General features: G+C 72.6%; 162 protein-coding genes, 3 pseudogenes and 1 riboswitch. Of the genes and pseudogenes, 88 read left to right on the plus strand and 77 right to left on the minus strand.

Annotated features, from left to right (window positions below):
- Positions 1–252 (minus strand): annotated as a pseudogene (locus ABZY33_RS05380) (hypothetical protein); the annotation flags it as partial.
- Between the two features lie 151 nt (positions 253–403).
- On the opposite strand from ABZY33_RS05380, the gene ABZY33_RS05385 reads away from it, so the two are divergent.
- From ABZY33_RS05385 to ABZY33_RS05405, 5 genes are all read left to right on the plus strand, one after another.
- Positions 404–889, plus strand: a complete 486-nt coding sequence (locus ABZY33_RS05385) for an Lrp/AsnC family transcriptional regulator (protein WP_356490137.1) — start codon at positions 404–406, stop codon at positions 887–889.
- Positions 890–937: 48 nt separating this feature from the next.
- On the plus strand, positions 938–1,654 hold the full coding sequence (locus tag ABZY33_RS05390; protein WP_356490138.1) for an HAD family phosphatase: 717 nt from the start codon (positions 938–940) through the stop codon (positions 1,652–1,654).
- A gap of 84 nt (positions 1,655–1,738) precedes the next feature.
- Positions 1,739–2,797, plus strand: a complete 1,059-nt coding sequence (locus ABZY33_RS05395) for a Ppx/GppA family phosphatase (RefSeq protein ID WP_356490139.1) — start codon at positions 1,739–1,741, stop codon at positions 2,795–2,797.
- Between the two features lie 93 nt (positions 2,798–2,890).
- A complete protein-coding gene (locus tag ABZY33_RS05400) occupies positions 2,891–3,748 on the plus strand; it encodes a MoxR family ATPase (protein ID WP_356490140.1) in 858 nt (285 codons plus the stop codon).
- Positions 3,745–5,100, plus strand: a complete 1,356-nt coding sequence (locus tag ABZY33_RS05405) for a VWA domain-containing protein (RefSeq protein ID WP_356490141.1) — start codon at positions 3,745–3,747, stop codon at positions 5,098–5,100. Before ABZY33_RS05400 ends, ABZY33_RS05405 begins: the two co-directional genes overlap by 4 nt.
- Positions 5,101–5,104: 4 nt before the next feature.
- Here the strand turns inward: ABZY33_RS05405 and ABZY33_RS05410 are convergent, their stop codons facing one another.
- Complete coding sequence (locus ABZY33_RS05410; RefSeq protein ID WP_356490142.1) at positions 5,105–6,361, minus strand: amidohydrolase; 1,257 nt, start codon at positions 6,359–6,361, stop codon at positions 5,105–5,107.
- Positions 6,362–6,541: 180 nt separating this feature from the next.
- Between ABZY33_RS05410 and ABZY33_RS05415 the strand changes: the two genes are divergently transcribed.
- Positions 6,542–7,501 carry an FUSC family protein gene (locus ABZY33_RS05415; RefSeq protein ID WP_356490143.1) on the plus strand — a complete coding sequence of 320 codons (960 nt, stop codon included), beginning with the start codon at positions 6,542–6,544 and terminating at the stop codon, positions 7,499–7,501.
- Between the two features lie 12 nt (positions 7,502–7,513).
- Here ABZY33_RS05415 and ABZY33_RS05420 read toward each other — a convergent pair whose 3' ends face one another.
- The 5 genes from ABZY33_RS05420 to ABZY33_RS05440 form a co-directional block, all read right to left on the minus strand.
- The gene (locus tag ABZY33_RS05420) at positions 7,514–8,572 is read right to left on the minus strand and encodes a chitinase (protein WP_356490144.1); all 1,059 of its coding nucleotides are present in this window, start codon (positions 8,570–8,572) and stop codon (positions 7,514–7,516) included.
- A 148-nt stretch (positions 8,573–8,720) separates the two neighbouring features.
- Positions 8,721–9,833: an XdhC/CoxI family protein gene (locus ABZY33_RS05425; RefSeq protein ID WP_356490145.1), complete on the minus strand. Its 1,113-nt coding sequence runs from the start codon at positions 9,831–9,833 to the stop codon at positions 8,721–8,723.
- Positions 9,826–11,970 carry a xanthine dehydrogenase family protein molybdopterin-binding subunit gene (locus ABZY33_RS05430; RefSeq protein ID WP_356490146.1) on the minus strand — a complete coding sequence of 715 codons (2,145 nt, stop codon included), beginning with the start codon at positions 11,968–11,970 and terminating at the stop codon, positions 9,826–9,828. The genes ABZY33_RS05425 and ABZY33_RS05430 overlap by 8 nt, the downstream gene beginning before the upstream one ends.
- A complete protein-coding gene (locus ABZY33_RS05435; protein WP_356490147.1) occupies positions 11,967–12,959 on the minus strand; it encodes a xanthine dehydrogenase family protein subunit M in 993 nt (330 codons plus the stop codon). Before ABZY33_RS05435 ends, ABZY33_RS05430 begins: the two co-directional genes overlap by 4 nt.
- Positions 12,956–13,519, minus strand: coding sequence for a 2Fe-2S iron-sulfur cluster-binding protein (locus ABZY33_RS05440; RefSeq protein ID WP_356490148.1), 564 nt, complete (start codon positions 13,517–13,519; stop codon positions 12,956–12,958). The genes ABZY33_RS05435 and ABZY33_RS05440 overlap by 4 nt, the downstream gene beginning before the upstream one ends.
- Positions 13,520–13,726: 207 nt before the next feature.
- Between ABZY33_RS05440 and ABZY33_RS05445 the strand changes: the two genes are divergently transcribed.
- On the plus strand, positions 13,727–14,317 hold the full coding sequence (locus ABZY33_RS05445; protein WP_356490149.1) for a TetR/AcrR family transcriptional regulator: 591 nt from the start codon (positions 13,727–13,729) through the stop codon (positions 14,315–14,317).
- Positions 14,318–14,332: 15 nt separating this feature from the next.
- On the opposite strand, the gene ABZY33_RS05450 is transcribed toward ABZY33_RS05445, so the two are convergent.
- Positions 14,333–15,115, minus strand: coding sequence for a LysR family substrate-binding domain-containing protein (locus tag ABZY33_RS05450; RefSeq protein WP_356490150.1), 783 nt, complete (start codon positions 15,113–15,115; stop codon positions 14,333–14,335).
- Between the two features lie 68 nt (positions 15,116–15,183).
- On the opposite strand from ABZY33_RS05450, the gene ABZY33_RS05455 reads away from it, so the two are divergent.
- Positions 15,184–15,591, plus strand: coding sequence for a DUF5997 family protein (locus ABZY33_RS05455; protein ID WP_356490151.1), 408 nt, complete (start codon positions 15,184–15,186; stop codon positions 15,589–15,591).
- Here ABZY33_RS05455 and ABZY33_RS05460 read toward each other — a convergent pair.
- Together ABZY33_RS05460 and ABZY33_RS05465 are read right to left on the minus strand one after the other, a co-directional pair.
- The gene (locus ABZY33_RS05460) at positions 15,536–16,813 is read right to left on the minus strand and encodes an MFS transporter (RefSeq protein ID WP_356490152.1); all 1,278 of its coding nucleotides are present in this window, start codon (positions 16,811–16,813) and stop codon (positions 15,536–15,538) included. The genes ABZY33_RS05455 and ABZY33_RS05460 overlap by 56 nt on opposite strands.
- A gap of 31 nt (positions 16,814–16,844) precedes the next feature.
- Positions 16,845–17,414 carry an XRE family transcriptional regulator gene (locus ABZY33_RS05465; RefSeq protein WP_356490153.1) on the minus strand — a complete coding sequence of 190 codons (570 nt, stop codon included), beginning with the start codon at positions 17,412–17,414 and terminating at the stop codon, positions 16,845–16,847.
- Between ABZY33_RS05465 and ABZY33_RS05470 the strand changes: the two genes are divergently transcribed.
- Positions 17,413–17,934 (plus strand): N-acetyltransferase family protein, encoded by a 522-nt coding sequence (locus tag ABZY33_RS05470; RefSeq protein WP_356490154.1) that lies wholly within the window; start codon positions 17,413–17,415, stop codon positions 17,932–17,934. The two genes, ABZY33_RS05465 and ABZY33_RS05470, sit on opposite strands and share 2 nt — an antisense overlap.
- A gap of 103 nt (positions 17,935–18,037) precedes the next feature.
- On the opposite strand, the pseudogene ABZY33_RS05475 reads toward ABZY33_RS05470, so the two are convergent.
- A pseudogene (locus tag ABZY33_RS05475) lies at positions 18,038–18,238 on the minus strand (ANTAR domain-containing protein); the annotation flags it as partial.
- A gap of 110 nt (positions 18,239–18,348) precedes the next feature.
- Between ABZY33_RS05475 and ABZY33_RS05480 the strand changes: the two are divergent.
- Positions 18,349–18,618, plus strand: a complete 270-nt coding sequence (locus ABZY33_RS05480; RefSeq protein WP_356490155.1) for a hypothetical protein — start codon at positions 18,349–18,351, stop codon at positions 18,616–18,618.
- 39 nt (positions 18,619–18,657) lie between these two features.
- On the opposite strand, the gene ABZY33_RS05485 is transcribed toward ABZY33_RS05480, so the two are convergent.
- The 4 genes from ABZY33_RS05485 to ABZY33_RS05500 form a co-directional block, all read right to left on the minus strand.
- Positions 18,658–22,020 (minus strand): tetratricopeptide repeat protein, encoded by a 3,363-nt coding sequence (locus ABZY33_RS05485; RefSeq protein WP_356490156.1) that lies wholly within the window; start codon positions 22,018–22,020, stop codon positions 18,658–18,660.
- The gene (locus ABZY33_RS05490; RefSeq protein ID WP_356490157.1) at positions 22,017–22,466 is read right to left on the minus strand and encodes a hypothetical protein; all 450 of its coding nucleotides are present in this window, start codon (positions 22,464–22,466) and stop codon (positions 22,017–22,019) included. The genes ABZY33_RS05485 and ABZY33_RS05490 overlap by 4 nt, the downstream gene beginning before the upstream one ends.
- A gap of 86 nt (positions 22,467–22,552) precedes the next feature.
- Positions 22,553–25,903, minus strand: a complete 3,351-nt coding sequence (locus ABZY33_RS05495; RefSeq protein WP_356490158.1) for an ATP-binding protein — start codon at positions 25,901–25,903, stop codon at positions 22,553–22,555.
- Positions 25,904–26,088: 185 nt separating this feature from the next.
- Complete coding sequence (locus tag ABZY33_RS05500; RefSeq protein ID WP_356490159.1) at positions 26,089–26,511, minus strand: YjbQ family protein; 423 nt, start codon at positions 26,509–26,511, stop codon at positions 26,089–26,091.
- Positions 26,512–26,670: 159 nt separating this feature from the next.
- Here ABZY33_RS05500 and ABZY33_RS05505 point away from each other — a divergent pair, with 159 nt between their 5' ends.
- The 6 genes from ABZY33_RS05505 to ABZY33_RS05530 all read left to right on the plus strand — a co-directional run bounded on the left by ABZY33_RS05505 (position 26,671) and on the right by ABZY33_RS05530 (position 33,201).
- Complete coding sequence (locus ABZY33_RS05505) at positions 26,671–26,754, plus strand: putative leader peptide (protein ID WP_356490289.1); 84 nt, start codon at positions 26,671–26,673, stop codon at positions 26,752–26,754.
- Between the two features lie 116 nt (positions 26,755–26,870).
- Positions 26,871–27,749: an ABC transporter permease gene (locus ABZY33_RS05510; RefSeq protein WP_356490160.1), complete on the plus strand. Its 879-nt coding sequence runs from the start codon at positions 26,871–26,873 to the stop codon at positions 27,747–27,749.
- On the plus strand, positions 27,722–28,600 hold the full coding sequence (locus ABZY33_RS05515; RefSeq protein ID WP_356490161.1) for an ABC transporter ATP-binding protein: 879 nt from the start codon (positions 27,722–27,724) through the stop codon (positions 28,598–28,600). Before ABZY33_RS05510 ends, ABZY33_RS05515 begins: the two co-directional genes overlap by 28 nt.
- Positions 28,601–28,639: 39 nt before the next feature.
- Positions 28,640–29,698 (plus strand): ABC transporter substrate-binding protein, encoded by a 1,059-nt coding sequence (locus ABZY33_RS05520; RefSeq protein ID WP_356490162.1) that lies wholly within the window; start codon positions 28,640–28,642, stop codon positions 29,696–29,698.
- Between the two features lie 4 nt (positions 29,699–29,702).
- Positions 29,703–30,866: an LLM class flavin-dependent oxidoreductase gene (locus tag ABZY33_RS05525; protein WP_356490163.1), complete on the plus strand. Its 1,164-nt coding sequence runs from the start codon at positions 29,703–29,705 to the stop codon at positions 30,864–30,866.
- Positions 30,867–32,121: 1,255 nt separating this feature from the next.
- A complete protein-coding gene (locus ABZY33_RS05530; RefSeq protein ID WP_356490164.1) occupies positions 32,122–33,201 on the plus strand; it encodes an NAD(P)-binding domain-containing protein in 1,080 nt (359 codons plus the stop codon).
- A gap of 227 nt (positions 33,202–33,428) precedes the next feature.
- Here ABZY33_RS05530 and mltG read toward each other — a convergent pair whose 3' ends face one another.
- Together mltG and ABZY33_RS05540 are read right to left on the minus strand one after the other, a co-directional pair.
- Entirely contained in the window at positions 33,429–34,280 is an 852-nt protein-coding gene (gene mltG, locus ABZY33_RS05535; RefSeq protein ID WP_356490165.1) for an endolytic transglycosylase MltG, read from the minus strand.
- Between the two features lie 129 nt (positions 34,281–34,409).
- A complete protein-coding gene (locus tag ABZY33_RS05540; protein WP_356490166.1) occupies positions 34,410–36,221 on the minus strand; it encodes an ABC transporter ATP-binding protein in 1,812 nt (603 codons plus the stop codon).
- A 114-nt stretch (positions 36,222–36,335) separates the two neighbouring features.
- Between ABZY33_RS05540 and ABZY33_RS05545 the strand changes: the two genes are divergently transcribed.
- Both ABZY33_RS05545 and ABZY33_RS05550 read left to right on the plus strand, forming a co-directional pair.
- The gene (locus tag ABZY33_RS05545; RefSeq protein WP_356490167.1) at positions 36,336–36,803 is read left to right on the plus strand and encodes a MarR family transcriptional regulator; all 468 of its coding nucleotides are present in this window, start codon (positions 36,336–36,338) and stop codon (positions 36,801–36,803) included.
- A 135-nt stretch (positions 36,804–36,938) separates the two neighbouring features.
- Positions 36,939–39,869, plus strand: a complete 2,931-nt coding sequence (locus ABZY33_RS05550; RefSeq protein ID WP_356490168.1) for an FAD-binding and (Fe-S)-binding domain-containing protein — start codon at positions 36,939–36,941, stop codon at positions 39,867–39,869.
- 99 nt (positions 39,870–39,968) lie between these two features.
- Here the strand turns inward: ABZY33_RS05550 and ABZY33_RS05555 are convergent, their stop codons facing one another.
- Positions 39,969–40,712 (minus strand): hypothetical protein, encoded by a 744-nt coding sequence (locus ABZY33_RS05555; protein WP_356490169.1) that lies wholly within the window; start codon positions 40,710–40,712, stop codon positions 39,969–39,971.
- 270 nt (positions 40,713–40,982) lie between these two features.
- On the opposite strand from ABZY33_RS05555, the gene ABZY33_RS05560 reads away from it, so the two are divergent.
- Positions 40,983–42,842, plus strand: a complete 1,860-nt coding sequence (locus ABZY33_RS05560; protein WP_356490170.1) for an ABC transporter ATP-binding protein — start codon at positions 40,983–40,985, stop codon at positions 42,840–42,842.
- The gene (locus ABZY33_RS05565; RefSeq protein WP_356490171.1) at positions 42,839–44,638 is read left to right on the plus strand and encodes an ABC transporter ATP-binding protein; all 1,800 of its coding nucleotides are present in this window, start codon (positions 42,839–42,841) and stop codon (positions 44,636–44,638) included. Before ABZY33_RS05560 ends, ABZY33_RS05565 begins: the two co-directional genes overlap by 4 nt.
- A 29-nt stretch (positions 44,639–44,667) precedes the next feature.
- Here the strand turns inward: ABZY33_RS05565 and ABZY33_RS05570 are convergent, their stop codons facing one another.
- A complete protein-coding gene (locus ABZY33_RS05570; protein ID WP_356490172.1) occupies positions 44,668–45,462 on the minus strand; it encodes a metal-dependent hydrolase in 795 nt (264 codons plus the stop codon).
- A 97-nt stretch (positions 45,463–45,559) separates the two neighbouring features.
- Between ABZY33_RS05570 and ABZY33_RS05575 the strand changes: the two genes are divergently transcribed.
- The 3 genes from ABZY33_RS05575 to ABZY33_RS05585 all read left to right on the plus strand — a co-directional run bounded on the left by ABZY33_RS05575 (position 45,560) and on the right by ABZY33_RS05585 (position 49,600).
- Positions 45,560–48,133 carry a DUF3516 domain-containing protein gene (locus ABZY33_RS05575; RefSeq protein WP_356490173.1) on the plus strand — a complete coding sequence of 858 codons (2,574 nt, stop codon included), beginning with the start codon at positions 45,560–45,562 and terminating at the stop codon, positions 48,131–48,133.
- Between the two features lie 82 nt (positions 48,134–48,215).
- Positions 48,216–49,088 (plus strand): acyl-CoA thioesterase II, encoded by an 873-nt coding sequence (locus ABZY33_RS05580; protein WP_356490174.1) that lies wholly within the window; start codon positions 48,216–48,218, stop codon positions 49,086–49,088.
- Positions 49,085–49,600 (plus strand): tetratricopeptide repeat protein, encoded by a 516-nt coding sequence (locus ABZY33_RS05585; RefSeq protein WP_356490175.1) that lies wholly within the window; start codon positions 49,085–49,087, stop codon positions 49,598–49,600. The genes ABZY33_RS05580 and ABZY33_RS05585 overlap by 4 nt, the downstream gene beginning before the upstream one ends.
- Before the next feature lie 35 nt (positions 49,601–49,635).
- Here ABZY33_RS05585 and ABZY33_RS05590 read toward each other — a convergent pair whose 3' ends face one another.
- Positions 49,636–50,544: a DUF6397 family protein gene (locus ABZY33_RS05590; RefSeq protein WP_356490176.1), complete on the minus strand. Its 909-nt coding sequence runs from the start codon at positions 50,542–50,544 to the stop codon at positions 49,636–49,638.
- A 146-nt stretch (positions 50,545–50,690) separates the two neighbouring features.
- On the minus strand, positions 50,691–51,113 hold the full coding sequence (locus ABZY33_RS05595; RefSeq protein ID WP_356490177.1) for a roadblock/LC7 domain-containing protein: 423 nt from the start codon (positions 51,111–51,113) through the stop codon (positions 50,691–50,693).
- 119 nt (positions 51,114–51,232) lie between these two features.
- On the opposite strand from ABZY33_RS05595, the gene ABZY33_RS05600 reads away from it, so the two are divergent.
- Both ABZY33_RS05600 and ABZY33_RS05605 read left to right on the plus strand, forming a co-directional pair.
- Positions 51,233–51,661, plus strand: coding sequence for a PPOX class F420-dependent oxidoreductase (locus ABZY33_RS05600; protein ID WP_356490178.1), 429 nt, complete (start codon positions 51,233–51,235; stop codon positions 51,659–51,661).
- Positions 51,662–51,825: 164 nt separating this feature from the next.
- Positions 51,826–52,425: a methyltransferase domain-containing protein gene (locus ABZY33_RS05605; RefSeq protein WP_356490179.1), complete on the plus strand. Its 600-nt coding sequence runs from the start codon at positions 51,826–51,828 to the stop codon at positions 52,423–52,425.
- A 45-nt stretch (positions 52,426–52,470) separates the two neighbouring features.
- Here the strand turns inward: ABZY33_RS05605 and ABZY33_RS05610 are convergent, their stop codons facing one another.
- Positions 52,471–53,223 (minus strand): alpha/beta hydrolase, encoded by a 753-nt coding sequence (locus tag ABZY33_RS05610; RefSeq protein ID WP_356490180.1) that lies wholly within the window; start codon positions 53,221–53,223, stop codon positions 52,471–52,473.
- 124 nt (positions 53,224–53,347) lie between these two features.
- Here ABZY33_RS05610 and ABZY33_RS05615 point away from each other — a divergent pair, with 124 nt between their 5' ends.
- From ABZY33_RS05615 to ABZY33_RS05630, 4 genes are all read left to right on the plus strand, one after another.
- Positions 53,348–53,881, plus strand: a complete 534-nt coding sequence (locus ABZY33_RS05615) for a PadR family transcriptional regulator (RefSeq protein WP_356490181.1) — start codon at positions 53,348–53,350, stop codon at positions 53,879–53,881.
- Between the two features lie 126 nt (positions 53,882–54,007).
- Complete coding sequence (locus ABZY33_RS05620; RefSeq protein ID WP_356490182.1) at positions 54,008–54,337, plus strand: hypothetical protein; 330 nt, start codon at positions 54,008–54,010, stop codon at positions 54,335–54,337.
- A 228-nt stretch (positions 54,338–54,565) separates the two neighbouring features.
- Complete coding sequence (locus tag ABZY33_RS05625; protein WP_356490183.1) at positions 54,566–55,408, plus strand: hypothetical protein; 843 nt, start codon at positions 54,566–54,568, stop codon at positions 55,406–55,408.
- Positions 55,409–55,655: 247 nt separating this feature from the next.
- Positions 55,656–57,050, plus strand: coding sequence for a 3-hydroxybutyrate oligomer hydrolase family protein (locus ABZY33_RS05630; RefSeq protein ID WP_356490184.1), 1,395 nt, complete (start codon positions 55,656–55,658; stop codon positions 57,048–57,050).
- A gap of 55 nt (positions 57,051–57,105) precedes the next feature.
- Here the strand turns inward: ABZY33_RS05630 and ABZY33_RS05635 are convergent, their stop codons facing one another.
- The 3 genes from ABZY33_RS05635 to ABZY33_RS05645 all read right to left on the minus strand — a co-directional run bounded on the left by ABZY33_RS05635 (position 57,106) and on the right by ABZY33_RS05645 (position 60,038).
- A complete protein-coding gene (locus tag ABZY33_RS05635; RefSeq protein WP_356490185.1) occupies positions 57,106–57,288 on the minus strand; it encodes a hypothetical protein in 183 nt (60 codons plus the stop codon).
- A gap of 169 nt (positions 57,289–57,457) precedes the next feature.
- On the minus strand, positions 57,458–58,525 hold the full coding sequence (locus ABZY33_RS05640; protein ID WP_356490186.1) for an acyl-CoA desaturase: 1,068 nt from the start codon (positions 58,523–58,525) through the stop codon (positions 57,458–57,460).
- Between the two features lie 286 nt (positions 58,526–58,811).
- Positions 58,812–60,038 (minus strand): acyl-CoA dehydrogenase family protein, encoded by a 1,227-nt coding sequence (locus ABZY33_RS05645; protein ID WP_356490187.1) that lies wholly within the window; start codon positions 60,036–60,038, stop codon positions 58,812–58,814.
- 162 nt (positions 60,039–60,200) lie between these two features.
- Here ABZY33_RS05645 and ABZY33_RS05650 point away from each other — a divergent pair, with 162 nt between their 5' ends.
- Positions 60,201–60,854, plus strand: coding sequence for a TetR family transcriptional regulator (locus ABZY33_RS05650; RefSeq protein ID WP_356490188.1), 654 nt, complete (start codon positions 60,201–60,203; stop codon positions 60,852–60,854).
- 48 nt (positions 60,855–60,902) lie between these two features.
- Here ABZY33_RS05650 and def read toward each other — a convergent pair whose 3' ends face one another.
- On the minus strand, positions 60,903–61,454 hold the full coding sequence (gene def / locus ABZY33_RS05655; protein WP_356490189.1) for a peptide deformylase: 552 nt from the start codon (positions 61,452–61,454) through the stop codon (positions 60,903–60,905).
- A 139-nt stretch (positions 61,455–61,593) separates the two neighbouring features.
- Here def and ABZY33_RS05660 point away from each other — a divergent pair, with 139 nt between their 5' ends.
- From ABZY33_RS05660 to ABZY33_RS05690, 7 genes are all read left to right on the plus strand, one after another.
- Entirely contained in the window at positions 61,594–62,832 is a 1,239-nt protein-coding gene (locus ABZY33_RS05660; RefSeq protein WP_356490190.1) for a MurT ligase domain-containing protein, read from the plus strand.
- Between the two features lie 36 nt (positions 62,833–62,868).
- Positions 62,869–63,600, plus strand: coding sequence for a glutamine amidotransferase (locus tag ABZY33_RS05665; protein WP_356490191.1), 732 nt, complete (start codon positions 62,869–62,871; stop codon positions 63,598–63,600).
- Positions 63,601–63,767: 167 nt separating this feature from the next.
- The gene (locus ABZY33_RS05670) at positions 63,768–64,793 is read left to right on the plus strand and encodes a 6-phosphofructokinase (protein ID WP_356490192.1); all 1,026 of its coding nucleotides are present in this window, start codon (positions 63,768–63,770) and stop codon (positions 64,791–64,793) included.
- Positions 64,794–64,917: 124 nt separating this feature from the next.
- Positions 64,918–65,871 carry a cytochrome c oxidase assembly protein gene (locus ABZY33_RS05675; RefSeq protein ID WP_356490193.1) on the plus strand — a complete coding sequence of 318 codons (954 nt, stop codon included), beginning with the start codon at positions 64,918–64,920 and terminating at the stop codon, positions 65,869–65,871.
- Positions 65,872–65,968: 97 nt separating this feature from the next.
- Complete coding sequence (locus tag ABZY33_RS05680; RefSeq protein WP_324768595.1) at positions 65,969–66,127, plus strand: hypothetical protein; 159 nt, start codon at positions 65,969–65,971, stop codon at positions 66,125–66,127.
- A 37-nt stretch (positions 66,128–66,164) separates the two neighbouring features.
- Positions 66,165–66,881 carry a lysophospholipid acyltransferase family protein gene (locus ABZY33_RS05685; protein WP_356490194.1) on the plus strand — a complete coding sequence of 239 codons (717 nt, stop codon included), beginning with the start codon at positions 66,165–66,167 and terminating at the stop codon, positions 66,879–66,881.
- Between the two features lie 60 nt (positions 66,882–66,941).
- On the plus strand, positions 66,942–67,976 hold the full coding sequence (locus ABZY33_RS05690; protein WP_356490195.1) for an NAD(P)-dependent oxidoreductase: 1,035 nt from the start codon (positions 66,942–66,944) through the stop codon (positions 67,974–67,976).
- Between the two features lie 87 nt (positions 67,977–68,063).
- On the opposite strand, the gene ABZY33_RS05695 is transcribed toward ABZY33_RS05690, so the two are convergent.
- The 8 genes from ABZY33_RS05695 to ABZY33_RS05730 all read right to left on the minus strand — a co-directional run bounded on the left by ABZY33_RS05695 (position 68,064) and on the right by ABZY33_RS05730 (position 75,101).
- A complete protein-coding gene (locus ABZY33_RS05695) occupies positions 68,064–69,638 on the minus strand; it encodes an alpha/beta hydrolase (RefSeq protein WP_356490290.1) in 1,575 nt (524 codons plus the stop codon).
- Positions 69,639–69,828: 190 nt separating this feature from the next.
- Positions 69,829–70,659: an urease accessory protein UreD gene (locus tag ABZY33_RS05700; RefSeq protein WP_356490196.1), complete on the minus strand. Its 831-nt coding sequence runs from the start codon at positions 70,657–70,659 to the stop codon at positions 69,829–69,831.
- Positions 70,647–71,336, minus strand: coding sequence for an urease accessory protein UreG (gene ureG, locus ABZY33_RS05705; RefSeq protein WP_356490197.1), 690 nt, complete (start codon positions 71,334–71,336; stop codon positions 70,647–70,649). Before ureG ends, ABZY33_RS05700 begins: the two co-directional genes overlap by 13 nt.
- 136 nt (positions 71,337–71,472) lie before the next feature.
- On the minus strand, positions 71,473–72,147 hold the full coding sequence (locus ABZY33_RS05710) for an urease accessory UreF family protein (protein ID WP_356490198.1): 675 nt from the start codon (positions 72,145–72,147) through the stop codon (positions 71,473–71,475).
- A gap of 11 nt (positions 72,148–72,158) precedes the next feature.
- Positions 72,159–73,880 carry an urease subunit alpha gene (locus ABZY33_RS05715; RefSeq protein WP_356490199.1) on the minus strand — a complete coding sequence of 574 codons (1,722 nt, stop codon included), beginning with the start codon at positions 73,878–73,880 and terminating at the stop codon, positions 72,159–72,161.
- Positions 73,873–74,184, minus strand: coding sequence for an urease subunit beta (locus ABZY33_RS05720; protein WP_356490200.1), 312 nt, complete (start codon positions 74,182–74,184; stop codon positions 73,873–73,875). The genes ABZY33_RS05715 and ABZY33_RS05720 overlap by 8 nt, the downstream gene beginning before the upstream one ends.
- Positions 74,185–74,200: 16 nt before the next feature.
- Positions 74,201–74,503: an urease subunit gamma gene (locus tag ABZY33_RS05725; RefSeq protein WP_356490201.1), complete on the minus strand. Its 303-nt coding sequence runs from the start codon at positions 74,501–74,503 to the stop codon at positions 74,201–74,203.
- A gap of 307 nt (positions 74,504–74,810) precedes the next feature.
- The gene (locus ABZY33_RS05730; RefSeq protein ID WP_356490202.1) at positions 74,811–75,101 is read right to left on the minus strand and encodes a type II toxin-antitoxin system Phd/YefM family antitoxin; all 291 of its coding nucleotides are present in this window, start codon (positions 75,099–75,101) and stop codon (positions 74,811–74,813) included.
- 95 nt (positions 75,102–75,196) lie between these two features.
- Here ABZY33_RS05730 and ABZY33_RS05735 point away from each other — a divergent pair, with 95 nt between their 5' ends.
- From ABZY33_RS05735 to ABZY33_RS05745, 3 genes are all read left to right on the plus strand, one after another.
- A complete protein-coding gene (locus tag ABZY33_RS05735) occupies positions 75,197–75,838 on the plus strand; it encodes an ATP-dependent Clp protease proteolytic subunit (RefSeq protein WP_356490291.1) in 642 nt (213 codons plus the stop codon).
- Positions 75,839–75,845: 7 nt separating this feature from the next.
- Entirely contained in the window at positions 75,846–76,154 is a 309-nt protein-coding gene (locus ABZY33_RS05740) for a hypothetical protein (RefSeq protein ID WP_356490203.1), read from the plus strand.
- Between the two features lie 395 nt (positions 76,155–76,549).
- A riboswitch (cyclic di-AMP (ydaO/yuaA leader) is annotated at positions 76,550–76,681 on the plus strand.
- Positions 76,682–76,684: 3 nt separating this feature from the next.
- On the plus strand, positions 76,685–77,158 hold the full coding sequence (locus ABZY33_RS05745) for a C40 family peptidase (RefSeq protein ID WP_356490204.1): 474 nt from the start codon (positions 76,685–76,687) through the stop codon (positions 77,156–77,158).
- Positions 77,159–77,229: 71 nt separating this feature from the next.
- On the opposite strand, the gene ABZY33_RS05750 is transcribed toward ABZY33_RS05745, so the two are convergent.
- Positions 77,230–77,688 carry an ATP-binding protein gene (locus tag ABZY33_RS05750; RefSeq protein ID WP_356490205.1) on the minus strand — a complete coding sequence of 153 codons (459 nt, stop codon included), beginning with the start codon at positions 77,686–77,688 and terminating at the stop codon, positions 77,230–77,232.
- Positions 77,689–77,974: 286 nt separating this feature from the next.
- Here ABZY33_RS05750 and ABZY33_RS05755 point away from each other — a divergent pair, with 286 nt between their 5' ends.
- The gene (locus ABZY33_RS05755; RefSeq protein ID WP_356490206.1) at positions 77,975–78,826 is read left to right on the plus strand and encodes a helix-turn-helix transcriptional regulator; all 852 of its coding nucleotides are present in this window, start codon (positions 77,975–77,977) and stop codon (positions 78,824–78,826) included.
- Positions 78,827–78,885: 59 nt separating this feature from the next.
- Positions 78,886–79,119, plus strand: a complete 234-nt coding sequence (locus ABZY33_RS05760) for a DUF397 domain-containing protein (protein WP_356490207.1) — start codon at positions 78,886–78,888, stop codon at positions 79,117–79,119.
- On the opposite strand, the gene ABZY33_RS05765 is transcribed toward ABZY33_RS05760, so the two are convergent.
- Positions 79,103–80,272: an 8-amino-7-oxononanoate synthase gene (locus ABZY33_RS05765; protein WP_356490208.1), complete on the minus strand. Its 1,170-nt coding sequence runs from the start codon at positions 80,270–80,272 to the stop codon at positions 79,103–79,105. The genes ABZY33_RS05760 and ABZY33_RS05765 overlap by 17 nt on opposite strands.
- Before the next feature lie 143 nt (positions 80,273–80,415).
- Here ABZY33_RS05765 and bioB point away from each other — a divergent pair, with 143 nt between their 5' ends.
- The 9 genes from bioB (at position 80,416) to ABZY33_RS05810 (ending at position 89,552) form a co-directional block, all read left to right on the plus strand.
- On the plus strand, positions 80,416–81,573 hold the full coding sequence (gene bioB, locus ABZY33_RS05770) for a biotin synthase BioB (protein ID WP_356490209.1): 1,158 nt from the start codon (positions 80,416–80,418) through the stop codon (positions 81,571–81,573).
- Positions 81,566–82,858 (plus strand): adenosylmethionine--8-amino-7-oxononanoate transaminase, encoded by a 1,293-nt coding sequence (locus ABZY33_RS05775; protein ID WP_356490210.1) that lies wholly within the window; start codon positions 81,566–81,568, stop codon positions 82,856–82,858. Before bioB ends, ABZY33_RS05775 begins: the two co-directional genes overlap by 8 nt.
- A gap of 4 nt (positions 82,859–82,862) precedes the next feature.
- Positions 82,863–83,588, plus strand: a complete 726-nt coding sequence (gene bioD / locus ABZY33_RS05780; RefSeq protein WP_356490211.1) for a dethiobiotin synthase — start codon at positions 82,863–82,865, stop codon at positions 83,586–83,588.
- 204 nt (positions 83,589–83,792) lie between these two features.
- A complete protein-coding gene (locus tag ABZY33_RS05785) occupies positions 83,793–84,221 on the plus strand; it encodes a GNAT family N-acetyltransferase (protein ID WP_356490212.1) in 429 nt (142 codons plus the stop codon).
- 209 nt (positions 84,222–84,430) lie between these two features.
- On the plus strand, positions 84,431–85,765 hold the full coding sequence (locus ABZY33_RS05790) for a hemolysin family protein (RefSeq protein ID WP_356490213.1): 1,335 nt from the start codon (positions 84,431–84,433) through the stop codon (positions 85,763–85,765).
- On the plus strand, positions 85,762–86,775 hold the full coding sequence (locus ABZY33_RS05795) for a hemolysin family protein (RefSeq protein WP_356490214.1): 1,014 nt from the start codon (positions 85,762–85,764) through the stop codon (positions 86,773–86,775). Before ABZY33_RS05790 ends, ABZY33_RS05795 begins: the two co-directional genes overlap by 4 nt.
- A gap of 93 nt (positions 86,776–86,868) precedes the next feature.
- Positions 86,869–87,642 carry an SGNH/GDSL hydrolase family protein gene (locus ABZY33_RS05800; protein ID WP_356490215.1) on the plus strand — a complete coding sequence of 258 codons (774 nt, stop codon included), beginning with the start codon at positions 86,869–86,871 and terminating at the stop codon, positions 87,640–87,642.
- A gap of 158 nt (positions 87,643–87,800) precedes the next feature.
- Complete coding sequence (locus ABZY33_RS05805) at positions 87,801–88,781, plus strand: alpha/beta hydrolase (RefSeq protein ID WP_356490216.1); 981 nt, start codon at positions 87,801–87,803, stop codon at positions 88,779–88,781.
- Between the two features lie 51 nt (positions 88,782–88,832).
- Positions 88,833–89,552: an alpha/beta hydrolase gene (locus tag ABZY33_RS05810; RefSeq protein ID WP_356490217.1), complete on the plus strand. Its 720-nt coding sequence runs from the start codon at positions 88,833–88,835 to the stop codon at positions 89,550–89,552.
- A gap of 43 nt (positions 89,553–89,595) precedes the next feature.
- Here the strand turns inward: ABZY33_RS05810 and ABZY33_RS05815 are convergent, their stop codons facing one another.
- The 4 genes from ABZY33_RS05815 to ABZY33_RS05830 form a co-directional block, all read right to left on the minus strand.
- A complete protein-coding gene (locus tag ABZY33_RS05815) occupies positions 89,596–90,558 on the minus strand; it encodes a helix-turn-helix domain-containing protein (protein WP_356490218.1) in 963 nt (320 codons plus the stop codon).
- Positions 90,559–90,765: 207 nt separating this feature from the next.
- Positions 90,766–93,045 (minus strand): helix-turn-helix domain-containing protein, encoded by a 2,280-nt coding sequence (locus ABZY33_RS05820; RefSeq protein WP_356490219.1) that lies wholly within the window; start codon positions 93,043–93,045, stop codon positions 90,766–90,768.
- A 311-nt stretch (positions 93,046–93,356) separates the two neighbouring features.
- Positions 93,357–94,544: a tyrosine-type recombinase/integrase gene (locus tag ABZY33_RS05825; RefSeq protein WP_356490220.1), complete on the minus strand. Its 1,188-nt coding sequence runs from the start codon at positions 94,542–94,544 to the stop codon at positions 93,357–93,359.
- Entirely contained in the window at positions 94,537–95,163 is a 627-nt protein-coding gene (locus tag ABZY33_RS05830; protein WP_356490221.1) for a helix-turn-helix transcriptional regulator, read from the minus strand. Before ABZY33_RS05830 ends, ABZY33_RS05825 begins: the two co-directional genes overlap by 8 nt.
- A gap of 51 nt (positions 95,164–95,214) precedes the next feature.
- Between ABZY33_RS05830 and ABZY33_RS05835 the strand changes: the two genes are divergently transcribed.
- From ABZY33_RS05835 to ABZY33_RS05885, 11 genes are all read left to right on the plus strand, one after another.
- Positions 95,215–95,418 (plus strand): helix-turn-helix domain-containing protein, encoded by a 204-nt coding sequence (locus ABZY33_RS05835; RefSeq protein ID WP_356490222.1) that lies wholly within the window; start codon positions 95,215–95,217, stop codon positions 95,416–95,418.
- Positions 95,415–95,639, plus strand: a complete 225-nt coding sequence (locus tag ABZY33_RS05840; RefSeq protein ID WP_356490223.1) for a DNA-binding protein — start codon at positions 95,415–95,417, stop codon at positions 95,637–95,639. The genes ABZY33_RS05835 and ABZY33_RS05840 overlap by 4 nt, the downstream gene beginning before the upstream one ends.
- A 276-nt stretch (positions 95,640–95,915) precedes the next feature.
- Complete coding sequence (locus ABZY33_RS05845; protein ID WP_356490224.1) at positions 95,916–96,239, plus strand: DUF2742 domain-containing protein; 324 nt, start codon at positions 95,916–95,918, stop codon at positions 96,237–96,239.
- Positions 96,236–97,639, plus strand: coding sequence for a phage/plasmid primase, P4 family (locus tag ABZY33_RS05850; RefSeq protein ID WP_356490225.1), 1,404 nt, complete (start codon positions 96,236–96,238; stop codon positions 97,637–97,639). Before ABZY33_RS05845 ends, ABZY33_RS05850 begins: the two co-directional genes overlap by 4 nt.
- Positions 97,640–97,820: 181 nt before the next feature.
- A complete protein-coding gene (locus tag ABZY33_RS05855; RefSeq protein WP_356490226.1) occupies positions 97,821–98,126 on the plus strand; it encodes a hypothetical protein in 306 nt (101 codons plus the stop codon).
- Positions 98,123–98,290 (plus strand): hypothetical protein, encoded by a 168-nt coding sequence (locus ABZY33_RS05860; RefSeq protein WP_356490227.1) that lies wholly within the window; start codon positions 98,123–98,125, stop codon positions 98,288–98,290. The genes ABZY33_RS05855 and ABZY33_RS05860 overlap by 4 nt, the downstream gene beginning before the upstream one ends.
- Positions 98,287–98,748, plus strand: coding sequence for an NUDIX hydrolase (locus tag ABZY33_RS05865; protein ID WP_356490228.1), 462 nt, complete (start codon positions 98,287–98,289; stop codon positions 98,746–98,748). The genes ABZY33_RS05860 and ABZY33_RS05865 overlap by 4 nt, the downstream gene beginning before the upstream one ends.
- Entirely contained in the window at positions 98,745–99,338 is a 594-nt protein-coding gene (locus ABZY33_RS05870) for a hypothetical protein (RefSeq protein WP_356490229.1), read from the plus strand. Before ABZY33_RS05865 ends, ABZY33_RS05870 begins: the two co-directional genes overlap by 4 nt.
- A 169-nt stretch (positions 99,339–99,507) precedes the next feature.
- Entirely contained in the window at positions 99,508–100,191 is a 684-nt protein-coding gene (locus ABZY33_RS05875) for a hypothetical protein (protein WP_356490230.1), read from the plus strand.
- A gap of 634 nt (positions 100,192–100,825) precedes the next feature.
- Positions 100,826–101,311 (plus strand): P27 family phage terminase small subunit, encoded by a 486-nt coding sequence (locus ABZY33_RS05880; RefSeq protein ID WP_356490231.1) that lies wholly within the window; start codon positions 100,826–100,828, stop codon positions 101,309–101,311.
- Between the two features lie 31 nt (positions 101,312–101,342).
- Complete coding sequence (locus tag ABZY33_RS05885) at positions 101,343–101,915, plus strand: hypothetical protein (RefSeq protein WP_356490232.1); 573 nt, start codon at positions 101,343–101,345, stop codon at positions 101,913–101,915.
- Between the two features lie 4 nt (positions 101,916–101,919).
- Here ABZY33_RS05885 and ABZY33_RS05890 read toward each other — a convergent pair whose 3' ends face one another.
- Positions 101,920–102,093 (minus strand): hypothetical protein, encoded by a 174-nt coding sequence (locus ABZY33_RS05890; RefSeq protein WP_356490233.1) that lies wholly within the window; start codon positions 102,091–102,093, stop codon positions 101,920–101,922.
- A 327-nt stretch (positions 102,094–102,420) separates the two neighbouring features.
- On the opposite strand from ABZY33_RS05890, the gene ABZY33_RS05895 reads away from it, so the two are divergent.
- A complete protein-coding gene (locus ABZY33_RS05895; RefSeq protein ID WP_356490234.1) occupies positions 102,421–103,665 on the plus strand; it encodes a helix-turn-helix transcriptional regulator in 1,245 nt (414 codons plus the stop codon).
- A gap of 70 nt (positions 103,666–103,735) precedes the next feature.
- Positions 103,736–104,041, plus strand: a complete 306-nt coding sequence (locus ABZY33_RS05900; protein WP_356490235.1) for a helix-turn-helix domain-containing protein — start codon at positions 103,736–103,738, stop codon at positions 104,039–104,041.
- 2,428 nt (positions 104,042–106,469) lie between these two features.
- Here ABZY33_RS05900 and ABZY33_RS05905 read toward each other — a convergent pair.
- From ABZY33_RS05905 to ABZY33_RS05935, 7 genes are read right to left on the minus strand one after another with little or no spacing between them, the layout of a single operon-like run.
- Entirely contained in the window at positions 106,470–106,841 is a 372-nt protein-coding gene (locus ABZY33_RS05905) for a hypothetical protein (RefSeq protein ID WP_356490236.1), read from the minus strand.
- Positions 106,838–107,233, minus strand: a complete 396-nt coding sequence (locus ABZY33_RS05910; protein ID WP_356490237.1) for a hypothetical protein — start codon at positions 107,231–107,233, stop codon at positions 106,838–106,840. Before ABZY33_RS05910 ends, ABZY33_RS05905 begins: the two co-directional genes overlap by 4 nt.
- Entirely contained in the window at positions 107,230–107,424 is a 195-nt protein-coding gene (locus tag ABZY33_RS05915; protein ID WP_356490238.1) for a hypothetical protein, read from the minus strand. The genes ABZY33_RS05910 and ABZY33_RS05915 overlap by 4 nt, the downstream gene beginning before the upstream one ends.
- A complete protein-coding gene (locus ABZY33_RS05920; RefSeq protein WP_356490239.1) occupies positions 107,421–107,717 on the minus strand; it encodes an HNH endonuclease signature motif containing protein in 297 nt (98 codons plus the stop codon). The genes ABZY33_RS05915 and ABZY33_RS05920 overlap by 4 nt, the downstream gene beginning before the upstream one ends.
- The gene (locus ABZY33_RS05925; RefSeq protein ID WP_356490240.1) at positions 107,714–108,538 is read right to left on the minus strand and encodes a hypothetical protein; all 825 of its coding nucleotides are present in this window, start codon (positions 108,536–108,538) and stop codon (positions 107,714–107,716) included. The genes ABZY33_RS05920 and ABZY33_RS05925 overlap by 4 nt, the downstream gene beginning before the upstream one ends.
- A complete protein-coding gene (locus tag ABZY33_RS05930) occupies positions 108,535–109,224 on the minus strand; it encodes a hypothetical protein (RefSeq protein WP_356490241.1) in 690 nt (229 codons plus the stop codon). The genes ABZY33_RS05925 and ABZY33_RS05930 overlap by 4 nt, the downstream gene beginning before the upstream one ends.
- Entirely contained in the window at positions 109,221–109,724 is a 504-nt protein-coding gene (locus ABZY33_RS05935) for a hypothetical protein (protein ID WP_356490242.1), read from the minus strand. The genes ABZY33_RS05930 and ABZY33_RS05935 overlap by 4 nt, the downstream gene beginning before the upstream one ends.
- Before the next feature lie 291 nt (positions 109,725–110,015).
- Between ABZY33_RS05935 and purB the strand changes: the two genes are divergently transcribed.
- Positions 110,016–111,455 carry an adenylosuccinate lyase gene (gene purB / locus ABZY33_RS05940; protein WP_356490243.1) on the plus strand — a complete coding sequence of 480 codons (1,440 nt, stop codon included), beginning with the start codon at positions 110,016–110,018 and terminating at the stop codon, positions 111,453–111,455.
- Entirely contained in the window at positions 111,452–112,015 is a 564-nt protein-coding gene (mug, locus tag ABZY33_RS05945; protein WP_356490292.1) for a G/U mismatch-specific DNA glycosylase, read from the plus strand. The genes purB and mug overlap by 4 nt, the downstream gene beginning before the upstream one ends.
- Before the next feature lie 60 nt (positions 112,016–112,075).
- On the opposite strand, the gene ABZY33_RS05950 is transcribed toward mug, so the two are convergent.
- From ABZY33_RS05950 to ABZY33_RS05965, 4 genes are all read right to left on the minus strand, one after another.
- Complete coding sequence (locus ABZY33_RS05950) at positions 112,076–112,882, minus strand: SAM-dependent methyltransferase (protein WP_356490244.1); 807 nt, start codon at positions 112,880–112,882, stop codon at positions 112,076–112,078.
- 120 nt (positions 112,883–113,002) lie between these two features.
- Positions 113,003–113,422: a hypothetical protein gene (locus ABZY33_RS05955; RefSeq protein WP_356490245.1), complete on the minus strand. Its 420-nt coding sequence runs from the start codon at positions 113,420–113,422 to the stop codon at positions 113,003–113,005.
- A gap of 44 nt (positions 113,423–113,466) precedes the next feature.
- Entirely contained in the window at positions 113,467–114,207 is a 741-nt protein-coding gene (locus tag ABZY33_RS05960) for an ABC transporter permease (protein WP_356490293.1), read from the minus strand.
- Complete coding sequence (locus tag ABZY33_RS05965; protein WP_356490246.1) at positions 114,204–115,124, minus strand: ATP-binding cassette domain-containing protein; 921 nt, start codon at positions 115,122–115,124, stop codon at positions 114,204–114,206. The genes ABZY33_RS05960 and ABZY33_RS05965 overlap by 4 nt, the downstream gene beginning before the upstream one ends.
- Before the next feature lie 108 nt (positions 115,125–115,232).
- On the opposite strand from ABZY33_RS05965, the gene ABZY33_RS05970 reads away from it, so the two are divergent.
- The 3 genes from ABZY33_RS05970 to ABZY33_RS05980 all read left to right on the plus strand — a co-directional run bounded on the left by ABZY33_RS05970 (position 115,233) and on the right by ABZY33_RS05980 (position 118,392).
- Positions 115,233–116,450, plus strand: coding sequence for a histidine kinase (locus tag ABZY33_RS05970; RefSeq protein ID WP_356490247.1), 1,218 nt, complete (start codon positions 115,233–115,235; stop codon positions 116,448–116,450).
- Between the two features lie 14 nt (positions 116,451–116,464).
- Positions 116,465–117,115: a response regulator transcription factor gene (locus ABZY33_RS05975; protein ID WP_356490248.1), complete on the plus strand. Its 651-nt coding sequence runs from the start codon at positions 116,465–116,467 to the stop codon at positions 117,113–117,115.
- A gap of 119 nt (positions 117,116–117,234) precedes the next feature.
- Positions 117,235–118,392: an ROK family transcriptional regulator gene (locus ABZY33_RS05980; protein WP_356490249.1), complete on the plus strand. Its 1,158-nt coding sequence runs from the start codon at positions 117,235–117,237 to the stop codon at positions 118,390–118,392.
- A gap of 333 nt (positions 118,393–118,725) precedes the next feature.
- Here the strand turns inward: ABZY33_RS05980 and ABZY33_RS05985 are convergent, their stop codons facing one another.
- The gene (locus ABZY33_RS05985) at positions 118,726–119,487 is read right to left on the minus strand and encodes a GntR family transcriptional regulator (RefSeq protein WP_356490250.1); all 762 of its coding nucleotides are present in this window, start codon (positions 119,485–119,487) and stop codon (positions 118,726–118,728) included.
- 268 nt (positions 119,488–119,755) lie between these two features.
- Entirely contained in the window at positions 119,756–120,649 is an 894-nt protein-coding gene (sigJ, locus tag ABZY33_RS05990) for an RNA polymerase sigma factor SigJ (protein ID WP_356490251.1), read from the minus strand.
- A gap of 153 nt (positions 120,650–120,802) precedes the next feature.
- On the opposite strand from sigJ, the gene ABZY33_RS05995 reads away from it, so the two are divergent.
- Positions 120,803–121,633, plus strand: a complete 831-nt coding sequence (locus ABZY33_RS05995; RefSeq protein WP_356490252.1) for an alpha/beta fold hydrolase — start codon at positions 120,803–120,805, stop codon at positions 121,631–121,633.
- Positions 121,634–121,669: 36 nt separating this feature from the next.
- Here ABZY33_RS05995 and ABZY33_RS06000 read toward each other — a convergent pair.
- Positions 121,670–122,506: pseudogene (locus tag ABZY33_RS06000) on the minus strand (DMT family transporter); the annotation flags it as partial.
- An 82-nt stretch (positions 122,507–122,588) separates the two neighbouring features.
- Here ABZY33_RS06000 and ABZY33_RS06005 point away from each other — a divergent pair.
- The 3 genes from ABZY33_RS06005 (at position 122,589) to ABZY33_RS06015 (ending at position 127,100) form a co-directional block, all read left to right on the plus strand.
- Positions 122,589–124,031 (plus strand): PLP-dependent aminotransferase family protein, encoded by a 1,443-nt coding sequence (locus tag ABZY33_RS06005; protein WP_356490253.1) that lies wholly within the window; start codon positions 122,589–122,591, stop codon positions 124,029–124,031.
- 163 nt (positions 124,032–124,194) lie between these two features.
- Complete coding sequence (locus ABZY33_RS06010; protein WP_356490254.1) at positions 124,195–125,772, plus strand: alkaline phosphatase D family protein; 1,578 nt, start codon at positions 124,195–124,197, stop codon at positions 125,770–125,772.
- An 83-nt stretch (positions 125,773–125,855) separates the two neighbouring features.
- Positions 125,856–127,100: a GNAT family N-acetyltransferase gene (locus ABZY33_RS06015; RefSeq protein ID WP_356490255.1), complete on the plus strand. Its 1,245-nt coding sequence runs from the start codon at positions 125,856–125,858 to the stop codon at positions 127,098–127,100.
- On the opposite strand, the gene ABZY33_RS06020 is transcribed toward ABZY33_RS06015, so the two are convergent.
- Positions 127,033–128,244, minus strand: a complete 1,212-nt coding sequence (locus ABZY33_RS06020; RefSeq protein ID WP_356490256.1) for a PLP-dependent transferase — start codon at positions 128,242–128,244, stop codon at positions 127,033–127,035. The two genes, ABZY33_RS06015 and ABZY33_RS06020, sit on opposite strands and share 68 nt — an antisense overlap.
- A gap of 59 nt (positions 128,245–128,303) precedes the next feature.
- On the opposite strand from ABZY33_RS06020, the gene ABZY33_RS06025 reads away from it, so the two are divergent.
- Both ABZY33_RS06025 and ABZY33_RS06030 read left to right on the plus strand, forming a co-directional pair.
- A complete protein-coding gene (locus ABZY33_RS06025; protein WP_356490257.1) occupies positions 128,304–128,792 on the plus strand; it encodes an Lrp/AsnC family transcriptional regulator in 489 nt (162 codons plus the stop codon).
- Positions 128,793–128,811: 19 nt separating this feature from the next.
- Positions 128,812–130,512 carry a DUF885 domain-containing protein gene (locus tag ABZY33_RS06030; protein ID WP_356490258.1) on the plus strand — a complete coding sequence of 567 codons (1,701 nt, stop codon included), beginning with the start codon at positions 128,812–128,814 and terminating at the stop codon, positions 130,510–130,512.
- 15 nt (positions 130,513–130,527) lie between these two features.
- On the opposite strand, the gene ABZY33_RS06035 is transcribed toward ABZY33_RS06030, so the two are convergent.
- Positions 130,528–131,001, minus strand: coding sequence for a rhodanese-like domain-containing protein (locus tag ABZY33_RS06035; RefSeq protein WP_356490259.1), 474 nt, complete (start codon positions 130,999–131,001; stop codon positions 130,528–130,530).
- A 143-nt stretch (positions 131,002–131,144) separates the two neighbouring features.
- On the opposite strand from ABZY33_RS06035, the gene ABZY33_RS06040 reads away from it, so the two are divergent.
- Positions 131,145–131,612, plus strand: coding sequence for an Lrp/AsnC family transcriptional regulator (locus tag ABZY33_RS06040; RefSeq protein ID WP_356490260.1), 468 nt, complete (start codon positions 131,145–131,147; stop codon positions 131,610–131,612).
- A 19-nt stretch (positions 131,613–131,631) separates the two neighbouring features.
- Here ABZY33_RS06040 and ABZY33_RS06045 read toward each other — a convergent pair whose 3' ends face one another.
- From ABZY33_RS06045 to ABZY33_RS06065, 5 genes are all read right to left on the minus strand, one after another.
- Entirely contained in the window at positions 131,632–134,718 is a 3,087-nt protein-coding gene (locus ABZY33_RS06045; protein WP_356490261.1) for an SMC family ATPase, read from the minus strand.
- Positions 134,715–135,878 (minus strand): exonuclease SbcCD subunit D, encoded by a 1,164-nt coding sequence (locus tag ABZY33_RS06050; RefSeq protein WP_356490262.1) that lies wholly within the window; start codon positions 135,876–135,878, stop codon positions 134,715–134,717. Before ABZY33_RS06050 ends, ABZY33_RS06045 begins: the two co-directional genes overlap by 4 nt.
- A 99-nt stretch (positions 135,879–135,977) precedes the next feature.
- Positions 135,978–138,212, minus strand: a complete 2,235-nt coding sequence (locus tag ABZY33_RS06055; RefSeq protein WP_356490263.1) for an RICIN domain-containing protein — start codon at positions 138,210–138,212, stop codon at positions 135,978–135,980.
- Positions 138,213–138,250: 38 nt separating this feature from the next.
- Entirely contained in the window at positions 138,251–139,648 is a 1,398-nt protein-coding gene (locus ABZY33_RS06060) for a lectin (RefSeq protein ID WP_356490264.1), read from the minus strand.
- Between the two features lie 259 nt (positions 139,649–139,907).
- Entirely contained in the window at positions 139,908–140,528 is a 621-nt protein-coding gene (locus ABZY33_RS06065; RefSeq protein WP_356490265.1) for a YigZ family protein, read from the minus strand.
- 139 nt (positions 140,529–140,667) lie between these two features.
- Here ABZY33_RS06065 and ABZY33_RS06070 point away from each other — a divergent pair, with 139 nt between their 5' ends.
- On the plus strand, positions 140,668–142,641 hold the full coding sequence (locus ABZY33_RS06070; protein WP_356490266.1) for an amino acid transporter: 1,974 nt from the start codon (positions 140,668–140,670) through the stop codon (positions 142,639–142,641).
- Positions 142,642–142,651: 10 nt separating this feature from the next.
- On the opposite strand, the gene ABZY33_RS06075 is transcribed toward ABZY33_RS06070, so the two are convergent.
- A complete protein-coding gene (locus tag ABZY33_RS06075; RefSeq protein WP_356490294.1) occupies positions 142,652–143,572 on the minus strand; it encodes an arabinan endo-1,5-alpha-L-arabinosidase in 921 nt (306 codons plus the stop codon).
- A gap of 331 nt (positions 143,573–143,903) precedes the next feature.
- Between ABZY33_RS06075 and ABZY33_RS06080 the strand changes: the two genes are divergently transcribed.
- The 6 genes from ABZY33_RS06080 to ABZY33_RS06105 all read left to right on the plus strand — a co-directional run bounded on the left by ABZY33_RS06080 (position 143,904) and on the right by ABZY33_RS06105 (position 149,193).
- Positions 143,904–144,311: a CoA-binding protein gene (locus ABZY33_RS06080; protein ID WP_356490267.1), complete on the plus strand. Its 408-nt coding sequence runs from the start codon at positions 143,904–143,906 to the stop codon at positions 144,309–144,311.
- A gap of 94 nt (positions 144,312–144,405) precedes the next feature.
- Positions 144,406–145,668 carry a DUF4145 domain-containing protein gene (locus tag ABZY33_RS06085; RefSeq protein WP_356490268.1) on the plus strand — a complete coding sequence of 421 codons (1,263 nt, stop codon included), beginning with the start codon at positions 144,406–144,408 and terminating at the stop codon, positions 145,666–145,668.
- Positions 145,665–146,519, plus strand: coding sequence for a carbohydrate kinase family protein (locus ABZY33_RS06090; protein ID WP_356490269.1), 855 nt, complete (start codon positions 145,665–145,667; stop codon positions 146,517–146,519). Before ABZY33_RS06085 ends, ABZY33_RS06090 begins: the two co-directional genes overlap by 4 nt.
- Complete coding sequence (locus ABZY33_RS06095) at positions 146,516–147,142, plus strand: 2'-5' RNA ligase family protein (protein ID WP_356490270.1); 627 nt, start codon at positions 146,516–146,518, stop codon at positions 147,140–147,142. The genes ABZY33_RS06090 and ABZY33_RS06095 overlap by 4 nt, the downstream gene beginning before the upstream one ends.
- Complete coding sequence (locus tag ABZY33_RS06100) at positions 147,139–147,930, plus strand: inositol monophosphatase family protein (protein WP_356490271.1); 792 nt, start codon at positions 147,139–147,141, stop codon at positions 147,928–147,930. Before ABZY33_RS06095 ends, ABZY33_RS06100 begins: the two co-directional genes overlap by 4 nt.
- A gap of 9 nt (positions 147,931–147,939) precedes the next feature.
- A complete protein-coding gene (locus ABZY33_RS06105) occupies positions 147,940–149,193 on the plus strand; it encodes a hypothetical protein (RefSeq protein WP_356490272.1) in 1,254 nt (417 codons plus the stop codon).
- A 28-nt stretch (positions 149,194–149,221) separates the two neighbouring features.
- On the opposite strand, the gene ABZY33_RS06110 is transcribed toward ABZY33_RS06105, so the two are convergent.
- The 5 genes from ABZY33_RS06110 to ABZY33_RS06130 all read right to left on the minus strand — a co-directional run bounded on the left by ABZY33_RS06110 (position 149,222) and on the right by ABZY33_RS06130 (position 155,719).
- Entirely contained in the window at positions 149,222–150,112 is an 891-nt protein-coding gene (locus ABZY33_RS06110) for an NAD(P)-dependent oxidoreductase (protein WP_356490295.1), read from the minus strand.
- 201 nt (positions 150,113–150,313) lie between these two features.
- A complete protein-coding gene (locus tag ABZY33_RS06115) occupies positions 150,314–152,359 on the minus strand; it encodes a beta-galactosidase (protein ID WP_356490273.1) in 2,046 nt (681 codons plus the stop codon).
- A 42-nt stretch (positions 152,360–152,401) separates the two neighbouring features.
- Positions 152,402–153,742, minus strand: a complete 1,341-nt coding sequence (locus ABZY33_RS06120; protein ID WP_356490274.1) for a sugar ABC transporter substrate-binding protein — start codon at positions 153,740–153,742, stop codon at positions 152,402–152,404.
- A gap of 91 nt (positions 153,743–153,833) precedes the next feature.
- Positions 153,834–154,781 carry a carbohydrate ABC transporter permease gene (locus tag ABZY33_RS06125; protein ID WP_356490275.1) on the minus strand — a complete coding sequence of 316 codons (948 nt, stop codon included), beginning with the start codon at positions 154,779–154,781 and terminating at the stop codon, positions 153,834–153,836.
- A 5-nt stretch (positions 154,782–154,786) separates the two neighbouring features.
- A complete protein-coding gene (locus ABZY33_RS06130; protein ID WP_356490276.1) occupies positions 154,787–155,719 on the minus strand; it encodes a sugar ABC transporter permease in 933 nt (310 codons plus the stop codon).
- Positions 155,720–156,001: 282 nt separating this feature from the next.
- Here ABZY33_RS06130 and ABZY33_RS06135 point away from each other — a divergent pair, with 282 nt between their 5' ends.
- Positions 156,002–157,006 (plus strand): LacI family DNA-binding transcriptional regulator, encoded by a 1,005-nt coding sequence (locus ABZY33_RS06135; protein WP_356490277.1) that lies wholly within the window; start codon positions 156,002–156,004, stop codon positions 157,004–157,006.
- Here ABZY33_RS06135 and ABZY33_RS06140 read toward each other — a convergent pair.
- The 4 genes from ABZY33_RS06140 to ABZY33_RS06155 all read right to left on the minus strand — a co-directional run bounded on the left by ABZY33_RS06140 (position 157,003) and on the right by ABZY33_RS06155 (position 160,361).
- Positions 157,003–157,575, minus strand: a complete 573-nt coding sequence (locus ABZY33_RS06140) for a YbaK/EbsC family protein (protein WP_356490278.1) — start codon at positions 157,573–157,575, stop codon at positions 157,003–157,005. The two genes, ABZY33_RS06135 and ABZY33_RS06140, sit on opposite strands and share 4 nt — an antisense overlap.
- A 43-nt stretch (positions 157,576–157,618) precedes the next feature.
- Positions 157,619–158,191, minus strand: coding sequence for an XRE family transcriptional regulator (locus ABZY33_RS06145; protein ID WP_356490279.1), 573 nt, complete (start codon positions 158,189–158,191; stop codon positions 157,619–157,621).
- Between the two features lie 121 nt (positions 158,192–158,312).
- A complete protein-coding gene (locus ABZY33_RS06150; protein ID WP_356490280.1) occupies positions 158,313–159,620 on the minus strand; it encodes an MFS transporter in 1,308 nt (435 codons plus the stop codon).
- Between the two features lie 126 nt (positions 159,621–159,746).
- On the minus strand, positions 159,747–160,361 hold the full coding sequence (locus ABZY33_RS06155; protein ID WP_356490281.1) for a LysE family transporter: 615 nt from the start codon (positions 160,359–160,361) through the stop codon (positions 159,747–159,749).
- Positions 160,362–160,430: 69 nt separating this feature from the next.
- Between ABZY33_RS06155 and ABZY33_RS06160 the strand changes: the two genes are divergently transcribed.
- Positions 160,431–161,321: a LysR family transcriptional regulator ArgP gene (locus ABZY33_RS06160; RefSeq protein ID WP_356490296.1), complete on the plus strand. Its 891-nt coding sequence runs from the start codon at positions 160,431–160,433 to the stop codon at positions 161,319–161,321.
- Between the two features lie 13 nt (positions 161,322–161,334).
- On the opposite strand, the gene ABZY33_RS06165 is transcribed toward ABZY33_RS06160, so the two are convergent.
- Positions 161,335–162,078, minus strand: a complete 744-nt coding sequence (locus tag ABZY33_RS06165; protein WP_356490297.1) for an acyltransferase — start codon at positions 162,076–162,078, stop codon at positions 161,335–161,337.
- 130 nt (positions 162,079–162,208) lie between these two features.
- Between ABZY33_RS06165 and ABZY33_RS06170 the strand changes: the two genes are divergently transcribed.
- Entirely contained in the window at positions 162,209–162,745 is a 537-nt protein-coding gene (locus tag ABZY33_RS06170) for a gamma carbonic anhydrase family protein (protein ID WP_356490282.1), read from the plus strand.
- 39 nt (positions 162,746–162,784) lie between these two features.
- On the opposite strand, the gene ABZY33_RS06175 is transcribed toward ABZY33_RS06170, so the two are convergent.
- From ABZY33_RS06175 to ABZY33_RS06185, 3 genes are all read right to left on the minus strand, one after another.
- A complete protein-coding gene (locus ABZY33_RS06175; protein WP_356490283.1) occupies positions 162,785–163,423 on the minus strand; it encodes a DedA family protein in 639 nt (212 codons plus the stop codon).
- A 228-nt stretch (positions 163,424–163,651) separates the two neighbouring features.
- On the minus strand, positions 163,652–163,846 hold the full coding sequence (locus ABZY33_RS06180) for an antitoxin (protein ID WP_356490284.1): 195 nt from the start codon (positions 163,844–163,846) through the stop codon (positions 163,652–163,654).
- A gap of 93 nt (positions 163,847–163,939) precedes the next feature.
- The gene (locus ABZY33_RS06185; protein ID WP_356490285.1) at positions 163,940–164,401 is read right to left on the minus strand and encodes a DUF4442 domain-containing protein; all 462 of its coding nucleotides are present in this window, start codon (positions 164,399–164,401) and stop codon (positions 163,940–163,942) included.
- 111 nt (positions 164,402–164,512) lie between these two features.
- Between ABZY33_RS06185 and ABZY33_RS06190 the strand changes: the two genes are divergently transcribed.
- Together ABZY33_RS06190 and ABZY33_RS06195 are read left to right on the plus strand one after the other, a co-directional pair.
- On the plus strand, positions 164,513–165,586 hold the full coding sequence (locus tag ABZY33_RS06190) for a hypothetical protein (protein WP_356490286.1): 1,074 nt from the start codon (positions 164,513–164,515) through the stop codon (positions 165,584–165,586).
- A gap of 87 nt (positions 165,587–165,673) precedes the next feature.
- Complete coding sequence (locus tag ABZY33_RS06195) at positions 165,674–167,020, plus strand: MFS transporter (protein WP_356490287.1); 1,347 nt, start codon at positions 165,674–165,676, stop codon at positions 167,018–167,020.
- On the opposite strand, the gene ABZY33_RS06200 is transcribed toward ABZY33_RS06195, so the two are convergent.
- The gene (locus ABZY33_RS06200; RefSeq protein WP_356490288.1) at positions 167,007–167,864 is read right to left on the minus strand and encodes a fused MFS/spermidine synthase; all 858 of its coding nucleotides are present in this window, start codon (positions 167,862–167,864) and stop codon (positions 167,007–167,009) included. The genes ABZY33_RS06195 and ABZY33_RS06200 overlap by 14 nt on opposite strands.
- Positions 167,865–168,035 lie beyond the last annotated feature (171 nt).

Genomic DNA, 168,035 nt, shown 5'->3' on the forward strand with positions numbered 1-168,035 from the left:
GACGCCTTCCAGGTCACCGGTGCCGTCGCCGTCGCTGTCGGCGAAGCTGCGCGGGTAGACCTGGTAGATGACCGCGTCGCGCCACCAGTCGGTGGTCTCGCGGGTCGTCGTGGCGGACGCCGGGGACGCGTCGGTGGAGTGTGAGGTCATGGTGTCCTTGCTGCGGGAAGAAGCCGGTACGGGTCGGTGCGCGTCGGGGGTCGGAGCCCGTGGTCCCGCCCGGGGCGGGACCGGCCGGGCGCCTGTGGACAAGGTAGAAGACGGCGGAGACCGGGACGGCGAGCAACACCGCCGTGGCGGCCATGAGGCGGCCGAGAGGCGCGCGGCGCGGCCACGGGTGACCGGCTGGGCCATTGGTACAGTCGGCCCGGATCGCCGGTGGAACGAAGGAGCCCGTACGCCCATGGCAGTGGACCAGCTGGACACCCGCATCCTGCGCCTGCTCCTGGAACAGCCCCGGACCAGCGTCCGCGAGTACGCGCGCATCCTGGGGGTCGCCCGCGGCACGTTGCAGGCCCGCCTCGACCGGCTCGAGCGGGACGGCGTGATCACGGGCGTGGCGCCCTCCCTCTCCCCCGCCGCGCTCGGCCACCCGGTCCTCGCCTTCGTGCACATCGAGGTGACCCAGGGCCACCTGGGCGAGGTCGGGGACGCCCTCGCCCAGGTGCCGGAGATCATCGAGGCGCACTCCACCACTGGTGGCGGCGATCTGCTCGCCCGGGTGGCCGCGCGCGACGCCGGTCACCTGGAGGACGTGATCCAGCAGCTCAACCGGTTGCCCGGGGTGGTGCGCACCCGTACCGAGGTGGCGCTGCGCGAGCGGGTCCCGCACCGGCTGCTGCCGCTGGTCGAGGCGGTCGGCCGCGCGGCGGGCCCGGGGCGCGGCTGACCGGCCGGGAAGCGGGGCCTGGGCCGCCGTTTTGGCATGCTGGAAGACATGAACGCCTCGCACAACGCCCCCGCGTACCACTTCGGCGACACGGCGGTCGTCTTCGATCTCGACGGCACCCTCGTCGACAGCGAGCCCAACTACTTCAAGGCCTCGCTCGGCACCCTCGCCCGCTACGGCGTCACGGACTTCACCTGGGCCGACCACGAGACGTACGTCGGCATCTCGACGCTGGAGACCGTCGGGACGTGGCGGCGCAGGTACGGCATCACGGACCCGGCCGACGTGCTCCTCGACGATCTGAACACCCGGTATATGGAGCTGGCCCGCGCCGAGACGCACGTCTTCGCGCAGATGCGGCTGTTCGTGGAGCGGCTGCACGCGGCGGGCACGCCGATGATCGTGGCGTCGGGGTCGTCGCCGGAGGCCATCGAGGCGATCCTGGGCGGCACCGGTCTCGGAGCGCTCCTGACCCGGTACGTCTCGGCGGACGAGGTCGCGCACGGCAAGCCGGCCCCGGACGTCTTCCTGGCGGCGGCGCGCCGGCTGGGCGTCCCGCCGGCGCGCTGCGTGGTCGTGGAGGACGCGGCGCCGGGCGCGGCAGCGGCGCACGCGGCGGGCATGCGGTGCGTCGCGGTGCCGTACGTCGCCGCGCAGGCACAGGATCCGGCGTTCACCACGGCGGACCTGCTGTTCAAGGGCGGGCAGGAGGAGTTCACGGCGCGGGCCGCGTGCGAGTGGCTGGAGCGGTCGGCGGGGGTGTAGCGCCGCGGGGCGGCAGCGGCCGTCGGTACGGGAGGGCGGCGGTTCGGGCTTTGCCGGGGCCGACTTCCGGGTAACCGAACGATCATGCGAATCAGTGTGGTGGATGTCGGTTCCAATACGGTGCGTCTTGCCATCGTGGACGCGCGGGACGGTGCGCCTCTGCCGGTGCACACGGCCAAGCGCAGACTGCGCCTCGCCGAAGAGGTGGACGGCGAGCGAAGACTCGGGCCGCGAGCGGTGGAGCGGATCGTCGAGGCGGTCGGCGCCGCGTACGCGGAAGCCGAACGGTGGGGCAGTGACGAGCCGTTCGCGTTCGCCACGGCCATCGTGCGCGACGCGCCCAACCGGGACGAGGTGCTGCGCGCCGTGGAGGAGGGCACCGGAGCGCGGCTGCGGGTACTGCCCGGTGAGGTGGAGGCGGAGCTGACCTTCCTGGCCGCGCGGCGCTGGACGGGCTGGCGGGCCGGTCCGCTCGGCGTCCTCGACATCGGCGGCGGCACGCTCGAAGTCGCGCTCGGCCGGGGCCGGTTGCCGGACTTCGCGGTCTCGCTGCCACTGGGCGCCCGGCGCCTGACCCGCGAGCACCTGCCCGGCGCGGACGCGCCCGCCCGGGCCGACCTCAAGGAGCTGCGCCGCCATGTGCGCCACCAGCTGCGGGACGTCGCGGCGCGGGTCCGCTGGGAGGGCCCGGTGACGATGACCGCCACGTCCCGGACGTTCACGCAGCTGGCCCGGTTGTGCGGGGCCCCGGCCGGCCGGCACGGCCCGTTCGTCGACCGGACGCTCAGCCGCGGGGACCTGCGCCGCGCGGTCGACGAGCTGGCCGCGCTGCCCGCCCTGCGCCGCGCCGAGCTGCCGGGCATCTCCGCGCCGCGCGCCACCCAGTCCCTGGCCGGCGCCCTCGTCGGGCACACGGCGATGAAGCTGATGGACATCCGGGAGCTGACCGTCTGCCCCTGGGCGATCCGCGAGGGCATCCTGCTGCGCCGCATCGAGGGCGACACGCAGTGGTGGTCCGCGGCGCACGATCCGCGGACGCGACGCGCCGCGGCCACGGCTGCCCTGCGGCTCGCGCAGCGCTACGGCGAGGAGGTCGGCGGCTCGGCGCAGCGGGCACGGCAGCCGGTCGCCGGGCCCGCCTGACGTGACGTTCGCCATGAAGGGGGCGGGGCGGTTGTGGGGGCGGCGGGGAGCTGATCAGCTGGGGCTCCGCACCACTTCCGGCTGGAGGACCCGTTGTTCACTTCCGTGGACGATGTCACCGCGCGCCTGGCCGAGACCGGCTATCTGGCCTCGCCCGCGGTCGCGACCACCGTGTTCCTGGCGGACCGGCTCGGCAAGCCCCTGCTCGTGGAGGGCCCGGCGGGTGTCGGCAAGACGGAGCTGGCGAAGGCGGTCGCCGCGATCGGCTCCGCGCGGCTGATCCGCCTCCAGTGCTACGAGGGCGTCGACGAGTCGCGGGCGCTGTACGAGTGGAACCACGCCAAGCAGCTGCTGCGCATCACGGCCGGCCGCGACGAGACGTGGGACCAGACCCGCACGGACATCTTCAGCGAGGAGTTCCTGCTGGCCCGCCCGCTCCTCGCCGCGATCCGCGGCGACGACGCGAAGGTCCTGCTCATCGACGAGATGGACAAGGCGGACGTGGAGGTGGAGGGGCTGCTGCTCGAAGTGCTCTCCGACTTCCAGGTGAGCGTGCCGGAGCTGGGGACGGTCACCGCGACGCGCCGCCCCTTCACCGTCCTCACCTCGAACGCCAGCCGGGAGCTGTCGGAGGCGCTGCGCCGCCGCTGCCTCTTCCTGCACATCGGCTTCCCCGAGGAGGAGCTGGAGCGCCGGATCGTGGCGCTGAAGGTGCCGGAGCTGGACGCGGTCCTCGCCGACTCCCTGGTCCGGGTGGTGGGCGCGCTGCGCGCGATGGACCTGCGCAAGGTGCCCTCGGTGGCGGAGACGGTCGACTGGGCGCGCACGCTGCTCGCCCTCGGCGCGGACCGGCTGGACGAGCACGTCGTCCGGCAGTCCCTCGGGGTCGTCCTCAAGCACCAGGAGGACGTGGAGCGCGCCGCCGCCAAGCTCGACCTGGACGCGGTGTGAGCACCCCGTCGGTCGCGGACCGGGTGACCTCCCTGGTCCGCAGCCTGCGTACGCACGGCGTCCGGATCGGCACCGGCGAGAGCGTGGACGCCGCGCGGGCCGTGGCCGCGCTCGGCCTCGACCGGCGCGAGCACCTGCGCGAGGGCCTCGCCGCGGCGCTCCTGCACGACCAGGGCCAGCGCGCCGTCTTCGACCCGGTCTTCGACCTGTACTTCCCGCGCGATGTCGGCGCGCCCGTCGGGCCGGACGGCACGTTCGACCGGGACGAGCTGCGCGAGCGGCTCGCCGAGGCGCTGGCCGCGGGCGACCGGGCGGCGACGGCGCGGCTTGCCGCGGAGGCCGTCGAGGGTCTCGGCCGCTATGACGCGGACGGCTTCTCGTCGATGCAGACCCTCGACCGGCTGCGCCCGCAGACCCTGCTCGCCGGGATCATGGCGAGCGTGCGGGGCGCGGGCGGGAGCGGCTCCGGCGCGTTCACCGACCGCATCGAGGCCGACGAGATCCGGCGCCGGATCGAGGAGTTCCGCGAGCAGGTCCGCTCCGAGGCGCGCCGCCGGGTCGCCGAGCGGCGCGGCACGCGGGAGATGGCCCGGCTCGTCCCGGTCCGCAGCCCCGACCGCACCGTTTTCCTGTACGCGAGCAAGGACCAGCTCGCCGAGGTGCGCAGGACGGTCCACCCGCTGGCCCGCAAGCTGGCGACCCGGCTCGCGGCCCGCCGGCGCCGGGCCGCGCGCGGCCACATCGACCTGCGGCGTACGCTGCGCGGCTCGCTCTCCACGGGCGGGGTCCCGATGCGGCCGGTGCTGCGCAGGCGCCGGCCGGCCCGGCCCGAACTCGTCCTGCTCTGCGATGTGTCGGGCTCGGTGGCGGGGTTCGCGAACTTCACGATGCTGCTGGTGCAGGCGCTGCACGACGAGTTCAGCAAGGTCCGGGTCTTCGCCTTCGTCAACCGGACCGACGAGGTCACCGGCCTCATCGCCCGCGGCACCGCCGACCCGGAGGGGCTCGGTGAGCGCATCACGGCGGAGGCGGCCGTCACGGGCTGGCACGGCAGCAGCGACTACGGCACCGCTCTGGGCGAGTTCGCCGAGCGCTACGGGTCCGCGGTCGGCCCGCGCACCTCGGTCTTCGTCCTGGGCGATGCCCGCACCAACCAGATGGACCCGAACGTCGCGGCGCTGCGCCGCGTCGCGCGGGCGGCCCGCCGCGTCCACTGGCTCAACCCCGAGCCCCGCTCCCTGTGGGACACGGGCGACTCGGCGGCCGGCGCGTACGGTGAGGTCGTGGCGATGCACGAGTGCCGCACCGTACGCCAACTGAGCGCGCTGATCGGGCGGTTGCTGCCCGTGTGACCGGTCAGGCCGGGGCGCCGAGCCAGGTGAGGGCCGCGACGACGAGGGCTTCGACGCCGGTGCTGAGTGTCGGCTCGACGAGGGGTGCGAAGTGCGGTGAGTGGTTGCTCGGCAGCGCGTCGAGGCGGCCTTCCTGCAGTGCGCCGATCACTGTCTGCGCGTCGAGTCCGCCCCAGAACCAGAAGACCGTGGGCACCCCGAGGGCCTCGCCGAAGACGCCGACGTCCTCGCTCGCGTTGACCTGCGGCATCGGCATCAGCCGGTCCCGTCCGAAGTGCGCGGCGAACGCCTCCACCGTCGTCGCGGTGGCGTCGGGGTCGCTCACCAGGGCCGGGGCGCTGGGCAGCCACTGGAAGGTGGGCTCGCCGACCGCCGCGCTCGCCTGCGACTCCGCGCGCACCACGCGCTCCACGGCGGCGCGCACCTGCGTCCGGACCTCCGGCGTGTAGGTGCGGATGTTGATGCCGAGTTCGGCCGTGGCCGGGATGATGTTCTCCTTCGTGCCGGCCTGCAGGCGGCCGACGGTGACCACGGCCGTCTCGGCGGCGGGCACCTCCCGGGCGACGATGCCCTGGAGCCGGGTCACGACGTGCGCGGCCATCAGCACGGGGTCCACGGACGCCTCCGGGCGCGAGCCGTGGGCGCCGCGGCCGTGCAGCGTCACGTCGAGGGAGTCCGACGCCGCCATGACCGGGCCCGATCCGTACCCGACGAACCCGGCCGGCAGCGGGCCGACGTGCTGGCCCAGCACGATCGCGGGTTTCGGGAAGCGCTCGAAGAGGCCGTCCTCGACCATGTCCCGGGCGCCGCGCACCAGCTCCTCGGCGGGCTGGAACACGACCAGGAGCGTCCCCGACCACTGCTCGCGGGCCCCGGCCAGCAGGGTGGCGGCGCCGATCAGGCAGGTGGCGTGCATGTCGTGCCCGCAGGCGTGCATGACGGGCACGTCGCGGCCCTGGGCGTCGACGCCGCGGACCCCGCTCGCGTACGGCAGGCCGGTCCGCTCCTCGACGGGCAGCGCGTCGATGTCGGCGCGGACCATGACGACGGGGCCGTCACCGTTGCGCACCACTCCGACCACGCCGGTGCCGCCGACCCCCTCGACGACCTCGTCGCACCCGGCGTCCCGCAGCCGCCCGGCGAGCAGGCCCGCGGTCCGCGTCTCCTGGAGCGACAGCTCCGGGTGCTGGTGCAGGTCCCGGTAGAACGCGGCCAGGTCGTCCTTGATCGTGGCCAGCCCCGCGGTCACCGTGTGGGTCATGTGTGCCGCCTCCTCGCGCGCCGATGGGGGCACGCTACTCCTGTGATGATCATGACGCCAACGGGTGGCGAGGGCCGCGGAAGCGGCCTCCGCGCCCGGCGGGCAGGGCCTGGCGCGCACCCCTAGGGTGGTGCGGAGCGGCTCGACGGAGTGCGCCTTGCCGCGGAGAGGGAGCCTTCCGTGACCGGTCCCGCTCCCGCCGTGCGGTGGCTGCCGCCACCGGGGCTGGTGGCGCGGGCCGCCGCGCTCGTCCTGGCCGCGGTGGTGCCGGTGGCGGTCGCGTGGTGGTTGCTGGAGGGCGGCATCGCGCAGTCCGTGTACCTCGGGATGACCTTCATGACGGTCGCGGCCGGCCGGCTCAGGCCGGTCGAGCAGTGCGCCGCCGGTCTCTGCGCGGGCCTCGCCGCGGCCGTGGGCACGCTGGTCGCCGGCCACACCCCGGCCCTGCTCGTCGCCGTGGCCGCCGCCTGCGCGGCCCAGGCGGCCTTCAACCGGCGCAGCGCGGGCACCGCGGCCCTGCTGCCCTCGAACCTCGTGCTGTACGCGGCCCTGGCCCCGGGCCGTCCCCTCGGTGTCGCGGCGGCCACCTGGCTCGGAGCGGGCATCGTGATCGTGCTGGCGGCCGTCCTGCGGCTGCGGCTGCCCGCCTCGCCGGCGCCCGCCCGGGACGTCGTGGCGCACGCGGCCGAACTCGCCTTCGGCTGCGTGGCGTTGATCCTGGTGAGCGAAGCCCTGGACCTGCCCCGGGGGAACTGGGCCGTGCTCACTCTGTGCCTGGTCTTCGTGCCTACTGTGCACGAGACGCGGAGGCGCGTGCTGCACCGCGCCCTGGGGACGGCGCTCGGCGCGGTCGCGGCGGTCGCGGTGGCGGTCGTCGCCCCGTCCGCGCTCTGCTTCGCGCTGGCGGCCCTGTGCGCGGTGCTGACCGTCGCCTACGCGCTGCTCCCCGACGACCTGCTGTACGCGGCGTTCCTCACCCCGACCGTGCTGCTGCTGTTCTCCTCGGGCCGCGCGCACGCGACGGTCGAGGTGGCCGTCCAGCGGGTGGAGATGACCGTGGCCGGCGGCGGTCTGGCCCTCGTCCTGACCTGGGTGACGGCCTGGTGGCTGCGGCGCCGGCCGGGGCCGGCGCCGCCCTGACCGCGGGTGCGGCTACCGCCGCTGCAGAACCTTCACGTTGTCGCCGAAGGTCCAGCCCTTCGACCCGTCCCAGTTCATCGACCAGGTCATCAGCCCCTTGAGGCCGCCGCTATAGGTGTTCCAGGCCTGGGCGACCTGGCCGGTCGTCAGGTGGCCGCCGCCCGCGCCGGGCTGGGCGGGCAGGCCGGGGACCTGCTTGTCGTAGGGGACCTTGATGGTGGTGCCCTGGACGACGAGCCCCTTGTTCAGGCAGTCGGTCTGGGCGGTGAAGCCCTGGACGGTGCCGGCCGCGTAGGAGTCGCCTGAGCAGCCGTACATGCTCCCGTTGTAGTACTGCATGTTGAGCCACCACAGGCGGCCGTTGTCCGCGTACTTCTTGATGACGGGCAGGTAGGCGCCCCAGATCGATCCGTACGTGATGCTGCCGCCGGTGACGTACGCCGTCTCGGGCGCCATCGTCAGGCCGAAACCGGCGGGCATCTTGGCGAGGATGCCGTCGATGATCCGGACCAGGTTCGCCTGCGACGCGGAGAGCTGACCGATATTGCCGCTGCCGGTGAGGCCCGTCTCGATGTCGATGTCGATGCCGTCGAAGTTGTACTTCTTCAGGATCGGGACGATCGTCGCGACGAACCGGTCGGCGACCGCGGTGGAGTTCAGGTCGATCCCGGCCGCCGCGCCACCGATGGAGAGCAGGATCGTCTGGCCGGCGCTCTTGGCCTGGCACATCTCGGCCGGGGTCGCGACCTTGACGTTCGTGTCCATCCCGTCCTCCCACAGCGCGGTGCCGTCGGAGCGGATCACGGGGAAGGCCGCGTTGATCACGTTGTAGCCGTGCCGGGCGAGCGCGGGGTCGGTGATCGGCGTCCAGCCGAAGGGCGGGTGGACGCCGTTGGCGGCGCCGTCCCAGTTCTCCCAGTACCCCTGGAGGACCTTTCCGGCGGGCCGCGCCTTGGTGGCGCAGGTGTCGGCGGCGGGTGCGGCGGGGGCCGCCACGAGCACGGTGGACAGGGCGGCGGCGGCCGCGAGGGCGACGCCGAGAAGACGGGAGGTACGACTGCGACCGGACATGGGGCCTCCGCGGGATCGCCGGTGGGGTGAGGCGCGCGCATTGACGTGAGCACGACGCACGGTAGAGAGGTCCAGACCTGTCGTCAATAAGTCTGGACCAATCACCGCTCCAGCCGCACCGTTCTCCACGAAGGTCCGGCGGCCCCGGTCAGGTGGCGTGGATCGGCCCCCGGGCCTCGGTGAGCGGGGCGCCGCTGCCGCCGCGCCGCACCGCGACGATCTCGGCGCCGATCGACACCGCGGTCTCCTCCGGGGTACGGCCGCCCAGGTCGAGGCCGATCGGGGAGCGCAGCCGCGCCAGTTCGGGCCCGGTGAGTCCCGCTTCCCGCAGCCGGGCGAGCCGGTCCTCGTGTGTGCGGCGCGACCCCATCGCGCCGACGTACGCGGCCGGCCGCCGCAGCGCCACCTCCAGCAGCGGCACGTCGAACTTGGCATCGTGCGTCAGGACGCACAGCACCGTCCGCTCGTCCGTGTCCGTGGCCCGCAGATAGCGGTCGGGCCACTCCACGACCACCTCGTCCGCCTCCGGGAACCGGGCCCGCGTCGCGAAGACGCCGCGCGCGTCGCAGAGCGTCACGTGGAAGCCGAGCAGCTTGCCGACCCGGACCAGCGTGCCCGCGAAGTCGACCGCACCGAAGACGATCATGCGGGCGGGCGGCACGCTCGACTCGACGAACAGGGCGACGTCGCCGCCGCACCGCGCCGAACTCTCCGGCACCGCGCAGACGCCGGTCCGGCCGAGGTCGAGCAGGGCCCGGGTCTGCGCGGCGAGCCCGGGGTCGTCGGCCGAGCCGAGAGCGCTGTCGTACGAGCCGTCGGAGCGGACCAGCAACAGACCGCCGGCGTCGGCGAGGGCGCCGGGCCCGTCGAGGACCCGCGCCAGCGCCACCGCCTCACCGCGGGCCGCCGCGCCGAGCGCCGCCTCGACGACCGGCCGGGACGGCGCGTCCCGGCGGACCGGGACGACATGCACCTCCACGGCACCGCCGCAGGTCAGCCCCACCGCGAACGCGTCGTCGTCGCTGTAGCCGAACTCCTCGCGCCGCACCGTCCCGTCCCGCAGGGCGTCCACGCACAGCTCGTAGACCGCGCCCTCGACGCAGCCGCCGGAGACGGAGCCGATGACCTCGCCCTCGCCGTCGACGGCGAGGGCCGCGCCGGGCGGGCGGGGCGCGCTGCCGCTCACCGCGACCACGGTGGCGACGGCGAACTCCCGGCCCTGCGCGGCCCACGCGCTCAGCTCGGCGGCGAGGTCAAGCATGCGTCCCGTCCCGCCGCGCCTCACCGAGCAGCACCCGGTCGGGGCGGATCGGCAGGTCGCGGTGGCGGACGCCGGTCGCGTGCCACACCGCGTTGGCGATGGCGGCGGCCGTGCCGACGATGCCGATCTCGCCGATGCCCTTGATCCCGACGGGGTCGTCGGGATCCGGGTCCTCGATCCACTCGGCCTGGATCTCGGGGATGTCGGCGTTCGCGGCGACGTGGTACCCGGCGAAGTCGGCGCCGACGTGGCCGCCGGTCGCCTCGTCCCGGACCGCCTCCTCGTGCAGCGCCATGGAGATGCCCCACGTCATGCCGCCGGTGAACTGGCTGCGGGCGGTGAGCGGGTTGATGATCCGGCCGGCCGCGAAGACACCCAGCATCCGCCGCACCCGCACCTCGCCGGTGGCCACGTCCACCGCGACCTCGGCGAACTGCGCGCCGAAGGAGTACCGCTCCTTCTGCGCGAGCTGGGCGATCAGCTCCGCGGTGTCCGTCCGGACGGTGATGCCGTCCGCCGGGATCTCGCCGGGGGCGAGCGGGAGGCGCTCGCGCAGCTCGCGGGAGGCGGCCATGACGGCCCAGCCCCACGAGCGCGTCCCCATCGAGCCGCCCGCGACCCAGGCGGGCCCGAAGTCGCTGTCGGCGATCCGCACGGTGACCCGCTCGGGCGCCACGTCCAGGGCGTCGGCGGCGATGAGCGTGAGGGCCGTACGGGCGCCGGTGCCGACGTCGGAGGCGGTGATGCGGACGGTGAAGGTGCCGTCGGCCTCGGCGGTCACGGACGCGGTGGACGGGGCCGCCCCCGAGGGGAAGGTGGACGCGGCGGTGCCCGTGCCGATCAGCCAGCGGCCCTCGCGGCGCACGCGCGGGCGCGGGTCGCGCTCCGCCCAGCCGAACCGGCGCGCGCCCTCCTCGAAGCAGCCGAGGAGATTGCGGCCGGCGAACGGCAGCCCGGAGACCGGGCCCACCGTGGGTTCGTTGCGGGCGCGCAGCGCGATCGGGTCCATGCCGAGCCGCTCGGCGAGTTCGTCAAGGGCCGACTCCACACCGAACGAGCCCGGCGCCTCCCCCGGCGCCCGCATCCAGGTGGGCGTCGCGACGTCCACCGGCACGACGCGGTTGACGGTGTGGTGCGCGACGGCGTCGTACATGCTGCGCCCGAACCCGGCCCCGCCCTCGACGAACTCGCGCAGGTTCGAGGTGAGGTTCTGGTGTTCGTGAGCGAAGGCGCGCAGCCGGCCGTCCGGGTCCGCGCCGAGCCGTACGCGCTGCGCGGTGGGGCTGCGGTACCCGGTCGTCGCGAAGACCTGACGCCGCGTCAACACCACGCGTACCGGCCGGTGCAGCTCGGTGGCGGCCATCACGGCGGCCACGTGGTGCGCCCGCAGCCCCTTGGAGCCGAAGGCGCCGCCGACGTGCTCGGAGCGGACGCGGACCGCCGACAGGTCGAGCGAGAACAGGTTGGCGAGGTCGTCCGCGATCCACTTGCTGCCCTGGTTGGAGTCGAACAGCTCGAGGCGCCCGCCCTCCCAGCGCACCGTCACCGCGTGCGGCTCCATGGCGCCGTGGTGCTGCTCGGGCGTGGTGTAGGACGCGTCCAGGGTGACCGCGGACGCGGCGAGCTCGGCCTCCAGGTCACCCTTGGTCACCTCGGTGTCCTCGGGCGTGTAGAAGCCCGGCCGGCCCGCGGAGAAGGAGACGTCGTGCGGCTCCTCGTCGTACTCGACGACGAGCGCCTCCGCGGCCTCCCGGGCCTGCTCGGACGTCTCCGCGACGACCAGGGCGACGGGCCAGCCCGCGTGCGGCACCCGGTCGTGCTGGAAGACCTGCACGATCGGGTCCGGGCGGCCGAGCGCGCCGACGACGTCGTCGTTGACTCGCGGCGCGTTCTTGTGGTGCAGGACGGTCAGGACGCCGGGCAGGGCGCGGACCGCCTCCTCGTCGATCGAGCGGATCCGGCCGCGCGCCACGGGCGACAGGACCAGCCAGCCGTGAGCGAGTTCGGCGAAGGGGACCTCGGCCGCGTACTTGGCGGCGCCGGTGACCTTCTCGACCCCCTCGATACGGGTGTGCGCGACACCGATCGCGTCCGGCTTCGCCGTGGTGGACCGGGTGCCGGTGGTCTGCATCGTCATCGGGTCGCCTCCTGCGTGAGTTCGGTGAGCTGCGCCACGACCAGGTTGCGCAGCAGCGCCACCTTGTACGCGTTGCGCGGCAGCGGCTCGGCGGCCGCGAGCTCGGCGTCGGCCGCGGCGGCGAACGCCGTCTCGTCGGCGGGCGAGCCGAGCAGCGCCCGCTCGGCGGCGCGGGCCCGCCACGGCCGGGAGGCGACCGCGCCGAAGGCCAGCCGCACGTCCTGGACGACGCCGTCGCGGACGTCGAGGGCGGCGGCGACGGAGCCGATCGCGAAGGCGTACGAGGCGCGCTCGCGGACCTTGCGGTAGCGCGAGCGGGCCGCGACCGGCGCGGGCGGCAGCGTGACGCCCGTGATGAGCGCGCCGGCCGGCAGCGCGGTCTCCAGGTGCGGAGTCGTACCGACCGGCCGGTAGAAGTCGGTGAGCGCCAACTCCCCCGCCCCCTCGGCCGTTTCGTAGTGCACGACCGCGTCGAACGCGGCGAGCGCGACACCCATGTCGGAGGGGTGCACGGCCACGCAGGCCTCGCTGGCACCGAGGATCGCGTGGTTGTGGTGCTCGCCGGTGAGCGCGGGGCAGCCGCTGCCGGGCACCCGCTTGTTGCACGCCTTGGTGACGTCGGTGAAGTAGCCGCAGCGGGTGCGCTGCAACAGGTTGCCGCCGACGGTCGCCATGTTGCGCAGCTGTCCGGACGCCCCGGCCAGCACGGCCTGGGTCAGCGCCGGGTAGCGGCTCCGTATGTCGGGGTGCGCGGCGAGGTCGCTGTTGGTGACGGTGGCGCCGATGCGCACCCCGCCGTCCGCGGTCGACTCGACGGAACCCAGGGGCAGTTCGCGGACGTCGACCAGGCGCGCGGGCCGCTCCACCCCCGCCTTCATCAGGTCGACGAGGTTGGTGCCGCCGCCGAGGAAGCGGGCCTCGGGGTCGGCGCCGAGCACCGCCACGGCGCCCGGTACGTCGAGCGCCCTTTCGTACCCGAACTCCTTCACGCGACCGGCTCCTTCGTGCTCTGCGTGGTCTCGGCGGCCTGTGCGACGGCCTTGACTATCGACACGTACGCACCGCAGCGGCACAGGTTCCCGCTCATGCGCTCCCTGATCTCCTCGGGGGTCAGGGGTGGCGGTCCGGCCTCGGGCCGGACGTCCTCGGTCGCGGCGCTCGGCCAGCCCTCCGCGTGCTCCTTGAGGACGCCGAGGGCCGAACAGATCTGGCCGGGGGTGCAGTAGCCGCACTGGAAACCGTCCAGTTCGACGAAGGCCTGCTGGACCGGGTGGAGTTCGTCGCCGTCGGCGACGCCCTCGATGGTGGTGATCTCGCGTCCCTCGGCGGCGACCGCGAGGGTCAGGCAGGACACGGCCCGGCGTCCGTCGACGAGCACGGTGCAGGCGCCGCACTGGCCCTGGTCGCAGCCCTTCTTCGTGCCGGTCAGATCGAGCCGCTCGCGCAGGGCGTCGAGCAGGGTGGTGCGGTTGTCGACGGGCAGCGTGTACTTCTCTCCGTTGACGTGCAAGGTGATCGAGCTGGACGTCGAGATGCCCGCTGGGGCCATGAGCAGCCTTCTTTCGCGTATCCGGTGCGAGGAGACATCAGCGCTGTACAAAGAGAATGGGTGAGGGTCCGGCATCGGAATCGGCCGCGGTCGCCGCTAAGGTGGGGGCGGCACGAAGCGGACACCTGTCCACTCTGTGCTCCCGACCGTAGTGGACAACTGTCCGCCCAGCAAGGATATTTCTTCGCCACGACCCGAGGAGGAGCCGTGCACCCTGCCAAGAAGTCGGCACTGCGCTCCGACGCGCAGCGCAACCGCGAGCGCATCCTCGAAGTGGCGCTGGCCGAACTGACGCGCTCGGCGGACGCGCCGCTGAGCACCATCGCGCGCAAGGCGGGCGTGGGGCAGGGCACGTTCTACCGCAACTTCCCGAGCCGGGAGGCGCTCGTCCTGGAGGTGTACCGCTACGAGGTGCAGCAGGTCGCCGAGGCGGCGGGCCAGTTGCTCTGCACCCGGCCGCCGGAGGTGGCGCTGCGCGAGTGGATGGACCGGCTCGCCCAGTACGCGATGGCCAAGGCGGGCCTGGCGGACGCCCTGCGCGAGGCGACGACGGCGCGCGGCGCCTTCAAGACCCTGGCGCACGGGCCGCTGACCGAGGCGGTCACCCTGCTGCTCGCGGCCAACACCCGGGCGGGCACGATCCGGCTGGGCGTCACCCCGGACGACTTCATGCTGGCGATCGCGGGCCTGTGGCAGGTCGACCCGCACAGCGACTGGCAGTCACGGGCGGGGCGGCTGCTCGACCTGGTGATGGACGGGCTGCGCACGGGCGCGCCGGGGCCACCCGCGGACGCCTAGACCCGCCGCCGCCCGTCACGAGCGCTTGCGCGGCTTGCCGGGTTTGCGGGGGCTGCCGCCCTGCTGCTTCCCGGACTGCCGGGCGCCGGGCTTGGGCCGGCCGGTACCGCGGGCGGGCGCCTTGCGGGCCGCCGCGGGCTTCTTCTTCTCCTGCGGCTTGTCCTGCGGCGCCTGGGCCCGGCCGCGCGAACTGTTCACCGTCCGGCCCCGCACGATGCCGATGAAGTCCTCCACCTGGTCGGTGGTGCGCTCCTGCGGCCAGGCGAGCGCCACGTCCGAACCGGGCGCATCCACGACCGGCCGGTAGGTGAGGTCGCGGCGGTGGTGGAGCCGGGCCAGCGACTGGGGCACGACGAGCAGGCCGACGCCCGCGGCGACCAGTTCGACGGCGTCGGCGGTGGTGGCGGGGCGCTCGAACGCGGGCTGCCCGGGCGGCCGCTCCCAGTCCATGACGTCGTCGAGGGGATGCTGCACGATCTCGTCGGCGAGGTCGGCCAGGGTGACCTCCTCCACCGCGGAGACCACATGGTCCTTGGGGACCAGTACGACGGTGGTCTCGGTGTAGAGGGGGATCGCGCTGAAGAACGTCCGGTCGACGGGCAGCCGCACCAGCCCGGCGTCGGCGTCACCGCGGCGCAGGACGTCCGCGGCCTCGTCGGCGGCGACCGGGACGAGGGCGAGCGGGGCGCCGGGCAGCCGCTCGTTCCAGATCCGCACCCACTTGGCGGGGGTCGCTCCGGGGACGTACGCGAGCCGGAACGAGGGGGTCGCCGCGGGGGTCTTCTCCGTGCCTGTCACGCCGCAAGGCTACCCGGCGCGGCCGCGGGTGGTCGGGCGTGTCCCCGGCGCTCGATACCCTTGACCTCATGAGTTCGCAACAGAGCGCCCAGACCATGAAGCCCGCCACGGCGGCGAAGAAGCTGGGTGTGTACCTCGACGCCACGCCCGCCGAGTTCCGTGAGGGCGTCGTCTCCCGCAGTGAGCTGAGCGCGCTGCAGGCCGAGCCGCCGCAGTGGCTGCTCGATCTGCGGGCGAACGGCCCGCACCCGCGTCCGGTCGTCGCGGAGAAGCTCGGCATCTCCATCGCGGGCCTGGCCCGCGGCGGTGTCACCGAGCCGCTCACCACCGAGCAGATCGCCGCGCTGAAGGACGAGGACCCCGGGTGGCTGCGCAAGGAGCGGGCCACGCAGGCGGAGGTCCGCAAGGAGAGCGTCCGCGTCAAGAAGCTGCACGCGGAGCAGGCGGCGAAGCGGGCGCAGCGGTCCGAGGACTGAGCCGGCCGCCGAGCCACCACCGGCCACCGGGCCGGCCGGGACGTCCGCGTCCCGGCCGGCCCGCGTCGTCCCGCGGGTCGCGGGGCAGTGCCAGCAGCCCGGCGAGGAGCAGCGCGCCGAGCACCGCGCCGGACGCGGCGGGCCAGCCGCCGGAGGTGACGAGGGGCGCGGCGAGCGCGGAGCCGACGACGCCGGCGAGGAAGTAGAGCAGCAGGTAGACGCCGCTGAGGCTGCCGCCGCGGCGGGGGTCGACGCCGAGGATGCGCGTCTGGTTGGCGGCCTGGGCGGTGAAGCAGCCCGTGTCGACCAGGGCGAGGCCCGCCGCGGTGACGGCCGGGCGGTCCAGGCCGGTGCAGAGCAGCGCGGCTCCGGCGACGGCCGTGGCCATGCTCGCGCAGATCACCCGACGCGGCCCGAACCGGTCGCCGAGCCGTCCGGCCACCGGCAGCGCGGCGAAGCCGAGGGCGCCGGCCAGGCTGTAGAGACCGATCTCGGCGGCGTCCAGCGCGTACGGGGGCTGGGCGAGGCGCACGGTGAGCGCGACCCAGACGAGGCTGAACGCGAAGTACCAGAGGCTGCCGGTGAGCACGGCCCGGCGCAGTGTCCGGTAGCGGCGCAGGAGTCCGGGGAGCGCCGTCAGCGTGGCGAGGTAGCCGCCGGTGGGCGCGGGCCGCTCGGCGGGCAGCCGCAGCCACGCCCCGGCCGCGCACACCAGGACGAGCCCGGCGAAGGCGAGCAGCATCCCGCGCCAGCCGAGCGCGTCGGCGAGCGCCCCGCCGACGAGGCGGCTGAGCAGGATCCCGGCGGACATCCCGGCGGCCACCAGCGCGACGGCCGCGCCGCGCCGCTGCGGGGGCACGCCGCGTCCGGCGATGGTCGAGGCCGCCGCGCTGACGCTCGCGCCCGCGCCGATGACGACGTACGCGACGAGCAGCAGGACCGGTCCGCGGGCGGACGCGGCGAGGCCCAGCCCGGCGGTGAGCAGGAGGAGCTGGCCGGCGACGAGGCGGCGCGGCGCGGCCCGGTCGGCGAGCGGCAGCAGGAAGGCGAAGCCGGCGATGCAGCCGGTGAGCGCGGCCGTGGTGACCAGGCCGATCGCGGCCGCGGAGGTGCCGGTGGAGCGGGCCACGTCGCCGAGGGCGGGCTGGACGGCGTAGTTGTTGGCGAGGGCGGTCCCGGCGGTGCACGCGAGGATCCCGACCGCGCCGCGGCGCAGGTTCATGACTTGCCTCCCCCGACGGCGGTACGGGTGGTCACGGCGCCTCCCCGCGGACCAGGACGACGGCGTAGCGGCACTCCTGGTCCGTGGCGTTGACGAAGGCGCACGGCGCGGGCCGGCCCAGTTCGACGGTGTCCCCGGCGGCCAGTTCGTGCACCGTCCCGCCCTCGTGGAACGTGAGCCGGCCGTCGAGGACCCAGATGATCTGCCGGTGGAACGCGAACGCGGCGGCGGGATAGGGGACATGGGCCCCCGCGGGCAGCCGGATCTCCGCCATCTCGGCCGGGAAGCCGGGTCCGGAGAGCTGCCGCCGGACGTAGCCGGTCTGCGGATCGTGCCACCGCGGGGCGGCGTCCCGGCGCCGGACGCGGTCCGTGCCGTCCTCGGGGTCGAGCAGGGTGGCGACGCTCAGCCGGAACGCCGCGGACAGTTTGCCCAGGACGACCGCGGTCGGATTGCTCTCGCCCCGCTCGATCCGGTGGATCATCGCCCGTGACACCCCGGACGCCTCGGCCAGCTCCGAGAGCGTCCAGCGGCGCCGGTCCCGCTCGGCCCGGATGCGCGCGCCGATCCGCGCGACGAGGGGGTCTACGATGTTGGACATGAATCCACCATACGAGACAGGGGCCCGGGCGGTGACCGTCCGCCCGGCGCGTACCGAGGACCTCGACGCGGTGCTCGGGATCCGCAACCACGCCATCGAGCACGGGACGGCGCTGTGGACGGACACGCCCCAGTCCCGTGCGCAGGGCGCGGCCTGGCTCGGGGCCCACCTGGAGCGTGGTTCCGCCTACGTCGCGGAGCGCGGCGGCACCGTCGTCGGATTCGGTGTCTACGGGCCCTGGAAGGAGTACTCCGGCTTCCGGCACACGGTCGAGAACTCCGTGTACGTGGCCGACGGCCACCATGGCGGCGGCATCGGCTCCACGCTGCTCGGCACGCTCGTCACCAGTGCCCGGGGGGCGGGTCTGCACGTCATGATCGCCGGGATCGAGGCTCAGAACGCGGCGTCGGTGCGGTTGCACGAGCGGCACGGGTTCGAGCACGCGGGCACGGTGCGCGAGGTCGGCCGGAAGTTCGGCCGCTGGCTCGATCTGACGCTGATGCGGCTGCAGTTGAGCTGAGGGACGCCGGGAGGCCCTGGTGGCGGCGGGCCAGGGCCGAGTCCAGGGCGTGGCGCACGGGTTCGGACGGCTGCCCGCCGTTCGCCCACGGGACCACCTGCCCGGCGACCTCGCGGAGCTTGGTGTTGGTGTGCTGGGAGACGTCCTTGAGCACGTCCCAGCCCTGGTCGGGCGCGAGGCGGCCGAGCACGATGACGACCCCGATCGCCCGGTCGACGACCATGTGCGACTCGATGGCCTGGTGCAACTGGCGTGCCTCGGCCCGCATCAGGGTGAGGGAGTCGATCCGCTCGTCCTCGTTCATCGCCGTCCCTCGTCACGCCGCTCGGCAGGATCTGCCTCTGCGTCGTCCACGACGACTCCATCCAGGAACACGGCTACGCCGGGGTCGAGGACGCCTTCGGGCCCGGTGACGTGGTCTCGTTAACCCCGCCCGAACTGCCCTACCGCGGCCGGATCCACGGCGCCCGCTACAACATCACGATGCTGGACCCGGCGCTGCTGAGCCAGGTCGCCGCCATCGGCCCGCAGGCCCCGGCGGGGCCGGTCCGGCTCACCGGGCACCGGCCGGTCTCCGCGGGCGCGGCCCAGCACCTGCGGCACACGATCGTCCACGTACGCGACCACGTCCTCGGCGTCCCGGAGGTGGCGGCGACGCGCGCCCCGCGTCGCTGCGCCGCGTAAGGACGCCCCGGACGGAAGGATCACGTACCGCCCGCCCGCTCACATGCCCAGTGCTTCGTACACGGCATCCATGGTGGCGTCTGTCCGGGTCACCCTCCTGATGCGATCAGCCCGGGCCGTGGAGCCGAGCTTGTCGAGCACGGCGGCGTAGGTCATCAGCGCGCCTCTCAGGTCGTTCGCGTACTCGTGCGGCGCGTACGCGGCCAACTGCACGAACAGGGCGACCGCCTCCTCCAGCGCGGCCCCGGCCTGCGGGAACCCGCTGCCCCGGGCGGCCCGCAGCCGGCCCGCTCCCCACAGCGCCTTGGCGATGAAGGGGCGGTAGAGGGCCGGGTCGGCCGGAGAGAGGCGGCGCAGGTTCCCGACGACCTCGTCGGCCGCGGTGAGTGCCTCGTCGTACCGCTCTCCTTTGACCAGCAGGCTGGTGAGCCCGTTCACGGACACCGCGAGATCCGGCAGATGGGTCGCGGGATCCGCTGCGACCAGGCGCCAGGAGACGGCCAGCGCCTCGCGCGCGGCCGGCAGCGCCCCGTCCTCCTCAGCGTCGGCCAGCAGACTGCTCAGGTTGACCAGGCTCCTGACGAGGCCCGCCTGGTGCGCCTCGGAGCCGTTTGCGGCCAGGCGCCGGTGGATCTGGACCGTCTCGCGCAAGGGCACCAGCGCCTCCCGTAAGCGCCCGGCGGCCCTGAGCCGGGTGGCCGCCTCCTCCAACAAGGCGACGAGACGGTCGAGGTGGGCGTCCGGGTCGGCTTCGGCCAGTCGCCTGCGCACGTCGATCGCCTCCCGCAGGGCGGCCAGCACCTCGGGGCGCCGCATGCCCCCCAGCAGGGCGCACAGGTTGTCCAGGGCCGGCGCCAAGTCGGGCAGATGGGCGACGGGGTCCACATCGGCCAGTCGGCGGCCCACATCGACCGCTTCCTGTATCACCTGCGACGCCTCGTCCAGACGTCCCAGGCGGGCGAGGACGGCACCCAGGTTGTTCAACGACTTGGCGAGGTCGGGCTCGTGGGCGTCGGGGTTGAGCGCGGCCAGCCGGCGGAAGAGCGCCGAGGCCTCCTCCAGCGCCGGTACCGCCTCGTCCGACCATCCGGCCTCGACCTGGTAGCAGCCGAGACTGTCCAGGGCCGCGGCGAGGCCGGGTTCATGAGCCTCGGGATTGGCAGTGGCCAGCCGTCTTGCGGTGGTGACGACCTCCGCCACGGCCAGGGCCGCCTCCTGCGGCAGGCCGAGTTCCCGCAACCACATCGCCCGGTGGCGTTGCGCCCGGGCAAGATCCGGCAGGTAGGCGGAGAGATTCCGCTCCGCGACCAGTTGGAGAAGCTCGATGGCGCTGTCGGCCGCCGCCAGCGCGTCCTGCGGCCGCTCCAGGGCGGAGAAGATCATCCCGAGATTGTCCGCCGCGGTGGCGACCGGGACGACGTAGCGCTGCCGCGCGGCTTCGTCGCCCCGGAGCAGGATGGCCGCCGCCTCCATCGTGACCTGTAGAGCCTCTTGTGGCCGTCGGTGCCGAAGAAGGGCGGAGCCCAGGTTGATCAAAGCTCCGGAGAGACCGCTGGGATCGCTCTCCGGGTCGGCCGCCATCAGTTCCCTCGCGATCGCCGCGGCCTCTTGCGCCACCACCAGTTCGTCGGCCGCCCTGCCCACGCCGGGCAGGTAGGCGCTGAGGTTGACCAGAGCGCCTGCCAGGCCCGCCCGGTGGGCCCGAGGGTCGGCCGCTGCCAGGGAACGGAACACGGCGGTGGCGCGCTCCGCAGAGGCCACCGCTTTGTCGGCCAGACCGGCATGGTCGTAGCGCGCGGAGAGTTGGCTGTGCAGAATCGCCCGGTCGACGGGGGATGCGGTGTCCGCCAGGCGGCGGTCGGTGAGGCGCTCGGCCACCGCGGCGATGCCCGCGTCGAGATCGATGTGCCGGCCGGCGGGCAGGACCGTGTCGACCGCTTCGAGGACCCCGAGCAGGCTGCCGTCCAGCACGTCGCCGTCCGCGATCGCGGCCAGGGCGCCGAGGGCGGCCGAGCCCGCGTCCAGCGCGATCCGGGGATCGGCCTGCACCGCCGGGTACAGGTACCCCTCCCCGACGTGCGGCCAGCGGTCCGCCGCCGCAGCGAGGTGGGCGACGGTCCGCGGCGTCCAGGCCGGCGCCGCGCCGTCGTCCCCGCGGCGCAGGACCGCGGCGGGTACGGAAGCCGCCCAGTCGTCCGACGGGTAGCCGGTGATCGGGCTGCCGGGCAGCAGGAGAGCGACGAAGTCCTCGGCCAGGCGATCGGGCAGCATGGGTTCGAGGGAGGTGGCGCGTGCCGGGTGGCCGGGCGGGTAGCAGACGCCGTGGTCCAGGAGGATCCGCTCGGCGGGTGCGTGCGGCATCAGCCGTTCGATGACGCTCGTCGCGGTCCGCCGGTCGGCGGGGCCGACCAAGGTGGCGGCGAACACCGCGCGCGCCATGTCCTTGTCGGGGGTCCGGAAGTCGAGGCCGTGCCGGGCGTTCTCGTACAACTGGCGCCAGTTCTCGTGCTCCCGGTCCAGCAGGTAGACCGTGCGGCCGACCGTGTCGGCGGGGGCACGGCGGCCGTGGGCCGCCGCGTCCACCGCCACCAGGGCGGCCATGTGCACCACCAGCGTCACCCCGGAGTCCGGATCGTCCAGGGCGTCCCGAGGCGTGATCGACCGGGCGTCGTCGATCTGCGGGTAGTGCCGGGCGAAGCACTCGCACGCCGTGGTGAACATGTGCCGGCGCGCGCTGCCGTCGTCGGGCAGCGGCGGCAGGAACTGGTCGGACGTGTCGATGTTCTCCCGGAACTGGCCGAGCTTTCCCCGCAGAGCCGGCCATCCGGTCGCCGACCGTCCGATCAGCAGGACCCTCGCCGGGACGGAGTGGCGCAGGATGCGGTTGTGGAGCAGCCAGCTCAGGTCCGCCAGGGGCCAGCGGTCCGCGTAGTCGACGAGCAGCAGGATCCCGGTGTGCCCGTCGGGACGCAGGTCCTGGCCGGCTTCCGCCGGCGGGTGGGCGTCGGTGCCGTGTGTCGCCTCGACCACCTTCCAGCCCGCGCCCAGGGATTCGGCGGCCAGCAGGTTCGCCAGGCGCGTCTTTCCCTGGCCGCCCTGGCCGTGCAGCCACCGCACCGAGAGCCGCGGCCCGGTGTCCCGCCAGGCGACCAGTTCCTCCAACTCGGCGGCGCGGCCGGTGAAGTCGACGATCTCCGCGCGTGCGTCGAGCATCCGGCTGGGCTGGGCCCGCAGCCACGGCGACTCCGGCCTCGTCCGCCGGTGGTGGCCGAACAGCAGGTACACCGGCCTGCCGTCGCCGAAGACGTGGATGTCCGCACCGATGCATCCGTAGCCGAAGCCGTTCTCGACGTGCACGACCTGCTGGACGCCGGCCGGTTCCCCGGACGGTATCTGGGTCATCTGGTGGTCTCGGGCTCGTCGTCGACGACGGCCGAAGGTGCGGGCGGCGGCTGCGCCGGCCCGTGATGGACGATCACATTGCCGCCGAGTGCGGCGAACACCTTCCCGTGGTCACGGGCGATGTTCGTCTGTCGCTGCTGCCAGACCTGTTGCGCCGACGGCAGTTGCTCCTGGATCTCTCGCACCAGCAGCTGGATCTCCTCCGCCGCGTCGGGGTGCTGGCGCAGGAGGGCCGCGAGCTGGAGCCGCCAGACCGGAACCAGGTCCTGACGGACCGCCTCCGCGTCGTCGGAGTTCGCGACCAACGCGGCGTGCCCGTCCAACTGTGCTGCGACGGCGGCCTGTTGGACGTCATCGGCACGGTGGAACAACCCGGCCATCCGTGCCCGCGCCGTCGACCAGCCGTCGGTGGCCATGGCGGCGACCACCGTTGTCGCCCCTGTCATGGCCAAGGCGGCCACCTCTTCGAACACGACGCTCCCTCGCCATCCGGATCGGACCCCGCTTCCGTAGTCCCTCAACTTATCGGCATCTACGGCGAGTTGTCCCCGTCTCGCTCTCCCCTCGCCTGCGCGGCGGCACCGTGGGACACCACGTCGCCGTCGAGCAGGGCGACCACCAGCGGAGCGAGGTCGGGCCGGGAGAACACCACGGCCGCGAGCCATTCCGGGGTTCTCGTCCGCGTCGCCAGCAGGCGCATGAGGTGGCGGCGGCAGAGCGCGGGATCGACGGCCGCGGCCGCGAGCACCAGCGCCCGCACGTCGCGCTCCTTGTTGGCCAGGCTCCGCGAACCGAGGCTGCCGAAGGCCTCCTCCAGCAGGGCGGCGGCCGCGTCCTGGTCACCGTCGCGGGCCAGCGTCTCGGCACGGGCCGCGAGCACCGGGATCCGCGAGTTCTTGAGCGCATCGTCCGTGAGACGAAGCAGCGCGTCGGCGCGGTCCGGACGCCCTGTGCGCGCGGCCACCTCCGCCACGGCCGCCCGTTGCCGCGCCCGGGCTCCGTGCGTCGCGCCCGTCCATCCCTCGGCGGCCCGCCGCGCCAGATCCAGGAGGCGGTCGACCTGGTCCTCCTTCCCCAGAGCGGCCGCGATCTCCGCGACTCTGAGCAATGCCTGCGCCCGGTTCGGCTCCGTCACCGCCAGTGCCTCGTACTCGGCGGCGGCGAGATCTCCCCCGACGGCCCGCTTCACCGCCGGTCCCGACTGGTCGCTGAACATGTCGGGCATCCGGATCCGGTCGGCGAACCTCCCGGCCCACTCCGGGTCCCCTCGGCGCAGGGCCGCCGACGCCGCCACGGCGGCGGGATCCTGCTCCAGGCCCCTCCGGGACCTGGAGACGGAGGCCCTGGCCACGGACCGGGCCACGGTCAGCAACTGGTCGGCCAGGGCGAAATGGCCCGCCTCGGCCGCTCCGATCGTGGCCTGTTCGAGGGCGAAGACGTAGCTCCTCTCTCCGGAGCGCGCGGCGAACTCCCGGGCGAGGGCGTGGTCTCCGGCGCGTCCCGCGCCCCGCCCCAGGATGGCCGCGATGCGGTGCGCCGCATGGGCGTCGCCGTCCGGGTCGGCCAGCGCGAACAGCGGTCCCGCCTGGTCGAACCGGCCGTGGTGGGCCACGGCCTCGGCCACTGCCAGGGTCTCCCAGAAGTGGCCCGTGCCGGGTGTGTCGAGGTCTCGCAGGATCCGTTCGGCCCGGCCCGGACGCCCGCAGCGGGCCAGCGCCACGGCGAGATCGACCCGGCTGTCCGCCTGGTGGCGTGGACGGTCGATCGAGGCGGCCGCCCGCACGGCGTGGTCCAGATACTCCGCCGCGGCAGCGGAGTCGCCGCCCTCGTGTGCCGCCTCGGCGCAACGTGTCAGCGCGGCCAGCCGCGCCTCCGGATCCACGAGGCCGTCGAGCAGATGCCAGGCCTGAGCGGGGCGGTCGAGCAGCTGGTACAGATGCGCCACGCGCGCGGCTCCGTGCCGCCCCTGCCCGGCCGCCTCTTCCACGAGACGGAGGCAGAGGTCCCGGTCGGGCACGCGCGCCGCGGCCTCGGCGAGGTCGAGCACGGCGGAGAACCGTTCCCGGGCCGCTCGCAGCACGACGGCGTCCGTCGCGTCCGGTACGGGAGCGGGCAGCCTGGCCAGCATCTGTTCCGCGACCCGCAACAGCGCGGCACCGGCCTCGGTCCCCCCCTTGTGGGCGACCCCCCGGGCGAACGCGGCGTACACACGGATCCGCGTACCGGCACCCTGGGGCCGTGGGAAGGCGAGAACGCACTTCTGCGCCCCGCGCACCTGGGCCGAGCGGGCGGCGATGCCGACGAGCGTGTCGTCGCTCCGCCCGCCGGCGCTGTCGGCGAGGCCCTCGGCGGTCCCGAGAATCCGCAGGGCGTCGGCGCGGTCGCCGATCTCCAGGTGGGCCTCGGCCACTGCGGCGAGGGCCACGGCCATGAGGTCCGTCCCGGGGCTGGGCGGTGCGGCGCAGGCGATGTGCTCCGCCTCCCGGAGCAGCTCCGAGGCCGTTGTCCGCGCACCGCACGCATGCGCGGTGCGGGCCAGGGCGGCCAGTGAAGGGGCGTTCCAGACTCCGCCGGCCGGATCGTCGAGGGCGATGGCCCGGGCCCGGGCGACGTAGCGGTGGGCGCGCTCGGTGTCCCCGCGGCGTGCGGCCGTCTCGGCCATGCCCGTGTACGCCCGGACGGAGTGCCAGATCACCGAGGCCAGGCACTCGGCCCAGGGCCACTCCCCCTGCTCGGCCCAGGCCACCGGGAGAGCCGGCGGGAAGCCGAAGCTCACATGCCCCGGACGTTCGGTCAGCCGATAGCGCCGCATGGCCAGGACGCACGCCTCGCCCAGACTGTCCGCCTCCGTCGCGGCCAGGACGTTCAGGGCATCGGTGATCTCCTGCCAGGCAGGGGCGGGGTGACCGGCCCGGCGCTGCCACAGCGCGATCCGCTCGGGCGAGGGGAGGGCGGCGAGTGCGGCGGTATCCGCGCTCGCGACGAGCACGGCGGGGTAATGGTCCAGCAGGTAGGCCGGGGTCTCGTCCGGCCAGGCCCGACGGGCGAACTGTCCGGCCCAGGCGCGCAGAGCACCACGATGCCGCTCGGTCTCGGCGTGGCCGATCGCGGCGACGGTCTGTCGGCGCAGTGTGTCGTCGGCGAGGTCGAACCGCTCCTGAGCCGAGTCCGGGTCGCCACGCGACGCCAGGAGGCCGGAAGGGAGCGCCCGCAGCACGGCCCGCACCTCGTGCCCGCCCAGGTCGCCGCCTCCCGCGGCGAGGACCGCTTCGAGGTCGTCCGCGGTCAGGGGGCCGCCGACGGCGAGAGCCCCCAGCACCGCCCGGGCAGCAGGGTCCGCCAGCACGGTGGCGAGGGGGCTCGCGGACAGCCGGACGCGAGGGCAGCGTCGCTCGTCCCGCAGCGGGTGCGACCGGGGCACGGTCTCCGGAATCCGGGGCAGGGCGCGGCTGAGGACCAGAACGTGACCGTGGGAGCCCGTATCGGCGGGCAGCAAGGCCGCGATCGGGGGCGACTCATGGTCCCCGTCGAGGCCGTCCACGAGCAGCAGCAGGTGTCGGCCGCTCGCCTCGGCCCGCGCGCAGGCACGGGCCCAGAGGCCGTCGAGCGTGCTCGGTCGGGAGAGCGGCGGAGCCGGCTCGCCCAGCAACTCCGCGAGCCGGTCGTGGACTTCTCGCCGAAACCGCCTTGTCTGTCCGCCGGCGGCGCCCGCCACGAAGAAGGGGACGACGTCGATGTCCGCGGGCGGGTGAGCGACGAGCCGCTCGGCCAGAGCGGTCTTGCCGGACCCGGGCGGCCCGACAAGCCAGCGGTAGGAATCGTGGGAGCGCGCGAACGCTTCGAGGTCCGTCAGTTCGCCGTCCCGGCCGCGAACGTCGTCCATATAACTCCCCCTCACGAGGAGCCCCGCCCCGGAGGACCACCCTCGTCCCACGGTGACAGAGAACGAGGTCAGCGGCCAGGGCTGAGACCCCCGTACGGCCGGAAGCTGCGGCCCTGAGCGCCCGCAGGTCGGCGTCGGAAAGCGGCCGGGCAAGCCCGTACTGACGGAACTGCCTCTGCTTCAGGTCACCCCAGGAAGCTCAACCGGACGTGCCGGTCGGCGTTGTCCACGTTCGTGTCGACCAGACACACCGACTGCCACGTCCCCAGCTCCAGCGATCCGCCGACCACCGGCAGCGTCGCGTGCGGGGGCACGAACGCCGGGAGTACGTGGTCGCGGCCGTGGCCGGGGCTGCCGTGGCGGTGCTGCCAGCGGTCGTCCGCGGGCAGCAGGGTGTGCAGGGACGCGAGGAGGTCGTCGTCGCTGCCGGCGCCCGTCTCGATGACGGCGATGCCGGCCGTGGCGTGCGGCACGAAGATGTTGAGCAGGCCGTCGCGGCCCGCGGCCGCTTCGCTCAGGAAGGACTCGCACTCTCTGGTCAGGTCGATGACCCGCTCGGAGGAGCCGGTGGTGACGTTCAGGACTCGGGTCGTGAAGGTGTCGGACATGGTCCCATTGTCCCCCGGGCCCGCCCACTGCTCCCGGCACGGCACGGCCGCCGCGGGGCGCGGCACACCCGTCGCCACCGACCGAAGGTCGATACTCCTGGTCCGAACGGTGAGACGGGGTATTGACCGGGTGTCGGCGAGCTGGCTACGTTCTGCCGCATGTCGCGTTCAGTCCTGCTCACCACGCGCGGTCACATCGACCTGCTGCGGGTGACCTCCGCCGCGTGTCGCCGCGGTCACTGACGCCCTCTCGAACTCCTCTCGTTCCTCTCCGCCGCCCCGGCTTCTCTCCGTCGTCGGCGCGCCGTTGACGCGCGCCCGCTGACGCCCGGGCGCGCCTTCCCCTGCCGTGGAGTGCCATGAGCATCAGCCATGCCCCGCCCGGGCCCGCAGCATCCGACATAACCGTCCCGCCGGATACGTCACCCCGCTCGCCCGAGCTCGAAGCCCTCGTCCCCTCCTCCGCCCGCCGCGCCCGCGTCCCCCGCTGGCTGCGCCGTACCTCCGGGCCGCTCCTGCTGCTCCTCGCGTGGCAACTTCTCAGCTCCACCGGGGCGTTGACCCCGGACGTGCTGGCCTCGCCGGGCACGATCGCCCGGGTCGGCCGGGACCTCGTCGCCGACGGTTCATTGCCGAACGCGATGGGTGTCTCGCTGCGGCGCGTCGCCCTGGGGCTGCTGTTCGGCGTCGTCGCCGGAGTCGGCCTAGCCCTCGTGTCCGGCCTCTTCCGCGTCGGTGAGGACCTCGTCGACGCGGGGGTGCAGATGCTGCGGACCGTGCCGTTCGTCGGGCTCATCCCGCTGTTCATCATCTGGTTCGGGATCGGCGAGACACCGAAGATCGCCATCATCACCCTCGGCGTCTCCTTCCCGCTGTACCTGAACGTGTACGCGGGTATCCGCGGCGTCGACTCACAACTCGTGGAGGCAGGCGAGTCGTTGGGGCTGAGCCGCTGGGGCCTCGTACGCCATGTCGTCCTGCCGGGGGCGCTGCCCGGCGCGATGACCGGGCTGCGCTACTCGCTCGGTATCGCCTGGCTCGCGCTGGTCTTCGCCGAGCAGATCAACGCGGACTCCGGGATCGGCTTCCTGATGGTGCAGGCGCGCGACTTCCTGCGGACCGACGTCATCGTCGTCTGCCTGATCGTCTACGCCTTCCTCGGCCTCCTCGCCGACTTCGTCGTCCGTTCCCTCGAAAGGCTGCTGCTGCAATGGCGACCGACGTTCACCGGCCGGTGACCCACCGGGCCGACGGTTCCGCCGTCCGGGTGGCGGGGCTCACCCGCTCCTTCGACGGGCGCGCCGTCATCGACGATCTCGAACTGGCCGTCGAGCCGGGCGAGTTCGTGGCGCTGCTGGGTCGCAGTGGCTGCGGGAAGTCCACGCTCCTGCGCATTCTCGCCGGTCTCGACCGCGACATCGAGGGCACGGTCCTCGTGCCGCGCCGCCGGGCCGTCGCGTTCCAGGCGCCGCGGCTGATGCCGTGGAAGCGGGTGTGGCGCAACGTCGTGCTCGGGCTGGCGGGCAAGCCCGAACGCGGCCTGGCCGACAGCGTGCTGGAGGAGGTGGGGCTCGCGCACCGGGCCGGAGCCTGGCCGAAGACGCTGTCCGGCGGCGAGGCCCAGCGTGCCTCGCTCGCGCGTGCGCTGGTACGGGAACCGGATCTGCTGCTGCTCGACGAGCCGTTCGGCGCCCTCGACGCGCTGACCCGGATCAAGGCGCAGCGACTGGTCGCCGAGGTGTGGCAACGGCGGGGCTGCGCGGTCCTCTTGGTCACCCATGACGTCGAGGAGGCCGTGCTGCTGGCGGACCGCGTGCTCGTCATGGACGCCGGGGTCATCGCCTACGAGACCGCTGTCGACCTGGAGCGCCCGCGCGACATCACCGATCCCCGCTTCGCGGCACTCCGCGCCGAGTTGCTGAGCCGGCTGGGCGTCGACCATGACGCGCCGGCTGACGGTAGGGGGCGGTCCGTCCGGGCGAGCGGAGAGACGGCTGCCCCCGCCGACCCCACCGGCCCCGCCGCGCAGACCGCCCCCGCCGACCGGCCCGACGCGTCCGCCCCCGTCGAGAAGCAGCTCACCGTCTGAGCCCGTCCGCCCGCAACAACCACCCCGAACGGAATCACTATGCAACGCCCCCTCTCCCCACCCGCCTTCGCTCTCCCCGCTCTCTTGGTGCCGCTCGCCCTGCTGCTGACCGCCTGCTCCACCGCCTCCTCCGCCGGGACCTCGTCGGTGGGTTCCGGCGGCGGGACGGACGGGAAGGGGGCGGTCACTCTCAACGTCGGTGACCAGAAGGGCGGTTCGGAGGCGATCCTGCGCGCCGCCGGTGAACTCGACGATCTGCACTACAAGATCCGCTGGTCCACGTTCACCTCGGGACCGCCCCTCCTCGAAGCAATCAACGCCAAGGCCGTGGACATCGGCGGCGTCGGCAACACCCCACCGGTCGTCGCGGCCGGCGCCCACTCGAAGATCAGAATCGTGGCGGCCAGCCATGGCGCCGCGAAGGGCGACACCATTCTCGTCCCGGACGGCTCACCGCTGAAGAGGCCCGCAGACCTGAAGGGCAAGTCCGTCGCGGTGGCGCAGGGCTCGTCGGCCCACTACCAACTCGTCGCGTCGCTGAAGAAGGTGGGCCTCGGCCTGACGGACGTCAAGGTCAAATACCTGCAACCGGCTGACGCCCTGGCCGCGTTCACCAGCGGCAAGGTCGACGCCTGGGCCGTCTGGGACCCGTACACCTCCCAGGTCCTGCGCGGAAAGAAGGGCCGCGTGCTGACCGACGGCGACGGACTCACCAACGGCCTCGCGTTCCAGGTCGCCTCCCCCACCGCCCTCGCCGACCAGAAGAAGTCCGCCGTCATCAAGGACTACCTCGACCGGCTGCGGCGCGCCCAGGACTGGGTCTTCAAGCACCCCGAGGAATGGGCCAAGGTCTGGGCCAAGGACACCGGCCTCCCCTACGACGTCGCGCTCGACGCCGTGAAGCGCACCAACGGCACCCGGGTGACCGTAGCCCTCGACAAGAACGCCGTCGCCTCGGAACAGCGGATCGCCGACGTCTTCGCCCGCCTGAAGCTCATCCCCGGCTCGGTCGACCTCGCCTCCTACGTCGACCCCCGTTTCAACGGGAAGCTGCCCCCTTCCACCACCGCCCCCCGCACCTACGGCAAGGAGTCCTGACCTTATGACCGTTCACCTGCACTGGTTCCTGCCGACCGGCGGCGACGGCCGCACCCTCGTGGACCGGCACGCCTTCAGCCAGGGTGCCCTCCAGCGCACGCCCGGCGGGGCCGTGGCCGGGGTGCGTCCGCCGGACCTCGACTACCTCATCCAAATCGCCAAGGCCGCAGAGCAGTTGGGCTTCGAAGCGGTCCTCACGCCCACCGGCACCTGGTGCGAGGACGCGTGGCTGACGACCGTCGCGCTCGCCCAGCACACCCAGCGGCTCAAATTCCTCGTGGCGTTCCGGCCCGGCGTCATCTCCCCCGTCCTCGCCGCCCAGATGGCGTCGACGTACCAACGCCTCACTCGGGGGCGCCTGTTGCTCAACGTCGTCACCGGCGGCGACTCGGCCGAGCAGCGTCGCTACGGCGACCACCTCGACCACGACCGGCGCTACGCCCGCACCGACGAGTTCCTCTCCGTCGTCCGCGGAGTCTGGGGCGGCACCCCGTACGACTTCGCGGGTGAGCACTACGCCATCGACGGTGGGTTCACCGCGCTGCCGCCGGACCCGCTGCCGCAGATCTTCTTCGGCGGTTCGTCGGCTGCCGCGGGGCCGGTCGCGGCGCGGCACACGGACGTCTATCTGACCTGGGGCGAACCGCCCGAGCAGGTGAAGGAGAAGATCGACTGGATCCGTGCGCTGGCCGAGCAGGAGGGGCGCACGGTGCGGTTCGGGATCCGGCTGCACACGATCTCGCGCGACTCCGCGCACGACGCCTGGTCGACGGCGAACCGGCTCCTCGACGATCTCACCCCCGAGACCGTCGCCGCCGCGCAGGCCGCGCTCGGCCGCAGCGAGTCCGTGGGCCAGCAGCGGATGCTCGCGCTGCACGGCGGGTCCCGCGAGGGTCTGGAGATCTCCCCGAACCTCTGGGCCGGCGTGGGCCTGGTGCGCGGCGGCGCCGGGACCGCCCTCGTGGGCAGCCACGCGGAGGTCGCCGACCGGATCGAGGAGTACCACGCCCTCGGCATCGAACACTTCGTGCTCTCCGGCTACCCGCACCTGGAGGAGGCGTACTGGTTCGGGGAGGGCGTCATCCCCGACCTCGCCGCACGCGGCCTGCTGCCGCCGGACACCCCGGTCACGCGAGGCGCTCCGCTGCTGGCGGCGGGTGGTCGCTGAGTTCTCGGACGGGCATGGCCCGCGAGCTGCCGGGGTCTCGGCCGGGCCGGGGTCGGCGCGCTCTCGAAGGGGGGTACGACACCCGGCCGGGCGGGGGCGTGCTCGATGCGGGCCCGACGGGGATGAGCACGATGCCTGCCGGGCGAGGGGCGTGCACGAAGCCCGCGGGGCAGGGGCGCGCTCAGTGTCCAGCCACGCGGAGGCGTGCACGGCGCCCGGCCGGGCGGGGGCAAGCACGATGCCTGCCGGGCGGGGAGGGACGCGCACGACGCCCGCTGGGCAGGGGCGCGCTCAGTGTCCGGCCACGCTTGGCGTGCACGGCCCCCGGCCGGGCGGGGGGGCGAGCACGACACCGGCCGAGCGGGGGACCTGCATGATGCCAACCAGGCGGGGGCGAACCGGGTGTCCGGCCACGCGGGGCGTGCATGGCGCCTGGCCAGGCGGAGGCGAGCACGACGCAGGCCAGCCGAAGCAGGCCCAGCGACCGACCACGTTCGGCGTGCACGCCCTCCGGTGAGATTGCAGCAGACTCGACGCTCCCAGACAGCGGCAGACCCAGCACCCCGGCCCTGCGGCAGCATGCCCGGCGACCGGCCACGCGGAGGCGTGCACGGCGCCCGGCCGGGCGGCGGCGAACAGGACGTTGGCCAAGCGGGGACGGGCACGAAGCCAGCCGGACGAGGGTGAGCGCAACTCCGACCAGGCGGAGGCAAGCCCTGCGCCCGCCACCCTGAGGCGTGCACGGCGCCGGGTCAGGCGGAGACAAGCCCGACGCAGGCCAAGTGGCAGCAGGCATGACGCTCCCACACCGGCAGACCCAGCGCCCTGTCAGACGACAGCTTGCCCGACGCCCGGCCACTCTGAAGCGCGCACGTCGCCCAGCCAGGCGGCAGCAGACCTGACGCTGGACGCTCAAAGACCGGCCCAGCGCCCGAACCAGGTGGCCCACACACGACGCCCCGCCGAGCAGGCAGCGGCAAGCGCAGTGCCCCGGTCCGGGACAGGCCGGCCCGCCCAGGCAGAGACCGGCCCAGCCCCCCAAACCCCGGAGAGCCAGGCCCCCCGGCACCCCCCCGCCGGGCATCCGCAGACCCGGCGCCACGCGGGCGGGAAGATCTCGGGCCGCAGTCGAGTTGGTAGAAACGTGAATGAGGTCGGGGCAGTCGGAGAACCCAGGCGCGGCGCGGCCACCAACGGCGTCGAACCCGCGCAGCCCAGCCAGGCCGCGGGCGATGACGCAGCGAAAGACGGCGACATGATCGGCCCGCGCCTCGTCGATGTCGTCGTGATCGGCGCCGGGCAGGCGGGCCTGTCCGCCGCCCACCATCTGCGCCGGGTCGGACTCCAGCCCGAACGCGACTTCGTCGTCCTCGACCACGCGCCCCGGCCCGGCGGCGCCTGGCAGTTCCGCTGGCCCTCGCTCACGTACGGCAAGGTGCACGGCATGCACGCGCTGCCGGGCATGGAACTGACCGGCGCCGACCCGGCGCGTCCCTCGTCCGAAGTGATCGGCGCCTACTTCGACTCGTACGAGAAGCGGTACGACCTACGGGTCCGGCGCCCGGTCGAGGTGAGACGGGTCCGCGAGGGCGAGGCCGGGCGGCTGCTCGTCGAGAGCTCGGACGGGACATGGGCGACACGCGCCCTGATCAATGCGACGGGCACCTGGGACCGGCCGTTCTGGCCGCGCTATCGGGGCCAGGAGACGTTCCGGGGCCGGCAGGTGCACACCGCACAGTACCCAGGTCCCGAGGAGTTCGCGGGGCAGCGGGTCGTGGTGGTGGGCGGCGGCGCCTCGGGCACCCAGCACCTCATGGAGATCGCTCCCTACGCCGCGACGACGACCTGGGTGACGCGCCGCCCGCCGGTCTTCCGCGAAGGCCCGTTCGACGAGGACCGGGGGCGGGCCGCGGTGGCCATGGTCGAGGAGCGGGTGCGGCAGGGGCTCGCCCCCTTGAGCGTCGTCTCGGTGACGGGACTCCCGGTGAACGACGCGATCCGCGCGGCCCGGGCCGACGGTGTCCTCGACCGCCTGCCGATGTTCGACCGGATCACGCCCACGGGAGTGGCCTGGGACGACGGGCGCGAGATCGAGGCCGACGTGATCCTGTGGGCCACCGGCTTCCGCGCGGCGATCGACCATCTCGCCCCGCTGAAGCTGCGCGAACCCGGCGGCGGCATCCGGTTGGAGGGGACCCGCGCGGCCCGCGACCCCCGGGTGCACCTCGTCGGCTACGGACCGTCGGCGAGCACGATCGGTGCGAACCGGGCGGGGCGGGCGGCCGTCCGGGACATTCAGCACCTGCTGGCGGACGGAGTGCCGGCGGCGGCGTGAACTCGGCAACTCGGCCGACCACCGGCTCGGGCGGCGCCCATCTTCCTGTGCCGACCCGGATCGGAGGGGGCAACGCACCTGCCCGCGCCAACCCGGATCGGGCGGTACGCAGACGCCCGCGCCGCCCCGGCTCCAGCCGCCGCCACACCTGCCCGCGCCGCCCGGACTCCCACGACGACGCGACCGCGGCCGCCCGTGTGTACGTACCCATGTACGTACCCCCTCGGTCAACCGCCCTGCTTCCCCTCCTCCTGGATCTTGTTGAACTCCGCGACGTTCCTCCGGTGTTCCGCGTAGTCGGCGGTGAAGCGGGTGTCGCCCGGCTTGACCGTGACGAAGTACAACCAGTCCCCGCGGGCCGGCTCGACCGCCGCGCGCATCGCGGCGTCCCCCGGGTTCCCGATCGGCGACGGCGGCAGCCCCTTGCGCGCATACGTGTTGTACGGGTTGTCGAGCTTGGTGTCCTGGGAGCTGGTGTCCAGCGTGGAACGGTCGAGGGCGTAGTTGATCGTGGAGTCCATCTGCAACGGCATGCCCTGTTCGATCCGGTTGTAGATGACGCGGGCGACCTTGCCCATGTCCTCGCCGTTGTCGGCCTCCGCCTGGACGATGCTGGCGATGGTGACCGTCTGATAGCTGTTCACGGCGGCCCGGTCGGCGCCCGCGGCGGGTCGGCCGCCGCCGAACTTCTGCGTCGCCGTGTTGACCATGTACGACAACAGGGACTGCGGAGTCGACTTGTCGTCCACGGGATAGGTCGCCGGGAAGAGGTACCCCTCCGGGTTGCCGTGCGCGTCGCCGGGCAACTTGAGGTCCGCCTTGGGCACGGCCTTCTCGGTGGTGCCGGCCGGGAGTTCGAGCGCCTTGTCGATGGCGGCGTAGACCTGGCCCGAGCGCCGGCCCTCCGGGATGGTCACCGTGTCCGGTCGACCTCCGTGGTCGCCGGGCAGCGTCAGCGGCAGCACCACGGCGGCGGTGGCCGCGGCGAGGACCCCGGCCACGATCAGGGCGATGCGCCCCTTACGGGTGAGCCGGGGGGCGTTCCGTCGCGGAGCCTCGTGCGAAGTCTCGTCAGGCATATGAGCACGATAACCCGCAGAACATGACAGACCGCTCCCATCTCCGAGGCCGACCCCGAAGGTCGCATGAGTCGCATCCCGGGTCTCCACCGGGCCCCTCTGCCCGGGTCCCCCCTGGTGTCGCGCTCCTCACCCCACCGTCTCCAGCTGCGCATCGCGTCGGACCAGGGCGGCATAGTGTCCCGCCCTCTCGAGCAACTCCTCGTGCGTGCCGCGCTCGGCTATCCGGCCGTCGTCCAGGACCACGATCTGATCGGCGCCGCGGATCGTGGAGAGGCGGTGCGCGATGGTCAAGGTGGTGCGGTCGGCCGACAGGGCGTCGATGGCTTCCTGCACCGCGTGCTCGGTACGGGTGTCCAGGGCGCTGGTCGCCTCGTCGAGGATGAGGATCGGCGGGTCGCGCAGGATGGTGCGGGCGATGGCCAGGCGCTGCTTCTCACCCCCGGAGAAGCGGTGGCCGCGCTCACCGACCACGGTGTCGTAGCCGTCGGGCAGGGCGGCTATGTGGTCGTGGATCTGGGCGGCGGCGGCTGCCGCGTGCAGCTCCTCGTCCGTCGCGTCCGGCTTGGCGAACCGGAGGTTGTCGGCGACGGAGGCATGGAAGAGGTACGTCTCCTGCGAGACGACGCCGACCGCGCGCGCGAGGGTGTCGAAGTCCAGGTCGCGTACGTCGAAGCCGTCGATGGTGACCCGGCCGCCGGTGACGTCGTACAGGCGCGGGACGAGGTGGCTCAGCGTGGACTTGCCGGAGCCGGTGGGTCCCACGACGGCGAGGCTGCCGCCGGCCGGGACGGTGACGTCGATGCCGTCCAGGATCGGACCCTGCCGGTCGTCGGTGTCGTAGCGGAACGCGACGTCCTCGAAGCGGATCTCGCCCTTGACCGCGTCCAGGTGGACCGGGTCCGCGCGCTCGGTGATGTCGACGGGCAGGTCCAGGTACTCGAAGATGCGCTGGAACAGGGCGAGCGAGGTCTGGATCTGGACGCCCGTCTGCAACAGGCTCACGGTCGGCCGGAACAGGCCCTGCTGGAGCGAGACGAACGCGACGAGCGTGCCGATGGAGACGCTGGGACCGCCGAGCTGGAAGGCGATGCCCGCCGCCCAGTAGATGACCGCGGGCATGGCCGCCATGACGATGCCGATGACGGCCATGCGCCAGCGCCCCGCCATGTTCGACCGGACCTCCAGGTCGACCAGCTCGTCCGACTCGTCGGCGAAGGACTTCGTGAGGGAGTCGGCGCGGCCCATGGTCCGGCCGAGCAGGATGCCGCTGACCGAGAGGGACTCGGTGACGGTCGCGGCCATCGCGGCCATCTGCTTCTGCCGCTGCGTGGCGATCTTCTTGCGCTCGCGGCCGACCCGCCGGGCTATCCACACGAAGACCGGCAGCAGAAGGAGGGAGACGATCGTGAGGCGCCAGTCGAGGGCGGCCATGGCGACGATCGTGGCGATGACGCTCGTCAGGTTCGAGACGAGGGAGGTCGCCGTGGAGGTCACGGTCGCCTGCATGCCGCCGATGTCGTTGGCGATGCGGGACTGGACCTCGCCGGTGCGGGTCTTGGTGAAGAAGGCGAGCGACATGCTCTGCAGGCGTCCGTAGACAGCTGTACGCAGGTCGTGCATGACGCGCTGGCCGACCGTGGTCGAGATCAGGGTCTGCAGGACACCGAAGACACTGGTGACGACGGCGCTGGCGATCATGCCGAGGGCGAGCAGGCTGAGCAGCCCGGTGCGACCCTGCGGGATGGCGGTGTCGAGGATCTCCTTCAGCAGGAACGGCGACGCGACCGTGACGAGCGAGGCCGCGGCCACCAGCAGGCCGACGAGGGCGAGCCGGGCGCGGTAGGGGCGGAAGAGGGTCAGGATGCGGCGGATCTGCCGCGGCTGGTCCGATGACCGGGCATCGGGCGGCGGCGTCCAGCTGATGTCGTCGCGGGGCATGGGCCTCCTAGGCACAGGGAGAACTCGGCGGTCAGCCGCCGAGATCGACTTCGAGGAGCATAGCTCATTGTTACCTATACTCACAATGCACAAAGTCCTGGTAATGTTCCCGCCATGAGTACCCCGGACGCCGACGGTTTCCTCGCCGAGCAGCTACTGCGGCTCACCCGCCGCCTGCAGCGGATCCAGAAGCGCCAGCTGGAGCCGGTCGGGATCACGCCCGCCCAGTCCCGGCTGCTGCGCACCCTGGTGCATTACGAGACACCGCCGCGCATGGCCGATCTGGCGGCGCGCCTGGAGGTCGTCCCGCGCGCCGTGACCAGCGTCGTGGACGGACTGGAGGCCGCTGATCTGGTGCGCCGCGTGCCCGATCCCGCCAACCGCCGGGTCATCCGGATCGAGCTGACCGGCAAAGGGCGGGCCGCCCTGTGGGAGCTGCGCAGCGCGCGCCGGGCGGCCGCGGAGGAGATCCTGGCCCCATTGGACACACAGCAGCGCGCCCAGCTGACGGTCTTGCTGAACGCGCTGTTCGACGCCCCGCTCGACCTGAGAGCCGAATGCCCGCGCGAACACGAGAACTGAGCGGACCGTCCGCACACGCGGCCCGACCTGGTCCGACCTGACCTGACCTGTCCTGACCGGCCGAGAGAACAACACCCGCCAGAGCACCCGTACACCAGAACACCCGTACGCCAGAACAACGAGAGGCGAGAGCCGATGCCGCTGCTGGAGCCGAAGCCGGAAGCCCTGCGTCCTGGGGCCCGTCCGTCGGGCCCCGCGCCCGACCGGGTCGCGGACGGCCAGGCGGGCGGCACCCCCGAGCCGCTGCGCTCGGAGCTGGCGCGACTGCTCGGCGCGGAGAAGGTCCTCACCAAGATCTCGGACCTGGTGCGCTACGCCTCGGACGCGAGCCCCTACCGGTTCGTGCCCCAGGTCGTGGTCGTCGCCGAGGACATCGACGACGTGTCGGCCGTCCTGTCGTACGCGCACGGCAAGGGCCGCGAGGTCGTCTTCCGCGCCGCGGGCACCTCGCTGAACGGACAGGCGCAGGGCGAGGACATCCTGGTCGACGTCCGTAAGTTCTGGTCGGGCGTCGAGGTCATCGGTGACGGCTCCCGGGCACGCATCGGCCCCGGCACCACCGTCGTACGGGCCAACGCCACGCTGGCCCGGCACGGCCGCGTGCTCGGCCCGGACCCCGCGAGCGCCATCGCCTGCACCCTCGGCGGCGTCGTCGCGAACAACGCCTCGGGCATGACGGCCGGCACCACCCGGAACTCGTACCGGACGCTCGCCTCGCTCACCTTCGTCCTGCCGTCCGGGACGGTCGTGGACACCGCCGATCCGGCGGCCGACGCGGAGCTCGCGCAAGCCGAACCGGAGTTGTGCGACGGCCTGCTGGCCATCAAGCGGGAGATCGAGGCGGACGCGGAGCTGACGCGTCGGATCCGCGCCAAGTACGAGATCAAGAACACGAACGGGTACCGCCTCGACGCCTTCCTCGACGGCGGAACACCGGTCGAGATCCTGCGGGGCCTGATGGTCGGCTCGGAGGGCACCTTCGGGTTCATCTCCGAGGTCGTCTTCGACACGCTCCCGCTGGACCGGCGCGTCTCGACGGCGCTGCTCTTCTTCCCCTCGCTGCCCGCGGCGGCCGCCGCGGTGCCCGCCTTCAACGAGGCGGGGGCGCTGGCCGTGGAGCTGATGGACGGCAACACGCTGCGGGCGTCGGTCAGCGTGCAGGGCGTACCGCAGGACTGGGCCGAGCTGCCCAGGGAGACCACCGCGCTCCTGGTGGAGTTCCGGGCGCCCGACGAGGAGCGCCAAACCGCCTGTGAGGCGGCGGCCGCCAAGGCCCTCGAAGGGCTCGAACTCGTCACGCCCGTCGCCTCGGTGACGAACGTCTTCACGCGCGACCCGAAGACGATCGGGGGGTACTGGAAGGCCCGCAAGGCGTTCGTGACCGCGGTCGGCGGCGCGCGTCCCTCGGGCACGACGCTCATCACCGAGGACTTCGCGGTGCCGCCGTCGCGGCTCGCGGAGGCCTGTGAGGCCCTGCTGGAGTTGCAGACGCGGCACGGTTTCGACGCCGCGGTGGCCGGCCATGCCGCGCACGGCAATCTGCACTTCCTGCTCGCCTTCGACGCGGCGCTGCCGGCCGACGTGGACCGGTACGCGGCGTTCATGGACGAGTTCTGCCGTCTGACAGTGGAGCGGTTCGACGGCTCCCTGAAGGCCGAGCACGCCACGGGCCGCAACATCGCGCCCTTCCTGGAGCTCGAATGGGGGCCCCGGGCCACGGAGTTGATGTGGCGTACCAAGCAGATCATCGACCCGGACGGCGTCCTCGCGCCCCGTATCGTCCTCGATCGTGACCCCAAGGCCCATCTGCGCGGCCTCAAGACGATCCCCAAGGTGGAGCTGATCGCCGACCCGTGCATCGAATGCGGGTTCTGCGAGGACACCTGCCCGAGCGAGGACGTGACGACCACACCACGTCAACGGATCGTCCTGCGCCGCGAGATGATGCGTCAGTCGCCGGGCTCGCCGGTCGAGGACGCCTTGATCGACGCCTACGGGTACGACGCGGTGGACACCTGCGCCGGGGACTCCACCTGCAAACTGGCCTGCCCGGTCGGGATCGACACCGGTGCCTTCATGAAGGGGTTCCGGCACGCGCGTCACTCGCCGCGCGAGGAGAGGATCGCCGCGCTGACCGCCAAGAACTTCAAGGCCGTGGAGGCGTCCGCGCGGCTCGCCGTGGCGGCCGCCGACAAGATCGGCGACCGGCTGCTCACGGCGGTGACGAAGACCGCCCGCCGCGCGGTCCGCCCGGACCTGGTTCCCGAGTGGCTCCCCGAGATCCCGGCCGCCGCCGCGCGGAAGCTGCCCCGCACCGCGCGCGCCGGTGCCGCCGCCGTGTACTACCCGGCCTGTGTGAACCGCATCTTCGGCACGCCGGGCGAGGTGTCACTCCCCCAGGCCGTCGTCGCGGTCTCCGCGCGTGCGGGCCGGCCGGTGTGGATCCCGTCGGACGTCGCGGGCACGTGCTGCGCCACGATCTGGCACTCCAAGGGCTACGACGAGGGCAACACCGTCATGGCGAACCGCATCGTCGAAGCGGCCTGGGGCTGGACCGCGGGCGGCCGACTTCCGCTCGTCGTCGACGCGTCGTCCTGCACGCTCGGCATCGCGCACGAAGTGGTCCCGTATCTCACGGAAGACAACCGGCAGTTGCACGCGGAACTCGACATCGTCGACTCGCTCGTATGGGCGGCCGAGGAGTTGCTGCCGCGTCTCACGATCGAGCGCACGATCGGCTCGGCCGTGCTGCACCCCACGTGTTCCATGGAGCACCTCGGTGACGTGGCCCAGCTGAAGGCGGTCGCCGAGGCCTGCGCGGACGAGGTGGTGATCCCGGACGACGCGGGCTGCTGTGCCTTCGCGGGCGACCGCGGCATGCTCCACAAGGAGTTGACCGAGACCGCGACCCGTAAGGAGGCCGCCGAGGTGACCTCCCGCGCCTACGACGCCCATCTGTCGGCGAACCGGATGTGCGAAGTGGGTATGGACCACGCGACCGGCCGCTCGTACCACTCGGCCCTGGTGGAGCTGGAACGGGCGACACGTCCGGCGCACCGCTCCTGAACCCGGGCACCGCTCCTGCACCGCGGCTCTGCGGGCCGTCCCCGGCCCCGGCCCCGGCCTTGCCCGTCGGCCGGTCACCTCGGCCGTCAAGGCCCCGCGTCACGCCTTGAGCTCGGCCTTGTCCCCCATGACGACGACCGGGTGCTGCTGCGGGTCGAGGGTCTTGAGCAGGTACTCCATGTTCGCCTTCGACTGGCTCACGCAGGCCGACGTCCCGCTGCCGTGGTCCATGTGCAGCCAGATACTGCCGCCCTTGGTCTGGCCCTGCGGGCGGGTCGGGTCGTTGGGCGGGGTGCCCTTGACGCGGTTGTAGTCGATGGCGACGACGTAGTCGAAGTCGTGCCAGTGTGACTTGGCCCAGTAGTGCGGGGCCTGGATCGACGCCGTCTGGGTGTAGGGCAGCTTCGCGCCCGGGTCGGCGAGGACGCCGCCCGCGTCGCTGAGGGTGAACACCCCCACCGGGCTGCGCTTGTCGTTCTCCTTGTGCTGGGTCGTCCAGCCCTTCTTGCCGTTGTGCCCGGACCAGGACCGCTCCTTCTTCCAGGTGTCACCGGCCTTGGTGTACAGGGCGATCGTCGAGTCCGCGGAGTCCTTGCCGGCGCCGTACACGGCGACGACCTGCCGCGCGTTCGCCGGGATCTGCTTCTGGTAGCGGTCGCCGACCTCGGGGATGCGCTTGAGGTCGGCGGCGCGTGCCTCGTCGCCGCGCGCGTCGCCCGCGGAGTTCTGTCCGCCCGTCGCACTCTTGCCGCCGCCGTCGGACCCGCACGCCGCCAGCGTCGTCAGTAGAACCCCACACGCCGCCACCGCGACACCCGCTCGAACCGCTCCCGCATTACGCATGCGCTCCATGGTCGCACCAGGCTCCGTGGTCTCAGATGGCGGGCCGGGGCCGCCGTCGATCGGGGCCGAAACTTTGCTCGGCACCGGAAAACCGTTTGCCTCCGGTCACTGTGAGACGCGAACCTTTCACGGTTTGTTCCATCCCCGCCGATTCCGGCGGTCCGGCCGGCCCCGGCTCCCGCTTCCTGTCCTCCTCCGTCTCTTCCGTCACCTCTTCTCTCCTGCTCCGGTGCACCGTTCTCCGCATCCCCCATCGAGCTCTGGGACGTCATGCAGATCTCCGACCTTCCGTACCCCGATCCGGGCGTGCCCGACGCGCGCTCCGGCCCCCGGTTCCTGCTCTGGCTCGGCCGCAACCAGCTCGGCGGCCAGCTCAGGTCCCTTGCCTGGGGTCTGCTCCACTTCACGTCCGTCGCCGGCCTCCCGTACGGCGTCGGGTACGCCGTGCAGGCCGTCGTCGACGGTTCCGGTGCCCGTCTCGCCGCGGCGGGCGGGCTCATCGTGCTGCTCGGCACCGCCATCGCCCTCGGTGACACGATGCTGCACCGCACGGCGGTGACGAACTGGATCACCGCCGCCGCCCGCGTCCAGCAGTTGCTGGCGCGCCGGGCCGCGGCGCTGGGCGCCGCACTGACCCGGCGGGTCGCCGCGGGCGAGGTCGTCGCCGTGTCCACCGGTGACGTGGAGAAGATCGGGTGGTTCGTCGAGGCGCTCTCCCGCTTCGCCGCGGCCGCCCTCACCGTCGTCCTGGTCAGCGTCGGCCTGGTGGTCTACCAGCCCGCCCTCGGGGTCGTCGTCGCGCTCGGCATGCCGGTGCTCGCCCTCGCGGTGCTGCCGCTGCTGCCGCGTGCCACCCGGCGCGCGGACCACCAGCGCGAGAAGGCCGGCCGGGCCACCGAACTCGCCTCGGACACCGTCGCCGGACTGCGTGTCCTGCGCGGCATCGGCGGCGAGGAACTCTTCCTCGATCGTTACCGCCGCGCCTCGCAGGAGGTTCGGCAGGCCGCCGTGCGCAGCGCCCGCATGTGGTCGCTGATCTCCTCGGTCCAGGTGCTCCTCCCGGGTCTGCTGCTGATCGTGGTCGTCTGGTACGGCGTCCATCTCGCGCGCGAGGGCCGCATCACCGTCGGTGAACTCGTGACGGTGTACAGCGCCGTGATGATGCTGAACTACCCGCTGCGGCACTTCGAGGAGATCGCCATGGTGTACTCCTTCTCCCGTCCCTCGGCGCAGCGTGCGGCGCGGGTGCTGGCTCTGGAGCGTGTCATCGAGCCGTCCGGCGGAGTGCGCGAGGGGTCCGCCCCGTCCGGGGACCTGTACGACCCGCAGACGGGTCTGCTCGCGCCGGCCGGCCGGCTGACCGCCGTGGTCTGCGGCGACCCCGATCTCGCGGGCCGCCTCGCCGACCGGCTCGGTGGCCACGCGACCGTCGACGGCGCCGACCGGGACGGCGGGAGCACGACGCCGTCCGCACTGCTGGGCGGGGTGCCGCTCGACGAACTGCCGCTCGACGTGGCGCGCACGGCGGTGCTCGTCCAGGACAAGGACCCGGTACTGCTCTCCGGCACGCTGAGCGAACTCCTCGACGTGCCGTCCGCCGGATCCGTCCGGCCGGACCAGGCGCTGGCGGCGGCGCAGTGCTCGGACGTCCTGGACGCCCTCGCCCAGGCGTCCCTGGACGAGGACCCCCTGCACGCCCGGATCACCGAACGCGGCCGGTCCCTCTCCGGCGGCCAGCGCCAGCGGCTGGCCCTGGCCCGCTCCCTGGTCACCGACCCGGAGGTGCTGGTCCTCGACGAGCCGACGTCCGCCGTCGACTCGCACACCGAGGCCCGCATCGCCCAGGGCGTACGCACCCTGCGGCGAGGCCGTACGACGGTGGTCCTCAGCTCGTCGCCGCTGCTGCTCGACCGCGCCGACCGCGTCGTGTTCGTGCACGAGGGCGAGGTGGCCGCGGTGGGGGTCCACCGCGAACTGGTGCGCACGGAGCCCCGGTACCGCGCTGTGGTCACGCGCGAGACCGACGAGGAAACGGCCGCCGTCCCCGCCGGTTCCGGGCCGCTTCCCGCGTCCGGCTCCGGCCGCGCGTCCGACATCCAGATCGCGATCGACATCGAGGAGACAGCATGATCGGCGTAGCGCCTCCGGCCTACGATCCGGCGGCTCCCACCACGGCGAACACCTTGCCGGTGGGTGCCCCGGCCACGGTCCGCGCCTATGTGGTGGAGCTGTACCGGCGGCACCGGCGCGCCTTCCTGCTGCTCATCGGCGTGAACACGGTCGCCGTGGTCGCCTCGATGGCCGGCCCGTACTTGCTGGGCGACGTCATCCAGGGCGTCGCGGACGGCAGCGACGGCGCCGGTTCGCTGCGCGACCTGCACCTGGAGCGCACCGTCGGGCTCTTCGCGCTGGCTCTGGTGATCCAGGCGCTCTTCGTCCGGCAGGTGCGGCTGCGCGGGGCGATGCTCGGCGAACGCATGCTGGCCGACCTGCGGGAGGACTTCCTGGTGCGGTCCGTGGGCCTGCCGCCGGGCGTCCTGGAACGGGCCGGCACCGGAGACCTGCTGTCCCGGATCACCACCGACGTCGACCGCCTGGCGAACGCGATGCGCGAGGCCGTGCCCCAGTTGTCGATCGGCGTGGTGTGGGCGGCTCTGCTCATCGGCGGCCTCGCCGTCACCGCGCCGCCCCTGGCCCCGGCGATCCTCGTCGCGGTCCCGGTGCTGGTGCTCGGCTGCCGCTGGTACTTCCGGCGGGCCCCCGCGGCCTACCGCTCGGAGGCCGCCGGGTACGCGGCCGTGGCCGCGGCGCTCGCGGAGACCGTGGACGCCGGGCGCACCATCGAGGCGCACCGGCTCGGCGACCGGCGCGTGGAGCTGTCCGAGCGCCGCGTCAAGGAGTGGACGGCCTGGGAGCGCTACACCCTGTACCTGCGCTCGGTCCTCTTCCCGGTGATCAACGCCGTGCACACCCTGGTCCTGCTCTCCGTCCTGCTGATCGGCGGGGTCTTCGTCCTGCGGGGCTGGATCGGAGTGGGCCAGCTGACCACGGGCGCGCTCATCGCGCAGATGCTCGTGGAACCGATCGGACTGATCCTGCGCTGGTACGACGAGCTCCAGGTCGCCCAGGTCTCCCTGGCCCGGCTGGTGGGCGTCCGCGACATCGGGCCGGACGCCGGCGACGCCGCCGTGCGGCCCGACGGCCGTGACGTCCAGGCCGACCGGGTGCACTTCGGCTACCGCGAGGGCGTCGACGTGCTGCGCGAGGTGACCCTCGATGTCGCTCCCGGCACCCGCCTGGCCCTGGTCGGGCCGTCCGGCGCGGGCAAGTCGACGCTGGGCAGGCTGCTCGCCGGGATCTACGCACCCCGTCGCGGGCAGGTCACGCTCGGCGGCGCGCAGCTCTCCCGGATGCGGGCCGAGCGGGTCCGGGCCCATGTCGCCCTGGTCAACCAGGAGCACCACGTCTTCGTGGGTTCGCTGCGCGACAATCTGCGGCTGGCCAGGACGGAGGCCGAGGACAGCGAGCTGTGGGCGGCCCTCGGCGCGGTCGACGCCGACGGCTGGGCGCGCGGTCTGTCCGACGGCCTCGACACGGAGGTCGGCTCGGGCGGCGTGGGGCTCACTCCGGCGCAGGCGCAGCAGATCGCGCTGGCCCGCCTGGTCCTGGCCGATCCGCACACGCTGGTCCTGGACGAGGCGACGTCGCTGCTCGACCCGCGCGCGGCCCGCAACCTGGAACGTTCGCTGGCCCGGGTCCTCGACGGCCGCACCGTCGTCGCCATCGCGCACCGGCTGCACACCGCCCACGACGCGGACGTCATCGCCGTGGTCGAGAACGGCCGGATCCGGGAGCTGGGCAGCCATGAGGAGCTGGTCGCGGCGGACGGGGCGTACGCGGCCCTGTGGCGCTCCTGGCACGGGTAGCCCTGGGTGCGGGCGGGGCGCGGCCGGGCTCAGATGAAGTTGAGCGCGGCCGCGCACCCCACGCCGCCGAGCAGCATGAAGACCGGCATGAGCACCTTCAGCTCGATCCAGCTGCCGGCCCGGAACCGCATCCCCTTGGGCGGTCCGATCGGGTACCAGCGCTTGCGGCCGACCGGAATGGGCCACAGGATCGGGCAACCCGAGACGGTCAGCGCATCCCCGATGTCGTGCACCAGCGCGCCGAGCACGATGGGCAGCCCCAGCCAGAGGTACTCCTGGCCGGGGTCGGTGAAGAGCCAGTCCGCTCCGTTGCCCGGCTTGTCCAGGACTCCGGCGAGGATCCAGGCGCTGGTCGCCGCGAGCAGCCAGACCAGGACGTCGCTGCTGGAGCCCCGTGCGGCCCGCCAGAGCAGCCCTTCGATGGCGAGCACCATGTGCACGAACAGGATGCCGAGGACCGTCCAGCGGCCGCCGGTGATCGCCGCCACCGACGCGCCCGCACCTATCAGGACCGCCCACAGCCACGTATGGGTGAGGGTGCGGTGGCCGCCGGAGCGGCGCGGGTCGCCCTGTTTGCGGGTGGCTTTGTAGACGGCGTACGAGAGTTTGTCGACGATGCCGCAGATCGCTTTGGAGATCGGTCCGAAGGCGCGTGAGATGGTCGCCGACTTGTGGTCCAGGTCGGGGGCGAGCGCGGCTCCCGCGCAGATCAGCGCTCCGACGAGGAGCACCGGCCAGGGCATCGGGTGACCGGTGGCGGCCGCGGCCGCGCCCACTCCCAGCCAGGCCGCCGCTCCGGACAGCGAGTGTGCCGGTCCCATCATGGTGGTGTTCCGCCCCGTTCCTCTGGTGCCGACGCCCAGTCGCCCCCGTCGGGTGGGGCGCGTCCTGACGCCCCGTCGGCGACTCAGGGTAACGTTCGTGATCTTCGTACGGGCATCCGATTCCCGGATCGGGACGGAAGCCAGGCAAGATGGTGACGTGACCCTTATCGATCAGCTCCCGAAGACCGCCGACCCGGACGCCCTCTATGACGCCTTCGAGTCGTGGGTCGTGGAGCGCGGCCTGACCCTCTATCCGCACCAGGAGGAGGCGCTGATCGAGGCGGTGTCGGGGGCGAACGTGATCGTCTCGACACCCACCGGGTCCGGTAAGAGCATGATCGCGGCCGGTGCGCACTTCGCGGCGCTCGCCCGTGACGAGGTCACCTTCTACACGGCGCCCATCAAGGCGCTGGTCTCCGAGAAGTTCTTCGAGCTGTGCAAGCTGTTCGGTACGGAGAACGTCGGCATGCTGACCGGAGACGCCTCCGTGAACGCGGACGCGCCCGTCATCTGCTGCACCGCCGAGGTCCTGGCGTCGATCGCGCTGCGGGACGGCGCGCGGGCCGACATCGGTCAGGTCGTCATGGACGAGTTCCACTTCTACGCGGAGGCCGACCGCGGCTGGGCCTGGCAGATCCCGCTGCTCGAACTGCCGCAGGCCCAGTTCGTCCTGATGTCGGCGACGCTCGGCGACGTCGCCATGTTCGAGAAGGACCTCACGCGCCGCACCGGCCGGCCGACCTCGGTGGTGCGCTCCGCGACGCGCCCGGTGCCCCTCTCCTACGAGTACCGGCTCAGCCCGCTCACGGAGACTTTGACCGAGCTGCTGGAGACCCGGCAGGCACCGGTCTACATCGTGCACTTCACGCAGGCGCAGGCGGTCGAGCGCGCGCAGGCGCTGATGAGCATCAACATGTGTACGCGCGAGGAGAAGGACAAGATCGCTGAGCTGATCGGGAACTTCCGCTTCACCACCAAGTTCGGCCAGAACCTCTCCCGTTACGTACGGCACGGCATCGGCGTCCACCACGCCGGCATGCTGCCCAAGTACCGCCGCCTGGTCGAGAAGCTCGCCCAGGCGGGCCTGTTGAAGGTCATCTGCGGCACCGACACGCTCGGCGTGGGTGTCAACGTCCCCATCCGCACCGTGTTGTTCACCGCCCTGACCAAGTACGACGGCACCCGTGTCCGCACGCTGCGCGCGCGTGAGTTCCACCAGATCGCGGGCCGCGCCGGGCGGGCCGGCTTCGACACGGCCGGCTTCGTCGTGGCCCAGGCGCCGGAGCACGTGGTGGAGAACGAGAAGGCACTCGCGAAGGCAGGCGACGACCCGAAGAAGCGCCGCAAGGTGGTCCGCAAGAAGGCGCCGGAGGGATTCGTCGGCTGGACGGAGAGCACGTTCGAAAAGCTCATCGCCTCCGATCCGGAGCCGCTGACCTCCCGCTTCCGCGTCACCCACACGATGCTGCTGTCGGTCATCGCCCGCCCCGGGAACGCCTTCGAGGCGATGCGCACGCTGCTGGAGGACAATCACGAGCCGCGCAGGGCGCAGCTGCGGCACATCCGCCGCGCCATCGCGATCTACCGCTCGCTGCTCGACGGCGGCATCGTCGAGAGGCTGGACCAGCCGGACCCGACGGGCCGCATCGTGCGTCTCACCGTCGACCTGCAGCAGGACTTCGCGCTGAACCAGCCGCTGTCGACGTTCGCCCTCGCCTCCTTCGACCTGCTCGACCAGGAGTCCCCGTCGTACGCGCTCGACATGGTGTCGGTCGTGGAGTCCACGCTCGACGACCCGCGGCAGATCCTGCACGCCCAGCAGAACAAGGCGCGCGGAGAGGCCGTCGCCCTCATGAAGGCGGACGGGGTCGAGTACGAGGAGCGCATGGAGCGCCTCCAGGACATCTCCTACCCCAAGCCGCTGGAGGAGCTGCTCTTCCACGCGTACAACACGTACCGGACGAGCCACCCGTGGGTCGGCGACCACCCGCTGTCGCCGAAGTCCGTCATCCGCGACATGTACGAACGGGCGATGACCTTCACGGAGTTCGTCTCGTTCTACGAGCTGGCCCGCGTCGAGGGCATCGTCCTGAGGTACCTGGCCAGTGCGTACAAGACGCTCGACCACACCGTCCCCGACGACCTCAAGTCGGAGGACCTGCAGGATCTGATCGCATGGCTCGGAGAGATGGTGCGCCAGGTCGACTCCAGCCTGCTGGACGAGTGGGAGCAGCTCGCCAACCCCGAGGTGATGTCCGCGGAGGAGGCGCAGGAGAAGGCCGATCAGGTCAAGCCGGTCACGGCGAACTCCCGGGCCTTCCGGGTGCTCGTCCGCAACGCCATGTTCCGCCGCGTCGAACTCGCGGCCCTCGACCACGTCGAGGAGCTGGGCGAGATGGACGGCGGGTCGGGCTGGGACGCGGACGCCTGGGGCGAGGCCATGGATGCGTACTGGGACGAGTACGAGGGCCTCGGAACAGGCCCCGACGCGCGCGGCCCCAAGCTCCTCATGATCGAGGAGGACCCCGAGCACGGCCTGTGGAAGGTCCGGCAGACGTTCGCCGACCCGAACGGGGACCACGACTGGGGCATCAGCGCCGAAGTCGACCTCGCGGCCTCCGACGCCGAAGGCCGTGCCGTCGTCCGTGTCACGGACGTCGGCCAGTTGTAGATCCCGGACCGTGGGGACGCTCGCGTCCTCCCGCGTCCACGCGCCGGAGCACCCCGGCCGCACACACGAGAGAGAACCACGCATGACGAATCCTGCGGAGCGGCTCGTCGACCTGCTCGACCTGGAGCAGATCGAGGTCAACATCTTCCGCGGACGCAGCCCGGAGGAGTCCCTGCAGCGGGTCTTCGGCGGGCAGGTCGCCGGCCAGGCACTGGTCGCGGCGGGCCGCACCACGGAGGGCGACCGGCCGGTGCACTCGCTGCACGCGTACTTCCTGCGCCCGGGCCGTCCGGGCGTGCCCATCGTGTACCAGGTCGAACGGGTCCGCGACGGCCGCTCGTTCACCACGCGCCGGGTCACCGGCGTGCAGCAGGGTCGCACGATCTTCAATCTCACCGCCTCCTTTCACAAGCCCGAGGAAGGGGCTTTCGCACATCAGTTGCCGCCGGCCCGCGAGGTGCCGGACCCGGAGTCGCTGCCGACCATCGCCGACGAGATCAGGGGCCATCTCGGCGCCCTGCCCGAGGCGCTGGAGCGCATGGCGCGCCGCCAGCCCTTCGACATCCGGTATGTCGACGGGCTGCGCTGGACCCCCGAGGAGGTCGAGTCCGCCGAACCGCGCAGCGCCGTGTGGATGCGCGCCGTGGGTCCGCTGGGCGACGACCCGCTCGTGCACACCTGCGCGCTGACCTACGCGAGTGACATGACACTGCTCGACGCGGTACGTCTGCCGGTCGAGCCGCTGTGGGGCCCCCGCGGCTTCGACATGGCCTCGCTCGACCACGCCATGTGGTTCCACCGTCCCTTCCGTGCCGATGAGTGGTTCCTGTACGACCAGGAGTCGCCGATCGCCACCGGCGGCCGGGGTCTCGCCCGCGGCCGCATCTACGACGTCGAAGGGCGGCTGCTGGTCTCCGTGGTGCAGGAGGGTCTGTTCCGAAAGCTCCAGGGGTGACGGGCCCGGCGGACGACGTCGGCGTCCTGCTCGCGCAAGCCGTGCGGCTGCGGGAGACGGGCCACCGGGAGGAGGCGCGTGCACGCCTCCTCGTGCTCCGCGACCGGTTCCCCGACGACGCACAGGTCGCGTACCAGACCGCCTGGGTGCACGACACGCTCGGTCTGGAGGCCGAGGCCGTGCCGCACTACGTCGACGCGCTGGCCGGCCACGGGCTCGGTGCGGACGACCGCAAGGGGGCGCTGCTCGGTCTCGGCAGTACCTACCGCACGCTGGGCCGCTACGCGGATGCCGTGGCGACGCTGAGCGAGGCGACCGCGGCGTTCCCCGCCGACAACGCCCTCAAGACGTTCCTGGCGATGGCGCTGTACAACGTGGGCCGGGCGCACGACGGGATGCGGTTGCTCCTCACGGTGGTGACCGAGACCAGTGCCGACCCGGACATCGTGGGGTACCGGAGCGCGATCGAGCACTACGCCCAGGATCTGGACGCCGTCGAAGGCACTGCGTAGCCCGGTCATCGGCGCGTCACCGGCTGCGTCACCCTTCAGCCCCGTCTGCCCAGCAGCCGCCGCCACAGCCGGGGAGCCGGCTCGTCGGCCTCGGGCCGAGGTTCGGGTGCGGGTGGTCCCGGTAGCTGTGGTCCAGGCGTGTGACGTTCCGAGACGGGTGGTCCGAGCGTGTCCCGATCGGCTGGCTCCTCCCCCGTGGGCCGCGGGGCCGGCCGCAGGGCCCGCGCTTCCGCCAGGCTGAGCAGCAGGTTCGCCCGCAGCCAGCTGATCTCGTTCGGGTCGTCGGCGGTCAGGATGCGCTCGACGATCCGGGCCGTCGGCGAGTCGGGTACTCCGTACCAGGACTCCTCGGGGCGCAGTTGCCGCAAGTAGGCCCGCTCGTAGGGGTTCTCGACCAGGTCGACGAGCTGGGTCGGGTCCAGGAGCGTCGCCATCGCCGCGGCCCGCTCCCAGGAGTCGCCGCACTGCCCCAACAGGTAGCCCGCGTGCCGGGCCCGCCACCTGCGCGGCCGGAGGTCCTCACCGGCCGACAGCCGGGCCCGCATCTTGTCCGGTGCGCGGCCGGTCAGCAGCGGCGCATGGAGCTCGAACTCCGCGAACTCCCGCAGTTCCTCGGCGAGGTACAGCCACACCACGGCCCGATACCGGTTCAGATAGAACTTGGCCGGGATCAGCAGGCCCGCGCGGGCAAGCCGGGTGAAGCGGGTCGGCGGGATGCCCATGAGGTGGGCCCCCTCGGCGGTTCCGACCACCTTGACCTGCCGGCGCAGTGCCTCCGGAAAGTTCTCGTGCTCGCGGATCCGCTCGATCTCCTCCTGGGGGACGCGGCGCCGTCCGCCGTCCGGCGCGGCGACCGTCCGGATGTGGCCGAGGCGTACCGCGAGGTCGAACTCGCCTCGCTTCAGGCCCAGTTCGCGCGCTGCGCTGCCCTGCGGCCTGGTCATGATGGAGCTGTGCACGATGGTTCTCCCCCGTCGGTCGATCACTCGCGGTCACGCTCTGTGACCGCTCGGGGAAAACCGTAGCCCGCATCGACGGACCCCGTCGGGGCCTGTGGATAACTCCGCCGCGCCCGCTCTGAGGTCTCGCGTCAGTGCAGCTCAGGGTCGATGAACGGGGTACGGTCGGGCTGCCGGGCATCCACGGCCAAGTGCTCCCCGACCCGGTTCACGAGCAGTGTCATCTCGTACGCGACCTGACCGATGTCGGCTTCGGCGGAGCTGAGGACGCACAGGCAGCTGCCGTCGCCGGCGGCGGTGACGAAGAGCACCGCGTCGTCGAACTCGATCATCGTCTGGCGCACGTTCCCGGCGCCGAAGTGGCGGCCCGAACCCTTGGCGAGGCTGTGGAGCCCGGAGGAGACCGCGGCGAGATGTTCGGCGTCCTCGCGGCGCAGGCCGGTACTGGCTCCGGTCACCAGACCGTCGTTGGACAGCACCAGAGCGTGCTGCACATGTTCGACACGCTGGGTCAGATCGTCCAGCAGCCACCCGAGTCCCGTGTTCTGCGCCATGTCCCTGTCTCCCCGCTTCCTCTGGCTCCCCGTGCCCCGGTGGGGACCGCTCCCCTGACCGGAGGATCTCTTTCGCCAGCCTTCCCCACGGCCGACCTCCGGGCAAGCAGGATGGGCGCATGGCACACAAGATGACCGATGAGGAATGGCACGCCTTCGTCTCCGAGGGCACCCGCACCGCCAAGCTGTCCACCGTGCGGGCCGACGGCAGCCCGCACATCGCTCCCGTCTGGTTCGTCCTGGACGGCGACGACATCGTCTTCAACACCGGTAAGAACACGGTCAAAGGCCGCAATCTGGCCCGGGACGGGCGGGTCGCCCTGTGCGTCGACGACGAGCGCCCGCCCTTCTCCTTCGTGACGGTCCAGGGCCGCGCGGAACTCAGCGAAGATCCGGCCGCGTTGCTGGATTCGGCCACCCGGATCGGCGGCCGGTACATGGGCGAGGACCGCGCGGAGGAATTCGGCCGGCGCAATGCCGTGCCCGGGGAGCTGGTAGTCCGGGTCCGGGTCGAGAAGGTCGTGGCCATGGGGGACGTCGCGGACTGAGCCGGCCGCGCCCAGCCCATGCCGCGGCCGGGCAGGTCGGCCTGGCCAACCAGCCGGGTCGCGGCGGGCCCGCAGTCTCCTCCGGTCCGGGAGCGGGCCGGTCGAGCGGTGCTCACCCGGCCCGGGTCCCGCTCTCCTCCGTGCACTGCGCAATCATGGAGCACATGAGCGATGACCCCACACGCGTGCAGGAGTTCTTCGCGGCCCGCGCCGCCGGCTGGGACTCCCGCTTCCCCGACGACGGCCCGGCCTACGCGGCGGCGGTCGCCGCGCTGGGGTTGCGCCCCGGCGGCCGGGTGCTCGACGCGGGGTGCGGCACCGGCCGGGCCCTGCCGCCGCTGCGGGCGGCCGTCGGACCCTCGGGCGTGGTGCTCGGCGCCGATCTGACCGCGGCCATGCTGGAAGCCGCCGTGGCGGCCGGGCGGGACCGTGCGGGGCAGTTGCTCCACACCGACGTGGGGCGGCTGCCGCTGCGTCCGGGAGTGCTGGACGCGGTGTTCGGCGCGGGCCTGATCTCGCATCTGCCGCGACCGGCGGAGAATCTGCGCGAGTTGGCGCGTACGGTGCGGCCCGGCGGCCGGCTCGCGCTCTTCCACCCGATCGGGCGGCGGGCCCTCGCCGCACGCCACGGACGCCGGCTCACCCCCGAGGATCTGCGCGCCGAGCCCAACCTGCGCCCGTTGCTGGCCGGTTCGGGCTGGCGTCTGACTTCGTACGTGGACGAGGACACGCGCTTCCTGGCGCTGGCGGTGCGTGAGGAGTGAACCGCGACCGTGCCGGACGGACGGGGTGCGGCTCCGTGGGGCCGGTTATCCCCGGACGGCGGCGGCGAAGGCGTCCGGGTTGTCGAACATGACGTTGTGCCCGGCGTCCGGCACTTCGACCACCTGGACACCCGCCGCCGACAGCGCGTCCTTGCCGTGCAGTTCACCGCTGCGCAGACCCTGAAGGTAGACCCGCTCCACCTTCAGGCCCTCCAGCATCCTCCGCATGGTGGGCTCCGTGCCGCGTACCAGGCCGACCGCGCTGCGGTGCAGCGCGCGCGGGTCGGCGAGGCGCATGGTGGCGGCCCACAGCGGGTCGACCTGCTCCAGCACGCGCGCGTGGCCGCCTCCTGTGACGTAAGCGTCCTCTTCGTAGCTCGCGATGCCGCTGCTGGCTGCGGTGCGCGGCGGCCGCGGGTCCAGGTTCCCTTCCGTGACGACGAGTCGTGAGACGAGATCGGGGCGCCGGTACGCGAGGACGATAGCCACCGCGCCGCCCATGCTGTGCCCGACGATCTCCGCGTCGCGCACCTCTGCCGCGTCGAGCGCCACGGCCAGCGCGTCGGCGTGCTCCTCCAGGGTGTACCCGAAGGCGGCGGGACGGTCACTGATGCCATGTCCGGGCAGATCCACGAACAGCGAGCGGCGACCGGCCAGTTCGGGACGGGCGGCGATGTGCGCGTGGTACATGGTCGAGGCCGAACCCAGCCCGTGGACGTAGACCCGCGCGGGCTCCTCTCCAAGAGCCTCCGTCCACCGGACCTGACTCCCCTGTGCGTCGAACCTGGCTTGCCGCATGGCGTCCTCCTTGTGCGCACTCCCATCCTGCTCCACTTCGGAACACTACATCGGCTCCGTAGTACTACGTCAACGATGTACCACGTGGATGACCTACCAGCTTCTCGTGGGTCACAATGGGGGCATGCTGGAGCTGGCCGTCCTCGGATTCCTCTACGACACCCCGCTGCACGGCTATGAGCTGCGCAAGCGCATCACCGCGCTGACCGGACATGTCCGCCCGGTGGCCGAGAGCACCCTCTATCCGGCGATCAAGCGCCTGGAGAAGGCGGGACTGCTGGCCCGCGAGACCCAGCCAGGGGCCGCCGCGGCACCCCGCCACGTCCTGAGCCTCACCGACCGGGGCCGCGAGGAGCTGCGCCGCAGACTGCGCGAGCCGGCCCGGCCCGACATCACCGACGAGAACCGGTGGTTCACCGTCCTCGCGTTTCTGCGGCATCTGGAGGACCCCGGGGAACAGGCCGACGTACTGCACCGTCGGCTCGACTTCCTGGAGGAACCGGCGAGCTTCTTCTACGAAGGAGACCATCCGCTGCGCGCGGAGGAACTGACGGACCCCTTCCGCCGCGGCATTCTCACCGTCGCGCGCGCCACGAGCCGCGCCGAACTCGCCTGGCTCCGCTCCACACTCGACGACCTGGACCCGGACCGTCACTGACCCGCGCCGGGACAGCGCCACCCCGGCCCACTTCTGCCACCATGGGCGGCAATCTCCTGAGGTATGGGGTCAGTTGGCGGGGTCGTCGGAGGTCCGGAGCCACCAGCGAGGGGGCGGGGGGCGCGCATGCTCGACCGAGTTCGGAAGTCATGGAGCAGCGGGCGCAAGAAGTTCGTGGAGCGCCTGCACGACGGAGACTCCGCGCGCGCGAGTCTCCGGTCCGGTGCCGCCCGGCAACGCCCGCACAACCTGTTCGAGGCGGCAGCCGCCTACGTGGCGGCCGGTATCGAGGACGACCAGGAGCGGGTCGACGAAGCCGCGGGCTGGGTGGAGCCGAGCGCGCTGGTCTTCGGCGTCGACGAACTGGCGCGCCGAGCCGTCATCGTTCTCGCACAGGAGCGGGACGAGTCGCCCCGGGTCGTGGCCAGACGCCTCCTCGGCCTGCCCGCCGCCTGACGCCCGGGCGTGCGGCGCGCCGAGCGGCTCCCGTACGCGGCGTCGTGAAGCTCGGACACCCGGCCCGACACCGGAGCCACACGCGGCGCACACAGGAAGTCGACATGCCGCCACCGTCGGCGCGCGTGGCCGGGGCGACCATGGATTTTCCTGGTCATCGCCCCTGTACGACATCGTCCGCGACTGACTAAGGTCACGCCGACGGAACGAAGCTCAGGGGAGGCTGGCATGGCCGGGACGGACGACGCGGTCGTCGCCGAGGACGACGCGCTGTACGTACTCACGGCAGTGTTGCTCACGCCGGCGAAGTTCCCCAGCGTGCTGGGCGACGACTATCCCGAGGCGTGCGCGGCCCTGGGACTCGCGCCCCTGACCGACGGATACGGCCTGGTCCTCGGCCAGGACGCGGACGGCGCACGCTGGACGGTCGTCGTCGATGACGTGTCCCTGGTGGCCGTCGCCATCGCCTCCTGGGACTGCGGCATGGAGTACGAACTCTCCCCCGACGAGGCGAGCATGGTCGCCGCGCTGCCGGGCTGGCCGCTCGCGCTGGCGGTGGCGGCCCCGGGCGTCCCGGCGCCCCACGACCCCGAGCCGGACCCCGAGACGGCCGACGTGCCGCCTCTGTGCCCGCCGGACACAGCGACGTGGGGACCGGCGCAACGGCGGCTGGGAGCGGACGAGATAGCGCTCCAGTGGGCCGCGTGGCGCGGACAGATCGACGACGTGCACTTCGCCCCGGACGCGCAGGACGAGGCGGCACAGGACAAAGACGACGGCGAGCGGACGCCGCCCGGCGGCACGCATCAGGGCATCCGGCGCGTCCTGACCGAGGCACGGGCCTACGTGGACGCTCCTCCCCCGCTCGGGCGCGTGCGCTCCGCGTTCGCGTCGGACGACGCCCGTACGCTGCGCGCCGACGGGCCGGGCTGGTCGATGGTGGCGCGCACGGACGACATCGCCTTCATCCTGCTCGACGAGGAACCGGGCGAGGTGCTGCCGGTCGGCCGGGGCGCGGAGCTGCCCAGCCTGCTGGAGGCGCTCGACAAGATGGCGGTGCGGCCGGTCTGACGGCAGGTCGCGGGAGTCAGCCGTGCCATTCCAGGCCGCCGCGCCGCACCACGTAGAACGCACCGCGCCATAGACGCCGCACCACATAGAACGCGCTGCACCGTAGACGCCGCACCACATAGGATCCGCCGCGCCACAAGCGGCGCACCACATAGAACGCGCCGGCCGCATGTGGGTTTGCCCCATGGATGAGCGGGACCTGCCCCTCGACGATGGGCCTCTTCCCGCCACTTCGAGGAGGCCCCTCATGCGCATGTCCAGAACCGTCCCGCTGTTGGCCACCACACTCATGGCCCTGGTCGCGTCTGGGCCGCAGTTGGCACGTGCGGCGTCCCCCCAGGGAGCTTCCTCCGCGCAGGAGGCGCACTGCGCGCGTCAGACGCACGCGCGCGTGCCGGGCGCCCGGTTCCAGCAGCGGGCCTGCCTGGACGATCTGACGACCGCCGGCCTCGCGGGCACCCCGTACACGGACACCGCCGACCAGGCCGGCCTGACCGCCTCGGGGACACGCAACCCCTCCGGCGTCCCCGGCATGCAGATCGACGGCTACTTCGAGGACGGCTCCCGCACCAACACGACGCACGGCTGGAACCATGACGCCCAGTTCGTGATCCGGCTGCCCGACCACTGGAACGGCGCTCTGGTGGTCACCGCCTCCCCCGGCAACCGCAAGCAGTACGCGACGGACGCGGCGATCTCCGACCGTGTCCTCGCCCAGGGGTACGCGTACGCGGCGACCGACAAGGGTAACACCGGCCCGGACTTCTACCGGGACGGCGTGCGCCCTGGGGACGCCGTCGCGGAATGGAACGCCCGCACGACACAGCTGACCCGGGCCGCCAAGAAGGCCGTCGCCCTGCGCTACGGGGCGGCGCCGCGCCACACCTTCATGACCGGCATCTCCAACGCGGGGTACCTCACGCGCTGGCAGCTGGAGAACCAGCCCGGGTTGTACGACGGTGGCGTCGACTGGGAGGGCGTCCTGTGGGCGGCGGACGAGCCCCCGCTGCTGACGTCCTTGCCGACCGCCGTGGCCTACGGGCAGGGGAAGGCCGACGCGAACGACATGTATGCGGCCGGTTTCGCTCGTGGCTCGGAGTTCCTGTGGCCGTACCACCAGAAGGCGTACTGGGGACTCACGCAGAAGGTGTACCGGGCGGAGTTCGACCCCGGGTACGACCGCGCGTGCCCGGGAACCTCCGCCGGTTCGACGACGGAGGAGCTGCTCGCGCCGTGCGCGTCCGATGCCGCGTACGACTACGCGACGCGTCCGGCGGCGGTGCGCCGGGCCGTCGCCCGGGTCGCTCTCACCGGGCGCGTCGGGAAGCCGTTGATCACGCTCCAGGGCGATCTGGACACGCTGCTGCCGATCGCCACGGACGCGCGCGTGTACGCGCGCATGGTGGACGAGCAGGGACGCGGCTCGCTGCACCGCACGTACACGATCCAGGGCGGCACGCACACGGACGGGCTGTACGACACCTATCCGGACCGGCTGCGGCCGATCTTGCCGTGTTACCGGGACGCTCTCGACACGCTGACCCGGTGGGTACGGAACGGGACGAGGCCGCCCGCGGACCGGTCCGTCGGCCGGCCCCCGGGCGGTGACGTCGTCAACTCCTGCTCTCTGCGGACTTCTTAGCGGCTCTCGCGGGCCGGGCGGGCGGCTCCGGTACGGGTGCGGCCGCGCGGGCTTCTCAGCGGCCGATCTCCCGGCGTGAGACCCGGCGGAGCCGCCGTCGCTGCGAGGGGTCGAGCATCAGGTACGCCGCGGTGGGCACGCCGAGCACGATGAGCAGGGCCACCCACCACGGCAGCCAGATCAGCAGGATGAGCCCGACCGCCACGCCTCCCGCGGCGATCTTCGCGTTCCTCGACATCTGTGTGGCCTCCTTCGGAGCGGCTCGCCTTCGGCTGAGTGGGGCGAGCTCGTCTCTGCTGTGAGAAACGGGTTCGTGACGCCCGTGGTTCCGGATGTGGACCCTGATACGACCCTGATCTCGCGTCCCCGAGACGCCCCGGGGTGGCGTGCCGCAGCAGGGTGGTGCCTCAGATGTCGGCGCGCAGCGGCTCTCCCACCTCATACATGTGGCGCAGGGCCTGGCGGTAGGAGTCGACGAGCCCGGTCTCCACGAACGGGATGCCGAGGCCACGGCAGTGGGCCTTCACCAGGGGCTGCGCGAGGCGCAGATGCGGCCGGGGCATGCTCGGGAACAGGTGGTGCTCGATCTGGTAGTTGAGGCCGCCGAGGAACCAGTCGGTCAGGATGCCGCCCTTGATGTTGCGTGAGGTGAGGACCTGGCGCCGCAGATGGCCCCACTTGTCGCCCTCGGGGTCGGGCATCTCCATGCCCTTGTGGTTGGGCGCGAAGGCCATCCCCAGATGGAGGCCGAAGAGGGCCTGATGCAGGGCGGCGAAGGCGAGGGCGTGGCCGAGCGGCATGGTGGTCGCAAGAAGTGTCACGTAGCCGACGACGTGGGCGACGAGAAGTCCGCCCTCCACCAGGCGCTCACGTCCGGTCTGCCGGCGCAGGTCCTGGAAGCCGGAGAGTTTCAGCGCGAGACCTTCGAGCAGGGTGAGCGGGAAGAAGAGCCAGGCTTGGTGGCGGGTGAGCCAGCCCCGGAAGCCGACCCGGGTAGCGGCCTGCTTACTGGTGAAGACGAGGACGTCGGCGGCGACATCGGGGTCCTTGTCGATGTGGTTCGGGTTGGCGTGGTGCCGGTTGTGTTTGTCGTTCCACCACGCGTAGCTCATGCCCAGCAGCAGGTTGCCGTGGATGAGGCCGATGGCCCGGCTCACGGCACGGTTCCCCGTGATCTGCGCGTGGCCCGCGTCATGGCCGATGAACGCCGTGCGGGCGCCCAGGACGGCCAGCGGCGGCGTGAGCGCCAGGACCCACCAGGAGGTGCCGATGAGCGCCATGCCCGTGATGACGGCGGCCAGGGCGAGGGTGTTGACCGCGATGGTGCGGACGTACCAGCCGGTCCGCCGGTCGAGCAGGCCCTGCCCCTTCACGTCGCGCAGCAGCGGCGTGAATTCACTTCCGCCTTCGGGTGCGGGGCGCCGCGTCGCCGCTCGTGGGGTGTCGTGCGGCAGGGTTCCGAGGGCCAGGGCCATGGCGGTTCTCCGGTCTGTGGCGGGCGAGGTCGATGCGACGGGCTACGCGTCGGCCCGGTCCGAGAAACCTACGAATCACCGGCCCTGGTGAGCCATGGCGCCACCACCCGGCCCTGGTAGGGGGCAGCCCCGCTCCGGAAGGGGGGTTAGCCACACCCTTAAGGGTCGAGCGCCGCAGAGACCCCGGCCGGGCCGGCCGGGGTCCCACCGCAAGGAGCGGGGCCCCGGCCGCGCCTGTACCGTGCGGTCCGAAGCCAGCCGCCCGCCCGCCTCGCCTCGCCTCGCCCTAGCGGATCGGCATCCCCGACAGGGTGCGGGCGATGACCAGGCGCTGGATCTCGCTCGTGCCCTCGAAGATCGTGTAGATGGCCGCGTCGCGGTGCATGCGCTCCACGGGGTACTCCCGCGTGTAGCCGTTGCCGCCCAGGATCTGGATGGCCTGCGCGGTGACCTTCTTGGCGGTCTCGCTCGCGAACAGCTTCGACATGGAGCCCTCGGCGTTCTCGAACTTCTTGCCGGTGGTCCCCATCCAGGAGGCGCGCCACACCAGGAGGCGCGCGGCGTCGATCTGCGTACGCATGTCGGCCAGCTGGAAGGCCACGCCCTGGTTGTCGATGATCGGGCGGCCGAACTGCTCGCGGGTCTTGGCGTACTCCAGCGCCTCCTCGTAGGCGGCGCGGGCGGTGCCGACCGCCATGGCGCCGACGGCCGGACGCGACGCCTCGAAGGTCGCCATCGCGGCGTTCTTCACGCGCTCGCCGCCCTTCCTGGCCTTCTCGCGCGCGCGGGCCAGGCGCTCGTCGAGCTTGTCCTTGCCGCCGAGCAGGCAGGAGCCGGGCACCCGGACGTTCTCCAGGACGACCTCGGCGGTGTGCGAGGCACGGATGCCGTGCTTCTTGAACTTCTGTCCCTGGGACAGGCCCGGCGTGTTCGGCGGGACGATGAAGGAGGCATGCCCCTTGGAGCCCAGCTCGGGGTCGATCGAGGCGACCACCACGTGGACGTTGGCGATGCCGCCGTTCGTGGCCCAGGTCTTGGTGCCGTTCAGGACCCACTCGTCCTTGGCCTCGTCGTAGACGGCCCGGGTGCGCATGGCGGCGACGTCGGAGCCGGCGTCCGGTTCGGAGGAGCAGAAGGCGGCGACCTTGACGTCGTTCACGTCGCCGTACATCTGCGGGATCCAGGTGCCGATCTGCTCCTCGGTGCCGTTGGCGAGCACGCCGACCGCGGCGAGGCCCGTGCCGACGATCGACAGGGCGATGCCCGCGTCACCCCAGAACAGTTCCTCCATGGTCATCGGGATGCCGAGACCCGTCGGGTCGAAGAACTGCTGCGCATAGAAGTCGAGGGAGTAGATTCCCAGCTTGGAAGCTTCCTGGATGACGGGCCAGGGGGTCTCCTCGCGCTCGTCCCACTCGGCGGCCGCGGGGCGGATCACATCGGCGGCGAAGCCGTGAAGCCAGTCACGGACCTCCTTCTGCTCGTCGTTGAGATCCATCGTGAACTCGGCCATGACCCCTCCAGGACTGCGTACACTGCATGTGTTACTTACGGTAACAGGAGTGTGTTACCAGCCAGTAGCCCGTGTCAACCTCCGAGTACGCGTTCGATACCGGCCCACCGTCGGGTGTTACCTTTCGCGTGCGTCAAGCAATCGCACGGGCGGGGAGACCTCATGGAGACCACACAGCGGACCGACCAGCGCGCGGAGCAGCAGTCCGCCGCCGAGCGTCGGCGGCGCGAGCTGCTCGAGGCCGCGGACCGTGTGGTGCTCCGGGACGGCCCGGGCGCCTCGATGAACGCGATCGCGGCCGAGGCCGGGATCACCAAGCCGATCCTCTACCGGCACTTCGGCGACAAGGGCGGGCTCTACGCGGCCCTCGCCACCCGGCACACGGACGCGCTGCTCGCCTCCTTGCGCGCCGCCCTGGACGCACCGGCCCGGCGCCGTGAGCGCGTGGAGGCGACGCTCGACACCTACTTGGCGGCGATCGAGGCCAGGCCCCAGGTCTACCGGTTCCTGATGCATCCGGCGGAGGGATCCCCCGGCGACTCCGGCTTCGACGTCGGACGCCACTCCGCTCCCCTGCTGCGCCGGATGGGCGAGGAACTGGCGGAGGTCATCGAGGAGCGGGTCGACCTCGGCCCGGCCGGACAGCAGCTCGCCCGCGTCTGGGGCCACGGGATCGTCGGCATGATGCACGCCGCAGGAGACTGGTGGCTGGGCGAACGGCCGTGCACGCGGGCCGCGTTGGTCACCGCCCTCGCCGATCTGCTGTGGGGGCGGCTCGCCGCCGCGGGCGACAAGGTGGGCGGCCCGGGCTTCTGAGCCACCGCCGCACACGGTCCGTCGCCGCGCCGGCCGGGCAGCGAGCTCCTACGAAGCCGCGTTCCGCGCCCAGGGCGCCCGGGCCGCCTGCCACAGCACCCGGCGCCGCCGCCAGCCGGTGACCCTCTCCGTGTACGTACGCCCCTCCACGTGGTCGCATTCGTGCTGGAGGCACCGCGCGAACCAGCCCGTGCCGTCGACCACCACCGGGGCGCCCGTCGCGTCCACCCCCTCCACGCGCGCGTGGTCGAAGCGCGGCGTGCCCGCTTCCAGACCGGGCAGCGACAGACAGCCCTCGGGTCCCCGCACGACGTCACCGTCCGCCGCGACCAGACGGGCGTTCACCACATGGCCGACATGGCGCACATCGTCGTCGTCCTCACAGTCGTAGACGAAGACGCGCAACGCCTGTCCGACCTGGTTCGCGGCGAGGCCGACGCCCTGGGCCGCGTACATCGTGGCGAACATGTCCTGCACCAGCCGCGCCAGCTGCGGACCGAAGTCCGTGACCTCCGCGCAGGGTTGGTGCAGCACGGGGTCGCCGAGCAGGGTCAGGGGCCGTACGCGCCCGGAGGCGCCCGGGATCGAGCCGTGTCGCATGGCCGTAAGGGTACGGTCCGGGGAGCACCCCGATCCGCCGGTGGTGCCGCGGTTCGGGCTTGTCAGAGGATCTCGATAGGCTGAGGCCGGAAGCGATGCCCGGGGCAGGCGCGGCGCCGTACGCAAGGAGGACCCAACAATGTCAGGCAACTCGGAGTCGATGACTCCGCGGGCCAAGCTGGCCGTGACGGCCGGAAAGGCCGCGGCCGCGGTGTCGCGGGCGGCGGGCCGCGGCAGCGGATCGGTGATCGGCGGCAAGGTCGCGCTCAAGTTCGACCCCGAGCTGCTCGGACGGCTCGCCCAGCACCTCGACGTGGTGCTCGTCTCCGCCACGAACGGCAAGACGACCACCACGCGCCTGATCGCCGAGGCCCTGCGCGCCAGCGGCCCGGTCGTCTCGAACGCGCTGGGCGCGAACATGCCGGCGGGCATCACCTCCGCGCTGGCCGGCGGCTCCGACGCCAAGTTCGGCGTCATCGAGGTCGACGAGAAGTACCTGGCCGGGGTCGCCCGGGACACCGCTCCCAAGGCGATCGCCCTCCTCAACCTCTCGCGTGACCAGCTCGACCGTGCCGCCGAGACCCGCATGCTCGCCGAGAAGTGGCGTGAGGGGCTCGCCGGTTCGAAGGCCATCGTGATCGCCAACGCGGACGACCCGCTCGTGGTGTGGGCCGCCTCCTCCTCGCCGAACGTGGTGTGGGTCGCCGCGGGCCAGGAGTGGAAGGACGACGCCTGGTCCTGCCCGGCGTGCGGCGGCGTGATGCAGCGCCCCGGCGACGACTGGTTCTGCGGCGAGTGCGGTTTCCGGCGCCCCACCGCGAGCTGGGCCCTCCAGGGCGACTACGTGCTCGACCCGCACGGCTCCGCCTGGCCGATCCACCTCCAGCTGCCCGGCCGCGCCAACAAGGCGAACGCCGCCTCCTCGGCCGCCGTCGCCGCCTGCTTCGGGGTGCCGCCGCAGGTCGCCCTGGAGCGCATGTACCAGGTGCAGGCCGTGGCCGGCCGCTACGACGTCGTGCACTTCCAGGACCGCGACCTGCGGTTGCTGCTCGCGAAGAACCCGGCGGGCTGGCTGGAGACGTTCACCCTGATCGACCCGCCGCCCACGCCGGTGATCCTGTCCGTGAACGCGCGCGGGGCCGACGGCACCGACACCTCCTGGCTCTGGGACGTCGACTACACCCGGCTCGGTGGCCACCCGATCTGCGTCATCGGCGACCGCAAGCTCGACCTCGCGGTCCGCCTGGAGGTCGCGAACCTGGACTTCCGGGTCTGCGAGACGCTCGACGAGGCGGTGCAGATGTCCCCGCCGGGACGAATCGAGCTCATCGCCAACTACACCGCGTTCCAGGACGTCCGCCGCCGCGTGGGCAACTGACCGGATCCGCACGAGGACGAGCTAAGGATCATGAGCATGAGCGACAACAGCCTGCGTCTGGTGTGGGTCTACCCCGACCTGCTGAGCACCTACGGCGACCAGGGCAACGCCCTCGTGGTGGAGCGCCGCGCCCGCCAGCGCCGCCTCCAGGTCGAGCGCCACGACGTGCGCAGCGACCAGCCGGTGCCCACCTCCGGCGACATCTACCTGATCGGCGGCGGCGAGGACCGGCCGCAGCGGCTCGCGGCCGAGCGGCTGCGCCGTGACGGCGGCCTGCAGCGCGCCGTGGCCAACGGGGCGATCGTCTTCTCCGTCTGCGCCGGATACCAGATCCTCGGCCACGAGTTCATCAACGACCTCGGGGAGCGCGAGCCGGGCCTCGGCCTGCTCGACGTGGTCTCCACCCGCGGCGAGGGCGAGCGGTGCGTCGGTGACGTCCTGGGCGACATCGACCCGCAACTGGGGCTGCCGCCCCTCACCGGGTTCGAGAACCACCAGGGCGTCACCCACCTCGGCCCGTCGGCCCGTCCGTTCGCCCGCACCCGGATCGGCAAGGGCAACGGCACCGGGGACGGCACCGAGGGCGCCTTCAACGACACGGTCTTCGGCACGTACATGCACGGGCCCGTGCTGGCGCGCAACCCGCACATCGCCGACCTGCTGCTGAAGCTGGCGCTCGACGTGAACGCGCTGCCGCCGGTGGACGACCGGTGGTACGAGGCGCTGCGCAACGAGCGGATCGCGGCCGCCACGGCTCAGCCCGCCTGAGCCGGTGCCCGCGGCCCTAAAGGGCGCTTCCGCGCCCATCTGAGCGGGGCTGTCCATCTGTCGGACGGCCCTTACGGAGGGGCCCCCGGGCGCCGATAAGGTACGGGGAATCCAGCCGGACGACGCGGTCCGGCCATCGGCCCACTTTGCAAAGGTATTCCGGGCTCATGCGTATTGGTGTCCTCACCTCCGGCGGCGACTGTCCCGGTCTGAACGCCGTGATCCGTTCGGTCGTCCACCGTGCCGTCGTCGACCACGGCGACGAGGTCATCGGCTTCCACGACGGGTGGAAGGGCCTGCTCGAATGCGACTACCGCAAGCTGGACCTGGACGCGGTGAGCGGCATCCTCGCCCGCGGCGGCACCGTCCTCGGCTCCTCGCGGGTACAGCCGGCGCATCTGCGGGACGGCGTCGAGCGCGCCAAGGGACACCTCGTCGACCTCGGCCTCGACGCGATCATCCCGATCGGCGGCGAGGGCACGCTGAAGGCGGCCCGGCTCCTGTCCGACGGCGGCCTGCCGATCGTCGGCGTGCCGAAGACCATCGACAACGACATCGCCGTCACCGACGTGACGTTCGGCTTCGACACGGCCGTCGGCGTCGCCACCGAGGCGCTCGACCGGCTGAAGACGACCGCCGAGTCGCACCAGCGCGTCCTGATCGTCGAGGTCATGGGGCGGCACACCGGCTGGATCGCGCTCCACTCCGGCATGGCCGCGGGCGCGCACGCCGTCGTGGTGCCCGAGCGCCCCTTCGACATTGAGGAGCTGACCCGCAAGGTCGGCGAGCGGTTCGAGGCCGGCAAGAGGTTCGCCATCGTCGTGGTCGCCGAGGGCGCCAAGCCCCGGGCCGGCTCGATGGAGTACGACGAGGGCGGCAGGGACGTCTACGGCCACGAGCGCTTCGCGGGGATCGCCCGCCAGCTCTCCATCGAGCTGGAGCAGCGCCTGGGCAAGGAGGCGCGTCCGGTGATCCTCGGCCACGTGCAGCGCGGCGGCACGCCCACCGCGTACGACCGGGTCCTCGCGACGCGGTTCGGCTGGCACGCCGTGGAGGCCGTGCACCGCGGCGAGTTCGGCAAGATGACGGCGCTTCGCGGCACCGACATCGTGATGGTGCCGCTCGCCGAGGCGGTCGAGACGCTGAAGACCGTGCCCGCGGAGCGCTACGCCGAGGCGGAGTGCGTGCTGTGACCCGCTGACCTCGGCGTCTTTGTCCGTTCTTTGCAGAGAGCTGCCCCCGGCCGCACCCGCGGCCGGGGGCAGCTCTACGCTGGTCCCGCACAATCCGTACGAAACGAGCAACAGGAGCCGGCGGATGGATCACAGCGGGCACGGCATGAACATGGATCTGCCGCCGTTCACGCTGGGGCGCGGCCTCCAGTGGTCGGCCGACCCCTTCTTCCTCGTCGGCTGCCTCCTGGCGCTCGCCCTCTACGGGTTCGCGGTGGTCCGGCTCGGGCGCCGCGGTGACTCCTGGCCGGTGACGCGGACCCTCGCCTTCGTGGTGGGCGTCCTGACCATCGCCCTGGTGATGTGCACGAAGCTGAACGACTACGGGATGGTCATGTTCAGCGTGCACATGGTGCAGCACATGGTCATCAGCATGCTGTCGCCGATCCTGCTGCTCATGGGTGCCCCGATCACGCTCGCGCTGCGGGCCCTGCCGGTGGCGGCGCAGCGCGGCAGCAAGGGGCCGCGGGAGCTGTTGCTGATGCTGCTGCACAGCCGCTACATGCGGATCATCACCCACCCCGCGTTCACGATCCCGCTGTTCATCGCGAGCCTGTACGCGCTCTACTTCACGCCCCTGTTCGACTTCCTCATGGGCTCGAAGGCCGGGCACCTCGCGATGATGGTGCACTTCCTCGCGGTCGGCGTGGTCTTCTTCTGGCCGATCATGGGCGTGGACCCGGGGCCGCACCGCCCGGGGTACGTGATGCGGATGCTGGAGCTGTTCGCGGGCATGCCGTTCCACGCCTTCTTCGGGATCGCGCTGATGATGGCGAGCACGTCGATGGTCGGTACGTTCGACAATCCGCCGGCCTCGCTCGGCATCGATCCGCTCTCCGACCAGACGGCGGCGGGCGGTATCGCGTGGGCCTTCAGCGAGGTGCCGTCGGTCCTGGTGCTGCTGGCGCTGCTCTTCCAGTGGAAGAAGTCCGAGGACCGCCAGGCGCGCCGTACGGACCGGGCGGCGGACCGGGACGGCGACAAGGAGCTGGCGGCGTACAACGCCTATCTCGCCTCGTTGAACGCGCGCGGGCAGTAGCGCCACCGGCCCCTCACGGGTGACTATGGCCTTCTGGCCGCGGTTCGGGCGCCGCACGTCGCGTACGTCGTCCGGGCTGCCGGGAGGAGCGTGCGTGATGCCCGGTTCGACGAAGACGATGGGTGTGTTCACCGTCGGCGGCCTGGTGGCCGTCACCGCCTACACGGTGGCGCTCGGCAGCAACGGCTGGTTGTGGTTCGGCTGGGTGGTGCTGGGGCTGATCACGGTCGCGATGGTGGCCTCGCGCAGCGCCTGACGCGTCCGGAGCGTTGTATGGGGGAAGGCGACCAGGCATGTTCTACCGTCTGCTCAAGTACGTGCTTCTCGGGCCGCTGCTGCGGCTGATGTTCCGGCCGCGGATCGAGGGCCTTGAGCACATCCCGGAGTCGGGCGCGGCGATCATCGCGGGCAACCACCTGTCGTTCTCCGACCACTTCCTGATGCCGGCCATCATCAAGCGGCGCATCACGTTCCTGGCGAAGGCCGAGTACTTCACCGGGCCGGGCGTCAAGGGACGGCTGACCGCCGCGTTCTTCCGCAGCGCGGGCCAGATCCCCGTCGACCGCTCGGGCAAGGAAGCCGGGCAGGCCGCGATCCGGGAGGGGCTCGGGGTGCTGCGCCGCGACGAACTGCTCGGCATCTATCCGGAGGGCACGCGCTCGCACGACGGCCGCCTCTACAAGGGCAAGGTCGGTGTCGCGGCGATGGCATTGCAGGCCCAGGCCCCGGTCGTCCCGTGCGCGATGATCGGCACCTTCGAGGCCCAGCCGCCGGGCCGCAAGATCCCGAAGATGCGCCGCGTGACGATCCGGTTCGGCGCGCCGCTGGAGTTCTCCCGGTACGCGGGGATGGACGGCGAGAAGGCGGTGCTGCGCGCCGTCACCGACGAGATCATGTACGCGATCCTCGACCTGTCCGGGCAGGAGTACGTCGACAGGTACGCGGCGGTGGTGAAGGCGGAGGCCGAGGAGGCGAAGGCGCGCAGGTTCCCGCGGATGCCGCTGAGCTGAGCGCTCTGCGCTGAGCAGAATCCGCCGGGGCCGGCCCGCGGGCCGACGTACGGTCCGGGCATGAAGACGGCTTTGGTGATCGGTGGAGCGGGGCAGATGGGGCGCCCGGCGGTGCGGGCGCTCGCGGGCGACGGCTGGGCGGTGACGGCGGCCTCCCGGGGCGGCGGCCGGGACGCGGCCTGGCCGGACGAGGTGCGCTCGGTGGCGCTGGACCGGGACGACGACGCGGCGCTCGCCGCGCTGGTCGGGGACGGGGTCGACCTGGTCGTGGACCTGGTGGCGTTCGACCGGCGGCACGGCGGGCAGCTGGCGGCGCTCGCCGGCCGGATCGGTTCGGCGGTGGTGATCTCCAGCGGCGCCGTGTACGAGGACGAGCGGGGGCGCAGCTTCGACACGCAGGAGGAGCCGGACGGGGCGCCGCGCTTCCCGGTGCCGGTGCGGGAGTCGGGCCGGACGGTCGCGGCGGGCGAGGCCACGTACGGGACGCGCAAGGTCCTGCTGGAGCGGGACCTGCTGGCTCTCGGGGAGCGGCTGCCGACGACGCTGCTACGGGCGAGCGCGGTGTACGGGCCGCACTGCCGCACGCCGCGTGAGCTGTACTTCGTCAAGCGCAACCTCGACGGGCGGCGCACGCGCGTGCTCTGCTGGGGCGGGCGCAGCCGCTTCCACCCGGCGAGCGTGCACAACGTGGCGGAGCTGGTGCGGCTGGCGGCGGCCCGTCCCGGCTCGCGGGTGCTGAACGCGGCGGACCCGCACTGTCCGACGGTCGCCGAGATCGGCGCCATGGTGGACGCGGTGATGGGGGTGGAGACGGAGACGGTGCTCGTCGACGGGCCGCCGCCGGCGCCGACCGTCGGGGACACGCCGTGGTCGCTGCCGCACCCGTTCGTCCTCGACATGGCGGCCGCGGAGCGGGAGCTGGGGTACCGGCCCGTCACGACGTACGCGGACGCGCTCCCGGAGACGGTGGAGTGGCTCGCCGGGCGGCTGCGGGAGCGGGATTGGGTGGACGGCTTCCCGAAGATGGTGGCGAGCTATACGACGGGGCTCTTCGACTACGCGGCCGAGGACGCGTGGCTGGCCGCGCGGGGCTGACGGGATCTCCGCGACACGCCCCGAGGCCCGGTCCCCGCCGTTGTGGCGGGAACCGGACCTCGGGGTGCGACGGTGCTCAGGCGGACGTCAGGGCTTCGGGGTGGCGTGCGGGGCGCACGTCACGTCCTTGCTGTCGGTCTTGCCGGTGAGCAGGTAGGTGTCGACCCGGTCGTTGATGCAGGGGTTGGTCAGACCGGTGACGCCGTGGGAGCCCGCGTCCTTCTCGGTGATGAGGCGGGAGCCCTTGAAGCGCTTGTGCAGCTCGACCGCGCCCTCGTAGGGGGTGGCGGCGTCGCGCGTGGACTGCACGATCAGGACCGGCGGCAGGCCCTTGCCGGTCTTGACCTCGACCGGCGTCTGCTGCTTGGTCTTCCAGGTGGCGCAGGGCAGGTTCATCCACGCGTTGGCCCACGTCATGAACGGGTAGTCCTTGTGCAGCCGCGTGTTGTCCTTGTCCCACTTCTGCCAGCTGGTGGGCCACTTGGCGTCGGCGCACTCGACCGCGGTGTAGACCGCGTTGCTGTTCTCCGAGGCGGCGTTGCCCGCGGTGTCGGAGAGGTCCGGGGCGATGGCGTCGACCAGGGCCTGCGTGTCACCGGCGACGTACTTGCTCCACGTCTGGGCGACCGGCACCCACGACGAGTCGTAGTACGGCGCGCTCTGGAAGAAGCCGATCAGCTCGGCCGGGCCGACGACCCCGCCGAGGGGGCTCTTCTTCGCGGCAGCGCGCAGGGTCAGCCACTGCTGCTGCACCTTGGCACGCGTGTCACCGAGGTGGAAGGTGGCGTCGTTCTTCGCGACCCAGTCCTGCCAGTCCTTCCAGCGGCCCTCGAAGGCGATGTCCTGGTTGAGGTTGGCCTCGTACCAGATGTTGGACTTGGCCGGGTTGACGACGCTGTCCACGATCATGCGGCGGACGTGGCCCGGGAAGAGCGTGCCGTAGACGGCGCCCAGGTAGGTGCCGTAGGAGACGCCCAGGTAGTTGAGCTTCTTGTCGCCGAGGGCGGCGCGGATGACGTCGAGGTCGCGCGCGGTGTTCGGCGTCGTCATCTGCGGCAGCATCTCGCCGCTGCGCTCGTAGCAGCCGTCCGCGTACTCCTTGGCGAGCTTGCGCTGGGCGCGCTTGTCCGCCTCGTCGTCCGGGACCGGGTCGGCCTTGGGGGCCTTGACGAACTCCTGCGGGTCGATGCAGGAGATGGGCGCCGAGTGGCCCACGCCGCGCGGGTCGAAGCCGACGAAGTCGTACGCCTTCGCCATCTTCGCGTAGATCGGGTTCTTGGTGGTCACGCGGGTCGGGAAGCGCAGGCCCGAGCCGCCGGGGCCACCCGGGTTGTAGACGAGCGAGCCCTGGCGCTCGTCCTCGGTCCCGGTGGAGCCGACGCGGTCGACGGCGAGCTTGATCTGCTTGCCGTTCGGCCTGGCGTAGTCGAGCGGCACGGTGACCCAGCCGCACTGGATGGGCTTGGCGAAGCCCCAGTCGGCGGGGCAGTCCTGCCAGTCGACGCCCTTCTTGGCGGCTCGGGCGGCGGCGACGGCGGCGCCCACCGTCTCACGGACCTGGCTGTGGCCGCCGTTCGGACGCTGCTGGGCGTTGGCCGCGGGGGCGGCGACCGCTCCCGCTATCAGCGCCGCGGCGGCGAACGCGCTCGCGGAACCGACCACCGCCTTCCGGCTGCCGCGACTCGTGCGTCGAGTCTGTCTCACGTGAGGCCTCCGCACATCGATTCGATCGTTACGTCGATCGTGTTGCCGATCGGTACGCGGATCCTGTCGTGTGTGGGGTCCCTGACAACAGAGAAGAGGGGCGTTCTTTACCAATCCGATAAACGGTATGACCCGTCCCGGTGAGCGGTCAGAGCAGTCGGCCCAGCGCTGCGTCCAGGGCCCGGCGCAGCCGCAGCGCGTCGGGGGCGACCGCGGTGACCAGGACCGCGGGCCCCGGAAGCGGGGAGAGCACGGCGGTGCCGTCCGCGTCGAGCACCGTAGCGGACGGCGGCGCGTCCGCGAACTCCGGCCGTACGACGACGAGTTGGCCCAGAGCCCGGTATCCGGCCAGCACCGCGGGGCCGTCCCAGCCGCCGGGGGCGCCGGGGCCGCAGGCGAGTTCCTGGTCGAGCAGCGGGCGGCCGGCGTGGTGCAGTGTCAGGCGGCTGGTGAGCCGGCCCGGGCGCTCGCCGGTCCGGCCGAGGACCTGTTCCTCGCGGAGCACGAGGCGGGCGCCGGGGGCGAGATCGACGCGGGTGGTGACCCGCAGGTCGCTGTCGGCCACCGAGATCAGCTGTTCCGGCAGCCAGTCGAGGCGGCCGCCGTCGGCGACGGTGAGCCGGACGTCGTAGCGGGCCTCCTCCTTCACCTGGCCGGGCAGGGCGAGGGTGGCCGCGACCGAGCCGAGGCGCAGGTGGGCGCCTTCGTCCGCGCGGGCCTCGACGGTGACGTGGTCGCCGCCGAGCGGGCCGCTCATGGCGCCGACCAGGACGACGCGGGCCTCGGCACCGGCGGCCCGGATCCGGCGGAGCGCGAACGAGCCCTCGCTCGCCAGCACGGGCAGCGCGGTGCCGCCCCGGCCGTCGGCGCGGGCGGTGATCCGGGCGGTGGACCGGACGCCCGCGCGCGAGCCGCCGGGCCCGCTGCCGGGCCGGACTCCCGGCCGCGGCGCGCCGGCGTGGACGCTCACGCGGTCCATGCGGCGAACTTCGCGCGCACCCAGGCCGCGACCTCGGCGACTCCGGCCTGCGAGCGCAACGACTGGAGCACGACGGGAAGGGCGCCCCGGGCCTCCTTGGCGTCGGCGGCCATCCGGGCAAGGTCCGAGCCGACGTAGGGGGCGAGGTCGGTCTTGTTGATGACGAGCAGGTCGGCGGTGGTGACGCCGGGGCCGCCCTTGCGCGGGATGTCGTCGCCGCCCGCGACGTCGATGACGAAGACCTGCGCGTCGACGAGGCCCTTGGAGAAGGTGGCGGTCAGGTTGTCGCCGCCGGACTCGACGAGGATCAGGTCGAGGGGGCCCGCGCCCTCGGCGAAGTCCGTCTCCAGGTCCTCGACGGCTTCGAGGTTGGCGGAGATGTCGTCGCGGATCGCCGTGTGCGGGCAGGCGCCCGTCTCCACGGCGGTGATCCGCTCGGGCGGCAGCACGGCCTCGCGCAGCAGGAACTCGGCGTCCTCGCGCGTGTAGATGTCGTTGGTGACGACGGCGAGGGAGAGCTCGTCGCGCAGGGCGCGGCAGAGCGCGGCGACGGTGGCGGTCTTGCCGGAGCCGACCGGGCCGCCGAGCCCGATGCGCAGGGCGCGGCGGGTTCCGTCGGGCCGGTGGGCGTCGGCGGAGACGGCGGCGGGACCGTCGTGGGAGTGGTCGAGGTGCATGGTCTACGGCTCCGGTTTCGTGAGGGACATGAGCGGCCGGCTCAGTCGGGGGCACTGCGGGGTCCGTCGCGGAACTCCCTCCGCGGCGTTGTGCGGGGCGGGCACCGGCGTTGCCCGAGGGGGTGCAGGGGCGGATCTAGGACGCGAAGAGGCGCACCGGCCAGGCGGCGTGCGTCTCCGCTCCGATGTCGAGCAGCGGCGCGGAGCGGGCGGGCAGCATGTCGACGCCCTCGTCGACGGCCCAGCGCGCCACGTCCACAGCGTCCCGCACGACGAGATCCAGCTCGGGCGCGAGCCGCGCGAGCACCCCGGTCGCGTCGAAGGGGTCCAGGCTCAGCAGGCGCACGACGGCGGTCGCGGGCCCGCTGACACCTTCGTACGCGCAGCAGTACGCGGCGTCCTCGGGGCCGAGCCCGGCCGCGCGGGCGGTCAGGCCCAACACGACCGGCTGGTGCGCGCCCTTGGGGAACTGCCGTGCCAGAGCGTCCAGTTCGGGCCCCGGCCAGGTGGCGCGGGCGGCTCGGGTCAGCTGTCGGCCGAGCCTGCGCGCGGCCACGCGCAGGGCCGCCGACGGGGTGCGGGCGTCGGCCGCCGCGTCCAGCGCGACGGGATCGACGCCGAGCGCCGCGGCGGCGGCAAGGGCGGCCGCCACGAGGCCGCTGGTGTGCAGCCGGCCGCGGCAGAACTCCTCCAGGCTCGCGGCGTCGGTGACGCGGCCCGCCCGGACGGCGGGCTCCGCCCCGCCGGAGTGGGCGTGCCCGCCGGCGGGGAAGCGGCCGTCGGCCAGGACGAGCAGGGTCGCACGTGTCATGGCGTCGCGACTCAGAACAGGAAGTACCGCTGGGCCAGCGGCAGTTCGACGGCGGGGGCGGGTTCGACGAGTTCGCCGTCGATGGTCACGGCGAACGAGTCGGGGGCGACCTCCACGCGCGGCAGGGCGTCGTTGTTGCGCATGTCGGCCTTGGTGCGGCCGCGGGTCGAGCGGATCGGGACGAACGCCCGGCCCAGGCCCAGCCGCTCCGGCAGGCCGTCCTCCAGGGCCCATTCGCTGGTGAAGTTCACCGAGTTGGCCGCCGGGGCCCGGCCGTACGCGCCGAACATCGGGCGCGGCAGCACCGGCTGGGGGGTGGGGATGGAGGCGTTGGCGTCGCCCATCTGCGCGTAGGCGATCTGTCCGCCCTTGAGGACGACCTGCGGTTTCACCCCGAAGAACTTCGGGTCCCAGAGCACCAGGTCGGCGAGTTTGCCGGTCTCGACGGAGCCGACCTCGTGCTCGATGCCCTGGGCGAGGGCCGCGTTGATCGTGTACTTGGCGACGTAGCGGCGGGCGCGCCGGTTGTCGGCGCGGGTGTCGCCGGGCAGGAAGCCGCGGCGGCGCTTCATGACGTGGGCGGTCTGCCAGGTGCGCAGGACGACCTCGCCGATGCGGCCCATGGCCTGCGAGTCCGACGACATGATCGAGATGGCACCCATGTCGTGCAGGATGTCCTCGGCCGCGATGGTGGTGGGCCGGATGCGGGACTCGGCGAAGGCGAGGTCCTCGGGGACGGCCGGGTTGAGGTGGTGGCAGACCATCAGCATGTCGAGGTGTTCCTCGACGGTGTTGACGGTGTGCGGCCGGGTCGGGTTGGTGGAGCTGGGCAGCATGTTGGGCAGTTGCACGGCGGTGATCATGTCCGGAGCGTGTCCGCCACCGGCGCCCTCGACGTGGAAGGCGTGCAGGGTCCGGCCCGCGACCGCGTCGAAGGTGTCCTGGACGAAGCCGGCCTCGTTCAGCGTGTCGGAGTGGACGGCGAGTTGGGCGCCGGACTCCTCGCACACGTCGAGGCAGGCGGAGATCACGGCCGGGGTGGCGCCCCAGTCCTCGTGGATCTTGAAGCCGAGGACGCCCGCGCGCAGCTGGTTGCGCATCGACTCCTTCGACATGGTGTTGCCCTTGCCGAGGAACCCGACGTTGACGGGGCTGTCCTCCATCGCCGCGAACATCCGGGCGAGGTGCCAGGAGCCGGGGGTGATGGTGGTCGCCTTGGAGCCCTCGGCCGGGCCTGTGCCGCCGCCGATGAGGGTCGTGACGCCGGAGGCGAGGGCCTCGTCGACGAGGGTCGGCGAGATGAAGTGGATGTGGGTGTCGATGCCGCCCGCGGTGATGATCTTGCCGTTGCCCGCGAGGACCTCCGTCTCCGGGCCGATGACGAGGTCGGGGTGGACGCCGTCCATGGTGTCGGGGTTGCCGGCCTTGCCGATGCCGGTGATCCGGCCGTCGCGGATGCCGATGTCGGCCTTGACGATGCCCCAGTGGTCGATGATCAGGGCGCCGGTGATGACGGTGTCGGGGGTGCCTTCGGCGCGGGTGGCCCGCGACTGGCCCATGGATTCGCGGATGACCTTGCCGCCGCCGAAGACGGCCTCGTCGCCGGAGCGGCCGGGGCCGCCCGAGCGGTCCTCCTCGATCTCGACGAACAGGTCGGTGTCGGCGAGGCGGACGCGGTCGCCGGTGGTGGGGCCGAACAGGTCGGCGTAGGCGGCGCGGGACAGCTCAGGCATCGAGAGGCCCTCCGGTCTCGCCGCGCAGGCCGGGGACGATCCGGTGGCCCGCGAGGGGGATGAGTTCGACCTCGACGGGGACGCCGGGCTCGAAGCGGACGGCGGTTCCGGCGGGGATGTTGAGCCGGTGGCCGCGGGCGGCGGCGCGGTCGAGGTCGAGGCCGGGGTTGGCCTCGGCGACGTGGTAGTGGGAGCCGACCTGGATGGGCCGGTCCGCGGCGTTGAGCACCGTCATACGTATGACGGTGCGGCCTTCGTTGTAGCCGACCGGTTCGTCGGCGAAGAGGATCTCTCCGGGAATCATGGCTGCTGCTTTCCCGTCAGACGATCGGCTCGTGGACGGTGACGAGTTTGGTGCCGTCCGGGAAGGTCGCCTCGACCTGGACGTCGTGGATCATCTCGGGGATGCCCTCCATGACGTCGGCGCGGCTGAGGAGCATGCGTCCGGACGACATCAGTTCGGCGACGGTCCGGCCGTCGCGGGCGCCTTCCAGCACGTGCGAGGTGATCAGGGCGACGGCCTCCGGATGGTTGAGCCGCAGACCCCGTGCCCGGCGCTTGTCGGCCACGTCGGCGGCCACATGGATCAGGAGTCTCTCCTGCTCGTGCGGGGTCAGATGCACGCGTCCCACCTCACAGTCTCGCTCCGGACCGTGCGGGGCCCGGCTGCCGCGGCCACCGCGACGGGTATAGATGTAACACACAAGAATGGCGCGCGACGGCGCGCACCCGGCTACGAAAACCCCTGGTGGCGTGCGGTGCAGGCTAGTTGGGCGGAGTTTCAACGACGTTAACCGTTGCTTGACCGCGGCATTGCTGACGGCTGACCTGCCCCATACCCATCAGCCCATGCGGAGCGCCCGCGCGAACCGTGCGCGCCGCCTCGGCCGACGCCGGTCCCCGCTCGTTCGTCCGGCGGCAGGTGCGCCCTTATCGGACCTCGGGCCCGCGATGGTCCGCCGCGATGCCGAACCGCTGCCGTTCGCCCGGAGCGGACGGCGCAGAGCCCAGCCGCGAGACGGACGTGGTCGCCGGCTCCTCCGCGCAGTCCGCCGCGGACGCGGCGAGGGTTTCGAGTCGCTCCAGGTCAGCGGCGGAGACCAGGCCGACGAGGGGCTTGCCGTGGCGGGTCACGACGACGCGCTCGCCGCCGTACACCACGCGATTGATCAGCTCGGCGAGTTCAGCCCGTGCTTGCGTCACCGGAATCTCGTAGGCCATGCTCCCCATCGTACGTCATGTACGTCCTGTACATTTTTTACCGAGGCGGCTCTCCGCAGGCGGGAGCCGTGACGAGCAGTGGAGGTACGTCCGCCATGAACCGCTACCGGCCCGCCGGCCGCTATGTCCTGCCCGAGTTCACCGAACGCACGGCGTCGGGGCACCGCACGCTCGATCCGTACGCGAAGCTCCTGGAGGAGCGCATCGTCTTCCTCGGGACGCCGGTGGACGACACCTCCGCCAACGACGTGATGGCCCAGTTCATGCACCTCGAACACGCGGCGCCGGACCAGGACATCTCGCTCTACCTGAACTCCCCCGGCGGCTCGTTCAGCGCGATGACGGCGGTCTACGACACGATGCGGTATGTCAGTTGCGACGTGGAGACGGTGTGCCTGGGACAGGCCGCGTCCGTCGCGGCGGTGCTGCTCGCCGCCGGGACGCCGGGCAAGCGGATGGTGCTGCCGGGAGCGCGGGTGGTGCTCGACCAGCCCGCCCTGCCCGAGCCGGCCCACGGGCAACCCAGCGATCTGGAGATCCAGGCGCGCGAAATGGCGCGCACGCGCGAGCAGTTGGAGGAGTTGCTCGCACGCCATTCCGGGCGGGCGAAGGAACAGGTCGGCCGCGACATCGAGCGGGACACGGTGCTGGACGCGCGGCAGGCCGTGGCGTACGGCCTTGTGGACCAGGTCGTGCACAGCCGCAAGGCCGGGCTCGGCGCACCGGGTGTGCGGTGACGTCCTGATGTATCCGCCCGAACTGCCGCCGCTGCCCGCGCTGACCCGGGCCGAGTGCGCGTTCCTGGACAGCTACCTGGAGGTGGTCGATCTGCTCGCGCGCATCAATCCGGCGCGCGGTGACGACACCTATCGCGGGCTGCGGGCCGCGCAGGCGCTCGTCGCCCGGGCAGCGGCGCTGCGGGACGCGCTGGAACTGATGCACCGGCGCGGCGAGAGCGAGGTGCACGCGGCCACTCTGACACGCGCCTTGCGGGTCCTTGACGGTGAGAAACGGACACGGAGAGTCGCATTGCCGCCAGAAGTGGCCAGTTGACGCCATGGTTCGGTCGGACCGTCCGCGATCACGCCGCCATGGGCCACATGGTGTACCACCAAACGGCGTAGACATGCGCCCGGCGGCACGGCGGCCGGAGTTGCGCCCCAGGGGTACGCGGAGACCGGAATCAGCTGTTCCGCCGCTGGTGCGGGCAGGGTCGGGCGGCGCGGGCCCGGCCCGGACGGAGCAACGCCCACCCGAACGGGTCAAGCGTGACGAGCCTCACTTACCGCCGGTTCAACTCGGTTTCCGGCCCGAATGTGCGTGAAGATCCCTCCGACGACAAGCCCCCGCCGCCGCGGCGGGGCGGTCCGTGCGGACGCCGAGTCCTGCCGCCGTGCGGATGCCAGGTCGACAGATGTGCATCGGCAGGAGTGGAGGACCCAGGCACGACGGGCCGCCGGCCCACCTCGACGGAGGTGGCGTCCGAGGGGCCCTTGGGGTGAAGCCGCACCGCGCGGCCGGGCATCTTCGCCTGCCCGAACCCGACAGGTCACCCTTCACAGGCGGTTGACGAAGGGTTGCGCATGACTGCGCTCAATCGTGTTCCCGCCCTGCTGAGCCGGGCGGGGACCGCCTCGGCCCTGACGCTCGCCGTCGCCGGCGCCGGGCTCGTGGTCCCCGGCACCGCGTCCGAGGCGTCGGCGGCCACGGTCTCGACCAAGGCACTGAAGGTCGCGGCCTCCAAGAAGGGGGCGCCCTACAAGTGGGGCGCGACGGGCCCGCACCGGTTCGACTGCTCGGGGCTGACGCTCTACTCGTTCAAAAGGGCGGGCAAGAAGCTGCCGCGCACCGCCGCGCAGCAGTACAACAAGACCCGCCATGTCGCCGCGTCCCACCGCACGACCGGGGATTTGGTCTTCTTCCACTCGGGCCGGAGCGTCTACCACGTCGGCATCTACGCCGGGAAGGGACGGATCTGGCACTCCCCCAAGACCGGGGCCGTGGTGCGGCTGGAGAAGATCTGGACGCGGAGCGTCTGGTACGGGCGGGTGCGCTGACGCCGCCGTACGGAGCGCTCCCCCGGGGACGGGCCACGGCCGTCCCCGCGCGACATCGCGCGCCGCCGGCGTCACCAGGCCGCGCGCGGACCCGTGCGGCGGCCGTCCGGACGGGCGGTCCAGGGCAGGGAGATCCATACGGTCTTGCCGCCCTCGGGGGTCGGCGACACCGAGAGCCGTCCGCCGCACTCCGCGGTGAGGCAGCGGATGATCACCATGCCGCGTCCGTTGTCCTGCTGGACGGCCGCGGGCAGCCGCTTGGGATAGCGCGGGTGGCTGTCGGTGACGCCGATGCGCAGCCGCTCGTCGCGCTCCAGCTCCAGGTCGACGGTGAAGGTGGGGGACAGGCCCAGGGTGTGCTGCACGGCGTTGGTCGCCAGCTCCGAGACGATCAGGCGCACGCTGTCGGCCGTGTCGGTGTCGCCGGGCAGTCCCCACTCCGCGAGCACCCGGCTCACGTACCTGCGGGCCGCGGGGACCGAGGCGGGATCGCTCGGCAGCGTGAGGGATGCTTCCTGGTGGTCTGCCATGGCGACGTCGTCCCTTTCCCACCGGGGCCGCACCTGCGACGCTGGCGGTTCGCTGGCGTGCGGTCTCCGACTTCTGCTTCGCGCCAGCGTGCCACCCCGATGTCCCTCCGTGGTGCCGATCCCCCAAGATATGCATATATCTGTCGCTCGAAGCGGTGAACTCTGCGCCGGTGAACCGTATTTGGGCGGGCGCGCGCCGGTTCCTCTACCGTCTGCCCAGAGGCGGTGCCGCACGGCCCGGGAAAAGGGTCCGGCGGTGCGGCCCGAGGAGTACTGAGGAGTCGGCATGAGGTACGGTCCCGCGGTCCGCCGTCGCAAACTCGGCGCGGAGTTGCGCGCACTGCGTATCCAGGCCGGCCTGACCAGTGGTGAGGCGGCCCGCCGGGTGGGCTGGCACCAGTCGAAGGTGAGCCGGATCGAGACAGGACGCAGTGGCGTGAAGGCGTCGGATGTCCTGCGGCTGCTCGACGCGTTCGAGACAGCGAGCCCGCGGCAGCGGGAGCTGATAGTGGCGCTCGCGGGCGCGGAGGACGCGGGCGGCCACAACTGGTGGCACGCCTATCGCGGCCTGCTGCCGCCGTCCTACCGCGACTTCATCAGCCTGGAGTCCCAGGCGTGCCGCATCCGGACGCTGGAGACGAGTGTGGTGCCGGGGCTGTTGCAGACGCCCGAGTACGCGCGCGCGGTGACGCGTTCGGTGCTGGCCGGGACGCCGGAACCGCACATCGAGGCGCTGGTGGAGGTGCGGCTGGCGCGCCAGGAGGTCCTGCGGGCGCGGCCGCCGCTGGAGCTGAGCGCGGTGCTCGACGAGGGGGTGCTGCGGCGCGAGGTGGGCGGCCCCGGCGTCCTGCGGCGACAGATGGCACATCTGGCCGAGGTGGCGCGGCTGCCCCATGTCCGAATTCAGGTGCTCCCTTTCTCTGCGGGCGGCCACATCGGCCTCACCGGGCCTTTCGTTGTTTTCTCATTTCCGAACACTTCTGATCTGGACGTGGTTGTTCTCGACCATTTGACGAGTAGCCTCTACCTCGAACGGAAAGAAGACCTCATGGCGTACACCGAAGCCTTCGATGCTCTTCTCCTCCGTTCTCTGTCACCCGAGGACTCGCTGGAATTCATCGCAGAGATCGCCGGATGACCGAGCGGACGAGGACGCCGACGCCTCGCCCCCGGCCCGGCACGGCGTAAGGGGGCACCATGAATGCACTGCCTCGGTACGTTCCCACCGTTCCCGCAAGCTCGTCGCTGGGCGGCGCCCGGTGGCGGCGCAGCAGCCACAGCACCGGCGCGAACAACTGCGTCGAGACCGCCCCGCTGACCTCGGGGCCCGCGTCCGGGCTGTGGGGCGTGCGCGACTCCAAGAACATCGCGGGGCCCGCCCTGCTGTTCACCCCGGCCGCCTGGGAGGGGTTCGTCAACTCCCTTCGGTGAACGCACCGTCGGGCGCCACGCGGCTGATCACCCCTACGGCCTCGCCGAGTTGTGCGTCGGTGAGGTCGGCGCGGGCGGTCAGCCGCAGCCGCGAGATCCCGTCGGGCACGGAGGGCGGGCGGAAGCACCCCACCGCGAGGCCGGCCGCACGGCACCGCGCGGCCCAGCGCACCGCCTCCTCGGGCGAGGGCGCGCGCACGGAGACGACCGCCGCGTCCGGTCGCACGGCGGTCAGACCCGCCGCGCCCAGCAGCCGGTGGAGGGTCGAGGCGACCTCGCGGGCCCGGTCGGCGCGGTGTGGTTCGCGGCGCAGCAGCCGCAGGGCGGCCAGCGCGGCACCGGCCGCCGTCGGCGCGAGACCGGTGTCGAAGATGAACGCGCGTGCCGTGTTGACGAGATGGTCGATGACGTGGGCCGGTCCGAGGACCGCACCGCCCTGGCTGCCGAAGGACTTGGAGAGCGTGACGGTGGCGACGGTGTCGGGCGCGCCGGACAGTCCGGCGGCGTAGGGGGCGCCGCGGCCGCCGGAGCCCAGCACGCCGAGTCCGTGGGCGTCGTCGACGAGCAGTCCGGCGGCGGACGCGCGGCAGACGGCGGCCAGTTGCTCCAGCGGCGCACGGTCGCCGTCGACGGAGAAGACGGTGTCCGAGACGACGACGGCCGGGCCGTCGTGCGTGGCCAGGGCCTTGCGGACGGCGGCGGGGTCGGCGTGCGGCACGACCTCGGTGGCGCCGCGGGCGAGGCGGCAGCCGTCGATGAGGGAGGCGTGGTTGGCCGCGTCGGACACGATCAGCGTGCCGTGCGGAGCGAGCGCGGTGACGGCCGCGAGGTTGGCCGCGTAACCGGAGGAGAGCACGAGCGCGGCCTCGAAGCCGCAGAACTCGGCCAGTTCCCGCTCCAGTCGGCTGTGCAGCTCGGTGGTGCCGGTCACCAGGCGGGAGCCGGTGGCGCCGCCGCCCCAGACGCGCGCGGCCCCGGCGGCGCCCTCGACGACCTCGGGGTGGCGGGCCAGGCCGAGGTAGTCGTTGCTCGCGAGGTCGAGCAGCGGGGAGTCGGCCGGGCGGGGGCGCAGGGTGCGCACGAGGCCGGCGGCCTCACGGGTGCGGCGCGCCGCGTCGAGCCAGCCGAACGCGCGGGTGGAGGTCGTGGCCATGACTCCCTCTGTTTGTAGGTAACGCACAGACCCTAGTCGTCCCGCCACCAGGTCACGGTGTGGCGATACCCACACGTCGAACCCCGTCCTTTGTGCGAAGTCTCCTTTCCCCGGGGCGCTTCGATAGGCCAGGATCAGACGCCATGGACCTGCTGAACACGCTGGTGGACAAGGGGCTGCGGCGCGAACTGCCGAGCCGTGAAGAGGCGCTCGCCGTACTGGCGACGACGGACGACGACCTGCTCGACGTGGTGGCCGCGGCGGGCAGGGTACGCCGTATGTGGTTCGGGCGCCGGGTCAAGCTGAACTACCTGGTGAACCTGAAGTCGGGGCTCTGCCCGGAGGACTGCTCGTACTGTTCGCAGCGGCTCGGTTCGAAGGCCGAGATCCTCAAGTACACCTGGCTGAAGCCCGACGAGGCCGGCCAGGCGGCGGCGGCCGGGGTCGCCGGCGGCGCCAAGCGGGTCTGTCTGGTGGCGAGCGGGCGCGGTCCGACCGACAAGGACGTGGACCGCGTCGCGCGGACGATCGACGCGATCAAGGCCGAGAACGAGGACGTGGAGGTGTGCGCCTGCCTCGGCCTGCTCTCCGACGGGCAGGCCGAGCGGCTGCGCGCGGCCGGTGCGGACGCCTACAACCACAACCTGAACACGTCCGAGGCCACGTACGGCGACATCACGACGACGCACACGTATGCGGACCGGGTGGAGACCGTGCGCAAGGCGCACGCGGCCGGTCTGTCGGCCTGTTCCGGGCTGATCGCCGGCATGGGCGAGAGCGACGAGGACCTCGTCGACGTGGTCTTCGGGCTGCGTGAGCTGGACCCGGACTCGGTGCCGGTGAACTTCCTGATCCCCTTCGAGGGGACACCGCTGGCCAAGGAGTGGAACCTGACGCCGCAGCGCTGCCTGCGGATCCTCGCCATGGTCCGCTTCGTCTGCCCGGACGTGGAGGTACGGATCGCGGGCGGCCGCGAGGTGCACCTGCGCTCGATGCAGCCGCTGGCCCTGCACATCGCCAACTCCATCTTCCTGGGTGACTACTTGACCAGCGAGGGCCAGGCCGGCAAGGCGGACCTGGAGATGATCGCGGACGCCGGCTTCGAGGTGGAGGGCGCCGGTGAGGTGACGCTGCCCGAGCACCGGGGTGGCGGATGTGCCACGGTGTGCGGCTCCGAGCCCGCCGCCGGCTCCGCGTCCGGCCGCTCGGACGAGGCGGCGGCCGAGGTGCCCGGGGCGCGGACCGATCTGGTGGCCGTACGCCGCCGGGGCGCGGGGACGGATGTCGCGCCCAATGCCTGATCCGCACGAACACGTGCTGCACGGCGAGGAACTGCTCGCCCTCGACCGGCAGCACGTGTGGCACCCGTACGGTCCCATGCCGGGGCGGCAGCGGCCCCTGGTCGTCGAGTCGGCGGCCGGGGTGCGGCTGCGGGTCGCCGGGCACGGGGAGCTGGTCGACGGCATGTCGTCGTGGTGGTCGGCGATCCACGGCTACAACCATCCGGTGCTGAACGAGGCCGCCCGCGACCAGCTGGAGCGGATGAGCCATGTGATGTTCGGCGGGCTCACGCACGAACCCGCCGTCCGGCTCGCGAAGCGCCTTGTCGACATGGCGCCCGACGGTCTGGAGCACGTGTTCCTCGCAGACTCCGGTTCGGTCGCGGTCGAGGTCGCGCTCAAGATGTGCCTGCAGTACTGGCGCTCGCTCGGCCGGCCCGAGAAGCGGCGGATGCTGACCTGGCGCGGCGGGTACCACGGCGACACCTGGCAGCCGATGGCCGTGTGCGACCCGGAGGGCGGGATGCACGGGCTGTGGGCCGGGGTCCTGCCGCGGCAGATCTTCGCGGACGCGCCGCCGGCCACGTACGAGGAGTCGTACGCGGAGCACCTGCGGGAGCTGATCGGGCGGCACGCGCACGAGGTGGCGGCCGTGGTGGTGGAGCCGGTGGTGCAGGGCGCGGGTGGGATGCGGTTCCACTCCCCCGCGTATCTGCGGGTGCTGCGGGAGGCGTGCGACGCGCACGACGTGCTGCTCGTCTTCGACGAGATCGCCACCGGGTTCGGGCGCACGGGCTCCCTGTTCGCGGCCGGGCACGCGGCGGTGACGCCGGATGTGATGTGTGTCGGCAAGGCGCTGACCGGCGGCTATCTGACGCTGGCGGCGACGCTGTGCACGCCGCGGGTGGCGGAGGGGATCTCCCGGGGCGAGGTGCCGGTGCTCGCGCACGGGCCGACGTTCATGGGCAACCCGCTGGCCGCAGCGGTGGCCTGCGCCTCGATCGACCTGCTGCTCGGCCAGGACTGGCGGACGGAGGTCAAGCGGATCGAGAGCGGCCTGCGGGACGCCCTGTCGCCGGCCGTGTCCATGCCGGGAGTCCAGGACGTACGCGTCTTCGGCGCGATCGGTGTCGTGCAGTTGGACCACGAGGTGGACATGGCGGCGGCGACCCGGGCGGCGGTCGCGGAAGGGGTCTGGCTGCGGCCGTTCCGCGACCTCGTCTACACGATGCCGCCGTACATCACCGGCGACGAGGATCTGGCACGGATCGGGCGCGCGGTGTGCGCGGCCGCGCGGGAGGGCTGAGGGGATGACGCGTTCGGGAGTGCTGGTCGTCACGGGGACCGGGACCGAGATCGGCAAGACGGTGACGACGGCCGCGGTGGCCGCCGCCGCGGTGCGGGCCGGGCGTTCGGTGGCCGTGCTCAAACCCGCGCAGACCGGGGTCGCGCCGGGTGAGCCCGGCGACGCCGACGAGGTGGTGCGGCTGGCGGGCGGCGCGGTGACGCCGGTCGAGCTGGGCCGGTACCCGGAGCCGCTGGCGCCGGGGACGGCGGCGCGGCGGGCCGGGCTCGCGCCGGTGCGGCCCGCGCAGGTCGCCGAGGCGGCCGAGAAGCTGGCGGCCGCGCACGACCTGGTGCTGGTCGAAGGGGCGGGCGGGCTGCTGGTGCACTTCGACGCCGAGGGCGCGACCCTTGCCGACGCGGCACGGCTGCTCGGGGCGCCGGTCCTGGTGGTCGCGCGGGCGGGGCTCGGCACGCTGAACTCCGTCCAGCTGACGGCCGAGGCGCTGCGCGCCCGCGGTCTGGCGCAGGCGGGCGTCGTCATCGGCAGCTGGCCCCGGCGACCGGGGCTCGCGGAGCGGTGCAACGTCGGTGACCTGCCCCGGGTCGCGGGGGCGCCGCTGCTGGGGGCGGTGCCGGCCGGGGCCGGGGAGCTGGACCCGGCCGCGTTCCGTGCGCGGGCCGCCGAGTGGCTGGCGCCCGGGCTGGGCGGGACGTGGGACGCGGAGGAGTTCGCGCGGCCGGCAGGGTGAGGCGGCCGCGCGGGTCCTCCGGGGCGGGCCCGCACGGGAGAGCCTGCCGGGCGCGTTCCGCGAGGTGCTGATGCCGCTGAGTACTGCGTGCTGGGCGCGGCGGAACGGTCGCCGGTTCCGGCCGGCGTCACGAGGAGGCGGGCCGGGCGTCCGCCCTGTGAAATGGACGGCGTCCCGGGCGCGGTCGGTGGTGGGATGCGGGGCATGAGTGATCTTCGTATCCGGTCCGCGTCCCCGGTCGATCTTGACGCCGTGCTGTCCTTCTGGAAGACGGCCGCCGAGGGCACCAGCATCAGCGACGACCGCGCGGGCGTGGAGCGCCTCGTCGCGCGGGACCCGGCGGCGCTGCTGCTCGCGGAGCGCGGCGGCGAGCTGGTGGGCACGGTCATCGCCGGGTTCGACGGCTGGCGCTGTCATCTGTACCGGCTCGCGGTGCGGCCGGACGCGCGGCGCCGCGGCGTCGGCTCCGCGCTGCTGGCCGCCGCCGAGGAGCGGTTCGTGTCGCTCGGCGGGCGGCGCGGCGACGCGATGGTCCTGGACCGCAACGAGCGGGCGCACGCGGCGTGGCGGGCCGCCGGTTACGCGCCCGAGCCGCAGTGGTCCCGGTGGGTGAAGCCGCTGGCCGAGGGGTGAGCGGGAAGCGGTGCGGAGCACCGGGCCCACCCTGCTTTGCTGATCCTTTACCATGGTGAGGTCGGTCGAACCCGTCACTCGAACTCTTGTGAAAGGTGTGAGCGTCCGCCCATGGGCGAGCCTCCCAGTACCCGGTCCCTCCCCCTGCGCGGCCCACGCGGGCGCGCGCCCCTCCCGCCCCTGGCCGATCATGGGACGGAGGTGACCCGATGACCGAAGTGCTCCTGCTCACCGCCGCCGTGCTGCTCTCCCTGGCCTGTGGGGCCTTCGTGGCGGCGGAGTTCTCGCTCACCACCGTGCACCGCGGCGACCTGGAACTCGCCGCCGAGCGCGGCGAGCGAGGCGCCGCCGGCGCCCTCAAGGCCGCCCGGAACCTGACCTTCCAGCTGTCCGGCGCCCAGCTCGGCATCACCGTCACCAACCTGGTCGTCGGCATGCTCGCCGAGTCCTCCATCGCCAAGCTCATCGCCGGTCCGCTCGAAGCGGTCGGCATCCCGGACTCAGCGTCGACCTCGGTCGCGCTGGTGATCGGCACCGCCCTGTCGACCGTCTTCCTGATGGTCGTCGGCGAGCTGGTGCCCAAGAACTGGGCGATCTCCTCGCCGCTGGCCGTGGCGAAGCGGGTGGCGACGCCGCAGCGCTGGTTCAGCGCGGCGTTCCGCCCGTTCATCACGCATCTGAACAACACCGCGAACCGGCTGGTGCGCCGCTTCGGCATCGAGCCGACCGAGGAGCTGGCCTCCGCGCGCGGACCGCAGGAGCTGATGGCGCTCGCCCGGCACTCCGCGAAGGAGGGCGCCCTGGAGGCGGACACCGCGGAGCTGTTCGTGCGCACCCTGAACCTGGCGGACCTGACCGCGGAGAACGTGATGACGCCGCGCGTCCAGGTCATGGCCCTGGAGGCGCATGCCACCTGCGAGGACGTGGCGAACGCGACGCGGGCCACCGGCCTGTCCCGCTTCCCCGTCTACCGCGGCAGCCTCGACTCCGTCGTGGGTGTCGCGCACATCAAGGACGTGCTGGCCGTCCCCGCCGAGCAGCGCCACCGCAAGCGCGTCTCCGAGCTGCTGCGCGAGCCGCTGCTCGTCCCGGAGTCGCTGACCGTGGACCGGCTGCTCGACCGGCTCTCCGGCAAGCGCACCATGGCCGTCGTCATCGACGAGTACGGCGGCACCGCCGGGGTCGCCACCCTGGAGGACATCGTCGAGGAGGTCGTCGGCGAGGTCCGCGACGAGCACGATCCGCACGAGACGCCCGACATCGCCCCCGCGGGCACCGACGACGAGGGCCGGGCGCTGTACTCGGCCGACGGCTCCGCGCGCACCGACCAGCTCGCCCGGGTGGGGCTGCGGGTGCCGGACGGTCCGTACGAGACGCTGGCCGGCCTGGTCGCCGCCGAGCTGGGGCGCATCCCCGACGTCGGGGACAGCGTCGAGGTCACCGGCTGGCGGCTGGACGTCGTGGACGCGCACGGCCACCGCGCCGCCCGCGTCCTGCTGCACACGCCGCCCGCCGGCACGCCCGCCGAGGAGGAGGTCCGATGACCGCCGTCCAGTTGCTGATCGGCCTGGCGACACTGGTCGTCAACGCCTTCTTCGTCGGCGGTGAGTTCGCGCTGATCTCGGTGCGGCGCAGCCAGATCGAGCCGCACGCCGAGAACGGCGACCGGCGGGCGCGCAGCGTCCTGTGGGGGCTGCAGCACGTATCGGCGCTGCTCGCCGCGGCGCAGCTCGGCATCACCCTGTGCACCCTGGTGCTCGGCATCGTCGCCGAACCGGCCATCGCGCATCTGCTGGAGCCGCTGTTCGACGCGGTCGGGGTGGCGCACGGCCTGGTCCACCCGATCTCGTTCGTGATCGCGCTGACCGTGGCGACGTATCTGCACATGCTGCTGGGCGAGATGGTGCCGAAGAACATCGCGCTCGCCGAGCCGGTGCGCTCCGCGCTGCTGCTCGGCCCGCCGCTGGTGGCGCTGGCGCGGGCCCTGCGGCCGGTCATCTTCACGGTGAACGCCTTCGCGAACACGCTGCTCAAGCTGTTGCGCGTGGAGGTGAAGGACGAGGTCACGGCGGTGTTCTCGGACGACGAGCTGGCCCGGATGGTCAAGGACTCCTCCGAGGCGGGGCTGATCGACGACCGGGCGCAGGAGCGGCTGCACGACGCCCTGGAGCTGGGCCGGCGTCCCATCAAGGACGTCGTCCTGCCGCTGGAGAAGGTGGTCTACGCGCGCGTGGGCGTCACGCCCGAACAGCTGGAGCAGCTGTCGGCGGAGTCCGGGTTCTCCCGGTTCCCCGTGGTGGACGAGGGACGGCGCATCGTCGGCTATCTCCATGTGAAGGACGCGCTGGACGCGATGCCGCGCGACCTGCCGTTCCGGGTGCCGGACATGCGCTCCATCGCGCGCGTGCGGGAAACGACGCCGCTGGACGACGTCCTCACGGCGATGCGCGGCAGCCGTACGCATGTGGCGGCGGTGCTCGGGGCGGACGGCCGGCTCGCGGGCATGGTGACCATGGAGGACGTGCTGCGGGAGCTGTTCGGGCAGCCTGTGTGAGACCGGCGGCGGGGCCCCCGGCGGTAGGCTGCCGGGCCCCCGCCCGGGCCTGCCGCGTGCGCGCCGGGCGGCCGGGATACGATTTCTGGCGCCATGCAGAAGAATGTCGAATACACCAGTCTCGTCGCGGTCGGCGACTCCTTCACCGAGGGCATGTCGGACCTGATGCCCGACGGTTCCTACCGCGGCTGGGCCGACCTGCTGGCCGCCCGCATGGCGGCGCGCACCCCCGGTTTCCGGTACGCGAACCTCGCCGTGCGCGGCAAGCTGATCCAGCAGATCGTCGACGAGCAGGTCGACGTGGCCGCCGCCATGAACGCCGACGTGGTGACGCTCGTCGGCGGGCTCAACGACACCCTGCGGCCCAAGTGCGACATGGTCCGCGTCCGGGATCTGCTCACCGAGGCGGTCGAGAAGCTCGCCCCGTCGTGCCGGCGGCTCGTCCTGATGCGCAGCCCGGGGCGGAACGGCCCGGTCCTGCAGCGCTTCCGGCCCCGGATGGAGGAGCTGTACGCCTGCATCGACGACCTCGCCGTACGGCACGACGCCCTGGTGGTCGATCTGTACGGGGTGCCCGTCCTGGGCGACCAGCGGATGTGGGACGTGGACCGGCTGCACCCGACGCCGGAGGGCCACGAGCGGATCGCCGAGGCCGTGTGGCAGGCCCTCGGCCATGACGCCGAGTCGGACTGGCGCTCGCCGCTGGCGGCCGCGGTGCCCCCGGGCTGGGTGGCCCGGCGCGTGGCCGATGTCCGGTTCGCCAAGCAACATCTGGTGCCGTGGATCGGCCGCAGGCTCACCGGCCGCTCGTCCGGCGACGGGCTCCCCCCGAAGCGGCCGGAGCTGGCTCCCTGGGACCAGGACTAGAGCCTGTCCTCACCCTCCCGTCTGCCGCCCCGGGCACAGTGCGCCCGCAGGTCAGAAAGGGTGCGCCGACAGGCAATTCGCTCCGCTCCGGCGCCGCTAGCTTGGCCGCATCGCCCGCTGGACGGTCCGGCGGGCGGCCGAGTGCTGAGGAGCAGTTCATGTCGGATGGTGTCCAGCCGGTCGAGCCCGTCGTGCCCGTACTGGAGCCGGCGGCGGCCGCGTTCGCGCAGGCGACGGCCCAGCCCCCGTTCCTGTTCGAGCTGGCGCCCGCGGAGGGGCGCAAGGCGGTCGACGAGGTGCAGTCCGGCCCCGTCGAGCTGCCGGAGGTGGACGAGGAGTGGGTGACGGTCACCGGCGGCCCGACCGGCCGCGTGCGGGCCCGGATCGTGCGCCCCGCGGGCGTCTCCGGAACGCTGCCGGTGATCTTCTACATCCACGGCGCAGGCTGGGTCTTCGGCAACGCGCACACCCACGACCGGCTGGTGCGCGAGCTGGCGGTCGGCGTGGGCGCGGCCGTGGTCTTCCCGGAGTACGACCTCTCGCCGGAGGCGCGCTACCCGGTGGCGATCGAGCAGAACTACGCGGTGGCCCGCTGGGTCGTGGCCGAGGGCGCGGCGCACGGCCTGGACGGGCAGCGCGTCGCGGTGGCCGGGGACTCGGTGGGCGGGAACATGAGCGCCGCCCTGACCCTGATGGCCAAGGAGCGCGGGGACGTCCCGCTGCTGGGGCAGGTGCTGTTCTACCCGGTCACCGACGCGAGCTTCGACACGGGCTCCTACCGCCAGTTCGCGGAAGGCTACTTCCTGCGCCGCGACGGCATGCAGTGGTTCTGGGACCAGTACACGACCGACGAGGGCGAGCGCGCGCAGATCACCGCGTCGCCGCTGCGGGCCACCACCGAGCAGCTGGCCGGGCTCCCGCCGGCCCTGGTCATCACCGGTGAGGCCGATGTGCTGCGCGACGAGGGCGAGGCGTACGCGAACAAGCTGCGCCAGGCCGGGGTCCCGGTCACCGCGGTCCGGTTCCAGGGCGTCATCCACGACTTCGTGATGCTCAACGCCCTGCGGGACACGCACGCCGCCGAGACGGCCATCGCCCTGGCCGTCACCACGCTGCGCACGACCCTCGACGCGCGCTGAGCGCGTCGTCACCACTCTCCACGTACCGCGAACCCTGAGGAATCAGCCTTCATGGCCACCACCACGCCCACCGTCGTCCTCGTGCACGGCGCCTTCGCCGACGCCGCCAGCTGGTCCGGTGTCGTCGCCGAACTCCAGCAGCACGGCGTATCCGTGCTCGCGCCGCCCAACCCGCTGCGCGGGCTGGCCTCCGACGCCGCGTACATCGCCTCCGTCGCCGCCCAGACCGACGGGCCCGTCATCCTCGTGGGCCACTCCTACGGCGGCGCGCTCATCACTGTCGCCGGCACCACGGAGAACGTCGTCGGTCTCGTCTACGTCGCCGCCTACGTCCTCGAAGAGGGGGAGAGCCTGGGCGAGTTGCAGGGCCGCTTCCCGCTCTCGCCGCTCGTCGGCAGCCTGAAGGAGGCGACGTACCCCGTCGCCGGCGCGGCGCCCGCGACCGAGGTGACGATCGCCCCGGAGGCGTTCCCGGCGATCTTCGCCGCGGACGTGCCCGCCGCGCTCACCCAGGTCCTGGCAGTGGCCCAACGGCCGCTGGCCGCCGCCGCGTTCGAGGAGAAGGCGAGCGCCGCCGCCTGGCACACCAAGCCGGCCTGGGCCCTCGTCGCCGGCGCGGACCAGGCGATCAACCCCGAGGTCGAGCGCTTCGGTGCCGAACGCGCCGGGGCGACCGTCGTCGAGATCGAGGGCGCCTCGCACGCGGTCGCCGTCTCCCGGCCCAAGGACGTCGCCGCCCTGATCCTGGATGCGGTCCGCGCCACCGGCTGACCCCTTCCCCGCGCGGGCCCGCCTCCCTAGGGCGGGCCCGCGTTCACGTCACGGGAGTGGCCCCCGCCCGGCGCCACTCCCGGGGGGAGATGCCGTACGCGCCCCGGAACACCCGGCTGAAGTGGGCGGGGCTGGCGAACCCCCAGCGCTGCGCCACGGACGCCACGGACGGCAGGGCCCGTCCGCCCCGCGCCAGTTCGCGGGCGCACTCCTCGAGCCGGCGGCGCCGGACCAGCCGGCCCACGGTCAGCTCCTCGGCCTCGAAAAGGCGGTGGAGGTAGCGCACGGAGATGTGGTGGGCCGAGGCGATGGTCTCCGGCGTCAGGGCGGGGTCCTTCAGATGCCGGTCGATGTGGTCGCGGATGCGTGTCACCAGGTGGCCGCGGGCGCTCTCCTGCGCGGCGCCCGCCTCCCGGGCCTGCTCCGTCACCAGGACGGCGACGAGGTCGACGACGCTGGAGGCGAGCCGGTCCGCGAGGGCTGGGGCGTACGCGGCGGCGGAGTCGGCCAGCGTCGTCAGAAAGGGCCCCAGGACCGCCCCGCAGCCCTGCCCGGTGCCGATCGCGGTACCGGTGACGCGGCGCAGGTCCGCCTCACGCAGGCCGAGGGCGCGGCGCGGGATGTGGACGAGGCGGGCGGTGAAGCGCCCGGGGTGCTCCCAGAAGCAGGGGCGGGCCGTGTCGTGGACGAAGAGGTCGCCGGGGCCCACGTCGGCCCGTCGGCCGTCCTGGGTGAGCGTGGTGCGGCCCGACAGCTGGACGCCGACCACCACGAACGGGTCGGCGGAGCGCGCGATGTGCGACGCCGTGCGACCCGCGCGGTGCGCGTCCGCCTCCACCGCACAGACCCGCAGGAAACCCACCTGCGTGGCGGTGAGCCGGCCAGTGAACGGACCGTTCCCGCTCCGGGTGACGGCCGCGGGCAGCTGTACGCGGTCGAGCGCGGCGCGCCAGTGGTCGAGTCCCTCGTTCTCGGACACCGCGTCCGTGGTCAGCACCGGGTTCATCCGGCTCTCCTCTCCCTGCGTACAGCCAGGGCGGAGCGTTCGGATCCACGGCGCACACGGATCCGGGGCCGGCGACCGGCGCTCTGGTCCTGCGCGGATGCCGGGCGTCGACGTCGGCGCCCGGTTTCTCCGCCATGTCCAGACAATCAGCGCCCTGTCCCCTTCTCCAGGCAGAAAGCAGGCAGAAAACAGTGCCGGTGGCCGCGGCTACGGTGTCCGGTCCAGCTCGGCGAGGTGGCGCCGGGCGTCGGTGCGGGCCTGCGGAGCGGCGTCCGGGCCGAGGGCAAGGCAGCGGGTGAAGGCCTCACGCGCGGCCGTCGGCTCTCCTGCGCGCAGCAGGAGGACCCCGAGACGGACGAGTTCGCTGCTCTCCTGGGTGGTGTTGCCGGAGCCGTGCCAGAGGTCCACGGCGAGCCGGCGGTGCCCGACGGCGTCCTCCCACTTCTCCAGGTCGGCCAGGCCGTAGGCCATGCCGGAGTGGAGTCCGGACCGCACGTTGACGGCGATGTGGGGGGCGATGCCGTCCCCGGCGCTGTCCAGGAAGGCGAGCGTGGACTCGAAGGCCCGCAGGGACGCCTCGGCCCGGTGCTCGTCCGCGAGGATGAGGGCGTGTCCGTGCTGGGCGTTCAGGCTGCCGTACAGGTCGTCGGCGGTCGCGAAGAGCCGGCCGGCACGCTCCATGTGCGCGCCGGCCGCCGCGTACTCCTGGAGTTTGCGCAGCGCCCACGCGCTGTAGAAGTGGGCCCAGGCCTCCTGGGTGACGTCGGCCGCGCGGACGGCGGCGGCGCGGGCCTCGGCGGACCGGTCCAGGCTGTCGCGGAAGCGGCCCTCGCACAGCAGGAGGGCCCAGGCGTGGTAGTTGATCTGCGTCGCTTCGAGGGAGGGGTCGTCCAGGGCGCGCGCGGAGCGCGCGGCGGTGGCGAAGACCTCGGGCCAGTGCCCCCAGAAGATCCACTGGTCGGAGAACCAGTGCAGCGCCTCGGCCACCTCCACCACCGTGGCGTGCTCGCCGGCCGCGGCGGCGGCGCGCAGGGCCGCGAGCCAGTTGGCGCCCTCGGCCCTGAGCCACCGCTGCGCGTGGTCGGCGGACGACAGGTCGACCGTTCCCTGCCAGTCGGCCGGGGGCGCGCCGTGGCCGGGTTCGAACCAGCGGCCCGCCACCACGGTCGTCTCCAGCAGCCAGCAGTACAGCTCCGCGCGGGCCCGGTCGACGGCCTCGGGGTCCTCCTCGGCCGTCAGCCGGGTGCGGGCGAAGAGGCAGAGCAGGTCGTGCAGACGGTAGCGGTCCTGGTCCCCGCCGAGCAGTCCGGCCTCGACCAGCTCCTCCAGGGTGTCCTCGGCGTCGCACAGCCGCTGCCCGGTCAGCCGGGCGGCGGCGGGCGCGCCGGTGTCCGCGCCGGGGACGAGCGAGAGGCGGCGGAACAGCCGGGCGGCGGCCGGTGTGAGCTGCCGGTAGGAGAGGTCGAAGGCGGCGGAGACCCGCAGGTCGCCCGCGGCCAGCGCGTCCAGCCGCCGCTCGTCGAGCGCCAGGCGGTCGGCGAGGCGGCGCAGCGACCAACCGGTGCGGGTGGCCAGCCAGTTGCCCGCCACCCGCAGGGCCAGCGGGAGGTGGTCGCAGTGGTCCGCGACCTCGGCGAGGGCGGCCGGATCGGCCGCGGCGCGCTCGGCCCCGACCAGGGCGGTCAGGAACGCGGCGGACTCCTCCGGGCCCAGCGCGCCGAGCGGGAGGCGGTGCACGCTCTCCAGGCCGGTGAGCATGCGCCGGCTGGTCACGACGACCATGGCCGCGCCGGCGCCCGGCAGCAGCGGGCGCACCTGCGCCTCGTCCCGGGCGTTGTCGAGGACCAGCAGGACGCGGTGGTCGGCAAGGAGCTGCCGGTACAGGGCGGGGTGGCCCTGCGGTCCGGCCTGCGCGAGGTCGCGGTCGGGCACCTGGAGGGCTCTGAGCACGGTGTGCATGAGTTCGGCGGGGTCGGGCGGTTCGTCGTCCAGGCCGCGCAGGTCGAGGACGAGCTGGCCGTCCGGGAAGCAATCCGCGAGCGTCCGGGCGGCGTGCAGCGCCAGCGTCGTCTTGCCGGTGCCCGGCGGCCCGGAGACCGCGACCGTCACCGGGTGGCCCGGCGGGGCGCCGCCCTCGTCCGGGACGGAGCTCGCGGCGAGGGCCAGGAGCCGCGCGAGCTCGTGCTCCCGGCCGACGAAGTCGTCGATGCCGCGGGGGAAAGTCCCCACCCCCGCCGGGCGGTACGCCCCGCCGCGGCCGCCGCGGGCGACGGCGAGCAGCCGCTCCCGCTCCGCCTCGTTCAGTCCCAGTCCGTCCGCGAGGGCGGCCACCGTGCGCCGCTGCGGAGCGGCCCGCCGCCCCCGCTCAAGGTCCCCGATGCCGCGGACGCTCACGCCCGACGCCTCCGCCAGCCCTTCCAGGGTCAGTGAGGCCGCCAGCCGCAGTTCCCGCAGCGCGGTCCCGAAGGCACCGCGTCCCCCGCTCACCTGCTTGTCCTTCCCACGACGCCCTGTGCCGCCCCCCGGCGTTCGCCCTCGCATTTTATGCGGGCCCGGGGTCGCGGCCGACGGCGGGCCGGGACGGTGGAGAATCGAGGGCGGGCGGCCCCAGGGGCTCGGGCGGTGTGGCCCAGGTCACCTCCCGCACCGCGCTGACCTGTACGTTCCTCCATTCCGTGCGTGGTTCGGAGCCTGTAGGGACGCCCGGTAAACTCCGTCCACTGTTCTACCGGCGTAAAGATCACAGCAGGTCAGAGGCAATATGGAGAGCGATGTGAGAGATCATCTCTCACAATTTCTCACATCAGGGCTTTTGGATCTCCCGCGTGGAAGACGTCGAGAGCCGCCGCGGCGCCCCTCATGTCCTCGGCCGCGATGTGCACGTACTTCTTCTTCGTGAAGGCCGCGTTGGTGTGCCCCGCCCACGCCGCCAGGATCACGTCAGGGACACCCGACGTAGCCAGCACGGTCAGCACAGAGTGACGCGCGTCGTACAGGCGCACCCGCCGCAGGCCAAGATCCCGCATCAGCCGGTAGGCGTGCTCCCGCAGATGCCGCGTGTTCAGAGGCCGGCCGATCTCGTCGACGACGACGAACCCCGAATCGGTGTACGCCTCCCCCGCGGCCAGCTTCTCCGCGGCCTGGCGCACCCGCAGCTGCCGCAGCGCCTCCCACGGCCCCCGGGGCAACGGCAAGGCCCGCTCGCCCGCCGCCGTCTTCGTGTCCTTTTCCAGCACGGTCTTGTTGCCGACCATGGTCCGCGTCATGGCGATCGACAGCAGGCCCTCGTCGAGATCGATGTCCGTCCACCTCTGGCCGCAGACCTCCGCGGGCCGTAGCCCCATCAAGGACAGCAGCAGCGGAGCGAACAGACGGTCTCCGGAGATGCCCTTGATGAACGCCTGCACCTCCGCGACGGTCCACGGCTTTGCCCGCTCCCGCTCCCGCTTGTCGGTCTTCTTGTCGGCGAGCGACGGCCGCACCTCGGCGGCCACGTTCACCGGGATCAGCCGGCGCAGAACAGCACGTCCGAGCGCGCCGCGCAGGCGGATCAGGATGCCCTCGACGGTCGAGATCGCGAGGCGCTTCCCCTGCGGCCCACCCTTGCGGCGGCCCTCGACGATCAGCGCGTCGACGAAGTCCTGCACCATGTCCTCGGTGAGTTCCTGCAGGCGGACGTGACCGAGCTTCTCGTACACCTGCACCAGGCTCATCCGGTAGTTGCGGATCGTCGTCTCCTCGACGTCCCGCCGCTTGTACTCCAGCCACTGATCAAGCCACTCGGCAAGCGTGATCTTGCTGGGGGCGATGAAGGTACCCGCGGACCGCTGGTGCATGATCCGGTCGCGTTCCTGACGGCACGCCGTCGCTGTATCCCGCGTGACCGTGAGCTGTACCCGCTTGCCGGTGTCGTCGCGGCCGGCGTCGACCATCAGCCGATAGCGCACCTTCCCGCCCGACAGGACGATGCGCTTCGGCTCAGCCATCGTCACGTCCGTCGCTACCGATGCCCTCCTGCCGGCGAAGGTCGTCCGCCACGACGCCGCGCAGCTCGCTTGACCCGTGACGGCCAGCGAACTTGGCCGTCACCTTGGCGGGACCTGAGACGAACCGACGCCGTCCAGCGGGGCGCACATCTGCCTGGAACTGGTTATGCGCCGTGCCGTCGTCCCCTTCAGGCAAATTGAGCGGACGTTCACCCTCGGCCCAGTCCCATGCGACCGACGCGTCGAGCGCGCCCGCGGCGGTGACGTCGACTTGCCCCTCGGCGGTCGGCGGGAGGAGCAGGGCGTTCGGGTTCACCTGCAGCGCGTAAGCCAGCGCAAACAGGTCGTCGACGGTCACCTGCCGCTCTCCGCGCTCGATCTTCGAAACGGCGGAAGGGGCGATCGGCCTACCAAGCTTGCTCAGCTTCCCTGCCAGCTCATACGTAGACCAGCCACGCACCTCATCCCGGATGCGGCGAACGTTGACGGCCACCACGGCGGCGGTCGGACCCATCTCCACGGCGCCGCGACGCCTCTTCTGCTGCTCAGTCACGAAGAACAGAGTAGGCGTCAATTGAATCTTTCTCAGCTTCGAGTTGTCTGCTACCTTCGACTCCATGGACCCACTCTAGGTCTGAACGAACCTAGATTCAACCCGATCGGAGCGATAATGGCCGAGGAGTTCATGACTCCCAGGCAGGTAGAAGCCGAGTACGGCTTTCACGTCCAGACGCTTGCCCAGTGGCGATGGATGGGGCTGGGCCCGGCCTACATCAAACAGTCGCCGGGGCGAGGCGGACGCATCAAGTACAGGCGCAGCGCGATTGAGCGCTGGCTCAGTGAGCGCACCGTGGACCACGGGAGCGCCGCATGAAGGAGCCGAAGCGGCCCACGCTTGCGGCGATCCGCAGCACATGGCCTCCCACCGTGCCCGTCAGCGAAGCAGCCACGGCCATCGGCTGCGGCCGGTCCTGGCTGTACGAGGCCATCAAGCGCGGCGAGAGCCCCGTCAAGACGATCCCCGTCGGCAACCGGTGCGTAGTCGTCACCGCCGACCTGGTGCGTCTGCTCTCCGGGGAGGACATCGCGGCATGAGCCTGAATAACAACGAACCCCGAGAGTCCCTAGCTCCCGGGGTTCGTGAAGACCAAGCGGCGGCTGGCAGCAGGTCCGCCACCACCGTAACCCAGACCTCCGTCAGCCGGGAGCCTCTGTCGGCCCGCCCGCTGGTGCTCATCACCCGCGGCCAGGTCGAGTACACGGCCAAATGCCCCGGCTGCGACAACTGGCACCGCCACCGGCACCTTGGCGACGTACAGGGACCCTGCGGCACCGAGTACGAGCTGCAGCCGCGCAGGGCGAGGAGGCGTCGTGAGCAGGCCTGAGACCGACGAGACCGCGGTGATCCGTGACTACTGGACCGCCGCCCGTGCCCTGTACAAGCGGGGCGACTTCCCTGACTACGGCAGCCCCGACTGGTGCGCCCTCGACCTCGAAGACCCCCGCAAGATGGCCGGCCTCGTCGCCTTCGCCCAGATGTGGCTGAAGTACGGCGACGAAATCGCAGCCGACCTCAACCGGCAGCTCGCCTACCACGAACCCGCGTGGAACTACCCGACGCTCGCCGAACGGGACCAGGCCCACCACGACATGCTCGCGCGCGCCCGCCGCAGCACCGGAAAGGAGGCAGCGTGAGCGAGCCCATTCCGGAGCCGGCGCCCAAGCTTCGCGTCGTCAAGCTCCCCCGCAACATCCACGGCGGACACCTCGGCATGGCCGAACGGTTCATCGAGCAGCACGCCGATCACCTACGGCACGTTCACGGCATCGGATGGCACCACTGGGACGGCGCCCGCTGGAAACTCGACGAGGAACGCGTCGACGTCGAAGCAGCAATCGCCACCACCAAGAAGACCCTGCAAGAGGTCTTCCGCATGGACAAGGGCGAGAGGCGGGACGCCCTGTACGCCGAGGTCAAAAAGGCGGAGAGCGCAGGCGCGATCGAAGGCATCCTCAAACTGGCCGGAGCGCTCAAGCCGATCTCGGCGCCCGCCCGCGCGCTCGACGCCGACGCCTACCTGTTCAACACCCCGGCCGGGACCGTCGACCTGAACGAGGGCACCATCAGGGAGAACAGCCGCGCCGACCTGATCACCAAAGTCGCAGGCGCCCCCGTCGGCGACGCCACCGACGACGAGTGGGAAGCCTTCCTCAAGCGCATCCTGCCCGACGAGGACGTGCGGGCATTCGTACAACGCCTGTTCGGCTACGCCATGCTCGGCAAGCAGACCGAGCACGTGATGCCCATCTTCACCGGGACCGGCGCGAACGGTAAGGGCACTATCCGGGACTCGGTCATGCACGCCATGGGCGACTACGCGATCGAGGTCGACCCCGCCCTGCTCATGGAGTCCAAGCACGAACGCCACGGCGCGTTCAAGATGCGGCTCCGCGGTGCCCGCCTGGCGTTCTGTTCCGAGACGGAGAAGGGCCGCAAGTTCGCCGAGGCCACCATGAAGCGCCTCGTCGGCGGCGACCCCATCGAAGCCAACTACATGCACAAGAACCCGATCACCTTCGACCCCTCGCACACCCTCGTCATGCTGACCAACCACCTGCCCGCGGTCAGCGGCGACGACCCTGCCGTGTGGCGCCGCATCCTCGTCGTCCCGTTCGACGTCGTGATCCCCGAGGAGGAGCGGGACGGCGAACTGCCCGGACGGCTCAAGCAGGCGGCGCCCGCGGTGCTCGCCTGGTGCTACGCCGGCTGGCTCGACTACCAACGGCAAGGCCTTAACCCGCCCGACGCCGTCCGGGTCCGAACCGAGCAGTACCAGGCCGAGAGCGACACCCTCGGCCGATTCCTCACCGAACGGACCATGACGAACCCGCACGCCGTCGTCCGCTCGCGCGAGCTGTTCCAGGCGTGGTCCAAGTGGTGCCACGACGCCGGGATCAAGGCCGACGAGGTCGGCTCTGAAGTCGCGTTCGCCACCTCCATGAAGACCCGCGGATTCGAGAAGAAGGCGCGCAAGATCGGCGCCGTCTGGCTCGGCCTCATGCTCCTCGGCGACGAAGAGAAGGAAGCCGCGTGACCTGCAAAAACGCCTAGAGGGTGGTGGGTTGTGGCGGGTCTCCCGATAACTGCCCATGTGTACGTGCGTGGAGAGTTTCGGAGAACCCACCACAACCCACCACCCACCACCCGAGACCAGCCCCCAACTCACCCCTGTTGCTGCCGCTTTCGACAGCCACCACGATCAAGGAGTCACGGACATGACCAGGACGACGATCATTCTGCACGACGACCGTGAGACGACGTTCACGGTGCAGATCATTCCCGTCGATACCGGCGCCTGCAGCCACGGACACGACAGCTGCGGCCAGCCCGGCGTGCTCGCCGTCCGCAACACGATCGACCAGCAGCGGCCCGCTGAATCCAGCACCATGCGCGTCACCGTCTGCGCCGAGCACCAGGACGGTGCTGCGCGCATGCGCGACGCATGGGTCGCCGACGCCCGACAGAAGCAGGACCCAGTCAAGCACGCCGAGTTCCTCGCCACCGTGGGGGTGGCGCCGTGACCTCCCACGTCGAGCAGCAAATAGCCGCCCGGGTCGCGCAGGCCAAGGCCAAGCGGCAGCAGCGCCGCCAGCAGCGTGAGGAGTTCGCTGACAACCGCGCCCGCGGCCTCCAGGCCCGGCACACGGCCAAGATGCGCCGCTGGGCCGACGAGGAGGACGCGTGATCTCCCTCGACAGCAGCCGCGGGTACGTGACCTGCCGCCGCGGGTGCGCGCACTGGGGACCGCACGGCGCGGCCGGTCTCCTGCTCAACCACAACGGACGGCTACTCCTGCAGCAGCGCGCCCCATGGGTCCACCACGGCGGCACGTGGAGCGTTCCCGGGGGCGCCATGCAGCGCCACGAGACCGCCTACACGGCAGCCCGGCGGGAAGCACGTGAAGAACTCGGCCCTCTACCTCCGGCTCAGCTCATCACCAGCCACCGCAACGATCACGGCGGCTGGAGCTACCACACCGTGATCGCCTCCATCGCCGAGCCGTTCACCCCCGGCCATGGCGACGGAGAAGGCACCCGCTACAGCTGGCTCACCCCGCAGGAAGTCGGCGCCGCAGAGCTGCATCCCGGATTCCGAGAGAGCTGGCAGGCGGTCGCTGCGCTGCTTAAGGAGGTTCACGCATGATCCTCCCGCAGGCCCTCGCCACACCCCGCAGCCCGACCCTGTGGAGCGACAAGCAACTGCAGACGGACATCAGCCGCTACATCACCCGGCAGGCCGGAGCTCTCAGCCCCGACGTGTTCGCCAGCATCCTCGACCGCACCCACCCCAGCCGCCTGCCGGCCGTCCTGTGGCACGCATCCAAACGGCACTGCATCACCGGGCAGACACTCGCTCAGCACCTCGGCATGGCGTTCGCCCACTGCGCGCGCCCCGCCGAACTCCTGCCGCAACAGCACTGGCTGACCCTGTTCAAGCGCGCCGGCTTCACCCAAGACGGCCAGGTCGCCAAGCCACCCGCCACCCCGGCCCGTCTGTGGCGGGCAGCCCACCCCCAGCACGCCCGTCGCATGTCCTGGACACCCTCACTCGACACCGCGCACGGTTACGCGGCCGGAGACGGGCATGCCCCCGGAGCAGGCCGCATCTACACCACGCTCGCCGAGCCCCACCACGTGCTCGCCATCAATGACCGCAACCTCGCCAACCCCATCGAAGTGGAATGGGTCCTCGATCCGCGCCACCTCCACATCACCGAAGAGACCCCGGCATGACTGCCCGCCGGCGCTGCGTCTCCTGCGGCCGGCCCCTTCCCGGCAAGCGCGGACGCGCGTGCGTGCGCGGCTGCGGCGCCCACCACTGCCGAACCCCCCACATCCCCCCATGCAACGACGTCCACGGCGGGCAATGCGCCCACCTCCAACTCCCCGACGAGGAACAGCCATGACCGACAACGGCAAGCAGATGACCACCCTCATCCGAAGCCAGCACCAGCGCACCACCAGCCCCGCACAGGACAAGACCGACGAGATCCGCGGCTACTACAAGCAGGGACTCCAGCAGATCCGCGGCACCCGCAACATGCACCCCGACGCCCGACGCATCGAAATCGCCCGCCTCTACGCCACCACCCAGGCCGCACTCAAGAAGGTGCAGCAGGAGCAGATCAAGGCCGACCAGGAGACGTTCGCCCAGCTGGAACGCCAGCTGTGGGGCTACGACGACGTGCGCGCCAACGCGTACACCAGCGCCGAGAAGGCCGCAGTCGACAGCACCGTCCGAGACGCGCAGGACCGGGCCGCCAAGCTGAAGAAGCCCGACGAAGCCGCACGCGCCCTCACCAGCGCCGAGCAAGGCGGCGACAAAGTACTCGCCCGCGCCATCGCCAAGCGCGCCCACGACATGAACTGGGACCACGTCCTGCAGGGCTACCTCGACACCAGGCCCACCGAAGCCGAGCGCTACCAGCAGGCAGGCGACATCTACGCACGACAGCACACCACAGCCGGCGCACTCACCCACGGCTTCCTCGGCGCCCTCCCCGCCCCCGACGAACTGCGAGGCGTGAGCAGCAAGGACATCGAGGCCATGGCCGACCCCGGCGACACCGGGCCCACGGCCGCATAGATCCGGCGTCAACGTCACCCGACCACGGTGAAGGCCAGCCGTGCCAGGGAGCGATGGGCGGTAGCGAGTCCTCTTTCCTCGCCCCGATCCGTCCAGCGCCGACCGGGGCGGGCCAGGCCAACACGGTCTGGCCCGCCCGGAGAACACAGACAGGAGCAGCACATGCCCAGCAGACCCAAGCCACCATGCAGCCGGCCAGGCTGTGAGCACAGCAAGCCCTGCCCCGTCCACGCCAAGCAGGCAGACAGGCAGCGAGGCACAGCCACCCAGCGTGGCTACGGGCAGCAGCACGAGCAGAGGTTCCGTCGTCGTGTCCTCGACCGAGATCCGATCTGCGTCATATGCAAGACCAAGACTGCGACCGTCGCCGACCACTGGCCGACAAGCCGCCGCCAGCTGGTCACCCAAGGGCTCGACCCCAACGACCCACAACACGGCCGCGGCCTCTGCGCCAGCTGCCACGGCACCGAAACCGCCACCAACCCGACCCAGCGCGGCGGATGGAACACCGAACAGTGACCCCCTGGGGTGGCGGGTGCCCCCCTGGGCGCGCGCACCCGGACCGCGGGGGAGGTCTTTCGAGCTGATGGCTGATCTGACAAAACCCGTTCTTCGATCTTGGAAGGTGGTTCGAATGGCTGTCGCTGGCCGTAAGCCGAAGCCGTACATGCAGGCGGTGCGGGAGGGCACGTTCCGTGCGGACCGCAACAAGCAGGGGGTGCGGTTTCCGCCGCGGGATCCGCAGGAGCCGGACTGGTCGGACCTGCTGCCGGGTTCGGATGCGGAGGTGGTGCGGGCGCGGGAGACGGCCGCGGAGTTGTGGGCGCGGATCGTTCCGGCGCTCACCTACTCGGCGGGCCTGGTGGATGCGCAGCGGGAGACGGTGACGGATCTGTGCATCACGTGGGCGACGTTGAAGATGGGTCTGCGGGCGCTGGCTCTTGATGGTCATGTGGTGCAGGGCGCTCACGGCAAGGCCCGGAATCCGTGGGTGACGATCGTGAACCAGCATCGTCAGCATTTCCGGTCGCTGATCGGCGAGTTGGGTCTGACGCCGGCGTCGGCTCAGCGGATCACGGCCCCGGATCCGGGCGACGAGGACGATGACATCTGGGACTGACGTCCTCAGGGGTGCCCGTACACTCCCGCGCATGGAGGGGTGGAAGTTCTGGTGGGGTGTCGTCGCGTTCGCCCTTGGCGGCGTGGCGACGCAGTTCAACGGCTGGCTGACGTACCGCCGGCAGCGTAAGGACAAGCTCGATGACGCTGCGGATGCTCTGAGGCAGCGGCGCGAGGAGTTCGAGCTGCAGCACCTCGTCGAGTTCAACGGTCTGGTGCGCGTGGCCTCGGACAAGCTGATCGAGTACCACGGCGTCGTGCGCCACAACCGGCTGCTCGGGGTTTCCCCGAATGACGCGCAGGCGGCTCAGGGACGGGCCGACGCCGGCTCGGCGTTCGAGGCTGCGCTCTCAAACGTGACCGCACAGCTCGGCTTCGTCCTGTCGGACCCGATACGGTTCGCCGCCGCAGGGATGGTGGGCTACATGGTGCAGCAGAGTGCATTGGTAGACGTCGGAGAAAGCCTTGACGTGATCGCCCTCGCCCACAGAACCGATGAGGTGTACATCCCTCTCGGTGACCGGGTTCGCGAGATTTACGCAGGGCAGGCCATCGCGTTGGTGCCGAGGCGTCGGCGGTCCGGCCTGCGACGATCAGCTCGGTAGGCGTTCAGGCCTCCTCCAGCCTCCTCGCCCGCTCCTCGTCGGCCTCTACGACGCATTCGTCGTGCAGCTCCATGGACCAGCCTCCGGCCGAAATGGCAACGGTCACGAACTTCGTGGTCTGCTGGCCGGGCAGCAGCGGCTTGTCGCAGTACCCGCAGTACCGGGCCCCCTCGTTCATCCGCGTACCTGCCGCAGCGTTTCGGCGAGCGCGCGCCGCGTGGGGCACTCCTGCCAGTTGGCCACGCACCGCCTGCAGTTCACGGAGTGCTCCAAAAGCTTCCTGTACGCCACGTTCGCCGGGGTCTCCGCCAGTGCCGCAGACCCGCCCGGCTCGCTACGCTCAATCACGTCGACTCCATCCAGTCGGCCATGCCCCGGGGCCGTTCGCGCGGTCGCCGGGGCTTTTTGTGTCCTTCCATGCAATCGGGGGTGATGGAGGCGGGAAGGAGCCACACGGGGGGCCAGGAGGGGGCCAGACTGTCCGCGTGAGGGGGCCAGGGTGGTTGTGAGCGAGCGCAGGCAGCATTTCGGTGTGTACCTGGCCGGGCTGCGCCGGGCGGCCGGCAAGTCACAGCGACAGCTGGCCGGGCTGCTGTGCGCCGTGTCGGGCACGCAGTCGGTGACCCGCAACGAGGTGTCGCGGTGGGAGCGTGGCAGCCGGGTGCCGGAGGTGTGGCTGCCATGGCTGGCGCAGGTGCTCGCTGTGCCGTTGCGGGAGATGGAGCAGGCAGCCGCGTATGCCCGCGGCGATGAACGGGCGCGGCTGCCCGGGGCCACGGCTTCCCTGTCGGCGCTGCTGCCCACGGGTGACGTTCTCGCGGCGGGTTCTTCCGGTCGGCGTATCGGCGTCGAGCAGGTGGAGGGCCTGGCCGCCCGCGTGCATGCGCTGCGTCTGGCAGATGACGTGCTGGCGGGTGGCGACCTGATCGGGCCCGCGTTCCGGGAGCTGGGCAAGTCGCTGGCCCTGTACCGGGAGTCGACGTTCACCGAGGACACCGGGCGGGCTCTGCTGGTGCAGATCGGCGAGTTGGGGCAGATCGCCGGTTGGGTGGCGTCGGACGCCGGCCGTCTCGATGACGCGGAGCGCGCGTACCGGATCGGTCTGGACGCGGCACGGCAGGCCGGGGACAAGCCGCTTGCCGGGAATCTGGCGGGCTCGCTGGCCTACCAGTGGGCGAACAACGGGCGTGAGGCTGAGGGCGTCGACCTGGCGGAGGCTGCGCTGCGCGAGTCGGGGCCGGATGCGCCCGCGGCGGCGCGCGCCCTGTTCGCCGACCGGGTGGCATGGGCACACACCCGTCTGGGCGGCGCGGACAACGTTCAGGCGGCGATGCGGGCGCTGGGCGAGGCGCATGCCGCGCTCGACGCCGAGGCGGACGACCAGGCGCCGCCGTGGGCGTACTGGGTGTCGCGCGAGGAGCTGGAAATCATGGACGCACGGGTGTTCACGGAGTTACGCCGACCGCTGCGCGCCGTACCGGTGCTGACGGATGTCTTGGGGCGTTACGACGCCACGCACGCCCGCGAGTTGGCGCTGTACCGGTCGTGGCTGGCGGTCGCTCTGGCCGACGCGAACGAGCCGGAGCGGGCAGCCGCGGAGGCGCAACGCATCATCGGCTTGTCGGGCGACCTGTCGTCGGATCGCACGGCGACGCGAACGCGCATCGTCCTTGAGCGGCTGCGGCCGTTCGCCTCCGTCCCCGAGGTGCACAGCGTGCTGACCGAACACGGGCGCCTGTTCCGCACATGAGAAAAGGGCCCCGCCCCTAACCCCACGATCGGAGGATCTTGAACCTACCGCTGATGGAGATCCTCCATGCGTGACACATCTGCCGAAGATCCGCGAGGAAATCCCGCTGCCGAACACGCCCGAGGGGGCGCTGTTCCACTACACCCCCGACGAGGCCGCGCAGTGGACCCCGTTCACGCACAGCACTCTCCGCGAGATGGTCCGGCGCCGCGAGATCCCGTTCGTCGCCAATGGTCGTAAGACGTGGTTCAGGGGCGAGCAGATTGTCGAGATCGCCGACCGCTACGTCGTCAAGCCCTTCAAGGCGTCAGCGCCGACTGACACTGTCCGGGGTGTCAGCGGGTGTCAGCCTTGCCCGCGCGCACGCGTTACCTAAGGCGGGGCGGGGTGTCAGCGGTTCTGACACCCCCGCTGACACCTTGATCAGGTGTCAGCGGGGTGTCAGCGGGTGTCAGTGCAGGTCAGACGGGTGTCAGTGCTGCTCGGCAGGTGCTCGGCTACTGCTCGACCGCAGGTCACGAAGTGCTCGCCGGGTGCTCGCGCTACTGCTCGCCTTGATCGTCGAGCACCCGCCGAGCAGTAACCCGAGCGGCTGTGACCTGCGGTCGAGCAGCTGCGAGCACCTGCCGAGCAGTAACCGATACCGGGGCAAGCCGGGCCCCTCCCATGGCCCTCGCCTAGTCCTCGGCTGCAGGTCGCAGCCCCTCGGCCTACCCCTCGCGTGGCCCTCGACGATCAAGGCGAGGGGTACGCCGAGGAGTTCCGCGAGGACTTCCGACCTGCGATCGAGGAGTAGCGAGGACCCGGCGAGGGGTTGCCGATACCGGGACACATCGGGTGGCCAGACCCCCGGCCAGACCCCGGCCTGAGGGCGGTCTGACCCCGGCCAGTAGCCGGCCAGAGACCAGCGCCTGGCCGGGTCCGGACCGGGGTCTGGCCGGGGTCTGGCCGGGCGACAGACCGGGGCAATCCGGGTGCTCAATCGCCTGCTCAAGCCTGCTCCGTCGCAGGTCACGGCTGCTCAACTACCTGCTCAGCCCCTGCTCAAAGCGATCTTGAGCACCCCCTTGAGCACCTGCTTGAGCGGCTGCGACCTGGGGCTGAGCACCCTTGAGCAGGCATTGAGCAGGGGGCGATACCGGGGCAAGTCGGGTGCTACATCTGCTGCTATCGGGCTGCTACGCCGCAGGTCGGCAACTGCTACGCGCCTGCTACTCGGGTGCTAGCTGATCTTGTATAGCAGTCCGTATAGCAGCAGATGTAGCAGCTGTGACCTGCGGTCTAGCACCTCGGTAGCAGCCGTGTAGCACCCAAAATGCCCCATCGTGTCGCCCGGCACGGACCCGGCGCAGACCCGGCAGACACCCGGCACGCCGCCGGGGTCCCGCCGGGGTCCCGCCGGGTCTACGCCGGAGGGCTGCCGGGTGCGCGCCGGGTCTATGCCCCCCGACTTGCCCCGTCTTGTCACCCGTCTATGACCCGTCTTCAGCCCGTCTATTGCCCGTCTAGATCTTGGGCGGCGCCGATCCGTAGACGGGTCCAAGACGGCCTGTAGACGGGGTCAAGACGGGTCATAGACGGGTGTCCACCACCCCGTCCAGAGGCCGTCCAACCCCCGTCCCGACCCCGTCCAGCAGCTGTCCAGTGGACGGGTACCGGACGCCCCCTGGACGCCCTTGGGACGGGGGTTGGACGGGGCCACCAGGTCACCGGATGGCCACTGCTGCACGTCGGGACCGGTGACCCTGCCCGGTGACCCGCACGGTGGAAAGTCACCGCCCCACCGGAGCCCCACCGGGTGAACGCCGGCCGCCCCGGGGCGTCGTGCGCGCACGTGCGCGCGTAGGGGAAGCAGAGTTCACCCGTCAAGGCCGGGTGTACGACCGGGTGAACGAGTGAACGTCGGCCTCCCGCGCGCGTGCGCGAGCGGGCGCGTAGAAGTCAAGGGCTCAGCCCCAAACGGCTTGAGCCGAGCCGTTGAGCCATTGCTTGAGCCATCCGTCACGGCCGCCGTGACACCCGTGACAGAACCCGTGACCATGATCTTGCACGGGCCGCAGACCTGCGTGACTCCGATGGTCGCGCCCGTGACCATCCGGCGCGGCGACTCCCCGGCCCGCGAAACGAAATGGGAAACGAAAATGGGACGCACCCCGCGCCGTGCCCGGTGGAGTGCGGGCGCGGATCGGGGTGCGTCCGCCGGCGCCGCGTCTGATGAGAGACAGGCACGGATCCAACGGGTCGACGGGAACTACGGGAGGCGCGTCCCGGCCTTACGGGGAGCGGGGTGTCCGTCGCCGCGGGCACCCTCGGATGCGGTTCCGGGCGGAACCAGTTCCGGTACTGCGGGGCGGTACTGAGAGCGGTACTGGTACCGGTACTGCAACCGGAACCAGTACCGGTACCGGACGCGGAGCCGGCGCCCGCGGGAAGCGCCACGTGGCGCCCAAGTTGGCGCTCGTTCTGTCGACAGGACGCGCTCAGAGTTGGCGCTCACGTGGCGCCCGTTTCTGTCGACAGAAGGCGCCCGGAGTTGTCGCCAAGACGGCGCTCTCGTGGCGCCCAAGTTGGCGACAGAACGAGCGCCATGAGCGCGCTCACGGCGGGCGCCACAGGGCGCTCAGATCGGGCGCCGCAGGGGCGGGGGGACTTGTGGAACGAAGTGCGGAAACACTGCAGCGTGCGATCCAAGTTAACCCCCGTCAGAACGAGGGGGGATTAGGGAAACGACCTGCGGTTTCCGACGCCCCCGCGGGCGCCAAAAGGGGGCGCCACGAGAGCGCCCCCTTTTGGGATTTGACGTGCTACTTCGGGGCGCCCGGGTACGCCCTGTCGATGGCCCTCAGCTCGGCGCGGATGCGGTCGCACACGGACGGCTCGTCCAGCAGGTCATCGAAGCCGCGAGCGTCCTGCAGGAGACGCCACGGCCCCTCCAGGGCTACCGACAGCTCGACGTACTCGCGGATCCGCTCGACGGACCACGTGTCCGGGTCCTCGTCGTAGGCGGTGTGGCTCGGCAGGTTCAGGGCGGCGCCGAGCATGTCCCGTGTCATCGCGACCCGCAGCGTCACCACTGCCTGCACCTCATCGGGCGGGTCCTCCAGGCCGAAGACGAGCGTGGACGGCACGGCCGGCGGCATCTGCGCCCGCACCGGACGTTCCAGGGAAATGGTCATGACTGCTGCTCCTTGATCTTCGTCAGTTGGTCGCGCATCTGCTCGACCGCGGCGGTCAGCGTCTTCAGGCTGGTGATGAACTCGCCGGCCTCGTCGGCGTCGAGCTCGGCGTAGGGGCCGAACAGATCGCCGCCGTCGATGGCGATGTGCGGCGCCTCCTCAGCCAGCTCCGGCCCGTCCGGAACCACGAGGTGGGCGGTCAGGCAAGGCGCCTCCGGCTCCCCGCTCTTGTAGGTACGCCCGACGGCGGCCTGGGGAGGGGCGGCAGTGACGACAGGCGTGCGGTGGAAGAAGTTCCCCTCGACATCGCGGAGGTGCTGCCCGTCGCACCCGTCCGGGCACGTCCCCACCCAGGGGGCATTTGTTGATCGACCTGCGGTGATGGCGGTCATCGGTTCCACCTCGCGAGTCCGGTGGCCCTGTCCAGGGCGCAGGTGAACAGTTGGAGTCCGTGCCGGTCGCCGACCAGGGCGGCGATCAGCTTTCCGGTGAGCAGCACCTCGGTTGCGGGCATCTGCTGCCGGTACTTGTTGATGCCGCCCGACGCCGAGCGTTCGGTGGGGCGTGCGGCGGTGGTGTTCATGCGGTCAGCTCCCAGTTTTCAGGCCGGTAGACGGCCAGCAGCAGCCAGACGAGGGGCCGGGGCAGGGTGTCCGCCTTGGCGAGGTTGCAGCGCTCGCAGGCGAGGACGAGGTTGTCGACGTGCCAGCCGGGCCAGATCCGATGCGGGACGTAGTGGTCGAGGGTCTTGCGGCGCATCGGCCGGGACCGGAAGTTGCGGGTGCAGTAGAAGCAGCGGGCCCCATGCCGGGCCTTGATGGCGCAGTGCAGGGCCGTCCGCTCCTGGACCGTCAGCGGCGCACGGGAGGCGCTCACGAGGCCGCCCCCGCCTTCCTCTTCGTCGCCCAGCGACGACCTGCTTCAGTGCCGCAGGCGCGGCAGGTGCGCGTGCCGTCCTCCAAGAAGCCGCACGTCTCGAGGCTGAGCGAATGCCCCTTCGGGCACTCCGTCACGGTGGGGTCGCAGATGGAGGTCGTGCGGACGCGGGATCCGCCGCCCCCCTGCCGCGGAGGGGGCCAGCCCGTGCACGACTTCCAGCCCCGGCCGCCGAGCCGCTCCAGCTCGCTGCGGAGCTGGCCGACCTCGGCACAGGCCGCCTGCAACTCGCGTAGGGCCTGGTCCCGGTCGCTGTACGCCTTGTCGCGTGCCGCCTCTTCGCGCAGCTTGCGGGCCAGGCTTCGGCCGCTTGTCGGGTAGGGCTCGCCCAACGGCCGCATCTTGGCGGTCAGTGCATGCAGGGCTCGCCACTTCTTCGAAGCGGCCTGCATCGCCTCCGTGGCTTCCCACAGTGCGCCGGCGAGGAGGGACATCTCCGGGTCACCCTCCGCGTACCGGTGGCCCTGCACCGCCTCGACGAGAGCCGTTGACGGCTCGTCGAAGTCGACGGAGTCACCGCTGGCGCTGTCCCACCGGCTGTAGTAGTTGGCCATCTTCCGCTGAGCGATCTTCTTCAGGAGTGCCCACGGGTAGTCGACGGTGCGCTCCTTCTGGAAGATCTCCCACAGGTCGGCGAACGCCTCCTGCGCGTAGTCCTCGGCGACGTGCGGCAGGTAGCTGGGAAGCTTCCAGTACAGCCACTTCACGAGGCGCGGATGCTGCTCGGCGTAGATGGCGTTGAAGGTGGCCTCGATGCTCATGACGCCCCCCGCAGGCGGATCGCTTCGACGGCCAGGCGCTCAAGACGGTCCGCGGCCGTGCGCAGGGACTCGGCGACCGGGCCGATCTCCTCGGCCTCGTAGTCGGCGGCCAACTCCAGCTCGACGGCCACCCGGGGCGCCGCCTCGATGAACGGCGCCCAGCTGATCCGGGCAGCCAGCGGACCCGACTTGATGCGGGTCGCGTTGTGCGTGATGTCGACCCGGTGCGGGTTCGGCTGCCAGGCATGCCCGATGCACCAGGCCGGCTCGTCGACGAGCAGCGCGCCGGCGTCGTGCGTGACGAGCCGGACCTGACCCTCGATGTACTGGGGGGCGGGCAGAGGCGGCAGGATCGGCGGCGGCGGGTAGGCGTTCTCGAGCGCCGCCGTGAACTGCCGGTACCGGGCCAGGTGCTCCTGCTCGAACCGCACAGGCCAGCCGCCCGCGAGGGTGCGGTCGACGTCGGCGAGCATCTGCACCGCCAGCTCCGCCTCGACCTCGGCGCGGACCTGCTCAGGGGTCAGCGTGGACGGGTCGGCCTCCGGCATGTTCGTGAACGCCAGGGCGACCGCGGCAAGCAACTGCTCGCGGGAGACAGCCGCCGCGACCCGGATGACCAGATCGGCGGCGACCCCCTCCACCTCGAACACCTGCGACGGCCCGAAGACCGGAAGGCGCTCGGTCATGCCGACTGCCCCTCACGGACACGGCGCAGAGCCTCGTCCATGTCCGGGTCGGAGTCGCCGCCGTTGGCCAGGCGGGCGGTGCGAGCCGCGGTGCGCAGCTTCGCCGCCAGCTTGATCAGGTCGTCGGCCGTCTCGTCGGCCATGTCCGGGGTGAGGTGCCCGTCCATGCCCGCGGGGTTCTCGACCATGACGTGCGCGAGGCGCATCTGCGGGTCCTGCGAGGAGGGGTCGGAGTACACCCGGGCGGCGAGCTCGTACACGTCGTCGCCGTTGACGAACGACGGGATGCCCGCCCCGAAGGAGTCCCCCCAGTGGGAGACGTCGTCGACGGAGTGCTGCCACTCGTTGACGTGATCCTCGGTGCACCAGTTCGGGCACTCGATGTACACGATCTGCAGGCCGTCGGCGGGCGAGCCGATCGCGGCCGGCGCCAGCTTGAAGCCGGGGCGCACCGCAGGGAAGGGGTGGACGTTGGACGTGGCGATGGCAGACTGAGCCATAGCGGTTCTCCTGGTTGCTCAGGTGATCCGTCAGGCCCCTTCACGGTGTTCGAGCACCGGGTTGGGGCCGCCCCCGTTTCTGGGGACCGATGTAGCTACTATAGATCCTAGTGAACCTAACTTCAACTCAATGACGGAAGATCTTGGGATCCAGCGTTCTGCGCTCGGGCGTCTCACATCCGTCTCACACACCCGCACGCGGGCGGCGGAACGGATGGCCTCTGACCTGTGCGTTCCTACATCACATGGAATGAGCGGAGCCTGTATGGACTGCTGATAGGCTCCGTCCACGTGACTGCGCCTGCCAAGCCCCGTATCCCGAACGTTCTCGCCGGACGCTATGCCTCCGCCGAGCTCGCCACCCTCTGGTCGCCGGAGGAGAAGGTGAAGCTGGAGCGCCGGCTCTGGCTCGCCGTGCTGAAGGCACAGAAGGACCTCGGGATCGAGGTGCCGGACGCCGCGATCGCCGACTACGAGCGGGTGCTCGACCAGGTCGACCTCGCCTCGATCGCCGAGCGCGAGAAGGTCACGCGGCACGACGTGAAGGCCCGTATCGAGGAGTTCAACGCGCTCGCCGGGCACGAGCAGGTCCACAAGGGCATGACCTCCCGTGACCTGACGGAGAACGTGGAGCAGTTGCAGATCCGGCTCTCCCTGGAGCTGGTGCGCGACCGCACCGTCGCCGTCCTCGCCCGGCTGGCCAAGCTGGCCGGTGAGTACGGCGAGCTGGTCATGGCGGGCCGCTCGCACAACGTCGCCGCACAGGCCACCACGCTCGGCAAGCGCTTCGCGACCGCCACCGACGAACTGCTCGTCGCCTACGGCCGCGTCGAGGAGCTGCTGACCCGCTACCCGCTGCGCGGCATCAAGGGCCCGGTCGGCACCGCGCAGGACATGCTCGACCTGCTGGGCGGCGACGACACGAAGCTCGCGGAGCTGGAGGGCCGGATCGCCGGACACCTCGGCTTCGCGCAGGCGTTCACGTCGGTCGGCCAGGTCTACCCGCGCTCGCTCGACTACGAGGTCGTCACCGCGCTGGTGCAGCTGGCCGGGGCGCCCTCGTCGACGGCCAAGACGATCCGGCTGATGGCCGGGCACGAGCTGGTGACCGAGGGCTTCAAGCCGGGCCAGGTCGGTTCGTCGGCGATGCCGCACAAGATGAACACCCGCTCCTGCGAGCGCGTCAACGGCCTGATGGTGATCCTGCGCGGCTACGCGTCGATGACCGGCGAGCTGGCCGGCGACCAGTGGAACGAGGGCGACGTGTCCTGCTCGGTGGTGCGCCGGGTCGCGCTGCCGGACGCGTTCTTCGCGCTCGACGGTCTGCTGGAGACGTTCTTGACGGTGCTCGACGAGTTCGGCGCGTTCCCCGCCGTCGTCGCCCGTGAGCTCGACCGCTACCTGCCGTTCCTCGCCACCACGAAGGTGCTCATGGCGTCGGTGCGGGCGGGCGTGGGCCGTGAGGAGGCCCACGAGGCGATCAAGGAGAACGCGGTGGCCTCCGCGCTGGCCATGCGCGAGCAGGGCGCCGAGCGCAACGAGCTGCTCGACAAGCTGGCCGCGGACTCCCGCATCCCGCTGGACCGGGCGCAGCTCGACGCGCTGATGGCGGACAAGTTGTCGTTCACCGGCGCGGCCGCCGGGCAGGTGGCGCAGATCGTCGCGCGCGTCGAGGAGATCGTGAAGCGGCACCCCGAGGCCGCCGGTTACACGCCCGGGGCGATCCTCTGACCCGGCCGACCCCCGCGGAGCTGGAGGCCGCTCGTGACCGTCCGGTGCCGGACCTCGTCGCGAGCGGCCTCTCCGTGCTCTTCTGCGGGATCAACCCGGGGTTGATGACGGCGGTGACCGGGCACCACTTCGCGCGGCCGGGCAACCGCTTCTGGCCCGTGCTGCATCTGTCCGGCTTCACGCCCCGCCGGCTCCTGCCGGCCGAGCAGGAGGAGCTGCTGTCGTACGGGCTCGGCATCACGAACGTCGTGGCGCGGCCCTCCGCGCGGGCCGACGAGCTGAGCGCCGAGGAGTATCTGGAGGGGGGCCGGCTGCTGGCGGAGAAGGTCGCGCGGCTGCGGCCCCGGTGGCTGGCCGTGGTCGGCGTCACCGCGTACCGCGCGGCCTTCCAGGAGCCCAAGGCGCGTATCGGCCCGCAGGAGCGCAGGATCGGCGGCGCGCGGGTGTGGGTGCTGCCCAACCCCAGTGGGCTGAACGCGCATTGGACCAAGGAGACGATGGCGGAGGAGTTCGCCCGGCTGCGTGCCGCCGCCCGCGCTCCCGGCGCGCCGGGCCGGTAGCCGTGGCTCAGGGACGCGCCGGACCGGTGGCCGTGACTGGCTGACGCGCCGGGCCGCCGGTCACGGCTTGCGGGCCACGACCCCGAACTGGGCGACCAGCGGGCCCTCCTCGCTCTCCTCGGTGCGCCAGCGGGCGCAGGAGACGAGGCCGGGCTCGACGAGCTCCAGGCCGTCGAGGAACGCCAGGACCTCGGCGCTCGTGCGGGCGGTGATCGGCGGTGTCGCGTTCTCGTTCCAGAACTTCATCGCCGCCTCGTTGCCCTCCCCGCCCAGCTCCAGGGTGGGGTGGGTCAGGACGACGTAGCTCCCGGAGGGGATCGCGTCGGTCAGGCGGCGCACGATGGCCGTGGCCTTCTCGGTGTCGACGACGAAGTTCAGGATGCCGAGGAGCATGACGGCGACGGGCCGCTCGAAGTCGAGGGTGTCGGACGCGGCCGCGATGATCGCGTCCGGGTCGTGCGCGTCGGCGTCCACATAGTGCGTGGCGCCCTCGGCTGAGCTGGTGAGCAGCGCGCGGGCGTGCGTGAGCACGATCGGGTCGTTGTCGACGTAGACGATGCGGGCGTCGGGCGCGATGCGCTGGGCGACCTCGTGCGTGTTGTTCACCGTCGGCAGGCCGGTGCCGATGTCGAGGAACTGCCGGATGCCCGCCTGCCCGGCGAGGAAGCCCACGGCGCGGCCCAGGAAGGCGCGGTCGGCGCGGGCGACCTCGCCGATGCTCGGATACATGGACGTGACCATGGAGCCGACCTGCTCGTCCACCTCGTAGTGGTCCTTGCCGCCCAGCCAGTAGTTCCACACACGGGCGTTGTGCGCGATGTGGCTGGCGATCCGCTCCCCCGGCTGCTGCGCGCTGGCGTCGCTCATGTGCTCTCCTTCATGCGGTCTGCGGCGGTGGTGGAGCCCGGAGGTGGCCCGAGCGGGGTCCGGCGGGGCTCAAGATCCCATGGTGGCACGGGAGTTCCCCGGCCGCGCGCCGCGGGCGGGCTACGGCGGGGCGACATCCGTGACCACGGCGAGGAGTTGGTAGGGCTGCTCGTCGCCCTGCCGGGCGACGGCGAGGGCCACCCAGCGCTCGCCGACGCTCCACAGGTGCAGGTCCTGGGCGCAGGCGCTGAGCCATCCCCAGGGCTCGGGTATGGACTCGCCGTGCTCCAGGGCGCGGGTGTGCAGGCTCCACAGGCTCAGCCGGTACGGCTCTCCCCAGCGCGCGGCGAGCAGCCCGGACAGGCCGTCGCGGTCGGCGTCCGCCTGGGCCTCTGCCAGCTCGCGCACGCCCTCGCGCTCGGTCAACTCGGCCGTGGTGAACCCCGGTCCGCCCCAGCCCGCGGGCGATCTGCCGTGGGCGGGCGGGAAGGGCCCGCTCCACAGCAGGTCGACCGTCGCGAGTTGCTCCGCGATGTTCATGGCTCCAGTAAAGCGGCCGCCACTGACAACGGGCCGACCGGCCGTCAGGCGTCCCTGCGGCGCACCGTCCACCAGCCGGCGAGGAGCGCGAGCGCGGCCCACAGCGCGGTCACGGCGAGCCCGGTCCAGGGGCCCAGGGAGCCCACGGGGTGCTCGCGCAGCACCTGTTGGCCGGCCCGGTCGGGCAGCAGGTCGGCGGCCGTCGCGGCGAGGTCCCCGACGACGAACGACACGATCAGCAGCAGCGGGACGAGGATGCTCAACACGGCGACGGCGCTGCGCAGTACGGCGGTGAGCCCGGCCGCGAACAGGGCCATCAGCGTGAGGTACACCCCACCGCCGAGGCAGGCGCGCAGCGCGCCCGGGTCGCCGAGGCCCAGCGCGTCGGACCCCAGGAACGCCTGCCCCGCGACGAACGCCGTACAGGTCGTGGCGGTCCCGACCACGAGGGTGCAGCCGCCGATCACCGTCATCTTGGCCGCATAGAAGAGCGTCCGGCCGGGCACGGCGGCCAGCGAGACCCGCAGCGCGCCGTCGAGGTACTCGGCGGAGACGGTGGTGGCGCCGAAGGCGAGGGCCGCGATCTGACCGAAGTCGAGCGCGTAGAAGGCGCCGAACAGCGGGTCGTCGCTGCCGTCGCTCTCGGCGCGGCCGACGGTGGCGAAGACGAGCACGGTGATGGCGACGGTGGCCACGAAGACGGCGAGCAGCGAGCCGAGACTGCCGCGCAGCGTCCTGACCTTGAGCCACTCGGAGTGCAGGACGGCGGTGGTGGACACGGTCAGGCCTCCTGGAGAGGGGTGGCGGTGAATTCGGCGTCGGCCGCCGTCAGCGCGAGGTAGGCCTCTTCCAAGGAGGCATGTGTGGCGCCGAGTTCGAGGACGGGGACGCCGGCGCGCGCGGCGAGGGCGCCGACGTCGGCCGCGGTCGCTCCCGTGACCGTGCAGTCGCCGTCACCGGTGACGGTGAGCGCGTGGCCCGCGCGCCGGAGGGCCGCGTGCAGCCGGCCGGGTTCGCTGGTGCGCACCCGGGCGCCGGGAGTGCTGTGCGCGGCGAGGAAGTCGGGCATCGAGGCGTCGGCGAGCAGCCGCCCGCGGCCGAGGACGACGAGGTGGTCGGCGAAGGTCGCGGTCTCGTTCATGAGGTGGCTGGCGACCAGGACCGTGCGTCCCGCGCGCGCGAGGCCGCGCAGCAACTCGCGGATCCAGACGATGCCTTCGGGGTCGAGTCCGTTGGCGGGTTCGTCGAGCAGGATCATGGCGGGGTCGCCGAGCAGGGCCGCGACGCCGAGGCGCTGGCGCATGCCGAGCGAGTACGTCCGCACGCGGCGCCGCGCCACCGGGGCGAGGCCGACCTGTGCGAGCACGTGGTCGACCCGGCGTACCGGGATGCGGTGGGCGGCGGCGAGCACCCGGAGGTGGTCGCGCGCGGTGCGGGCGCCATGAGCGGCCTGGGGGTCGAGCAACGCGCCGACCTGGCGCAGCGGTTCGTCGTGGGCGGCGTACGGGCGGCCGCCGATGAGCACACGTCCGGAGGTGGGGCGGCCGAGGCCGAGGGCGAGCCGCATGGTGGTGGACTTTCCCGCGCCGTTCGGGCCGAGGAACCCGGTGACGCGGCCGGGCTCCACCCGGAAGGTCAGCCGGTCCACGGCGCGCCTGCCGCCGTACTCCTTGGTGAGGTCCTGGACGTCGATGCTGGTCATGACAGCAGCGTGGCCCGCCGCCGGGAGCCGGGGCCTCCCCCGTCGGTGGGGAGCACCTCCCTCGCACGGGGGAGCCGCCGCCGCGAAGGAGGCTGGCACGATGACCGCATGCCCCGCTTCCTGCGCCCGCTGACACGTACGGTCATGTACACCCGCTGGCTGCACCTGCTGGCCGCCGCGGTGTTCGCCTTCGTGTGCGGCGCGGTCTATCCGGGGCTGTCGGCTCCCTCCGTACGGGACTGGGCGCTCATCTATCTCGTCCCCTTGCCGCTGCTCGTCCTGGCGGCCATGGTGCCGGGGACGCGGCGTGCGGAGGGCCTCCAGGCGCGGCTGACGCTGTTTCCCGGCGGGCACGCGCGCGTGGCGGGCGACGGTGTCGAGGCCGGGGTCTCGGTGGCCCCGTCGGCGTCGTGGCGGGACCGGGGCCGGACGGCGGTGTGGCTGGTGCTGCGGCTGCTCCTGGGGCTCTCCGTGGCACTGGTGTCGGGCCAGCTGATGGCGGTCGCGCTGGAGTTGGCGGGCGGCGCGACGGGCTTTCCGACGGCCACCGTGTCGGCGGTGCCGCTGCCCACGGCGGGCTGGTGGTGCGCGCCGCTCGTCCCTGTCGTGCTGCTCTTCCTGGGGTACGTGGTCGAGGGTGCGGGCCGGGTGATGGCGCGGGCCGCTGTCTGGTTGCTGGGTCCGTCCGCGGCCGAGCGGGTCGCCGCCTTGGAGGAGCGTACGGAGCGGCTGTTGGAACGTACGCGCATCGCGCGGGAGCTGCACGACTCCATCGGCCACGCGCTGACCGTCGCGGTGGTGCAGGCGGGCGCGGCGCGGGCGGCGGGCGACGCGGTGTTCACGGACCGGGCGCTCGGTGCCATCGAGGAGACCGGCAGGGCGGCGCTGGAGGAGCTGGAGCGGGTCCTGTCGGTGCTGCGGGAGGCGGAGCGGCCGGTGAGCGCCCGGCCCACGCTGCGGGACGCGGAGCGGCTGCTCGACGCGGCGCGGGCCTCGGGGGCGACGGTTCAGGTGACGGTGGACGGGCCGCTGGAGACGCTGCCGGGGCCCGTCTCCCGGGAGGGCTACCGCATTCTGCAGGAAGGGCTCACGAACGTGCTGCGGCACTGCGGCGCCGTCCCGGTCCAAGTCACCCTCTCGGTCGGCGCGGGGTCGTTGTGCCTGGAGGTGCGCAACGACCTGCCTACAGGAGTGGCGCCCGGGGCCGCCGGGACGGGGAGCGGGCTGCGCGGGGTACGGGAGCGGGCCGCGTTGCTGGGCGGCCGGGCGCGCACCGGCAGGACCGGCGACGAGTGGCAGGTGCACGTCGAACTGCCGGTGCCCTGACCTAGGCTGGCCCGATGCCGCTCACCGTGCTCCTCGTCGACGACGAACCGCTGGTCCGCGCCGGTCTGCGGGCCGTCCTGGAAGCGCAGCCGGACATCGAGGTGGTGGGCGAGGCGGCCGATGGCGCGGCGGTGGTCCCGCTGGTGCGCGCGGTGCGCCCCGATGTCGTCGCCATGGATGTACGGATGCCGCTGCTCGACGGGATCGAGGCCACGCGCGCGGTGCTGCGCGCCGTGCCGGACCCGCCGAAGATCGTCGTCATCACCACGTTCGAGAACGACGAGTACGTGTACGGGGCGCTGCGCGCGGGCGCCGACGGATTCCTCCTGAAGCGGGCGCGGCCCGCCGAGATCGTTCACGCGGTACGACTCGTGGCGGCGGGCGAGTCGCTCCTCTTCCCGGCCGCGGTACGCCGGCTGGCGGCCGCGTACGGCAACGCGCCGGCGCGGGCCGCGATGGAGCGGGCCGCGCTGACCGAGCGGGAGGCGGCGGTGCTACGGCTCATGGCGCGCGGGCTGTCGAACGCGGAGATCGCCGCGGAGCTGATCGTCGGCACGGAGACGGTGAAGTCCCACGTCAGCGCCGTGCTCGCCAAACTGGGGGCCCGGGACCGGACCCAGGCGGTGATCGCCGCGTACGAATCCGGTTTTGTCGCGCCGCACTGACCGGCCGCCCCGCCGCCCGGTTGAGCGGCCCGCGCCACATCGGTGCACCCGGCTCTCGCCGGTGGGGGCCGCGGCGAGTACCATCCGGCGAACACGCGCAACTGCTGGGAGGACGGACGTTGGGGCAGCTGACCGGCGGGGATCCCTCTCTGCTCAGGCGGATCAACAGCGCTGTGGTGCTGCACGCGCTGCGCTCCACGGATTTCGCGACGCTCACCGAGATCACCCGGGTGACGGGGCTGTCGCGGCCCACCGTGGAGGGGGTCGTCGAGGGGCTCATCGAGGCCGGGCTCGTCGTGGAGACCGCCGTCGAGGAACCGGGCGCGCGCCGCCAGGGGCGGCCCGCGCGGAAGTTCCGCTTCCGGGCCGAGGCGGGCCATCTGCTGGGCCTGGAGATCGGGCCGCACCGGGTCGCCGCGGTGCTCTCGGCGCTCGACGGCCGGCTTCTCGGTTCGGCGTCCAAGGACGTCGACGAGGCCGCCCCGGCGGAGGAGCGGATCGAGCGGCTGCGCGGGACCGTCGCCGATCTGCTGCGGCGGGCCGGGGTGGCGCGCAGTTCGCTGCGGGCGGTCGGCGTGGGCAGCCCGGGCATCGTGGAGGCCGACGGCACGGTGCGGCTCGGCACGGCGCTGCCGGGGTGGACGGGGCTGCCGCTCGGCGAGCGGCTGCGGCGCTCCTTCAAGTGCCCGGTGATCGTGGAGAACGACGCCAACACCGCGGCCGTCGCGGAGCACTGGAAGGGCGCCGGGGTCGACTCGGACGACATGGTGTTCGTCATGGCGGGGCTGAGCCCCGGGGCGGGCGCGCTGATCGGCGGGCGGCTGCACCGGGGGTTCGGGGGCGCCGCCGGAGAGATCGGGGCGCTGCACCTGCTGGGCCGCGAGGTGCGTCCGGAGACGCTGCTGTCGACGACGGGCGAGCCGCTGCATCCGCTGGACGAGCCGGCCGTGGCGAAGGTGTTCGCGCTGGCCCGGCAGGGCGACGAGCGGGCGGGGGCGGCGATGGAGCGGTTCATCCAGCGGCTCGTGCACGACGTCGCCGCGCTGGTGCTGGCGCTGGACCCGGAGCTGGTCGTGGTCGGCGGGTGGGCCGCGGGTCTTGACGGGGTGCTCGACCCGCTGCGGCGCGAACTGGAACGGTACTGCTTGCGGCCGCCCCGGGTCGCGTTGTCGCTGCTGGGCGAGGCCACGGTCTCCACGGGGGCGCTGCGCTTGGCTCTGGACCACGTGGAGGGGCAGCTGTTCGCCACCGAGGGAACCGTTTCCGCACGGCGGTGACGCGGGGTGCCGGGGCCGCCTCCGGGGGCCTCCGCGCGCCGCCTCCGGCCCGGCGGGAGCGGGAGGGACCCGGTCGTCCGGAGGCCGGATGAGTATGTCGCCGCACTGCGGGTGGCGGCGGGCGCGTGCACGCCCTCGGTGGCCTGGCACGCGGCTGGGGTGACGGAGGTACGCCCCCGCGCCCTTCGACGTACCTGCGGCGCAAGCCCCAGGGCCGCCCGGGCTGAGCGCGCTGTTCACCGCACCCGGTGCGGCGCAGATCCCCAGAACCCCTCCCCGCTCCCCCGCGGGACAGATCCCAAGAACCCCTCCCCCTCCCCCGCGGAGCAGGTCTCAGGACGCCCGGGAGTGCGGGGCGTGGTGGATCTCCACGCCCGGGGTGTCACCGAAGGTGAGGCGGCAGGTGTCCGCCCGGTACGTGGCCATGGAGACCGCCGCGGTGGTGCCGTCGCTGACGTAGCGGGTCGTGACGACGAGGACCGGGGCGCCGGGCAGGCGGTCCAGTTCCTTCGCGTCCTCGGCGCGGGCCGAGCCCAGTTCGACCGCGCGGTCCTGGCCGTCGAGGCCGAGGCGCTGCAGCTCGCGCAGGACGGCACGCGCGCGTGCGGCCCCGGACGGGGCGTCTATGGCCGTCAGGTCGGGGACCGAGGCCGACGGCACGTAGAGCAGTTCGGCCGCGACGGGCTGTCCGTGCGAGACGCGCGTGCGGCGCAGCACGTGGACGGTCTCGCCGGGGGCGGTGCCGAGCATCCCGGCGACGGCGGCCGGCGGCGCGGCCGGCGCGCAGTCGACGGCCTGCCACGCGTCCCCGACGGCGCCCGGCCAGTCCTGCTCGGTGGAGGCGACGGCGACCCCCACCCGGGGCGGCGCGACGGTGGTGCCCACGCCGCGCCGGCGCTGGAGGCGTCCTTCGAGTTCGAGCTGTTCGAGAGCCTGGCGGAGCGTGGCACGGGCGACGCCGAAGCGGGCCGCGAGGTCACGCTCGTTCGGCAGGATCTCCCCGACCGCGAACTCGGAGTCGAGCGCCTCGCTGAGCACGGTCTTCAGGTGCCAGTACTTCGGCTCCGGTGCCGCTTCCAACTGCGTGGTCCCCACCCTGTCCTCCGCAACAGCCGTGCCCCGGCGGCTTTTTAGCGCCCTTGTTTATTAAAGGTTCCTGCACTATCTCTGCGAGACTAGGGCCGCCTCGGGGCTTGGTCAAGACCAATCCTCGATCGGATGGCGCGCGCTCGGGGGCCGGGCCGCAGAGCGTTCATGCCGGGCAGCGCTCCGTTCACGCGGCGTTCGCAGGGCGCGCCACCAGGGCCCGCCGCTCGCGCGAGCGCGAAGGGCGGGCCCTGGTGGCGCGAAACCTACGGCGAACCTACGGCCGCGGCTCCAGCAGCGAGGCGAGTTTGTCCGGGTTGCGCACGATGTAGACGGCCTGGATCCTGCCGTCGCGGACGCCGACCTGGACGACGGAGTCGACCCGGCCGTCGGCGAGGATGAGCAGCCCGGCGCCTCCGTTGATCTCCGCGGCGCGGAACTCGTAGGTCTCGGCGCTCCCCCGGCCCGCGGCGCCCGTGAGGAACCGGGCCACCTTGTCTGCGGTCTCGATGACGCGCACCGGTGCCTTCGACTTGCCGCCGCTGTCGCCGACGAGGCTCACGTCCGGGGCGAGCAGCGCCATGAGGCCCTTCAGGTCGCCCTCGGTCGCGGCGGCCAGGAACCGCTCGGTGAGGTTGCGCTGCTGCGCGGGGTCGACGTCGAAGCGGGGCCGCCGCTCGTCCACGTGCTTGCGGGCCCGCGCGGCGAGCTGGCGGACGGCCGCCTCGCCGCGCTCCAGCGTCGCCGCGATCTCCGCGAACGGCAGCCCGAACGCCTCGCGCAGCACGAACACGGCGCGCTCCAGCGGTGAGAGCGACTCCAGGACGACGAGGACGGCCAGCGACACGGAGTCGGCGAGCACGGCGCGTTCGGCGGTGTCGGGGACGGTGGGGCCGAAGTCGGTGACGAGCGGTTCGGGCAGCCACGGGCCCACGTAGGACTCGCGTCTGGCCTGGGCCTGGCGCAGCCGGTCGACGGCGAGGCGGGTGGTGACGCGCACCAAGTAGGCGCGCGGTTCGCGCACCTCGGCCCGGTCGGCCCGGGACCAGCGCAGCCAGGCGTCCTGGACCACGTCCTCGGCGTCGGCGACGCGGCCCAGCATGCGGTAGGCCACGCCCATCAGGACGGGGCGGTGCTCTTCGAAGACGTCAGTCCCAAGGTCGGTGGCCACGCCCCTATCCCAGCCGACGGGGCCGCGCACTGTCCAGACGGACCCGCCATGGGACGTGCTCCACCTCTTGAACTGGAGGCTACTGAACGGTAATTGTTGCTGACAAGGTGTCTAAGGAACCGTCGAGCGTGGCGGGGACAGGGAGCGAGCGACATGGCGGCACAGGCGTCCTTCAGCATCGACGGCCCCGACGGGCCGCACACGGTCACCGTCGCGTACGAGCGGCGGGGCGCCGGCGAGCCGCTGCTCCTGCTGCACGGCATAGGCCACCACTGGCAGGCATGGGAGCCGGTGCTGCAGATCCTGGCGGCCGAGCGCGACGTGATCGCCGTGGACCTCCCGGGGTTCGGCACCTCACCCGCGCTGCCGGAGGGCTTCACGTACGGGCTGGCGAGCGTGGTGCCGGTTCTGGACGCGTTCTGCCGCTCCCTCGGCGTCGAGCGGCCCCATGTGGCGGGCAACTCGCTGGGCGGGCTGCTCGCCCTGGAGCTGGGCCGCGAGAAGCTCGCCCGCTCCGTGACGGCGCTGTCGCCCGCCGGGTTCTGGACGCAGGCCGAGCGGCGGTACGCGTTCGGGACGCTGCTCGCGATGCGCCAGGGCGCGCGGACGCTGCCGCTGCCGCTGGTCGAGCGGCTCTCCCGGTCGGCCGCCGGGCGGGCCGCGCTCACCGGCACCATCTACGCGCGGCCGGGGCGCCGGTCACCCGAGGCGGTGGTCGCCGAGACGCTGGCGCTGCGCCACGCGACCGGCTTCCGCGAGACGCTCGACGCGGGCCGCTCGGTGCTCTTCCGTGACGACATCCCCGACCTGCCCGTCACCGTCGCCTGGGGCACGCGTGACCGCATCCTCGTGCGTCGGCAGGGGCTCCGCGCCAAGCACGTCCTGCCCGGCGCGCGGCTGGTCCGGCTCCCCGGCTGCGGCCACGTGCCGATGAACGACGACCCGGCTCTCGTGGCCCGCGTCATCCTCGACACCAGCCGCTGACCTGCGCCTGAACGCTCCCGCGCCCAGGGCGACCCCGGCCCCCACGAGGGCGCTGCCGACGCCCTGGGCCACTCCGTAGGACCCCGAGCCGACCAGCGGCGCCGTGCACGCGGCGGCGACCGGGATGAGTCCGGAGAAAAGCGTGGCGCGCTCCGCGCCGATCCGCTGCATGCCCATGTACCAGCAGACGAAGCCGACCACGGTGACGATCACGGCCTGCCACAGCAGGGCGAGGGCCTCCGCGCCGTCGGGCACGCGCAGCCAGGACGTGCCGTCGGCGGCGAGGCCCACGAGGGCCGACTCGACGGCGGCGAGCGCGCAGACGACGCACGACAGGAGCCGGGGCCCCAGCGGCTTCAGGACCGGTACGGCGAGGACCGCGAAGCCGGCCTCTCCGGCGAGGGCGCCCACCGAGAAGGCGAGACCGGTGGCGTCGGTGTGCCCCCACCCCTGGACGACGAAGGCGCCCGCCGCCACGAACAACGCTCCGTGGAGCACGGTCCGTTGCGGGCGCCGCCCGGCCGACAGGGGTACCAGGACGGCGACGAGCACGGGCGCGCAGCCCACGAAGACGCCGGGGACGGCGGGTTCGGCGGTGCGTTCCGCGGCGAGGACGGCGAGGTTGAAGCCGACCATGCCGACGGCCGCGAGCAGGGCCAGGCGGCCCCACTGACGCGGCCGCAGCCGGCGCAGCGGGGCCGTGCCGCCGCGGCCGACCAGCGGGATCAAAAGGAGGCAGGCGACCGCGTAGCGCAGGAACTGGCCGCCCGCGTACGGGTAGTGGCCGAGGACACTGTTGGCGGTGAAGGAGCAGCCGACCAGGGTGCAGGCGAGGGCCGCGAGGAGGGTGCCGCGCAAGGAGGTGGTGTTCATGGCAAGGACGCTAGAAGGGCGACTGGTCTTGTTCGTAGACCACTTGTGACCCGGTATGGAGGACCAATTACCCTCCCTCCCTATGACGTCCGCGCCGCACCCCGGTTTCCCGTCCGCCGCGTGGGAGTTGCTGGAGCCCGCCGTCGCGGCCCCGGCACGCGCGCGTGGCCGGTCGTTGCAGGCGGCGCTGCGCGCGGCGGTGCGCTCGGGGCGGCTCGCGCCGGGCACCCGGCTGCCGTCGAGCCGGGACCTGGCGGGCGACCTCGGGGTGTCGCGCGGGCTGGTCACCGAGGCGTACGAGCAGCTGACCGCCGAGGGGTACCTGCGCAGCGGGCGGGGGGCGGGGACCTGGGTGGGCGAGGCGGTGCGCGCCCCGGCCCCGGGCGCGCGGGATCTGGCCCCGGGCCCCTCCCCCGACGTCCGGGCCGACTTCGTGGCGGGCGGCCCGGACCTGTCGCTGTTCCCCCGCTCGGTGTGGGCGGCGGCCCAGCGCGGCGTGCTCGGCGAACTGCCGCACGCGGGCCTGGGCTACCCCGATCCGCGCGGCCTACCCCGGCTGCGTACGGCCCTCGCCGAGCTGTTGGCGCGCCGCCGGGGTGTGGTGACGGACCCGGAGCGGGTCATCGTCTGTTCCGGGGTGACGCAGGCGGTGACGCTGCTCGGTGTGGTGCTCCACGCGCGCGGGCAGTCCGCCATCGGCGTGGAGGATCCCGGCAGCCCGCAGTACGAGGAGCTGTTCGCGGCGGCGGGGCCGCGTGCGGTGCGGCTTCCTCTGGACGACGAGGGGCTGGCCATGGGGGCGCTGCGCGCGTCCGGGGTGCGCACGGTGGTCACGACGCCGTCGCACCACTTCCCCTCGGGCATCGCCTACTCGGCGCCGCGCCGGGCCCAGCTCCTCGACTGGGCGCGGCAGGTGGACGGGCTGGTCGTGGAGGACGACTACGACGGGGACTTCCGCTACGACCGCGCGCCCGTCGGCGCGCTGCAAGGGCTCGACCCGGACCACGTCGCCTATACGGGCTCGGTGAGCAAGTCGCTGATGCCGGGGCTCCGGCTGGGCTGGCTGGTGGTGCCGGACGCCCTGGCCGACGAGGTCGTCGCGCGCAAGCGGTACATGGACCTCGGCAACCCGGCGCTCGACCAGGCGGTGCTGGCCCGCTTCATCGAGCGCGGCGACCACGACCGGCAGCTGCGGCGCTGCCAGCGCGCCTACAAGGAGCGGCGGGACACCTTGGTGGCGGCCCTGGAGGAGCACCTGCCCGGCACCGAGGTGTCGGGGATCGCGGCCGGCCTGCACGCCATCGCGACCCTTCCCGCCCGCTGCGGGCCGCGGCGGACCCTCCTGCCGCGTCTCGCGGCGGCCGGCGTGGCCGTGCGGCCGCTGAGCCACTACGGCGCGAGCGGGGACGTCGACCGGGTCCCGCTGGTGCTCGGCTACGCGCATCTGACGCCGGCCCGCGTCACCGACGGCGTACGGCTGCTCGCGCGCGCCGCCGCGCCGCCGGGGGCACGCCGACGCGCGTGAGGGCGTGCGCCCGGTTCCCCCGGGGCGGGGGCCGGTTGTTCACTTGGGGTTCGCGTGCGCGCCGTGGTGGAGCAGTTGGCTGTGGTTCCGCGGCGTCGCACCCGGACCGGGCACCGCGCTCTGGTCGTCGCACCGTCCTCGCAACCGTTCGCTGGAGGCGCTCATGTCACACCGTCCGCCGAGTTCCCTGCCCGGCCGCCGTGGAGTGCTGCGGGGTTCGCTCGCCGCGTCGGCGGCCCTCGCGCTGCCCGGCGGCCTCGCGGCCCCCGCGTTCGCCCGGTCGGGACGGCCCGCGGCGGCCTGGGGGGTGCAGAGCGGCGACGTGACCGCGGACTCCGGCCTGGTCTGGGTCCGCGCGGACCGGCCCGCCCGGATGATCGTCGAGACCTCGGCCACCGAGTCCTTCCGCCGCCCGGCCCGCTGGCACGGCCCGCTGCTCGGCCCCGGCACCGACTTCACGGGCACCACCCGGCTGCGCGGCCTGCCGCCCGGCGAGCAGATCCACTACCGGGTGCTGCTCGCCGACCCGGACGACCCGCGGCGCACCGGCGCGCCGGTCACCGGCACCTTCCGTACCGCCCCGGCGGGCCGCAGGGACGGGGTGCGGTTCTTGTGGTCGGGCGACATCGCGGGTCAGGGCTGGGGCATCAACCCGGACCGGGGCGGCAACCGTGTCTATGCGGACATGCGCGCCCTGGACCCGGACTTCTTCCTGTGCAGCGGCGACAACATCTACGCGGACGGCCCGATCCTGCCGAGCGTGACGCTGCCCGACGGGCGGGTGTGGCGCAATGTGACGACCGAGGAGAAGTCCAAGGTCGCCGAGACGCTCGCGGAGTTCCGCGGCGCGTTCCGCTACAACCTCCTCGACGAGCACGCGCGCCGCTTCAACGCCCAGGTCCCCACCATCGCCCAGTGGGACGACCATGAGGTGCACAACAACTGGTACCCGGGCCAGATCCTGGACGACGCCCGCTACACCGAGAAGCGCACGGACGTGCTGGCGGCCCGGTCGCTGCGCGCGTTCAGCGAGTACTTCCCCGTCTCGACGCTGCCGCCGGGCGACACGGACGGGCGGGTGTACCGGGTGCTCCACCAGGGGCCGCTGCTCGACGTGTTCGTCCTGGACATGCGCACCTACCGCAACGCGAACTCGCCCGGCCGGCAGCCCGACGACACCACGGGCATCCTCGGCGCCCGGCAACTGGCGTGGCTGAAGCGTGAGTTGTCGCGGTCGCGCGCGGTGTGGAAGGTGATCGCCTCCGACATGCCGCTCGGGCTCGTGGTCACGGACGGGGCGACGGACTTCGAGGCGGTCGCGCAGGGCGACCCGGGCGCGCCGCTCGGCCGCGAACTGCAGATCGCCGAGCTGCTGCGGCACATCAAGCACCGCGGGATCACCGGCACGCTGTGGCTGACGGCCGACGTGCACTACACCTCGGCGCAGCACTACGAGCCGGAGCACGCCGCGTTCCAGGACTTCGCGCCGTTCTGGGAGTTCGTGTCGGGGCCGCTGGCCGCGGGCGGGTTCCAGGCGGCGAGGCTCGACGGGACGTTCGGTCCGCGCCAGGTCTTCGTCAAGGCCCCGGACCGGGCCAACACCTCACCGGCCGAGACCCCGCCGTACTTCGGCGAGGTCGCCATCGACGGCGACAGCGGGGAGTTGACCGTACGGCTGCGGCAGGAGGGCGGCGACGTGCTGTTCTCGCGGACGCTGCAACCGGGCCGCGTCGGACAGTGAGACCAAAACGGGCATAGCTGCTCTTTACCCATCGGTCACAGACCGTTCGCGGCCCCGCAACACCACTCCTTCACAGTGGACGCATGAGTCGATCCCTGCCTGACGTGACGCGCGCGACGAACGAAGAGCACGACCGCATCGCCCGCCGCGGGCCCGGCGCCCTGGTCGCCCGGGCCTCCCAATGGTGGTCACGCCGCCAGGGCCATGCGCCCCCGGCGGCGGAGGACACCCGCACGCCGCTGGACCCGGCGCGGAGCACTCTGTGGCGGATGCGGACGACCGTGCGGGACGAGCCGGGTTCGCTGGCCGCGCTGTGCACGTCGCTGGCCCGCCACCGGGTGGACATCCTGAGCCTGCAGACGCACCCGCTGGCCGACGGCACGGTGGACGAGTTCCTGCTGCGCGCCCCGCAGGAGCTGCCCGCGGCCGCACTGGCCCGGGCCGCGACGGACGCGGGCGGCAGCGACACCTGGACCGAGCGGGCCGACGCGCACGACCTGGTGGACGCCCCCACCCGCATCCTGGGCCTGGCCACCCGCACCGCGCTGGACGCGGCCGAACTCCCGCTGGCTCTGCGCCAGTTGTTGGGCCGCTGCACCATCAGGTCGCTGCCCGCGGCGGCCGCGGCGCGGGACGGCGCCCCGGCCGGGTTCGAGGAGACGGCGATGCGGCTGCGGACGCCCGAGGGCGGGGTCATCGCGGTGGAGCGGCCGTATCTGCCGTTCACCCCCACCGAGTTCGCCCGGGCCCGCGCCCTCGTCGAGCTGGACGCGCGCCTCGGCCCGCGGGTGCCGCGCCACCAGGACGTCCTCACCCTGCCCGAGGGCAACGAGATCACGGTGCGGCGCGCCCACCCGGCGGACCTGGCGGCCGCCCGCGCGCTGCACGAGCGGTGCTCGCAGCGGACGCTGCGGCTGCGCTACCACGGCCCGGTCGGCGACGCGGACCGCTACCTCGACCACCTGCTCAGTCCCCGCTACGGCCGCACGCTGGCCGCGCGGACCGCCTCCGGGCGGATCGTCGCCCTCGGCCACCTGCTGTGGGACGGCGACGAGACCGAGCTCGCGCTGCTCGTCGAGGACGACTGGCAGCGCCGGGGTGTCGGCTCCGAACTGCTGCGCCGCCTGGTCGGCCTGGCCCGCGAGGCGCGCTGCGCGAGCGTGTACGCCGTCACCCAGGCGTCCAACACGGGGATGGTCGCGGCGATGCGCGGCCTCGACCTGCCGCTCGACTACCAGATCGAGGAGGGCACGCTGGTGATCACCGCACGGCTCGACGCGGCACCGGCGCCGTCCCGTCCGCCGTACGAGCAGGCCGAACAGCGCTGAGCCGGGGGCGGCCGGGCCCGAGCGCCCGGTCGAGGTCGGCCCACAGGTCCTCGACGTCCTCCAGGCCGACCGACAGGCGCAGCAGCCGGTCGCCGACGCCCGCCGCCCTGCGGTCGTCGGCGGCCACGACGCGGTGGCTGATCGAGGCGGGGTGCTGGATGAGCGAGTCGACGCTGCCGAGGCTGACGGCGGGGGTGACGAGCCGCACGCCGGCGATCACCGCGTGCGGGTCCCCGGCGACCTCGAAGGCCACTATGGCGCCGCCGATCCGCGGGTAGTGGACGCGGGTGACGCGCGGGTCGCCGGTGAGCCGGCGGACCAGCTCCGCCGCGGTCGCCGAGGCCGCGCGGACCCGCACCGGCAGGGTCGACAGGCCGCGCAGCAGCAGATAGCCGGCGAGCGGGTGCAGCACCCCGCCGGTCGCGAAGCGCACCTTGCGCAGTTCCCGTGCGAAGAGTTCGTCGCAGGCCACCACCCCGCCCAGCACGTCGCCGTGGCCGCCGAGGAACTTGGTCGCGCTGTGCAGCACGAGCCGTGCGCCGCTGTCCAGGGGCCGTTGCAGGACGGGCGTGGCGAAGGTGTTGTCGACGAGCAGCGGCACGGAGCCGCAGGCGTGCGCGACGGCCCGCAGATCGACCTCGGCGAGCGTCGGGTTGGCGGGCGACTCCACCATCACCAGGCCGGTGTCGGGCCGGATCGCGTCGGCGATGCCCACCGGGTCGACCCAGGTGACCTCGGAGCCGAGCGCCCCGGCCGTCAGCAGGTGGTCGCTGCAGCCGTAGAGCGGGCGGACCGCGACGACGTGGCGCAGGCCCGCGCCGAGGCGGACGAGGAGCACGGCGGTGAGCGCGGCCATGCCGCTCGCGAACGCGACGGCGGTGTCGGTCCCTTCGAGGCGGGCGAGGGCCGTCTCGAAGCGGGCGACGGTCGGGTTGCCGAGCCGGCCGTAGACCGGCGGTCCCTCGTCGAGGACGCCGTGGGCGGCGAACGCGTCGACGCGGGCGGCCTCGGCGCGGCTGTCGGCCGAGGGGTAGGTGGTCGACAGATCGATGGGCGGCGCGTGCAGACCGAGGGCGGCGAGATCGTCGCGGCCCGCGTGCACGGCCTCGGTGGCGAGAGCCCGGGGGCGGGAGTGGTCGTCCATGGGACCAGGCTGAACAACGGGCGGGGGTCGCGGGTCAACTCCCGTGCTACGTTCGGCCGATGGCCGACTCCGTCGTACTCGATCCGGTCGATCTGGAGATCCTGCGGCTGCTCCAGAACGATGCCCGCACCACCTACCGCGACCTCGCCGCGCAGGTCGGGGTCGCCCCCTCCACGTGTCTGGACCGGGTGGCCCGGCTGCGCCGCTCGGGCGTGATCCTCGGGCACGTGCTGCGGCTCGACCCGGCCCGCCTGGGGCGCGGGCTCCAGGCGCTGCTGTCGGTGCAGGTGCGCCCGCACCGCCGGGAGCTGGTCGGCCCGTTCGTGGAGCGCGTGCGCGCCCTGCCCGAGGCGCGCACGGTCTTCCACCTGACCGGGCCCGACGACTACGTGGTGCTGGTGGCCGTCCGCGACATGGCGGATCTGCAGCGGCTCGTCCTCGACGAATTCACCGCCCGGCGCGAGGTGGCGCGCGTCGAGACCCGGCTGATCTTCCAGCAGTGGGAGTGCGGCCCGCTGCTGCCGCCGGAGGGTGACGTCGCGCCCTGACTCGTACGAGGATGGCGGCATGCCAGCCACCCCGAACACTCAGCACTCGCCCGGCCGTCTGCCCCGGCAGGTCGCCGACGACCACGTCGACGCCTTCGTCGCCCTCGACCCCGTCACCGGTACGTACCTCGGCGACGCCGCGTCCCACAGCCGGCTGCCCGATCTCTCCCCCGCGGGCCTGGACGCCGTGGCGGAGCTGGCGCGCGGGACGCTCGCGCGGCTCGACGAGGCGGAGCGCGCGCCGGGCGGCGACAGCGGCGTCGAGCGGCGGTGCGCGCGGCTGCTGCGCGAGCGGCTGACCGCCGAACTCGCCGTGCACGACGCCGACGAGCACCTGCGGGCCGTCACCAACCTCGGCGGGCCGATCCACCATGTGCGCGAGGTCTTCACCATCACGCCGACCGGCACCGAGGAGGACTGGGCGGCGGTCGCGGCCCGGCTGCGCGCGGTGCCGGCGGCGTTCGCCGGGTACCGGGAGACGCTCGGCCTCGGCCTGGGGCGGGGGCTGCACGGGGCGCCCCGGCCGACGGCGACGTTCATCGGGCAGCTCACCGAGTGGGCCGGGCGGGAGCGCGGCTGGTTCGCGCAGTTCGCCGCCGCCGGGCCCGAGGCGCTGCGCGGGGAGCTGTCCGAGGCGGCGCGGGCCGCCGACGCGGCCACCGTGGAGCTGCGGGACTGGATGCGGGACGTGTACGCGCCCGCGGTCGAGGGCTCCCCCGACGTCGTGGGCCGCGAGCGGTACGCGCGCTGGTCGCGTTATTACAACGGCGCGGATCTCGACCTGGACGAGGCGTACGCGTACGGGTGGAGCGAGTTCCACCGGCTGCTCGCCGAGATGCGCACCGAGGCGGAGCGGATCCTGCCGGGCGCGGCGACACCGTGGGTGGCCCTCGCCCACCTGGACCGGCACGGGCGGCACATCGAGGGTGTCGACGAGGTGCGCCGGTGGTTGCAGGGCGTCATGGACGAGGCCATCGACGCGCTCGACGGCACGCACTTCGAACTCGCCGAGCGGGTACGGAAGGTGGAGTCCTGCATCGCGCCGGCCGGCAGCGCTGCGGCGCCGTACTACACGGCGCCCTCGGTGGACTTCTCCCGGCCGGGACGCACTTGGCTGCCCACGATGGGCGCGACCCGTTTCCCCGTCTACGACCTGCTCTCCACCTGGTACCACGAGGGTGTCCCGGGCCACCATCTGCAACTGGCGCAGTGGGCGCACGTCGCCGAGGACCTCTCCCGCTACCAGGCGACGCTCGGCGGGGTCTCGGCCAACGCCGAGGGCTGGGCGCTGTACGCGGAGCGGCTCATGGACGAGCTGGGCTTTCTGACCGACGCCGAGACGCGGCTCGGCTACCTGGACGCGCAGATGATGCGCGCGGCCCGCGTCATCGTCGACATCGGCATGCACCTGGAGCTGGAGATCCCGGCGGACTCGCCGTTCCACCCGGGCGAGCGGTGGACCCCGAAGCTCGCGCAGGAGTTCTTCGGCGCGCACAGCAGCCGTCCGGCGGAGTTCGTCGAGAGCGAGCTGACCCGCTACCTGTCGATCCCCGGTCAGGCCATCGGCTACAAACTGGGCGAGCGGGCGTGGCTCCTCGGCCGCGCCAACGCCCAGGCCGCGCACGGCGCCGCCTTCGACGCGAAGGCCTGGCACATGGCCGCGCTCTCGCAGGGCTCGCTGGGCCTGGACGACCTGGTGGACGAGGTGTCGCGGTTGTAGGACGGCGGGGCCGGGTCAGCAGCCGCAGTCACCGCCGGCGGGCGCGGTCAGCGGGTCGGGCCCGGTGTGGGCGGCGCCCTCCCAGGTCTCGTACGGGAAGCCCTCGCGGGCCCAGTACTCGAACCCGCCGAGCATCTCCTTGACCTGGTAGCCGAGGCGGGCGAGGGCCAGGGCCGCGCGGGTGGCGCCGTTGCAGCCCGGGCCCCAGCAGTAGGTGACCACGGGGACCGCCGGGTCCAGGAGGCGGGCGGCCTGCTCGGCGATGAGCGCGGTCGGCAGGTGGAGCGCGCCGGGGACGTGCCCCTGGTCCCAGGAGGCGGTGGAGCGCGTGTCGAGCAGCACGAAGCCGGGGTCGCCGCCTGCGGCGAACGCGGCGGCGACGTCGGACACGTCGGCGTGGAAGGCGAGGCTCGCGCTGAAGTAGGCGGCAGCGGCGGCGGGTGGGGCGGGGGCGGTGCCGAGGACGGGGTGGGCGGCGGTGGAGGTCATGAGGCGTCCTTCGTCGGTCGGGCGGCTGGTCGGGGGCGGCGTCTCCCCGGCCAGAAATCTACGGGTGGCGGCCGCCGTGCTGAAGGGACGATCCCCGGCCTCCCCCCTTGTTCCACCGGGGAAGCACCTGCTATTTCTCGACGATGACCGTTGATTCCACGCCCGCGCCCGGTTACGTCCCCGACGCCACGGACTGGCGCATTCTGGAGGTCCTCCAGCGCGAGGGCCGGACGGGGTACGCCGAGCTGGCGCGGGCCGTGTCCATGTCCGCGAGCGCCGTCACCGAGCGGGTGCGGCGGCTGGAGGAGGCCGGGGTCATCGCCGGGTACACGGCGGTCGTGGTACCGGAGCGGCTCGGGCTGCCGATCCTCGCCTACGTCCGGCTGCGCTATCCGAACGGCAACTACAAGCCGTTCCACGACCTGGTCGAGGCGACCCCGGAGATGCTGGAGGCGCACCACGTGACGGGGGACGACTGCTTCGTCATCAAGGTCGCGGCCCGCTCCATGAGCCACCTGGAGGAGGTCGCCGGGAAGATCGGCACGCTGGGTTCGGTGACGACGAGCGTGGTGTACTCCTCGCCGCTGCCGCGCCGGGCGCTCGCCCGCTGAGCCGGTCCGCCACGGCGGGTCAGAGGCCGTCGGTCCCACGCTGGCGCACCACCGACCCGGCCCGTCCCTTCACGATCTCCAGCTGGGCGTGGACCCGGCGGCGCAGGTCGCCGACGTGGCTGACGATGCCGACGCTGCGGTCCCGCTCGCGCAGCGAGTCGAGGACGTCGAGGACCTCGTCGAGGCTCTGGTCGTCGAGGCTGCCGAAGCCCTCGTCGATGAAGAGGGTGTCGAGGCGGACACCGCCCGCCTCGTCCGTGACGACGTCGGCGAGGCCCAGCGCCAGGGCGAGGGAGGCGAAGAAGGTCTCGCCGCCGGAGAGCGTCGCCGTGTCCCGCTCGCGGCCCGTCCACGCGTCGACGACATGCAGGCCGAGCCCCGAACGCCCGCGCCCGGCAAGGGAGTCGGAGTGGACCAGCGTGTACCGCCCGGACGACATCCGGCGCAGCCGCGCGGTCGCCGCCGCCGCCACCTGTTCGAGGCGGGCGGCCAGGACGTAGGACTCCAGGCGCATCTTGCGTTCGTTGTCGGCCGAGGTGCCGGCCGCGAGGGAGGCGAGGCGGGCGATGCGGTTGTAGGTGGCGCGCAGCGGGCCGAGCCGGCGCGCCTCGGTGGCGGCGCGGCGGGAGAGCCGGTCGAGTTCCTCGCAGCGGCGGGCGGCGGCGTCGCGCGCGGAGCCGGCCGCCCGCAGGCGTGCGTCGGCGGCCGCGGCCGCGGCGCGGGCGGCCTCGACATCGGCCTGCGGGCGGGCGGCCGCGGCGGCCGTCTCCTCCTCGGCAAGCACGGCGCGCACCGCGGCCCGCTCCGACTGCCAGGCGTCCAGGCGGTGTTGCAGCTCCCGGTACTCCGCGTCGCCGACGAGGGCGTCCGCCGCGGCCCGCGGGGTGTCGAACCCGGCGCGGAACGCGGCGTCGGCGAGCCGGGCGTCCGCGTCCTTGAGCCGGGTCGCCGTCGACGCGACCGCGCGGGCCGCCTCGGCCGCCTCGGTGAGCAGCCCCGCGCGGCGCTCCAGCTGGGCCGCCCGCTCCTCCACGCTCGTGGCGCTGCCGCGGGCCTGACTCAACTCCCGCTCCAGCGCACCCTGTTCCCGCTCCAGCGCCTCACGCGTGGAGGCGCGGGCCGCGGCGCGGGTGGCGGTCTCCTGGCGGGCGGTGAGCCGGCGGCCGTGCTCGCTCTCGGCGCGGGCGAGCGTCTCGCGGGCGGCGTGCAGACCGGACGCGGCGGTGCGCGCCTCGGCGTGGCGCGCCTCCACGTCCCGGACGAGAGCGGCGAGCTGCCCGGCGGAGCCGTCCCCGGCGGCGGCCTTCGCCGCGGCGAGCTGTTCCCGTACGCCGGCCACGGCGTGCTCGGCGTCGGCGCGGCGCGTCTCGGCGGTGCGGTAGGCGGTGAGCGCGCTCTCCTCCGCGGCCCGGTCGACGTGCTGCGCGGACTTGCGCATCGGCGCGGGGTGTTCGGTGGCGCCGCAGACCGTGCAGGGGGCGCCGTCCACGAGGCCCTCGGCGAGTTCGGCCGCCACGTCGCGCAGCCGCTGTTCCTTGAGGCCGAGCCAGTGTTCGTGAGCGGCGGCCGCCTCTTCGCGGGCCCGCAGCATGACGGCGGCCTGCTCCTCGGCGCGGGTGGCCAGCCGGTCGCGCTCGACGGCGGCGCGGGCCTGCTGCCGCGCGGGCTCCAGCTGTCCGGCGAGGTGCTCGGCGCGGGTCGCCGCCTCCTGGGCCTCGTCGACCCGGCTCCGGAACGCGGCGTGGCGGGTCTCCCACGCGGCGAGCCACGACTCGGCCTCGTCGAGGAGGTCGGCGTCGGCGCGCTCCTCCCGGTCGAGTCCGGCCCGCTCCTGCGCGAGTACGGCGAGCCGGTGCTCGGCGCGCCGCGCGGAGGCGAGCCCGCCCAGCTCCAGGGCGATCCGGCGGGCGGCTTCGGTGAGGACCGCGGGGCCCGCCTCGGCGAGGGGTCCGGGGGCGGGGAGATCTCCGGCCCCTGCGGGCTCAGGCTGCTCCCCCGCCTGCGCGACGGGCGCCTGCGGCATGGAGCGCACCTGTCCGCGCGCCCGCTCCTCCTCCCGCAGCGCCGCCTCGTGTTCTCGCTGGGCCGCGGCGCGCAGGGAGAGGGCGGGGGCGACCGTCTCGGCCTTGCGGGCCCGCTCCATTCGTTCTTCGACGGCCCGGTGCTCGGCCGTGCGGTCCTCCAGGGCTTCGGCCCGCGCCCGTGCCTGTGCGAAGCGGCGCTGGAGCCGCTCCGTCTCGGTGGCTCCGGTCAGCTCGCGCTCCGCCGCCAGCCGCGCCGATTCGGCGGCGCCGAGGGCGAGGTGGGTGTGCGTGAAGTGTTCGCGGGCGGTGGAGCGGGCGGTCGCGGCCCAGCCCAGGACGGCGTCGGCGAGGCCGGGGTCGCCGGGCGCGGCGTCGACCGGGGGCAGCTCCACGATACCGCCGGCGGCCTGCTGCATGCGGTGCGCGTCGGCGAGCAACTCGGCGTCGCCCGCGGTGACCTGCCGCTCCGCGCCCCGCCGCTCGTCCGCGAGCCGCTGCTCGACGGCGGCGAAGCGGTGGGTGTCGAAGAGGCGGCCGAGCAGCTTGCCGCGGGCCTCGGCGTCGGCGCGCAGGAACCGGGCGAAGTCGCCCTGCGGCAGGAGCACGACCTGGCAGAACTGGTCCTTGCTCATGCCGAGCAGCTGCGTGATCTCCTCGCCGATCTCCTGGTGGGAGCGGCTCAGGGCCTGCCACTGCCCCCTCACGGCGTCGTACTCGCGCAGCCGGCTCTGGGCCTTCTCGGTGGTGAAGCCGGTGCCGCGCTTCTTCGCTCGCTGGTGCGGCGGCTGCCGGGTGAGTTCCAGGCGGCGGCCCGCGACGGTCAGGTCCAGGACGACCTCGGTGCGCACGCCCGGCTCGGCGTGGTCGCTGCGCAGGCTCTGCCCTTGGCCGCCGCCGCTCTGCCGGGCGCCCGGCACCGATCCGTACAGGGCGAAGCAGACCGCGTCGAGGACGGAGGTCTTGCCGGCGCCGGTCGGCCCGTGCAGCAGGAAGAGACCCGCGGCCGACAGCGCGTCGAAGTCGATCTCCTGGGCGGTGCCGAACGGGCCGAACGCGGTGACGCGCAGGGAGTGCAGTCTCACCGGGCGACCTCGCGCACCGTGTCGTCGGTGCGGACGGTGTCGAACGCGGCCCGCAGCACCGCCCGCTCGTCCGCGTCGGGCCCGGCGCCCCGGACATGGGTCACGAAGTCCTCCGCGATCTCGTGGTCGTCGCGTCCCTTGAGGCGTTCGGCGTACGTGGCGTCGGGCCGCGCCCCCGTGCGGCGCGGTTCGAAGAGCAGGCTCAGGGTGTGCGGGAACCGCTCGGCGAGCCGGGCCATGGGGTCGTCGGGCCGCAGCTCGTCGGTGAGCGTGGCCTCCACCCAGGACTCCTCATGGCGGGCGAGGTCCGGGTCGGCGAGGAGGTCGTCGAGGTCGCCGCGGATGCGGGCGAGCGGCCGGGGCACCGGGCAGTCGATCCGCTCGGCGGTGACGGCGCCGTCCGCGTCCAGGTCGATCAGCCACATGCTCTTGCGGTGGCCGGCCTCGGAGAAGGAGTAGGGCAGGGGCGAGCCGGAGTAGCGGATCCGCTCGGAGAGGGTCTGGCTGCCGTGCAGATGGCCGAGCGCCACGTAGTCGGCCCCGTCGAAGACGCCGGCCGGGACGGCGGCGACCCCGCCCACCGTGATGTCGCGCTCGCTGTCGCTGGGCTCGCCGCCGATGACGAAGGCGTGCGCGAGGACGACGGAGCGGGTGCCGGGGGCACGTGCGGCGAGGTCGGCGCGGACCCGCGCCATGGCGGCGGCGAGCACCTGCTCGTGCCCGGCCTTGGGGAGCGCGAACTCGTCCTTCACCAGGGCCGGTTCGAGGTACGGCAGTCCGTAGAAGGCCACGTCGCCGTGGGCGTCCGGCAGGATTACGGGCTCGCCGCAGCGGCCCGGCTCCGTGCGCAGGTGGATGCCGGCGCGGCCGATGAGTCCGGCGCCGACGCCGAGGCGGCGGGCCGAGTCGTGGTTCCCGGAGATCATCACCGTGGGGACGCCGAGTCCGGCGAGGCGGTGCAGTGCGTCGTCGTACAGCTCGACGGCGGCGAGCGGCGGTACGGCCCGGTCGTAGACGTCGCCCGACACGACCACCGCGTCCACGTCCCGCTCGCGCACGGTGGCGACGAGGTGGCCGATGAACGCGGCCTGGGCATCGAGCATGCTCACGCGGTGGAACGCGCGGCCCAGATGCCAGTCGGACGTGTGCAGCAGTCTCATGGCACACGAGGCTAACTGCTGGGTCGGACATCACGTGCGGAACGCCCTGATCAGGCGTCCCGCACGTGACCTCCCTCACGGACATCCCTTCTGTGCGGTTTAGGGATAGTTGGTGAGGTAGGCGACGTTCGTGCTGGAGTTGGAGGGCCCTCCGGTGGTGTTGATGACGTGGCTGATGGTGCCGGTGCCGCCCAGGGAGACCGTCACCATGTCGTGGAACCGGACACCGGGGGTGCTCGGCACCTCGAAGGCGCGATCGGCGACGACGCCGGGATCGGCGCTGAAGTAGCAGTAGCTGCCGAGCCCCCACGCCTCGTGCCGGGTGACGGAGTCGGCGACCTTGTAGGCGGGGTGGCCCTTGCCGCTCCCGTTCATCCAGTCGGCCTGGTTCGGCGGGTCGTAGGGCATCTCGTTCTGGAAGAAGTACGTGCGGCCGCCGTCGCCGTTCCACAGGACCTGGGTCTTCTGGAAGTGCTCGACGAAGAGGCCGTACGCCGTCACGTCGGCGCCGTTGACGACGAGCCCGGTGTCGGCCGTGTTCGTGCTCCAGCCGACCGTGCCGCCGTTGCCGTGGTCGGCGCGCCAGATCCAGGTGTGGTCGACGACGGTGTCCGCGCTGTTGACCACCACGGACGTGGTCGCCTTGCCGACGGTGGCGCCGCCGATGCGGACGAAGAAGTCGGTCAGCTGGGTGGGGTTCGCCGCGTGGTCGGCGGTGGCGCCGGCCGGGCCGATCCGCACCAGGGTGGCGGAGTTGGTGGTGCCCGCGTCGATGAGCAGGCCGGCCAGCTGGATGCCGTCCACGTCGGCGGTGCTGAGCGCGGTGATCCCGCCGTCCGGCACGAACGTGGCGAGGCCCATGCCGAGCACCACGGTGTCGGGACGCGTCACGTCGATGGTCTGGTTCAGGTGGTAGACACCCGGGGTGACCAGCAGGTTCTTGCCCGCGGCGAGCGCCGCGTTCATGTCGGCCGCGGTGGCGCCGGGCTTCACGATGAAGAACCGGTCCAGCGGCAGCGACGTGCCCGCCGGGGTCTTCCCGCTCCACGTGGTGCCCACCGCGTTCGACCGGAGCGCGGGCACGAACACCTTGTAGGCGCCCGCGCTGTCCACGTACAGGAACGGCTTCTCGCGGACGGTCGGGGTGGCCGCGACGGTGGTGTAGGTGGGGAAGGACTGGGCGGGTGCGCCCTGGTCGCCGACGAAGACCATGTTCCAGTTGGACCCGGACCAGCTGCCCATCTGGGAATTGCGGGTGAGGAACTGCTGCTGGGAGCCGGAGCGGATCTGCCCGTCGACCTTGGTGTCGGAGAGGAAGCCGCCGCTGGACCAGCCGCCGTCGTCGAGCGCGAGGTTGCCGCGCACGTGCATGCGCCGGTAGGGGGCGGCCTGGGAGACGGCCCAGCGGTCGGTGCCGCCGGTGGGGTTGACCGACAGGTTCTCGGCGTCGCGCCAGAAGTTCTGCGTGGCGTTGCCCTGGAACCAGTCGGCCTCCGCGTGCACGGAACCGTTGATGGTCACGTCGTCCGGCGAGAGGCCGAGCCCGGCGACCTGCGTGTAGAAGCCGATGTTGGCGTCGGCGCTGTACGTGCCCGGCTTGAAGAGGAGCGCCTGGCGGGCCGAGCCGAACTGGTTGGTCTGCTGCTGGGCGAAGACGGAGTTGAGCTTCGACTGGATGCCGGCGGCGGACATGGACGGGTCGAACACCGTCACGTTGGGGCCGAGGTCGGGGGTGCCCGGCGGGTTCGTGGCGCCGCCGCCGAGGCGGAAGGACTGCGCGGCGGTGCCGTTGCACGTGTACTGCGCGAGCCGCACGCTGTCCGCGGCGGAGGCGCCGGGGACGTCCAGGCACTTGCCGCTGTTGCGGTTGACGAAGTGGTACGCGCCGTCGGACTCGGCGACGGGCTGCCACTGCTGGTTGGTCCCGCCGGAGTACGTCCACAGCTGGATCGGAGCGGAGTCGGCGGTGGAGACGTCGGTGACGTCCCAGGTCTTGGTGGCGTCCAGGCCGCTGTCGACGCGGTAGTACCCGCCGCTGGTGGGGGTGAGCCGCCAGGTCTGGGCGGAGCTGCCGTTGCAGGTGTACTGCTGGACGGCGGTGCCGTCCGCGCTCGCGGCGGCGCGGGCGTCGACGCACTTGCCGCTGCCCTGGTTGACGACGGCCGTGGAGCCGGTCGGGAGTGCGGTGGCCGCCGCGGGCGCGGCGCTCGCCGGGCCCTGCGCGGCGCACTCGACGCCGGTCGCGGTGGTGGCCACCAGCGCGGCCACGGCGAGCAGTCTCGGTATCCGGAGGCGGCCGGCCTGCCCGCCCCGTCTGCGTACAGGTGTGAGCATGGAACTCTCCTGTGGTGGTGGGGGGTTGGCGGTGCGGGTCAGCCGGTGTACTTGGCGAGGATGCCGGTGAACTGCCAGGCGCTCTGGCTCACGCCCGAGCAGGTGTCGTCGTTCGGGTAGCTGCCCGGGCAGGGGCGGTCGCGGTTGACCGACCAGAACGTCAGGCGGGCCAGGTGGTGCGCTTGCGCGTAGGCCAGGACGGTCTGGAAGTCGGCGGTCGTGACGGTCTCGCCGTCGTCGGTGATGCCGTTCATGGAGGAGATGCCCATGTCCCGGTAGGCCTGGTCGTCGCTGTAACCGTAGGCGTTCTTCAGGGCGCCCTTGAGCCCCTCCGCGGCGCGCGTCGTCAGCGTCCCCATGTTCTGGCCCGCGCCGCCGAAGTCGAACGGCATGATCGTCCAGCTGTCCACGGTCAGACCGGAGTTCGCGGCGCGGTTGATGAGGCTCGTGTCGGGTCCTGAGGTGCCGGTGCCGATGGTGACGATCACCTTGAGGCCCGGGTTGTTCGCCTTGACCGTCTTCAGCGCGTCGACGGTGCGCTGCTGGACGGTCGGGTTGCTGTAGGCGTCGGCCTCCAGGTCGATGTCGATGGCCTTGAGCCCGTAGGCGCTGATGACCTTCTGGTACGCGCCCGCCAGGGCGGCGGCGCTGGTGCAGGAGCTCTCCAGCTTGTTGCCGCTGTAGCCGCCGAACGAGGGGATGACGTCGCCGCCGTTGCCCCGTACCGCGTTGATCGTCCGCTGGTCGACGCCGCCGGTCAGCGGGCGGCCGCCGTCCCACTGCGGGTTGCAGGCGCCGTTGCTGAGCACGAAGGCGAGCGTGAACCACTTGACGCCGGTGGCGTTCATGACCGTGACCGGGTCGGGCGGGCTGCCCCAGCCGTTGTAGAGGTACGGGGCGACGGCCATCGGCGCCGCGGGGGCCGTGCCGCCGCCGGTGGGCGCGGTCCACTTCTGGTTGGCGGCGCCGGTGCAGCTCCAGATCTGGACCGGGGTGCCGTTGGCCGAGGTGTTGCCGGTGACGTCGGCGCACTTGCCGGACTGCTGCCCGACGAGGTCGCGGGCGGCGGTGACGGTCCACTTCTGGTTGGCCGCGCCGGAGCAGTCCCACAGCTGGAGCCGCGCCCCGTTCGCGGTCGAACTCCCAGTGACGTCAAGGCACTTGCCGAGGGCGCGGACCGTCCCGTCGGTGCCGACCGTCCACTGCTGGGCGGTGGTGCCGTTGCAGTCGTAGAGCTGTACGGCCGTGCCGTTGGCGGAGCTCGCCGCGGCCACGTCGAGACATTTGCCGCCGAGGCCGGTGAGGGCGCCGGTGGCGGCGGAGGCGGGGGTCGTGGCGAGGGCGCCGGCCGACGCCGCGAGGAGCGCGGTGGCGAGCACACCGCGGAGCGTGGAGCGCGTCAGCCTGTGTCTTGGTGCAGGCGCTATGGCGGACATAGGGGGTTCACAGCCCTTCATGGGAGGCGATGGAGGGGGAGGAGCGTTCACGGAGATGAACAGCAAGTGCATTCATGAAGCTGTGGCGATCCGGAACCTAAAGGTCTGCACCAGTGCCGTCAAGAGATGAAGCCGAGATGGCGGCCGACCCGGCCGGATTCCCGGTACGCCGCACAGGAGTTGAACGCGCGAAGGCCCCCGGGAAAGCTCCCCGGGGGCCTGGGCGCACACCTGCCCGAGCACGGGCTCCGGGACCGGGTCAGCCGTACGCCTCTCCGCCCAGCTCGAACCCCGCGCTGCCCGCGCTCACGTCGGCCAGCCACGCCCGGAACCGCTCCACGTCCCCGTCGGGCAGCCCGATCTCGATCACCACGTCCTCCGCGTAGCGGACGTCGCGCACCTCCCGGCCCGTGGCCCGCAGGTCGTTCTCCAGCTTCCCGGCGCGGGCGTGGTCGACGGTCACCGTGGCGAGCCGGAACCGGCGGCGCGTGACCGTGCCGAGGGCGTCGAGGGCTTCGCCGACCGCTCCGCCGTACGCCCGGATCAGCCCGCCGGCGCCCAGCTTCACCCCGCCGAAGTACCGGGTGACGACCGCGACGACGTACCGCATCTCGCGCCGCGTCAGCATCTGCAGCATCGGCACCCCGGCGGTGCCGCCGGGCTCGCCGTCGTCGCTCGCCTTCTGCACGGAGGCATCGGCACCGATGACGTAGGCGTAGCAGTGGTGGTTGGCCGACGGGTGTTCCTTGCGGACGCGGGCGACGAAGGCCACCGCCTCTTCCTCCGTCGCGGCGGGCGCGAGCGCGCACAGGAACCGGGAGCGGCTGATCTCTGTCTCGTGCACGCCCTCGCGGGCCACGGTGCGGTATTCGTCCGGCATCGCCCCAGCGTATGCGCGCGCGGCGCCGGGCTCGCCCCCGCCCGAGGTGCGGGCGACGATGTGGTGGATACTCGCTCGTCGCCCCTTCGCACCCCGTGACGGACAGCGGCCCGAGCCGCCCGAACAGAAAGCCCCCCACATGACCGGCAGCACCCGGGCCGAGCGCCCCGCCGTCCCGTCCGCGCCCGCTCCTCGCTGGCGCGCCTGGCTCCTGGAGGGGCTGACGGACCGGACGGCCCGCCATCAGGGGCCGCACGCGCACGCTCCGGTGGAGCACAAGGGTCACACCTGGTGGCGGGTCATGTGTCTGACAGGTGTGGACTACTTCTCCACCCTCGGCTATCAGCCGGGGATCGCGGCCCTGGCCGCGGGCCTGCTCTCCCCGCTCGCGACGCTCGTCCTGATCGCGCTCACCCTCCTCGGCGCGCTCCCCGTCTACCGCAGGGTCGCCAAGGAGTCGCCGCACGGGGAGGGCTCCATCGCGATGCTGGAGCGGCTCCTGCCCTGGTGGGCGGGGAAGCTGTTCGTCCTGGTGCTCCTCGGCTTCGCCGCCACCGACTTCATGATCACCATCACGCTGTCGGCGGCGGACGCGGCGGCGCACGTCGTGGAGAACCCGTTCGCGCCCGCGGCCCTCGACGGCGCGAACACGTGGATCACCCTGGTGCTGCTCGCGGCGCTCGGCGCCGTGTTCCTCAAGGGTTTCCAGGAGGCGATCCGTGTCGCGGTCGTCCTCGTGGCCGCGTACCTCGCCTTGAACGTCGTGGTGCTCGTCACGGCCGCCGTCCACGTCGCGACCGCGCCGGTGAAGATCGGCAACTGGTGGGAGGCGATGACGGCCGAGCACTCCTCCCCGTTCGTCATGGTCGGCGTGGCGTTGCTCGTCTTCCCGAAGCTGGCGCTGGGCATGTCGGGTTTCGAGACGGGCGTGGCGGTGATGCCGCAGGTCAGGGGCGAGGCGTCGGACACGTTCGCGAAGCCGGCGGGACGCATCCGCGAGACGCGCAAACTGCTCACCACGGCCGCGCTCATCATGAGCGGTTTCCTGCTCCTGTCGAGCCTCGCGACCACCATCCTCATCCCGCAGAGGGAGTTCGAGGCGGGCGGCCCGGCGAACGGCCGCGCGCTCGCCTATCTCGCGCACACGTATCTCGGCGAGGGTTTCGGCACGGTCTACGACGTGTCGACGATCTGCATCCTGTGGTTCGCGGGCGCCTCCGCCATGGCCGGGCTGCTCAACCTCGTCCCCCGCTACCTCCCGCGCTACGGCATGGCCCCCGAATGGACGCGGGCCGTGCGCCCCCTGGTCCTCACCTTCATGGCGGCGGCCGTCGCCATCACCCTGTGGTTCAACGCGAACGTGGACGACCAGTCCGGCGCCTACGCCACCGGTGTCCTGGTCCTCATGCTGTCCGCGTCGTTCGCCTCGACCGTCGCCGTGCACCGGCACGGCCACCGGCGGGCCGCGCTCGGCTTCGGCACGATCACCGCGGTCTTCGCCTATACGCTCGTCACGAACGTCGTCGAACGCCCCGACGGCATCAAGATCGCCCTGATCTTCATCGTGGCGATCCTGCTCTCCTCCTTCGCCTCACGCGTGCACCGCGCCTTCGAACTGCGCGCGGGCGCGATCACCTTCGACGACACGGCCGCGCGGCTCGTCGACGAGGCGGCGGCGCGGGGCCCGCTGCGGCTCATCGCCAACGAGCCGCAGGAGCACAGCACCGCCGCGTACCGCGACAAGGAGTACGCCCAGCGCGAGGCCACCCACATCCCCGAGGGCGGCCCGGTGCTCTTCCTGGAGGTCTTCGTGCAGGACTCCTCCGACTTCACCGAGGACCTGACCGTGCACGGCGAGGAGAAGCACGGGGTGCGCCGCCTGCGCGTCCACGGTCCCGGCGTCCCCAACACCCTGGCCGCGGTCCTGATGGCCCTGCGCGACCGTACCGGCCGGGTCCCGCACGCCTACTTCAACTGGACCGAGGGCCACCCCGTCAGCCACCTGCTGCGCTTCCTCGTCTTCGGTGACGGTGAGGTGGCCCCGGTCACCCGCGAGGTGCTGCGCCGCGCGGAGCCGGACCTGACGCACAGGCCGCGCGTCCACGTCGGCTGAGGCCGGTGCGTCAGTAGGCGACGGGCCACCCGCTGCTCCAGTCGAGCAGGTTGATCCCGAGCCTGGGCGTGCCGCCGTCGTTCCCGTCGTAGTAGTGGTAGACGAGGAGGTCGCCGTCGGTGTCGTGCGTGACGGACTGCCCGCCGGGCCCGATGACGCTGCCGTGCGACTCCAGGACGGGGGTGCCGCCGTTGTCGGTCAGGGCGACGCCGTTCTTGTCGTAGTAGGGGCCGGTCACCCTGCTCGCCCGGCCGACCTTCACCTTGTACGTGGAGGAGGTGCCCGCGCAGCAGACGTCGTAGGAGGCGAACAGGTAGTAGTAACTGCCGTGCCTGACGACGTACGGGGCCTCGACGGCCTTGGTCCCGGTCGGCCGGGAGGCGAGGGAGCGGCGGGCGGTGTCACCCTCGTACTGCTTGCCGGTGGCCGGGTCGATCCGGATCATCTTGATGCCGGTCCACCAGCTCCCGAAGGACAGCCACCACGTGCCGTCGCCGTCGACGAAGAGGTTCGGGTCGATGGCGTTGTAGTCGCTCGACGTGGTCGAGGTGTAGACGACGCCGTAGTCCGTCCAGGAGCCGGGCAGCCCGGTGCTCGAACCCGCGAGCCCGATCGCGGACTTGTTGGACCCGAAGGTGGAGACGGCGTAGTACATCAGGTACTTGCCGCCGTGGTAGGAGATGTCGGGCGCCCACGCCTCGCTCGCGTACGCCGACCACCAGGACGGCTTGGCGCCGAAGGCATCGGCCCCGGCCGAGAAGGCGATCCGGTCCCCGGACGTACGGAACCCGAGCCCGCCGCCGGTCGCGTAGAGCAGGTACTGCCCCGCCGGGGTACGGATCATGGTGGGGTCGTGCACGACGGTGGAGCCCGTGACGCGTCCGGGGTTCGGGTACGCGGAGGCGGTCGACGGGACCAGGGCGAGGAGCAGGGCGGCGGGGACGGCGGCGAGGGCGGTTCCGGTGCGGCGGGAGACCCGGCCCGGGGTGCGGCGGCCGGGGGCGGTTCGGGTGCGACGGGGGGTGTGGCCGAAGGTGCGGCCGGGGACACGGCTCACGCGGGGGCTCCTTGACGCGTCGGGACCGGACGCGACCACCCCGTCCGTTCGACATACCGGACGCCGGACGCGACTTCGGACGGGACCGTAGAAGCGAACCCGCGGCGCGTCAATGGGCCGCGCTCCCGCCACCCGGCCGGAATCCGCGGCGCTCCCGCACGGTTGACCGCAGACAGGCAGTTCTGCGGCGACCGAGGGAGCCACCATGTACGCCGATCCAGCCACCATCCGGAAGATCCTCACGGAGTCCGGCGACACCTGGGCCGTCGTCGGCCTCTCGTCCAACCGCTCACGGGCCGCGTACGGCGTCGCCGAGGTGTTGCAGCGCCACGGCAAGCGGGTCGTGCCCGTCCACCCGAAGGCGGAGACGGTCCACGGCGAGCCGGGCTACCCGACGCTGGCCGCGATCCCTTTCCCGGTCGACGTGGTCGACGTCTTCGTCAACAGCGACCTGGCGGGCCCGGTCGCGGACGAGGCGACGGCAATCGGCGCGAAGGCCGTCTGGTTCCAGCTCGGCGTCATCGACGAGGAGGCGTGGGCACGGACGCGGGCGGCGGGCCTGGACATGGTGATGGACCGGTGCCCGGCGATCGAGCTGCCGCGGTTGGGGTGAGCGGCCTCGTCACGCAGGGGTGACAACAACTTCCCCGGCTGTGACGGGACTTGATAGCGTGCCCGTAACAGCTGGGGGGTGCTGACGTCACGTCATGGGCAATGAGGGGGAACCGCTCCGCCTGTACAAGAAGGCCCTGGGATACGCGCAGAAGGATCCTGAGGTCTTTCTCAGCACGGCGCGCAGGGCGGCCGAGGCGATCCTCATGGATGTAGCCATGCGTCAGGCGATCGGCGCCAAGCCGACCCTCGAAGCCCTGCTCACTGTGCTGGGGACCAGCGCCGTCGTGCCGCCGAAGGTCGTCCTCGCGGTCCGCACCATCCAGAACTACGGCAACTTCGGCAGTCACGCGCACGCGGCGGCCGGGGACGAGATCTCCGCCGAGGACATCCAGCCGTGCCTTCAGGCCCTGACCCAGCTGGCCTCCTGGTACTCGAAGGAGACCGCCTCGCAGGCCGACCACGAGAGCCGCAGCTGGCTGGCCGCCACACCACGCAGCCGGTGCACGACCCGCCTCGCGGACTCCACGCTGATCGTGGTCAAGGCGGTGTTGCTCGGTACGGGCCTCGATCTCCTCGTGGAGCGGCGCGGCCACCGGGTCGCCCACCTCCAGCTCCCCTGGTCGGACGGTTTGGTCACGGGCGTGGCCGCACGCAATCTCGACGTGGCCGTCTACAACGAGCAGCGTGTCCGCCGGATGACCGAGCAGAGCGACGAGGTCCGTTCCGGGGTCGTCACCGTGGGCCGCGTCGGTTACTCGATGGGGGGCCACAACTTCTATCTGCTGGCGGCCCGCGCCGGACGCTGGGGTGGTGTCACGGCCGAGGAGTTCCTCGCCGATCCTTCCGGCGCGCAGATCGCGGTGCCCCGACAGAGCGACATGTTCGGCAACATCCTCTCGGCTCTGGCCACCGACGAAGCCGGATTACGGGACCTCGGAGTGGAGATCGTCGACGTCCCGCACCACCTCGGCCTCGAACTGTTCCACCTGAACAAGGACATCCTCGCCGTCGGCGGCCAGAACCTGCGGATGCACGCCCGCGACGACGACCGGTACTTCGAACTCCTCGACTCGACCGCTCTCACGCCGGCCGCCCAGCGCCGGCTGCGGTCGGCCGCGGCCAACGTCCTCATCGCCAACAGGAACTGGCTCCAGGAAGTGGAGATGGACGCCGCCGAACTCCACCACGACCTGATGCGCACCTTCCATGATCTGGCATCCGACACCGGGCGCTTCGAAACCCTCGTACGGGATCTCGTCGCCCATGCCAGCTTCCCCATCGACAACACCCCGGAGAGCCGCGAGCGCCTCGTACGGCACGTGCTCTTCGAGAGCTACCGGCTGGGGGAACCGTGACGGCTCCGCGCGTACTCGTCGTGGGCGCGACGAACTTCGACATCATCATCCGGTCCGAGCGGCTGCCCGGCGCCCACGAGAAGCTGCGGGGCGGTGACTACTGCGCGGCTCCCGGTGGTTCGGCCGCGAACACGGCCATCGGCTTGGCCCGCGCGGGCTGCGCCGTCCGGTTGGTGTCCGCGGTCGGGAACGACCTGCCCGGCCGGCTCTGCCTGGACGAACTGCGGGCCGGGGGTGTCGACGTCTCCCTCGTCCACACGGACGGTGCACACCGCACCGGCATGGCCGTCGTCTTCTCCGACTCCGGCGGCAAACGGATGATGACCTTCGCGGGAGCGGACCGAGAGAGGGCGCTCGCCTCCGTCACGGTGGACGACATGGCGACCGCCGACCACGTACACCTCGTCGGTGAACCCAGTGCTTCGCTGGCGCGGCTCACCGATCTCGCCGACCGGGCCGGATGCACCGTCTCCGTCGAGTGGAACGGACGGGACATGACGCCGCTCGGGCCGGTCCCCGCCCTGCACTTCATGAACGCGGACGAAGCGGCACGCCTCCCGGGGGCCGTGGCCGGCGACCCGCAGGCCACGGCGCGTCAGCTGGCGGTGTCGGTCGGGCGCCACGTGGTCCTCACACTGGGCGCGCGCGGCGCCCTGTGGGCGACACCGGAGGGTGCGCTGTTCCACGAGGGGACGCGGGAGTTGCGGCCGGTGGACCGGACCGGTGGCGGCGACGCCTTCGACGCGGGTGTCATCGCCGCGTGGCTGCACGGCGCGTCGCCCGTAACCTGTCTGCGCCAAGGCCTCGATGCGGCATCGCACGTGATCATGAAGATTGGAGCACATCCATGACCAGGTGGCTGGGCGTAGCCCTGCTCCCCCGTGCCGACCATCTCCGGGCCGCGATCCGGATACAGCGCGCGCTGGGCACCGACCACGGGTTGCAGCCACCGCTGGCACCGGACGGCAATCTGCCCCATGTCACGGTGTTCCAGGGCCCGTTCGCCGAATCCCTGGTCCCGGAGCAGGACCTGGAGCGCATCGGGACGGCCCTGAGCCTGCCGGCCGAACTCCACCTCGGCTTCACCGGGATCCACTACCAGCCGACGGGCTGGGTGTTCCTCGGTCTCACGCGCCCGCCCGTCCTCGACACGTTGCAGGAGACGACGCTCGCCGTCCTGACGCCCCACCTCGACCGGAGTGCCTTCGACACGACGAAGGACACCTCCCAGTACACCGAAGCCGAGCGGACCAGCTATGCCCGTTACGGCTACCGCTACACCGGTGCGGCCTACGCCCCGCACATCACACTGGGGCGGACCGGCGAACAGGCCGCCCGGACCATCGTCGACACCGCGTCCACGCGCACCGAGGTCGCCCAGGACTGGGTCTTCGACCGGATGAGCTGCTACGTCATGGGGGAGAACGGCGCGCACGCCCGGGTTCTGGCCGAGCGCCCGCTGAACGTTCCGTGAACCGCGACCATCCGCTGCTTCCCTGCGCCGAGGAAGCCGCAGCCGCCGCGACCGCGTGGCTCGACCGTGCGGGCCGCCGGCTCTCGGCGACGCGGTACAAGCCGACAGGAGAGGAGGTCACCGACGCCGACCTCGGCGTCCAGTCCCTCGTGACGGATCTCCTGAGGGCGCGGACCCCCGACATTCCGCTGGTCGGCGAGGAGGCGGCCGCGCCGGCCGGGGCTGGACCGGAAAGGGCGCTGCCGTCCCGCTGCTGGGTCCTCGACCCGATCGACGGCACGATGAACTTCGCCCGCGGAGCACCCTTCTACTCCGTGTCGCTGGCTCTGGTCGACGGCGGGAGGCCGGTTCTGGGCGTCATCGACGCACCCGCCCTCGGCCGCCGCTGGAGCACGCGGGGTCCGACCACCCAGGACGGAACACCTTCCGAGGTCCGCCACCTGTCCGACGCCGTCGTCGGCCTCACCGGCACGGGCTCCGGGGACCCCGCCGTCACCGCCTCGTTCGTGGGAAGGCTGCACGCCGATGCCTACCGCGTCCGCATGCTGGGCGCGATGAGCATGGACCTGGTCGGCGTCGCCGAGGGCTGGCTGGACGCCTGCGTGTGCCTCGCCCCGAAGCCGTGGGACGTGGCGGCGGGTATCGCGCTCGTCCAGGACCGGGGCGGGGTCGTCCTGGGGGCCCGCGGAGCTGGCTTCAGCTGGGATTCTCCGCTGCTTGCGGCCGGTGCCGCGGAGTTGGCGCACGATCTGATCGACCTCTGGACGGCCACGAGTGCATCCACCTGAGGAGGACGCGTGCGTCTGCGCCGCGGTTCGGGCTGCGTGATCTTCGAGGTCCGCCTGACGAAGCCACCGGCACCCTGGCGTCCCGGGCCCTACCCGGTCCGCCTCCCCCGGCGCGCGGAGGCCGCCGATCGCGAACTCCGCCTCACGTATTTCGAGTCGCGGCTGCAAGAAGTGCTCTACGGGACGGACGGCGCTCCCGTGCGCTGGCACCGCCAGTTCGCCACGCCCGTACCGCTCACCGGCGCCTGCGTACGCGGCGTGGAGATCCTGCGCATGCCGCTGGTGCGCGACGGGCTCGGCCTCGCCGTCCTCCACGTCGATCTGACCGACCCTGGCTCCCCCGGTGCGAGCCCCGTACCCGCCCTCGAACGGCTCTCCCGGCTCGCCACCGCGAGCACTCCGAGCGGGACGGGGCGCGACGCGCTGCAAGCGCTGCTCCCGGCCGGGACACAGCTGGTGGAGTCGAGCACCCGGGCCCGGACGCTGGCCCACGTGACCTTCGAGGACCGGCCCGCGCCCGTCATGTCCGCCCCCTACACCGGCTGGTCACCCGTGGACCAGTGGCTGTGGCTCCTGGCTTCCGCCTGCTCCGAGGAGCGCTTCGCCCCCGACCCGGACGAGCCCGCCGTCCGCTCGGGCACGGTGGTGTTCTCCGCCGACTGGCGGGCCCTCGTCCTGCGCGAGGGCGCCGCCTTCGTGGGGATGACTCCCGACCGGGAGGACGAGGGCTTCCACGCCCTCGCGGAAGCACACGTACACAGCATCTACCTGGATGCCGTCCTGATCGGCGTCATGCAGCTGTATGCGCTGAACGAGGTGGCGAACGCGGTGGCGAGCACCCCCGCCGGCAGGCTCGACGCCGACGCCCTCGCCTCTCTGGAACACCGGCTCATGAACGTCCGGCGTCGCCTCTGGTTCAGCCACGTCACCGTCCGCGGCAAGGGGAACGAGCTGCTCCGGCAGTTCCAGGACCAGCACGCGCTGCCGGCCCTGCTCGACAACATCATCAGTGAACTCTCCGACGCGGCCCGCCTCGTCGAGGCCGTGACCAATCGCGGCGTCAACGCGGCGCTCGGCCTGCTGACGATCCTGGGTCTGCCCATCGGCATCGCTTTCTCCTCCGCCGCCGTCTGGGGAGAGCCACACCCCCGCCTCTTCCTGATCTCGGCCCTGGCCGCCGTGGCCGGCGCGGTGGTCGTGGTCGCCGTGGTCCGGCCCGCCCGGCAGATGCTGCGGGCGCTGTTGCGGCGAGGTCCGCGATGACGCCGGTGCCGCGCGGCACGCGCGCCGCTCAGCGGTCGCAGCGTCCCTCGAACGACGCGAAGTACGCCGCCGCCATGTCCTCCTGCCCATGCCCCTGCTCCGCCGCCCGGGTCAGGCGGGCCGCGCTCGCTTCGGCGACGTCGAGGCGGATGCCGTGGCTGCGGCCCGCCTCGACGATGAGGCGGGCGTCCTTCGCCGCCGTGTCGACCGCGAACTGGGCCGGGGTCAGCCGGTCCTCCAGGACCAGGCCCGCCTTGAGGCGCAGGTAGGGCAGGTCGAGGCCGCCGCCCGCGATGGCGTCGAAGAAGTGCTGCGGGTCGACGCCGAGGGCCCGGGAGAGGGCGAGCACCTCGCCGGCCGCGTTCGTCGCGGCCAGCACCCAGCTGTTGGCCACGAGTTTCAGCCGCGTCGCCGAACCGGCCGCGCCGTCCTCCCCCGTCCACACCGTGCGGGAGCCGATGGCGTCGAGGACGGGGGCCACCGCGTCCCGGTGGGCGGCCGGGCCCGCGGCCAGGACCAGCAGTTCCCCGGCCTCGGCGGGCTGGCGGGTGCCGAGCACCGGCGCGTCGAAGAGGACGAGGCCGTGGGCGGCGGCGAAGGCGGCCAGGTCGCCGAGCCCGTCGAGGCCCGCCGTCGTGGACTGCACCCAGAGGGTGCCGGGCCGCAACCCGTCTGCGGCCTGCCGCATGACGTCCAGGGCGGCCGGACCGTCGTGGAGCATCGTCAGGACGACGTCGGCGTCCGTCACCGCCTCGGCCGGGGCGCCGACGACGCGTACGCCGTCGGCGGCGAGCGGTTCGGCCTTGGCGCGGGTGCGGTTCCAGGCGCGGACGGTGTGTCCGGCTCGCGCGATGGTGCGGGCCATGGCCGCGCCCATGATGCCGGTGCCCAGGACCGCTACGGTCAGCCGCTCCCTCATCATGACGTCCTCGCCTCTCCTCGGTGGTCGCCCCGACCGAGCCTAGACAACAGCCGGGGCGCGCGCGGCTCCGGGTGAGCCGTCGGAGGCGCGGGCGTTCCCGCCGGTCGACCGGGTCCCTGGCCTGCCCGCCGGCCGTCGGCGGCATCGGTGCACACATACCGCCTTCGGCGGCCGACCGTTCGTACCGCACGGTGTGGGTCAGTGGCCGGGCTGGCGCAGGACCGCGACCGCCCGCGGCGGCAGGACGAGCCCGTCCGCCGGGTCCGGGCCGATGAGCACGTCACCGGTGATCCCGGGCACCGGCACGGCCGTGTCGCTCCGGTTGACCAGGAAGAGGTAGCGGTGGTCCGCGTCGCGGCGCGCGGCCGGCTCCACGAGCCCGCGGGCCTGCGGCGGGAGCTCCGACTCCACGCCGGCCGGGGCGAGCAGGCCCGGCAGGAGGGCGGTGAGCCCGTCGACGCCCAGGCGCGTGGAGACGTAGGCGGCCGAACCCGCGCCGGTGGACCGGCGGGTGACGGCGGGGCGGCCGGTGTGGCTGCCGGTGCGGTAGCGGGCGAGCACCTCGACGTCCGCGCCGGTCACGTCGATCCGGTCGGTCCACACCGTCCCGGTCGTCCCGTCGTCGAGGGCGACGCTGTCGCCGTCGGGCAGCGGGCCGAACTCCTCGACGCGGATGCCGAGCAGCTCCCGCAGCGCCCCGGGGTAGCCGCCGAGCCACACGTGGTCGTTCTCGTCGACGACGCCGGAGAAGTACGTGGTGACGAGGTGGCCGCCGGACTCGGCGTAGCGGGTCAGCTCCTTGGCGAGCGGCTGCGGCACCACGTGCAGGACGGGCGCGATCACGACGTCGTACGAGGCGAGATTGGTGCGGTGGGCGGGCACGACGTCGGCGCGGACGCCGAGGCGCAGCAGCGCGGAGTACCAGTCGAGGGCCTCGCGGTGGTAGCCGAGGCGCGTGGTGGGGTGGGAGTCGTGCTCGGCGGCCCACCACGAGTCCCAGTCGAAGAGCAGAGCGACGCGCGCGGCCTCGCGCACCGACCCGGCGACCGGTGCGAGCGCGTCGAGGGTGCGGCCCAGCTCCGCGACGGACCGGAACAGCGCGCTGTCGGACCCGGCGTGCGGGACCATCGCCGAGTGGTACTTCTCGGCGCCGGCCGCCGACTGCCGCCACTGGAAGAAGCAGACGGCGTCGGCGCCGTGTGCCACGTGCAGCAGCGAGTCGCGCGCCAGCTCGCCCGGTTTCTTGGCGAGGTTGACCGGCTGCCAGTTCACGGCGCTGGTGGAGTGCTCCATGAGGAACCAGGGCTGGTGGTCCGCGATCCCGCTGGTGAGGCTGGCTGCGAAGGACAGCTCGTCGCGGTCCTGCGGTCCGGGGACGACGTAGTGGTCGTTGGCGACGAAGTCCACCTCGCCGGCCCAGTCCGCGTAGTCCATGCCCCTGGTACCGCCCATGACCATGAAGTTGGTGGTCACGGGGGTGCGCGGGGTCAGTTCGCGCAGCACCGCGCGCTCGGCGACGAGGTGCTCCTTGAGGGCGTCGGAGGAGAACCGCTTGAAGTCGAGCTGCTGGGTCGGGTTGGGGTGCGAGGCCGCGAGCCGCGGCGGCAGGAGCTGGTCCCAGTCGCTGTAGCGCTGGGACCAGAAGGCGGTGCCCCAGGCGTGGTTGAGCGCGTCGAGCGTGGTGTAGCGGCGGCGCAGCCAGGCGCGGAAGGCGCGGGCCGCGTCGTCGGAGTAGTCGTAGACGTTGTGGCAGCCCAGCTCGTTGTTGACGTGCCAGGCGACGAGGGCCGGGTGGCCGGCGTACCGGGTGGCCAGCGCGCGCACGAGGCGCAGCGCGTGGTCCCGGAAGACGGGTGACGTGGGCCGCCAGTGCTGGCGTGCGCCGGGCCAGAGCGTCTCTCCGGTGGCGGTCACCGGCAGGATCCCGGGGTGGGCGGTGGTGAGCCAGGGCGGCGGGGACGCGGTGGCGGTGGCCAGGTCGACGCCGATCCCGCCCGCGTGCAGCAGGTCCATCACCTCGTCGAGCCAGGTGAAGTCCCAGCTGTCGGCGGTGGGTTGGATCCTTGCCCAGGAGAAGATCGCCAGGGAGACGATGTTCACCCCGGCCTCGCGCATCAGCCGGACGTCCTCCCGCCACACCTCCCGCGGCCACTGCTCGGGGTTGTAGTCGGCGCCGTACCCGATCCTGCGGGCGCCGTCGGGGCCCTTCGCGTACGGGAAACGGGTGGTGCGGGGGCCGGTCATCGGGGTCCTTCCGGTGGAGCGGGGTCGTTCGGGCGCGCGGGGCTACTTCTCGACCGTGAAGCCCTGTTCGGTGCCGTACTTCACGGAGGCGTCCTGCCACGACCTCAGTCCCGCCGACAGCTTCGTGCCGGAGATGTAGGCCTTGCCGACGGTGTCGTTGAAGATCGAGTTGGCGTACACCTGGTAGGGCAGGTACTTCCAGTCGGCGGGCACGTTCTGCGCGGACTCGGCGAAGATCTTGTTGGCTTTCTGACCGCCGAAGTACGGGAACGGGGTGTCCTGGAACGACGAGGAGTTCAGGTCTTTCGTGGTGGCCGGGAACGCGCCGTTCTTGATACGGGTCTGTACGCCCGCCCCGGAGTTCGCGTACTCCACGAAGGCGTACGCCAGCTCCTTGTCCTTGCCGAGCGCGGGCAGCGCGAGCGAGCTGCCGCCGTTCTCGGAGGAGGCGTGCGCGCCCTTGGTCCACTGCGGCAGCGGGGCGACGCGCCAGTCGCCGGCCGCGCCCTTGACGCCGGAGGCGAAGTTGGCGGGCATCCACGCGCCGATGGGCAGGGTGGCGATGGTGCCGTCGCCCAGGCCCTTGTACCAGTCGTCGCTCCAGCCGACGACCGGGGAGAGGAGCTTGTCGTCGATCAGCCGCTGCCAGGTGGCGGTGTACTTCTTCGCGCCCGCGTCGGTGAAGTCGATGCCGACCTTGGTTCCGTCGACCTTGTACGGGTGCGAACCGGCCTGCCACAGCAGGCTGGTGGTCAGGCCCGCGTCGCCGACGTCGCTGGTGATGTACGCCTTCGGGTCCGCCTTGTGCAGCGTGCGGGCGGCCTCCACGTACTCGTCCCAGGTCGTCGGGACGGCGATCTTGTACTTGTCGAAGACCTTCTTGTTGTAGAAGAGCGCCATCGGGCCGGAGTCCATGGGCAGTCCGTAGACACCGTCGCCGGACCGCACCGCGTTCCACGGACCCGGCGAGTAGGCGTCCGCCAGCTTCTCGGCGCCGTAGGGCCTGAGGTCGGCGATCTGCTTGGTCAGGGCGTACTGGCCGAGCGCGTAGTACTCGATCTGCGCGACGTCCGGGACGCCCTTCTTCGCCGAGATCGCGTTCGACAGGGCCTTGTACTGGTCGTTGTTGGTGCCCGCGTTGACCAGCTCGATGTGGACCTTCGGGTACTTCTTCTCGAAGTCGGCGGCGACCTGCTTCAGGGTGGGCTCCCACGCCCACACCGTGACGGTGCCGCCCTTCTTCAGGGCGGCCCGGAGGTCGGCCGCGCCCACCTGCTTCTGGCCGGAGCTGTCGTCGTCGGAGCCGCCGCAGGCGCTCGCCCCGAGGGCGAGAGCCGCGACGAGACCTATACCGCGCACGAGGCGCCGGGTGTGCTGGAACATGCTGGGTCTTCCACTTCGTCGTGGTGGCTACGGAGGGGTGCCGGTGCGGCGGGGTGTGCGGGGCACGGCGGCGGCGACCGCCCTGCCGCGGCTACTCCTTGACGCTCCCGGCGGCGAGTCCGGACTGCCAGTGCTTCTGGAGCAGCAGGAAAGCGGCGATCAACGGCACGATCGTGAGCAGTGAACCGGTGACGACCAGGTTGAAGACCGCCTCGCCGCCGGCCGTCTGGGCCTGCTTGTTCCAGGCGTCGAGGCCGAGGGTCAGCGGGTACCAGTCGGGGTCCTTCAGCATGATCAGCGGCAGGAAGTAGTTGTTCCAGGTGGCGACGGTGGTGAAGAGGAGCACGGTCACCGTGCCGGGCGCCAGCAGCGGCAGCGCGACCTGGAAGAAGGTCCGCACCTCGCCCGCGCCGTCGATGCGCGCCGCCTCCATCAGCTCGGCGGGGATCGCCTCGGTGGCGAACACCCACATCAGGTACAGGCCGAAGGGCGAGATCAGCGACGGGATGATGACGGCCCACGGGGTGTCGGTCAGACCGATCTTGCTGAACATCAGGAACGTCGGGACGGCGAGCGCGGTGGTGGGCACCGCGACCGCGCCGATCACGACGGCGAACACGGCCCGCTTGCCGGGGAACCGGAACTTCGCGAGCGCGTAGCCGCCGAGGACGGCCAGGAACGTGGCACCGCCCGCGCCGACCACCACGTACAGCAGCGTGTTGAGGAGCCAGCGGCCGAAGACGCCGTCCTGGTAGGTGAAGGTCCGGCGGACGTTGTCCAGCAGGGCGAAGTCCCCGTCGAACCACAGGCCGAACGAGCCGGCCAGACCTTCCTGCGTCTTGGTGGCGCTGATGACGAGCCACAGCAGGGGTACGAGGCTGTAGAGGAGGACGATCGCGGTGAGCACGGTCAGCAGGACGCTGCGCCGCGGGCGGGCCGGGCCGGGCCTGCGCGGTGTGCGCAGCCGGGGTGCGGCGGGCCTGCGGGGCGCTCCGGTGCGGGCGGCGACGGTGTGGGTGGTGGCCGTCGGTTCCGGCATCGGGGTCACGCTCCCTTGCGCATGCCGCGCAGCTGGACGGCGTAGGCGACGGCCATGGTGAGCACGCCCATGACGATGGCGACCGTCGCGGAGTAGTTGTGCTGCTGGCCGGAGAAGGACAGCGAGTACGTGTAGTAGTTCGGGGTGTAGTCGGTGGTGAGGGCGTTCGGCGCGAGCTTCTGGAGGATCGCGGGCTCGTTGAAGAGCTGGAAGCTGCCGATGACCGAGAAGATCGTGGCGATGACGAGGGCGCCGCGGATCGCCGGGAGTTTGATCGCGGAGATGACCCGCCACTGGCCCGCGCCGTCGATCTCGGCCGCCTCGTAGAGCGCGTGCGGGATCACGCGCAGGGCGGAGTAGAAGATCAGCATGTTGTAGCCCACGAACTCCCACGTGACGATGTTCCCGATGGAGGCGAGGATCAGCCCGGAGGAGAGCGGGTCGGGCAGGCTCAGCCCGAACGCGTCGTTGAGGTCGCCGACCAGACCGAAGCGCGGGCCGTACATGAAGCCCCACATGAGGGTGGCGACGACGGCGGGCACGGCGTAGGGCAGGAAGACGGAGATCCGGAAGAAGTCCTTGCCGTACAGCCGGCCGCTGTCGATCGCGAGGGCCACCAGCAGCGCGACGCCCAGCATGATCGGCACCTGGACCAGCAGGAACAGTCCGACCCGGGCGACGCCGTCCCAGAACTGGCCGTCCTGGAGCGCCTGTCGGTAGTTGTCGAGGCCCACGAAGGTGGTGCCGCCGATGAGCTGGGTGCGGAAGAGGCTCAGGTAGACCGAGTACGCCAGGGGCGCGAGGAACACCAGGGCGAAGACGAGCACGAAGGGGCCGATGAACCCCCAGCCCGTCCATGAGCGGCGCGGGCGGCGGGTGCGGCGCGCCACCGGCCGCGCCGGGTGGCGGCCCGTGGCCGCCGGCTGAAGCGTCGTCATCCGGATTCCCTGTCCATACGTCCCGTCCCCAGGCTCGGCATCGCGCGTCCCGATGGATGTTTGCGTAAACATCGATCCGCGCAAGAGGCCGTGGGCTGCTATGTTTACGTAAACATTCGGTGGCGGCATGTCTACACTGCCCCGGTGACGACGGTCAAGGGTCGTCGAGGACATCCAGGAACCGCGGGAACACGGCTGGTGAGGGAGACGGTGGGAGCAACGGACGGCGCCCCGGCGCGCGGTGGGGCCACAGGCGGGCGCCGCCGTACACAGAACGCGTCGATGGCGGACGTCGCCCGGGTCGCGGGGGTCTCCTCGCAGACCGTCTCCCGCGTCTCGAACGGCTTTCCCGGCGTCCACGAGGAGACCCGGCAGCGGGTGCGCGCGGCGATGGACGAACTCGGCTACCGGCCCAACAGCGCCGCCCGGGCCCTCAAACGCGGCGACTTCCGCACGATCGGCGTCATCACCTTCACCCTCTCCACCACGGGCAACATGCGCACCCTGGAGGCGATCGCGACATCGGCCGCGCACGAGGGCTACGCGGTGACGCTGCTGCCCGTCGCCGTCCCCACCCAGGACGAGCTGCGCGGCGCCTTCTCCCGCCTGGGCGAACTGGCCGTCGACGCCGTCATCGTCATCATGGAGGTCCACCTCCTGGACTCCGCGCGGCTGTCCCTGCCGCCGCACGTGAAGGTCGTCGTCGCGGACTCCGACGCCGGGGACCGGTACGCGGTGGTCGACACGGACCAGGCCGGTGGCACGCGCGACGCCGTCCGCCACCTTCTCGGCCTCGGGCACGAGACGGTCTGGCACCTCGCGGGGCCCTCGGAGTCCTACGCCGCCCAGCGGCGGACGGACGCCTGGCGGCAGGCGCTCGAGAGCGCGGGGCGGCTGCCGCCGCCGCTCGTGCGCGGTGACTGGTCGGCGGAGTCCGGCTACCGCGCGGGGCTGCGCCTGGCCGAACAGGCCGACTGCACCGCCGTGTTCGCGGCCAATGACCAGATGGCCCTGGGCCTCCTGCGCGCCCTCGACGAGCGCGGCCGCCGGGTGCCCGGGGACGTCTCCGTGATCGGCTTCGACGACATCCCCGACTCCGGCTCCTTCCTCCCGCCGCTGACCACCGTCCACCAGGACTTCGCGGAGGTGGGGCGGCGCTGCGTGGAGAGCGCGCTGCGGCAGGTGCGGGAGAGCGAGGCGGAGCGGGGGACGACGCTGGTGCCCACGCGGTTGGTGGTGCGGGAGAGCACGGGGTGGGCGCCGGGGTGGAGTCCGGGACCGCGCTAGGCGTGCGGGACCGCGACCCCGAGGTCGTCCAGGACCGTGGCGCCCGGCAGCTGCGCAAGGGCCTTGCCCGGGACGATCAGCTTGCCGCGGCGCGTGCCGCTGCCGATCAGGACGTGCGGGAGGTCGACGACGGCGGCGTCGACCAGGACCGGCCAGCCCGCCGGGAGGCCGATGGGGGTGATGCCGCCGTACTCCATGCCGGTCTCGCCGACCGCCGTGTCCATCGCGGCGAACGACGCCTTGCGCGCCCCGAGTTGGCGGCGCACCACCCCGTTGACGTCGACCTTGGTGGCGGAGAGGACGACGCACGCGGCGAGTGTGGTCTCTCCCCCGCGCTTGCCCGCGACGACCACGCAGTTCGCGGACTGCGCGAGGAGTTCGAGGCCGTAGTGCTCGGCGAACGTCGCTGTGTCCGCCCACTCCGGTTCCGTGTCGACGAAGACCAGGTCCCGGGCCGCTACCGCCCCGTCGCGCCAGTGCCGGACGGCGGCCGCGACGGGCGCGGTCAGCAGGTCGAGGGCGTCGGGGGCGGGGCGGGCGTCGTCGAACGTCCCGATGGGTGCGCGCATGGCGGCACGCTAACAGCCGCCGCGTACGCGGGCGGCGGATGTCTCAGCGTACGAACGGCACCGACACCGCCATGACCAGCCGGGCCGGTACGGCGCCGTCGTTGCGGTACTCGTGGGGTACGTCCGCCTCGAAGGTGACGCTCGCCCCTTCGGGGACGCGGTGGTGGGTGCCGTCCACCACGAGGGTCAGTTCGCCCTCGGTGACATGGAGCAGTTCGACCGTGCCCTGGGGGTGCGGGTCGGAGGGGCTGCCGTCGCCGGGCTGGAGCAGCCAGTCCCACATCTCCAGGGGGCCCGGGGCCTCGGTTCCGGCGAGCAGGCGGTGGTAGCTGCCCGCCTCCGTCGACCAGAGCCGGACGGCCTGGTCGGCGGGGACGATGCGGACCTTGGGGCCCTGTTCGTAGTCGAGCAGTGTGGTGATGCTGATGCCGAGCGCGTCGCCGATCTTCACGACCGTGCCGATGCTGGGGTTGGTGCGGGCCTGCTCGATCTGGATGAGCATGCCGCGGCTGACGCCGGCGCGGGTGGCGAGCACGTCCAGGGTGAAGCCGCGCTCGGCGCGCCAGTGTCTGACGTTGCGGGCGAGCGACTGGGTCAGGAGGTCGAGGTCCGACACATTCCGTCCAAGGTTCTGGCTGAGGCGAGGCGGGGGCTGCACCGCGGTGGGTGCACCGGAAGGTTCAGCGAACTGTACTTCGGCGGCGGGCGGGGCGAAGCGCGCGCGGTCCCGCCCGGGGTCAGATGCGGTAGCGGCGCAGCGCCGGGGTCGCCAGGGCCAGGCCCGCCATGGCGACGACCACGAGCAGGCCGCCCCCGACCACCGCGGCCCGCGGGCCGAAGGCCGACCCCGCCGCACCGTGCAGGACGTCCGCGAGCCGGGGCCCGCCCGCCACGACGACCGTGAAGACGCCCTGCATGCGGCCCCGCATCTCGTCGGTGGCCGCGGAGAGCAGGATCGCCCCGCGGAAGACCATCGAGACCATGTCCGCGACCCCCGCCACCGCCAGGAACACCACGGCGAACCACAGGCTCCGGCTCAGCCCGAACCCCGCGATGGCCGCGCCCCAGGCGATGACCGCGCCGATCACCATCCACCCGTGCCGCCGCGCCCGGGAGAACGTGCCGGAGAACAGCCCGCCGACCACCGCCCCGATGGGGATCGCCGCGAAGAGCAGGCCGAGGGCGAGGCCCTCGCCGTAGGGGGCGTACGTCTCGGCGGCGAGCTGCGGGAACAGGGCGCGGGGCATGCCGAAGACCATGGCGATGATGTCGGCGAGGAACGACAGGAGCAGCACCTTGTGCGCCGAGATGTAGCGGAACCCGGCCGCTATCTCGCGCACCCCCGCCCGCCGCTTCGTCGCGGAGTCGCGGGGCGGCAGCGCGGGGAGGCGGTAGACCGCCCACACGGTGACGCACAGCGCCAGCGCGTCGACGAGGTACAGCTCGGGCAGGCCGATGACCGGGATGAGGACGCCGGCCAGGAGCGGGCCGACGACCTGGCCGGTCTGCATGACGGTGGAGCCGAGCGCGTTGGCCGCGGCGAGTTCGCCCTCGGGGACCAGGCGGGCGATGGAGGCGTTGCGCGCCGGGGCGTTGAGCCCCCAGAACGCCTGCTGCACCGCGAGCAGGACCATCAGCGCCGCCACCGAGTCGAGCCCGGCGGCCGCCTGCACCCAGAACAGCACCGACGTCACGGCGATGCCGCAGTTGGTGATCAGGAGGAGCTTGCGGCGGTCCATGCTGTCGGCGACCGCCCCGCCCCACAGGGCGAAGACGATCAGCGGCAGCAGCCCCGCCATGCTCGCGGCGCCGACCCAGGCCGAGGAGCCGGTGATGTCGTAGATCTGCTTGGGCACGGCGACCGCGGTGAGCTGGCTGCCGACCGCCGTGACGATGGTGGACGACCACAGGCGGCGGTAGGCGGGGATGCGCAGCGGGCGGGTGTCCATGGCCCAGCGGCGCCAGCCGCGCCGGGGCGGCCGCTCCTCTCCCACGGTGGGCGCGTCCTTGGGGCCGGTGCCGGTGCTGCTCTCGCTGGTGTCCACGGGCTTCCTGGTTGTTCGTTACATCTATCGAATCAGGGGTTCACTATCGCAGGAGCGCGCACGTCCTTGGAACGCAGCCTTTGAAGGCGACCTCGGGACGCCGTCGGAGCAGACCGCCGGCCGGGCTCAGGCGCCGGCGATCAGCAGGGCCCCCATCGTGATCATCGTGACGGCGACCAGAGCGTCGAGGAGCCGCCAGGCGGCCGGCCGGGCCAGGAAGCGGCCCAGCAGCCGGGCGCCGAACCCGAGGGCGGCGAACCAGCAGAGGCTGGCCAGCACCGCACCGAGCCCGAAGGTCCAGCGCAGCGGCCCCCGGTCGGCGGCGACGGAGCCGAGCAGGAACACGGTGTCCAGGTAGACGTGCGGGTTGAGCCAGGTCATCGCCAGACAGGTGAGCACCGCCCGGCGCCGCGACCCGGCCGCCTCGCCCTCCGCGCGCAGCGCCCCGGCCGGCCGGACGACCCGGCGCGCGGCGAGGGCCCCGTAGCAGAGCAGGAAGAGGCCGCCGATCCAGCCGATCGCGGTGAGGGCCTGCGGCCACGCGACGACCACGGCGCCGACGCCGCCGACGCCGAGCGCGATGAGGACGGCGTCGGACAGGGCGCAGATGCCGACCACGGCGAGGACCGCGGTGCGGCGTACCCCCTGGCGCAGGACGAAGGCGTTCTGGGCGCCGATGGCGACGATGAGCGAGAGGCCGGTGCCGAAGCCGGCGGCCGCGGCGGCGAGAGAAGCGGACATGTCGACAAGGCTAGGGAGATGATCATTGGACGTACAGCTAAAGATTTTTACGTATCATTAGCCAGTGTGATGACCGCGGAGCTTCCTCTCGATCAGGTGCGCACCTTGCTGGCGGTGGTCGACGAGGGCACGTTCGACGCCGCCGCCGCCGCGCTGCACGTGACGCCGTCCGCGGTCAGCCAGCGGGTCAAGGCGCTGGAGCAGCGGACCGGGCGGGTCCTTCTGGTCCGCACGAAGCCGGTGCGGGCGACCGAGTCGGGGCAGGTCGTCGTCCGGTTCGCCCGGCAGCTGGCCCGCCTCGAACGCGACGCCCACGCCGAGCTGGGCATGAGCCCCGAGGCCGGACCCGCCCGGGTCTCGGTCGCGGTGAACGCGGACTCCCTGGCGACCTGGTTCCTGACCGCGCTCGCGCGGGTGCCGCAGTCGCCCCGGATCTGTTTCGAACTGCGCCGCGAGGACGAGTCCCGTACCGCGGAGCTGCTCCGGGACGGCCAGGTGATGGCCGCGGTCACCTCGTCGCCGGACCCGGTGGCGGGCTGCTCCGTACGCCCTCTGGGCCGGATGCGCTACATCGCCGCGGCCCACCCGGACTTCGCCGCGCGCCACCTCGACGGGCCGTTGCCCGAGGTGCTCGCCGCCGCGCCGGTGCTGACCTTCGACCGCGGCGACGACCTCCAGGACCTCTTCGTACGGGAGTGGGGCGGGGCCGGGGCGAGCGCCGTGCGGCACGCCGTCCCGGCGTCGGAGGGGTTCGTCGAGGCCGTCGCGACCGGTCTGGGCTGGGGCATGGTCCCCGAGGCGCAGGCGGAGCCGCTGCTGCGCGCGGGCCGCCTTCTCGCGCTCGCGCCGCAGCGCCCGGTCGACGTCCCGCTCTACTGGCAGCAGTGGAAGCTGGACTCCCCTGCCCTCGCGGCCGTGGCCGCCGCGGTCCTGGCGACGGGCGCGGGGGCCCTGCGCTAGGACCTGTCCGGCCTCACAGCCCCTGCGTCTGCTCCAGTTCGCCCAGGGCGACCAGCTGCTCGGGCGTCACCCCGGACGGGATCGGCCGCGGCGCCGGGGTGCGCAGCGGCGGCTGCCAGCCGGCGGCCGGGTCCCAGGTCCGCACGGTCCGGGCCGGCGCCCCGGCCACCACCGCATGGTCCGGCACCTCGCCGCGGACCACGGCCCCGGCCGCGACGACGACGTTCCGGCCGAGCCTGGCCCCCGGCAGGATCACCGCGCCGGTGCCGATCCAGCAGCCGGGTCCGATCACGACCGGGTCCATGCGGGGCCACTGCTTGCCGATGGGCTCGTGGGGGTCGTCGTAGGAGTGGTTGGTGGAGGTGATGTAGACGTAGGGGCCCATGTACACGTCCCGCCCGACGGTCACGCTCGTGTCGGCGATGACATGGCTGCCGCGGCCGATGACGACTCCGTCGCCGAGGGTGAGGATCGGCTCGGGGCCGAGATCGAGGTCCGGCATCATCCCGGCGGTCAGGGTGACCTGTTCGCCGATGATGCAGTGGGCGCCCAGCCGGATCCACGGCTCCCCGAAGACGGTGCCCTGCGGGAACGCGAGCTTCGTGCCGGGTCCGATCGCGCCGAAGCGGTGGCCGCCCGGCTGCTCGGCGGTGACCGCTCCGGTGCGCTGCACCCAGCGCCAGCCCGCCTGGACTGCGCGGTGGCGAAGCCCGCCCCGGCCGGACCGTCCATCTGACGAGAACACGTTCCACTGCATCGGCACGGCGCCACGTTACTCATCCGTACCGCCCGCCCCCACCTCGACGGGCTGTGATCTTCACCCCACGGGTACGGTTCGCTCTGGCGCGACGCACACGAGCACACGCAGAGGTAGGGAGCGACACCCGATGGGAAGCACTGGCCACCAGGCACTCGTCACCGGGATCGGCGGCAAGGACCCCGAGGTGCACGCGGAGGCGTTCACCGCGCCGACGTCCGTGGTGATCGGCGAGGTGACGCTGCGCGCGGGGGCGAGCGTCTGGTACGGGGCGGTGCTGCGCGCCGACTGCGGGCCGATCGAGCTCGGCGCCGACAGCAACATCCAGGACAACTGCACGGTCCACGTCGACCCCGGTTTCCCGGTCTCGGTCGGCGAGCGGGTCTCCGTCGGTCACAACGCGGTGCTGCACGGCTGCACGGTCGAGGACGACTGCCTGATCGGCATGGGCGCGACCGTCCTGAACGGCGCGGTGATCGGCGCGGGCTCCCTCGTCGCGGCGCAGGCGCTGGTCCCCCAGGGCATGCGGGTCCCGCCGGGTTCCCTGGTGGCGGGCGTGCCCGCCAAGGTCCGGCGGGAGCTGACCTTGGAGGAGCGCGAGGGCATCACGCTGAACGGCGCCCTGTACGTGGATCTGGCCAAGGCCCACAAGGCGGCCCACGCATAGAGCCCGGAAGGGACGCGGGCAGGGCGCGGGTGGCGCGCCCTACTCCCCCGCCGCCACGGTCTCCGGTTCGGCGGCGGCCACCTTCGCCGCGCGCCGCTTCATGTAGAGCATCGAGCCGAGGCCGAACAGCACGGCCGCGCCGAGCCCCACGTACGAGAACCGCTTGAGCCAGTCCTCGGCGACGATGCCCAGGTAGTAGATGACGGCGGTCGTGCCGCCGGCCCACACCACGCCGCCGAGGAGGTTCGCGGTGAGGAACTTCCAGTACGGCATGTGCAGCACGCCGGCGAGCGGCCCGGCGAAGATGCGCAGCAGGGCGATGAAGCGGCCGATGAAGACGGCCCACATGCCCCACTTCTCGAAGGACCGCTCCGCCGTGGCGATGTGGGCGGGCCCGAAGTGCTTGGGGAACCTGCGGCCGAGTCTGGCCAGGAGCGGCCGGCCGCCCTTGCGTCCGATCGCGTAGCCGATGGAGTCGCCGATCACGGCGCCCGCGGTGGCGCAGATCCCGAGCACGACCGGGTTCACGTCGCCCTGCTGCGAGGAGAGCAGCGCGGCCGAGACGAGCACGATCTCGCCGGGCAGCGGGATGCCGAGGCTCTCCAGGCCGATGACCCCGGCCACCAGGGCGTAGATGGCGACCGCCGGAATCGTGTCGAGCCACTCCTGGACGTGCAACGACGTCGCCTCCCGTACCCAGAGAACCCATGTGCCGGCGTGCGCTCCCCTCCGGGCCGCGCACGCCGGGCAGCCTACCTCTCCCTAGGACGCCGCCGGCTCCCGCGAGGTGCACCGGTGGCCGCGGTGATCTGGCGCGGAGCACGTGATCCCGGCCACGTGCCGCGACAGCGCACCAGCCCCGCCGCGGGTGCGGCGGGGCTGGTGGGACGGCGCGCGGCTCGGCGGTCAGGGCCGGCCCGGGGGTTCCTGCCCGCGGTCGCCGCCGAACTGGTCCTTCAGCTTGTCCTGGGCCGTGTCGACCTGACCGCTGTACTTGCCCTGGGTCCTGCCGTCCACGTAGTCACCGGCCTTGTCCACGCCCTTGCCGGCCTGGTCCTCGTGGCCCTTCAACATCTGCTTGAGCTTGTCCATCACGGACATGGTCGGCCTCCTCGGTTCGAGCCGTTGTCTCCAGGATGGGTGCTCGTCGCGGATGCCGCATCCGCAGCGCGGGAGAGGCGCGAGGGCGTGGCCTCAGCCGTTGGGACGCAGGGTCCAGACCACCGTCATCTCCCCGGTGACCGCGCCGTCCTCCCGCTGGATCGCGATGCTCACCGGGAACTCGGGGCGCTCGCCCGCGTCCAGCTCGGCCACCACGTCGGCGGCCGGGCGGCCGAGCGTGGCCGTGGCGGTGACGCGGCCCATGGCCAGCTTCTTGTACGCGATCTCGGCGCTGACGGCCAGCGGCACGGCCCGCGCGAGCTGCTCGCCGAAGGCGGCGAGCACGACGGCGCCGCTCGCGGACTCGCCGAGCGTGAACATCGCGCCGGCGTGCGGGCCGCCGACGTGGTTGTGGTAGTCCGCCTGGTCCGGCAGGGCGACGACCGCCTTCTGCGGGGTCGTCTCGAGGAAGGCGAGGTTCAGGGTGCGGGCCATCGGCACCGTGGCGGCGAGCATGTCGCCGATCGACATCTGGTCTGCGCTCATGGCCCGCATGTTACCCACCGGTAGCAATCTTGGCCATCCTCGCGCCCGGGGCGGAACCGTTGCACGTCCGGTACCGGGCGGGAACGCCGGCGGGCCCGTGACCCTCTATCGTTTACGGCCATGTGGCCAGGACAGCAGCCGCCCGGGGGCGAGCAGAACCCGCAGGACGGGACCAACCCGAACTACCCGAACCATCCGAACAACCCGCCGACGGCCAACCCGTACCAGCAGCCGGGGTACCAGCAGCCGAACCCCTATCAGCAGCCGGGATACCAGCAGCCCGGCCCGTACCAGCAGCAGCCGGCCTGGAACGCGCCGACGGCACCGATCGGGACGCCGCAGCCGCCCGACGGGGGTGGCGGGGGCAACCGGACGAAGATCGTGGCGATCGTCGCGGCGACCGCCGTGGTCGTCGCGGCCGGGGTGACCGGGTTCCTGGTGCTCGGCGGGGACAAGGACGACGACGCGAAGGGCGGGGACACCAAGAAGCCCGCCGCCTCGCACTCCACGAGCCAGGAGCCGAGCGCGTCGGCGCCGGAAGGCGACAATCCGCGCGGCGGCGACAGCGCCGTCAAGCCGGTCATCGCCGGCTGGCAGCCGGTGGTGAACACCAAGCACAAGACGGTCTTCGACGTCCCGCCGGGCTGGGAGGTCGATCCGAGTGGCGCGGACCAGATCATCGGGTTCGAGTACGACTACAAGGACAAGAAGGACAAGAAGCAGCACGGCATGACGACCGTGTCCGCTCCTGCCGCGTACAAGTCCAAGTGGTGCTCCGACGACTCCGACAAGGACGGGCGCAAGGACGACACCTCGCTCGCCGGCGTCGGCACCCGGGGCGAGGACGGCGCGAAGACCGCGGCGGAGGCCGCCGAGAACCGCGTGCCGTGGTGGATCTACGGCGGCTACACCGAGCCGGACCTGAAGTCGGTGAAGGTCGGCAAGGCCAAGGACTTCACCAACGCCCAGGGCGTCTCGGGCAGCCTGATCAAGGCCGACTCCGTGAACTCCCCGCAGAAGGGCAAGTGCGCCAGCGACGGCAAGGCGGTCGTCTTCGCCTTCCAGAACGGTGCCGGGGACTACGTCTCCTGGGACTGGTGGGGCGCGAAGGGCGTCAAGGACGAGGTGGACGACGCGACGGTCGACAAGATCCTCAGCTCGGTCCGCTTCTATGAGGACCCGACCGCCTCCTGACCCCGGCCTTGCCCCTCGGCGCCGCTGCGCCGATGCGTGCATGAGCCACGGTTTGGCAAACGGGCGTGCGGCGGCGATAGTCCCTCAGTGACCTCCGCCGCCGCCTCCCCGCACCGCGCCCCGTCCGGGGGCCCGCGCCGCCGCCGTCCCGCGTGGGCCGGACGGAACTACTCGCTGCTCGCCGTCGCCGCGTTCATCACGACGCTCGGGGCGCACGGCGCGCTCATCGCGTCCTCGTTCGCCGTGCTCGACGCGGGCGGCGACGGCGGGGACGTGGGGCTGGTCGCCGCCGCGCGCACCCTGTTCCTGGTCGTCTTCCTGCTGGTCGGCGGCGCCGTGGCGGACCGGCTGCCGCGCCACCACGTGATGGTCGCGGCCAACGCGCTGAACTTCCTCTCCCAGGGCGCCTTCGCGCTCCTCGTGCTCCAGGGCGAGCCGAAGCTGTGGCAGATGATGGCGCTCAGCGCCCTCGGCGGCACGGGCCAGGCGTTCTTCAACCCGGCGGCCGAGGGCATGCTGATGGCGTCCGTCTCCGGCGAGCAGGCCAGCCGCGCCTTCGCCCTGTTCCGGATGGGGATGTCCGGCGCCGCGGTGGGTGGGGCGGCGCTCGGCGGAGCGCTGGTCGCGGCGGTCGGGCCCGGCTGGGTGCTCGCCGTCGACGCGGCGGCGTTCGCGGTCGCCGGAGCGCTCCGGATGTTCCTCGACGTCGGCCACATCGCGCCGCGGGTGCCCGGCAGCGGGCTGCTCGCGGACATGCGGGACGGCTGGCGGGAGTTTGTCGGCCGGCCCTGGCTGTGGACGATCGTCGCCCAGTTCTCGGTGGTCGTCGCCGTGGTGGGGGCGGCCGAGTCGGTGTTCGGGCCGCTGGTGGCCCGCGACGAGCTGGGCGGGGCGGGGCCCTGGGGCATCGCGCTCGGTGCGTTCGGCGTCGGCACGATCCTGGGCGGGGTGCTGATGATGCGCTGGAAGCCGCGGCGACTGCTCTTCGCGGCGACGCTGTCGGTGTTCTCGCTGGCCCTGCCGTCGGCCGCGCTGGCGGTCCCCGTGCCGCTGGGCGCCCTGATCGCGGTGATGTTCGTCAGCGGCGTCACCATCGAGATCTTCGGCGTCTCCTGGATCACCGCGCTGCACCAGGAGATCCCGGAGGAGAAGCTCTCCCGTGTCTCGGCCTACGACTGGTTCGGCTCGGTGGCGATGGTCCCGCTGGCCACGGCCCTCGCCGGTCCGGCCGAGTCGGCGTTCGGCCGGACGCAGTCGCTGTGGGGGTGCGCCGCGCTCGTCGTCGTGGCGACCACCGCGGTCCTCTTCGTGCCGGACGTACGCCATCTGCGCCGCCGCGCGCCGGCCGCGGTGGTGGCGGCCGCCGCCGTCCCGCTCGATGAGCTGCGGCGGGAAGAGGCGGCGGGGGACGCCGAGGGGATCAGCCCACGCTGAACGAGCCGCCGGGCGGCTCCGGGGAGTCGACCGCGCCCGCGTCCGCCACGGCCCGCGCGTCCCCGGCGAAGCGCCGCAGCCCCGGCCCGTGCTCGACCCGGGCCGGGAACGCGTCGCGGGCGGCGCGGCGGGCCAGTTCCGCCACGTCGAGGGCGCTCTGCGCGGCGACGAGGACGGCGTTGCCGAACCGCCGGCCGCGCAGCACGCCGGGCTCCGCGACGAGGGCGACCTGCGCGAACACGGCGCGGAACGTGGCCACTTGGGAGCGCAGGAACGTGAACGGCGCCCCGTCCGCGAGATTGGCCGCATAACAGCCGCCGGGCCGCAGGACCCGGGCCGCCTCGCGCGCGTACGCCTCGGTCGTCAGATGCGCGGGCACCCGCGAGCCGCCGAACACATCGGCCACGACGACGTCCGCGCAGCCGTCCGGCGCGGCCTGAAGCCACTGCCGGGCGTCGGCGCCGTGCACGGTGATCGCCGGGCCGTCCGGCAGCGGGAGGTGCTCCGCGACCAGGTCGAGCAGGGCGCGGTCCGCGTCGACGACGTGCTGCCGGGACCCGGGCCGCGTCGCGGCGACGTACCGGGGCAGGGTGAGCGCGCCGCCGCCCAGGTGCAGCACGTCGAGCGGCCGCCCCGGCCCGGCCGCGCAGTCCAGTACGTGCCCGAGCCTGCGGGCGTACTCGAACTCCAGGTGGGTGGGGTCGTCGAGATCGACGTAGGACTGCGGCGCCCCGTCCACGGTGAGCAGCCAGGCCCGCCGCCGGTCCACGTCGGGCAGCAGCTTGGCGGTGCCGTGGTCGACGGCGCGGGTGACGGGTATCGGCTCGGGGGCGGGTGCGTTCACCCGCCCATTGTGCCGGTGGCCGGGGGCCCGCGGTCACGGGCGGCGTCGCGCCGGTATGCGCCGTGGCCGAGGCGGCGTGCGGGTGTGCGGCCGGCTCCACGCCCCAGGACCGCCACAGGGCGGCCAGGGACACCATCACGGAGAACAGGGCCGGCTGCACCACGTCGACCC

Source organism: Streptomyces sp. NPDC006552, assembly GCF_040611655.1.
GTDB lineage: Bacteria > Actinomycetota > Actinomycetes > Streptomycetales > Streptomycetaceae > Streptomyces.

Excerpts from the sequence above, each read along its gene's own strand:
- ABZY33_RS05665 (WP_356490191.1), top strand. The coding sequence starts at position 62,869 with ATGAGCGACAACAGCCTGCGTCTGGTGTGGGTCTACCCCGACCTGCTG.
- ABZY33_RS05955 (WP_356490245.1), bottom strand. The coding sequence starts at position 113,422 with ATGAACATCGCGGAGCAACTCGCGACGGTCGACCTGCTGTGGAGCGGG.
- ABZY33_RS06115 (WP_356490273.1), bottom strand. The coding sequence starts at position 152,359 with ATGACCGGCCCCCGCACCACCCGTTTCCCGTACGCGAAGGGCCCCGAC.
- ABZY33_RS05815 (WP_356490218.1), bottom strand. The coding sequence starts at position 90,558 with ATGAACCCGGTGCTGACCACGGACGCGGTGTCCGAGAACGAGGGACTC.
- ABZY33_RS06155 (WP_356490281.1), bottom strand. The coding sequence starts at position 160,361 with ATGTCCGCTTCTCTCGCCGCCGCGGCCGCCGGCTTCGGCACCGGCCTC.
- ABZY33_RS05935 (WP_356490242.1), bottom strand. The coding sequence starts at position 109,724 with ATGGCTCAGTCTGCCATCGCCACGTCCAACGTCCACCCCTTCCCTGCG.
- ABZY33_RS06015 (WP_356490255.1), top strand. The coding sequence starts at position 125,856 with ATGAGTCGATCCCTGCCTGACGTGACGCGCGCGACGAACGAAGAGCAC.
- ABZY33_RS05385 (WP_356490137.1), top strand. The coding sequence starts at position 404 with ATGGCAGTGGACCAGCTGGACACCCGCATCCTGCGCCTGCTCCTGGAA.
- ABZY33_RS05490 (WP_356490157.1), bottom strand. The coding sequence starts at position 22,466 with ATGACAGGGGCGACAACGGTGGTCGCCGCCATGGCCACCGACGGCTGG.
- bioD (WP_356490211.1), top strand. The coding sequence starts at position 82,863 with ATGACGCGTTCGGGAGTGCTGGTCGTCACGGGGACCGGGACCGAGATC.
- ABZY33_RS05905 (WP_356490236.1), bottom strand. The coding sequence starts at position 106,841 with ATGACCATTTCCCTGGAACGTCCGGTGCGGGCGCAGATGCCGCCGGCC.
- ABZY33_RS05645 (WP_356490187.1), bottom strand. The coding sequence starts at position 60,038 with ATGGCCGAGTTCACGATGGATCTCAACGACGAGCAGAAGGAGGTCCGT.
- ABZY33_RS06070 (WP_356490266.1), top strand. The coding sequence starts at position 140,668 with ATGACCGGCAGCACCCGGGCCGAGCGCCCCGCCGTCCCGTCCGCGCCC.
- ABZY33_RS05915 (WP_356490238.1), bottom strand. The coding sequence starts at position 107,424 with ATGAACACCACCGCCGCACGCCCCACCGAACGCTCGGCGTCGGGCGGC.
- ABZY33_RS05600 (WP_356490178.1), top strand. The coding sequence starts at position 51,233 with ATGGCACACAAGATGACCGATGAGGAATGGCACGCCTTCGTCTCCGAG.
- ABZY33_RS05715 (WP_356490199.1), bottom strand. The coding sequence starts at position 73,880 with ATGCCTGAGCTGTCCCGCGCCGCCTACGCCGACCTGTTCGGCCCCACC.
- ABZY33_RS06020 (WP_356490256.1), bottom strand. The coding sequence starts at position 128,244 with ATGGACGACCACTCCCGCCCCCGGGCTCTCGCCACCGAGGCCGTGCAC.
- ABZY33_RS05410 (WP_356490142.1), bottom strand. The coding sequence starts at position 6,361 with ATGACCCACACGGTGACCGCGGGGCTGGCCACGATCAAGGACGACCTG.
- ABZY33_RS05560 (WP_356490170.1), top strand. The coding sequence starts at position 40,983 with ATGCAGATCTCCGACCTTCCGTACCCCGATCCGGGCGTGCCCGACGCG.
- ABZY33_RS05740 (WP_356490203.1), top strand. The coding sequence starts at position 75,846 with ATGTATCCGCCCGAACTGCCGCCGCTGCCCGCGCTGACCCGGGCCGAG.
- ABZY33_RS05510 (WP_356490160.1), top strand. The coding sequence starts at position 26,871 with ATGAGCATCAGCCATGCCCCGCCCGGGCCCGCAGCATCCGACATAACC.
- ABZY33_RS05660 (WP_356490190.1), top strand. The coding sequence starts at position 61,594 with ATGTCAGGCAACTCGGAGTCGATGACTCCGCGGGCCAAGCTGGCCGTG.
- ABZY33_RS05835 (WP_356490222.1), top strand. The coding sequence starts at position 95,215 with ATGGCCGAGGAGTTCATGACTCCCAGGCAGGTAGAAGCCGAGTACGGC.
- ABZY33_RS05440 (WP_356490148.1), bottom strand. The coding sequence starts at position 13,519 with ATGGCCCCAGCGGGCATCTCGACGTCCAGCTCGATCACCTTGCACGTC.
- ABZY33_RS05930 (WP_356490241.1), bottom strand. The coding sequence starts at position 109,224 with ATGACCGAGCGCCTTCCGGTCTTCGGGCCGTCGCAGGTGTTCGAGGTG.
- ABZY33_RS05700 (WP_356490196.1), bottom strand. The coding sequence starts at position 70,659 with ATGGACCGCGTGAGCGTCCACGCCGGCGCGCCGCGGCCGGGAGTCCGG.
- ABZY33_RS05615 (WP_356490181.1), top strand. The coding sequence starts at position 53,348 with ATGCTGGAGCTGGCCGTCCTCGGATTCCTCTACGACACCCCGCTGCAC.
- ABZY33_RS06025 (WP_356490257.1), top strand. The coding sequence starts at position 128,304 with ATGGCCGACTCCGTCGTACTCGATCCGGTCGATCTGGAGATCCTGCGG.
- ABZY33_RS05995 (WP_356490252.1), top strand. The coding sequence starts at position 120,803 with ATGGCGGCACAGGCGTCCTTCAGCATCGACGGCCCCGACGGGCCGCAC.
- ABZY33_RS05805 (WP_356490216.1), top strand. The coding sequence starts at position 87,801 with ATGTCGGATGGTGTCCAGCCGGTCGAGCCCGTCGTGCCCGTACTGGAG.
- ABZY33_RS05760 (WP_356490207.1), top strand. The coding sequence starts at position 78,886 with ATGAATGCACTGCCTCGGTACGTTCCCACCGTTCCCGCAAGCTCGTCG.
- ABZY33_RS06040 (WP_356490260.1), top strand. The coding sequence starts at position 131,145 with ATGACCGTTGATTCCACGCCCGCGCCCGGTTACGTCCCCGACGCCACG.
- ABZY33_RS05890 (WP_356490233.1), bottom strand. The coding sequence starts at position 102,093 with ATGAACGAGGGGGCCCGGTACTGCGGGTACTGCGACAAGCCGCTGCTG.
- ABZY33_RS06140 (WP_356490278.1), bottom strand. The coding sequence starts at position 157,575 with ATGCGCGCACCCATCGGGACGTTCGACGACGCCCGCCCCGCCCCCGAC.
- ABZY33_RS05550 (WP_356490168.1), top strand. The coding sequence starts at position 36,939 with ATGCCGCTGCTGGAGCCGAAGCCGGAAGCCCTGCGTCCTGGGGCCCGT.
- ABZY33_RS05720 (WP_356490200.1), bottom strand. The coding sequence starts at position 74,184 with ATGATTCCCGGAGAGATCCTCTTCGCCGACGAACCGGTCGGCTACAAC.
- ABZY33_RS05885 (WP_356490232.1), top strand. The coding sequence starts at position 101,343 with ATGGAGGGGTGGAAGTTCTGGTGGGGTGTCGTCGCGTTCGCCCTTGGC.
- ABZY33_RS05635 (WP_356490185.1), bottom strand. The coding sequence starts at position 57,288 with ATGTCGAGGAACGCGAAGATCGCCGCGGGAGGCGTGGCGGTCGGGCTC.
- ABZY33_RS05745 (WP_356490204.1), top strand. The coding sequence starts at position 76,685 with ATGACTGCGCTCAATCGTGTTCCCGCCCTGCTGAGCCGGGCGGGGACC.
- ABZY33_RS05710 (WP_356490198.1), bottom strand. The coding sequence starts at position 72,147 with ATGACACGTGCGACCCTGCTCGTCCTGGCCGACGGCCGCTTCCCCGCC.
- ABZY33_RS05830 (WP_356490221.1), bottom strand. The coding sequence starts at position 95,163 with ATGGAGTCGAAGGTAGCAGACAACTCGAAGCTGAGAAAGATTCAATTG.
- ABZY33_RS05870 (WP_356490229.1), top strand. The coding sequence starts at position 98,745 with ATGATCCTCCCGCAGGCCCTCGCCACACCCCGCAGCCCGACCCTGTGG.
- ABZY33_RS05455 (WP_356490151.1), top strand. The coding sequence starts at position 15,184 with ATGAGTTCGCAACAGAGCGCCCAGACCATGAAGCCCGCCACGGCGGCG.
- ABZY33_RS05495 (WP_356490158.1), bottom strand. The coding sequence starts at position 25,903 with ATGGACGACGTTCGCGGCCGGGACGGCGAACTGACGGACCTCGAAGCG.
- ABZY33_RS06080 (WP_356490267.1), top strand. The coding sequence starts at position 143,904 with ATGTACGCCGATCCAGCCACCATCCGGAAGATCCTCACGGAGTCCGGC.
- ABZY33_RS05470 (WP_356490154.1), top strand. The coding sequence starts at position 17,413 with ATGAATCCACCATACGAGACAGGGGCCCGGGCGGTGACCGTCCGCCCG.
- ABZY33_RS05690 (WP_356490195.1), top strand. The coding sequence starts at position 66,942 with ATGAAGACGGCTTTGGTGATCGGTGGAGCGGGGCAGATGGGGCGCCCG.
- ABZY33_RS06125 (WP_356490275.1), bottom strand. The coding sequence starts at position 154,781 with ATGCCGGAACCGACGGCCACCACCCACACCGTCGCCGCCCGCACCGGA.
- ABZY33_RS05675 (WP_356490193.1), top strand. The coding sequence starts at position 64,918 with ATGGATCACAGCGGGCACGGCATGAACATGGATCTGCCGCCGTTCACG.
- ABZY33_RS05680 (WP_324768595.1), top strand. The coding sequence starts at position 65,969 with ATGCCCGGTTCGACGAAGACGATGGGTGTGTTCACCGTCGGCGGCCTG.
- ABZY33_RS05880 (WP_356490231.1), top strand. The coding sequence starts at position 100,826 with ATGGCTGTCGCTGGCCGTAAGCCGAAGCCGTACATGCAGGCGGTGCGG.
- ABZY33_RS06030 (WP_356490258.1), top strand. The coding sequence starts at position 128,812 with ATGCCAGCCACCCCGAACACTCAGCACTCGCCCGGCCGTCTGCCCCGG.
- ABZY33_RS05515 (WP_356490161.1), top strand. The coding sequence starts at position 27,722 with ATGGCGACCGACGTTCACCGGCCGGTGACCCACCGGGCCGACGGTTCC.
- ABZY33_RS06035 (WP_356490259.1), bottom strand. The coding sequence starts at position 131,001 with ATGACCTCCACCGCCGCCCACCCCGTCCTCGGCACCGCCCCCGCCCCA.
- ABZY33_RS05965 (WP_356490246.1), bottom strand. The coding sequence starts at position 115,124 with ATGACCAGCATCGACGTCCAGGACCTCACCAAGGAGTACGGCGGCAGG.
- ABZY33_RS06050 (WP_356490262.1), bottom strand. The coding sequence starts at position 135,878 with ATGAGACTGCTGCACACGTCCGACTGGCATCTGGGCCGCGCGTTCCAC.
- ABZY33_RS06055 (WP_356490263.1), bottom strand. The coding sequence starts at position 138,212 with ATGCTCACACCTGTACGCAGACGGGGCGGGCAGGCCGGCCGCCTCCGG.
- ABZY33_RS06005 (WP_356490253.1), top strand. The coding sequence starts at position 122,589 with ATGACGTCCGCGCCGCACCCCGGTTTCCCGTCCGCCGCGTGGGAGTTG.
- ABZY33_RS05750 (WP_356490205.1), bottom strand. The coding sequence starts at position 77,688 with ATGGCAGACCACCAGGAAGCATCCCTCACGCTGCCGAGCGATCCCGCC.
- ABZY33_RS05795 (WP_356490214.1), top strand. The coding sequence starts at position 85,762 with ATGACCGCCGTCCAGTTGCTGATCGGCCTGGCGACACTGGTCGTCAAC.
- ABZY33_RS06170 (WP_356490282.1), top strand. The coding sequence starts at position 162,209 with ATGGGAAGCACTGGCCACCAGGCACTCGTCACCGGGATCGGCGGCAAG.
- ABZY33_RS05735 (WP_356490291.1), top strand. The coding sequence starts at position 75,197 with ATGAACCGCTACCGGCCCGCCGGCCGCTATGTCCTGCCCGAGTTCACC.
- ABZY33_RS05650 (WP_356490188.1), top strand. The coding sequence starts at position 60,201 with ATGGAGACCACACAGCGGACCGACCAGCGCGCGGAGCAGCAGTCCGCC.
- ABZY33_RS05790 (WP_356490213.1), top strand. The coding sequence starts at position 84,431 with ATGACCGAAGTGCTCCTGCTCACCGCCGCCGTGCTGCTCTCCCTGGCC.
- ABZY33_RS05390 (WP_356490138.1), top strand. The coding sequence starts at position 938 with ATGAACGCCTCGCACAACGCCCCCGCGTACCACTTCGGCGACACGGCG.
- mltG (WP_356490165.1), bottom strand. The coding sequence starts at position 34,280 with ATGCCTGACGAGACTTCGCACGAGGCTCCGCGACGGAACGCCCCCCGG.
- ABZY33_RS05545 (WP_356490167.1), top strand. The coding sequence starts at position 36,336 with ATGAGTACCCCGGACGCCGACGGTTTCCTCGCCGAGCAGCTACTGCGG.
- def (WP_356490189.1), bottom strand. The coding sequence starts at position 61,454 with ATGCGACACGGCTCGATCCCGGGCGCCTCCGGGCGCGTACGGCCCCTG.
- ABZY33_RS05590 (WP_356490176.1), bottom strand. The coding sequence starts at position 50,544 with ATGACCAGGCCGCAGGGCAGCGCAGCGCGCGAACTGGGCCTGAAGCGA.
- ABZY33_RS05620 (WP_356490182.1), top strand. The coding sequence starts at position 54,008 with ATGCTCGACCGAGTTCGGAAGTCATGGAGCAGCGGGCGCAAGAAGTTC.
- ABZY33_RS06135 (WP_356490277.1), top strand. The coding sequence starts at position 156,002 with ATGGCGGACGTCGCCCGGGTCGCGGGGGTCTCCTCGCAGACCGTCTCC.
- ABZY33_RS05605 (WP_356490179.1), top strand. The coding sequence starts at position 51,826 with ATGAGCGATGACCCCACACGCGTGCAGGAGTTCTTCGCGGCCCGCGCC.
- ABZY33_RS05395 (WP_356490139.1), top strand. The coding sequence starts at position 1,739 with ATGCGAATCAGTGTGGTGGATGTCGGTTCCAATACGGTGCGTCTTGCC.
- ABZY33_RS05925 (WP_356490240.1), bottom strand. The coding sequence starts at position 108,538 with ATGAGCATCGAGGCCACCTTCAACGCCATCTACGCCGAGCAGCATCCG.
- ABZY33_RS05520 (WP_356490162.1), top strand. The coding sequence starts at position 28,640 with ATGCAACGCCCCCTCTCCCCACCCGCCTTCGCTCTCCCCGCTCTCTTG.
- ABZY33_RS05610 (WP_356490180.1), bottom strand. The coding sequence starts at position 53,223 with ATGCGGCAAGCCAGGTTCGACGCACAGGGGAGTCAGGTCCGGTGGACG.
- ureG (WP_356490197.1), bottom strand. The coding sequence starts at position 71,336 with ATGCACCTCGACCACTCCCACGACGGTCCCGCCGCCGTCTCCGCCGAC.
- ABZY33_RS05730 (WP_356490202.1), bottom strand. The coding sequence starts at position 75,101 with ATGGCCTACGAGATTCCGGTGACGCAAGCACGGGCTGAACTCGCCGAG.
- ABZY33_RS06160 (WP_356490296.1), top strand. The coding sequence starts at position 160,431 with ATGACCGCGGAGCTTCCTCTCGATCAGGTGCGCACCTTGCTGGCGGTG.
- ABZY33_RS05540 (WP_356490166.1), bottom strand. The coding sequence starts at position 36,221 with ATGCCCCGCGACGACATCAGCTGGACGCCGCCGCCCGATGCCCGGTCA.
- ABZY33_RS06010 (WP_356490254.1), top strand. The coding sequence starts at position 124,195 with ATGTCACACCGTCCGCCGAGTTCCCTGCCCGGCCGCCGTGGAGTGCTG.
- ABZY33_RS05465 (WP_356490153.1), bottom strand. The coding sequence starts at position 17,414 with ATGTCCAACATCGTAGACCCCCTCGTCGCGCGGATCGGCGCGCGCATC.
- ABZY33_RS05825 (WP_356490220.1), bottom strand. The coding sequence starts at position 94,544 with ATGGCTGAGCCGAAGCGCATCGTCCTGTCGGGCGGGAAGGTGCGCTAT.
- ABZY33_RS05855 (WP_356490226.1), top strand. The coding sequence starts at position 97,821 with ATGACCAGGACGACGATCATTCTGCACGACGACCGTGAGACGACGTTC.
- ABZY33_RS05460 (WP_356490152.1), bottom strand. The coding sequence starts at position 16,813 with ATGAACCTGCGCCGCGGCGCGGTCGGGATCCTCGCGTGCACCGCCGGG.
- ABZY33_RS05840 (WP_356490223.1), top strand. The coding sequence starts at position 95,415 with ATGAAGGAGCCGAAGCGGCCCACGCTTGCGGCGATCCGCAGCACATGG.
- ABZY33_RS05485 (WP_356490156.1), bottom strand. The coding sequence starts at position 22,020 with ATGACCCAGATACCGTCCGGGGAACCGGCCGGCGTCCAGCAGGTCGTG.
- ABZY33_RS05420 (WP_356490144.1), bottom strand. The coding sequence starts at position 8,572 with ATGTCCGGTCGCAGTCGTACCTCCCGTCTTCTCGGCGTCGCCCTCGCG.
- ABZY33_RS05625 (WP_356490183.1), top strand. The coding sequence starts at position 54,566 with ATGGCCGGGACGGACGACGCGGTCGTCGCCGAGGACGACGCGCTGTAC.
- ABZY33_RS05425 (WP_356490145.1), bottom strand. The coding sequence starts at position 9,833 with ATGCTTGACCTCGCCGCCGAGCTGAGCGCGTGGGCCGCGCAGGGCCGG.
- ABZY33_RS05640 (WP_356490186.1), bottom strand. The coding sequence starts at position 58,525 with ATGGCCCTGGCCCTCGGAACCCTGCCGCACGACACCCCACGAGCGGCG.
- ABZY33_RS06060 (WP_356490264.1), bottom strand. The coding sequence starts at position 139,648 with ATGTCCGCCATAGCGCCTGCACCAAGACACAGGCTGACGCGCTCCACG.
- ABZY33_RS06190 (WP_356490286.1), top strand. The coding sequence starts at position 164,513 with ATGTGGCCAGGACAGCAGCCGCCCGGGGGCGAGCAGAACCCGCAGGAC.
- bioB (WP_356490209.1), top strand. The coding sequence starts at position 80,416 with ATGGACCTGCTGAACACGCTGGTGGACAAGGGGCTGCGGCGCGAACTG.
- ABZY33_RS05685 (WP_356490194.1), top strand. The coding sequence starts at position 66,165 with ATGTTCTACCGTCTGCTCAAGTACGTGCTTCTCGGGCCGCTGCTGCGG.
- ABZY33_RS05500 (WP_356490159.1), bottom strand. The coding sequence starts at position 26,511 with ATGTCCGACACCTTCACGACCCGAGTCCTGAACGTCACCACCGGCTCC.
- ABZY33_RS06095 (WP_356490270.1), top strand. The coding sequence starts at position 146,516 with ATGACCAGGTGGCTGGGCGTAGCCCTGCTCCCCCGTGCCGACCATCTC.
- ABZY33_RS05505 (WP_356490289.1), top strand. The coding sequence starts at position 26,671 with ATGTCGCGTTCAGTCCTGCTCACCACGCGCGGTCACATCGACCTGCTG.
- ABZY33_RS05875 (WP_356490230.1), top strand. The coding sequence starts at position 99,508 with ATGACCGACAACGGCAAGCAGATGACCACCCTCATCCGAAGCCAGCAC.
- ABZY33_RS06165 (WP_356490297.1), bottom strand. The coding sequence starts at position 162,078 with ATGCAGTGGAACGTGTTCTCGTCAGATGGACGGTCCGGCCGGGGCGGG.
- ABZY33_RS05810 (WP_356490217.1), top strand. The coding sequence starts at position 88,833 with ATGGCCACCACCACGCCCACCGTCGTCCTCGTGCACGGCGCCTTCGCC.
- ABZY33_RS05800 (WP_356490215.1), top strand. The coding sequence starts at position 86,869 with ATGCAGAAGAATGTCGAATACACCAGTCTCGTCGCGGTCGGCGACTCC.
- ABZY33_RS06185 (WP_356490285.1), bottom strand. The coding sequence starts at position 164,401 with ATGCGGGCCATGAGCGCAGACCAGATGTCGATCGGCGACATGCTCGCC.
- ABZY33_RS06130 (WP_356490276.1), bottom strand. The coding sequence starts at position 155,719 with ATGACGACGCTTCAGCCGGCGGCCACGGGCCGCCACCCGGCGCGGCCG.
- ABZY33_RS05595 (WP_356490177.1), bottom strand. The coding sequence starts at position 51,113 with ATGGCGCAGAACACGGGACTCGGGTGGCTGCTGGACGATCTGACCCAG.
- ABZY33_RS06065 (WP_356490265.1), bottom strand. The coding sequence starts at position 140,528 with ATGCCGGACGAATACCGCACCGTGGCCCGCGAGGGCGTGCACGAGACA.
- ABZY33_RS05555 (WP_356490169.1), bottom strand. The coding sequence starts at position 40,712 with ATGCGTAATGCGGGAGCGGTTCGAGCGGGTGTCGCGGTGGCGGCGTGT.
- ABZY33_RS05950 (WP_356490244.1), bottom strand. The coding sequence starts at position 112,882 with ATGAGCGACGCCAGCGCGCAGCAGCCGGGGGAGCGGATCGCCAGCCAC.
- ABZY33_RS05530 (WP_356490164.1), top strand. The coding sequence starts at position 32,122 with ATGATCGGCCCGCGCCTCGTCGATGTCGTCGTGATCGGCGCCGGGCAG.
- ABZY33_RS05970 (WP_356490247.1), top strand. The coding sequence starts at position 115,233 with ATGCCCCGCTTCCTGCGCCCGCTGACACGTACGGTCATGTACACCCGC.
- ABZY33_RS05430 (WP_356490146.1), bottom strand. The coding sequence starts at position 11,970 with ATGACGATGCAGACCACCGGCACCCGGTCCACCACGGCGAAGCCGGAC.
- ABZY33_RS05975 (WP_356490248.1), top strand. The coding sequence starts at position 116,465 with ATGCCGCTCACCGTGCTCCTCGTCGACGACGAACCGCTGGTCCGCGCC.
- ABZY33_RS05580 (WP_356490174.1), top strand. The coding sequence starts at position 48,216 with ATGACGAATCCTGCGGAGCGGCTCGTCGACCTGCTCGACCTGGAGCAG.
- ABZY33_RS05910 (WP_356490237.1), bottom strand. The coding sequence starts at position 107,233 with ATGACCGCCATCACCGCAGGTCGATCAACAAATGCCCCCTGGGTGGGG.
- ABZY33_RS05630 (WP_356490184.1), top strand. The coding sequence starts at position 55,656 with ATGCGCATGTCCAGAACCGTCCCGCTGTTGGCCACCACACTCATGGCC.
- ABZY33_RS05670 (WP_356490192.1), top strand. The coding sequence starts at position 63,768 with ATGCGTATTGGTGTCCTCACCTCCGGCGGCGACTGTCCCGGTCTGAAC.
- ABZY33_RS06120 (WP_356490274.1), bottom strand. The coding sequence starts at position 153,742 with ATGTTCCAGCACACCCGGCGCCTCGTGCGCGGTATAGGTCTCGTCGCG.
- ABZY33_RS06085 (WP_356490268.1), top strand. The coding sequence starts at position 144,406 with ATGGGCAATGAGGGGGAACCGCTCCGCCTGTACAAGAAGGCCCTGGGA.
- ABZY33_RS05785 (WP_356490212.1), top strand. The coding sequence starts at position 83,793 with ATGAGTGATCTTCGTATCCGGTCCGCGTCCCCGGTCGATCTTGACGCC.
- ABZY33_RS06180 (WP_356490284.1), bottom strand. The coding sequence starts at position 163,846 with ATGTCCGTGATGGACAAGCTCAAGCAGATGTTGAAGGGCCACGAGGAC.
- ABZY33_RS05525 (WP_356490163.1), top strand. The coding sequence starts at position 29,703 with ATGACCGTTCACCTGCACTGGTTCCTGCCGACCGGCGGCGACGGCCGC.
- ABZY33_RS06110 (WP_356490295.1), bottom strand. The coding sequence starts at position 150,112 with ATGAGGGAGCGGCTGACCGTAGCGGTCCTGGGCACCGGCATCATGGGC.
- ABZY33_RS05775 (WP_356490210.1), top strand. The coding sequence starts at position 81,566 with ATGCCTGATCCGCACGAACACGTGCTGCACGGCGAGGAACTGCTCGCC.
- ABZY33_RS05565 (WP_356490171.1), top strand. The coding sequence starts at position 42,839 with ATGATCGGCGTAGCGCCTCCGGCCTACGATCCGGCGGCTCCCACCACG.
- ABZY33_RS05755 (WP_356490206.1), top strand. The coding sequence starts at position 77,975 with ATGAGGTACGGTCCCGCGGTCCGCCGTCGCAAACTCGGCGCGGAGTTG.
- ABZY33_RS05570 (WP_356490172.1), bottom strand. The coding sequence starts at position 45,462 with ATGATGGGACCGGCACACTCGCTGTCCGGAGCGGCGGCCTGGCTGGGA.
- ABZY33_RS05765 (WP_356490208.1), bottom strand. The coding sequence starts at position 80,272 with ATGGCCACGACCTCCACCCGCGCGTTCGGCTGGCTCGACGCGGCGCGC.